The sequence below is a fragment of the Pseudomonas sp. SYWMCR5 genome, assembly GCF_057197165.1.
In genome coordinates this window covers 110352-337626 of the sequence record NZ_JBXUNH010000002.1, presented here as the reverse complement: position 1 = coordinate 337626, position 227275 = coordinate 110352, and the positions used below count along the sequence as shown (strand labels likewise).

Here is a 227275-nt window from a genome sequence, read left to right as displayed (position 1 = left end):
GTACGGCCAGGCCCACGGCGCTCAGATAGAAGGTGCCGATCAGGAAGCTGCGGCGCGAAATGCGGTCGATGATCAGCAGGCCGAACAATGCGCCAAACATCAACAGCACGTTGTAGACCAGGCCGCCGACGAACTTGTCCTGCACGTTCAGTGCTTCGAGCACACGCGGCGCGAAGGTGCCCAAGGCGAAGAACGGAATCACCTGGCAGGTGTAGAACACGCAGCCGACCAGGGTGTTCTTGCGCCAGCGGCGGCTGAACAGCTCGCTGAAGCTGCCGCGTTGCTGCGCCGCTGCCGGTGGTGCGGCAGGCAAGGTCACGTGCGCACCGAACCTGGCCTGGACGATGGTCAGCGCCTCGGCACTGCGACCGCGCGCCATCAGCCAGATCGGCGACTCCGGCACACCCAGGCGCAACGGCAGGATCAACAAGGCCGGCACGCCGCTCAAGGCCAGCATCAGGCGCCAGGCGTCCGGGCCGATATCACGAATGGCGAAGCCCACCAGGTATGCGGCGACATAACCTGCGGCCCAGGCGGCGGCCAGGACACTCAACAAACGCCCGCGATAACGGCGTGGGGCGAACTCGGTGACCAGCGACTTGCTCACCACATAGTCGAACCCCAGCACCAGTCCGAGCAGCAGGCGCAGTGCCAGAAGTTGCTCGGGGGAAGTAACGAAGAACTGCGAAGCTGAAATAACCGCGAACAGCAACATGTCCCAGGCAAAAATACGGCGCCTGCCGAACTTATCGGCCAAGGGCCCTGCAAACAAACTGCCGAGAAACAGACCGGCCAGTGACGCCGCGCCTAGCAAACCCATCCATAGCGCATTCAATTGCAACGGCCCCGCCGCCATGCTGACCGCGATGCCGATAATCCCTAGCACGAATCCGTCACTGAATTGACCGCCCGTACCACTGAACACCGTCTTGAGATGAAAACGGCTGAGTGGGAGGTCTTCGAACGAAACTTGGCTACTCATTCGTGTCTCCACTTGCTTCTTGTAGTTGTGAGCCGGCTCGGGTGGCCGGTTGCGAATGAGTCTACGGTCACAACTTCAGCAAAACAGCAGGTGCACTGACAGTATCAAGAATGCTGATAGTGTAAGCCGCAATTGTTGATGAAGCCGGGCATCCGATATGCGGTCGCTCGTCTGGCAATTACTGGCAGGGGGAACTCTGGCCAATGGCCTCATCTCTTAATTGCATGCACGAGATCCCTTGGGCTGTAATGCTTCTGGAGGACTGATCATGCGTTATTCACTGCTTGTTCCCGCACTGCTGCTGTGCATCCCCGCAGGGTCCGCTCTGGCCCGCGTCGACGCGGGCGACGTGGCCACCTCGGCAGGTGTTTCTGCTTCGCTCTACTCCACGTTCAAGGATGACAAACGGATCATCCCGGCACGCGACGAACTGTCTGCGTTCGTGGCCAGTGGCGGCGCGATTCGCGGAGCCTATGTGGAGTCGGCGCTGGAGCAGGTGCGCAAGAGCCATCCTGGGTTGCAGGTCAGTGATGAAGAGCTGGCCAAGGCGCTGCTGTCGCAGGATGAGGTTGTCGCGGACCATTGATGCCGGTGGTGCTCTTTTCGCGGGCATTGGATTGCCTTTGCAGGGGCAACCTTGCCCGCGAAAAGAACAGCCGTGATCTCAACCTTATCCCCGCCACTGTGAAGGGCTCACCCCAGTCTTGCGCCTGAACACTCTGGCCAGCGCCGAAGGGCTCTGATACCCCACCTCATCCGCCACCAGAGCCAGCGGCCTGCCCTCGCGGATACGCTTCTGCGCAAGGCCGATACGCCAATCCGCCAGGTAGTCCCCCGGCGTGCTGCCCACCACCGTCCGAAAGTGCGCGGCAAAGCTCGCCCGCGACATCCCCGCCAAGGATGCCAGCGCCTCCACAGTCCAGCTGTGCGCAGGGGCGTCATGCATCGCCACCAGCGCCCGCGACAAGCGCTTGTCGGCCAGCCCCGCCAACATGCCCGAAGCCATCTGGCCCTCCCCGAGCAACTGCCGCAACAGCTGGATCACCATCAGCTCGAACAACCGGTTGAGCACCAGTTCGCGACCGCAGTCGTCGCCGGAGGCTTCAGTGAACAGCCAGTCGCTGCTGGCCTGCAGCCCGGTCAGGGCGCTCAGCGGGCTTACCAGCGCGTCCGGCAGTGCACGGGTCAGCGGATTGTCCGGGCCGCCGGTGAAATCCAAGGTGGCGCAGACCAGCTCGGCATTGTCCGCCTCGCTGGCCAGCAGTTGGTGGGACTGAGGGCGTACCAGCAAAATCAGGCTGGGCTCTTCCAGCACCTGCTCCTGGCCGGCCGGCCCCCTGAAACGCAAGCGACCTGCGCGCAGCAGATGCACATGACCACTGCGCTGCTCGCCTTCGAAGCGCGAGATGCCGCAGAAGCCGCCCTGGTGGAAGGTCGAGGCGTGGAAGTCGAAATGGTTGAGCAACGTGGCGAGGCGGTCCATGGCAGGTCCAGCTTTAGACGATCAGTCGCATAAGCTGGACGATCTGAACCCGAATAGCAATTCCTGCTGGGTAATCTGTACCCAAGCTTGAACAACAAGCTCCCCACTCAGACAGGAGATTCACCATGACTCGCATCGCCGCCCTGACCCTCGAACAAGCCCCTGAAGCCGCCCGCCCTGCCCTGCAAGGCGTGGAAAAAGGCCTGGGCTTCCTGCCCAACGCCTTCGCCACCATGGCCCACTCCCCAGCCGCACTCAACGGCTACATGGCCTTGGCCCAGGCCATGGGCAAGAACAGCCTGACCCCGGCCGAACGCGAGGTCGTGGCACTGGCTGCTTCCCAGGTCAATGGTTGTGAGTACTGCGTGGCCGCACACAGCTTCTTCGGCGGCAAGTCCGGGCTGAGCGAGGCCGATATGCAGGCCGCACGCGCCGGCACCCTGAATCCGGTGGCCGTGCTTGCCCGCGCGGTAACGCTGAACCGCGGCCAGGTGCCCGACGGTGTGCTGGCCGAAGTGCGCGCCGGTGGCCTGGACAATGCGCGGATCGTCGACGTGATCGCCCAGGTGACGCTGCTGACCCTGACCAACTACCTGAACAACGTGGCCCGGACCGAAGTGGACTTCCCACCACGCGGGGCCTGATCGGCCAGCAGAACAGCCCTCTCGCGGGACAGCCCGCGACAGGGCTCGCCCTGCCACAGCACACTTTCAAAAGAACCCTGAAAGTCTAACTTCCATAACGATGTTTTTCAGCCAAACCACGTTAGCTAAGGTATGCCCATCGCTCATCGATACCCAAGGAACCCCCCCATGAAAGCCATCGTCTTCACCGAACACGGTCTGCCCATCGACAGCGACCAGGCCCTGTTCGACAGCGAACTGCCCCGCCCCACCCCAGGCCCACGCGACCTGCTGGTGGAGGTCCAGGCCATTTCAGTCAACCCGGTCGACACCAAGATCCGCGCCGGCGCCGGCAAGACGGCCCCGCGGGTACTGGGTTGGGATGCGGTCGGGACCGTCCGTGAAATCGGCACCGAAGTCACCCTGTTCCAGCCCGGTGACCAGGTCTATTACGCCGGCGCCATCGATCGCCCCGGCAGCAACAGCCAATTGCACCTGGTCGACGAACGCATCGTCGGCCACAAGCCCCGCAGCCTGGACAACGCCAGCGCCGCAGCATTGCCGCTGACGTCGATCACCGCCTGGGAATTGCTGTTCGACCGACTGGGCGTCCCTGAAAACGGTGGCCACGGCCAGAGCCTGCTGATCATCGGCGCGGCCGGTGGCGTGGGTTCGATCCTGCTTCAACTGGCACGCCAACTCACCGGCCTCACCGTGATCGGCACCGCCTCGCGCCCCGAAACCCGTCAGTGGGTGAGCGAGCTGGGCGCGCACCATGTGATCGACCACAGCCAGCCGCTGGTCGAGCAACTGAACGCCATTGGCTACCCCGAGGTCGACCTGGTGATCAGCCTGACCCACACCGATAGTCACTTTGCGCAACTGATCGCGGCGCTGCGCCCGCAGGGCAAGCTGGCGCTGATCGACGATCCGGCCAGCCTCGACGTGGTGCCGCTCAAGCGCAAATCGCTGTCGCTGCACTGGGAGCTGATGTTCACCCGTTCGCTCTATCAGACCAGCGACATGATCAAGCAGCACGAATTGCTGGAGCGGGTGGCGAAACTGATCGACGATGGTGTGCTCAAGACCACGCTGGGTGAGCATTTCGGCACCATCAATGCCGCCAACCTGCGTCGCGCCCATGCGCTGATCGAAAGTGGACGGGCCAAGGGCAAGATCGTGCTGGAAGGGTTCGAGGACTGATTTCGCCATGTGGTGAGGGGGGGCGCGGGCACGTCGAACACTGCGCCCCTCACTGCCACATGTGTCGCCATCGATAAACAGGCTCGACATATCATTCCGCGTGATAATGACCTTCGCGCCATTCGATTCGTTCCTGTAACGCAACACACTCATGATCCGCCCACTATCAATACAGTGGCGGAGTTCTCCATGGAATATTCATTCAAGGCCCTGCGCTATCCCCTCGCTGCCCTGGCAGTGGCGGTGATCAGCGCTTGCGGTAAAACCCCCGACGCCATGCAGGCTCCCGCCGCCCCCAAGGTGAGCGTGGCCAAGGTGATCGAGCAGCCGATCAACGAATGGGATGAGTTCACCGGACGCCTGGAAGCCCCGGAAACCGTGGAAGTCCGCCCGCGCGTCTCCGGCCAGATCGACTTGGTGGCCTTCACCGAAGGCGCCCAGGTCAAGAAAGGCGACCTGCTGTTCCAGATCGACCCACGCCCGTTCCAGGCTGAAGTCCGTCGTCTCGAAGCCCAATTGCAACAGGCCAAGGCCACCGCCATCCGCAGCGCCAACGAAGCCCGCCGTGGCGAGCGCCTGCGCGACAGCAACGCCATCTCCGCCGAGCTTGCCGAATCGCGCAGCAGCGCCGCCGCCGAAGCCCGCGCCGGGGTGGATGCGATCCAGGCCCAGCTCGACCTGGCCCGTCTGAACCTGAGCTTCACCCGGGTCACCTCGCCGATCAGTGGCCGTGTCAGCCGCGCCGACTTCACCGCTGGCAACATCGTCACCGCCGACGTCACCCCGCTGACCAGCGTGGTCTCCACCGACAAGGTCTACGCCTACTTCGACGCCGACGAGCGCGTGTACCTCAAGTACACCCAGCTTGCCCGCCAGGGCCAGCGCGGCCAGGCCACCCCGGTGTACCTGGGCCTGACCAACGAGACCGGCAACCCGCACCTGGGCCAGATGAACTTCGTCGACAACCAGGTCAACCCGCGCACCGGCACCATCCGTGGTCGCGCCGTGTTCGACAACAGCGACGGCCAGTTCACCCCGGGCCTCTACGCCCGCCTGAAGCTGGTCGGCAGCGCCAAGTACGACGCCGTGCTGATCAATGACGAAGCGGTCGGCACCGACCTTGGCAAGAAGTTCGTGCTGGTCATGGACAAGGACAACAAGGCCGCCTACCGCGCGGTGGAACTGGGTCCGAAGCTCGAAGGCCTGCGTATCGTGCGCAGCGGCCTGAGCAAGGACGACCGCATCGTGGTCAAGGGCCTGCAGCGTGTGCGCCCAGGCTCGCCGGTCACCCCGGAGGAAACCCCGATGGCCAGTGAAGAAACCCTCGCCACCCTCGCCCGTCAGCGCCAGGCGCTGGAAGCCAGCAATCCGGCACCGGCGGTGGCAGGTTCGAACGTGAAAGTCGCCAGTGCCCAGGCACCGCGCGGTTAAGGGACAACATCGATGAACTTCTCGAAATTCTTCATCACCCGCCCGATCTTCGCCGCCGTGCTGTCGCTCGTGTTGCTGATCGCCGGTGGCATCTCGCTGTTCCAGTTGCCGATCAGCGAATACCCGGAAGTAGTGCCACCGACCGTGGTCGTGCGCGCCAACTTCCCAGGCGCCAACCCCAAGGTGATCGGCGAAACCGTCGCCGCACCGCTTGAACAAGCCATTACCGGTGTCGAGAACATGCTGTACATGTCCTCGCAGTCCACCGCCGATGGCAAGCTGACCCTGACCATCACCTTCGCCCTGGGTACCGACCTGGACAACGCGCAGGTGCAGGTACAGAACCGCGTGACCCGGACCCAGCCCAAGCTGCCCGAGGAAGTGACGCGCATCGGTATTACCGTCGACAAGGCATCGCCCGACCTGACCATGGTCGTGCACCTGACCTCGCCGGACCAGCGCTACGACATGCTCTACCTGTCCAACTACGCCATCCTCAACATCAAGGATGAGCTGGCGCGCCTGGGCGGTGTCGGTGACGTGCAGCTGTTCGGCATGGGCGACTACTCCCTGCGTGTATGGCTGGACCCGAACAAGACCGCCTCGCGCAACCTGACGGCCAGTGACGTGGTCGCGGCGATCCGCGAACAGAACCGCCAGGTCGCCGCCGGCCAATTGGGCGCTCCGCCCGCCCCCGGCTCGACCAGCTTCCAGTTGTCGATCAACACCCAGGGCCGTCTGGTCAGCGAGGAAGAGTTCGAGAACATCATCATCCGCGCCGGTGCCGATGGCGAAATCACGCGCCTGAAAGACATCGCCCGGGTCGAACTGGGCTCCAGCCAGTACGCCCTGCGCTCGCTGCTGAACAACCAGCCGGCGGTGGCGATCCCGATCTTCCAGCGCCCAGGCTCCAACGCCATCGAGATCTCCGACGAAGTGCGGGCGAAGATGGCCGAACTGAAGAAGGACTTCCCGGAAGGGATGGACTACAGCATCGTCTATGACCCGACCGTGTTCGTGCGCGGCTCGATCGAAGCGGTGGTGCACACCCTGTTCGAAGCCCTGGTGCTGGTCGTGCTGGTGGTGATCCTGTTCCTGCAGACCTGGCGCGCCTCGATCATCCCGCTGATGGCCGTACCGGTCTCGCTGATCGGCACCTTCGCGGTGATGCACCTGTTCGGCTTCTCGCTCAACGCGCTGTCGCTGTTCGGGCTGGTACTGGCGATCGGTATCGTGGTGGACGATGCCATCGTCGTGGTGGAGAACGTCGAGCGCAACATCGGCCTGGGCCTGCAGCCGATGGAGGCCACGCAAAAAGCCATGAGCGAGGTGACCGGCCCGATCATCGCCACCGCCTTGGTACTGTGCGCGGTGTTCGTACCAGCGGCGTTCATTTCCGGCCTTACCGGGCAGTTCTACAAGCAGTTCGCCCTGACCATCGCCATCTCGACCGTGATCTCGGCGTTCAACTCGCTGACCCTGTCGCCGGCCCTGGCTGCGGTACTGCTCAAGGACCACCATGCGCCCAAGGACCGCTTCTCGCGGTTCCTGGAAAAACTGCTGGGTAGCTGGCTGTTCAAGCCGTTCAACCGCTTCTTCGACCGTGCCAGCCACAGCTACGTCGGCGGCGTGCGCCGGGTCATCCGCTCCAGCGGCATCGCCCTGTTCGTCTACGCCGGCCTGATGGGCCTGACCTACCTGGGCTTCTCGTCCACACCGACCGGCTTCGTTCCGGCGCAGGACAAGCAGTACCTGGTGGCCTTCGCCCAGTTGCCTGACGCCGCCAGCCTCGACCGCACGGAGGCAGTGATCAAGCGCATGAGCGAAATCGCCCTCAAGCAACCGGGCGTTGCCGACTCGGTGGCCTTCCCGGGCCTGTCGATCAACGGCTTCACCAACAGCCCCAACAGCGGCATCGTGTTCACCCCGCTCAAGCCGTTCGACGAGCGCAAGGACCCGAGCCAGTCGGCACAGGCCATCGCGGCAGCGCTGAACGCGCAGTTCGCCGATATCCAGGACGCCTACATCGCGATCTTCCCGCCGCCACCGGTACAGGGGCTGGGCACCATCGGCGGTTTCCGCCTGCAGATCGAGGACCGCGGCAACCTGGGCTACGAGGCGCTGTACAAGGAAACCCAGAACGTCATCGCCAAGAGCCGCAGCGTGCCTGAGCTCGCCGGGTTGTTCACCAGCTACCAGGTCAACGTGCCGCAGGTCGATGCTGCCATCGACCGGGAAAAGGCCAAGACTCATGGCGTGGCGATCACCGATATCTTCGACACCCTGCAGGTCTACCTGGGCTCGCTGTACACCAACGACTTCAACCGCTTTGGCCGGACCTACCAGGTCAACGTCCAGGCTGAACAGCAGTTCCGTCTCGACGCCGAGCAGATTGGCCAGTTGAAGGTGCGCAACAACCTGGGCGAGATGATCCCGCTGGCGACCTTCCTCAAGGTCAGCGACACCTCCGGTCCCGACCGCGTGATGCACTACAACGGTTTCATCACCGCCGAAATCAACGGTGCCGCTGCCCCAGGCTACAGCTCTGGCCAGGCCGAGGCGGCGATCGAGAAGCTGTTGAAGGAGGAACTGCCCAACGGCATGACCTACGAGTGGACCGACCTGACCTACCAGCAGATCCTCTCGGGCAACACCGCGCTGTTCGTGTTCCCGCTCTGCGTACTGCTGGCGTTCCTGGTGCTGGCTGCCCAGTACGAAAGCTGGAGCCTGCCGCTGGCGGTGATCCTGATCGTACCGATGACCCTGCTGTCGGCCATCACCGGGGTGATCATCTCCGGGGGTGACAACAACATCTTCACCCAGATCGGCCTGATCGTACTGGTGGGCCTGGCGTGCAAGAACGCGATCCTCATCGTCGAGTTCGCCAAGGACAAGCAGGCCGAGGGCCTGGATCCACTGGCCGCCGTGCTGGAAGCCTGCCGCCTGCGTCTGCGTCCGATCCTGATGACCTCGATCGCCTTCATCATGGGTGTGGTGCCGCTGGTGTTCTCCTCCGGTGCCGGTGCCGAGATGCGTCATGCCATGGGCGTGGCGGTGTTCTCGGGGATGATCGGGGTGACCGTGTTCGGCCTGTTCCTGACGCCGGTGTTCTTCAACCTGATCCGCCGTCACGTCGAACGTCGCCAGGCCCGCAAGGCCGAGCGTGTGCAAGCGCTGGAGAATCATGCATGAACCTGCTCAAACCCCTGACTCCTAGCCTTCTGGCGCTGGCCCTGGCGGCCTGCGCGGTGGGCCCGGACTACAAGACCCCAGATACCCAGCCTGCGCGTTTCGATACTGAAACACCGGCCAAGGCCCTGGACCGCAGCCGCTTCGAAAGCAGCTGGTGGAAGCAGTTCGACGACCCGACCCTGAACCAGCTGGTGCAGGCATCGCTGCAGGGCAACCGTGACCTGCGCGTGGCCTTCGCCCGCCTCAAGGCCGCACGCTCGATCCGCGAGGACGTCTCCAACGATGACCTGCCGGTGGTCACCAGCCGCGCCAGCAGCGACATCGGCAAGGGCCAGATACCAGGCCAGACCGAGCGCCGCGTCAACAGCGAGCGCTACGACCTGGGCCTGGACATGGCCTGGGAGGTCGACCTGTTCGGCCGTATCCAGCGTCAGATCGAGGCCAGCAAGGCTCAGGAAGACGCCGCCGAAGCCGACCTGCAACAGTTGCAGGTCAGCCTGATCGCCGAGCTGGTGGACGCCTACGGCCAGCTGCGTGGCGCCCAGTTGCGCGAAAAGATCGCCCTGGCCAACCTCAAGACCCAGGAAGACTCGCGCAGCATCACCGTGACCCTGCGCGACACCGGGGTCGGCAACGAGCTGGATGTGGTGCGTGCCGATGCCCGCCTGGCGGCGGTCGAGGCCACCGTGCCGCAACTGCAGGCCGAGCAGGTGCGGGCGCGCAACCGTATCGCCACCCTGCTGGGTGAGCGCCCGGACGCGCTGAGCGTGGACCTGTCGCCCAAGCAACTGCCGGCCATCGCCAAGGCCCTGCCCGTCGGCGATCCAGGCGAGCTGCTGCGCCGCCGCCCGGACATCCGTAGCGCCGAGCGCCAGCTCGCCGCCGCGACCGCCAATGTGGGCGTGGCCACGGCCGACCTGTTCCCACGGGTCAGCCTGAGCGGCTTCCTTGGCTTTACCGCCGGACGCGGCTCGCAGATCGGTTCCTCCGCGGCCAATGCCTGGGCACTGGGCCCGAGCATCAGCTGGGCAGCCTTCGACCTGGGCAGCGTGCGTGCCCGTCTGCGCGGCGCCAAGGCCGACGCCGAAGGCGCGCTGGCAACCTACGAGCAACAGGTATTGCTGGCACTGGAAGAATCGTCCAACGCCTTCAGCGACTACGGCAAGCGCCAGCAACGGCTGCTGTCGCTGATCCGCCAGAGCGATGCCAGCCGCAAGGCCGCTGACCTCGCGTCGGTGCGCTACCGCGAAGGCACGGTGGATTATCTGGTGTTGCTCGATGCCGAGCGTGAAAAGCTTGCGGCCGAGGATGCCCAGGCCCAGGGCGAAGTCGACCTGTATCGCGGCATCGTCTCGATCTACAAAGCGTTGGGCGGTGGCTGGCAGCCTGAGACCGTGGCCAGCGTGAAGTAAACCCGCCCGACCTGTTTCAACCTCTCCTTTGGTTGGTCCTCCCCCAACCCTTTGCCCCGCCGACCTTGGTCCGCGGGGCTTTTTTTGCAGCCTTGGCCGCGCGCACCCGTGTCAGGCTCATGACAAGGCGCGGATCAACGCCAGGATGTCGTCCCGGCTCACCACGGTGCGGCTCAGCGCATTGTGAATGGTGAAGCCTTCGATCAGCGCATCCAGTGCCCGCGCGGTCTTCTCGTCGAAATGCACCTGCAACGCCGCCCGCGAGCGAGCCATCCAGTCATCCATGATGTAGGTGTAGTCGGGGTGGCGCGAGACGAAGGCATAGAGTTCGAAGATCAGCAGCATCTGCCCGGAAGCTTTCCACAGCTCGCCACAGATCAGGTCGGCCAGCAGTTCGCGGGCATGCTCGGCATCACGCGCGTCGCCCAGGCGAGTGAAGTACTGATCGGCGATGCGGTTGGTCATCTTGACGAAGGCCGCCGCGACGATCTCCTGAATCGTGCTGAAGTGGTAGGTCATGGTCCCTGGCGAAACCCCGGCCTCGCTGGCGATGCGCCGGTAGGTGGCGCACACCGAACCGTCGCGCTGGATCACTCGCAACGCGGCGTCGATGATCTGTGCCTTGACGTCGCTGTCGCTGCTGTCCTGTTTTCGCGGCCTTGCCATGGTGGTCTCTTGAGGTGGATTCGCTGCAGAGCATACCAGCCAGGACGCTCGCCCGACATGCCGCACGATTCGTGCATCACAGCATTACGGTGACCACGTTGTTCCACGATCTGAACGGAATAAGCTAGACCCGGGCGCTTACCGTGACGCCTACGCCTATGACCATTCGATCGCGAGTGACAGCCATGCATCGCCCCAGAACCCTCTACGACAAGCACCTCGATGCCCACACCGTCTGCACCCTGGACGACCAGGGCCATGTGCTGCTGTACATCGACCGCCAGGTCGCCAACGAATACACCAGCCCCCAGGCATTCAGCGGCCTGCGCGAAGCCGGGCGGCAAGTCTGGCGCCCGGCCTGTACGCTGGCTGTAGTCGACCACGTCAACCCCACCGCCCCTGTGCGCATCGCGACCATGCCTGACGCCGGTGACGCACTGCAGGTTTCCTACTTCGAGCAGAACTGCCGCGACTTCGGCATCGAACTGTTCGATGTGCTGGACAAGCGCCAAGGGATCGAGCACGTGGTAGCGCCCGAGCAAGGTTTCATCCTGCCCGGCATGGTGGTCGCCGCTGGCGACAGCCACACCACCACCTACGGCGCGCTGGGCGCCTTCGGTTTCGGCATCGGCACCTCGGAGATCGAGCACCTGCTGGCCACCCAGACCCTGGTCTACAAACGCCTGAAGACCCTGCGTGTCACGGTGACCGGCGAGCTGGGCGCAGGCCTGGTCTCCAAAGACATCATCATGCAACTGATCCGCCGCATCGGTGCCTCCGGTGCCACCGGCTATGCCATCGAGTTCACCGGCCCGACCATCAGTGCCCTGAGCGTCGAGGCGCGCATGACCATCTGCAACATGGCCGTGGAAGCCGGTGCCCGGGGTGCCTTCATGGCGCCTGACCAGAAAGTCTACGACTACCTTGCCGACAAGCCCCGCGCGCCCAAGGGCGAGCTTTGGGAGCAGGCGGTGCAGACCTGGCGCGACACACTGTTCAGTGACCCGGGCGCGCAGTTCGATCTGGAAGTTTCCCTCGATGTTGGCGAGCTGGCGCCGATGGTCACCTGGGGCACCAGCCCCGACCAGGCCGCCCCGATCGACCAGCAGATACCCGACCCGCTGCAAGAACCCGACCTGATCCGCCGCCAGGACCTGCAACGCGCCTTGCGCTACATGGACCTGACACCCGGCATGCAGCTCGACCAGATCCCCATCAGCCATGCCTTCATCGGTTCGTGCACCAACGCCCGCATCGAAGACCTGCGCGATGCCGCCCGTGTGGTGCGCGGACGCCAGGTGGCGGCAGGCGTACGCGCAATGATCGTGCCCGGCTCCACCCAGGTGCGCGAACAGGCCGAACGTGAAGGCCTGGCGCAGTTGTTTCTCGATGCTGGTTTCGAATGGCGCCAGTCGGGCTGCTCCATGTGCCTGGCGATGAATGACGACGTGCTCAGCCCCGGCGACCGCTGCGCCTCGAGCACCAACCGCAACTTCGAGGGCCGTCAGGGCGCCGGCGCCCGCACGCACCTGATGAGCCCGGCGATGGTCGCCGCAGCAGCCGTCAGCGGCCACCTCGTCGATGTCCGCACTTTCTCCCTGGAGGCCTGAGCCATGCAACCCTTCCTCACCGAGACCGGCATCGCCGCCCCGTTCCTGGCCGCCAACGTCGACACCGACGTGATCATGCCCAAGCAGTTTCTCAAGGGCATCGATCGCAATGGCCTGGACCGCGGGGTGTTCTTCGACCTGCGTTTTGCCGCAAGCGGCGCGCCGAACCCGGAGTTCGTGCTCAACCAGGCACCGTGGCAGCAGGCGCGCTTTCTGGTGGTCGGCCCCAACTTCGGCTGCGGCTCGAGCCGCGAACATGCGGTATGGGGCCTCAAGCAACTGGGCATCCGCGCACTGATCGGCAGCAGCTTTGCCGGGATCTTCTTCGACAACTGCCAGCGCAACGGCGTGCTGCTGATCCAGCTCGCCGAAGCTGAAGTCAAGGAGATTGGCCAGTGGGTCAGCACACCCGACAGCGCCGAACTGAGCATCAATCTGGAGCAGCAGCAGATTGTGCTGCACGACGGTCGCTGCATTGCCTTCGAGATCGACCAATTGCGCAAGCAGGCGCTGCTGCTGGGGCTCGATGCCATTGGCAGCACGCTGCAGCGCACCGAGCAGATCCGCGCCTTCGAAGCCCGGTATCTGCAGGCCCATCCGTGGGTGGCTTGAACGTTCATGAACGGCCTTGTATCGCGATCACGCGCGCCGCAGCGGTATTCAGGCAAGCGGGCGACGCATGAGATACCTGATATTTTTGTCAGGTTCGCAATGAAATCCGATGGGTTATGTTTCGAGTGTGCCAACGCCAACAACTTTCGGTTGCTGGAACCGCTCAATTGACCCCTGGGAGTCAACTTCATGAAAACGACATCGAACGCCGCGCTGCCCATCGAACTCCAGCCGCCTACCTTCGAGCCTTTATACAATGGGATTGTCACCTGTGAATCAGCCAGGATCGGCGTGAGGTTGATCAGGCCTGTCGTCGCTGGGATGCGAGCAGGTGCTGTAGTGCACGTGTCGATCATCGGGAAGGATGAGCAAGGAGTGGAAGTAGGGTCGTACGAGTTTTCGGTGTTGGTCACCAACCCAACACAATCAGACATCATTTTTGTTCCGTTGAACCTGCTAAGCGAAATCTTCGTTGGTGAGATGATCGCCACGTATTCAGTATTTCAAGATGGCACTGCAACCCTTTCCCCCTCACAGAAAGTGCAGGTGTACCTGAGACTCGCCGGCGGACCCAGTTGCCTTGTACATGAAGGGGTGAAGAACACGTTCAAGGTGTAAGCAAATGCGCGTGCGAGCCGAGCCGACTCTTCGGCAATGCTCGCCGCTCTCTTAATCATCAGCGACCTATGCACGGAACGTTGCCAGGCTGATAAGAACCTTTTCTCAGCCCAGCAACACCCTGAAGTGCCGCTCGAGAAACTCCACGCACACGCGCAGTTTCGCCGAGTCCGCCAGGCGCGTCGGGTACACCGCCCAGACGTTGGCGCTCTGGGTGTAGTCGTGCAGCACCTGCACCAGCCGACCGCTCTCCAGCAACGGCCGCACGTCCCAGTACGAACGCAGCAGGATGCCCCGCCCGCCCAGGGCCCACTGCAGCACGATCTCGCCATTGTTCGACGACAGCGGCCCGCTGACCCGCACCCTCTCTTCACGCCCTGCATGCTGCAACTGCCACACACCGAACGGATTGTTGCGTTCCTTGAGCACCAGGCAGTCGTGATTGTCGAGATCCTTGAGGGTCAGCGGCGTACCCCGCTGGGCAAGGTATTCGGGAGTGGCGCACAGCACACGCTGGTTGCTCGCCAGCTTGCGCCCGATGTGCTGCGCCGGCAGGTCGTCGCCGATACGGATTTCAAGGTCGAAGCCTTCGGCGACGATATCCACCACCCGGTCGAACACATCCAGGCGAATCTCCAGGGCCGGATACGCCGCCGACAACTGCGCCACGGCAGGTGCGACATGGTTGCGGCCGAAGCCGAAGCTGCTGCACAGGTGCAGCACGCCGCGTGGTTCCTGGCGCACCTGCTTCATTTCGCCAACGAAGTCGTCCATGTCACCGAGAATGCGGATGGCCCAGCGCTGGGCACGCTCCCCGGCGTCGGTGAGGGCAATGCTGCGGGCGTTGCGGTGCAGCAGGCGCGTGCCCAGTGCGGACTCCAGCAAGCGGATGCGCTTGCTGACATAGGCTGGCGACAAGCCCAGCTCGTCCGCGGCCGCTGCGAAGCCTGACTTGCGGATCACGGTAAGGAACACCCGCAGGTCTTCCGGCAGCGGCGATTCGGCACGAGGTGTGTTCATTGCAGGGATTCTCGGGGTAGTGGATTCACGCTTTGAGCATGATGCCACCGCACCCGACCCGCCACAATCGAGCTGCTATCGCCTACAGCACCATCGCCGCTACCCAACCGAACGCCAGCAGCGGCAGGTTGTAGTGGATGAAGGTCGGCACCACCGTGTCCCAGATATGGTGATGCTGACCATCGACGTTCAGGCCCGAGGTCGGCCCCAGGGTCGAGTCCGAGGCAGGCGAGCCAGCGTCGCCCAACGCACCGGCTGTGCCGACGATGCACACCGTGGCCAGAGGATCGAAGCCCAACTGCACGCACAGCGGCACGAAGATCGCGGCAAGAATCGGCACGGTGGAGAAGGACGAGCCGATGCCCATGGTCACCAGCAGCCCCACCAGCAGCATCAGCAGCGCACCGATACCCTTGCTGTGGTCGATCCATTGTGCCGATGTCTCGACCAGGCTCTTCACCTCGCCGGTAGCCTTCATCACTTCGGCAAAGCCTGAGGCGGCGATCATGATGAAGCCGATCATGGCCATCATCTTCATGCCCTCGGTGAACAGATCGTCGGTCTCGCGCCAGCGCACGATGCCCGACAGCGAGAAGATCAGGAAACCGACCATGGCACCGATGATCATTGAATCCAGCCACAACTGGATGATGAATGCCGCAGCGATGGCTGCACCGGCCACCAGCAAAGTCAGCGGGTTGTACTGCACGCTGACCTGCTCGACCTCTTCGATGCGAGCCAGGTCATAGTCACGCTTGCGCCGATAGCTGATGAACACCGCCACCAGCAGGCCAACGAGCATGCCCGCCGCTGGGATGGCCATGGCGTGGGTGACGTTGACGCCGCTGATGTCCACGCCCGCGCGGCTGACGTTGGCCAGCAGGATCTGGTTGAGGAAGATGTTGCCAAAACCCACGGGCAGGAAGATGTACGGGGTAATCAGGCCGAAGGTGATCACACAGGCGATCAGGCGCCGGTCGATGCGCAGGCGCGTCAGCACGTAGAGCAGCGGTGGCACCAACAGCGGGATGAAGGCGATGTGAATCGGCAGAACGTTCTGCGACGACACCGCAACCACCAGCATCAGGCCAATCAACAGCCACTTGAGCGTGCCGCTCTGTACCTGCCCCTGGCGGTCGATCATCGCCAGCGCGCGGTCAGCCAGGGCGTGGGCCAGGCCGGACTTGGCGATGGCCACGGCGAAGGCACCGAGCAACGCGTACGACAACGCCACCGTCGCGCCGCCGCCCAGGCCGCCATTGAAGGCTGCGAGCGTACCTTCGATCCCCAGACCACCGACCAGGCCACCAGTCACGGCGCCAACGATCAGGGCGATGACCACATGCACGCGGGACAGGCTCAGTACCAGCATGATACCGACCGCGGCGATCACTGCATTCATGGTGTGCAATACCTCATTACGACAGACAAAAAGCGGGCGCTCCGGCGACAAGCTGCGCTGGGCAGCGGCCGGACCAGGGGTGTTGTTATGGAGGGCGCACACTCTGAAGCACTGGGGGGAGGATGTCAAAACTGCCGAGGAATGGCGGTTGTGGAAGCGCATTTATCTTTATTGAACGTTCATATAAAGAAAAGCCATGCGCCGCCGAAACAGTCGTCAGCCCCAGCTCTACTATTACAAGGGATGTACACCATGCCGTTGCGTCAACTTTCCATCCAATGGAAGATCACCCTGCTCGCCGGATTGTGCCTGGCCAGCATCGTCACATTGCTCGTCGGCCTTTCGTTGTATCGCATGGACCACAGCTCGGACCTGGTCAAGGCCAGCAGCTCGCAGATGCTCACCGAATCCGCCCAGGCCCGCATCGAATCTCAAGGCGAGGTCCAGGCGCTGAGCATTCGTCGTCGGTTCATGGACGCCTACCAGTACGGTGCCGGCTTCGCCCGTCAGGTCCTGTTCCTGCGCGAACAGGCCGAAAAGCGCTTCATCGACGCCCACGACCTGCGCCAGGACATGACCGCCCAGGTGCGCGCCGCACTGCAGGCCAACCCCGACCTGCTCGGCCTTTCGCTGGTGTTCGAAGCCAACGCCCTGGATGGCAAGGACAAGCTGTTCAGCGGCCTCGCCGAGCTTGGCAGCAACGAAACCGGGCGCTTCGCCCTGTACTGGTCGCAGCCGCGCGCAGGCCAGTTGACCGCCATGGCGTTGCCCGAGCGTGATATGGCCAACACCCAGATCGGCCCCAGCGGCGAGGCGGCCAATACTTGGTGGGCCTGCCCGCGCAGCACCGGCAAGGTCTGCGTGATCGAGCCCTACTTCTATGAAATCGCTGGCCAGCAAGTGCTGATGACCAGCATCGTCTTCCCGCTGATGGTGGATGGCAAGGTGATCGGCACCCTGTCCATCGACACCAACCTGAACAGCTTGCAGGCCCTGAGCGAAGATGCCAGCCGCAGCCTGTACGAAGGTCGCACCAAGGTCGGCATCCTCAGCCCCGCGGGCCTGCTGGCCGGCTACAGCCCGGACGCCGGCAAGCTGGCCGAGCGCTTCGACCAGGTCGATACCCGCCAGGGCGCCGAGCTGGTGCGCAAGCTGACCGCTGGCAAGCTGCAGGTGCTTCACGACCAGCAACGCCTGAAGGTACTGGCCGCGTTCGCACCGATTCCCGGCGGCAAGCCCTGGGGCGTGCTGCTCGACGTACCGGAAAGCGCCCTGACCGGCCCTGCCGACGCGCTCAAGCGCGAACTCGACGTGCTCAACACCAGCGGCACCCTGCTCGAGCTGGGCCTGGGCCTGGCTGCGGCGATCGCCGGCCTGCTGGCGGTGTGGCTGATGGCGCGCGGGGTAACCCGGCCGATTCTCGGTGTGGCCGCGATGCTCAAGGATATCGCCAGCGGCGAAGGTGACCTGACCCGTCGCCTGAACTACGACAAGCGCGACGAACTGGGTGAGCTGGCCGGCTGGTTCAACCGCTTCCTCGACAAACTGCAACCCACCATCGCCGAGGTGAAACGCTCGGTGCAGGCAGCACGCGGCACGGCCGACCAGTCTGCCGCCATCGCCAGCGAAACCAGTGCGGGCATGGAGCAGCAGTACCGCCAGGTCGACCAGGTCGCGACCGCCTCTCACGAAATGAGCGCCACCGCCCAGGACGTCGCCCGCAGTGCGGCCCAGGCAGCGCAAGCCGCGCGCGATGCCGACCAGGCCACCCGCGAAGGCCTGGCCGTGATCGATCGGACCACTGATAGCATCGATGCGCTGGCCGCCGACATGAGCAGCGCCATGGCCCAGGTCGAGGGGCTGGCGCAAAACAGCGAGAAGATTGGTTCGGTGCTGGAGGTGATTCGCTCTATCGCCGAGCAGACCAACCTGTTGGCCCTCAACGCGGCCATCGAGGCCGCGCGCGCCGGGGAAGCCGGGCGCGGCTTCGCGGTGGTCGCCGACGAAGTGCGCAACCTCGCGCGGCGCACCCAGGAGTCGGTGGAAGAGACCCGCCAGGTGATCGAGTCGCTACAGGCCGGCACCCGCGAAGTGGTCGGCGCCATGGACAGCAGTCATCGCCAGGCCCAGGGCGGCGTGCAGCAGGTTGGCCAAGCGGTTACCGCGCTGCAGCGCATCGGCCAGGCGGTCACCGTGATCAGCGACATGAACCTGCAGATCGCCTCGGCCGCCGAAGAACAGAGCGCGGTGGCCGAAGAGATCAATAGCAATGTGGCCACCATTCGCGACGTGACCGAATCGCTGTCAGGTCAGGCCAACGAATCGGCGCGGGTCAGCCAGTCGCTCAATAGCCTTGCCAACCAGCAGCAGGGGCTTATGGACCAGTTCCGGGTCTGAACAGAAAGCCTGCGGCGCAATTGCCGCCGCAGGCGCGCTCAGCCTTCGTTTTTTTGGGGCGAGTAGAACCGGCCGCCATCAAGAATCCTGTCAAGCCGCCTCAACGCGGCGTACACGTTTGGCCGAACGCCCATCGGCGGCTGGGATTCATGGGGGAACATCGCGTCGGTGTAGCCTGTCTGCATCAGCAACATATGCATCTCGTAGGCGTTCAGGTAGAGATGGTGCTGTTCCATGGCGTAGGACTGGATCAGCGTCAGCGCGCCACCTATCATCGCTGTCGCAGACGAGGTGCCGCCATAGATGTTGGTGTAGTCCCTGTCATTGCCGTCCTTGTCCTGCAAGAACCCAGTGGGTGACAAACCAAGTGTCACCACCGAGTCTCCCCAGGCGTTGAGCATGCGATAGGGGTAGTTGTAGTTGGATTTTCTGTGGGGATGGCCAGACCATGACTCACACGCCCCTACCACGATGGCACCAATGTCTTTCGTGGCATCGAAGTAACGCCATCGCGACAAGTTCACCCCAGTCCCTGCCACTGCCCCGATATCGCTGTTGTCCTGGTTGAACCCATTACCCGCTGCACATACGACCACAGCCCCACGGTCAACCAATCGTTCGATTACGCTCGACCACATCGCGGAGTGCAACGTCGGCAGGTACGCCTCCGGCCTTTTAGCATCGTGGACCTGACGGACTATGGTGACCACATCGCCGGGCATGACTCGGATCAGCAGTTGATCGAGCGTGCGCCTTCCTGCCTCGGAGTTGTAGAAGAACACTTCCGACTGATGGCTGATGCCTGTAACCCCGGTACCGTTGGCAGAGGCGATTATCACCCCTGCCGATGAGCTGCCGTGATCAGGGCTACCGTTTGGCTCCAGGACAATGACCTTGATAGCGCTGTTGCCGCGCAGCTCTTCATGATTTGGGTAAAGGCCACCATCGACCAGATGCACGCGTGCCCCTCGCCCCTTGACCTCCTTTTCCCAGGCCTTGCGGATGTTAAGACCCTTGATCAACGCATCCGGCTCGTCAAGGTAGCGCTGAAGCGCTTCGAAATCGGGGGTGGGCTGCGACTCGTCATATGCCTTGTTACCGTAGTGAACGGCGACCCCGGTCAGCACCGTCGCCAAGGCACCAGCGAGAAGCAATGGCCCTGCGGCCGACTGTTCGCCCACGGGGGCCAGGTGCACATGCTCAACGTAGTCCAGTTGCGCCACATGTTTGCCGAGCACGATGAACGTGTCGTTGTTCATGCTGGCGGGCTGTTCGATCTGCCAGTAATCGCGCAATGCCTGCAAGCTTTCGATATCGCGTTGCTCGGGCTCAAGGTACTGGCGCCATTGCAAAAGATGCTCCAGCCCCGGCCAGCGCCGCATCAGCAGGGAGTTCGAATCCGCTTGCATGTCTGCGGCGAAGCGCTCGGCACCACCCTCGGCAAACTTCACCAGCAAAGGGCCGACCGCAGGTTTGAAGTTGATAGGGTCGTGTTGCTGCAACATGTCGTCGACCAGCTCGAACGACTGCGGCATCTTGCGCGCCGCCGGATCAGACGTGGCGTCGCGCCTGCTGCGGCCCGAGCCAAGAAAGGTACGCGTCGATTCCCCGGGCTGAATGTCGAACTCCAGTGGCGCAAATGTACGCGTAGCGCCACCCGCCTTTTGAATCCAGGTCACGGTAGGCGTGATGGCGAAACGACCGTAAGGCGCATCGACCTTGAACGTAATGGGGCAGCCATAGTCGGTCAACTCACCACTGGAGGCATGTGAAGGTGCCGTCTCGGTCTGCAGCAAGCTGACGCTATTCCCGTCTTTCCTGTGCAACTGGTAGGTGATGCGCTTGATGTTCTCAAGATCACTTCCGGTACAGCGAACGAGCAGTAGCCCATCGAAGCGGTAGCTGCGGTAATGGACAAATTTCAGGTCAGTCATCACAAGCCCTCGGGGCAAGAAAGTAGAAGTGGGGGCCGGCAAGCAACCATCCGCCGGTGGGACGATGATTGGGCAGGTCAGGGTTTGCTTGCAGAGGGAAGCAGCATCGCGAGCCCGGCCCTACCATGCCCTGGTCTACACTGCCCAGTTGGCAAGCCCACAAACGAAGAGGTCATGATGAAAAAGATTCCCACGCTGCTGGCCGGGCTGCTGCTCGCGCTGGGCCTGGCCAGTACCGACAGCGCGGCACGCGCCGAGTCAGCCAAGCCTATCCAGTTCGGCGCCATCGGCTGGGAAAGCGGCGCCCTGACCACCGAAATCCTGCGCCTGATCGTCGAGAAGGGTTACGGATACCCCACTGACACCCTCCCCGGCAGTACCGTCAGCATGGAAGTGGCACTGGCGAAAAACGACCTGCAAGTGATCGCCGAAGAATGGGCCGGCCGCAGCCCCGCTTGGGTCGACGCCGAGAAAAAAGGCCTGGTGTTCGCCTTGGGCGATACCGTGAAGAACGCCGTGGAAGGCTGGTATGTGCCGGCATACGTGATCAAGGGCGACCCGGCGCGCAACCTGAAGCCGCTGGCGCCAGAACTCAAGAGCGTCGCCGACCTCAAGCGCTACCCGCAGGTATTCAAAGATCCCGAGGCGCCGACCAAAGGCCGCTTCCTCAACAGCCCCAGCGGCTGGACGTCGGAAATCGTCAACACCCAGAAGCTCAAGGCTTACGCACTAGAGGGGCTATACACCAATTTTCGCACCGGCTCCGGCGCCGCCCTCGATGCCGAGGTCAGCTCGGCGATTCGGCGCGGCCAGCCCGTGCTGTTCTATTACTGGAGCCCCACGCCCCTGATGGGCCGCTTCGACCTCGTACGCCTGGAAGAGCCGCCTTACGATGCCCAGGCCTGGGCCACCTTGACCGACCCGGCCAACCCCGCCCCACGCGGCAGCAGTTCGCTGCCCGCCAAACTGTCGATTGGCGTATCGCGGGCTTTCAAGACGCAGTACCCGGACCTGGTGGCCCTGTTCGAAAAAGTCGACTTGCCAATCGACACCCTCAATCAGGCCCTGGCCATCATGAGCGAGAAACGCCAGGACCCGCGGGAGGCGGCCAAGGTATTTCTGCGCGAGCATCCGCAGGTCTGGGAAGCCTGGATGCCGTCCGAAGTGGCGCGCAAAGTCGTCGACGCGCTCGGGAAACCCTAATCAGGCAAAGAAATGTAACACCCCTCCCCTTGGCCCCGGCACTCCATGGACTAGGCTTACACCCATGTGATGCCGGGCCCCTCTGACGGTTTGCGCCGCCATGTCGGAATCACTGTTGCCATGCAACGTCGACAATCAAGGAGGGGCTCATGACAGCTCTGCAGACATTCCTCACAACACCCCTGCTCGGCACCAGCACTTGGTTATGGCTGGTCTTCGTCACCATCGTCATCGCCCTGCTGGTCCTCGACCTGGGCGTGCTGCACCGCCAGGAACGTGAAATCGAAATGCGTGAAAGCCTGCTGCTGTACTCAGGCTATTTCAGCGTGGGCGTGCTGTTCGGGGTATGGGTGTGGTACGAGCTCGGCGCCCAGTCGGCACTGGAGTTCTACACGGGCTTCCTGGTCGAGCAGTCGCTGTCGATGGACAACGTGTTCGTCATGGCGATGATCTTCAGCTTCTTCGCCATCCCTCGCCGTTACCAGCACCGCGTGCTGTTCTGGGGCATCCTCGGCGTGGTAGTCCTGCGTGCGATCATGATTGGCGTGGGCGCTGCGCTGGTACAGAACTTCGCCTGGGTGCTCTACCTGTTCGGCGCGTTCCTGCTGTTCACCGGGGTGAAGATGGCGCTTTCCAGGGAAGACAGCCGTCCGGATCTGGCCAACAACCCGGTGCTGCGCTTCGTGCGCAGGCACATGCGGGTCACTGACCAGATCCATGGCAAGCACTTCTTCGTCCGTCTCACGCCACCCGGCCAGAGCAAGGCGTTGCGTTACGCCACTCCACTGTTTCTCGCCCTGGTGCTGATCGAACTGGCCGACCTGGTGTTTGCCGTCGACAGCGTGCCGGCGATCTTCGCCATCACCCAGGATCCGTTCATCGTCTACACCTCGAACATCTTCGCCATCCTTGGCCTGCGCTCGCTGTACTTCGCCCTGTCAGCGTTGATGCACCGCTTCGTCTACCTCAAGTACGCCCTGGCGATGGTGCTGATCTTCATCGGTTGCAAGATCTTCTACCACGGGTTGGTGGGCAAGGTGCCGGCGCTGCTGTCGCTGGGCGTGACATTCGGGTTGCTGCTAGGCGGCGTGGTGCTGTCGCTGTTCAAGACCCGAGCCAGCGAAGGGCAAGAACCTGCCTTGGCCCAAGAGAGCCCGAGCAAGGCCGAAGCGCCCCCTGGCGACGCCGCGCCAGGATCATCCACGGCCCCTGCCACGAACCACACCGGCCCTTGACGGCAAGTACATGCCCAGCGGGCTTACTGCCCGCTGCGCAGCATCTCCTTGGGCACATACTTGCCGATCTCGTACTTGCCGATCGCCGCCCGGTGCACTTCATCGGGCCCGTCGGCCAGGCGCAAGGTACGCTGCATGGCATACATGTAGGCCAGCGGGAAGTCGCCGCTAACACCCGCACCACCATGAATCTGGATCGCCCGGTCGATCACCTTGAGCGCGACATTCGGCGCCACCACCTTGATCTGGGCAATCTCGCTACGCGCCACCTTGTTGCCGGCGGTGTCCATCATGTACGCCGCCTTGAGGGTCAGCAGGCGCGCCATATCGATTTCCATCCGCGAGTCGGCGATCTTGTCGACATTGCCGCCCAGCCGGGCCAGCGGGCGACCGAACGCGGTGCGGCTTACCGCACGCTTGCACATCAGCTCCAGGGCACGTTCAGCCATGCCGATCGACCGCATGCAATGGTGGATACGGCCTGGCCCCAGGCGCCCCTGGGCAATCTCGAAACCACGCCCTTCGCCGAGGATGACGTTGTCGTAAGGCACGCGTACGTTGTCGAACAGCACCTCGGCATGACCATGGGGCGCGTCGTCGTAACCGAACACCGGCAGCGGGCGAACGATCTTCACCCCGGGAGCATCGGTGGGCACCAGCACCATCGAGTGCTGCTGGTGGCGCGGGCCATCGGGGTTCGACAGCCCCATGAAGATCATCACCTTGCAGCGCGGGTCGCAGGCGCCGGAGGTCCACCACTTGCGCCCGTTGATCACCCACTCGTCACCATCACGCACGGCGGTGGCAGCCATGTTGGTGGCATCGGACGAGGCCACGTCAGGTTCGGTCATGGCAAACGCCGAGCGGATTTCGCCGCGCAGCAGTGGTTCCAGCCACTGCTGTTTCTGCGCCTCGCTGCCATAACGCACCAGGACCTCCATGTTGCCGGTATCCGGCGCCGAGCAGTTGAACGGCTCCGGCCCCAGCAGCGAACGGCCCATGATCTCGGCCAACGGTGCGTATTCCAGGTTGGTCAGCCCCGCGCCGTACTCGGACTCGGGCAAGAACAGGTTCCACAGCCCTTCGGCCCGGGCCTTGGCCTTGAGCTCTTCCATGATCGCAGTGGGCTGCCAGCGATCACCTTCGGCAACCTGACGCTCGAACACGGCTTCGGCGGGATAGACATGGGTGTCCATGAACGCGGTGACGCGCTCGCGCAGAGCCTGGACCTTGGGCGTATAGGCGAAATCCATCTGGGCTACCTTTGCGGAATGAAGAACATGCACAGAGCCTAGAGCAGCCCAGGTCAATCCACCTAGTCTATTTTCCGCGTGTATTAACATTCATAACCGATATATGATCGACGAATAACATCAACAACGCGTGGCGCCCCTATGAACCTCAGCAAGGTCGATCTCAACCTGTTCATCGTCTTCGACGCCATCTACACCGAAGCCAACCTGACCCGTGCCGGGCAGATCGTCGGCATCACTCAACCTGCCGTTTCCAACGCCCTGTCGCGCCTGCGCGAAACCTTCAACGACCCACTGTTCGTGCGCACCGCCCAAGGCATGGTGCCGACACCGATGGCGCAGAACATCATCGGGCCGGTGCGTAACGCCCTGGCCCTGCTGCGCACTTCGGTGCAGGAAAGCCGAATCTTCAATCCGCAGCAGGCCAGCAAGACCTTCCGCATCAGCATGACCGACCTCACCGAGGCGGTGGTCCTGCCTCTGCTGTTCCAGCGCTTGCGCCGCCTGGCGCCGGGTGTGGTGATCGAGAGCTTCCTGTGCAAGCGCCGCGAGACCACCAAGGAGCTGGCCGCAGGCCGCCTGGACTTCGCCGTCGATGCTCCGCTGAACACCGACCCCCAGGTGCGCCACGTCAAGCTGATGCAGGATCGCTATGTCTGCGCCCTGCGCCAGGGCCACCCGCTGGGCGAGGCCAAGCTGACGCTCGATAGCTACCTGGGCATGACCCATATCCATATTTCCAGTCGTCGCAACGGCCTGGGCTACGTCGATCTGGCGCTGGGCAAGATGGGCGTGCAGCGCAAGATCGCGCTGCGCTCGCAACACTACCTGATGGCCTCGCAGGTGCTGCAGCAGACCGACATGGTGATGACCGTACCCGAGCGCTTCGCACGCCGCCATCAGTTGCGCTACCTGACGCTGCCGGTAGAAGTCCCGCCACTGGAAACGCACTTGTACTGGCATGAAAGCACTGATCAGGACCCGGCCAACCGCTGGATGCGCGAACAGATCATCGAGCTGTGCCAGCAGGTGGTGGCACAGGATGAGCGGGAGATTGCCGCGCAGGCCGCTGTCGACTGAAGCCCAGGCGGCGCAGTCGATGATGGCACACTGGACGAACTGTGCCATCACCTCTAGCATCTGCACCGCCCTCACCCAACGCTCAAGGACGATAATGCTCGCCACCGCAGCACGCTCCATCACTCTGGTTGCCGCCTGCACACTGCTCGGCGCCTGCAGCTTCAACGGCACCTACCAGGACAGCAGCCGCACTGACGCGTCGAAACTGCGCTACGTCGCCAACACCTCCAACTCGACGCTGGATGTCTACCGAGGTCCCCGGTGCGAGGGCAGCACCACCGGCCTGCTCAACAATTTCCTGGCCAGAGACACTCGACGCCGCGCCGACATGCGCGTGCCGCCCACCGCCGACACCCGTGGCTACCTGGAGATCCGCCTGGAGCCCGACCAGCCACTCTATCTATTTGCCAACACCTTGAGCACCGGTGGCGCGCCTTGCTCGATCGGGGTCACCTTCACCCCCGCCGCCGGTTCCGAATACGAAGTGAGCGTCGATCGCAGCGACGGTTACTGCATGCTTCAACTCACCCGCCTGCAACGCATCGACGGCAAGGATGTTCGCATCCCCTACCCACTGAGCGATGAGCCCCTGGCAAGCTGTAGCGGCACCTCCCCGCTGTTCCCGCTACCGCCCACTCCACTGCCCGCCTCCGTGCAACGCAGCGCAATGATCGAAGGCCTTATCAATGACAGCCTGACCTCGTCCGGCGCAGTGATCGACATACTGCAAGCCAGCAACCTGCAGCAACCTCCGGCCGATCGGCAGATCGCCGAACGTCGCCAGGCCTTGGGCAATGCCACGCTGCCCGATGCCTACTGGGACCAGTACCGCGCCAATCTGCAGCATTTCGAGCAAGCCCTTGGCCAGGTCAAGGCCCTCACCCAGGCCAGATTCCGCGACAATAACCGCCAATACCTCAACAGCGTGCAGGATCAGCAGTTGCAGATCTGGGCGGGCCTGGAACCGGGAAATCGCTACAACGGCCGCGAGGTACGCATGCGCGACATGGGCCGTTACTACGTGCGGGTCTACCGCCAGGTCACCGCTGAAGCGAAGCTCGAACACCTGCGGGCCATGGCGCAGCTTGACCGGCAATATGGCGTTTGCGAACGCTTCGAAGGATGCTGGAGGCTTTGATGCAAGGCCGGCCAGAATAGTTTTCTCCTGGCTGGCCTTGCGACGAAAAATATTTCCATCAACCGCTGAAAAAGGCGAAAACAAGGAAAACTCATTCCCCCGCGGTTCCCCTAGCATGCTGACATTCCTCAGCCTCTGCCCGCACGGACCCGCCTGATGCACAACTTGCCGCTGTACCTCGACTACGCCGCCACCACCCCGGTCGATGACCGAGTCATCGAAAGCATGCTTGCCTGCATGGGCCGCCAGGCTCATTTCGGCAATCCTGCGTCCAGCGGTCACGCCTATGGCCAGGCCGCCCGCGAGCTGGTGGAACAGGCCCGCCGCCAGGTCGCCGAGCAGGTCGGCGCGGCGACCGAATCGCTGGTATGGACCTCCGGTGCCACCGAGTCGAACAACCTCGCCCTCAAGGGCATCGCCCAGGGCGCCGGCCAGCCAGGCCACTTGATCACCAGCCAGTTGGAACACAAGGCCGTGCTCGACACTGTCGCCGAACTGGAGCGTCAGGGCTGGGCGGTCACAAGGCTGTTGCCGGATGCACAGGGGCTGATACAGCCAGAGGTCGTCCAGGCCGCCCTGCGTGGCGACACTCGTCTGGTGTCGTTGATGGCGGTCAACAACGAGCTGGGCACCATCACCGACTTCACCCGGATCGGCGAATGCGTCCGCGAACACGGCGCACTGCTGCATGTGGATGCCGCCCAGGCCGTGGGCAAGGTCAACATCGATCTGGCGCGACAAGCCGTCGACCTGATGTCATTTTCCGCACACAAGGTCTACGGCCCCAAGGGCATTGGCGCGCTGTACGTCGGCAGCCGTGCTCGCCCCTGCCTGCATGCGCAGATGCATGGGGGCGGCCACGAAGGCGGGCTGCGCTCCGGCACGCTGCCGGGGCATCAGATCGTCGGCATGGGGAGTGCCTTCGCCCTGGCCGGTTCCCTGGCCGCAAGCGAGCACCAACGGATCCAGGCACTGTCGCAACGCCTGCGTGGCGGCCTGCTGGCCTTGCCGGGTGTGAGCCTCAACGGGTGCGCCGAGCAACGTATCCCGCACACCTTGAACCTGTGCATCGAGGCCAAGGGCTTCAGCAGTGCGGCACTGGCGAGCGAACTGGCCATCTCCACGACCTCGGCGTGCAACTCGGCCAGCAACGCCGCGTCCCACGTGCTGCTGGCCCTGGGGCTGAGCGAGCAGCAGGCACGCAGCAGCGTACGCATCAGCCTGGGGCGCTACAGCACCGAAGCTGATGTGGACAAGGCGCTCGAAGTATTTGGACGGGTCATTGCAGCGGGCGCCGTGGCGCTCTGGTAGCGACGCCTTCTGTCAGGTACGGACAGTGCAGAAATACCCATTGCCATGGCATCCGGCGCCGATTGCTGGCATCTTGAGGCTTTCCCCTGCGAAGGACCGCGCTCCATGGCACTGCACCTCTGGCTGACGTTTTCACTGGCCTACCTGATCACCTCGCTCACCCCTGGCCCCAACGTCCTGCTGACCGTACGCAACGCCCTGCGTTACGGCCCGTCCGGCATGGGCATGACGCTGCTGGGCAACCTCAGTGCGCAGTTGTTGCTGATCAGCGGTGTGGCGATGGGTGTCGGTGCGCTGTTGATCTCGCTGCCAGCGGCATTTCTGGCGTTGAAGCTGGTGGGCGCCGGGTATCTGATCTACCTTGGCCTGCGGCAACTGCTGTCACGGGACAAGCCCAAGCTGCCTGCAGGCGAAATCACACCGGTCGCCCCTCGAGCGAAATGGCGGATCGGCGTCGAGGCCTTTCTGGTGTCGGCGAGCAATCCCAAGACCCTGGTGTTCTTCTGCGCCTTCCTGCCGCAATTCCTCGAACCTGGCCGGCCGATCTTCGGCCAGTTCGCGGCAATGTTCATCAGTATCGCGGCCATCGTCGGGCTGGTGCATTCGTTCTACTGCTTCACCGCCTACCGCTTCGGTCAACGCCTGAAGGCGTCGCGCCGGGCAGCCTGGTTCAAACGCGCCACGGGCGCGCTGTTCATCGGGCTGGGTGTGCGGTTGCTCAACACCAAGGCGGTATAAGCCCCATTATCTGAGCAATGCCTGGATCTGTTGATGCAGGGTGTCGAGGTCGAACGGTTTGGCCAGGATCGGCGCTTTGCGCGCGATCGGGCTGCCCGACTCGAGGATCTCTGCGGGATAGCCGCTGATGAAGATCACCTTGAGATCCGGTCGCAGCTTGACCGCGGGTTCGGCGATCTCCACCCCGGAAATCCCGCCTGGCAGGCGAAAGTCCGTGACCATCAGGTCCAGGTGCGGCTTGCTCGCCAGAATCGCGAACGCCTGCTCACCGTCTTCGGCGACCAACACGTGGTAGCCCTCGCCTGCCAGGTAGTCGCGCAGGATCATCCGAATGACCGGTTCGTCCTCGACCACCAGCACCACATCTTGTGCATCTTCGCTCATCACAACGCCTTGAATTTCAAATAGTTGGCCATCTGACCACCAGGTCACACAGAGGTTGCCTGTGCCTGGTCACTTTGTTGATCGGCCGTCGCCAGCGGCAGCAGGATGCTGAAGGTCGCACCTTGCCCCTCTTCGCTCTCGACCTGGATTCGTCCACCGTGGGCCTGCACGATCTGCTCGGAGATATACAATCCCAGCCCCAGCCCACCACTGGCCTGATGCGCCGCAACCCGCTCGAACTGCTGGAAGATCCGCTGCTGGTTGGCGGTACTGATGCCAATGCCGTGATCCTGAACCTGCACACAGGCCATGCCGCTTTGCTCGAACACCCGCACCTGGACCGGGCGTCGCTCACCATAGCGCAAGGCATTGGACAGCAGGTTGGCCAGCACCTGCTCGATACGGAACTCGTCCCACTCCCCCTGCAGCACCTCGCAGCGTTGCAGTTCGATGTGGGTATCCAGCGCCGTTGCCTGGGCCGCGAAGTTCTCCACCAGGCCGCGCGCCAACTGCGACAGATCGAACGGCCGCGGGCGGATCGACAGCTTGCCGGTGCGGATGCGCGACACATCGAGCATGTCCTCGATCAGCCGGATCAAGCTGTTGATCTGCCGTTCGTCGCGCTCGACCATCGCCTTCAGGTGGGTTTCGCTGAACGCCGCGAGGTTGCCACGCGACAAGTGCATCTTGCGCAGTTGGGTCTCCAGGATCAGGCCATTGAGCGGTGTGCGCACCTCGTGGGAGACGATCGACATGAAGTCATCGCGCATGCGCACCGCACGCTCCAGTTCGCTGCGCGCCACCTGCAGCTGGGCCAGCAGTTGCTCCTGCTCCTGCCGGCTGCGCTCGAGCGCTTCCAACTGACGACCGAGCACCTGGCGCTGACGATAAAGGTCGACGAACACCGACACCTTGCTCTTGACCGCCTGGGTGTCCAACGGCTTGTGCAGGAAGTCCACCGCGCCGCTCTCGTAGCCCTTGAAGGCGTAGTTCATCTCGCGGCCAGCAGCGCTGACGAAGACGATCGGAATGTTCTTGGTCTTCTCCATGCCGCGCATCAGCTCGGCCAGCTCGAAGCCATTCATGCCCGGCATCTGCACATCGAGGATGGCCAGGGCGAACTCGTGCTCGAGCAGCAGCGACAAGGCCTGCTCGGCCGACTGGGCGCGGTGCACCTCACGGTCCTCACCCTGGATCAGGGCATCGAGGGCCAGCAGGTTTTCCGGCAGATCGTCGACGATCAGCAGTTTGGCGATGATGTGGCTTAGCATGCGCTGGGTTCCAGGGTGGCGAGCAACTGTCCGATACCGCTCAGAGAAAGAATATGGTCGGGGCAATGCAGGGCCAGTGCGGCCTCGGGCATCAGCGCAACCTGTGCGTCGCGGGGGTCCTGGACCACGGTCCGGCCTCCGCACTTCTTGATGTAGGCTAGGCCCTCGGCGCCATCTTCGTTGGCACCGGTGAGCAGGACGCCGAGCAGCCCTTCGCAATAGGCATCGGCAGCCGAGGCGAAGAGGAAGTCGATCGCCGGGCGTGAAAAGTGTACCGGCGCCTCCTGGCTCAGCGACAAACTCAGGTCGCGCTCCACCGACAAGTGATAACCGGGCGCTGCAACATAGATCTGCCCGGCCTCTATCCGTTCCTTGTCACGAGCCTCGCGCACCGGGCGATTCACCCGGCGCTGCAGCACTTCGGCCAGTTGGCTGTGGCGATCATCCGGCAGGTGCAGCACACACAGCACCGGCTGGGCAAAACCTTGAGGCAAGGCGCCAAGCACTTCGAACAAGGCCGCGACGCCGCCGGCCGAGGCGCCGATGACCACTGCGCGCACGCCGTTCATGTCTTGCGGTAGATCCGCTCGGGCCTTACCAAAGGCTCGAAGCGGTCACTATAGGCCGAGAAATCCACCGACTCCTTGCTGCCCAGGAACAGGAAGCCGCGATGGCACAGCGACTCGTGGAACAGCCCCAGGGCGCGGTCCTGCAAGTCCTTGTTGAAATAGATCAGCACATTGCGGCATGACACCAACTGGGTTTCGGAAAACACGCTGTCGGTGGCCAGGCTATGGTCGGCGAAGGTCACGTTGTCGCGCAGGCTGCTGTCCATGATCGCGTTGCCGTAGGCGGCGGTGTAGTACTCGGAAAAGTCGCGCCGCCCTCCGGCCTTGCGGTAGTTCTCCTCGTACTCACGCAGGCTCTGCATCGAATAGATGCCCTGCTTGGCCTTCTCCAGGGAACTTGGGTTGATGTCGGTAGCGTAGATGATGGTGCGCTCCAGCAACCCTTCCTCACGTAGCAGGATGGCCATGGAGTACACCTCCTCCCCCGTGCTGCAACCGGCGATCCAGATCTTCAGTGATGGCCAGGTGCGCAGCAGCGGCACCACCTCCTCGCGCAGGGCGAGGAAGTGGCCTGGGTCGCGGAACATCTCGCTGACCGGGATCGTCAGGTATTGCAGCAACTGCATGAACATGCCTGGGTCGTGCAGTACTCGCTCCTGCAGCGCAGTCACGGTACGGCAGTCGAACTGACGCAGGGCATGGAGGATCCGGCGCTTGATCGAAGCGCCTGAGTAATCACGGAAGTCGTAGCTGTACTTGAGGTAGATCGCCTCGATCAGCAGCCGGATCTCGATATCGGTGTTGCGTTCGCTAGTCAAATTCGCTCCAGTTGCGGCAGCCAGACGCGGATCAGGGAGAACAGGCGGTCCAGGTCGATCGGCTTGGCCAGGTAATCGTTGGCGCCCGCCTGCAGGCAACGCTGCTGGTCATCCTTCATGGCCTTGGCCGTCACGGCGATGATCGGCAGCTTGCGCCAGCGTGCCTGCTGGCGGATCAGGCGGGTCGCTTCATAGCCGTCCATTTCCGGCATCATCACGTCCATCAGCACCAGGTCGATATCCTCGTGCTGTTCAAGGCGCTCCAGCGCTTCGCGGCCGTTGCGCCCGATCTCGACGATGGCGCCCTTGTGCTCCAGGGCACTGGTCAGGGCGAAGATGTTACGCACATCGTCGTCCACCAGCAGGATCTTGCGCCCCTCGAACACCTTGTCGCGGCTGCGTGCCGTCTTCAGCATGCGTTGGCGCTCGTGGGACAGTTGCGATTCGACCTTGTGCAGGAACAGCGTCACCTCGTCCAGCAGGCGCTCCGGCGAACGCGCGCCCTTGATGATGATCGAGCGCGAGTACTTGAGCAGGTCGGCCTCTTCCTCGCGGGTCAGGTTACGCCCGGTATAGACGATCACTGGCGGGAAGCTGCGGATGTCTTCGGCGGTCATGCGCTTGAGCAACTCGTTGCCGAGCATGTCGGGCAGCTTGAGGTCGATGATCATGCAGTCGTAGATGTTCTCGCGCAGCAGTTCCAGGGCCTCCTGAGCCAGGGCCACCGCGGTGATCTCGATGTCGTCGTCGCCAATCAGCCGGGCGATGCTCTCGCGCTGCAGGTCGTCGTCCTCCACCAGCAGGATGTGCTTGAGCTTCTGGGTCAGCTTGGCTTCCAGGCGACCGAACACCTCCTTGAGCTCCTCGCGGCTGGCCGGCTTGACCGCGTAGCCTACCGCGCCCATGTGCATGGCGGCCTCGACGCGGTCTTCCACCGAGATGATGTGCACGGGGATGTGCCGGGTGTTGGCCTGTTCCTTGAGGCGCTGCAGCACGGTAAGCCCGGAATGGTCAGGCAGACGCATGTCCAGCAGCACGGCATCAGGCACGTACTGTGCCGCCAGCGCGAAACCTTCATCGGCGCCATGGGCGACCAGGCAGTTATAGTCCAGTTCGTGGGCCAGGTCGTAGAGGATCCGGGCGAAGTTCGGCTCGTCCTCGATCACCAGGATGCAGCGATTGGCGAACGGCGCCTGCTCGCGGTCGTCGGCAAATGCCGGAATCGGTAGCGGTTGCTGCGGTGTAGCCAGCGCGCGTGGTGCCGGCGGCAACTGATCGAGGGTCGGGCGCAGGCTATGGACCTCTTCCTGGCTATCGACCGATTCGTAGCGTTCGGGAATGATCAGGCTGAACACGCTGCCCTGACCGGGACTGCTGTCGACACTGATCTGGCCACCGAGCAAGTGCGCCAGGTCGCGTGAGATCGACAGGCCCAAACCGGTGCCGCCATAGCGGCGGTTGCTGGTGCCGTCGACCTGATGGAAGGCACCGAAGATTGCCTGTTGCTGGTCGGCGGCGATACCGATACCGCTGTCACGCACGGCAAAGACGATGCCGATGCCGACCTGATGACTGATGTTCAGGCTCACCTGGCCACGCTCGGTGAACTTGATGGCGTTGGACAGCAGGTTCTTGAGTATCTGCTCCAGACGCTGTCGGTCGGTAAACAGGGTCGCCGGCACCTGCGACTCCAGCTTCACCTCGAAACTCAGGCCCTTGTCATCGGCCAGCGGCTGGAACATGCCGCGCAGTCCTTCGACCAGGCGCACCACCTGGGTGGTCTCCGGACGTACTTCGAGCTTGCCAGCCTCGACCTTGGCGATATCGAGGATATCGTTGATCAGGTTGAGCAGGTCGTTACCGGCCGAATAGATCGATTCAGCGAACTTGACCTGTTCCTGGCTGAGGTTGCCCTCACCGTTCTCGGCCAGCAACTTGGCCAGGATCAGCGAACTGTTGAGCGGCGTGCGCAGCTCATGGGACATATTGGCGAGGAATTCGGACTTGTACTTGCTGGAACGCTGCAAGTCCTCGGCACGTGCCTGCAGTTCCATTTGCGCAGCATTGAGCTCGCTGTTCTTGCGGTCCAGGGCCACGGTGCGCTCGGCCAGTTGCTCGTTGGTCTGCTCGAGCTCGGCCTGCTGGGTCTCCAGATGAGCCTGGGACTCCTTGAGCACCCGCGACTGCTCTTCGAGCTCCTCGTTGGCAGTCTTGAGCTCCTCTTGCTGGACCTGCAGTTCTTCATTCAACTGCTGGGTCTCGGCAAGCACTTCCTGCAGGCGCTGGCGATACCGCGCGCTCTCCAGGGAGATGCCGAGGTTGTCGGCGATCCGTTCCAGCAACTCGACATCCCGCTCCTGCAACGGTCGCAGGAAGCCCAGCTCGAGTACGCCATTGACCTGGTTGTTGTCGCTGGCCGGCGCCAGCATAGCGCTGCGCGGCAGCCCGCTGCCCAGGCCGGAGCTCAACCGGTAGTAATCCTGCGGCAGGTCATCCAGGCGCAGCACGCGACGCTCGCGCACCACCTGGGCCAGCAGGCCATCGTGCTCGGCCATCACCTGTTCGCGCCCTTGCTGTTCGGCGTCGAGCCCGTAGCTGGCCACGCGCACCAGGCGGCCATGGGAATCGCGGATGTAGAGTGCACCGACCACACTGCCCAGGTAGCCGGCAAAAAAGCGCAGGATATTGTCGCCCAGCATGGTCAGCGTCAGTTGCCCTAGGACCTCCTGCGACAACTGGGTCTGTCCGTTGCGTAACCAGGCCTGGTGTTCAAGACGCTCGGCCGAACGCTGCTGGGCCTGCAGGTTGCTGACGTAGCTTTCCGACAGCGCCAACAGGTCACGCCGCCCCAGGTAGGCCAGCAGCGCACTGAGGCCGACGATGAACAGCACGAATGCGCTGATCGCGGTGACGGTGACCGTGCTGACCGTCTCGTTGCGCGCCATGCGCAGCTGCTGCTCGGTGGCAACGAAGTCGTCGAATTCCTTGCGGATTTCGTCAGTGATGCGCTTGCCACGACCACTGCCGATCACACCGCGAAAATCGCCCTGGTCGCGGCGCGCCTTGATCAGTTCGCTACCGAAATCGTTCCAGGCACGCTGAAGCGCCACCAGGCGGTCGATACGATCGACCTGCGGTGGGTTGTCCAGGACCATGCCACGCAGGCTGTCCAAACTGCTGAAGATTCTCGGCTTGGCCACCTCGTAGGGGTCGAGGAAGCGCTCGTCGCCGGTGATCAGGAAGCCGCGCATGCCGGTTTCCATATCGATCGACAGCTTGACCGTTTCGTTGGCATTGCCGATCACCCGATCGGTGTGCTCGACCCATTGCATGGCCGAGAGCAAATAGTTGATCACCGCGACAAAGGCGACGGCGCCCAGCAGGCCGACACCCAACGGGAGGCCGACGTTACGGCTCAGCAGCTTGCGAAAGCTGCGTTGATCCATGGAGGCTGCTTGAATCATCTGATAACGCCCGAGCGAAATAAGTCCATTGAACAGTGTGTGGCCACTACATTCAGTCATTGTTGTATGCCGCTGCCACCCCCGTACCTGGTACGAGTCTAACCAGCTTTGCCTGATCTGGCAGGGCATTTAGCCAGTATTTGAAGGTATCCGCGGCCAATCGTTCCATCCAATTGCAGGGGCCGCTATCCTGAAGGAACTTCTGCCCGTGCGGCAGGCACAGAGTAAAGACATTTCCCTTACGCGACAGGATTCAAACCATGCACCTTCTGGTAGTCGAAGACGACGACATCGTTCGTATGCTGATGGTCGAAGTGCTCGACGAGTTGGGCTACACCACCATCGAGGCGCAGGACGCCACCGAAGCCTTGAAGATTCTTGAAGATACCGCGCAGCCCCTGGCGCTGCTGATGACCGATGTCGGCCTCCCCGACATGCGCGGCGACGAGCTGGCGGCCAAAGCTCGGGAAATCCGGCCCCTGCTGCCGGTGCTGTTCGCCAGCGGCTACGCCGAGAACGTCAGTGTGTCCGAGGGCATGCATCTGATCGGCAAGCCATTCAGCATCGACCAACTGCGTGACAAGGTCGTGGGGATCCTCGGGGTGCCCTGACCTCGGCCTCACCCTTCCCGGCGCAACAGGTAGGTATCCATGATCCAGCCCTTGCGCCGCCGCGCGTCCTCGCGCACTTGCACGATATGTGTCTTGACCTCCGCCAGCTTGCCCGCCACCAGAATCTCGTCTGCCGTTCCCAGATAAGCCCCCCAGTAGATCGTCAGGCCCGGGTCATCCAGCGCGGTGAACGCGCACTGTCCGTCGAGCATCACCACCACGTTGTCGATCACCGCCTGCTCGGCCAGGCGCCGCCCCGGCAGTACGGTCAGCGGCTCACCAATGCGGTTCAGCGCGATCCGGTGCCGCGCGGCCAAGGCCTGGACACTGCTGATCCCGGGGATGACTTCAAGCTGCAGCGCCACCCCGCGTTCGCGCACCCGGTCAAGAATGCGCAAGGTGCTGTCATACAGGCCCGGCTCGCCCCACAGCAGAAAGGCACCGACATCGTCTTCACCCAGTTCATCCTCGAACATCCGGGCATACAGGGCTGCGCGCGCACGGTGCCAGTCCTGCACCGCGCCGACATAGTCCTGGGCCTGCCCATCCCGGCGCGGATCCTCCACCTGCACCAGGCGATACTTTCCCTCGGGAACATAGCGCTCAAGAATGAGTTTGCGCAGCCGCAACAGCTCATCCTTGTCGCCGCCCTTGTCGAGCACGAAGAACACCGTTGCACGGCGCAACGCATCGACGGCCTCGAAAGTGACCTGACGGGGGTCGCCCGGGCCTATACCGATCAACAGAAGTTGCTTCATGGCACTGCCTCGCTGCCCTTGCCGCCGATCATTGTTCATCGCCCGGCGGCATTTGGCAAAGTGCCTCAGAACACCGAGAAGTTGTAACTGACGATGACCCGGGTCTCGTCCATGTCGCGCGCCCATCGTTCATAGTTGCTGCGATACGTGGAGTTACGCAGACGCACGCTGAGGTCTTTGAAGGTGCCGCCCTGGACTTGGTACTTGAGTTCGCTGTCACGCTCCCATTCCTTGCCTTGGGCGCTGCTGCCGGGCACCTGGATATGGTCACCGTTGATATAGCGAGTGAAGAAGCTCAAACCGGGAATACCCAGTGCCTTGAAATCATAGTCATAGCGTAATTGCCAGGAGCGCTCACCGGCCGCAGCGAAATCGTTGACCTGGGCATAGTTGACCAGATACGGGTTGCTGCCATCCAGGTAAGGCATGGCACTGTCGCCATACATGCGTTGCCAGCCGGCACTGACCTTGTGCCCGCCCAGGCTGTAGCCGAGCATGCCGCTGAACGCGCGGTGTTCGATCTCGCCGGCACGGGCGTTGCCGGTATCGTCGCTCTTGATCAAGCGCACATCCGCCGAAACCGCGCCCACCGCCAAGGGCTGCGTGGCGACCAACCCGAGGAAATGCTGGCGATAGATGTTCTCCAGCTTCGACACTTGGTACTGGGCGCTGAGGCGATCATTGACGCGGTAGTCGACGCCCGCCAGATCGAAGTGGTCGGCCTCAATATCGCAGGCGTAACGCTTGTTCTTGCAGTGCACGCGAATATCCTGGCGGTCGCTGGAGTCTCGTGCGGTGTACTTGTCCAGGCGGGCCACGGTGAACTTCAGGTCGCGCACTTCTTCGGAAGTCAGCATCGCACCATGGAACAGGGTGGGCAGCAGGCGACCATCGTTGTACTTGAGCAGCGGCATGTCCGGCATCATCGCACCATAGCGCAGCACCGTCCTGGACACCTTCACCTTTGCCGCCACACCCAGCTTGGCGTACTGATCGGCAGAATGGCGCGGGTCGTGCCCGCTGGAGGGTAGCAGCCCACTGTTGCTGTCGGCGGGGCTGGAATCGATTTTGAAACCGAGCATGCCCAGCGCATCGACACCGAACCCGACCGTGCCGTCGGTATAGCCCGAACGGGCATCGAGGATAAAGCCCTGCGCCCATTCCTCGCGCTTGGAAGCCCCCTGGCTGGAACTGCTGTGGCCGTCACGAAAGTCCCGATTGAAATAGACATTGCGCGCCTCGAGCTTGGCGTGACTGTCTTCGAAAAAACCACCGGCCTGTGCACCGGCTGCCGCGCACAACAAGGACAGGCCGGCAACACTGCGGCCAGGGGCGAGAGGAAAGGGAGAGAACATGCAGGGGAACATCCAGAAAAGACGAGAAACATGCTGATGCACTATCGGGCACCTGTGCCACGACGTACTCGACATTAAATGAAGACTACGGGCCATTTTTCCTCGGGTGCTCTACCTCGGGCCATTGGACCATGGTATGAGCGTTGTCGCAGACACCCGGAAAACACACTGAGTTTGCGGTGCGCGGTGCACTGAAAGTTCCTTACTTGCCGCTAAAAGTTTGAGGTTTACCGAACACCGGGCCACGTCTACACTCTTGTTCAGCGAACAGTTTCACCCATCCGCGTGGCCGGCGTTTATTACTGTTGCATGTTCGTCACGCCATGCCACGGCTGACTGACAGGAGTGATGAAAGTGTCCAGACTTGCAGAGTTTCGTGCGGCCGAAAAAGCACTTCAGGAGCAAATCGCGCAACTGGAGACAATGAAAAAGGACGCCAGCCTTAAACGCGAGATCGAGTTCGAGCAGAAATTGCTCGGGCTGATGAAAAGCTACGACAAGGGCTTGCGCGACATTGTCGCGATCCTCGACCCCAAGAGCCAGAAAGCCAGCGCGAGAACCTCGGCCAGCCCTGCCAAGCAACAACGCCGCCCGCGCGTGGTGAAGGTCTACGAGAACCCGCACACCGGCGAGCTGATCGAGACCAAGGGTGGCAACCACCGTGGCTTGAAAGCGTGGAAGCAACAGTACGGCGCGGCCACGGTGGAATCCTGGGTACGCTGATGAAACATCCACGCCTGCTTCACAGTTTTTTCACATCGCCTGGGTGAGTATCGAACCAGCTAAAGGACTAGCGACCCCATCACGCGCCCGCACATGCGGGCCTCTAATTCCAGCGCCCTGCCTCGTGCAGGGCGCTTTCATTTGCGCAATCGCTTCACTGCCGTATCATGGCCGTCCTGTTTTCACCGTCGGCGCTGTCTGCGCCGGCCTTGTCTCTGGAGCCCCCATGAGCCTGAACGATCTGCAAACCCTGCCTGGCGTCACTGCCCAACCAGACACCGCCACCGCCCAATTCGTCTTCAACCACACCATGCTGCGGGTCAAGGATATCGAGAAGTCGCTGGACTTCTACACCCGCGTCCTGGGCTTTCGCCTGGTAGACAAGCGCGATTTCCCCGAGGCGGCCTTCAGCCTGTACTTCCTGGCCCTGGTCGACCCGGCACAGATTCCTGCCGATGACGCCGCACGTCACCAGTGGATGAAATCGATTCCGGGTGTGCTGGAGCTGACCCACAACCACGGCACCGAGCACGATGCCGAGTTCGCCTACCACAACGGCAACACCGATCCGCGCGGCTTTGGCCACATCTGCATCTCGGTGCCGGACGTACGCGTGGCCTGTGCACGCTTCGAAGCGCTGGGCGTGCCTTTCCAGAAGCGCCTGCAGGATGGCCGCATGAACCACCTGGCGTTCGTCAAGGACCCGGATGGCTACTGGGTCGAAGTCATCCAGCCGACCGAACTGAAGGGCTGACCGACGCAGGTTACGCTCGTCGGGGCCGGGAACTTCCGGCCCCTCGCTGCGGTACATAGAGGTGAGCGCTTCCAAACCAGCACAGCGAGGTAAGGACGATGCAAACCCTTCACTGTGAGTACCGCAAGCACATCATCACCGCCAGTGTGATGCCCCATCCCGACTCTCCCCTGCCCTATGCCGCCGGCTGCCTGATCACCGATCCCGAAGGCCATACCAGCAGGCGCCTGTCGATGCCGATGAAGTTCTTCTCGGACCTGGAAAACGCCCAGCATGTTTCTCTCGCGCACGGCCGTGCCTTGGTGGACGAGCGACTGGACAACGGGCAAAAGGTTTTCTGAGGTACTCAAGCCATCACGGGGATCCCCGTGATGGCACCCGTTCAGGCGTCGCGCGCGTAAGCGACCGCTTTCTCCACCTGCGCCAACGTCGGCCTGATGCCGGTGTACAGCACGAACTGCTCCAGCGCCTGCAGCGCGATCACATCGAGTCCGGTGATCACCGGCTTGCCCAGCTCCTTGGCGAGAAGAATCAGCGGGGTCATGGCCGGCATGGCCACCACGTCGAACACCCGTTGCGCAGCCTCGACCGCCTCACGAGAGAAGGCAAGCTCCTGCGCCTGCGGGCCGCCAGCCATGCCGATGGGGGTAACGTTGACCAGCATCGGTGGGCACAGGTCGCCCAGCTCGCGCTGCCAGCGATACCCACAGGTGTCCGCCAACTGCCGCCCGGCCTGCTCGTTGCGGGCAATGATGAGACCCTCGCTGAAACCTGCGTCGCGCAGTGCACTGGCCACCGCCTTGGCCATGCCGCCGCTACCGCGCAGGGCAAAGGCCGTGGCCGGATCGACCTCGTGCGACTCCAGCAGTTGGCGCACCGCCAGGTAATCTGTGTTGTAGGCTTTCAGGTGACCGTCGGTGTTGACCAGCGTATTCACTGACTCGATAGCCGCCGCGGAGGGATCGATCTCGTCCACGAGGGCCATGCACGCCTCTTTGTAGGGCATGGATACACCACAGCCGCGGATACCCAAGGCGCGGATGCCATTCACTGCCGCAGGCAGGTCCTGGGTGGTCATGGCCTTGTAGTAGTAGTCCAAACCCAGGTGCTGGTATAGGTGGTTGTGGAAACGCACACCGAAAGTGCCCGGGCGTCCGGCCAGGGAAATGCACAGTGTCGTGTCCCTGCTAGGTGCAATCGCCATATCTGCTCCTGTCGCTGATGACTGAATCGTTTCTGCGAGCGTACCAGACCTGACCGTCAGTCGCCCCTTACACAACCTTTACCTTGCGCCTGTGCTCTCTTTACCGATTTCGCGGTCTTATTGATAAGCCCCAAGTGTGGGGTCATCGCGAGGATTCATTCATGAACCGTCTCATCCCCGGAATCGCCCTGCTGGTCGGCGCACTGGCCGTCAGCGGGCAGGCAGCCGCCCATGGCGGCGGTTGGGGCCCAGGCCCTGTACTCGGTGCAGCCGTGGTCGGTGCCGTGGTCGGGGCAGCAGTATCCGGCGGCCATGACCGTACCGTCTATGTCGAACGCCAGCCGGCCTATTATCCGCCGCCTCCGGTCTATGTGCAGGCGCCACCGCCGCCGGTGTATTACCAGCCCTATGTCGTCGAGCGCTATGTACCCGCGCCACCGCCGGTGTATCGCCGCTACTACGGCCCGCCGCCGGTGTACTACGGCCCGCCGCGCTGGTGACCTGCCCTTGTCGTTGAAAAAAGTAATGACCACTATCGAGCAAGTTGATTTCAAACAGCGTCGGCTGCTGCGTAAGGTAGGGCCATGTTTCACAGGAGGTCCAACATGGCCACTATCCACATCATGTCTGTCGTCGGCAGTGCTGTCCCTGCTCCCTTGCGCGCTCAAGGCCTGCTGGCCTGCTGGTACCTGATGCGCAACGGCGAGCCCGTCAGCGGCCCTCTGGATTCCCGCGCCAAGGCCCAGGCCATGGCCGAACAGCTGCAGGCCGGCACCCTTACCGCCTGACCAGCGTTTTTGTTGACTGTTTCATGTGTTGTGCGTTGCTCCTTACGCTTCTTTCTGCCCGCCTTTGGCGGGCTTTTTTTCGCCTATGCGAAAGCGCGGGGAGCATTTGTCGCAACAGGCGGGAAAAACCGATACAGCATGAAGGTTTTTTCATTTCGACGCTGGGCCTGGACGAGCAATCGACAGCCGCTGAGCCATACTCCACAATGCAGCGGTTTTCGGGGGAAACCCTTGCACAGCCAACGACATACCAACTATTAGTGAGCCTCAACGTGAAAACTTCCCTGTCCATCCTCAGCCTGCTGCTGGCGCTCACAGGAACCGCGATCCTTCCGTCGACCGCTGCTGCACAATCCCCGGCCCAGGCACAACGCGACCCGTCCAAACTGCACCTGGCTTCCGGCAGCGCCTTGCTGATCGACCTGAATACCAACAAAGAGCTGTACTCCAGCCACGCCGACCGCGTGGTGCCCATCGCTTCGGTCACCAAGCTGATGACCGCCATGGTGGTGCTCGACGCCAAGCTGCCGATGGACGAGATGCTCACCATGACCACCGCCAACAACCCTGACCTCAAGGGTGTCTTTTCGCGCGTACGCCCCGGCAGCGAACTGAACCGTCGCGAAACCCTGCTGATTACCCTGATGTCATCGGAAAACCGCGCAGCCAATACCCTGGCCAACCATTATCCCGGCGGCTATGGCGCGTTCATCAAGGCGATGAACGCCAAGGCTCGTAGCCTGGGCATGAGCCATACTCGCTACGTCGAGCCAACCGGCCTGTCGACGCAAAACGTGTCCACCGCCCATGACCTGGCCAAGCTGCTGATCGCCTCGCGCAACTACCCGCTGCTCAGCGAGCTCTCGACCACCCGCGAGAAGACCGTAGCCTTCCGCAAACCCAACTACACCCTGGGCTTTCGCAACACCGATCATCTGGTGAACAAGAGCAACTGGGACATCAAGCTGACCAAGACCGGCTTCACCAACGAGGCGGGGCACTGCTTGGTACTGCTGACCAAGATGGACAACCGCCCGGTGGCGATGGTGATTCTCGACGCCTACGGCAAGTACACCCACTTCGCCGATGCCGGGCGCCTGCGCCAATGGCTGGAAACCGGCTCGGCCAAGGCGGCGCCGGCGGTGGCGATGCAGTACAAGTCAGACCGCCAGAACCGCTCGCGCGTGGCGTCCGAGTAAGTCACCAGGTTCAGGGCGGCCCGTTGCGGGTCCGCCTGCCCTCACCCTCAGGCAATGGTGCTGATCAAGTTGCCGGAGCTACTGCTGTTCAGCTTGCTCAAGGCCTGCAGCAACTGCGCGGTCGCCTGCTGGATCTGACCGCTGATGGTCGCGATCTGCGCCTGGACACCAGCCACCGCAGCCAGCTTGGCCTTCTCGTCCATCGGTTGCGCCTGAACCTCGGACAGCCGCTTCTGGGCGTCGGCCAGCTGCTTCTGCATTTGCTTGATCAGCTCACGCAACTGGCGGATGTGTGACGGCTCGCTGCTGCTGCCGCTGCTCCTGGCCTTGTCGGCCTTGTCAGACGGTGCCGGCATGGCGACCTGGGCGCCGCCAGCCGAGCTGCTGCTCTTTTCAGTGTCGCTGGCCTGGGCGGACGTCTGCAGCGCAGACGACTGCACATTCGCGCCGGTGAGGTTGACACTTGTGATCCCTACCATTTTCCTTCTCCGCAAGGATTTTGACCTGACCGCTATATCGGCCGCCAAACGCCATGCTTGAGCCTTCATGCTTCCGGCAACAGGCTACGGTCGAACAGAAACGGACCCACGCCTTGCGGTAGGTACTCGTAAAGCTGTTGGGGCCGGCCCAGTCGTGGCTGATTGCGTTCGCCGGTATCACGCACCCAGCCTGCCTCCCTCAGACGCTCCAGACGTTTGCGCAACGACGTGTTGTTCACCGGCCGCCCCAGGCACGCTTGCGCCGCACCCAGCGCATCGAGCACCGTGAAACGCGTCGGCAGCAGATACAGAGGCAGGCTGCTGTACAGGCTCTTGGCCGCCAGCCGCTCGCGGGTGCGCTGCACCAGCAGCCCATGATCGAACGGCAACAGCACTTTGCGGGTCGATAGGCTGTCGAGGTCGAAGAAAGCCAACTGCTCCCCGACGATGGCCTGCACCGGATCGAGCAATGCCAGGTAGTAGGTACTCAACGACCAACCACGCGGATCACGAAACGCGTTGCCTTCGGTGCCGACCTGCTCCATGTACCGAGGCCGAACCTGTGCCTTCTCTTGCAGCGCCCGCTCGGCCGCCGCATCCAGGCTATTGTCCGGCGTGCTGCCGTTGACGATGACACCCGGCAAGGCCCACTGCCCCCGATGCGGCTCTCGATCGCGGCGGTGCAACAACACCTGCAACCCCTGCAAATCCGGGGCAAGGCGCAGCGCAACGATATCCACGCTGGCCATGACTTCAACTGCGCTCATCTCGACTCCTCGTTCCACACCCCATATTCCACCAGGTATTTTTTGTGATGCAAGCCCTACTCCATAAACGAGGACGCTTGACACACTTATAACACCAGATGAAATATATAGGCATTCCAGTTGAGGTAGTCCTGATGAAGATCGCCAGTTTCGACGTCGATGCCCAGAACGGCTTTACCGCCAACGCCCCGCAGGAGCTGCCGGTACCCGGCGGTCACCTGATCGCACCGGCGCTCAATGCCATGGCAAGTCGTGCCGACCTGCGCCTGGGCAGCAAGGATGCCCACCCAGCCAATGCCGCCTGGGTGGTGGGCGATGCCGCGCAGATGCTTCAGCCATTGGCATTGACCAACGCCGACCTCACCTGGGTCAGCCACTGCGTGCCCGGCACACCAGGTTTCGAACTGCTGCACGGCCTGCCTGCCCCGATCGATTACGACTATTTCGTCTGGAAAGGCGTGGAGCCCGACCTGCACCCCTACGGCGCCTGCTACCACGACCTGGCCGAGCGCCGCTCCACCGGGGTGATCGAGTACCTCAAGGTTTACGCCGTCGAGGTCGTGCTGGTCGGCGGCCTGGCCCTGGATTACTGCGTGCGCGCCACCGCGCTGCAACTGAACCGCGCCGGATTCCATGTGCTGCTCTACCTGCCCGCCTGCCGAGCACTAAGCGACGCCGGCGCCAAAGCTGCCTGCAGCGAGCTGGCTGCCGCCGGGGTAGTACTGTGCGCCGATGAAGGCGAGCTGGACCGCCAGCTCGCACTGTTCAAGGAGCCCCGCCCATGAGCAACGACGTTTTTGCCCCACGGATTATCCAGAACCTGCTGGACACCGACTTTTACAAGATCACCATGATGCAGGCGGTGCTGCACAACTACCCCAACGCCGAGGTGGAGTGGGAGTTGCGCTGCCGCAACGACGAAGACCTCTCGCCCTACCTTGCCGAGATCCGCTACCAGATCGAACAGTTGGCCGAGGTCTCGGTGACCCACGACCAGCTGGCCTACCTGGAAAAAATCCCCTTCATCAAGCCGGACTTCATTCGTTTCCTCAGCCTGTTTCGCTTCAACCTGCGCTATGTCCAGGTCGGACTGGACGATGCGGGGCAACTGGCGATCCGTATTCGCGGCCCCTGGCTGCACGTGATCCTCTATGAAATCCCGTTACTGGCAATCATTTGCGAGGTTCGTAATCGCTACCGCTATCGCGAAGTGACGATGGCGCAGGTGGGCGAGCGCCTGTACCAGAAACTCGACTGGCTCAAGACGCACGCCAGCAGCGATGAGCTGGCAGGGTTCCAGCTCGCTGACTTCGGTACCCGCCGACGCTTCTCCTATCCTGTACAGGATCAGGTAGTGCATATCCTCAAGCGCGACTTCCCCGGACGTTTCGTTGGCACCAGCAATGTCCACCTGGCCCGGGAATACGAACTCAAACCCATCGGCACCATGGCCCACGAATGGTTCATGGCCCACCAGCAACTCGGTCCGCGCCTGGTCGATAGCCAGGTCGCGGCGTTGGAATGCTGGGTGCGTGAATACCGGGGCTTGCTCGGCATCGCCCTGACCGACTGCATCGGCATGGATGCCTTCGTGAAGGACTTCGACCTGTATTTCGGCAAGCTCTTCGATGGCCTGCGCCACGACTCCGGCGATCCCCTGGCCTGGGCGGAAAAAGCCATCGCGCACTATGAGCGCCTGGGCATCGACCCGCTGAGCAAGACCCTGATCTTCTCCGACGGCCTGGATTTCGCCAAGGCATTGCAGCTCTACCGCGCGCTGCACGGGCGGATCAACGTCAGCTTCGGCATCGGCACCAACCTGACGTGTGACATTCCCGGCGTGACGCCAATGAACGTGGTGATCAAGATGACCGCCTGCAACGGCGCCCCTGTCGCAAAAATCTCCGACAGCCCCGGCAAGACGCAGTGCCGGGACGCGAATTTCGTCGCCTACCTGCGCCATGTGTTCAAGGTGCCCGTCTGAGCCGTCGTGCGCTGGCAATGAGCCAAGCGCCGAATCTTTGCCTTCCCCCCTCGTTGCCGCGTGCAATTGTCGGTATGGTGTTGTCAAAGAAGGATGTTTTACCCGCACAGGAAAGACTTAGATGCCCCAACGCAATGTCATCAACGCCTCCGTCAGCCCCAAAGGCAGCCTGGAGACGCTGTCGCAACGTGAAGTCCAACAACTGAGCGAAGTCGGTACCGGCAGTCTCTACACCCTGTTCCGCCAGTGCGCCCTGGCTATCCTCAACACCGGCGCCCATGTCGACAATGCCAAGACCATCCTTGAGGCCTACAAGGACTTCGAGGTCCGCATCCACCAGCAAGATCGCGGCGTGCGCCTGGAATTGCTCAACGCCCCGGCCGATGCCTTCGTCGATGGCGAGATGATCGCCAGCACCCGCGAAATGCTGTTCAGCGCCCTGCGCGACATCGTCTACACCGAAAGCGAACTGGCCAGCCAGCGCATCGACCTGGAAAGCTCCCAGGGCATCACCGACTACGTATTCCACCTGCTGCGCAACGCCCGCACCCTGCGTCCGGGCGTGGAGCCGAAGATGGTGGTGTGCTGGGGCGGTCACTCGATCAGCAGCGAGGAATACCAGTACACCAAGAAAGTCGGCCATGAACTGGGCCTGCGCAAGCTGGACGTCTGCACCGGTTGCGGCCCGGGCGTCATGAAGGGCCCGATGAAAGGCGCGACCATCGCCCACGCCAAGCAGCGCATGCAAGGCAGCCGCTACCTGGGCCTGACCGAGCCGGGCATCATCGCTGCCGAAGCGCCGAATCCCATCGTCAACGAGCTGGTGATCCTGCCGGATATCGAGAAACGTCTGGAGGCCTTTGTCCGCGTCGGCCACGGCATCATCATCTTCCCCGGAGGCGCTGGGACGGCCGAGGAATTCCTGTACCTGCTCGGCATCCTCATGCACCCGGACAACCAGGAACTGCCCTTCCCGGTCATTCTCACCGGCCCGCGCAGCGCCGAGCCGTTCCTGCAGCAACTGCATGCCTTCGTCGGCGCCACCCTCGGCGAAGCGGCGCAGCGCCATTACCAGATCATCATCGACAATCCGGCCGAAGTCGCCCGGCACATGGTCGAAGGGCTCAAGACGGTCAAGCAGTTCCGCCGCGAGCGCAACGACGCCTTCCACTTCAACTGGCTGCTGAAGATCGACGGTGGCTTCCAGCACCCGTTCGACCCGACCCACCAGAACATGGCCGATCTCGCCCTGCGCCGCGACCTGCCGCCCCATGAGCTGGCCGCCAACCTGCGTCGGGCGTTTTCCGGCATCGTCGCCGGCAACGTCAAGGACAAGGGCATTCGCCTGATCGAGGAACACGGCCCATACCAGATCCGCGGCGATCAGGCGATCCTCGACCCGTTGGGCAGATTGCTGCAGGCCTTCGTCGACCAGCACCGGATGAAACTGCCCGGCGGTGCGGCTTATGTGCCGTGCTACCAGGTCGTGACCTGAGCCGGGCAGCAGCTCCAGTGCCAACCTGTTGGTGGATCGATCGCAGCGGTAAACCGCCGCTGCGATTGATCCACCCACGCGCCATTCGCTGATCAAGCCCCTTACCCGCAACATCTTGCAGACGATTCCCACCTAAAGCAGTGAACCTGCCTACAAAAAAACGGTCTTTCGCTGACGGTCAATCCACCGACCGCTTCACGGCCCAGTCACCGGGCCTCCAACCGTACTGTTTCAGCGAAGACCACCATGCCCGAATTCCGCCGCGCCACCCTCGCCCTCGCCGCCCTGCTCGCCACTGCGCCGTCCGTCTACGCCGAAGAGCCCTCCAGCGACGCACGCTGGGTCAGCGACAGCCTGAGCACCTACGTGCGCAGCGGCCCGACCGATGGTCACCGGATCGTCGGCACGCTCAAGTCCGGACAGAAAGTGTCGCTGATCGGCACCCAGGGCAACTACAGCCAGGTTCGCGGCCAGAGCGGCGATCTGGTGTGGATCCTCACCAGCGACCTGCAGACTGTGCCCGGCCAGAGCGAACGCCTGCCGCAACTCGATGCTCAGGTCGCGGAACTGTCCGGCCAGCTCAAGACCATCGACGACAGCTGGAAGACTCGCGTCCAGGGCATGCAGGAAACCCTGGACTCGCGCAAAGCACTGATCGATGAACTGGAATCGCGCACCAAGGCCCTCAACGAACAGCTCGAGCAGTCGCAATCGAGCCTGCGCGACACCCAGGCGCGCCTGGGCGACGAAAACAAGCAGGTGATGATGCGTTACATGGTCTACGGCGGCAGCATCGCCGGTGCTGGCTTGCTGGCCGGCCTGATCCTGCCGGCGCTGACCCGCGGGCGTAAACGCAACGACCGCTGGTTCTGACGCAATCAGGTGGCAGGTAATTGCCCACCCGCCACCAGGAAGTCGATGAACAGCCGCACCCGCAGCGGCATGTGCCGCGCCTGCGGGTAGATCAACGTGAATGGCCGCGCCGTACCACCGAAGGCCGGTAGCACTTCGACCAGCTCACCGCTGTCCAGGGCCTCCTGCACGGTGAAGCGGTACGCCTGCATCAGGCCGGCACCATGTCGCGCGAGGGTGGCGGTGGCGAGAAAGTCGCCCAGGCAGGTGATCGAGCCGCCGACCTCGATCTCCACCAGGCCACCGTCACGGCGAAAGGTCCAGGGCGCACTGCGTCCGCTGCTGGGTATCTCGAACAGGATGCACTCATGCCGCGCCAGGTCTTCCGGCACCTGCGGATGACCTGCTCGCGCCAGGTAGCCCGGGGTCCCCACCACCACCAGCTCGGCGTTTTCCAGGCGCCGTGCCACCAGCCGCGAATCGGCAGGCTCACGTCCGCGGATGGCCAGGTCGAACTGCTCCTCGGCGAAATCGACATTGCGATTGCTGACATGCACGTCCACCTGCACTTGCGGATAGCGCTCGCGAAAACGCGGCAGCCATGGCAACAGACGGTGATGGGCGTAAGGCGTCGGCGCACTGACCCGCAGGCGCCCACGCGGCTCGATCTGGCCACCCGAAACTTCGCGCTCGGCCTCAACCAGTTGCCCCAGTGCCAGACGGCACTGTTGGTAGTACGCCTGGCCGGCATCGGACAGGCGCATCTGCCGCGTAGTACGCACGAATAACCGTACACCCAGGCGTTCTTCCAGGCGTGCCACCGAGCGACTGACCGCTGCCGGCGTGACCCCGGCCTCGGTGGCAGCGGCAGTGAAGCTCCCGGTATCGGCAGCCAGGCAGAACAGCTCGAGGCTGCCCAGTTGAAGATCATCGAAATGGCGGGTCATGACAGCTCGATTAATTACATGAAGTATCGATTGAAATGCCATCCGCCTTATTTTTCAACTCCAGATGAGGTCTTAGAGTGGCTCCACCAACGAGCCAACCGGCTCGCTTAACTGGAGCCCCACCATGAGCACTGCAAGAACCATCGTTATCACCGGCGCATCCAGCGGCTTGGGCTTCGCCCTCGCCAAGGCCTTTATCGAACGTGGCGACAATGTGGTCGGCAACGCCCGCACCCAGGCCCGCCTCGACCAGGCCGCCACCGAGCTGGGCAACCCGGCCGCCTTCGTCGGCGTGGCTGGCGACATCGCTGACGCCAGCACCGCACAGCGGCTGTTCGATACAGCGCTGGAAGTGTTCGGCCGCGTCGATATCCTGGTCAACAATGCCGGGATCTTCATTCCCAAACCGTTCACCGACTACACCGAGCAGGACATCGACGCGCTGTTTTCCACCAACCTAAAGGGCTTCGTCTACCCCTCCCAGGCCGCGGCAAAGATCATGAGCGCCCAAGGCCATGGCCATATCGTCGCGATCACCGCCTCGGTCGCCATGCAGCCTAACGTGCGAGTGCCCGCAGCACTGCCGATCCTCGTCAAGGGTGGCTTGAACCAGGCGGTCAAGGGCCTGGCGCTGGAACTGGCCGGTAGCGGCGTGCAGGTCAATGCCGTGGCTCCGGGGATCATCGAGACGCCCCTGCACAACAACGACGTCGCAGGCCTGGGTGTCTTGTCGCCGAGTGGGCGCACCGGCAAGCCGCAGGACATCGTCGATGCCGTGCTATACCTGACCGACGCACGTTTCGTCAGCGGCGTCGTACTTCCGGTAGACGGCGGTGGCACCGCCGGTACCTGGCACTGAAAACCCGAGGAGCCTGCCATGCCATACGTTCATATCCGTGTGACCGACGAAGGGGTCACTGCCGAGCACAAACGCCTGTTGATCGAAGGCACCACCGAACTGCTGGAACGGGTGCTGAACAAGCCACCGGCCAGTACCTTCGTGGTGATCGAGGAAGTGCCCACCGACAACTGGGGAGTGGGTGGCGAGACAGTGACGGTGGTGCGCAAGCGCGAGCGGGGCTAACCCGCATCACCGCAGTGATCTTTTGGCGGGCAAGCCCGCCCAAAGATCACTGTGGTACATGCCTGTGACCACACCCGACACAGACCGTCATTGCCGCAAGCGCTCCAGCGCCTCCAGCACATGCCCCGTGGCCCGCTCCACTTGCCCTTCGCGGCAGGCGATCCCCAGCGCCCGCCATAACCCCGGTCGCAACGGGCGTCGAGCGATGCGCCGGTCCAGTTCAGGCGCCTCCCCCTCCTGCGGCAGCAATGTCGCGCCATAACCCGCAGCCACCAGGCTCTTGATTGCATCGTTGTAGTTCAACTCGATGCGCGCCTCAGGGTACAGCCCGGCTGCCGCGAACCAATCGCTGGTCACCCGCGAAAGCTGCGTGGTGCTGTCGTTGAGAATCAGTGCACGCTGCCCGAGCCAGGCGGGTGTCACCCGCGCCGGCGGCTGCCAGTCGGCAGGCAGGTAGGCCATGATCGGGTCGCGTCGCCACGGGGTAAGCTTGACCCCCTTCACTGCCACCTGCGGCAGCGCCACCAGGCCGATGTCCAGGCTACCGTCACGCACGCGCGCCAGCGATGCCTGCGACGTGAGCACCTGAACCTGCACATCGATACCCGGATGCTCACTGCGAAGGGCCGCCAACGCACTGGGCAATAGGTGGGCAATGGCGCCAGTGGAGGCGCCCAGGCGCACCCGCCCGGTCAATCCGGCCACCTGACGCTGCACTTCATCCAGCGCCTGGTCGGCATCGGCCAGCAGCCGACGGGCACGCGTCAGCAGGGTTTCGCCGACCACCGTGGGCCGTACCTGCCCGCGGGTTCGGGTAAGCAGCGCTGCCCCCACCCTCGTTTCAAGCTCGGCGACGTGCAGGCTGATGGTCGGTGGTGCCAGGTTCAACTGGCGAGCGGCCTCGGCGAAGGAGCCAAGGTCGGCGATCACCACCAGTGTGCGCAGGCGATCGAGGCTGATTTCTCGCAGGATGCTGCTCCTTGTCCGGTTGAATGTCCTGATTCAGTTAAACTGAACATCGTCATCATGATATTCAAATTTTCTTCAGATCAAACAACCGCGAGGATACACCTACTTCCTTCCTGAGCGGATCTCCACCATGCACCAGCCCCTGATATTCATCGACGGCGACCAAGGCACCACCGGCCTGCAGATCCATGCCCGCCTGCACGGTCGCGGCGACCTTCGCCTGCTGACCCTGCCCGAGGCCGAGCGCAAGGACCCGCAGCGCCGCCGCGAGGCCATCAACAGCGCCGATATTGCCCTGCTCTGCCTGCCCGACGACGCCGCACGCGAGGCCGTGGCGACAATTCACAATCCGGCGGTGCGAGTGATCGACGCCAGCTCTGCGCACCGTACCAGCCCTGGATGGGTCTATGGCTTGCCGGAGCTGGACGAGCAGCAGGCCGAGCGCATCGCCCAGGCCACACGGGTCAGCAACCCCGGTTGCTACCCGACCGGTGCCATCGCCCTGCTGCGGCCACTGGTGCGCGCCGGCCTGCTACCTGCGGACTACCCGTTGAGCGTACATGCCATTTCCGGCTACTCCGGTGGCGGTCGCGCTGCGGTCGAGCGCCATGAGCAGTCAGGCGGTGATCCTGCTCCGGCCCTGCAGCTCTATGGTCTGGAGTTGGCGCACAAGCATGTCCCGGAGATCCAGGCCCACGCTGGCCTGAGCGCACGCCCAATGTTCCTGCCAGGCTACGGCGACTATCGCCAGGGGATTGTGTTGAGCATCCCGCTGCAGCTGCGTTTGTTGTCGCCAGGCGTCACCGCCGAGCACTTGCAGGCCTGTCTCGAACAGCACTATCAGGGCGCACGCCATGTCCAGGTAATGCCCCTGCACCAGCAAGGGCCTGCGACCCCCTTGGACCCGCAGGCCCTGAACGACAGCAACGACCTGCGCCTGGCACTGTATGCCAATCCCGAGCACGGGCAGGTCCTGCTGACGGCCGTGTTCGACAACTTGGGCAAGGGTGCTTCGGGCGCTGCAGTGCAGAACCTCGACTTGATGCTGGCCGCGTTGCGCCAGTGAGGCCAAGCCGGTAAAAGCGGTTAGACTGTACACCCCGCGTCATTCAGGCGCGGGGTCAGTTCAACCGCCGGAGCCTGTCCCCCCCGATGTTCATCCTGAGCCGCCTCGACGGCGTGCCGCCCGAATCCTTCCAGAACCAGATCCGCCAGCTGGTGATCGAACATGTCGGCGCGCTGAGCAGCGTCGCCATCACCGCGGACAACCCGCTGTATCCGCTGTACCAGTACGGTGTCGGCCTCGAAGTCCACCAATACCTGCAGGCCCTGGACGGCACCCGTGGCCTGGCCGTGGAGCTGGTCCTGGCGCTGGACGCCGAGGCCCCGGACCAACTGCTGGGCTTCGCCCTCGCCCTGCCGGCCCAGGATGATCAGCACGCGTGTGTTCTGGCGTTTCTCGCCGTATCCCCTGACCACCGTCGTGAAGGCATCGCCCGTGGGTTGCTGACAGACCTGCGGGCGCGCTACAGCTGCGTGGAGATGAGCGCTTTTGCTCATGCCGTACCCTGGTTCGAGGCCATGGGCCTGCAGGTCGTGAGCGCCACCGGGCCACAAGTGCTGATGAGCAGCACCGGCAAGGCCAGCGGCGCGCTGGTCGGACGCCTGGACATTGCGCCCATCTACCAGACCCTGGAAGTGCGTCAGATCCACGCCTATCTGCTCAAGCAGCATGGCGAGGCGGCAATGATCGACGCCGAGCGCCAGCGCGATGAGCACCTTGACGAACTGACGCTGCAGGCCCAGGCCTGCGTGGCGACGCGCAAGCGCGTGCATTGAGCCGAAACGGGTTGCCGCTTCCGGAAATGGCCAGTGAGGCCATCGCCGAAGCGGCCAGGTTCAACCAGCGAAGCGCGGTATGGCTAGCCCCAGGCTCTCCCTCAGGGTCGTCCCTTCGTATGCCGTTCGGTAGACACCTCGCTCCTGCAGTAACGGCACCACCTCCTGGGTAAAGCGTCGGAACTGCCCCGGATGCCCGATGTAGATATTGAACCCGTCCAGCGCCCGGGCTTCGAACCAGTCGGCCATCTTCGCCGCCACCGTCTGCGCCGAGCCCACGAAGGCGCCTGGGCGTAGCTGGCGGCCGAACTCCACTGCCTGGCGCAGGCTGAAACCCTTGTCCCGCGCCTGGTCGGCGATGCGCTTGGCATTGGTGAAGAAACTGCTGCGGGCAAACTCGAGGCTCTGCTGCGGAAACGGCGCATCGAGGTCGTACTGGCTGAAATCGTGCCAACCGAAGTTACGCCCGAACTCCTTCAGCGCCAGCTCGAAGCTGTGATCGGCCTGATGATAGTGACGCTCGATCTCGCGGGCATGCTCGTCGGTATCACCTACATAGATTTCGGCCCCCGGCAGCACCAGCACCTGCTCAGGATCACGCCCCAGGCGTGCGGCGCGATCCTTCACGTCCCGGTAGAACGCCTGGCCCTGCTCGACGCTTGCAGCGTGGGTGAAGATCACGTCCGCCGTCGCCGCCCCCAGGTCACGCCCCTGCTCGGAATCCCCGGCCTGGAAGATCACCGGCTGGCCCTGGGGCGAGCGCTGGATATTCAGCGGGCCGACCACCGAGAAATGCTCACCCTTGTGATTGAGGCTGTGCAGCTTGGCGGGGTCGAGGAAGCGCCCGCTCTGGCGATCCCGTGGGAAGGCATCGTCTTCATAGGAATGCCAGAGCTTCTGCACTACCTCGACATGCTCGTGGGCACGACTGTAGCGGGTGTCGTAGTCGTAATGCTCATCCAGCCCATAGTTGCCGGCGGTGCCGGCATCGCCACTGGTGACCACGTTCCAACCGGCACGCCCCTTGCTGATCAGGTCCAGCGAGGCCAGGCGCCGAGCGACGTTGAACGGCGCGTTGTAGGAGGTAGTCAGGGTGCCGACCAGGCCGATATGACGGGTGCTGACAGCCAAAGCCGAGAGCAGGGTCAGAGGTTCGAGGCGATTGAGGTAATGGGACGGCGAACCTGGCGTGATGAACTGACTGTCGACGATGAAGATCAGGTCGAACAGCGCAGCTTCTGCCTGGCGGGCAATATCGATGTACCAGTCGATACTGACGCTGGCGTCGGCAGGCAGCGCCGGGTCCAGCCACAGGTTGTGTCGGCCGGGGCCACCACAGCCCATGGTCAGGGCGCCCAGTTTGATCTGTCGCTTGCTCATGCCGGGGCCTCAGTGCTGGGTGACGGAGCTGTCCTGCAGCGCCGCCGAGAACGAAGTGTCGAACAGACTCGCGGCCGGATAGCCCTTGATCAGGCCAATGCCGGCAAAGAAGTCCACGGTCTTCTGCGCATCGGTGATCACCTGCGCGTTGAGCGGTGCCAGGTCGGTGCGCGCGCGGGCGAACCAGGCGCGGGCGATGTCGCCGTCGGCACGGGTACGCTTGGCCCAGGCGTCGGCGTACGCTTCGGTGTGTGCCGGGTCGCTCAGGGTCCATTGACGCGCCTTCTTCAGGCGCTGGAGGAAGTCGGCGATCTGCGCCCGCTTGTCCTGCACCGCCTTGGCATTGGCGACCACGAAACTCTGCGCCGGGATGATCCCTTCGGCCGTGGCCAGCACCCGTGCGCCCTGGCGCTCCTGCTGGGTGACATAAGGCTCCCAGGTCGCGATCACATCGACTGAGCCGCCATCCAGCGCATGGGAGGCGTCCAGGGCGCTGAGGTAGCGCAGCTCCAATGCGTCGCGGGGTACGCCAGCCTTGTCGAGGGCGCTGAACAGCAGTTGCTGGCTCCAGGAACCTTTCCAGATCGCTGCGCGCTTGCCCTTGAGGTCGGCCAGGCTATGAATGTCAGAATCCTTGCGCGCGAGGATCGCCACGCCTTCGAGGTTCTGCCGCGACACCGCCACCACCTTGATCGGCGCCCCGAGTGCACCAAGAAACAACGGCGGTGCATCCCCCAACAGGCCGAGGTCGAGGCTGCCGACATTGAGCGCCTCGGCCACAGGGGAGCCGGCGGTGAACTGCTTCCACTCCAGGGTATAGGGCAAATCGTCAAGCACGCCGGCCGCTTCCATCACGGCACGGGCGTTGTAGCTCTGGTCGCCGACCACCAGGGTCTGCGCGACAGCCGCAAGGCTGATCGAGGTGGCCAGCACACCGGCGGCCAGTTGTTTGAGATAACGCACGTTCGTCTCCAGATGCCGCATCGGGCAAGTCAGGGCGATCCGCGCGTGCGGTCTCGTCGCGTGTAACAGTGAATGTCAGGCGTTGCGCGCTGCCACCTTGGCGCGGGTCAACGGAATCAGTATGCGGCCATAGTCCTCGGCGTCGGCCAGCGGGTCGAAGCCGCGAATGAGAAAGCTGGTCACGCCCAGGTCGTAATAGGCCTGCAAGGCATCGCGACTTGCTCATGGGCCTGGGCAAAACGGGCGATGTAGTCGTTGTCGAAGACGGGCCCGTTGGGAGCCAGGATATCCGATGACAGGCGATGGCCGATCATGCCGATGAATTGAACGCTCATTGCAGGTGTCCCAAGGTCAGTTAGGTTTTTATAGCGTTTGAATCTAATTGCCGACTTACTTATACGCTAACCACTTGATCACACCCTGTGAAATTCGTTTTAGGCATAACCTAATGCATTCAAAATGCAGATTTCGCAGATCATGCCACGCCACTTTTAAATACTTGTTTTGCATATTAGCTTATGAGTAATTTGAATTTTGAGAATATTCAGGCAGTTGCTAGGGTTTACCCATGATCGTCAGCCCGAGCCTGAACCATGAGCCAGACACCGCGCCTGGAGCGCCTGCGCCACTTCATTGGCGAACTCTCCGACCTGTTGGACCGCCACCCCGACGAAGCCACTCTGCTCGACCAGGGCCACACCCTGCTGCACAGCCTGGTCGCCCATGACGACTGGTTGCCCGAAGCCCTTGCCCAGCCGGACCCGACCCGCTACCAGCAATACCTGCTGCATTGCGATTCGCGCCAGCGCTTCTCGGTGGTCAGCTTCGTCTGGGGCCCAGGCCAGAGCACGCCGATCCATGACCACCGTGTCTGGGGTTTGATCGGTATGTTGCGCGGTGCCGAATACGCCCAAGGCTTCACCCGCGACGCCCATGGCGCCCTGGTGGCGCAGGGCGAGCGGCTGCGGATCGACCCTGGCCACGTGGAAGCGGTGTCACCGCGCATCGGCGATATCCATCAGGTCAGCAACGCCTTCGACGACCGGGTCTCGATCAGCATCCATGTCTACGGCGCCAACATCGGTGCGGTCAGCCGCGCCGTATACCTGCCCGACGGTAGCGAGAAGCCGTTCATCTCCGGTTATTCCAACACCAGCCTGCCCAACATCTGGGACCTGTCCAAAGAGAACCCTGCCCCATGACCCGCCTCAGCACTCGCAGTTTCCATGACCTTCGCACCGCCCTGCTGGCCCAGGAAGAAGTCGCCCTGATCGACCTGCGCGAGGAAGACCCCTTCGCCCAGGCGCATCCGCTGTTCGCGGCCAACATCCCGCTTTCGAAGCTGGAACTGGAAATCTTCGCCCGCGTGCCACGCCGAGATACCGCCATCACCGTCTATGACGATGGCGAGGGACTGTCGGCCATCGCTGTCGAGCGTCTGCAGGCACTGGGCTATAGCGATGTGGCAGTGCTCGAGGGTGGACTTGGCGGCTGGCGCGATGCCGGTGGCGAGCTGTTTCGCGACGTCAACGTACCCAGCAAAGCGTTCGGCGAGCTGGTGGAGAGTGTGCGCCACACCCCCTCGCTGGCCGCCGAAGAGGTCCAGGCCCTGCTCGACAGCCAGGCCGACGTGGTGGTGCTCGACGCCCGGCGCTTCGATGAATACCAGACCATGAGCATTCCCGGAGGCATCAGCGTGCCTGGCGCCGAACTGGTGCTGCGCGTCGCCGAACTGGCACCCGATCCAGCGACGCGGGTGATCGTCAACTGCGCGGGGCGCACCCGTAGCATCATCGGCACACAATCGCTGGTCAACGCCGGCATCCCCAACCCGGTGGCGGCGCTGCGCAACGGCACTATCGGCTGGACACTGGCCGGTCAACAACTGGCCCACGGCCAGGCGCAGCGCTTCGCCGAGGTCGGCGACAGCACCCGCAGCAGCGCTGCCGACCGCGCCCGCGCCGTCGCCGACCGGGCCGGAGTGCGACGCCTGGACCGCCAGGGCCTGGCCACCTGGCAGGCAGAGACTGCGCGCACCACCTATCTGTTCGACGTGCGCACACCCGAGGAATACGTTGCCGGTCACCTGCCCGACAGCCGCTCCACGCCCGGTGGCCAGTTGGTGCAGGAAACCGATCACAACGCCAGCGTACGCGGCGCCCGCATCGTGCTGGTCGATGACGACGGCGTGCGTGCCAACATGAGCGCTTCGTGGCTCGCGCAGATGGGCTGGGAAGTGGCGGTGCTCGACGGCCTGAGCAAGGCCGACTTCAGCGAAACCGGCGAATGGCAGGCACCCCGCCCGGCGCTGGCGCGCAATACCGAGATCGACGTCGAGCAATTGCAGGCCTGGCTGGCCGAGGAAGGCACCGTCTTGCTGGACTTCACCGCCAGCGCCAACTACGTCAAGCGCCACATCCCAGGTGCTTATTGGGCGATCCGCGCGCAGTTGCCCGAGGCCCTGGAGCGCCTGCCCAAGGCCGAGCGCTACGTGCTGACCTGCGGCAGCAGCCTGCTGGCAAGCTTTGCCGCCACCGACCTGCAAGCCCTGACGCGCACACCGGTCTACCTGCTGACAGGCGGCACGGCGAGCTGGATCGCCGCCGGCAAGCCACTGGAAACAGGTGAGACGCGCCTGGCGGTGGAGCGTACCGACCGCTACCGCCGGCCATACGAAGGGACCGACAACCCGCGTGAAGCCATGCAAGGCTACCTCGACTGGGAGTTCGGTCTGATCGCGCAACTGGAGCGTGATGGCACCCACGGCTTCAAGGTGCTGTGACCCGAAGCGCTGTGGCTGCAGGCCTATCCGCTCCTGCGAGGTACGCCTGCAGCTTCAGCGCCAGAAACCCATGCAAGCGCCGCACCGCCGGGCTCAGCGACTGCCGGTGCGCGCACACCAGTTGCAGCGGTGCCGCCTGCCCTGCATGGTCCGTCAGCAACTCCACCAGCCTTCCGGCGCGAATGTCCTCGAGCACATCCAGGCGCGACTTGTAAACCACACCGAGCCCTGCCACCGCCCAGCGTCGCACGATATCGGCATCGTCGCTGCAGCGGTCGCCACTGACCAGTACCGTGGTCATTGCGCCTGCATTCTCGAAACTCCAGCGTTCGTGGATCTGCTCACCCATTACATAACGCAGGCAGTTGTGCCCGGCCAGCGCCTGCGGAGTCTGCGGCGCGCCATGGCGGGCGATATAGGACGGTGCTGCACAGAGCGTACGCCGGTTAGCGGCGGCCAGCGGCAAGGCCACCAGGCTGGAGTCCCCCAGCAGCCCGTAGCGGATGCTGGCATCCAGTTGCTCGCCAAATAGATCGGCCACCTGGTCGCTGACCCGCAGGCGCATGTCGAGTCGTGGATATTCGGCCTGAAACTCCGTCAGCCAGGGCAACAGCAGGTTGCGCCCCAGGTCCGACGGCATCGACAACCGCAGTGGCCCCGCCAGTTCGGCGCGTGCTTGCTCCAACGCCATCTCGCCGTCGACCAGCGCGTCCAGGGCCTGACGCGCGTGAGGCAGATAACGCTCGCCATCGTCCGACAGGCGCAGACGGCGTGTCGAGCGCACCAACAGGCGAATCCCCAGGCTGTGCTCCAGACGCTGCAGCGCGGCGCTGGCCAGAGCCGGCGAGATGTCCAACTGCCGCGCTGCCGCCGAAAGCCCACCGGCCTCGACAGTGGTGACGAACACCTGAAGGTCGTCCATGCGCACCCGCTTCTTCATGCGACGACTCCTTCACGTTCCACGCGCCGCGCATCACGACGTATCGCCTGGGGCGGAATACCGAACCCGCGTACAAAAGCCTCGCGCAAATGCCGACGGTCGCGAAATCCTGTCTCGCGCGCCACCACATCCAGGCTGTGGCGACTCTGCTCGATCATCAGCCGCGCCGCCTCCAGGCGCAGGCCCTCGATGGCTCGCGCCGGCGATTGCCCGGTTTCGGCAGTGAACACCCGGCTGAACTGGCGCGGGCTCAGGTGCGCAACCTCGGCCAGTTCCTCGACGCTCAGCGGCCGCCGCAGGTGCTGGCGAGCGTACTCGAGCACGCTCTGCATGCGGTCGGTGCGCGGTGCCAGGTCGAGCAGCTGCGAATGTTGCGACTGGCCTCCCGAGCGACGCTGGTGCATCACCAGCCGATGCGCAACGGCTCGTGCGAGCTCATGGCCGTGATCCTGCTCGAGCATGCCCAGGGCCATGTCGATACAGGCGGTCATGCCGGCGGACGTCCAGATGTTGCCATCGGCAATGAAGATGCGGTCGTCCTCTACCTGGATCGCCGGGTGCATCTGCCGCAGCTCCCGGGCGTAGACCCAATGCGTGGTCGCCCGACGCCCGTCGAGCAGGCCGGCTGCCGCCAAGGTGAAGGCCCCCGTACAGATCCCGGCGGTACGCCGCGCCTGCTCGCCCAGCCGACGCACCAGGTCCACGCTGGCCGCATCGGCAGGTGAGGCGATCGGCGACAATGTGCCCGCCACCAGCCAGGTGTCGGCATGCCCCGGGGTATCGACCGCCTGGGTCTGCAACTGCATACCCAGCGACGACACCAGCACACCGCCGGCCACGCTGTAGTTGCCCAAGGCGTAGAGGCGCTTGCCCGTCAGCACATTGGCGAACTCGAACACCGACTGCGACGCCAGCGCCATGACTTGGAACCTTTCACACAACAGATAGCCGACCCGATGCATGACGCACCTCGCTTGATGTCCTGAAAACGTACTATATGTGTCATTTGCGCCACAAGCAAAGCCGCGCATCATCGCTGCAACCCCACCCACGGAGCAGCAACCATGACTCGTACAGCCCTCATCACTGGCGCCTCTACCGGCATTGGCGCACTCTACGCCGAACACCTGGCCCGCCGTGGCCACGACCTGATCCTGGTCGCCCGCAACCGCGAACGCCTCAATCAACTGGCCTCGCGCCTGAGCAGCCAGACCGGGCGCAGCGTCGAAGTCCTGCCGGCAGACCTGGCCGACAGCCAGGATCTGGCGCGCATCGAAACCCGCCTGCGCGAAGATGCCAGCATCGGCCTGCTGGTCAACAACGCGGGTATCGGCACCCACACCGCGCTGCTGGAAAGCGACGTCGAGCAGATGATCCGCATGATCACCCTGAACATCACCGCCCTCACCCGCCTGACCTATGCTGCGGTGCCTGGCTTCGTCGAGCGCGGCGAGGGTGCGCTGATCAACATCTCCTCAGTGGTCAGCCTGCTGCCGGAACTGCTCAATGGCGTGTATGGCGGCAGCAAGGCCTACGTCACCGCCTTCACCCAGAGCCTGCACAAGGAGCTGGCCGACAAAGGCGTGCAGGTCCAGGCCGTGCTGCCCGGCGCCACCGCCACCGATTTCTGGAGCATCGGCGGCCTGCCGGTGGAGCACCTGGATCCGGCGATCGTCATGACTGCCGAGGATTTGGTGGAAGCGGCACTGGCCGATTTCGACGCCAAGCGCCTGATCTCGATTCCGTCGCTGCACGAATTCGAACGCTTTGAGGCGTTCGAGGCCAGCCGTCAGGCGTTGAACGGGCACCTGTCGAATCAACAACTGGCGCCGCGTTATCGTCAGGGTTGATCGGGCTGTGCGATTGCGTGAGGGCTGACAGGTGTTCGCCGAAAGCTCTTTAGCGCCTGTAAGATCGAGCGCCGCCCGCGAGGCGCTCGATCTTACAGGCGCTAAAGAGCCTTCGCCGAGCAACAAAACTTGCGAGCCGCCACCCGAAATCGGAAGCTAGGCCGTCACCCATCCGGATAGCCCCATGGAACTGCACATTCGCCTGGAGGGCCGCAAGGGCCTGGCCGAGCAGCTCTACCAGCAGCTGCGCAGCGCCATTGACAGCGGCCACCTGGCAGCCGGCACCCAGCTGCCTCCCACGCGCCTGCTGGCCGAGCAGTTGCGGATATCGCGCAAGACCGTGGCCGAAGCCTACTCGCGGCTGACCTACGACAACCTGCTCAGCGGCGTGGTCGGACGTGGCACCTTCGTCAGCCCACGCCGGGCCCTGCAAGCCAGCGACGTCGAGCCGATTGCCCTGGCCGCCGCCAGCAGCCTGGAACGCTGGCAGCAACGCGCCACCGTGCTCGGCCGCTCCGCCCTCGAGGCGCCCTCGCGTTACGACTTCGTCGGCGGCGTATCGGCCAAGAGCCAGTTTCCCTTCGATCAATGGCGCGCCTGCCTGCAGTACGCCCTGCGCTGCAGCCAGCGCCACAGCGAGCGCCAGTTCCCGGCCCAGGGCCTGCCCGAGCTGCGCGAGGCCATCGCCCATCACATTGCCTTCGCCCGCGGCGTACATTGCAGCGCCGCCGATGTGTTGGTGTGCAACGGCGCCCAGCAGGCGCTGGACCTTATCGCCCGGGTATTGATCGAACCCGGTACACGCGTGGCCATGGAGGATCCCGGCTACCCGCCGGCACGCCAGCTGTTTCTGGCGATGGGCGCCGATTTGCAGTCGGTGCCGGTGGACGATGAAGGGCTGTGCGTCGAGCAGATCGCTGACGGCACCCGGCTGATCTACGTGACGCCGTCACACCAGTTCCCGCTGGGCATGCCGATGAGCGAGCGGCGCCGACACGCCCTGCTCGCCCGCGCAGCCGAGTTGGGAGCACTGATCATCGAGGACGACTACGACTGCGAGTTTCGCTATCAGGGCCCGGCCAGCGATGCGTTGCAACGCCTGGATCGACATGGGCTGGTGGCCTATGTCGGCACCTTTTCCAAGACCTTGCTGCCGGAGCTGCGCCTGGGCTATGCCGTACTGCCACCCAACGTCCTGCGCGCCGCCTGCGTGGCCAAGCACCTCAGCGACTGGCACAGCCCGAGCCTGCAGCAGTGGGCGCTGGCGCGCTTCATCGGCGAAGGGCACCTGAACCGCCATATTCGCCGCTGCCACGACATCTATGCCGCGCGGCGCGAACGAATCCTCGCACGCCTGGACAGCGACCTGGCGCCCTGGCTGAGCGCCGTACCGGCCAGCGCCGGCTTTCACCTCAGCGCCCTGGCCGCACCTGGAGTCGATGTGGAGTTGCTGGTCCGGCTGACACGCCGGGTCGAAGTCGGCGTCTATTCACTGGCGCCGTTCTTCAACGACGTGCCGGTGCGTCCGGGGCTGCTGATGGGCTTCGGCGCCATCGAGCGGCTGGACATCGACCCGGCGCTGGACCGCGTGCGCGACGCCCTGCAGCAGCTCAGTTGAGCGTCGTCGCCTGCAGAGAGTGCCCCCGCCGGGCCATGGCAGCGGCGTAGCCTTGGGGGGCAAAGCGTACGGTCACCAGCAGCATCGCCACCACGGTCAGCGTCAGTAAGGTCCAGGCCGCCTGGAAGTCGCCGGTGAACGCGCGCAGCCAGCCGGTCACATAAGGCACGGTGCCGGTGACGATGAAGCCGACACCCTGCACGAAAGCAGCCAGACTCCCCGCCTCGCCCGGTGTTTTCAGATGCTCGAGGGTCAGAGTAAGGCTCAGGCTGAAGCACGCACCCAGCCCCAGGCCGATCATCGCCACCCAAAGCCCCATGGCCTGGGTAGGCGCCCACAGCAAGCCGAGAAACCCGCCCAACTGGATCGCCAGCGCCAGCCACAGGCCAGGCCGCCGATCATGCAGGCGCCTAAGCAGCAAGGGTAGCCCCAGCGCGCCACTGACCTGGAAGATGGTCATCAACCCCACCAACTCACCACCCCCCTGAGCTGTACCGCCGTGCTCCAGGTGATAGGCCGGCAACCAGGCGACCATGCTGGTGTAGCCACCGTTGATCAGGCCGAAATACAGCGCCAACAACCAGGCACGGCGATTACCGAACCAGTGACCGCCGCTGGCACCGGCCAGGTGAGGCGTGTCGTGGCGCGGACGTAGCCAGGCCCAGCCGCACAGCGCAAGCAGCGCTGGTACTGCCCAGATACCCAGCCCCGCCTGCCAGCGCCCCGCTGCCTCGCTGACGGCCGGGCCGAGCACCGCAGCCAGGCCGCCGCCGCTCATCAAGGCCGCCGAATACAACCCCATCGACGCCGCCAGACGGGTCGGAAACCAGCGATTGACCAGCCCGGGCATCATGCCCTGTACCACCGCCACTCCAACCCCGGCAACTGCCGCACTGGCGATCAACGCCCAAGCGCTGTCCAACTGCAGGCGCCACAGGCAGGCCACGGCAATCGCCAAAAGCCCTCCCAGCATCCCGCCGTGCTCGCTGATCCAACGCCGCAGCCAAGGCTGCAGCAAAGGCACCAGCCCCATGCACAGCACCGGTAGCGCCGTGAGCAACGCCGCTTGCTGGTAGCCAAGCCCGGTGCTGTTGCGCATGGGTTCGAGCAAGGGACCAATGCTGGTCAGGATCGGCCGCAGGTTAAGGGCCAGCAGGATCACCAGCAGCAGGTTCAACGCGCCTCTCATGCCGGGTTCGCCTGCCGCCACTGCTGGTACAGGCCGCCCTCGCCCTCGGGCTTGAGCGCCCGCAGTGGCAGGCTCTGCTGCTGCGGCGCACGTGCCATCTGCGCGTAGACCGCCGCCGTGGACAGCCCGTAAGGCTCGCCCTCGTCGTTGTCATAGGCAAACCATGCCCGCTCGATGCCGCACAGGTGCATGGCAGCCAGGCACATCGGGCACGGGTGGCCGCTGGCATAGACTTCAGCGCCGTCCAGACGCGACCGGCCCAAGGCCTGGGCGGCTTTGCGGATCGCCTGCAATTCGGCATGGGCGGTCGGGTCCTGGGTGCTGTGAATCTCGTTGACCGCACGGGCCACGACCTGGCCCTGATACACCAGTACTGCACCGAACGGGCGGCCACCCGCCTCGATATTGGCGCGGGCCAGCGCCAATGCTTCACGCATGAAGGTTTCGTTGGACATGAATCGATACTCCTCGAACAACAGGCAGCCATTATCCCGGCTGCTGGCGCGCGGCAGAAATGAAGAGATTGGATGCAGGTCAGTGGCCGCACGAATGCCGGCATTGGTCTCCCGGCAAATAGCGGGATTGGCTATCGGGCCCTGCAGGCAACGGCGCTACGCTGGCACCACGAATCACCCCTGACTTGAACTGACTGGAGAATCACCATGCACGATCGAATCGAATGGGCCAGGCACGCCCCTGAAGCCTACAAGGCCATGGTCGGCCTGGAGCAGGTCCTGGCCAAGTGCGGCCTGGAGCATTCACTGCTCGAACTTGTGCGCCTGCGCGCCTCGCAGATCAACGGCTGCGCCTATTGCATGAACCTGCACGCCAACGATGCGCGCAAGGCGGGCGAAACCGAGGCACGCTTGCAGACCTTGAGCGTCTGGCAGGAAACCCGTTTCTTCACGCCCCGTGAGCGCGCCGCGCTGGCCTGGCTGGAAAGCCTCACCCGCTTGCCCGAACGCGGTGCACCGCAGGCCGAATACGAAGCGCTGCTGGAGCATTTCGAAGCGGGCGAAGTCGCCAACCTGACCCTGGCGATCGCTACCATCAATGCCTGGAACCGCTTTGGTGTCGGCTTTGCCATGGTGCCGGCTTGAGGTGGAGCCTTTGGGGCCGCCATGCGGCCCAGGCCATCTATGGGTTCACGCCCAGCCGGGTCCGATAACTCCCCGGACTCTGCCCCGTCCACTTCTTGAATGCACGATGAAAGGCGCTGGGCTCCTGGAACCCGGTCTGCTCGGCGATCTCGGCAATGCTCAACTGCCCCTCGCGCAATCGCTCGAACGCCATGGCCCGGCGCACTTCGTCCTTGATCTGCTGGTACGAGCGCCCCTCGCGCTCCAGTTGCCGGCGAAAGGTACTGGCGCTCAGGCCCTGGCGCTCGGCCATGGCAGTCAGGGTCGGCCACTGTCCGTAGCCACGGCTGCGCAGGTGGCGATACACCTCCGCCACCAGGTCGCCTTGGTTGCGAAAACGGATCACCAGGCCCTGTGGCGCGCTGCGCAGGAAGGTCTTGAGCGCGGCCAGGTCCTGCACCACCGGCAGGCGCAACCAGGCACTGTCGAACTCCACTTCGGTCCGCCCGCTGCCCAAGCGCAGGTCCGGTCCCCACAGCAGCGTGTCGTCGTCCTGTGCGGGGCGCGCCACGGCCAGCTCGGTGCGGTCGATGCTGATGCGTCTTCCAGCCAGCCAGCACAGCAGGCCGACGACCAGCACCAGAAAGGTTTCCTCGGCATAGACCCGGGTCAGAGGATCGCCGATGTTCGATTGCACGCTGATCACCGCACGCCCGCCGCGCACCGCAAAACTGCCGCGCAAATCGCGCAGGAACAGTGCGAAATTGCCCAGGCACTGGCGCAGGGCCTTTTCCAGGGTCAGCTCCTGGATCAAGCCACGGCAGATCAGGGCAAAGCTACCCATCGGCATGCCATGGCTGTCGAGACGGAAAAACTCGTCGTCCAGGTCTTCGATCAGCGCCAGCCACAGCCGGGCAAACGCCTTGGCCGGCACCCGCGCCTGGGGCTGGGCCAGCAGCGCCGGGTCGATGCCGACCGCACGCAGTTGCGCATCGCGCGCCTCGGGGCGATCGCGCAGGGCGTGGAGCATGGCATTGAGAAAGTACACCGCGACCGAATCGCTTTCGCGCATGACGGATATCCGCTGTCTATGCTGAGTGGCAAAAAATGCCAGGTTGACTGAGCAGTTTCGGCATAGGCCCTTTCTCGGCCTTTGCCTAGACTCGGAACCCATCCGCAACGGTCGCCATTCTCGCAGAGCCCGGCACCGTCCCGCCACGCCTTCGCAATCGGAGCTATATATGAGCAGCGCAGAAATCTACGTCGTCAGTGCAGTGCGTTCGGCCATCGGTGGTTTTGGTGGTTCACTCAAGGACCTGCCGCTGGCCGACCTCGCCACCGCCGTAACGCGCGCTGCCATCGAGCGCTCGGGCGTGGCCGCCGAGCAGATCGGCCATGTGGTGATGGGCAACGTGATTCCGACCGAGCCCCGCGACGCCTACCTGGGCCGAGTGGCGGCGATGAACGCCGGCATTCCCAAGGAAACCCCGGCATTCAACGTCAACCGCCTGTGCGGGTCGGGCCTGCAGGCTATCGTATCCGCCGCCCAGGGCCTGCTGCTGGGCGATACCGACATTGCCCTGGCGGCTGGCGCCGAGTCCATGAGCCGCGGCCCTTACCTGCTCCCGCAAGCCCGTTGGGGTGCGCGCATGGGTGACCTGCAGGGCATCGACTACATGGTCGGCATCCTGCAGGATCCATTCGAAGGCTTCCACATGGGTATCACCGCCGAGAACGTCGCCGCCAAGCACGGCATCACCCGTGAAATGCAGGACGAACTGGCGTTGACCAGTCAGCGTCGCGCCGCCCGCGCCATCGCCGAAGGCCGCTTCGACAGCCAGATCGTGCCGATCGAACTGAAAACCCGCAAAGGCAGCGTGCAGTTCGCCATCGATGAGCACGTGCGCGGGGATGTCAGTGCCGAACAGTTGGCGGGGATGCGCACCGCGTTCAAGAAAGACGGCAGCGTCACCGCTGGCAATGCCAGCGGGATCAACGACGGCGCCGCTGGCCTGGTCCTGGCTACTGGCGATGCGGTGCGCCGCCTGGATCTCAAGCCGCTGGCACGGCTGGTGGCCTACGCCCATGCCGGGGTCGAACCTGAGCTGATGGGCCTGGGCCCGATCCCGGCCACGCGCAAGGTGCTGGAAAAAGCCGGCCTGTCGGTCAACGACCTGGACGTGATCGAATCCAACGAAGCCTTCGCCGCCCAGGCCTGCGCCGTGGCCCAGGCATTGGGCTTCGACCCGGAAAAGGTCAACCCCAACGGTTCGGGCATCTCGCTGGGCCACCCGGTCGGCGCCACCGGCGCGATCATCGCCACCAAGGCCATTCACGAGTTGCAGCGCATCCAGGGCCGCTATGCGCTGGCCACCATGTGCATCGGCGGCGGCCAAGGCATCGCCGTGGTCTTCGAGCGCGTGTGACGGGAGCATCGACATGACCATTCAGCAGATTGCCGTGATCGGCGCCGGTACCATGGGCAACGGCATCGCCCAGGTGTGCGCGATAGCCGGTTTCCAAGTGTTGCTCATCGATGTCAGTGACGCTGCGCTGGAGCGCGGTGTCGCCACACTGAGCAAGAACCTGGAGCGCCAGGTCAGCAAGGGCACCCTTGAGGCGGACAAAGCCGAAGCAGCCAGGACACGCATCCGCACCAGTACCGATTACGCACAGCTGTCGAGCGCGCAACTGGTGATCGAGGCCGCCACCGAAAACCTGGCGCTCAAGCAGCGCATCCTCCAGCAGGTGGCCGCCAGTGTCGCTGCACAGTGCCTGATCGCCACCAATACCTCCTCGCTGTCGGTCACTCAGCTGGCCGCCAGCATCGAGCACCCTGAGCGGTTCATCGGCGTGCATTTCTTCAACCCGGTGCCGATGATGGCCCTGGTCGAGGTCATCCGTGGCCTGCAGACCAGCGACACGACCTACGCCCAGGCGCTGCTGGTCACCGAGAAACTGGGCAAGACACCGATCACTGCGGGCAATCGCCCGGGCTTCGTGGTCAACCGCATCCTGGTGCCGATGATCAATGAAGCGATCTTCGTGCGTCAGGAGGGACTGGCCAGCGCCGAGGATATCGACACGGGCATGCGCCTGGGCTGCAACCAACCGATTGGCCCGCTGGCCCTGGCCGACCTGATCGGCCTGGACACCCTGCTGGCGATCATGGAGGCCTTCCACGAGGGCTTCAACGACAGCAAGTACCGCCCTGCACCGCTGCTCAAGGAGATGGTTGCCGCCGGATACCTCGGGCGCAAGAGCGGCCGTGGTTTCTTCACCTACTGAGGAGCGCGCGCCATGCCAGTCACTGCTGCCCTGCGCTGCGCCAATTTCGAGGAACGCCGCGACAGGGCCATGGCGCTGTTCGCCGAAAAAGGCTTCGGCCAGGTCAGCATGCGCGAGCTGGCCGCGCATGTCGGGCTGACGGCGGGCTCGCTGTACCACCATTTCCCGAGCAAGCAGGACTTGTTGTTCGACCTGATCGAGGAACTGTACGAAGAACTGCTGGCTACGCTCGACCAGGGCCGCCGGGCACTGGCCCGGGGCAAGCCGGCACTGCCTGGCCTGATTGCCGCACACTGGCAACTGCATGCAGAACGGCCCTTGCAGTTTCGTCTGGCAGAGCGGGATTTCTGCTGCCTGAGCGAGGCTCAGCAGAGACGCCTGGGCGAGCTGCGCCAGGACTACGAAACCGGGCTGTTGCAACTGGTCGCGCCCAAGGCGCGGCATGGCGGCGAGGTGCTGGCAGCGGCCGGCCATGTGCTGGGCAGCTTGCTGAACCAGCTGCCGGGCGTTCTGCAAGCGCGTGGCGTGCCCGAGCTGCAAGGCGTCGGGCTGATGGAGAGCCTGGTGGCGGGCGGGATAGAGCGAGCGTTGGTGTGAACGGTACGCGCTTCGCGTCCCGCTCACACCACCCTCTGCGTCAGGACGCCGCCGAAGCTTCCTCGCCCACCACTTCACGCGCTGCGTAGCGCTGCGCCAGCACCGCACACACCATCAGCTGGATCTGGTGGAACAGCATCAGCGGCAGGATCATCGCGCCGATCCCGCTCCCCACGAACAATACCTGAGCCATCGGCACCCCGGTGGCCAGGCTCTTCTTCGAGCCGGCAAACAGGATGGTGATGCGGTCTTCGACGCTGAAGCCCAGCACGCGCCCCAGCAAGCGGGTACCGAGCAGCACCACCGCCAGCAACACGCCGCAGGCGACGAACAGACCCAGCAAGTGCTGCGGCGAGACGGTACTCCACAAGCCCGTCACCACCGCTTCACTGAACGCGGTATAGACCACCAGCAGGATCGAACCCTGGTCGACGATCTTCAGCCAGCGTGCATTCTTCTTGACCCAGGCGCCGATCCAGCGACGGGCGATCTGCCCGGCCACGAAGGGCACCAGCAGCTGCAAGGTGATCTTCAGTACTGCATCGAGCCCCGAACCGGTATCGCCGTCAGCCCCCAGCAACAGCATCACCAGCAACGGCGTAAGGAAGATACCCAGCAGGCTGGAGGCCGCCGCGCTGCAGATCGCTGCCGGGACATTCCCACGTGCCAGCGAAGTGAAGGCGATGGCCGATTGCACGGTCGCCGGCAAGGCACACAGGTACAGCAAGCCCAGGTACAGCTCGTTGCCCACCAGCGGCACGAACAGGGGCTTGAACGCCAGGCCCAGCAACGGGAACAGGACGAAGGTGCACGAGAACACCAGAATGTGCAGGCGCCAGTGGCCGGCCCCGGCGATGATCGCCTCGCGGGACAGCTTGGCGCCGTGCAGGAAGAACAGCAGGGCAATCGCCAGGTTGGTCAGCCAGCCAAAGGCGACCGCGCCGTCACCCGAGCAGGGCAGCAAGGTGGCAAGCAGGACCACCGAGAGCAGGGTCAGGGTGAATTTATCGAAAAGCATGCGCAGGTACTTCATGAGGTGTCCGTCTTGTCATGGTGCAAGGCCTGACGATAAGGTCTGCGCTCTCTCGGCGCTAACGCCGGAACCCCCGCCAGTGTCGCTGAACGGACATTGGCCCTCTTCCAGGCAAGGAAACCTATCGATGTACAGCCTACGCCCCGTCCTGCTCACCCTGGCCCTGGCGGTGTCCGCCCCCCCTGCGCTGGCCGACGACCTGCAACGCCAGGTCGACGCCATCGTCCAGCCACTGATGCAGGCACAACACATTCCCGGCATGGCCGTGGCGGTCTACGCCAACGGCCAGGCGCACTACTTCAGCTACGGCGTGGCCGACAAGGACGACAACCGGCCTGTGACCCACGACACGCTTTTCGAGGTCGGCTCGGTGAGCAAGACCTACACCGCCACCCTCGTCGCCCTGGCCAGCGCCCAAGGCAAGCTCGACCTCGATGCCCCGGCCAGCCGCTACCAGCCAGCGCTGGCGAAGTCGGACCTGGGTACGGCGAGCGTGCTGGAGCTGGGCGCCTACAGTGCCGACTGCCTGCCCTTGCAGTTCCCCGACGCGGTGGCCAACGACGCGCAGGCGTTGGTGTTCCTCCAGCAATGGCAGCAGAAAACCGAGCGCGGCACCCGCCGTTGCTATTCCAATCCGAGCCTGGGACTGTTCGGCAACCTCGCGGCGCAGGCACAGAAGCGCCCGTTCGCCGAACTGATGCAGCAAGGCCTGCTCCCGAGCCTGGGCCTGAAGCACACCTACCTGCAGGTCCCGGCAGCAGAACGCGGCCACTACGCCCAGGGCTACGACGCCAATGAGCGCCCGATTCGCGTAAGCCCTGGCGCCTTCGCCGACGAAGCCTACGGCATCAAGACCAGCGCTACCGACATGCTCACCTACCTGCGCGCGCAACTCGATCCACGGGGATTGTCGGCGGATATGGCCAAGGCGATCGCCATCACCCACGGCGGCTACTTCCAGTTGGGCGACATGACCCAGGGCCTGGGCTGGGAACGCTACCCCTACCCGGTCGCACTCGACACCCTGATCAAGGGCAATGGTGTGCAGATGATCCGTGAGCCGCAAATCGCTACACGGCTGCAACCCGCACAACCGGCCGGCCCGGCGTACTGGTACAACAAGACCGGGGCCACTACCGGGTTCGGTGCCTACGTCGCCTTTGTGCCTGCCAAGGGGGTCGCCATCGCGCTGCTCGCCAATCGCAATTACCCCAACGATGAACGGGTCCGTGCAGCCCACGCGATCCTGTCTGCTGTAGCGCCTTGAGTGCCATGCATTTCAAGGTGTTTGCGTAGAGGCTGAGAGGGGTTCGCCGAAAGATTTTCAGCGTCTATGAGATCGAGCGCCGCGCGGGCGGCGCTCGATCTCATAGGCACTAAAAAACTTTCGGCAAGCCCCTGTCAGCCCTCACACAATCGCACGCGAACACCTTGAAAGGGATGACCTTGAGTGCGCGCTATTCCCCTGAAAAAGCAGGATTGTCCGACAAGATGTAGTGACTAAAAATTTTCACTACAAACCCATTGACGCCCTTCCCCAGCCTTGTGCATGATGAGGCCGTCTCCCTGATCGGGAGCGGTGGCAAGGGTGTTCCAGACGGCCTGCGCGGTAACGCAGGCCGTCCGTGGAGAGGGAAACTGTCCAAAAGGCAGCGTGAGAAAGCCCCTGTTGCGATGCTGCTGTAGCAGCCTTGGTAGAGCGCTACACCGCTGTGGCGCCAACTGTGAAAATCACCAACGAATGGGTAATGGGGGCTTTATGATGAACTTGAACAACAATCCTACGATCGACCAATTGGCTCAGCTGTTCGCCGCACGCAAGGACAGCCTCGACGACCACCTGCTGTGGGTCAGCCAGACTGGCGAGGTCCGCCTCGACCGCCTGCCGGCCAACACCGTCGAAGACGAATCCGACCTGCATATGCCCGACAGCATGTGCGCCCGTTTCAAGGTCTACCGCCGTGGCCAGGGCTACGTCGGCAAGAAGGCCGCCGCCGACACTCAGTTCGTCGAACGCGTACTCATGACCCTGCAACAAGAATGGCCTGCCGCCCGTGAGCAGCAGACCGTCAAGGTGATCGACCCACTCAACTGAGTTGTACACCGCTACTTGAGCCCGGCCCGCAAGGCCGGGCTTTTTCATGCCCGGAGCAGGCCCCTGCGATGGGCATCAATGAGTCGTCAGGATGACTTTTTGGCGGGCACCCGTGGCGTGAAGCGCCCTTTCTTGCTGCGCTGCAAGTGGGCCGGCTGAAGCTGCTCGGATTCGTCCAGGGTCATGTTGGCAAAACCCAGGTGAAAGGCCGTCTGGCCGCAACGTACCTGGCTGTTGATCGGGAATGCGTCGTTCAGGTCTTCGATATAGGACTCGCTCATACCCTGTCTCCCCTCCAAAGGCGACCGCGTCGGCAAGCAGCCTGCTTGCCCAGAGAAACACGGCTCGTTGAACTGAGACTAGCCGGTCATTTGCAGACCACCCGGACGAAAGACCTTTGCCCGACCAGTGGCACCTCGCCGCTATTTAAGACGCACAGCCGTCCCGGTGGCGAACACCACGACCATCCCACCCTGCACGGACGGCATGCTGATTTCGAAGTCCACGCCCACCACTGCATCGGCCTGCAAGCGACGTGCCCGCTCCAGCAGTTCCTCGGTGGCCTGCTCGCGCGCCTGGCGCAATGCGCTTTCCAGGGTTTGCGAGCGACCGCCGAAGAAGTCGCGCCAGCGTGCGAAGAAATCGCGCACGAAGTTGACGCCCTGCACCGATTCGGCGCTGACCACGCCGAGGTACTCGCTGATCGGGCGACCTTCGAGCTGGCTGGTAGTGGAAATGATCATGGGCGCGGCTCCGTGGTTCTGGAAAACCCCTGATGCTAACAGAGCCTCGCGTTCGACAGGTTACTGCGCGCTGGCAGCTCGCAGGCGTTGGCCCAGGCGGGGCCCGAAGACATTGATCAGCAGCCCCAGCATCACCAGCAGCGCCCCCCAACCCTGTGCGGCGCTCAGGCGCTCGTCGAGCAGCCAGGCCGAGGAGCTCAGGCCGATCACCGGCACCAGCAGCGAAAATGGCGCGACCTTGCCGGCCGGGTGACGCGAGAGCAATGTGCTCCACAGGCTGTAGCCGAGCATGGTGGCGACCAGCGCCAGGTAGAGCAACGCCAGCACCGAACTCATGCCGATGTTGGCCAGCGCATGACCGATGCGCTCCGGCCCCTCCAACCACCACGACAGCGCCAGGAACGGCAGCGGCGGGATCAACCCGCCCCAGATCACCAGGGCCACCAGGTCCACCGAGCCAAAGCGCCGGGTAATGATATTGCCCATGCCCCACATGGCGCCGGCGCACAGGGTCAACAGCAGCGCCACCAATGGCACATGACTGCTGTCTTCGCTGCCGATCACCGCAAGGCCGCCGGCCGCCACCAGCAACCCGAGCACACTGGCCGGGCGCAACCGCTCCCCCAGAAACAGCGCAGCGAAACCCAAGGTGAAGAACGCCTGCGATTGCAGTACCAACGAAGCCAGCCCCGGAGGCATGCCGCTGTACATGGCCTGGAACAGGAAGGCGAACTGCCCGAGGGAGATGGTCGCGCCATAGGCGATCAGCCAGCGCCAGGGCAGGTTCGGGCGCTTGATGAAGAGGATCGCCGGAAAGGCCACCAGCATGAAACGCAAGGCGCCGAGCAGCATGGGCGGAAGGCCGTCGAGCCCGACCTTGATGACCACGAAGTTGACGCCCCAGGCAATGATCACCAACAGGGCGATCAGCAGGTCCTTGACTGGCATTGCGGTGTTCCTTCTATCAGGCATTTCACGACATATTTCGTTACAGCATAAGGGTATTCCTTCGCCAGCGACCAGCACAGTTGCGGCCTAGGGTTGCGCAACAGTCAGCTGTTTATGCAAGTGGTGGATGGTTTGGCAGTGACCTCTTCGCTATCCCAAAAGTCGATGCCTGCGCATTGACCATCTTGTATATACATGATGATATAAGAGCAGAGTCATCCCTCAGGATGCCCTCCCCGCCCTACAACAACAAACCAGCGGAGCACCACATGTCCAGCAAGCCCGTGATCGAGCGGCGCTCGATCGACTACATTCCCGAAGCTGAACGCCACGGACGCGTGTACAGCCAGTTCACCCTGTGGCTGGGAGCCAATCTGCAGATCACCGCCATCGTGACCGGCGCCCTCGCCGTCGTGCTTGGCGGTGATGTGTTCTGGTCGCTGATCGGCCTGCTGCTGGGCCAAGTGATTGGCGGAGCGGTCATGGCCTTGCACGCCGCCCAGGGGCCGCGACTGGGGCTGCCGCAGATGATCTCCAGCCGCGTGCAGTTCGGCGTCTATGGCGCGGCCATCCCGATGGTGCTGGTGTGCTTGATGTACCTGGGGTTCACTGCCACCGGCACAGTGCTGTCGGGCCAGGCTATCGGCCAGTTGCTCAGTGTCAGCGACAGTGCCGGTATCCTGATCTTCGCTGGCGTGATCGTGCTGGCCACCCTCGCCGGCTACCGCGTGATCCACTGGATCGGCCGTGTCGCCAGCGTGCTGGGGATCATTGCGTTCGTCTATCTGTTCAGCCGTATCCTGATGCTCGCCGATATCGGCCAACTGCTCGACAACCGCCACTTCAGCTGGGCCTCGTTCCTGTTGGCGGTGTCGCTGGCCGCCTCGTGGCAGATCGCCTTCGGCCCCTACGTCGCCGATTATTCACGCTACCTGCCCAGCAACACGTCGCCGCTCAAGACCTTCCTCGCCGCCGGCCTGGGCTCGGTGATCGGCGCCCAGGCATCGATGATCCTCGGCGTGTTCGCCGCAGCGATTGCCGGCGGTCAGTTTTCGGGGCGTGAAGTGGCCTACATCGTCGGCCTGGGTGGCGCCGGCACCACCGCGGCGCTGCTGTACTTCGCCATCGCCTTCGGCAAGGTGACCATCTCAACCCTGAACAGCTACGGCAGCTTCATGTGCATCGCCACGATCATCAGCGGTTTTCGCGGCAGCCTGCAGATCAGTCGCTTGCAGCGCTTGTTGTTCGTGCTCGGCATCGTGGGTGCTGCGACGCTGGTGGCCCTGCTCGGTCAGCATTCGTTCCTGAGTGCGTTCAAGTCGTTCATCCTGTTCCTGCTGACCTTCTTCGTGCCCTGGAGCGCGGTCAACCTGGTGGACTACTACTTCATTACCCGCGAGCGTTACGACATCCCTGCCCTGGCCGATCCCGACGGGCGCTATGGCCGCTGGAACTGGCCCGGCATCATCGTCTACAGCATCGGCGTGCTGATCCAGATGCCCTTCATTGACACCAAGCTGTACACCGGACCCATGGTTGCGCACCTGGGCGGTGTCGATGTGTCGTGGCTGATCGGGTTGGTGGTACCCAGCGTGCTGTATTACTGGGTTGCCCGGGGCAAGGCCAGGCAAGCGCCGGCGCAGTTGATCGAACCCCAGGCACATTGACCGACGACACCGGTCTTTTGCAGAAGCGGCCTTTCGCTACAAAAAGCCGCTTCTGCCGTCAGTCCCGATAATCCGGCGCCACTTTCTCCAGCAAGCGCAACAGCGCCCCCCAGGCCAGCCCCATGGCATCCGGGTCCGCCAGCTCGCCGGGCTTGAGCGGCCTCGCCGGAGCATTGAACTGCTGCTCAGTATGCGCGCAGACCTCGGGCGATGGCAGCACCACCTTCCCGGCACTCTGCGCCGCCAACTGGATCTCGCAGGCCTTCTCCAGGTAGAACATGCGCAGAAACGCCTCGCCGGCCGTGCGCCCCACCGTCAGCAGCCCATGATTGCGCAGGATCATCACCGGCTTGTCCCCGAGGTCGGCGGCCAGTCGCTGCTGCTCGTCCATGTCCAGGGCGACACCCTCATAGTCGTGGTAAGCGACCTTGCCGTAGAACTCCATGGAGATCTGGTTGACCGGCAGCAGCCCGCACTCGAGCGCCGCCACCGCGCACCCGGCACGGGTGTGGGTGTGCAACACGCACTGGGCATCCTCGCGTGCGCCGTGGATGGCGCTGTGGATGACGAAGCCAGCCGGATTGACCGGGTACGGCGACGCCTCCACGGCACGCCCTTGCAGGTCGATTTTCACCAGGTTGGACGCGGTGATTTCCTCGAACAGCAGGCCATAGGGGTTGATCAGAAAATGATGCTCGGGGCCGGGCACGCGCACCGAGATGTGGGTGAAGATCAGGTCCGTCATGCGGAAATGCGCAATCAGCCGATAACAGGCGGCCAGTTCCTCACGCAGGGTACGTTCGCTGGGGTGCATGGTGTCATCCAGGGTTGTTCTTGTGGGGACGAGCTTATCCCAGTCCGAGGGGATGAGCCGAACGCTAGTCCTGCCAAAGTAAAAAAACAAGTTGATTTTTTACTGAAGGTACACTTCCATGAAAAAAAACAAGAACGCACACTGGAGCTCGTACGCATGTCGACTGCCTTCGCTCACCTGTTCGAACCCTTGCAGATCCGTGGCAAACGCCTGAAGAACCGCATCATGTCCAGTGGTCACGACACCTGCCTGCCCACCGACAATCTGGTCAACGACAAGCTCGTCGCCTATCAGCGCGCCCGCGCCGAGGGCGGCGCCGGCCTGATCGTGCTGCAGGTCGCCGGGGTTCACGACAGCGCGCGCTACACCTCGCATGTGCTGATGGCCACCGACGATGCCTGCATCGACGGTTACCGACGTATCGCCCAGGCCTGCCACGCACACGGCACCGTGGTGCTGTCGCAGCTGTTCCATCCCGGCCGGGAGATCATGGAATCGGCCGATGGCCTGCTGGCAGTGGCCTACTCGGCCTCGGCGGTGCCCAACGAGCGCTTTCGCGTGATGCCGCGCGCCCTGGAGCAGCCCATGATCGACGAAATCGTCCAGGGCTACGCCAGTGCAGCCCGGCGCCTGCACCAGGCCGGGCTGGACGGCGTCGAAGTGGTGGCCAGCCACGGTTACCTGCCCGCGCAGTTTCTCAATCCACGTGTCAACCGTCGTACCGATGGCTACAACGGCGACCTCGAAGCACGCCTGCGTTTTCTGCGCGAAGTGCTGGCAGCGGTGCGTGCAGCCACTGACGAACAGTTCATCGTCGGCCTGCGCATCAGTGCGGACGAGCGTGACAGCGAAGGCTTGAGCGAAGACGAATCACTGGCGGCCGCCATCGCGGTGCAGAATCAGGTCGATTACCTGCACATCGTCGCCGGCACCTCGGCGACCCTGGGTGGCGCGGTGCATATCGTCCCACCGATGGCCATCGAACCGGCCTACCTGGCCCGCGAAGCCGGTAGTTTCAAGGCGCGCCTGGACATCCCGCTGTTCGTCACTGGCCGTATCAACCAGCCGCAGGAAGCCGAACTGATTCTCGCCCGTGGCCAGGCCGATGTGTGCGGCATGACCCGTGCGCTGATCTGCGACCCGCAGATGCCGATCAAGACCGAACAAGGCCGTGTCGAAGACGTGCGCGCCTGCATCGCTTGCAACCAGGCCTGCATCGGCCACTTCCATCGGGGCCTGCCGATCTCCTGTATCCAGCACCCGGAAACCGGTCGTGAACTGCAGTACGGCACCGTCACACCTGCCCCCCGGCGCAAGCGTATCCTGGTGGCTGGCGGTGGTCCGGCAGGCATGAAGGCGGCCATCGTCGCCGCCGCCCGAGGCCATGAAGTGACGCTGTACGAAGCGGGCCCGCAGCTCGGCGGCCAGGTGCTGCTGGCGCAACTGCTGCCACGGCGCAGCGAGTTCGGCGGCGCCAGCACCAACTTGCAGCGCGAACTGGCACTGGCAGGGGTGCAGGTGGTACGCAATACCCGTGTAGACCGCGCGCTGGTCGAGCGCGAACGGCCAGACCTGGTGATCGCGGCCACCGGTGCCACCCCCTACTGGCCTGCATTTGAGCGCAGCGGCGAGCTGCAGGTGGTGGATGACTGGCAGGTGCTGCGCAACGAGCACGCCCTGGGGCGCTCGGTGCTGGTGCTGGACTGGCGCTGCGACTGGATCGCCCCAGGCATCGCCGAACGCCTGGTGCGCGAAGGTCATCAGGTGCAACTGGCTGTCAATGGCACTCACTGCGGCGAGAGCCTGCCGCTCTACGTGCGTGACCAGATGGCCGGCGAACTGCACCGCCTGGGTATCCCCATCACCCCCTACGCCCGCCTCTATGGCACCGACGACAACACCGTGTACTTGCAGCACACCGCCAGTGGCGAACCCATGATCTTCGAACAGATCGACACCCTGGTGCTGTGCCTCGGTCACCAGCCTGTCGACACCCTGGCCCAGGAACTGGCCGGGCTGGTCGAAGTACGGCGCATCGGCGATTGCCTGGCTCCACGAACCGCTGAAGAGGCAATCCATGACGGCCTGGCGGTTGCCTGGTCGCTCTGAGGCTGGTCATACTCCCGGTTTTTACCGATGGACCGACCCTCGATGAGCCAGCGCCCCCTCGTTCCGCAACTCGCCGAAGGCGGTGCCGCCGCGCCGCAGTTCCTCGGCACCCGAATCCGCGGCCTGCGCAAGCGCCGCGGCATGACCCTGGCGGAACTGGCCCGCCTCAGCGAGTTGACCGCTGGCTACATCAGCCAGCTGGAACGCAACCTGTCGTACCCCTCGATCCCGGCGCTGTTCAACATCGCCCGCAGCCTGGGGGTGACCATCCAGTGGTTCTTCGCCAGCGAAGCCAGCACCGCGCCCGAGGACCAGGGCTTCGTGGTGCGCAGGCAAAGCCGTCTGAGCGTGCATTACGAAGATGGCGTGGTCGACCAGTTGCTCACCCCGCAGCCCAACCGCCAGCTGGAGATGCTGCATTCGCGCTTCCCGCCGGGCGCCTACAGCCAGGAGAGCTACAGCCACGAAGGCGAGGAAGCCGGGTATGTGTTGTCAGGGCGTTTCGAGCTGTGGGTGGGAGAGCGCCACTTCCTGCTCGATGAAGGCGACAGCTTCAGTTTTCCCAGCCAGGAGCCGCACCGCTATGGCAACCCTGGCGAGGTGGACACGGTGGTCATCTGGGTGATCACGCCGCCCACCTTCTGACCGCTGGCCTGCGCCTGACCGTCATTTTTCATTCACACCGCTGTCGTAATCTGCCGGACATATCTGTGCCTCAAGGATCCCGGCATGCCCCGCCCGCTCGCTCTTCTGCTCTGCCTGCTGCCCCTGCTGGCTCAGGCGGAGCCAGCCACACTGCGTATCCAGGGCTCCAACACCATCGGCGCGGCGCTGGGCCCTGCGCTGGTGCGTGGGCTGCTGCAAAGCCAAGGTGCGCAAGACATCCGCAGCGAGCGCGGGAAACAGCCCAACGAGACTGATATCCGTGCCCGCGACGCCCAGGGTCAGCCATTGCTGATCACGATCGCCGCCCATGGTTCCAGCACCGGCTTCAGTGCCCTGAACAGTGGCGAAGCCGACCTTGCCGCCGCCTCGCGCCCGATTTCCGACCAGGAAGTGCTGCGACTGCAGCGCCTGGGCGACCTGCGCAGCGCGGCCAGCGAGCAGGTGATCGGCCTGGACGGCGTTGCGGTCATGGTGCACCCCGACAACCGCCTGCAGCAGTTGAGTACCGCGCAACTGGCCCAGGTCTTCTCCGGCCAGATCCAACGCTGGGAACAACTCGGTGTAGCAGGCGGCCCCATTCACCTGTACGCCCGTGACGATCGCTCCGGCACCTTCGAAACCTTTCGCGCGCTGGTACTGCAACCACGGGCACTGAAGCTCTCGCCACGGGCCGAACGCTTCGAATCCGGCGATGCCTTGGCCGAACGGGTCAAGGCCGATCCCGCGGCCATCGGTTTCAGCAGCCTGACCACAGTGCATGGCGCCAAGCTGCTGGCCATCGCCGAAGGCGATGCACCGGCCCTGTTGCCAACCGCCGCAGGCGTGGCCAGCGAAGACTATCCGCTGTCGCGGCGGTTGTTCTTCTACCTGCCGGCCCAAGCGACCGACCAGGCCAGGGCGCTGGCCGAATTCACCCAGGGCCCTGCCGGCCAGGCCATTGTCGCCGCTCAGGGTTTCGTCTCGCAGCAGGTCAAGGCATTGCCGGTCGCGGTGCAGGCCGAGATGCCCGCGCAATACCGTGCCCTGGCTGCGGAGGCCCGGCGGCTGAGCGTCAACTTCCGCTTCCAGGAGGGCAGCGCCAGCCTCGACAACAAGGCCCTGCGCGATGTGCAGCGGGTCAGCGACTACCTGCGCCAGGTCGGCAAGCTGCGTGACAAAGCGGTACTCGTGGGCTTTGGCGACCCCAAGGAAACGCCCGGCCGCGCCGCCCTGCTCTCGCGCCTGCGGGCCATGGCCGTGCGCCGTGAACTGGCGCGCAGCGGCGTGGAGATCCGGGATGTCACCGGCATGGGTGATGAACTGCCGGTAGCCGACAACGACCTGGAACAGGGGCGCCTGCGCAATCGCCGGGTGGAGGTGTGGGTCTACTGACCTGCCTGGCGCTTGCCCGAGGAGGCGCGATGCGCGTACCGTGCCGGGCATTCCCGTGCAGGAGAACCGTCGCGTGTCCCTCAAAGCCCTGCGTACCCTGGTCACCATCGCCCGCCACGGCACCTTCGCCCGCGCCGCCGACCTGCTGAGCCTGACCCCTTCGGCGGTAAGCCTGCACATCAAGACACTCGAAGACGAACTGCAAGTGCCGCTGTTCGACCGCAGCCGTCGCCAGGTGATACTCACCGAAGCCGGGCAACTGGCCGTAGCGCGCGCCGAAAGCATTCTCGCCGCCTACGACGAGCTGGCCGATACCCTGGCCAGCGGCCCGAGCCTGCGTGGACGCCTGCGTATCGGTGCGATCCATACCGTGCTCGCCCGGCGCCTGCCGAAGGCGCTGGTGTGGATCAAGGCGCACCATCCGCAACTGCACATCAGCGTGGTCTCGGGCATGTCCGCGGAACTTGCGCGGCGGATCGAGGACGGTGAGCTGGACGCCGCCATTACCACCGAACCGGTCAGCCCCTACCCGCAGAGCCTGCAGTTCAGCCCGCTGTTCTCCGACCGTTTCTGGGCCGTCGCCAGCCCCGACCTGGCCGGGCAAAGCCTGGCGCAACTGCTCGCCAACCAGCCGTTCCTGCGCTTCGACAAACGCGCCTGGGCCGGTCGGCAGATCGAACAGGAACTGCGCCGTCAGCATTTGCAGGTCAGCGAACAGATGGAGCTGGACAGCCAGGAAGCCCTGGCACGCATGGCTGCAATGGGCCTCGGGGTGGCGATCATCCCGATGAGCGACGACGACCTGCAACGGCTGCCGCCCGCCACGGTGCTGCCTTTTGGTGAGCCGCAACTGAGCCGCCACGTGGTGTTGCTGGAACATGAAAAGAGCCAGCGCCGTCACCTGAGCGCGGTACTCAGGACCGCCCTGGGCAGTTGATCAGGCAACTGCTTACGACCATGCAGTTTTTCTCAACGGTGAATGCAGAAAACAACGTTTTTTTCTGCTGACTCACCTCGCTAACCTGTGCCGGTACCCGACCACGGAACCGCGACCATGCTGCCTCTGCTCCTCACCACCCTGGTGCCCATCATCCTGCTGATCGCCCTGGGCACTCTGTTGCGGGTGCGCGGTTTTCTCGCGGAGGGTTTCTGGCCCGGCGCCGAGCGCCTGAGCTACTACGTGCTGCTGCCCTCACTGTTCCTGCATGGCCTGGCCACCGCCAACCTGGATGGAGTACCGGTGTTGGGCATGGTTGGGGTGCTGATGCTCTCGACCCTCGCAGGCGCGCTGCTGCTGGTGCTCTACCAGGGCGCGGCAGCCCACGATGGTGCTGATTTCACCTCGGTGTTCCAGGGTGGCATACGCTTCAACAACTACATTGGCGCGACCCTGGCGGCGGGCATCTACGGCAGCGCCGGCATCGCCCTGGCGGCCGTGGCCAACGCGGCGATCGTGCCGCTGGTCAATCTGCTTTGCGTACTGGTATTCGCCCGTTTCAGTGCTCGCCACAGCTCGCCACTGACCGTGCTGCGGGCGATCTTCGCCAATCCGTTGATCGTAGGTTGCGCGGGTGGCCTGCTGCTGCGGGTCACCGGGCTTGGCCTGCCGGCGGGGCTGGAGCCGACGGTCAAGGCCCTTGGCCAGGCCGCCCTGCCCCTCGGCTTGCTGTGCGTCGGAGCGGCATTGGGCGGCGCGCGGATGGGCCAGCAGGTCAAGCCCCTGGTGGCCGCCTCGGCGTTCAAGTTCCTGGTCATGCCACTGACCACCTTCGGCCTGTGTCGCCTGCTCGGTCTCAGCGGCCAGGCCGCCGTGGTGGCCGTGCTGTTCCAGGCGCTGCCCACCGCATCATCGTCCTACGTCATGGCCCGGCAGATGGGGGGCAATGCGCCGCTGATGGCGACCATCATCGCCTTGCAGACCGTCGCCGCAGCCGTCACCCTGCCATTGATGCTGAGCCTCACGCTAAGTTGAAACCACTGGCTAGAATGTAATCAGCTCACTGACGCGGAAGCCCGATCATGCGCCACCCGTGGATGGTCATCAGCCTGTTCCTGGCCCTGCCCGCAGGCCCGTTGCATGCCGCCGACAGCGCCAAGGCCGCAGTCGCTGAAGACAAGGCCCAGGCGCTGGAACAGAAAGTGGTAAACGACTCCCCGCCACCCAAGGCGCCGGAGAAGATCACCCCCACCGAGGTGCAGGCCGTGGATCCGGCCGGGCAAGCGCCGCTGGACGACAGCATCACCTGCCTTGCCCGCACCCTCTACTGGGAGGCCAAGGGCGCTGACGAGCAAGACATGAGCGCAGTGGCCAGTGTAGTGCTCAACCGCCTGGGCAAGGACGGCTTCCCCGACACCATCTGCGGCGTGGTCAAGCAAGGCGTCGAGAGCAAGAGCTGCCAGTTCTCCTGGTGGTGTGACGGGCGCCCTGACCAGGTCGAGGAAAAGGAGCGCTACGAGGTCGCCAAGGAAATCGCGCGCAAGGCATTGAACCAGCAGCTGCAGGACAGCACCGCGGGGGCGCTGTACTTCCATGATCGCACTGTGCGGCCAGATTGGGCCAAGGCCTATCGGCGCACAGCGCAGACCACGCATTTCATCTTCTACAAGCCCAACCAGGCACTGGCGCGATAGCGAGGCGACGGGCCATCAGAAATCGATGGTCCCGGAGAACTTGACCAGCCGTGGGTCGCCCTGGGTCAGGTAACCGCCGTTGGCCGAGGCCCAATAGTTCTTGTCGGTCAGGTTTTCGACGTTCATGCGCAAGGTGATGTCTTTTTCCTGCACCTTGAGGCGATAGCGCGCGCCCACGTCGAAGCGGTTCCAGGTCGGCAGGCTGAGGGTGTTGGCCGGGTTGGCGTACTGCCCGCCGGTGCGCAGCATGCGGGCATTGAGCGCCACGCCGTCGAGCCCAGGCACATCCCAGTCGACGCTGGCATTGAGCTGGAAGGTCGGGACCCCCACCGCTTTGTTGCCATCGTTGGTGCCGTTCTGGGTGTTCTTCAGCTCCGTGTCCATGCGCGTGCCACCGGCCATCAGGCGCAGGCCCGGCACCGGCTCGCCAAATACGCTGAGCTCGATCCCCTTGTTGACCTGCTCGCCGTCCTGCACATAGAGGTTGCCCTGCACATAGCCATCGGTGGGCCGCTCGATACGGAACAGCGCCAGGTTGGCACCGTAGGTCTGGCGGTCGAACTTGATGCCCGCCTCGATCTGCTTGGTCTTGGCCGGTGGGAACACCTCGCCGACGTTGACCACCTGGCCCGACGCCGTGGCGCCCTGGGCCAGGCCCTGGATGCTGTTGGCGTACAACGAGACCGACGGGTTGAGCTTGTAGACGATGCCATACACCGGTGTGGTGACCGCTTCGTCGTAGAACGCAGTGCGCCCGGCGTCCACACCCGTGCCGCGGTAGGCATAGCCTTCGACACGCAGTTGCTGGCGGCGTACGCCAGCGGTGAGCAGCAGCGTGTCGTCGAACAGCCCCACGGTATCGGACAGCGCCAGGCTGCGGTTGCGGGTCTTGCCGGTCACACCTGGGTCGTCGAGCATGCCGCCGACCAGCGTAGGCGTTGTCGGTTTGGGCAGTGGGCTGGTGTTGTAGATATTCGTGTTCTGCGAACTGTAGAAGACGTAGGCGTTTTCCTGCTGGGTCCAGATGCTCGCGGCGCCGAGATTCAGCTGGTGGCTCACCGGGCCCGTCTCGAAGCGGCCATTGATCCCGGCCATCAGGCTGGTGTTGTCTTCGTTGTGCGGGATCTGCGAACCACCGATGGTCGCGGCGCCCGTGGCAGCGTTGGTGAGGGCCGGCGTGCCATAGAAACCGTTCTCGCGGGTGTGCTTGACGCCCCCGCTGATGTAGCCACTCCAGTTCTCGTTGAAGTCGTAGTCGCCGCGCAGCATGCCGAAGGTATCCTCGGTCTCGGTCCACGACCAATCCTGGCCGTAGTTGTGATCGGCGCTCGGAGCACGCGGGATGCTGGTCACCGCCGAGCCCAGGCGCACCGAGTTGCGCAGGTGATTGACGCGCTGCTTCTGGTAACCGATGTCGGCCGACAGGCGCAGTTGGTCACCACGATAGTCCAGGCCTGCAACGAACAGCTTGCTGCGTTGGTCCTGGTCGTCCACGGCGGTTTCGCCTTCACGCTGGGACAGGTTCAGACGCGCGCCGAAACGGTTGTCTTCACCGAAACGCTGGCCGATGTCCAGGTGCTCGCCGATGCGCCCATCGCTGCTGATGTCCTGGGTATAACGACGAGTCGGCGTGTCGCCGGCGCGCTTGGGCTGCAGGTTGACGTTGCCACCAAGGCCGGTGCCAGTGGGGCTGGCGCCGTTGAGGAACGCATTGGGGCCCTTGAACAGCTCGACCCGCTCTACCGCGTCGGTGGAGATCATCTGCCGTGGCAGCACGCCGTACAGGCCATTGAACGACACGTCGTCGCCGCTCAACGGCAGGCCGCGGATCACGAAGACCTGGGACTGGTTGCCAAAGCCGAACGACTGGCGCACCGAGGGGTCATTGAGCAGCACATCACCAATGTCCTCGGCCTGTTGATCCTCGATCAACTGCGAGGTGTAGCTGGTCATGGTGAACGGCACGTCCATCATGTCCTGGTTGCCCAGCACGCCCATCTGCCCGCCACGGGCCAGCTGCCCACCTGCGAAGGCCTCCGGCAACTGAGTGCGAGGCGCCTTGACGGCATCGGCGTTGATCGCGGTGGCGTCGAGCTCCAGCGGCGCATCAGCGGCATGGGCGGCTACGCCAAGGGAACAGCAGAGGGCGAGCAGGGTCGGACGAAAAGGACAGGAACGTGCCATGAAAGGCTCCCGATAAAGTGAATGGAGCGCCTTCCTGGCATGCATGATTGCGATTGAGTCGTGTTTATAATAGATATTGCGAATGATTTCCAATCAATTGCACTTTTTCGCCCTTCGCCGGTCTACTGCCTCTTTTGCCGCAACAATCGGTTGTCGGTGGTTTACTGCAACGCACAAGACGAGGCCAAAAGCCTGCGGCTTGTGTAGGATGGGCAGCGCCAACACGAGGTCGCTGCCAGTCATAGGGAGATTCTTGATGCGCGTCCTGTCATCTGTTGCCTGCCTTGGCGCCCTGTCACTCGGCCTGGTCATTTCCACCAGTGCCCTGGCGATCAGCGGCGACGAAGCGCAACTGATCGAGTCGATCAATGCCTACCGCAGCCAGGCCCAGCGCTGCGGCGACGCAGGTTCGCTGGAGTTGCCGCCGCTCAATAGCGACACCCGCCTGGCGCTGTCGCCGGAAGGCACCCGCGACCTGCAGCAGGCCATGACCCGTGCCGCCTACCCCATGGTCAATGTCCAGGCCATCAGCTTGTCCGGGCCACGGGATGCCAAGGCGGCGATGAGCGCCATCGAAGAAAGCTTCTGCCAGGTGGTGCTCGACCCGCAGTTCGTGGATATCGGTGTCAGCCAGGAAGGCCGCGACTGGCGCATCGTGCTGGCACGCCCGCTGCTCAGCGGGCGCCTCGGCGACTGGCAAGCCGAAGGCCAGAAACTGCTGCAGGAGGTCAACGCCGCGCGCAAGATACCGCGCCAATGCGGTGGGCAGCCTTTCGCAGCAGCAGCGGCCCTGAGCTGGAATACCACGCTGGCCGGTGTCGCCGCCAACCACACGCGGGCGATGGCCAACCAGAACTTCTTCGACCACATCGACCGCGACGGCCGCACGCCGGGTGATCGGGCCGAGCTTGCCGGCTATCTGTATCAGCAGATCGGCGAAAACATCGCTGCCGGCCGCGATACGCCACGCAAGGTGGTCGATGGGTGGCTGGCCAGCCCTGGCCACTGCGCAACGCTGATGAACCCGGATTACCGCGAATTGGGCGCAGCCTATGCCGTAGATCCCAAGAGCGATGCGGGGATCTACTGGACGGCATTGTTCGGGTCGCCGCAGTAAGGCGGATGCATGGGGCCGCTGCGCGCCCCATCGCGGGTCAAGTCGGAGCGCCGCCCCCCCCGCTCCTGCAGATAGGATCAAGGGTGCCTCGCCCCGCCATCAGACTGGTCAAATGGCGCGCAGCGTCTTTACTTAACGCTACGACCCTCAGGAACGGTGCAGCCTATGAAGATCGTAGTCACCAGCATCCTCGTCGACGACCAGGCCAAGGCTCTGGCTTTCTATCATCACGTTCTGGGCTTCCAGCCCAAACACGACATCCCGATGGGCCAGTACCGCTGGCTCACCCTCACCTCCCCCAACGACCCCAATGGTGTCGAGCTGCTGCTCGAGCGCGACGCTCATCCGGCTGCCAAAACCTACAAGGCCGCGCTCAAGGCCGACGGCATCCCGGCCACCTCCTTCGCCGTGCGTGACATCCAGGCCGAGTACACGCGCCTGTGCGCCGGCGGCGTGCAGTTCACCCAGCCGCCTACGCCCATGGGGCCTGTCACCGTGGCGGTGTTCGACGATACCTGTGGCAACCTGATCCAGATCGCCCAACGCCATTGATCACAGCGGACTGCCGGCAGAGGCGACAGCCCTCACGGCATCCGCTACATTCTGTTTACCCGCCAGCGCACATAGAACAAGGAAAATCCGATGCGCTACGAATTCAGCGAAGTCCTGAACGACCTGGTCGACTATTTCCTCGTCGGCGACATACAGCGCCTGGCGCGTTTCAAGGATGACAACGCGCTACCCGACGACCTTGCCCACGAATTCACCCACCCCCGCACCGACACCGACAGCGGCGACCGCGCCGTGCTCGAAGGCGTGGTACTGCCCCTGGCAGGCATCGATAACCTGCCCTACCGCATCATCTTCAGCCTCGACGAACGAACCCCGGCCCTGCTCGAAGCCGGCAGTCGCGTGGCACACCGCCGCGCAGGCTACGTGCTGCACGTGGAGAACCGCGCGCTGATGCTGTTCACCTGGCGCATGCTGCAGCACTTCACCAACAAAACCCTTGGCGACTTCATGGCCCGCTACCAGGTGCCGGGCCGACCGACGATCGAACTCGACAACGGCTGGTACCAGGTCGAGGTCCTTGCCGGCGCAGTAGTACGTGACGGGCTGTACGAGCCGGCGTTCGAGTTCCTGCTCAGTCGCACCCACTGCCACCGGCCAGCCCCCGATATCGACATTGGCTATCGCTTTTCGCTGGGCGGCGAAGTGCCCTCCGTCATCCCGCACTGATCCACCGCTCACCACGCCCCACCCTCGGCGAGCCCCTGCAGGCGCCGGTAGTCGCGCAGCACGTTGGGCACATAGCGCCGGGTTTCGGCAAAGGGCGGCACCACGCGACCACGGCTGATCACCGCGTCGGGCCCGGCGTTGTAGGCTGCCACGGCCAGGGTGATGTCGTTGTCGAACAGCCTGAGCATGCGCTTCAGGTAGCGCGCCCCGCCCTGCACATTGTCTTTGGGGTCGAGGACGTCCTTGACCCCCATCTCCCGGGCAGTATCGGGCATCAACTGCATCAATCCGGCAGCCCCCTTGGCCGAGCGGGCCTTGGGGTTGTAGCCGGACTCGGCCTTGATCACGGCATGCAGCAACGCCTGGGGCACTTCATGCAGGCGGGCCGCATCCGCTACCAGGTCAGCGTAGGGGCGCCCAGTCAACAGTTGCGCCTCCAGAGGGCCGGCCTGGGGGCGGGTCTCGCTGATGACCCGCTCATACTGGCGCCCCGGTCGATGCACGTTGGACAGCACGTAGGTGCCACCCGCGCCGATGGAGATGTACACGTCAGCCTGGGCCGCACCTGCCAGCAGCCCGATCAAGCCAAGGATGAGTCCACGCATGTCGCTCGTCTCCCCGCCGTGCCCCCCGATGTGGGGGAAATGCCCCGAAAAACCTGGGCCCTGCAGCTCTCACGCAAGCAGCGTGCCGCTTGCCTGAGCCGCATGCCACAAGGCCGCAAGGCAGACGTGCACGGCTGTTGCATGGGGGCCTGTACACGCATCGGAGGGCATCGCCATGCAGCGCCGCATTCGCACACAACGTGGTTTCACCCTGCTCGAACTTCTGGTGGTGCTGGTGGTGCTCGGCCTGCTGGCCGGCATCGTCGCGCCCAAGTACTTCAGCCAGCTCGGCCGCTCCGAAGCCAAGGTTGCCCGAGCGCAGATCGAAGGGCTGGGCAAGGCACTGGACCTGTACCGCCTCGAGGTGGGCCACTACCCCAGCAGCGAGCAGGGTTTGCAGGCGCTGGTCACCGCCCCCGGTGGCGAGGCGCGCTGGTCCGGCCCTTATCTGCAGAAGGCCGTGCCCCAGGACCCTTGGGGCCGCCCTTACATCTATCGTCAGCCGGGTGAGAACGGTGGCGAGTACGATCTGCTGTCGATGGGCAAGGACGGCCAGCCCGGTGGTGACGGCGAAAACGCCGAAGTCACCAGTTGGCAGTGAGGGCATTCGCCATGCGCTACAGCCTCAAGGCCCTCGGCAGGCAGGGTATCGTGCAAATGCAGGTCGAAGCTGAGGATGCCGAGCATGCCCGGCGCCAGGTTCAGGACCAGGGGCTGCGGGTAGTGAGCCTGCAACGCCAGGGGTTGTCCTGGTCGCATGGCAACTGGCGGCGCGCTCAGCCCTTCGACCTGGTGCTGTTCAGCCAGGAGCTGGGGACTCTGCTCGACGCCGGCCTGCCCCTGATCGATGCCCTGGAAAGCCTGGCGCAAAAGGCGCCGAACGCCCCGGCGCGCAAGGTGCTTGGCCAACTGGTGAGCCAGCTGTACGAAGGCCGTTCGCTGTCCCAGGCGCTGGCCCAGCAGCCCCGGATCTTCCCCGGGCTCTATGTGGCGCTGGTGCAATCCAGCGAGCGCACCGGAGCCCTGGGTGATGCCCTCGGCCGCTATATCAGTTATCGCCAGCGCCTGGACCTGGTGCGCCAGAAGCTTGTGGGCGCGTCGGTCTATCCCTTGTTGCTGTTGTTGGTCGGAGGTGGGGTCGTATTGTTTCTGCTCGGTTATGTGGTGCCGCGCTTCAGCCTGGTGTTCGAAGGCATGGGCAGCGAACTTCCGTGGCTGTCGCGGGTGCTGATGAAGGTCGGCCTGTTTCTGCATGCCCAGCAACTGCCCTTGGGGCTCGGCACACTGACAGGCATCCTCACCCTGGTGCTGCTGCGCCGCCACCCGCGTGTGCGCCGCGTTGCCAACCGCCAACTGCAGCGCCTGCCGGCCTTGCACCAGCGCTTGCTGATGTACGAGCTGGCGAGGTTCTATCGTTCGCTGGGGATCCTGCTGCAGGGTGGCATTCCGATCCTGACCGCAATGGGGATGGCGCGCGGACTGCTCGGCAGCGTTGCAGGCGAAGGACTGGAGCGTGCGGCGCGGCAGGTGGGAGAAGGGCTAGCCTTGTCGGCGGCGCTGGAGGCTGGCGGGCTGGTCACGCCGGTGTCGCTGCGTCTGCTGCGGGCGGGGGAGCAATCAGGGAACCTGGGGCAGATGCTCGAACGGTGCGCCGATTTCCATGACCAGGAGATCGGTCGTTGGGTCGAGTGGTTCGTGCGCTTGTTCGAACCACTGCTGATGACCTTCATCGGGCTGCTGATCGGGCTGATCGTGATCCTGATGTACATGCCGATCTTCGAGTTGGCCTCGAGCATTCATTGAGCGGGGCACAACGCCGATCTCAATAGTCGAAGCGCTCCACCGCCCGCCGCCGCTCGTTGTCGTCACGTCGGTCGTACCCTGCGGTGGTCTGGATGTTCACATGGTGGGCAAGCTTCTGGGCAATCGACAGGTCATGCTCCTCGATCACCCGGGTAATGAACGCCCTGCGAAAATCGTGCGGCATGATCTTCGCCCCCACCTGCGCGCCACGCTGGCGGGCGATGTAGTAGATCGCATGCTTGGTGATGCGCGCACGGGTGATATGGCTGCCCCGGCGAATCCGGTTGAAGAGGAAGGGATCGTCCGCCGCGCCCTCCGGCAATTGCGCGCGGCGCAGGTCGAGCCAGGCCTGCAGCTTGTCGAAGGCCCAGGCCGGGGCGTACTTGACCAGTTGCCGATTGCCCTTGCCCAGCACCTGCAGGCTGTGTTCGTGGAAGTCGACATCGCACAAGTCGATGTCCACCGACTCGGACTTGCGCATCCCGGTGCCGTACAGCAAGGCGATGATCGCCGCATCGCGCACACCTTGCGGCCGCGGATCGGCAGCGCAGACTTCCATCAGCTCACGGATCAGGCTGCGTCGCAGGTTGCGCCCGGGTGGCAGGCGCGTGCCGCTCGCAGGCTTGACCTCGCGAATCCTGAGTAGATGCTCGTGGTCGATCAGCCCCTGGCGCCAGGCCTCATTCATCACCCCGCGCACCGCGTTGACGTACAGCGAAGAGGTATTGGGTGCAAAACCATCGGCACGCAAGGCTGCCACCAGGGCAATGACGTGGCCAGGTTCGATCAGGTGCCAGGGCACCGCGGCGATGTCGCAATCGGCGAACCCCAGCCGGTCGGCGGCATCCTGGAGGATATAGCGCATGGTCAACTGGCTGGAGGGCGCCAGGCGTGCCAGGTACTGCAGCAAGGGATTGTGCAGGGAATCGGTCAAAACGTGGATCCTGTAGCGTGAAACGAGTCATCACCTTGATACACAAGGCTTTTATCGATGGCGAACGCGGATGGTACCTGATGATCGACCACGGATCGAACGCGCGGCGACACAACACCACCTGGTGCAGGCTAAAGTGGAAGACAACCCAGACTACCGCCGAGCGCCCATGGCTTTCCACCGCCTGACCCGAACCCACCCACGCCTGACCCTTGCCACGCTTGTTGGCCTGCTCGGCGGCTGGCTGATCCCCGCAGACGACTGGACCCAGCGTTTTCTCGCAGGCTGGAACCTCGGTGTCTGGCTGTACCTAACGCTGGTGCTGTGGCTGACCTGGCGCGCTACATCCCAAACCGTGCGCAAGGTCGCCAATGTCGAGGACGAAAACGCAGGCCTGGTCCTGTTCACCGTCTGCATTGCAGCCATTGCCAGCCTGGTCGCCGTGACCCTGCAACTGGCGTCCAGTCGCGGCCTGCACGGCAGCGCGCAGGCCCTGCACTACCTGTATACCGGCCTGACCGTGGCCGGATCCTGGCTGTTGATCGGCTGTATCTTCAGCCTGCACTACGCGCGGCTGTTCTACACCGACAGCCACAAGGAGCCCCCTCTGCGCTTCGCCGATGGCGAACGCAACCCCGATTACTGGGACTTCCACTATTTCTCCTTCACCCTCAGTGTCGCGGTCCAGACCTCGGACATAGGCGTGGCCAGCCGAGCCATGCGCCGGGTGGTGCTGGCCCACTCCCTGGTCAGTTTCGTGTTCAACACCGCGATCCTGGGTTTCACCATCAATATCGCCGCCGGCCTGCTCAGTTGACCGCTGGTCCGAAAGCGCAGGTCGGTCAGGTTCGCACCCGTTGCTCGCCAAGCCACGCGGAAAACGTTTGCCCCCATGGACGCCCGTGATTTGCCGGAGCCACGTGGATGTGACCTGTGTCATGCATTCGCCGATTTGTCATCTTCGCTGCGCGACACTGGCGCCGTAGCTGCTATGTTTAAGTTTCGCTGTCCCCCCTGCCCTTCACGACAAGGCCAGGCACAGGGTTCAGCGACCAGGCGCCCGAACACCCGGAAATGGAGGCTGGCATGAACAAGATGACGTTCCCCAACGCCTGCCAGGTGATGCGCTGGCATTTCCACCCGCTGGGCTTCGAGGCCAGCATGGATGCACCACGCAGCATGGTCGCGCGCTTGTTCGACCGGGCCACTGGCGAAACCCTGCTGGCCATCGCCGGCATTCCCTGCGCCGCGATCATGGCCGCGGCAGATGTGGAGCGCATCATCGAGGCAGTCGAAGCCGAGATGGACGCCTTCAACCCCTTCCCTACCCTGCGCGACGCGGGTTAGCCGTTCTCGCCCTGCGTCAGCCGTTGCATGAACTGCTCGGCCGGTACCGGCTGACCCAGCAAGTAGCCCTGCAGCGAATCGCAGCCCAGGCGGGTCAGGAAGTCCTGCTGACGATCGGTTTCAACGCCCTCGGCAACGATCCGCAAACCCAATGCCTGCCCCAACGCAACGATCGCCGAAACGATCGCGGCATCGTCGCTGTCATGCTCGAGGTCGCGGACAAAACCGCGGTCGATCTTCAGCTCGTTCGCCGGCAGGCGCTTGAGGTACATCAGGCTGGAATAGCCCGTCCCGAAGTCGTCGATGGACAGATCGACGCCCATGTCCGACAAGCGCTGCAACACCGTCAGGCTGGCATCGGCATCGCGCATGGCGGTGGTTTCGGTGATTTCCAGGGTCAGGCGGTTGGCCGGCAGGCCGTTGTCGGCCAAGGCTCGCGAGACACTGTCAACCAACCCTGAATGGCAGAACTGGATGGCCGACAGGTTCACCGCGATGCGCCAATGTCCATGACCCTGATCCAGCCACAGGCGCATCTGCCGGCAGGCTTCGCCCAGCACCCATTCGCCGATGGGGATGATCAGGCCGGTCTTCTCCGCCAGGCCGATGAAACGGTCCGGCAGCAACAGCCCTTGCTGCGGGTGCTCCCAACGCAACAAGGCCTCGGCACCGATCGGCGTACATTGGTGCGCTTCGAACTTGGGTTGGTAATACAGCCGGAACTGGTCATGCTCGAGCGCCGCGCGCAGGTCCTGCAGCAATTGCAGCTGCTGGCGGGCGTTACTGTTCATCGAGGTGTCGAAAAAACTGTAGCCGTTCTTGCCCGCGCTCTTGGCGTGATACATGGCCGCATCGGCATTGCGCAGCAGTTCGTGCTGGTCCTGGCCATTACCCGGGTAGAGCACGATACCCAGGCTTGCCGACAATTGCAGGTCGTGCTCTGCAACACGAAATGGCCTGGCTACCAGATTGACCTGTTTGTCCGCCACGCCCACAGCATCGTCCGGTTCCTGCAACTCGACCAGCAGGACGAACTCGTCACCACCAATCCGCGCCAAGGTGTCCTGGCTATGCAGATGTCCACGCAGCCGCGCAGCCACCGCCTTGAGCAACTGGTCGCCAACATGATGGCCGAAGGCATCGTTGACCGGCTTGAACCCGTCCAGGTCGATGAACATCAGCGCAAAGCAACCACCTTGCTCTGCCACCTTGGCCATGGCCTGCTCGATACGGTCGGCCAGCAAGGTGCGGTTCGGCAGCCCGGTCAGGGTGTCGTGCAGGGCCAGTTGCGTCAGCTCCAGGTTGGCCTGGGTCAATGAGCGCGCAAGTTCCGCGGTGCGGGATTCGAGGCGCGCGTCCAGCACCGACGTCAGCAAGGCCACCGCCAGCACCGCCAGGGTGGTGATCAGTACTGCATAGTCCAGCCAGTCGCCAGACAACCCGCCGACCAGCGCACCGCAGTAACTACCCTCGGGGAAGTTGGCCGCCGCCATGCCGGTGTAGTGCATGCCGACGATGGCAACCCCCATCAGCACCGCTGCGGCACCGCGGATCTGCCGAACGTACGGCGTCTGCCTGCGCAGGCGGAAGGCAATCCATAAGGCTGCCGCCGAGGCGCCCACGGCGATGGCCAGCGAAGCACCGAACAGCGCCGGGTCGTAGTCGATCCCGGGCAGCATCTGCAAGGCAGCCATGCCGGTGTAGTGCATGCAGGCAATCCCGGTGCCCATGAACAGCGCACCCAAGCCCACCTGCGGGCAACTCAACCGCGGCTGGCTGACCAACCACAAGGCAAAGCCTGCAGATAACACGGCGATCAGCAGTGACAACGCGGTCAAGCCCAGGTCGTAGCCCAGCTCGATGGGCAACTCGAAGGCCAACATGCCGATGAAATGCATCGACCAGATGCCGATTCCCATCGCCAGCGCCCCGCCGCCCATCCACAGATACACCGCGCGTCCCTTGGCGGTGGCGATGCGGCCTGCGAGGTCGAGTGCGGTGTAGGACGCCAGGATGGCCACGCACAGCGAGATCAACACCAGCGAAGAGGAGTAGCTACCTGTCAGCATTTCAAGTTCCGGCAGAGGGCGAGGAAGGGCCCGGAAAAGGCGGAGGATTTTACGCGAACAGGGAGGAAAGGCACGGGATTTTGCGGGGACTACAGGGTGGAAGATCCAGCGGTCGGTTACGCACGGTGCCGGCGTTATCGCGGGCTTGCCCCGCGATAACGCCGGCACTGCAACCTTACTGTTTGTCAGCCTCTGCGAACGCCGGCCCCGCTTCCCAGCCGCCGCCCAATGCCGCGATCAACTGCACGCTGGCCACCAGGCGCCCCTGCAGCAGATTCAGCACACTGCGTTCGTTGCTCAGCGCCGTGGTCTGCACGTTCACCACATCCAGATAGCCGATCAATCCGGCACGGTACTGGTTCTCGGTCAGGCGCAACGATTCACGGGCAGCATCCAGCGCTTCTTGGCGTACCACCGCTTCGTCGGCATACACCTTCAACTGCACCAGGTAGTTCTCGACCTCCTTGAAGCCATCGAGCACCGTCTGGCGATACTGCGCTACGGTCTGGTCGTAGACCGCCACGGTGCGGTCCACCTCGGCGCTGCGCTTGCCAGCGTCGAACAGGGTCAATGCCAGTTGTGGCCCCACCGACCAGTAGCGATTCGGCAGCTCGATCCAGTTGTTGAAGCTGCTGCTCGAATAGCCGCCATTCATGCTCAACGACAGATCGGGGAAATAGGCCGCGCGCGAGACGCCGATGTTCGAGTTGGCGGCCATGACCTTGCGTTCGGCCGAGGCGATATCCGGACGACGCTCCAGCAACTGCGACGGCAAGCTCACCGGGATCGGCGGCAGCGCAGGGATATCGTTGCTGGCGGCCAGCGAGAACTCGGCCGGCGCCTTGCCCATGAGCACGGCGATGGCATTTTCATACTGGGCGCGCTGCCAGGCCAGGTCGATCAGGTCGGCCTGGGTGCTCTTGAGCTGGGTACGTGCCTGGGCGACGGCGTCCGGGCCGGCGACGCCGGCGCGGTACTGGTTCTCGTTCATCCGCAGCGAGCGCTCGTAAGCGGCCACGGTGGCTTCGAGCAAGCGTTTCTGTTCGTCGATGACCCGCAGCTGCAGGTAGTTCTGTACCAGTTCCGACTGCTGGCTCAGGCGAATCGCCGCCATGTCGGCGAGGCTGGCCTGGGCGCTGGACTCGTTGGCATTCATGGTCTCGCGCAGTTTGCCCCACAGGTCGATTTCCCAGCTCACGCCCAACTGCGCGTTGTAGGTGTCGCGAATGCCGCTGCTGTTGTTCGACAGGCTCGAGCTGGAACTGCCAGTGCCCTGGGCTGAACGGTTCTTGCTGGTGGTGAGGTTCAGCGACGGGAACAGCGACGCCCGGCTGCTGCGTACCAGGGCCTGGGCCTGACGGTACTGCGCTTCATACTGGGCGACCGTCTGGTTGCTGCGGTTGAGTTCCTCGACCAGGGCGTTCAGGCCCTTGTCGCCATACAGCTCCCACCAGGCACCGCGGGCGATGGCATCCGAGGGGTTGGCCTGGGTCCAGCCCTCGGCCTGCTTGAACTGCGTCGGGGTGCTGACCTCGGGGCGGTGATAATCGGGGCTCAGGGTACAGGCACTGAGCATCGCCACACACAGGCCGGCGCCAAGCAGGCGCGATCCACGGCCACGGGTCAGCAATTGCAGGGCGCGGTGCAGCGGGGTCTGGGCAAAGTTCATAGCGGGGTTTCCAGGGCGGCGTCGGTGCGCACGCCGCGCCAACGGTTGAAACGGTGGCGCGCGCGGTCCAGGTACAGGTAGACCACGGGCGTGGTGTAAAGGGTGAGGATCTGGCTGAAGACCAGGCCACCGATGATCGTCAGGCCCAGCGGCTGGCGCATTTCCGCGCCTTCGGCCTGGCTGAGCAGCAACGGCAATGCGCCGAGGATGGCGGCGATGGTGGTCATCAGGATCGGTCGCAGGCGCAGCAGGCAGGCGCGACGGATCGACTCTTCCGGCGACAGGCCTTCATTGCGCTCCAGTTGCAGGGCCAGGTCGATCATCAGGATGGCGTTCTTCTTCACCACCCCGATCAGCAGGAACAGCCCCAGCAACGAGATCAGGCTGAACTCCCCGCCGGTCACGTAAAGCGTGAGCAATGCACCAACCCCCGCCGACGGCAGGGTCGAGAGGATGGTCAGCGGGTGGATGTAGCTCTCGTAGAGGATGCCCAGCACCAGGTACACCAGAACCAGTGCACCGAGGATCATCAACGGCTGACCCTGGGCGGTCTTGGTGAAGGCGTCGGCACTGCCACCGAGCTTGGCGATCACCGACTCCGGCAGGCCCAGCTTGGCCACCTCGCGCTCCAGCGCCGCCAGGGCCTGGTCGACGCTGTAGCCCTCGGCAACGTCGAAGGAGATGTCTTCGGAGGCGAACTGCCCCTCATGGCTGACCCGATCATTGGCCAGGCTGTTCTCGTAACGGGCGATGGTCGACAGCGGCACCCGCGCACCCTCGGCCGTGATCACCTGCACCTGCTCCAGGGTGCTCGGGTCCCAGGCGTATTTGGGGTTGATCTCCATTACCACCTGGTATTGGTTGAGGCTGTCGTAGATGGTCGAAATCTGCCGCTGGCTGTAGGCGTTGTTCAGCACGGCAGTGACCATGTCCATGTCAATGCCCAGGCGCTTGGCCTGGTCGCGATCGACCACCAGGGTCACTTGCTGGGTGCCGGCACCATCGCGGGCGTCGATGGCCGTCAGCTCGGGCAATTTGCGCAAGGCCGCGGCCACCTTGGGGAACCACTCGCGCAGGGCTGCCAGATCCCCGCTTTGCAGGGTGTAGAGGTATTGCGAGGTGCTTTGATCACGCCCGCCACCGCCCAGTTGCAGGTCCTGGTCGGCCATCAGGTACAGGCGCCCGCCCGGCACCTTCGGCAACTCCTTGCGCAGACGCTCGATGACCTTCTGCGCATTCTCCTTGCGCTCGGCGATCGGTTTCAGCCGTACCAGGACGAAGGCGTTGTTGGTGCCGCTGTTACCGCCAATGAAACCAGCGACGCTCTGCACGGCCGGGTCCTTGAGCAGCGCCCGGCGGTAGATTTCCATCTTAGGCTGCATCACGGTGAACGACAGCCCGTCATCGCCCCGCACGAAGCCCTGCAACTGACCGGTATCCTGCTGCGGCATCAGGGTCTTGGGCACGATCACGTACAGGGCGACGTTGAGCACGATGGTCGCCAACAGGCTGATCAGCGTCAGCCGGCGATGACGCACGGCCCAGCCCAGGCTCTTGTCGTACCCCTCGACCATGCGTTGGTGCACCCGGTCGCTCCAGCGCTGCAAACCCGTCTGGTGTTGTGGGGCATGGGGTTTGAGCCAGCGCGAGCAGAGCATCGGCGTGAGGGTCAGCGACACCAGCAGCGACACCAGGATTGCTGCGGCCAGGGTGATCGAAAATTCCTGGAACAGCCCGCGCACGATACCGCCCATGAACAGGATCGAGACGAACACCGCCACCAGCGAAACGTTCATCGACAGCAGGGTGAACCCCACTTCCTTGGCACCCAGAAACGCAGCGCGCATGGGCTTGGCGCCATTCTCGATGTGCCGGGAAATGTTCTCCAGCACCACGATGGCATCGTCCACCACCAGCCCTGTGGCCAGGATCAATGCCATCAGCGACAGGTTGTTCAGCGAAAAGCCACACAGGTACATGACCGCAAAAGTGCCCACCAGCGACACCGGCACGGCAAGGCTCGGAATCAACGAGGCACGCAGATTACCCAGGAACAGGTAGACCACCAGGATCACCAGCACCACGGCAATCAGAAGCGTGTGCTCGGCTTCCTTGAGCGTGGCCTTGATCACCGGCGAGCGGTCCATGGCGACGTTGAGCTTGACGCTGGCCGGCAGCAGCGACTGCAGGGCCGGAAGCTGGTCCTTGATCTGTTGCACGGTCTGGATGATGTTGGCGTTGGTCTGGCGGTTGACCACCAGCAGCACCGCCGCATCGTCGTTGAAGAAACCGCTGTTGTAGCGGTTCTCGACACCGTCGCTGACCTTGGCCACATCGGCCAGGCGCAGGATGGCACCGTTCTGCTGGCGGATCACCAGCGGCTTGTAGTCATCGGCCTTTTCCAGCTGGTCGTTGGCGCGTACCTGCCAGTTGCGCTCGGCATCCTCGACGAAACCCATGGGGCGGCGCTGGTTGGCGTTGGCCACGGCGGTGCGTACATCGTCCAGCGCCAGGCCATACTGGTTGAGCAACTGGGGCTCAAGCTCGATGCGCACCGCCGGCAGCGAACTGCCGCCGATCTGCACTTCCCCTACCCCACTGACCTGCGACAGGCTCTGCGAGAGGATGGTGTCGGCCAGGTCGTACAACTGCCCTTTGGACAGCACGTCCGAGGTCAGCGACAGCACCATGATCGGCGCCTGCGACGGGTTGACCTTCTTGTAGGTGGGCATGCTGCGCATGCCGCTGGGCAGCAGGTTGCGGGTGGCGTTGATTGCAGCCTGCACCTCGCGCGCCGCGCCGTCGATGTCGCGCCCCAGGTCGAAGCCGATGATCACCCGTGTCGAGCCTTGGCTTGAGCTGCTGGTCAGGGTGCTGACCCCGGCGATGCTGCCCAGCTTGCGCTCCAGCGGCGTTGCCACGGTCGAGGCCATCACCTCCGGGCTTGCGCCTGGCAGGCTGGCCTGCACCACGATGACCGGGAAGTCCATCTGCGGCAGCGGCGAGACCGGCAGCAGGCCGAAACTGACGCCACCGAGCAGCATGATCGCCAGGCTCAGCAGCATGGTCGCCACGGGCCGGCGAATGAACGGTCCGGACAGGTTCATGCCTCGGCCTGCGCGGTATCAGCGGCCGGGCGCCAGCGGCGCGCCAGGCGGTCGAAGTAGAGGTAGATGACAGGCGTGGTGAACAGCGTCAGCACCTGGCTGACCAGCAGCCCGCCGACCATCACCAGGCCCAGCGGTTGGCGCAGTTCGGCGCCGGAGCCGGTGGCGAGCATCAACGGCAAGGCGCCGAACAGCGCCGCCAGGGTGGTCATCAGGATCGGCCGGAAGCGCAGCAGCGCGGCCTGGTAGATCGCCTCGCGCGGGCTCATGCCCTGGTGACGCTCGGCCTCCAGGGCGAAGTCGATCATCATGATCGCGTTCTTCTTGACGATACCGATCAGCAGGATGATACCGATGATGGCGATCATCCCAAGGTCGTTGCCACTGAGCAGCAGCGCCAGCAAGGCACCCACGGCCGCCGACGGCAGGGTCGAGAGGATGGTCACCGGGTGGATATAGCTCTCGTAGAGCACGCCGAGCACGATGTACATGGTCACCACGGCGGCGAGGATCAACAGCAAGGTGCTCGACAGCGAGGCCTGGAAGGCTTCGGCGGCGCCCTGGAAGCGGGTCTGCACGCCCAGCGGCATGCCGATGTCCTGCTGCACCTGCTCGATCACCTGCACCGCTTCGCCCAACGACACGCCCTGCCCGAGGTTGAAGGACATCATCACGGCGGGGAACTGGCCGATGTGCGAAATGGCCAACTGCGCCTGGCGCTGTTCGATGCGCGCCAGCGCCGAGAGGCGAACCTGCCCGCCATCGGTGGCCTTGACGTGAATCGACTCCAGCGCCTGCGGGCCAATGCTGGCCGCCGCCTGCGACTGCAGCACCACGCGGTACTGGCTGGCCTGGGTGTAGATGGTCGAGATCTGCCGCTGCCCGAAGGCGTCGTACAAGGCGTTGGTGATCTGCGCGACGGTGATGCCCGGGCGGCTGGCCATGTCGCGGTCGATCACCAGATACACCTGCAGGCCTTTGTCCTGCAGGTCGCTGGCAACGTCGGTGAGCTCAGGGCGCTGTTGCAGGGCATGGACCAGCTTGCCGCTCCACTCGGCGAGCATGTCCGGGTCAGGCGAGGACAGGCTGAACTGGTACTGGGTGCGGCTGACCCGGTCCTCGATGCTCAGGTCCTGTACCGGCTGCATGAACAGGCGAATACCCACCAGCCGGTCGAGCTGCGGCTGCAGGCGGCTGATCACCTGGCTGGCCGTGACATCGCGCTCCGCATGGGGCTTGAGGTTGATCAGCAGGCGCCCGCTGTTGAGCGTGGCGTTGTCCCCGTCCACACCAATGTACGAAGACAGGCTCTGTACCGCCGGATCCTGCAGGATCACCTTGCTCAGTGCCTGCTGGCGCTCGCTCATGGCGCTGAACGAGATGGACTGGGGGGCTTCGGAAATGCCCTGGATCACCCCGGTGTCCTGCACCGGGAAGAAGCCCTTGGGCACGATGATGTAGAGGAACACCGTCAGCGCCAGCGAGCCCACCGCCACCAGCAAGGTCAGCGGCTGGTGCTTGAGCACCCACGTCAGGGCGTGGCTGTAGCGTTCGATCAGCCAGTCGATCCAGGCACCACTGGCGCGGTAGAAGCGGCTCTGCTCTTCTTCCTTGGGTTCACGCTTGAGCAAACGCGCGCACATCATCGGCGTGAGCGTGAGCGATACCACCAGCGAGATCAGGATCGCCACCGCCAGGGTGATGGCGAACTCGCGGAACAGCCGGCCGACGACATCGGCCATGAACAGCAGCGGGATCAGCACCGCGATCAGCGAGAAGGTCAGCGAAATCAGGGTGAAGCCGATCTGCCGGGCGCCTTTGAGCGCTGCCTGCATCGGCGTTTCGCCTTCTTCGATGTGCCGGGAGATGTTCTCCAGCATGACGATGGCATCGTCCACCACGAAACCCGTGGCGATGGTCAGGGCCATCAAGGTCAGGTTGTTGATCGAAAAGCCGGCCAGGTACATCACACCGAAGGTGCCGATCAGCGACAGCGGTACGGCGATCGACGGAATGATCGTGGCGCTGACCCGCCGCAGGAAGACGAAGGTGACCATCACCACCAAGGCGATGGCGAACAGCAGCTCGTGCTGCACATCGCGCACCGCGGCGCGGATGGTCTGGGTTCGGTCGGTGAGCACGCTGACGTCGAGGCCGGCCGGCAGGTTGTCGGTGATCGACGGCAGCATCTCCTTGATGCGGTCGACCACTTCGATGACATTGGCCCCGGGCTGGCGCTGGATGTTCAGCAGCACCGCGTGGTTTTCATTGGCCCAGGCCGCCAGGCGCTCGTTCTCGGCACCGTCGACGATCTCGGCGACGTCCTTCAGGCGCAGCGGTGCGCCGTTGTTGTACTTGAGGATGAGGTTGGCGTATTCGTCGGGCGAACGCAGCTGGTCGTTGGCATCGAGCATCGACACCCGGGTCGGGCCATCGAAGTTGCCCTTGGGCTGGTTGACGTTGGAGGCGCCGATCAAGGTGCGCACATCGTCCAGGTTCAGGCCGTTGGCGGCCAGGGCATCGACGTTGACCTTGATCCGCACCGCCTGGCGCTGGCCGCCGGCGATGCTGACCATGCCGACGCCGCTGATCTGGGCGATTTTCTGCGCTACACGGGTGTCGACCAGGTCGTTGAGCTTGGGCAGCGGCATGGTGCCGGAACTGATGGCCAGGGTCAGCACCGGGGTATCGGCCGGGTTGACCTTGTTGTACACCGGCGGGGCCGGCAGGTCGCTGGGCAGCAGGTTGCTGGCGGCGTTGATCGCAGCCTGGACCTGCTGCTCGGCAACGTCCATGTTCATGTCCAGGTTGAAGCGCAGGGTCAGCACCGAGGCGCCGCCCGAACTGGTCGAGGCCATCTGGCTAAGGCCCGGCATCTGGCCGAACTGGCGTTCCAGCGGCGCAGTGACCGCGCTGGTCATCACCTGGGGGCTGGCGCCCGGGTAGAGGGTCATGACACGGATGGTCGGGTAATCGACCTGGGGCAAGGCTGCCACCGGCAGCATCTTGTAGGCGATCAGGCCGGCCAGGACGATGGCCAGCATGCTCAGCGTGGTGGCGACCGGGCGCAGGATGAACAGCCGCGAGATGTTCATGCGCCCGCCTTGCTCGACTCACCGGTCTGGGCCGAGCCCTTGGCTTCCTGGCCTTGCAGGTGCTGGCCAGGGGTGGTCGGCACTTGCGAGCTGTCGTCGACCACCTCGACCTGGGTGCCCTCGCGCAGGCGGTCGGTGCCTTCGAGCACCAGGCGCTCGCCGGCCTTCAGGCCCTCCAGGATCACGCTGTTCTCGCCGTCGCTGGCACCAACCTTGAGCTTGCGGACATTGACCTTGTTCTCGGCGTTGACCACATAGGCGAAGGTGCCGTCGTTGCCGAACTGGATCGCCGCCGCCGGGGCCAGCACCACCTGCTTGAGGGTATCGGCCAGCAGGCGCACGTTGACGAACTGGTTGGGGAACAGGGCGAGGTCCTTGTTCTCGAAGAAACCCTTGAACTTCAGGGTGCCAGTGGTGGTGTCGATCTGGTTGTCGAAACTGCCCAGCACACCGGTGGACTGCAGCTTGCGGTCACCGCGGTCCCAGGCCTCGACCGGCAGGCGCGCGCCACTGCGGTAGCGCTCGAGCACGGTGGCCAGTTCGGTTTCCGGGAGGGTGAAGGCGACGTTGATCGGTTCGGTCTGGGTGATCACCACCAGCGCGGTGGTGTCGTTGGCCGCCACCAGGTTGCCCAGATCGAGCTGGCGCAGGCCCAGGCGACCGCTGATGGGGGCACGAATCTGGGTGAACTCCAGGTTCAGGCGTGCGTCGTTCACCGCAGCCTGGTTGGTCTTGACCAGCCCCTGGAACTGCCCGACCTGGGCTTCGGCGGTGTCCAGTGTCTGCTTGGCGATGCTGTCTTCGGCGTACAGGCCTTTATAGCGGGCCAGATCGACCTGGGCGTTCTTCAGCTGCGCCTGGTTCTGCGCCAGGGTGCCCTCTGCCTGCTGCAGGGCAATCCGGTACGAGCGCGGGTCGATCTCGGCCAGCAGGTCGCCAGCCTTGACCTGCTGCCCTTCCTTGAAGTGGATCTTGACCAGCTCACCCGCCACCCGGCTGCGAACATTGACCGTGTTAGCCGCCGTGACCGTACCCAGTGCCTTGTAGTAGAGCGGGAAGTCGCCGACCCGCACAGGTTCGACGCGCACCGGCACCGGGTCGCTGGAGGCCCCGAAGCCTGGGCGCCCGCCTTTGCCCATGCGCACGCCCTGCTCCTTGTGCGTCGGGGCAGCGGCAGGCCACAGCCACCAGGCCAGCAAGGCCACCAGCAGCAGGATCAGCAGGCCGAACAGCCAGCGACGGGGAGAACGGGAGGCAGAAGCTTGCATGGGTTGAACGAACCTTGTTCAGAGAGTGGCGACCGGGGGAGATTGAACGATAAGCACTGGCATCGCTTTAGCAAAGGGCCTTTACCAGGCATTTACCATTGGCTGACGTTGCTAAAACGATGAACTTTAAATGAAAACGGCCCGGAATGGCTTCCGGGCCGGCGTAACAGTGTGTAAACCGCTGGGGCCGCACTGCGGCCCTCTGCCCGCGTTTACTTCAGAACAGCCAGAGCGGCGTCGTAGTTCGGCTCGTCGGCGATTTCCCCGACCAGTTCGGCGTGCAGCACCTTGTCGTTCTCGTCCAGTACCACAACGGCGCGGGCGGTCAGGCCGGCCAGCGGGCCGTCGGCGATGGCAACGCCGTAGTTCTCGATGAACTCACGACCACGCAGGGTCGACAGGTTCTTTACATTCTCCAGGCCTTCGGCGCCGCAGAAGCGCGCCTGGGCGAACGGCAGGTCGGCGGAGATGCACAGCACCACAGTGTTGGCCAGGTCATTGGCCTGGGCATTGAACTTGCGCACCGAGGTAGCGCAGGTCGGAGTGTCGACGCTCGGGAAGATGTTCAGCACCTTGCGTTTGCCGGCATAGTCCTTCAGCGACTTGTCGGCCAGGCCTTCGCCGACCAGGGAAAAGGCAGGCGCCTGGGCACCGACCTTGGGCAGCTCGCCCTTGACCTGAACCGGGTTGCCTTTGAGAGTCACTTGAGCCATGGCAGAAATCCTTATAAGGTTTGAAAAGGATTCCGAGTTAATCGCTTTTAGCGTCGGGCTGCAAGCTTCGAGCAACAGGCAGGCGCGGATTGCCGCGCGCCCGCCTGCTCTGTGCGACGGCCTCAGTTCAGCAGGCCGTAGACCACCGAACTCAGGGCCACCAGGCCGATCGCCACGACGAAGAGGTTGGACATCGCGCCGCTGTACTTGCGCATCGACGGCACACGACGGATGGCGTACATCGGCATCAGGAACAGCAGCACCGCGAGGATCGGGCCGCCCAGCGACTCGATCATGCCCAGAATGCTCGGATTGAGCGTGGCGACGATCCAGCACACCACCAGCATCAGCGCCGCGACCACACGATCCAGGGCCTTGGCCCCCGGGCGCAGGCCGGTCTTGACGATGATCCCCTTGAGGCCTTCGCTGGCACCGATGTAGTGGCCCAGGAACGACTTGGCGATGGCGACGAAGGCGATCAGCGGCGCGGCGAAGGCGATGGCCGGATTGCTGAAGTGGTTGGCCAGGTACGACAGGATCGACAGGTTCTGCGCCTTGGCCTCGGCCAGTTGCGCGCTGCTCAGGGTCAGCACGCAGCTGAACACGAAGAACAGCACCATCACCACCATCAGCAGATGGGCACGGGCCAGGATCTGCCCACTGCGCGCGTCGGCATGCTCGCCATAACGGCGCTTCTGATCGACCGCGAAGGCCGAAATGATCGGCGAGTGGTTGAACGAGAACACCATTACCGGGATCGCCAGCCACAGGGTGTGGAGGAAGGCCGAACCAGACGGCAACTGGCCAGCAGTATCGAGAATGCCACCATTCCAGTGCGGCACCAGGTACAGGGCCAGCAGCGCCAGGGCGACGATAAAGGGATACACCAGCAGGCTCATGACCTTGACCGTGGCCTGCTCACCGCAGCGCACAATGGCCAGCAGGCCGAGGATCAGCACGAACGAGAGGATCGCGCGGGGTGGTGGCGTCATGTGCAACTGGTGCTCCATGAAGCTTGCGACCGTGTTGGTCAGCGCCACGCTGTAGATCAGCAGGATCGGGAAGATGGCGAAGAAGTACAGCACGGTGATCAGCGCACCGGCGGTGATGCCGAAATGCTCCTCGACCACCTCGGTGATATCGCCGCCCTTGCTGCCGGACAGCACGAAACGGGTCAGCGCACGGTGTGCGTAGTAGGTCATGGGGAAGGCCAGCACGGCCAGGATCAGCAGCGGCCAGAAGCCGCCGAGGCCGGCGTTGATCGGCAGGAACAGCGTGCCTGCGCCGATGGCCGTGCCGAACAGGCCCAGCATCCAGGTGGTGTCTTGACGCGACCAGCTACCGAGGGTGGCTTGTTGGGTCGATTCGAAGCGTTGTTCGACGCTTTGGGCCTGCTCATTCATTCCGGGTGCAACTCCACTCGCAAGACTGCAACAGGCTGAGAGTGGCGAAATAGAAGCCTCACGCCACCTCAACCGAAAAAGAGGGGCGCGATTGTGCACTGAATAGGTGCTGTTGCGAAGCCCCGTCCGAGGGACGGCACCTGTTTTGAGAAGAGGAAGCGAATCGTTGTGGGAGCGGCGGTTCGCCGCTGCGACTTGCCCGCGAAGGCGTCGGTAATCTCACCTCTTTGTTTCGCGGGCAAGCCCGCTCCCACAGGCCAGGCATGCCTGGCCCGGCGGATCAGCCCTGCTGCACCGCCGCAAACGCCTCGGCGACACGCTGCAGGTTGTCCGGACGCAAGCCAGCCATGCACACCCGGCCGCTGTCGATGATGTAGACACCGAATTCGTCACGCAGGCGGCGCGCCTGCTCGGCACTGAAGCCGGTGTAGCTGAACATGCCACGCTGGCGCAGGAAGAACTGGAAGTCCTGGCCTGGCAACTGCTTGGCCAGTGCATCGACCAGCCCCTGGCGCATGTCGAGGATACGCTTGCGCATGGTCTCGACTTCCGCCTGCCACTGGGCGTTCAGGCCGGCATCGCCGAGCACGCCGGCGACCAGCAGCGCACCATGGCTGGGTGGGCTGGAGTAGTTGCGGCGCACCGTGGCCTTGAGCTGACCCAGCACGCTCTGGGCGCTCTGGGCATCATCGCTGACCACCGACAGGCCCCCTACCCGCTCGCCATACAGCGAGAAGATCTTCGAGAACGAGTTGCTGACCAGGCACGGCACACCGGCACGGGCCATTTCACGGATAGCGTAGGCGTCTTCGGCCAGACCTTCGCCGAAGCCCTGATAGGCGATGTCGAGGAACGGAATCAGCTCGCGAGCCTTGACCACCTCAACCACTTGCTGCCACTGGCTCTGGCTCAGGTCGACGCCGGTAGGGTTGTGGCAGCACGGGTGCAGCAGGACGATGCTGTGCTTGGCCAGGGTCTGCAGGCTCGCCAGCATGCCGTCGAAATCCAGGCCGCGGGTGGCCTGGTCGAAGTACGGGTAGGTGTGCACCTTGAAGCCCGCGCCTTCGAAGATCGCGCGATGGTTGTCCCAGGTCGGATTGCTGACCCACACCTCGGACTGCGGGAAGTAGCGCTTGAGGAAGTCGGCACCGACTTTCAGTGCACCCGAGCCGCCCACGGTCTGCACGGTGGCGACACGTCCGCCGGTCACTGCCGGATGGTCGGCACCGAACAGCAGCGCCTGGATCGCCTGGCGGTAGCTGGCCAGGCCTTCCATGGGCAGGTAAAGCGAAGCCTCATGCGGCTGGCCGGCCAGACGCTCCTCGACCTTGCCCACCGACGGCAGCTGCGGCACCACGCCAGCTTCGTCGTAGTACAGACCGATACTCAGGTTGACCTTGTCGGCGCGGGGATCGACCTTGAAGGCTTCCATCAACGAGAGAATCGGGTCGCCGGCATAGGCATCGACATGTTTGAACACAGCGTGCAGCTCCTTGGATCAGGACAGTTCGGAAAGGCTTCCCCGAGCATACCTGCAGTGACGCGCAAGGAACATCACTGAATGTGCAAGGTGTGAATGCAGGTTTGCATAGCAGTGCCGATAGTGCACATCTGTTGATTTTTGCAGCAGCCACTGTCTTGCTGAAAATCCGAAAACTGGCGCGGCTCCCGTGGGAGCGAGCCGTTTGCAAGATCGCGGGAGATATCCCACAGAAAAGCCAGATCAAGCCGGCAGACTCCTGCATCTCCATCACGGCATCGTTCGCAGCTCGTCGGGCCAGCCCATCAGCTGAAGAGCGCGCATGCGAGCTGAAAAGACTTATCACCATGTCGGACGCTACGGGATCGCATTCGACATCAGCGAATCCATCATCCAACCTGGTCAATGCTGTGACCTCCCCAAGCTGAGCCTGCCATCCGTTCATGGAGCGCACTACAAGGTGACTATCAATGCACGGGAACTGTACGACCGGATGCTCCCGGGGAAACTGCCCTGTCATATCAAGATCCTCGTATCTAGACCACTTACGAGGGAGCTGGCCGACCAGCTCAACGAAAACCGGATAACAGTGGCGGCGTTGGTTAGCGCGGCGATCTCCGCTGCTACAGGAGCGGGAGTTGCGGGAGCCTTCGGGAAACTTGCAGGCAAGATTGCTGGAGGAACAACCGGGGCTGCGGCGACAATCGCGATCAGGAACCAGCTCCCCACCTTCCATTCCTCGGATGTACTGGTTTCACTTGAGGCTCAGGTCAAAGGCGGAATTGGCCCTCAAGTCTCAGCTTTGACGCTTATTCTCTGAGACGCTTGCGATGCCGGAAATTTATCTCACCATCGCCCTGCTAACGATCACTGTCCTACTTGAGTGGCTGTGCAAATCCGCAACCATCCGCCGCGTTTTGGGGCTATCACTCATCACATTGGGTATCACGACTTGCTCCCAACTGGGAACAGAGCAAGTACTGGCATTGGACGGTGGGTGGTGGGGATGGTTCTTTTCCAGCCTCGGGTATTTTCTCCTGTGGAAACGCTCCTCGTTCTTTGATCGTCAAAAGAACTGATCGGGGCCGCCCTGGCAAGAGTCGATGCCATTTCAAGGCACTGGACATACAGGTGACTAACATCATGATAATTCTATAAGCGCACGATGCCGGAAATAATCCAGATAGCGTGCATTATCGTCACCAGCCTGTTGCTCGACTGGCTATGCAAGCCTGTGGCGCTACGCAGACTCCTGTATTTATTTTTCCTGACAACAGGCATTGCGACCTGCACTCATATAGGCAGTCGCGAAGTCCTCTATTGGAACGGCGGAGAATGGAGCGTCTTTCTTATATTGGCAGGCTTTCCTCTGCTCTTCGAGCGCAGTCGCTGGTTCGACCGTGAGCCCTGACAGCCCCCGGGCGTCAGGGGAACGCTCAAAGGCAGATTATCTACAACTCACGCTGGAGACGTGATTGTTTCCATCAGCGCCCAGGTCAATGGCGGTATTGGCCCGCAAACTTCATCAATTACCCTCTTGATAGCACGGGAGTAGTACGTATGCCCCTGCTCTACGCCACGATTGGCTGTTTGGTCCTTTTCATAACTCTCAATTATTTGTGCAAACGCACGTCCGTCCGACTGGGCCTGTGCCTTGTATTCATGATCCTCGGGATGACCTCATGCACCACCATTGGACGTCATGAACTCCTGCAAGTGGATGGAGTGACATGGGGCTCCTTGCTATGGGTTACCGGGATCAGCCTGCTTTACCAACTCGTTCATCTATCGCGTCATGACGAAAGCTGAGATTGAAAGCAACCTGCAAATCAGGCGCTGTTCAGTCCAACATCGCCTGAAGTTCTCGCCAGTCATGCCCATCAACCGCCACCCCTTCCCGCTCCGAAACCGCCCGCTCCCTGAACCGCCGCTCCCCAGGCAGGCGCGACAACCCTGCCGCCTGCATCTGCTCCACCAACGCCCGGCTGCGCTCGGCAAAGCGTCCACCTTCAGCCTTGCTCGGGTCGATGACGATGATCAGCTGTCCGGTCCAGGGTGTCTTGGCGCCTGGATGCTGCGACCAGTCGAACTCCCAGGAAAAATGCCCGCCCGTCAGCGCCGCCGCGAGCAGCTCGGCCATCATCGACAGCGCAGAGCCCTTGTGCCCACCGAACGGCAGCAAGGCGCCGCCTTCGAGGATGGCCTTGGGATCGGTGGTCGGTTTACCCTCGGCATCGACGCCAACACCGGGCGGCAACTGCTCACCCTCGCGCGCGGCGATCTGTACATCACCATGGGCCATGGCACTGGTGGCCATGTCGAAGACGATCGGGGCGAGTCCCTGACAAGGTGCGGCGAACGCGATGGGGTTGGTGCCGAACAACGGTTTGCAGGCGCCATGGGGCACCACGCAGGTCATGCTGTTGACCACGCTCAATGCAACCAGGCCCTCTTCGGCAAAGGGTTCCACATCCGGCCAAAGCGCCGCGAAATGGTGGGAGTTATGAATAGCCAGCACGGCAATACCCGCCTGCCGCACCTTCTCCACCAACAACGTGCGTGCCGCAGCCAGGGCTGGCTGGGCGAAACCGCCCTTGGCATCGACCCGCACGAAGGCCGGGGCGACATCCGTGACCTCGGGCACCGCAGCGCCATCGACCCAACCGCTGGTTAGCGTCGAGACATAACCCGGCATGCGGAACACACCATGGCTGTGAGCACCATCGCGCTGGGCGCTGGCGCAGTTGGCGGCCAGCACTGCGGCCACTGACTCGCTGCATCCATGACGCTGGAAGATCTGCTGCAACCGCTCCTGCAACTGCGCAAGAGGCACACGTACGACGGGATCGGTGGATGGTGCAGACATCTGAAACTCCCTTTATTGGATTTGGAATGGCGATAGCCCAGGGCAATGTCTGCCACTCTTCCCTCGGCAAGGGTGTGCTGTCAAATCCGGCAAGCGCGCAAACGCCAGATTTATTGCAGCGCTGCAATGACCCAACTGCGTCGTTAAATATTATTGACCGACTGCCCTGCCAAAGCCTTGTCGGCTCGGGCTTCCAGCAGGCGAAGCCCCCAAAAACAGGCAGATCGCCCCCTGAAACCGACCCGCCAGTCGTTTGACATATTAAACGGCTCTGGCAAGCTATGAAGCATGTCCCGACCGGTCCGCAGCCTTCAGGCCGCGCCGGCAGTGCTCGGGACCACAGGTCACGCATCAAGGGCCAAAGGCCGCGGACCTGCACAACAACGACAGGTAAAACCTGTCCCAAGGTGACATATGTCCAACAGCAACATTGGCAACAAGCAACCCGCCCTGCGCAAACCCGTCGTCCTGATGACCATGGGTACCCAAGAGCGCAAAGGTCACGACTATCAGGTCATGACCCATAAATACATCACTCCCCTGGTCGATTTCGCCGACTGCGTACCGGTTCTGGTCCCTACCTGCTGCGGCACCGACGCCCTCGAGGCGTACCTGGACATGGCCGACGGCGTCTACCTGACCGGCGCCGGCAGCAATATCGATCCGGCCCTCTATGGCCAGGAGAACGAAACCCCCGGCAAGGCCCAGGACAAGGATCGCGACCTGTTCGACATCCCCCTGGTACAACTGGCCATCGCCCGCGGCCTGCCGATCTTCGGCATCTGCCGTGGCATGCAGGAAATCAACGTGGCCCTGGGTGGTGACATCTACCAGAAGGTCTACGCCGAACCTGGCTTCAACGACCACCGCGAAAACCCTGAAGACCCGGTCGATGTGCAATACGCCGCCTCCCACGGCGTGAAGATCAAGCCCGGTAGCTGGCTGCGCGACACCCTGGGCACCGACGAGATCCGCGTGAACTCGCTGCACGGTCAGGGCCTGCGCAACCTGGGTGAAGGCATCGAGCCGATCGCCCACGCCGAAGACGGCCTGGTCGAGGCAATTCATGCACCGAGCATTTCGCCCTTCCTGTTCGCGGTGCAGTGGCACCCCGAGTGGCAAGCGGCGAAGAACCCTGATTCGATCAAGATGTTCCAAGCCTTCGGCGACGCCTGCCGCGCCCAGGTCCGCAAGTCCCAGGCCAGCAAGCGCCACCAGGCGGCCTGACCCCTCTTCGTTAGCTTTGATCGCGGGGCGGCGCAAGGTCGCCCCTGCTTCCCCGGTCACCCTCTGCTGGTCCCAGAACACTTCCCGTGGAAGCGGGCGGCGGGCTTGTGCCTGTCTCCGCGATCTTTTTTTTCCTCAAGACATACGATGACTGATCGGCCGTAGTGCACGATCAGCCGTTTCGGCTGGTGGTTGCGGCTCTATCGCGGACGAGGCCGCTCCTACAAAATCACAGCTATGGCTGATCCACCGGGAGCTGACGCACACCGCGACAGGGCCCTACGGATAGGCGTCGCTTCAAAAATTTTCTCAGGCAGGGCTAGTCATAGTGTAAGTTGTACGATAACTTACCTCTCACCTTGGTACACCTTCTTACCCAAGCGCCCCCAGGATGCCTACAACAATGAATCCACAAGAACTGAAATCCATCCTCTCCCACGGCCTGTTGTCGTTCCCCGTCACCGACTTCAACGCCCAGGGCGACTTCAATCCCGCCGGCTACATCAAGCGTCTGGAATGGCTGGCCCCCTACGGCGCCAGCGCGCTGTTCGCCGCCGGAGGCACCGGTGAGTTCTTCTCCCTCGCTGCCAGCGAATACAGCCAGGTGATCAAGACTGCCGTTGACACCTGCGCCACCTCCGTACCGATCCTGGCTGGTGTAGGCGGTGCCACCCGCCAGGCCATCGAGTACGCCCAGGAAGCCGAGCGTCTGGGTGCCAAGGGCTTGCTGCTGCTGCCGCACTACCTCACCGAAGCCAGCCAGGACGGCGTAGCCGCCCACGTGGAAGCCGTGTGCAAGTCGGTGAAGATCGGTGTGGTGGTGTACAACCGCAACGTCTGCCGCCTGAACGCTGCACAGCTCGAAAAACTGGCTGAGCGCTGCCCGAACCTGATCGGCTACAAGGATGGCCTGGGTGATATCGAGCTGATGGTGTCGATTCGTCGCCGCCTGGGCGATCGCTTCAGCTACCTGGGTGGCCTGCCGACCGCCGAGGTGTATGCTGCGGCTTACAAGGCACTGGGCGTGCCGGTCTACTCCTCGGCCGTGTTCAACTTCGTACCCAAGACCGCAATGGACTTCTACAACGCCATCGCCCGCGACGACCACGCCACGGTCGGCAAGTTGATCGATGACTTCTTCCTGCCGTACCTGGACATTCGCAACCGCAAGGCCGGTTACGCGGTGAGCATCGTCAAGGCCGGCGCCAAACTCGCGGGCTACGACGCAGGCCCGGTACGCACCCCGCTGACCGACCTGACCGGGGAAGAGTACGAAATGCTCGCCGCCCTGATGGACAAAATGGGCCCGCAATAAGCGACCCCCGCGGCCTGCCAATGCCGCTGCCGGAGCGCCAGCCGCGCTCCGGCCCACAATCCGAATGCCCCGCACAACAATAAATAGTGGGAGAACACCAGCATGCAAGCGACGAAAAAGACGCATGTACGCTACCTGATCCTGTTCATGCTGTTCCTGGTGACCACGATCAACTACGCCGACCGCGCCACCATCGCCATCGCCGGTTCAAGCCTGCAGAAGGATCTGGGCATCGACGCGGTCACCCTCGGTTATATCTTCTCCGCCTTCGGCTGGGCCTACGTGGCCGGGCAGATTCCCGGCGGCTGGTTGCTGGACCGCTTCGGTTCGAAGAACGTCTACGCATTCAGCATCTTCACCTGGTCGCTGTTCACCCTGCTGCAAGGTTTCGTCGGCGGCCTGCCGGTGGCCTGGGCAGTCGTCACCCTGTTCACCCTGCGCTTTCTGGTCGGGTTCGCCGAAGCCCCGTCGTTCCCGGGCAACGCCCGGATCGTTGCGGCCTGGTTCCCCACCGCCGAACGCGGCACGGCCTCGGCGATCTTCAACTCGGCGCAGTACTTCGCCACCGCGCTGTTCGCACCGCTGATGGGCTGGATCGTGTTCAGCTTCGGCTGGGAACACGTGTTCGTGGTCATGGGTGGCCTGGGCATCCTGTTCTCGATGGTATGGATGAAGACCATCTACAACCCTCGCCAGCATCCGCGCATCAGCCCGGCCGAACTCGAGCACATCGAGCAGAACGGCGGCCTGGTGGACATGGACCAGAAACGCGGCAACGACGGCCCGAAGTGGGGCTACATCAAGCAACTGCTGACCAGCCGCATGCTGCTGGGCGTGTACCTGGGCCAGTACTGCATCAACGCCATCACCTACTTCTTCCTGACCTGGTTCCCGGTGTACCTGGTGCAGGAGCGCGGCATGACCATCCTCAAGGCCGGCTTCATAGCCTCCTTGCCGGCCATCTGCGGCTTCATCGGTGGGGTGCTGGGCGGTGTGCTGTCGGACTGGCTGCTGCGCCGCGGCAACTCGCTGACCTTCTCGCGCAAGCTGCCCATCGTCTGTGGCCTGTTGCTGTCCACCACCATGGTGTTCTGCAACTACGTGGACGCCGAATGGATGGTGGTCGGCTTCATGACCCTGGCCTTCTTTGGCAAAGGCATCGGCGCCCTGGGCTGGGCAGTGGTCGCCGACACCTCGCCCAAACAGATCGCAGGGCTCTCGGGCGGCCTGTTCAATACCTTCGGCAACATCGCTTCGATCACCACGCCGATCGTCATCGGCTACATCATCAGTGCCACCGGCTCGTTCAAATGGGCACTGGTGTACGTGGGTGCCAATGCGCTGGTAGCGGTATTCAGCTACCTGGTGATCGTCGGCCCGATCAAGCGCATCGAGCTCAAGGACGAAGCCACACCGCAAGCGGCGCCCAACGCCGAACTGGCCGGCTCGCGCCAGTAACCTGAAGTACGCCGGCGCCCCGGGATGGGCGTCGGTGGCCGTATAAAAGCCTGAAAGAAATCACAAGAAGGGCCTGACCATGCAGTTGATCGAACATTCCGAGTCGCCCCGCTACGTCCGCCTGCACGATGACGACAATGTCGTGGTGGTGGTCAATGACGGTGGCCTGGGCGAAGGTGCGCGCTTCGCCGATGGCCTGACCCTGGTCGAGGGCGTGCCGCAAAGCCACAAGGTCGCCACCGTCGATATCCACCAGGGCGAGCCTGTACGCCGCTATGGACAGATCATCGGTTATGCCCTGCAAGACCTGCGTCAGGGCAGTTGGGTTCAGGAAACCCAGCTATCGATGCCCGCTGCCCCCGAACTCGACAGCCTGCCGCGCTGCGACGCGGTTCCCGCGGCCCTGCCAGCTCTTGAAGGCTTTACTTTCGAAGGCTATCGCAACGCCGACGGCACCGTCGGTACCCGCAACATCCTCGGCATCACCACCACCGTGCAATGCGTGACCGGCGTGCTCGACCACGCGGTCAAACGCATCCGCGACGAGCTGCTGCCCAAGTATCCCAACGTCGACGACGTGGTCGCCCTCACCCACAGCTACGGCTGTGGCGTGGCGATCAACGCGCGTGACGCCTATATCCCCATTCGCACCGTGCGCAACCTGGCGCGCAACCCCAACCTGGGCGGCGAAGCCCTGGTCATCAGCCTGGGGTGCGAAAAGCTGCAGGCCGGCCAGGTGATGCACGAAGACGACCCGTCCGTGGACCTCAGCGAGCCCTGGCTGTATCGCCTGCAGGACGCTTCGCTGGGTTTCGTCGAGATGATCGAACAGATCATGCAACTGGCTGAAACCCGCCTGAAGAAGCTCGACCAACGCCGTCGCGAAACGGTGCCGGCCAGTGAGCTGATCCTGGGCATGCAGTGCGGCGGCAGCGATGCTTTCTCCGGCATCACCGCCAACCCGGCGCTGGGCTATGCCGCCGACCTGCTGGTGCGCGCCGGTGCCACGGTGATGTTCTCGGAGGTCACCGAGGTCCGCGATGCCATCTACATGCTCACCTCCCGTGCCGAAACCCCGGAAGTGGCCGAAGCGCTGGTGCGCGAAATGGACTGGTACGACCGCTACCTGCAACAGGGTGCAGCCGACCGCAGCGCCAACACCACGCCGGGCAATAAGAAAGGCGGGCTGTCGAACATCGTCGAAAAGTCCCTGGGCTCGATCGTCAAGTCCGGCAGCGCTGCGATCCAGGGCGTGGTCGGCCCGGGCGAGCGCGTCGCACGCAAAGGCCTGATCTTCTGCGCGACGCCGGCCAGCGACTTCGTCTGCGGCACCCTGCAACTGGCTGCGGGCATGAACCTGCATGTGTTCACCACAGGTCGCGGCACACCTTACGGGCTGGCCATGGCCCCCGTGGTCAAGGTCTGCACCCGCAGCGAACTGGCCCAGCGCTGGCCCGACCTGATCGACATCGATGCCGGGCGTATCGCCAGCGGCCGCGCAAGCATCGAGGAGCTGGGCTGGGAGCTCTTCCACTACTACCTGGACGTTGCCAGCGGCCGCAAGCAGACCTGGGCCGAGCGGCACAAGTTGCATAACGACATCACTCTGTTCAACCCGGCACCGATTACCTGACAGCCTTCCCTCCATGGGGGATGGATGGACCTTGCACTTTACCTACAGGAGCACCTCATGCCTGAGATCCTCGGCCATAACTTCATCGCCGGCCAGCGCAGTGCCGCCGGCCAGCAGCGCCTGCAGAGCCTGGACGCCACCACTGGCGAGGCCTTGCCCTACAGCTTCATGCAAGCCACCGAAGACGAAGTCGATCAAGCTGCCAAAGCCGCTGCCACCGCCTTCGCCGAATTCCGCCAGTTGCCGCCAACCCGTCGCGCCGAGTTCCTCGACGCCATTGCCGCCGAACTGGATGAGCTGGACGACAGCTTCGTCGCTATCGTTTGCCGCGAAACCGCCCTGCCCGCCGCCCGCATTCAGGGCGAGCGCGGCCGTACCAGCGGGCAAATGCGCCTGTTCGCCCAAGTGCTGCGCCGGGGCGATTTCCTCGGTGCCCGTATCGACCTGGCGCTGCCGGACCGTCAACCCCTGCCGCGAGTGGACTTGCGCCAGATGCGCATCGGCGTAGGCCCGGTGGCGGTGTTCGGCGCCAGCAACTTCCCACTGGCGTTTTCCACCGCAGGCGGCGATACCGCGGCTGCGCTGGCTGCCGGCTGCCCGGTAGTGTTCAAGGCGCACAGCGGCCACATGGCCACCGCCGACCTGGTGGGCTGCGCCATCGTCCGTGCCGCTGAACGCACCGGCATGCCCAAGGGCGTGTTCAACATGGTCTTCGGCGGTGGCGTGGGGGAGTGGCTGGTCAAGCACCCGGCCATCCAGGCGGTCGGCTTCACCGGCTCGCTCAAGGGCGGCGATGCCTTGTGCCGCATGGCCGCCGAACGTCCGCAGCCGATCCCGGTATTCGCCGAGATGTCGAGCATCAACCCGGTAATCGTGCTGCCTGGCGCATTGGCCAAACGCGGCGACGCCATCGCCCGTGAACTGGCAGGCTCCGTGTGCCTGGGGGCCGGTCAGTTCTGTACCAACCCAGGGCTGGTGATCGGCTTGCAGTCGGCACAGTTCAGCCAGTTGCTCACAGACCTCGGCCAACACCTGGCGCAGCAGGCGGGGCAGACCCTGCTTAATGCCGGCGGCTTGCGCAGCTATGTGGGCGGGTTGGAACACCTGCACGCGCACGCCGGCATCGAGCACCTGGCCGGCCAGGCGCAGGAAGGCAGCCAGGCCCGCGCCCAACTGTTCAAGGCCGACGCACGCCTGCTGGTGGATGCCGATCCGCTGCTGCAGGAAGAAGTGTTCGGCCCCACCACCGTGGCGGTCGAAGTCTGTGGCGATGAGCAGTTGCGCGCCGCGCTGCTGGGCCTGCGCGGCCAGCTCACGGCCACCCTGATCGGCGAGCCCGAAGACTTCGACGCCTATGCCTGGCTGGTGCCGCTGCTGGAAGAAAAGGTCGGACGGATTCTGGTCAACGGCTATCCGACCGGTGTTGAGGTATGCGATGCCATGGTGCACGGCGGCCCCTACCCGGCCACCTCCGACGCCCGCGGCACCTCGGTCGGCACCCTGGCCATCGATCGCTTCCTACGTCCGGTGTGCTACCAGAACTACCCGCAAGCCTTGTTGCCAAAGGCCCTGCAGGACGGCAACCCACTGGGGTTGCGGCGCCTGGTCAATGGTCAGTGGAGCGACGGCGCGCTCTGACGCGCGCTTGTAGGAGCGGCGGTTAGCCGCTGCGACTTGCCCGCGAAAAAGATACCGCGCTGCCTGGCACGGGCTACGCCCGTGTTCGCGGGCAAGCCCGCTCCCACAGGGTGGACTGCCCCCAAGGGTTGGATTTGTGTCCAACTTGTTGGGGGCAGTCCAATCGAAGAGACAGTTTGCTATCACAACGCCAGATGCAAGGGCCCGGATCCGTCGGCCGGCATCGCGCAGCAGATCAACGCCTCGTCCTGCGCCACGGCGAACTCCGGTGCCTCGGCATAGGTAACCGCCCCTTTGAGCACGCGGGTCCGACAGCTTCCGCACGACCCGCCACGGCAGCCAAAAGGCGGCTCAAGGCCACGCTGTTCGGCCAGCTCCAGCAGCGAGCCATCTCCCGGGTTCCAGCGCGCCTCTTTCGCCGAGTCCATGAACATCACCGCAACCGACTCAGCGGCCACCGCCGGCAAGGCCGGCGCGGCCTGCTGCTCGTTGCCCGTGCGGCGCAGGCTCGATGGGCCGAAGGCTTCGGCGTGGATCCGTGCATCGTTGATATCCAGTGCGCGCAGGCCGTCGTACATCTGTTGCATGAAACCCTGCGGCCCGCACAGGTAGAAGTCGTAGTCATCGAAAGGCAGCACCTCGCGCAGCAGATCGACGCCCAGGCGCCCCTCGCGCTCATAGTCCTCACCTGCGACCGCACCGCGGGCATCGCTGAGCAGGCGCATATGCCTGAGTTTGCCTTCGGAGGCTGCCACCAACGTGGCAAACTCGCTGGCAAAGGCCAGTTGCGCCCGGTTCGACGCCGATTGGAACACCCAGGCAGGCCGGGCGTAGCGTGTACGCCGTCCCTCATTGACCAGGTGCCTGGCCATGGCCAATGCCGGGGTCACCCCCACGCCCGCAGCCAGCAGCACCACGGGCCGGCGTACCGCAGCATCGAGGGTGAAGGCTCCAGCCGGCGCACGCGCCTCGATCAGGTCACCGACCCTGACCTGCTCATGCAGGTGCCGAGAGACCACACCCTCACGCTTGACGCTGATGCGCAGCGCATCGTCCGCCGGCGCGCCAGACAAGGTGTAGGTGCGCACCAATGGCGCCTCCTCTCCAGGCAACCGTACTCGGATCGGCAGGTGCTGCCCCGCCTGGCGCACCGGCAAGCCCAAACCATCGTCGGGCGCCAGGTGGAACGAACGGATGTGCTCGCTCTCGTCGACGATCTGCGTTACCCGGTACGGACGCCAGCTTTGCTGCAATGCCGCGGCTTTCAGGCGCGCCTGCATGTCCTCCCAACTACCGGTCATCAACACATTGGGCGAGATGCCGTCATCCATGTCGACCCAGCGCAGCGCCAACCCTCCCGGTCGGCGCACGACCCGCTCGGGGTAAAACCGCCACATGCGCTCGGCGCCGATGAAGGCCAGTGTCTGTGGATCGTCGACGATCACCTCGGTACGCCCGGTCATCTGCAGCAGGTCGCCGCTGCGCATGTCGACGAACACCAGCCCGGCACGGGGGTTGAGCAGCATGTTGCCCAGAGTGTTGAAGAACAGGTTGCCATTGAAATCAGGGACGCTCAGCGTGCCGTCGGCGTCGATGTGGACAAAGCCTGGCTTGCCGCCGCGGTGCGAGACATCCACCTGGCGCACGCCATCGCGCACCACATACGAGGCAACATAGAAGGAATCGGCAGCGGCCACCACGGCACGGTCTGCTGCGCTCAGCTCGGTAGACTCGCAGGGCTCACCGGGTGTGCTGTCATCGAAGACATAGCGGCGCAGATTGATATAGCGCGGGCAGTTGCCATAGGACTGGGTCGGCTCGATGGTAAAACCGCTGTCGTCTGCCCGGCGCACGAAGCCGTTCAGGCGATTGCGTCGGCGGGTGTGCAACTCGATGCCAAGCATGCCCACGCCGTCACCGTCCTCCAGCCCGGCATCGGCGGGATCGGCGGGCTCACGGGGCAGGTCCAGCAGCAGCCGACGCGGATCGGGGGATTGCATGAAGCCGGGCTGGCCGGTGCGCAGCGTTGCCCACGGATTGCCATGCGGATCGACGCTGCCGAGCACCACGAAAGGCAGTTGGGCATAGAACTCGCGGTGCTGGTCGGGCATGAAGTCGCGCGACATCTGCACCTTGCCGGTCCCCACCATGCGTTCGATCGCGCCGACGCTGCGTTGCAGCGCAAGCTCGCCGTCGTGCCATGGCGAGGGCTTGAGGTCCGACGTAGGCTTGTTCATGGTGGCACCTGGGCGGTTGAGTGAGGGTGTATCAATCCTTACTCATTCGCCCGACCCTTAGAATCAGTGCAGGTGGCAATTGATTATTTCTCTTCAAGAAATAGTCATGGGCCCGCATTCAAGCCAATGGTTCGATCAGCCCCCCTGTGCCTCAGCCGCCTCATGCGCCTGGCGCAGCCGCTCGCGGCTGTTGCTCAGGTGCAGGCGCATGGCCATTTTCGCTCCTTCGCTGTCGCGTCGGGCAATGGCTTCATAGATGGCCTCGTGCTCATGGCTCAGGCGGCTCAGGTAATGGGCCTGGTCATCGTGGGCCAGGCGCGCCGAATTGAGCCGGGTGCGGGGAATGATGCTGGTACCCAGGTGATTGATGATGTCAGCGAAATAATGATTGCCACTGGCCTGGGCGATGCGCAGGTGGAACTGGAAATCCGCCGAGACCGCATCGGAGGCATGCGCGGCACCTTCGTTGAGCTCGTCGAGCGCAGCACGCATGCCGGTCAGTTGTTCATCGCTGCGACGCTGGGCGGCAAGCCCGGCCGACTCGATCTCCAGGGCGATGCGCAACTCCATTACCGCCAGCACCTCGCGCAGGGTCACGATGGTCGCCGGGTCGATACGGAAACCGCCGGTGCTCGGCGCGTCGAGCACAAAGGTGCCAATGCCGTGGCGGGTCTCCACCTGGCCGGCCGCCTGCAGCCGCGAGATCGCCTCACGCACCACCGTGCGGCTGACGCCCTCCTCGACCATGATCTGCGATTCGGTCGGCAGTTTGTCGCCACGCTTGAGTTGGCCGCTGCGAATACGTTCGGTCAGCACCGTGACCAGTTCCTGCGCCAGACTGCGCGGTTTGCGTCGGGTACGTGCCTGTAGTTGCTGCTCTGTCATGCCCTGTACGTTTCATCGTGAAAAGACAGCCGCCATCATAGCTCATGCAGTTGTACGATCACATACATCCGCCAGGGTTTTCATCTCGCCGCCAATGCCTTTTGCCGAACCGCCGACGGCGCCTCGCCCATGACCCTGCGGTACATGCTGGAAAACGCACTGGGGCTGTCATACCCGAGGTCGAGGGCAACCCGGGTGACCGCCTCACCCGCTGCCAGTCGCGTGACGGCTGCCATCAGGCAGGCTTGCTGGCGCCATTGACCGAACGACAGCCCGGTCTGCTCGCGAAAGCGTCGGCTGAACGTCCGAGGGCTCCAGTTCAGGTGTATCGCCCAGGCCTCGGCCGTAGTGCTGATCGACGGCGCCGCGAGAAACGCCAGGCACAATTGCGCCAGACGCGGCTCCCCTGGCATCGGCGCGAACAGCGGCAGGCGCTCGGCGCTGCGCAACTCATGCAGGATCAAGCCGACCAGTTGGCCATCGCGCCCTTGAGGGTCGTACAGCGCAGGCAGTTCGGCACTGGCCAGCAGCAACTGATGCAGCAGCGGCGTGACCAGCAGCGCTTCGCAGGCCTGCCCCAGCCTCGGCGCCGCAACGGCCTCGATGTACAGGCTGCGCGTGCTCACGCCGCGCATCAGTACCTGATGGGGCTTGCCGGGCGGAATCCACACACCGCTGTAGGGCGGGATGACCCAGGCGCCATCGTCGGTCAGGACTTCCATCAACCCGCTCATGCCATAGAGGAACTGAGCACGCCGGTGCACATGCCGTGGCAATAGCGTGTCGGGCGGGTAATCGGTGGCGATCGCCAACACCGGGCGCGGCGTGGCATCGACCTGGAACAGCGGCACATTGCGCATCGGAGCCTCCATGGCTGAAACGCACGGATTATTGGCCAATGTTCGAATGCTGGCCAGCCCTCGTCCTCCTACCCTGCACCTCCACTCTCTCAATAAAGGCTGACGATCATGCTGTACCCCCTGCTCGGTGTCTTCGGCGTGTGCGCTGGCGTCACCACGCTGTTGTTCGGCTTCGGCGGCGGTTTCTTCGCTGTGCCCTTGCTCTACGCATTGCTGCTCACCAGCCACGCGGCGGGCTCCCCGATGGCACTGCACGCCATGCAGATCGCCGTGGCCACCTCTGCCCTGGTGATGATCTTCAGCAGCGCCCTGGCCACCTGGCGGCACCAGCGCGCCGGCACGCTGCGCTGGGACCTGGTACGCCCTCTGGCGCCGGCCATCGCGCTGGGGGCACTGGCTGGCGCCTGGGCCGCCCTGTACCTGGACAGCACCTGGCTGCGTTGGCTATTCATCGGCTACCTGTTGCTGAGCCTGCTCGATGCATGGCTGCGTCCAGGCTTCATGCGCGTTGACAACCACCGCCCGGCGCCGCTGGGCAAGGCAGCGGCCACCCTCGCCGGCCTGCCGATCGGCGCACTGGCAGCGCTGCTGGGAGTCGGCGGCAGTGTGATGACCGTGCCGCTGATGCGCAGGCGGGGCGCCAGCATGAGCACCGCCACCGCCATGGCCAACCCGCTGTCACTGCCCATGGCGCTGGCCGCGACCCTGGTGTATGCCCTGGTGCCGACTCCGGGAACGGACCTGGGCACGGGCCTGCTGGGCTACATCGACCTGCGTGCGGCACTGGCAATGGCCGCAGGCGCCTGGCTCGGCATGCACCTGGCGGCGCCGCTGCTGGGGCGCCTGAGCGATACCCTGCATGCGCGGGCCTACCTGGCACTGCTGGCCTGCGTGCTGGTGGTGATGCTGGGGACCGGCCGCTGAGCGAAACGGCTGGCGAACCGCCCGCCGAGGCCTGTAGTGTGCGGGTTCACGTGCCGCCAGATGTAGCGGCATGGCCCAAGGAAGGCATCTTATGACGAAACTCGACCGAGCCCTGCTCACCACCGGCCTGTTCATCCCACTCTGGTTGCTGCTGGGGGTTTGGCTCACCGCTCAGGCCTACCCCGGTTACCAGCACCTGCAGCAGGCCATGAGCCAGCTCGGGGCGACAGGCGCACCGACCGCGGCATTCTCGCCCTGGGTCAACAACTTCCCATTGGCACTGCTGTTTGCCTTGTTCGCCTGGGGGCTAGCCCGTCGCTGGCGTCACTCGAACGTCGCCCTGGCGAGCGCGCTGTTGGTGCTGTTGCACGGTGTTGCAAGCCTGGGGACTGGGGTATTCGCCTGCGACCCAGGTTGCACCCCCACAGAGCCTTCGTTCTCCCAGCACATGCATAACCTCAGCGGTCTGCTGATGTTCCTGTCGTTGACCCTGGCCAGCCTGCTGTGGGTCTGGCTGGCACTGCGCATGGGTGATTCACGGCTGCTCGCCATTGGCTCCCTGCTTTGTGTGGTGTTCTCCATCGGCACGGTGGCGTTGATGGCACGGGCAGCCGAAACAGGCCAGCTCTTCGGTCTCTATCAACGAATCAACTACGGCGTGGCGGTGCTCTGGGTTGCTGGGCTGGCTTGGTTCTCCCTGCGCCTGCCCACCTCCTGCCCGACAAAGCTGCTTGTCGTCTGACGGCAAATTGCTGGCCCCCAGGCGTTCAAAGCGAAGGCAAACTCCCTTTTTCTTCAGACGCTTAGGACAGCAACATGCGGGTATTTCTAGCAACCCTGGCCAGCTGCGTACTGGTGGTCACCGCATTCGGCGCCCAGGCCAGGCCGCTGAGCCAGAACGATCGCAGCGTGTGTGGCTGGGGCGCGCAGATCGCCGCCGACGCGCAGCATGCCAAGCTCTCCGGGGTGACGCTCTATGCGCAGCGCAAGAAACTGCAAGTGCGGCGCTTCGCCAAACCCTGGATGCGCATGACGGCGTTCGGCATCACCGAGCAAACCTACAGCAGCAGCTCACGCCTGCCGCCGAACGCCATCAAGCAGACCTACTACGAACAGTGCGTCCATCACGCCGTCGCGCGCCGATAACGAACGCGGGCCCCTGGTTCAACTGGCCTGATGCCGACATCCGTGATCGATGTCGGCGCTTTTACCGACGGCTCGCCGCGCGATGCAGCCGCCCAGTCCTGTCACTAGCGCAATCCACCTGATTTCTTGCCTGATTCTCTGAACCTGCTGCCCGACGGATAGGAAACCTGTCCACCAGGGTCTAGAGTTTTCAGATCGGGAACCCGCCTCATGCGCGCGCGGCATTCCTACCAGGGCCCTGCCTCGATGCACTGCCCTGCCTATAACGACGAAACACCAACCGATGATCAGCGGGTGAACGCCATGGAACTACGCATCAACCAGAAGACCTATCAGGTCGACGCCGACGCCGATACCCCCCTGCTGTGGGTGATCCGCGATGACCTGGGCATGACCGGCACCAAATACGGCTGCGGCCTGGCCCAGTGTGGCGCCTGCTCGGTGCTGGTGGACGGCAACGTGGTGCGTGCCTGTGTCACGCCGGTGGCCGGTGTGGTTGGCCGTGAAGTGACCACCATCGAAGCGATCGAGGCCGACCCGGTGGGCAAGCGCGTGGTTGCGGCCTGGGTCGAACATCAGGTCGCCCAGTGCGGATACTGCCAGTCTGGCCAGGTGATGGCCGCGACCGCCCTGCTCAAGCACACGCCAGCACCGAGCGACGAGCAGATTAGCGCCGCGATGGTCAACCTGTGCCGCTGCGGCACCTACAACGCGATCCACGCCGCGGTGCACGAGCTCGCCGCCCAGCCCGCCGCCAAGGAGAGCGTCTGATGAACTCGCCCATCGACATCCCGTCCGAACTGCGCGACCTGAAACTGGATCAGCCGGTCAACCTGTCGCGTCGGCGCTTTCTTGCGGGGAGCGCCATCGGCGCCCTGGTGATCGGCTTTGGCTTGCCGATCGGCTCGGCCCGGGTCCAGGCCGCCACCGCGGTGACCGCAGAGCGCGGCACGCAGGTGCCGGCATTCCTGGAAATCCGCCCTGACGGCACCGTGCGCCTGCTCTGCCCCTTCATGGAAGGTGGCCAGGGCACATTCACCGCCATGGCGCAGATCGTCGGCGAAGAATTGGATGTGGAACCGGCCCACTTCCTGATCGATGCCGCACCACCTGGCGAAGCCTATGTGGTGATGGAGAATGGCCTACGCATCACCGGCGGCAGCATGTCGGTACGCATGAGCTACCCAACCATGCGCCGCCTTGGCGCGCTGGCCAGGGCCATGCTGCTGCAGGCCGGTGCCGACACCCTGAAAGTCCCGGTCGGCGAGCTGAGCACCGAACCGGGCAAGGTGGTGCATGCAGCCTCCGGCCGCTCGGTCGCTTATGGCGACCTGGCCGAGCGCGCCATGGACCTGCCTGTGCCGGACCCGGCCAGCGTCAAGCTGCGCGATCCCAGCCAGTTCCGCTGGATCGGCAAGCCGGTACGCCGTCTCGATGCCTACGACAAGTCCACCGGCAAGGCTCAGTACAGTATCGACCTCAAGGTCGACGACATGCTCCACGCAGCGGTGCAGCACGCGCCACGACTGGGCATGACGGTGGGCGGCCTGCGCAACGAAGCGCAGGTCAAGGCGATGAAGGGCGTGCATTCGGTGCATGTCCTGCCGGGTGCAGTGGCGGTGGTCGCCGAACGCTGGTGGCATGCCAAGCGTGCAGTGGAGGCGGTACAGGTCGACTGGCAGGAGCCGGGGGCCGATTCGAAGGTACGCACGATGCCGGCTGACTTTTCTAGCGATGCCTATCGCGATCACCTGGCCGCACAAACCGGCCCGGCGCGCGATGACGAGAACGAAGGCGATGTAGCGGCTGCGCTCAAGGGGGCCAAGACCCAGGTGGAAGCCACCTACCACAACCAGTACCTCAACCACGGCCAGCTCGAACCGCCGTCGGCGCTCGCGCGCTTCAATTCCGATGGGTCGCTCGAAGTCTGGCTGCCCAACCAGGCGCCGGACATGTTCCGCGACGACATCGCCAAGCGCACCGGCCTTGCCAAGGAACAGATCATCCTGCATTCGCCGCTTCTGGGCGGTTTCTTCGGGCGCCACTTCCTGTACGACTCGGCCAACCCCTACCCACAGGCCATTGCCCTGGCCAAGGCGGTCGGGCGCCCGGTCAAGCTGATCTGGACCCGCGAGGAAGAGTTCGTACGTGACGTGCTGCGGCCCGTGGCAGTGGTCAAGTTCCGCGCCGGGCTCGACGAGAAGGGCCTGCCGGTTGCCATCGAAGCGGTCAGCGCGACCGAGGGCCCGACCGAGGCAATCGCCGGCAAACAGGGCGAGAAGATCGACCCCACTGCCCTGGAAGGCCTGGCGGGCAAGTCCTATGCCATTGCCAACAAACGCATCGCGCAAATTTATGTGAAGGGCCCTGCCATGCTGGGCTACTGGCGTTCGGTCGGTAATTCGCTGAACGACTTCTTCTATGAGTCGTTCCTCGATGAACTGGCCGACAAAGGCGGGCACGACCCGTTCGAGCTGCGCCTGCATCTGTTGCGCGACAACCCACGCCTGACCACCCTGCTGCAGGCTGTCGGCGAATTGTCCGGTGGCTGGAAGCGTGGCCCCTTCACCGCCGAAGATGGAACCAAGCGGGCCCGCGGCGTGGCCATGGCCTCGCCGTTCGGTTCGGAGGCGGCGGTGATTGCCGAAGTATCGATCGAGAACGGCCAGGTCAAGGTGCACGACATCTGGCAGGCGATCGACCCGGGCAGCATCGTCAACCCGGCGATCGTCGAGCATCAGGTCAACGGCGCCGTGGCGCTCGGCCTGTCGCAGACACTGGTGGAGGAAGCGGTGTGGGTCAACGGCATGCCGCGTGCGCGTAACTACGACCTGTACCCGATCCTGCCGCCATCGCGCATGGCCCGGGTGCATGTGCGCATCGTCGAGAGCGGGGCGAAGATGGGTGGCATCGGCGAGCCGCCGCTGCCGGCAGTGGCACCAGCGGTGGCCAACGCCGTGGCGCGGCTGACCGGCCAACGCGCACGCAGCCTGCCCCTCAGCCGCCATACCTTTGCCTGACACGGAAGCCCTCATGAAAAACAGCCGACTGGTCACCACCACTCGCTGGCTTGCGCTGCCCTGCCTTGTCGCGGCAGGCCTGCTGGCCTGGTATGTCACCCGCGAGGTCACCTCGCCCTTCGAGCAGGAAACACCAAGCCCCGACCAGGCGCTGATCGCCCGCGGCGAATATGTCGCGCGCCTGAGCGATTGCGTGGCGTGCCACAGCCTGCCCGGCAAGGCGCCGTTCGCCGGCGGCCTGGAAATGGCAACGCCCCTGGGCGCGATCCATGCCACCAATATCACCCCGGACCGCAAAAACGGTATCGGCAGCTACAGCCTCGCTGACTTCGACCGCGCCGTGCGCCATGGCGTCGCGCCGGGCGGGCGCCGGCTGTACCCGGCCATGCCCTACCCTTCCTACGCCAAGCTCAGCGATGACGACATGAGGGCGCTGTATGCCTTCTTCATGAAGGGCGTGCAACCGTCCGACCAGGCCAATATCCCCAGCGATATTCCCTGGCCGCTGAACCTGCGCTGGCCGATCGCCTTGTGGAACGGCCTGTTCGCCGCCGACAAGCCCTACGCTGAAAAGCCCACCGAAGACCCCCTGTGGAACCGCGGCGCCTATATCGTCCAGGGCCCGGGCCACTGCGGCAGTTGCCATACGCCACGTGGCCTTGCCTTCAACGAAAAAGCGCTGGACGACTCCGGCGAGGCGTTTCTCGCCGGAGCCCTGCTCGACGGCTGGTATGCGCCGAGCTTGCGCCAGGACCACAACACCGGGCTCGGGCGCTGGAGCGAACCCGAGATCGTGCAGTTCCTCAAGACCGGTCGCAACAAGCACGCGGTGGTTTACGGTTCGATGACCGAGGCGTTCAACAACTCCACGCAGTTCATGAGCGACGACGACCTGGGCGCGATTGCCCGCTACCTGAAGTCCCTGCCGGGTGATCCCCAGCGCGACGGCGCCCCCTGGCAGTATCAGGCCATGTCGGCGGCTACCCGTCTGGATGCACCGGGCGCGCACAGCTACGTAACCCGCTGCGCGTCGTGCCATGGCTTGGACGGCCAGGGCCAGGCCGAGTGGATACCGCCACTGGCCGGCGCGACCTCGATGCTGGCCAAGGAAAACGCTTCGGCAATCAATATCACCCTCAACGGCTCGCAGCGTGTCGTCGCCGCCGGGATGCCGGATGCCTACCGGATGCCCGCGCTGCGTGAACAGATGTCGGACCAGGAGATCGCCGAGGTGCTGAGCTTCGTCCGTACGACCTGGGGCAATACCGGCGGCGCGGTCGATGCAAAGGCAGTGGCCAAGCTTCGCGAGCATACCGACCCTGCCAGCAGCAGCCCGATCGTGCTGCATATGCGTTGAAGGAGCGCCCATGGAAAGTATCGACCTGCTGGTCCTGCGCACCGCTCGGGACTGGCTGCAAGCCGGCCACCGCGTGCTACTGGCCACCGTCGCCCGTACCTGGGGCTCATCGCCACGCCCGGTCGGCTCGATGATGGCCTTGCGCAGCGACGGGCGGGTGGTCGGCAGCGTCTCCGGCGGCTGTATCGAAGACGACCTGATCCACCGCTACACCACCGCCTACGGTGGCCCCGGCCTGCCTGAAAGCACCCCGCAGCGGGTGCGCTACGGCGTTACCGCCGACGAGGCCCATCGCTTCGGGCTGCCCTGTGGCGGCACGCTGGAGCTGATTCTGGAGTTTTCGCCATCGTGGCAGTCGCTGGCCCAACTGCTTGAGCAGCTCGACAGCGGCCAACTGGTGCGCCGTCAGCTCGACCTGCACAGCGGCGCGGCCACCCTTCTCGCCAGCGCTGCCCCGGAGCAGTTCAGCGTTGATGGCGAGCACATGGCCAGCACCCTGGGCCCGGGCTATCGACTGCTGCTGATCGGGGCCGGCGCCCTGGCCGAATACCTGGCGACCATGGCCCTGTTCAACGGTTTTCGTGTCTCGGTCTGCGACCCGCGGCCCGAGTACATCGACGGCTGGAACGTGGCCGGCGTCGAGTGCCTGGTCGGCATGCCCGACGATGTCGTGCGCGACTACGCCCCGGACTTGCGCACCTGCATCGTTGCGGTCAGCCACGACCCCAAGCTCGACGACCTGGCCCTGCTCGAAGCGCTGCGTGGCCCGGCTTTCTATATCGGTGCCATCGGCTCGCGGCGCAACAGCCAGCAGCGTCGCGCGCGGCTGATCGAGCACTTCGGTGAAACCGACGCCAGCCTTGCGCGCCTGCACGGCCCCATCGGCATCTACATCGGCAGCAAGACTCCGGCCGAGATTGCCGTGAGTGTGATGGCCGAGATCCTTGCCGCCAAGAACGGCGTCGAACTGCCCGGCGCGGTGAACGTCACCAAGGCCAAGCAGGCACGCGAACAACAGGCGCTGCCTGCCGCCTGACCCTGCGGTATGCTTGCCTGCACCCCATGCCGCCACACTCGGACAACCCACCATGACCGAACCCCAAGCCAGAGCTCGCTGCGCCGCCCTGGTGCTCGCCGCCGGACGCGGCACGCGCTTTGGCAGCGACAAGCGCAAGGCCGTGCTCGCGGACGGACAGGGCCTACTGGCCAGCACCTTGAAACAGGTACAAGCCTGTTTCGACCCGGTCTATGTGGTGCTGCGCTGCGACGATGATCCGCAAACCCTGGGCATCGATGCGCAAGTCCACATCGTACGCGCCTCACAGGCAGCTGATGGCATGGGAGCGAGCCTCGCGGCCGGCATCACGGCCCTGGCCAGCATCGATGCCCCGGCCGTGGCCGTGCTGCTTGGCGATATGCCGTGGATCACACCACGCACCTTCGAGCACCTGCTCGGTCACCTCGCTGCCGAACGTATCGTCCTGCCGTGCTACCAAGGCCGACGTGGCCATCCGGTCATCTTCGGGCGCCATTTCTGGGCAGCCCTCACCCGCCTGCAAGGTGACCAGGGTGGGCGACCGGTCATCGAGGCCAACCCCCACGCCTGCCTTGTGCTGGATCTCAACGACCCTGGCATCCTGCGTGACATCGACACACCCGCCGATATCCCGCCCACATCGACCTGAGTAATGGCCACCAGGCTTTGATCCGCACGTCCTGGCAGGTACGCTAGCGGTCTTGCCCCCGACCTGGAGCCGCACCGGTGACCGCCACGCTGACCACCTTCTACCTGGAAATGACCTCCCCGGATGCCCTGCGCAGCAAGCCTGCCCCCGATGGCTTGACGATCGTCGAATGCGAAGTCGTCCAGCCGGAGCTCAACCGCTTCCTGTACCAACTGGTGGGCAAGGCCTGGGGCTGGACCGACCTGAACAGCTGGAGCGACGAACAGTGGCTGGCGGTTGTCGGCCAGGACTGCCACCGCACCTGGGTGGCCTACCACCGTGGCGCCATCGCCGGCTACTACGAACTGCACCGCCCCGACGGCGAGAACACCGAGATCCGCTACTTCGGCCTCGCCCCGCAGTTCCTTGACAAGGGCTTCGGCGGCCCGCTGCTCAGCCAGGCCATCCGCAGCGCGTGGGAGTGGCCTGGCACGCGGCGGGTCTGGGTGCACACCTGCAGCCTCGACCATCCCGCCGCCCTGGCCAACTATCAGGCCCGTGGCCTGCAACTGTACAAGCAAGAGCACGAAGCACTGGGGTGACGGTTGCGCGAGGCTGGCAGCGCTTGCTGCCTATGCCCAGTAGCTGGACCGTCTGCTGTCCCAGCCACTGGATTGATCGGGCGCTGGGCGCTCTACGATTCGCACAAGCGCCTAGGCCAAGGACGCCTGGCGCGCCATCCGTGCACCCAGCATCCCGGAAAAAGATACCAGCATCAGTACTGCGAAGACCCCGGCGATCGGCAGGTTCGACTCCAACCCGAAGCCACTGACCGTCGCCGAGGCAATCGAACCGAACACCAGCATCAAGCAGCCCTGCAGACTCGCAGCCACCCCAGCGCGATCAGGAAACAGTGCCATCGAACGGGCCATGGCATTGGAGAAGATAAAGCCCTGGCCGAAGGCGATCAGCATGATGCCAGCAAGAATGTTCACCAGGCTCAAGGTGTCGGCAGCCGCCGCGATGCACAGTACCCCCACCAGAAACAGCGCCAGCCCGCTCCACATCAAGGTATCGGGTGAAACGACACGGACCAGCGCACGGTTGGTCAGTGTGCCGACCAGATAGCAGCAGCCCACACCCAGCGCCGTGGTACCGAAGTAATGAGCGTCATGGCCGAGCACATCCTGGACGATATGCGGCCCAAACACGTTCCACAGCAGGAATGCGGAAAAGCTCGCGCCGAGCACCACCACCGAGGCACGGAAGCGCTTGTCGGCCAGGATGAACCGATAGCCGACCACCGTCTGCAAGGCACTGCGACGGGCACCGGTCGGCAGTGACTCCTTGAGCCCGGCAACGACGAAAGCCAGGACCATCAGGGCATAGGCGGCATACAGCACGAAGTTGTAGCGCCAGCCGAAATGCACCTCGATCAGCCCGCCGATATAGGGCGCGATGACTGGCCCCAGGCCGAACGCCAGGCTGAGGTAGATGATCGCGACATAGAAGCGCGGGCCTTTGACGATGTCGACCAACACAGCACGGGCAACGACCTGGCAGGCGCCAATGGCAAAGCCCTGCAGCGCACGCGCCAGCAGCAGCATCTCGATGGACGTCGCAGCAGTGGCCAGCAGGCTGCCGACCACGAACACGCCCAGGCCCAGCAGTACGGCAGGCCGGCGCCCGCGCGCGTCGGCCATCACGCCGAAGAACAGCTGCCCCAGGGCATAGAACAGCAGCGTGATGGTGATGGTGTTCTGCATCAGCGCAGGCCCCGCGCCCAGTTCGCGTCCGATGGACGGAAGGCTCGGTGCATACAGATCGATGGCGATGCCCCCCAGACTGTTGACCAGCGGGGCGAGGAAGACGATGAAGTTTTCATAACGCGTATTGGCGTGCATAGGATCTCCGGCGTGCCGGGCAGCGAAGCGCCCGGCACGCACATGGGTCAGACAGACGCCTGGTGGGCGAACTGCGGTGGCGGGATGGAAGGTGTCGGCGCCTTGAGCCAGGCACTGGGCGAGGACAGGCGTGAAACCAGTACTCGCGGTGCCTGGTCGTAGTAGGTCCCCCAGTTGACACCGGGGTCCTTGACCCGACGCGGATCGGCCAGGCCCAGGTCGTCGAGGTTGTCGACGATCGCTGCCAGCAGCTGCTGGACCTGTGGCGTGGCGGTCAGCACCACCAGGCCGAAGTTGCGCAGCGCCAGGGTGCGGATCACGTTGTCGAGCAGGTACTTGCCGGCGCCGCTGCCGCTCTGGAACGAGGCGAAAGCACCGATCTCCGCGATACGCGCACGGTCGATGGCATAGCGTTCATCCAGCGCATGGTCCAGGTAGTACTCGCTGAACAGCTTGCCGGAGTCGCCGTAGCTGATGCCGGCACAGGCGTAGCCTGGCGCCCCGCCGGTCGAGCCGGTCAGGCAGGCGAACAGGTCGGGCTGCGGCACGGGCGTTGCGTCGTAGTGCTTGAGGTAATGGCCACGCACCGCCTCCTGCAGGCAGCGGTAGCCGGGGCGACCCTTGTAGAAATTGCGCACGATGTACATGGGCGACGTCCCGTCCTAGGCGTACAGTTGATCGATGAATCGCGCTTCGATCTCGGCGCGCCGCGGTCGTCCGGTGACCGTGTAGAACTGGTCACGAAACGCGGCAATGTCCTCGACCACCTCGACCCGTCGCACCCGCGCGAAGTCGGCAAGGCGGTGCTCCAGGCGCGCCATCTCGTCCCGCACGCTGGCGGGGCTCGCGGTGCTGAGGACGATGGCACACGGCTCGTCGCGCCCCTCGCCCATGACGATCATGTCGTCGACCAGCGGGCTCTCCTTGTAGACGTTCTCCACCCACTCAGGCGAAATGTTGCGCGCCGTCGAGAGGATGATCACGTGCTTCCTGCGCCCGGTGATGTACAGGAAACCGTCACGGAACTCGGCGATATCGCCGGTGTGCAGGTAGCCGTCGGACAGGTCGCAGGCCGTGTCGTCGGCGTTGTAGTAACCCGCGCAGAGGGTCGGCGTCTTCACCAGCAACTCGCCGTCGACCAGCTTGGGCTCGATGCCGTCGAGCAGCTTGCCAGCCGAGCCGATACGCCGTTCTGCAGGCGAGTTCAGCGAGATGATCGAGGAGTTCTCGCTCAGCCCGTAGGCCTCGAACACTTGCACGCCTCGGGCATCCAGGGCCTGGAGCACGGTGGCCGGGATCTTCGCACCGCCGGTGATGATGTGCGGACTGGCTGGGCCCAACAGTTGCTCGACAGTGGCACCCTGTTCGAGCAGCAGGTTGGCCTCCTCCAGCAGCTTGGGCGGCAGGTAGAGGAAGTTGGGCCGGTTAGGTGCGATCAGCTCCAGATAATGACGGGCATTGCCGCTGGCCGCGCCGTACTCGGTGACACCTTCGGGCATCAGCGTCAGGGTGCCGCCGGACAGGATCGGAATGAACACGCCCAGCACCTGTTCGATCAGCAGGCTCATCGGCACGATCGAGAAGTAATGCAGCGGCTGCTGCGGCAGGCGCTTCATCACGTTGTCGACCAGCAGCCCCACGGCCGCGTCGCGAATCATCACGCCCTTGGGCTTGGAGGTGGTGCCCGAGGTGTGGATCACCGAGACGATACCCGCGGGGATCAGTTCGTCGTCCTGGGCCCAGGGCGTGTCCGTGGACCGGGTCATCAATTGCCGGGGGATGAAGCTGGGCTTGTCTGGCAGGATCCGCTGCAGGCGCCGGGCGGTCGGCTCATCACTGACGAACACGGCGGCGGCCTTGCCGAGCAGGCTACCGATCTGATCGTCGGAAAATTCGATGGGCACCGGCAGCAACACACCACCAACCTTCTGGATCGCCAGCAGGGTGTACACCCACTCGTAGCATGAGCGCATCGCGATACCGAACACCTTGCGCTCGCAGTTGCCGACCCGAGCCTGCAGTGCCTGGGCCAGGCGTTCGACGTCATCGCGCAGGCCATGCAGGGTGTAGTCGCGCCCGTGCATCTCGCGGATCACCACGCGGTCCGTGCTGGTGGTCAGGTAGTGCTGCATTTTCTGGCTGATCATTGGCCGTTACCCCCGATGCGGTAGCTCTGGGCGCCGAAGATGCGTCGGCTGATATCGTCGAGGCGACGGCGGCCATGCATCACGCGGGTGTTGTCGATGACCACGATGTCGCCCTTCTTCCAGAAGTGGCTGTAGGTGTTACGGGCGGTGACTTCCTTGATCTCGTCCCAGATTTCAAGGGCGATCTCCTCGCCGTCGGCCCAGGTGATGCGTGGCGGCTCGTAATTGACGCTGGGGCCGAGCATCGAATTGCAGAAGGCTTTGCGACCACTGAAGCAGCTGGTTTCCACCGCGCTGATCACCAGTTCGGAGGCGATCAGGTTCTGGTCGATGCGACGGTAGGTCTGGCCGGCCACCTGGTCGTTGACCTGCTGCAGGTGCTCGTCGGTGATGCTGTCGATCGGCAACTGCAGCTCGATGCTCAGAAAGCGCCGCACGTTGTGCCAGGGAATGCGCCGCGCATAGCGAATGGCACGGGACTCGAAGCTTTTACGGGTTTTCGACGACAGGTCGAATAGCACCCGCTCGCCATCGCACAGCGTGGTCTCGGAGCCAACCGACGCCGCTTGCAGGCAGTAGAACCACTGCAGGTCGGGGTTGAACGGCAAATTACCGTTTTCTCGGTGCAGTCCCATCTCGTGGACGCCTGCCTCGATCTCGGCGGTGTTGGCCGTGGCGGCCTTGCGCGCCGGATCGAAGGTGACCCGGGAGGAATGCGCGCTGACGAAGTCGTTGAAGTCTTCGAGCGAGTCGCTGAAGTCGCGGTAGATCACCGCACCGCTGTGGGCCAAATCTTCATAGAGTGCCGCAGTGCTCATCGAATCGAAGACGCGCAGTCCCGGTTCGACGGCATAGACACATTCAAAGCCATAGCACGGCGTGGGATGACGGTAGAAGGGTAGAACTTTCGCGTGAGTGTGGGCCAACATCTGACATCTTCCTTGGGAAATGGATTACAGACAGGCAGGCCGTCCGCCGCCTGACGCAAACACGTTAGGGGAAATGTCGTGGATGCTGGTTTTAAGAAACCTAAAGCCATGATGAAAAATTAAAAGTGCGTGCGTGCGAGGGAACGCACAGGGGGAAGGCGTTGTCCGGGCGCGGGCCCTCGCCCCCGAGGAAGAGGTGCCAATAGGCATGGCTTGACGCGAAGAGGCCCTAAAGAGCCCTGTAACCGCTGAATGTTCACTCATCCTGAGCGCCTGCAATCCGTGTCAAAAAAGCTGTTTCACCCAGCGCGGAGCAACTCTGCGGCCACGTCCTGGATCAACGTGCGCAAACTGGCGACATCCGTACCCAGCCCCCGGTCCCGCGACCAGATCATGTCCACCGTGAACACCGGAAACCCCATCGGTGGCTGACACACCCTCACCCCCTCGGGGATGCGCAGGTGGGGCAGCAGGCGCGCTGGCAAGGCGACGGTCGAAGGGACTGCGGTGAGGATGTTGACGCAGGCCTGGTAGCCGTTCGCCCGCACCAGCACGTTGCGCGTGCGACCAATCTTCTCCAGCCAGCTGTCGACCATGTTCTTCTCCGAGATCCACGGTGTGGGGAAGACATGCGCCGAGGCACAGAACTCATCCAGGCTCATGGCCCCGTCCAGCGCAAGTCCACGCTGGCTGGTCAGGCAGACGAAACCGTCGCTGAGCACCGGCTGCCATTGCAGCTCGGGGTGCAGTTGGTGGTAACTCGGCCCGAAACCGATGGCCAGGTCGATATCACCGGAAATCAACCGGTCCACCGGCAGGTCGCGGCTCAGCCGATCGAGGTGCAGGGAGGTGTTGGCATGGCTGCGCGACAAGGTCGCCAGTGCCTGGGGCAGAAAGGCCAGCTCGAAGTATTCCGGCGCGCACAGACGCCAGATCCTGGGGGCTGTGACGCCATCGCCCGCAGGATCATCCTCGGCGCAGCGGTTGACCGACTCGATCACCACGCGCAGGTAGGGTGCGATCTTTTCCGCCTTGGCGGTTGGCTGCAGCAGACCCTGCGAGGAGGCGAACAGGGTGTCGTCGAAACAACCGCGCAGGCGTTTGAGGCAGTAGCTCACCGTGGGCTGGCTGACGTTCATCAGTTCGGCGGTGCGCTTGGCACTGCGATATTCCAGCAAGTTGAGAAACACCACGATGTCTTGCAGGTCCAGCTGCTTCAGGTAATTGCTGTGAAGCATGCAGGGGCCTCCTGGGTCATCATGTTCATGGGATGGGATCGACGTCTTCGGGGAGCTTGGCCAGCATCAGTTTGAGCATTTGCGCCAGGGCTTCGCGCTGCTCGGGCAGCAGCGGTGCCAGGAACTGGTTTTGCAAGTCGGTGTGGCTGAAAACCGCTTTTTCGATGGCCGCAAGCCCGGCTGCAGTCAGCGCCACCTTGTAGCTGCGCTTGTCGGCAGGGTCGTGGATCTGCTCGACCATGCCCGCCTCCTTGAGGCGGCTCAGTCGATTGGTCATCGCCCCGGATGTGATCAACAACGAGTTGTACAGCTCGGTCGGGGTCAGCTGGTACGGTGCGCCGGAGCGGCGCAAGGTCGCCATGACATCGAACTCCCCTTCCTTGAAACCGTATTGATCGAGCACCGCGCAACGTCGGCGCTCGAGGTGTTTCTGCAGGCGCGCCATGCGCCCGAAGACCTCCATGGACGAAGCGTCCACCGAGGGCATCGCCTGCGCCCATTGCGCGACGACGAAATCGACATGATCTTTCATTGGCATAACCGTCCGTTCACCCTGAACTCCCCAAGGGCCACATCCCTGCCGTACCCCGGCACCTTCCAAGTATCTTAACGTTAAGTTATCTTGATATGCACGAGGTATGAATCGGGAGGGAACATGGCGTTCTTCGAACACAACCGAAATCGCTATTACTACTTTGACGCCGGGGCCGGCACCCCCACCCTGCTCCTGCACGGGCTGGGCAACAGTGGCCGCGCCTGGACGGACCAGGTCGGGGCCCTGCTGCGCCTGGGCCATCGCGTCATCGTACCGGACCTGCTCGGCCATGGCGCGTCCAGCAATGCGCCGGAACACATCACGCCTCACCTGCAAGCCCAGGAGCTGATCGCATTGCTGGATCACCTTGGGCTGGCCAGCACTCAACTGATCGGGCTTTCGCTGGGCGGCATGATTGCCCTGGAACTGGCCTGCACCTACCCAGATGCCGTGGACAAACTGGTAGTGGCCGCGACCTTCGCCAGCATGAACAGCTCCGCGCGCCATCACCAGCTCGATGAGTGGGTCGAAAACCTTTGCCAACCGGACGGCTGCCTGAAGCGCTTCAAGACGACATGGCCGCAACTGGTCGGCAGTTCCTTCGCCGCCTCCAGCCAAGGACAGAGCCTCTACCAGGCCTGGCATGCCCAGGCCGCCATGCAACGGGCGCGCTGCCAGATCCACTGGTGCGAGGGTATGAAAACCTACGACCCGAGCGATCGACTGTCACACATCCAGGCACCCACCCTGGTGCTTGCCGCCGACGGCGACCGCATCAGCCCACCTGGCGAGGCCGAGGCCATTGCCAGACGTATTGCTCACGCCCAGCTCATCACTTTTCCAGGCGACGGCCATGTCTTCAACGTTTCCCATGCCCCGGCCTTCAACCGGGCACTCAGTGGTTTCCTGCAGGAGCAACAGCGACATGGGTGACACACCCTCCAAGGCCAGCGTAGTGCTGCTGGCGATTCTGGTCGGCATCAACCTGCGACCGATCATGGCCTCGGTCGGCCCGCTGCTCGATCTGCTGCAACGCGACCTGGGCCTGAGCAACTTCCAGGGCGGCTTGCTGACCACACTGCCGGTGATGATGATGGGCCTGTTCGCCCTCGCCGGCCCTTGGCTGCTGCGCCTGCTCGGCGAGGTCAAGGGCGTGGCCATCGGCATGACGCTGATTGCCGCAGCCTGTGCGGTACGCACCTACGTCGAATCGTCCTCTGCACTGATCGCCAGCGCTGCCGTGGGTGGCGTCGGCATTGCCGTGATCCAGTCGCTGATGCCCGCGTTCATCAAGCGCAACCATCCGCAAAGCGCAGGGATGCTCATGGGGCTGTTCACCACGGGGATCATGGGCGGTGCGGCCATCGCCGCCGCCATTGCCGCTCCCAGCGCGGGCAAGCTGGGCTGGAACCTCACTCTCGGCTATGCCGCCATTCCGGCAATGATTGCGCTGATCGCCTGGCTGCTCGCCGCAGGCAACGTGCATGCCTATCCCACGGCGGCCGGCCTGCCCTGGCGCAGTGGCCGGGCCTGGCTGCTGCTGGTGTTCTTCGGGATCGGCACCGGGGCGTACACCTTGGTGCTCGCCTGGCTGCCGCCCTTCTACATCGAACTGGGCTGGACAGCGAAAAGTGCCGGCTACCTGCTCGGCGCACTGACCATCACCGAGGTCATCGCCGGTTTGCTGGTGTCGGCGCTGATTCACCGTTTCCCGGATCGCCGCCAACCCTTGGCGCTGGTGATCCTGCTACTGATCGGCGGGCTGGCCTGCCTGATGGCGGCGCCGCTGCAACTGGCCGCCTTGGCCATCCTGTGCCTGGGGCTGGGCATCGGTGCGTTGTTCCCGCTGTCGCTGATCGTCACCCTCGATCATGCACGCTCACCGACCGAAGCCGGGTCGCTGCTGGCCTTCGTGCAAGGGGGTGGCTACCTGATTGCTGCCTCGATGCCGGTGGTGGCCGGGCTGGTGCGTGACGAGTTCAGCTCGCTGCACTGGGCTTGGGCCGTCATGGCGGGTGGCGCTGTACTGCTGCTTGCCTTGAGCGCCCTGCTCCGGCCGGTAACCCCGCGAACGGTCGCGGCCCAGGCTTGACCCTCCTCGACTCCGGGGCGCTCTCCAGCGCCCCGGACGCCCTCCCCGATTTTTCCTGACCCGCCCCACCAGCGCACCACAGGCACTCTTTTGGTGCAAAAGCGCCGCAACCTCCCCCTGCCTACCCCGTCCCGTGCGCGCTGCAGCCCAGTGGCACAGCCTTTGCGACGGCCTACCGTGCCCCATTCGCGAACTTAGTTTTTTTAACGTTCATGAGCACATATTTACTAATTTATCCATCTGCGCCCACGCTCCATGATCGCTTCCAACAAGAAAGCGTCGCCTTTTGCCGACGCGCATCCGGGCACCTTTGAAGTGCCCATCCTTGCCTTGGAGTCCGTCATGACCAGCGCAGCCACATCGGCACCTCTCATAGAAAAACACACGATCGGATACGTGCCCCCCGAAGACCGCCATGGAAAGGTAAAGGACTTGTTCACCCTGTGGTTCGGCGGCAACATCGCGCCGCTGCCCATCGTCACCGGCGCCCTGGGCGTGCAGTTGTTCCACCTGAACCTGATCTGGGGCATCGTCGCCATCCTGGTCGGTCATCTGGTCGGTGGTGTGCTGATGGCCCTGCACTCGGCCCAGGGCCCGCAGATGGGCATCCCGCAGATGATCCAGAGCCGCGCCCAGTTCGGCACCCTCGGCGCGCTGCTGGTGGTGGTGATCGCAGGGGTGATGTACATCGGCTTCTTCGCCTCCAACATCGTGCTGGCGGGCAAATCGCTGCACGGTGTGGTCGACAGCGTGCCCGTGCCAGTGGGCATCGTCATCGGCGCCCTGGGTTCGGGGATCATTGGCATCATCGGCTACCGCTTCATCCATGTGCTCAACCGCATCGGCACCTGGGTGCTGGGCATCGGCATCGTGGTGGGCTTTGGCTATATCTTCACCCACGTGCAGAGCGATGACTTCCTGACCCGTGGCAACTTCAACATCTCCGGCTGGCTGGCCACTGTGTCGTTGGCAGCGCTGTGGCAGATCGCCTTCGCCCCTTACGTGTCGGACTACTCGCGCTACCTGCCGGCCGATGTGAAAGTGTCGTCGACCTTCTGGACCACCTACCTGGGCTCAGCCCTGGGTTCGAGCCTGTCGTTCATCTTCGGCGCAGTCGCCGTGCTGGCGATCCCCGCCGGGATGGACACCATGGACGCCGTAAAGCTGGCCACCGGCGCCATCGGCCCGCTGATGCTGGTGCTGTTCCTGCTCAGTGTGATCAGCCACAACGCGCTCAACCTGTATGGTGCGGTACTGTCGATCATCACCCTGGTGCAAACCTTCGCCTATCGCTGGATCCCGACCGCGAAGACCCGCGCCGTACTTTCGCTGATCGTGCTGGCCGCGTGCAGCGTGGTGGCAGTCTTCGCCTCGTCCGACTTTATCGGTCACTTCGTCGACATGGTCTTGGTGCTGCTGGTCGTGTTGGTGCCGTGGACCGCGATCAACCTGATCGACTTCTATGCCATCCACAAGGGCGAGTACGACATCCAGTCGATCTTCAAGGTCGACGGCGGGATCTATGGGCGTTACAACCCGCAGGCGCTGATCGCCTACGCCGTCGGGATCGTGGTGCAGATTCCGTTCATGAACACGCCGCTGTACGTAGGCCCGGTATCGGAACACATCAATGGTGCCGACCTGTCGTGGCTGGTCGGGCTGGCGGTGACCACACCGCTGTACTGGTGGCTGGCCAGCCGTGACAGCGTCTACCGTCGCCGTCAGATGGGCGCCAAGCTCGCTGCCGGACATTGATGCAACGCGCTTGCCCTGCACCTGTGCAGGGCAAGCTGGTTTTTTCGCGGATGAATCGGAACACCTCTACGGCTCGAACCCTTCGACGATGATCACCTCGGCCTTGGCCACCCCCTGCCGATAGCGGCACGCCTCCTGATACAGATCCGACCGATAGCAGGCCAGCGCCTGCTCATACGAGTCGAACTCGATCACCACGTTGCGCTGCGGCGTCGCCCGCCCTTCCATCGCCTCGCTCCTGCCTCCCCGGGCCAGAAAGCGCCCGCCGAATGCCACGAACGCCGCTGGCGCTCGCTGGGTGTACTGCTGGTACTGCTCCGGGTCGGTGACGTCCACATGGGCGATCCAGTAAGCCTTCATCCGTCGATCTCCTGTATAGGGTTATTTGTGTATTATGGTATACCATAAAAATCACCTGACCACAGTGAGCGTGCAGCATGGCTTTCAACAGCATCGAAGACCTTCTCGAAGACTACCGCCAGGGCAAGATGGTGCTGCTGGTGGACGACGAAGACCGGGAGAACGAAGGCGACCTGCTGATCGCCGCCGAGCGCTGTGACGCGCATGCCATCAACTTCATGGCCCGCGAAGCACGCGGCCTGATCTGTCTGACCCTGACCGACGAACACTGCCAACGGCTGGGCCTCGAACAGATGGTGCCGACCAACGGCAGCGTGTTCAGCACGGCCTTCACCGTATCGATCGAGGCCGCCAACGGTGTCACTACCGGCATCTCTGCCGCCGACCGCGCGCGGACCGTGGCTGCAGCCATGGCCGCGGACGCCCGCCCCGAGCACCTGGTCCAGCCTGGCCATATCTTCCCCCTGCGCGCCCGCGAAGGCGGCGTACTGACCCGCGCCGGACACACTGAAGCCGGTTGCGACCTGGCACGCCTGGCAGGCTTCGCACCGGCCTCGGTGATCGTCGAAGTGCTCAACGACGACGGCACCATGGCCCGCCGCCCGGACCTGGAACTGTTCGCCGAGCGCCACGGTATCAAGATCGGCACCATTGCCGACCTCATCCACTATCGCCTGAGCACCGAACAGACGGTAAGGCGCATCGGCGAGCGTGAGCTGCCAACGGTACACGGCACCTTCCGCCTGGTGACCTTCGAGGACCGCATCGAAGGTGGCGTGCACATGGCGATGGTGATGGGCGACATCCGCCGCGAGCAGCCGACGCTGGTGCGCGTGCATGTCATCGATCCGCTGCGCGACCTGGTCGGCGCCGAATACGCAGGCCCTGCCAACTGGACGCTGTGGGCGGCGCTGGAGCGGGTCGCGGCGGAGGGCGCCGGGGTGGTGGTGGTCCTTGCCAACCACGAATCGTCCCAGGCCCTGCTCGAACGCGTGCCACAACTCACCCAGCCGCAGCGCCCCTACCAGCGCGGACAGTCGAAGGTGTATTCGGAGGTGGGCACCGGCGCCCAGATCCTGCAGGACTTGGGCGTGGGCAAGCTGCGCCATCTTGGCCCACCGCTCAAGTACGCGGGGTTGGCGGGGTATGAGCTGGAGGTGGTGCAGAGTATTCCCTTCGAAGCGATCTGATTCGCTATCAATACGTGAAAACTGAAACGCCCGCTGCCGCGGGCGTGCGTTATTTGAAGCGAAAAACAGATAACCCCATCAACCAAAGCAGCCCGAGGAAAATGCATAACGTTGCAATCTGTATACGGCGCTTCAAGCAATACGGAAAACTCTTTACATCAAGAGGATCCAGCGTTCCACGCCGAATACCAATCGAAGGACACGTTAGCGCTGAGCTCATGGCAGCCACTATGAGCATTCGCGACCAAAGCGAGGTCACTCCCCAAACTTTGATTTCCGCATCTATCCCCGAGCTTCTTCCAAAAGCACGACACATCACGACGAAGTGACGAGATGCAGAAATATGAAGCACCATCAAAATCCCCAGCAACATAATTGCAAAGGGCGCACCTATGAATACCAATTTGCAATTAGCCGACCAACTGCTGGCATCAATCATCTGAGACCTCGTAGAGCAACTCCCCCCAATACTCTCCGTAACGCCCACCCCATTCTGCGGCACCAACGGAACCCGCCCCTACCAACGCGATACCGCAAACTGCTTTTCCCCACACCCCAAAATGGCAGACCAAGTTAGCCACCTTGCCCGCAGCGATACCGCCACCAAAACCTGCTACTAGACTCCCGCTAAAAGCGCCCGTTTCGGTAAAGCGCACCTTGCGACACTCATCGGTCTCTCCAGACCGACAAGCCTCTTGCACCTTCAGATACGAAGCTGTCGCACCCAGTCCAATCGCCACATACCCCCCATACTTCAAATATCGCGCTGTTTTCGCCACTTCATCCAAGTGCGTTGCATATCCCGGTATCTGCCCCGGCCCTCCGGCCTTTTTCCAGTGATGCACCAAGCTCTTCGGCGAAATACCCAGGTCCCGGCGCAACGTCTCGTAGCCCCCAGGTTCAATCGTTTGTGCAGGAACGAGCTGCTCAATTGCGCACTGAGCTGCTTATACAAGGCTTGGCGTGAAGTGAAGAACTCGGGGCTGTGCAAATGGCCATGCAGTATGAACTGCCGCTGGTGCAATGCTTCGATGCCCTTGAGCGTGTCCTTGACACGTCCCAAGCCCTGATCAAGCATGTCCTTGCCCACCCCCATGGAACTGCTTGCTCCACTCAAAACTCCGGCAATCTCCCCGATGTGTTCCATCATGAAGTTGGCTTCTGCCTCGCTGAGAGTCGCCAAGGCCCCACGCGCGCGTTCGGCAGCCTGCATCAGTAGCGCCTCTTCGTGAGTACACGCCTGGAGATTGTCAGGGTTACCGACAACAAAGATCTCACCCGCCTTGAAGCCGTGTTCGAAGGTAGGGTTCAGCCGCTGTAGCCGAGCGATGGGGAGCGTTGAGTCTTGCGACAGCAGTCGGGCCAGCACCTGAGGGCCGGACATGCTGCGCGGCACGATGTAGAAGCCAGGCTCCAGTGCAGAGAACTGAGCCCCCTGGCCTGCGTAGAGGTTCGATTTCATTGAAGCCGCAGCCGGTGCAGGCGATGGTGAGTTGCTTGCCTTAAAAGCACCCGAGGTCAGCCTCGCACGACCTGCCGCCACTCCATGGTCTAGAGGAGCCACCACGCGATTGCTGCCACTCGGGCATCCACAAGCGACCAACGCCCCGTCCACGGCCACAGGGCGACCGTAGGACACAAACCACGGTACGCCTTCGACAACGGTGCCGACCTCACCACACACAGGGCATGGCGTAGTGCTGTCACCCTGCCGCAGCACGGCGCGATCGTTCGCCTGATAGTTGATACCACTTGCGATACACACAGCGCCGGTGGAGGTCATGTCGCCGTCCAGCGCTTGACCTTTGCCATTCAGATTGACGCGAAGCATGCGCAGACTCCGTTGCTTGAGGAATGCGCAAACCTAACAGGCGCAAAGAGATCTACTTCCTTAGCAGGCACGAAATAGACATCTCCTACAGCGAGAAATGACGATTCAGCGCGCCCTGCAATGTCGCAGGTGATCGCCGGTAACACCGAACGCTTGCCAAAATCTTGGAATACCATAATATGATATCCCGTAGACCTTAAATCTGCCGGCCACACCTACAATCACACAACGGCCACGAACCACCTGAAATAGCTGCTCCCGAACACAGTTGGCGGGCGCGACAAAAGCCCCGCCTCGAATAACAAAAGCAACGAGGGCGTAACCATGCTGTTGAGCAAACGAGTCACCGCTGTGCTGTCCGCAAGCCTGCTAGCCCTGGCCTGCCAGGCCACCCAGGCCGCCGACAGCCTCAACTTCGTCAGTTGGGGCGGCACCACCCAGGACGCCCAGAAACAGGCATGGGCCGACCCCTTCAGCAAGAGCAGCAACATCAAGGTCGTACAGGATGGCCCGACCGACTACGGCAAGCTCAAGGCCATGGTCGAAAGCGGCAACGTGCAATGGGATGTGGTCGATGTCGAAGCCGACTTCGCCCTGCGTGCCGCCAGCGAAGGCCTGCTCGAACCCCTCGACTTCTCCACCATCCAGCGTGATCGCATCGACCCGCGCTTCGTCTCCGACCATGGCGTCGGCTCGTTCTTCTTCTCCTTCGTACTCGGCTACAACGAGGGCAAGCTCGGCGCCAACAAGCCGGTCGACTGGAGCGCGCTGTTCGACACCAAGACCTACCCCGGCAAGCGCGCGCTGTACAAGTGGCCGAGCCCCGGCGTGCTTGAGCTGGCCCTGCTCGCCGACGGCGTGCCTGCCGACAAGCTCTACCCGCTGGACCTGGACCGCGCCTTCAAGAAACTCGACACCATCAAGAAAGACATCGTCTGGTGGGGCGGCGGTGCCCAGTCGCAACAGTTGCTGGCCTCTGGTGAAGCAGCACTCGGGCAGTTCTGGAACGGCCGCGTCTATGCCCTGCAGCAGGACGGCGCCCCGGTGGGCGTGAGCTGGAAGCAGAATCTGGTCATGGCCGACTTTCTGGTCATCCCCAAAGGTGCCAAGAACAAGGACGCGGCCATGAAGTTCCTGGCCAACGCCAGCAGCGCCAAGGGCCAGGCCGACTTCGCCAACCTTACCGCCTACGCCCCGGTCAACCTCGACAGCGTGGCCGAACTCGACAAGAAACTCGCACCCAACCTGCCAACCGCCTATGCCCAGGACCAGGTGACCCTCGACTTCGCCTACTGGGCCAAGAACGGCCAGGCAATCGCCGCGCGCTGGAATGAGTGGTTGGTCAAATGAAAGTCGCCATCAACGCCCTGCACAACGCTCAAGGTGCCGACCCCGGCACCGGCGCCCCACGCGCGGCGGTGCGCCGACCGCCGCTGAGCCAGCGCTGGCGTGGCAGCCGCAACCTGCTGCCGGCCTTGCTGTTCCTCGGCCTGTTCTTCTTCGCGCCATTGATCGGCCTGCTGCTGCGCGGGGTGCTGGAGCCGGTGCCAGGGCTGGGCAACTACGAGCAACTGTTCGCCAACTCAGCCTACGCCCGAGTGCTGTTCAACACCTTCTCGGTGGCGGGCCTGGTGACCGTGATCAGCGTGTTGCTGGGCTTTCCGCTGGCCTGGGCGATCACCCTGGTGCCTCGCGGCTGGGGTCGCTGGCTGCTGAACATCGTGCTGCTGTCGATGTGGACCAGCCTGCTGGCCCGCACCTACTCCTGGCTGGTGCTGCTGCAGGGCTCGGGGGTGATCAACAAGCTGCTGATGGCGCTGGGCATCATCGATGCGCCGCTGGAGATGGTGCACAACCTCACGGGCGTGGTGATCGGCATGAGCTACATCATGATCCCGTTCATCGTGCTGCCACTGCAGGCGACCATGCAGGCCATCGACCCGATGGTGCTGCAGGCCGGCTCGATCTGCGGCGCCAGCCCCTGGACCAACTTCTGGAAGGTGTTCATCCCGTTGTGCCGCTCAGGCTTGTTCTCCGGTGCACTGATGGTGTTCGTGATGTCGCTCGGTTACTACGTCACCCCGGCATTGCTGGGCGGTGCGCAGAACATGATGCTGCCCGAGTTCATCATCCAGCAGGTGCAGTCGTTCCTGAACTGGGGCCTGGCCAGCGCCGCCGCGGCATTGCTGGTGGTCATAACCCTGGTGCTCTTCTACCTGTACCTGAAGCTGCAGCCGGAATCCCCGGTCGGCAATGCGAGGTAATTCTTCATGCTCCTGTCCCCCAACGCCATGGGTCGCCCGCTGCGCACGGGCCTGTACCTGACCACCGGGATCATCGCCGCCTTCCTGCTGCTGCCGGTGGTGTTCATCGTCCTGCTGTCGTTCGGCTCCTCTCAGTGGCTGGTGTTCCCGCCTCCCGGCTGGACCTTCAAATGGTACGACCAGTTCTTCTCCAACCCCGAGTGGATGGACGCCGCGCTGGCCAGCCTCAAGGTTGCCGTACTGACCACCTTCGCCGCCGTGGCCCTGGGCCTGCCGACCGCCTTCGCCCTGGTACGCGGGCGCTTTCCCGGACGCGAGCTGCTCTACGGCCTGTTCACCATGCCGATGATCGTGCCCCTGGTGATCATCGCGGTCGCGGTCTACGCGCTGTTCCTGAAGCTGGGCTACACCGGCACGCTGTTCGCCTTCGTGGTCAGCCACGTGATCGTCGCCCTGCCCTTTACCATCATCTCGATCATCAACTCGCTGAAGCTGTTCGACCAATCGATCGAGGATGCTGCGGTGATCTGCGGCGCTTCGCGGCTGCAGGCGATCGTCAAGGTGACTTTCCCGGCCATCCGCCCGGGCATGATCGCCGGCGGCCTGTTCGCCTTCCTGGTCTCGTGGGATGAGGTGGTGCTCAGCGTGATGATGGCCAGCCCCGACTTGCAGACCCTGCCGGTGAAGATGTGGACCACCCTGCGCCAGGACCTGAGCCCGGTGATCGCCGTGGCCTCGACGCTGCTGATCGGCCTGTCGATCCTGGTCATGTTCATCGCCAGCGCCCTGCGCCGTCGCAACGAAACCAACGCCTGAGTGCCGGAGACAACAATAATGAGTGCAGTCATCAAAGAAGCCGCGCACGGCAAGACCCTGGTCACCCTGCGCAACCTGAACAAGCACTACGGCGACTTCGCCGCGGTCGACAACATCAGCCTGGACATCCAGGACGGCGAATTCCTCACCTTCCTCGGCTCCAGCGGCTCGGGCAAGTCCACCACCCTGTCGATGCTGGCCGGCTTCGAGACCCCCAGCAGCGGCGAGATTCTGGTCGAAGGCCGCTCGCTGGTGAACGTGCCGCCGCACAAGCGTGACATCGGCATGGTGTTCCAGCGCTACTCGCTGTTCCCGCACCTGAGCGTGCGCGATAACATCGCCTTCCCACTGGCCATCCGCAAGCTGGGCAGCGCCGAGATCGCCAAGCGCGTCGACGCCATGCTCAAACTGGTGCAGCTGGAAACCTTCGCACACCGACGCCCGGCCCAGCTCTCCGGCGGCCAGCAGCAACGGGTGGCGATCGCCCGGGCGCTGGTTTACGAGCCGCGCATCCTGCTGATGGACGAGCCCCTCGGTGCTCTGGACAAAAAGCTGCGCGAAGACCTGCAGGACGAGTTGCGCCAGTTGCACCGGCGCCTGGGCATCACCATCGTCTACGTCACTCATGACCAGGAAGAAGCGATGCGCCTGTCCCAGCGCATCGCTATCTTCAGCCACGGCAAGATCGTCGGCCTGGGCAGCGGTTACGACCTCTACCAGAACCCACCCAACGCCTTCGTCGCCTCGTTCCTGGGTAACTCCAACTTCCTCCGGGTCACCGCCAGCAGCCATGGCGCGGCGGCGTTCGAGGGCCAGTCGCTGGCCATTCGCCTGACCTCAGGGCTGGCCGCGGGCCAGGATGCACTGATCATGGTCCGCCCGGAAAAGGCCCTGGCGCTGAGCACCGAGCAGGCGACCCGCGAGCCGCTGCCCGCTGGCTGGAACGAGGTGAACGCCAAGGTCGGCGAAGTCTTGTTCCTTGGCGAAAGCCAGACCTGCCACGTGGTGACGGCAGGCGGTACAGAAATGACGGTCAAGGCGCTGTCGGCGGCGGGCATGCCGATGCAGCCGGGCGATACGGTCAAGGTACGCTGGGCGGTGGCCGATGCCTGCGTGTACACCGAGTGGGCCGAGAGTGACCTGAGCAAGGCTGCCGGCGCACACTGACAGGCCTCTTCGCAGCAAGCCCGCTCTCTGTAGGAGCGAGCTTGCTCGCGAAGAGCGCGACACCACCCTGCGCCCCTCAACCCGGCAACCGATACCGCTCGGCAAAGAACTGCCGGCCTCCAGCGGTGGCAGCCACGTCATCGTGCAGATGCAAGGTGCCGACGGGCGCCAGTTCAGCAATGCCTACTCACTGATGAGCGATCCGCAGCGCACGGCTGGTGCTGAACTTGCAAGGCACGCCACCCGGCAGCTTGGCACCGCGGCCTCGCTCGCGGTGCAGTACCATGTAGACGTCCTTCCTGCGTCGACATGCCCATGACCCATCCCGCCAGCGCGGGAGCTGGTGGTATTTCTCAAGCGGCCCGGCGGCCAGACCCAATTCAGCGAACTGCTGAAGGCCCAGGGCGAAGACAGCGGCGCCTTCGAAGCCTTGCACCTATGGCTCAACGACAACCTGGGCGACCCGCGCCTGAGCGTCGAACGCCTGGCGGAGCAGGCGAACATGAGCCTGCGCAACTTCACCCGGGTGTACAAGCAGAAGACCGGGCGAACTCCCGCCAAGACCCTCGAGCTGTTTCGCGTGGAAGCCGCGCGCCGCCTGCTGGAGAACTCGGCGCAGCGGATCGAGCAGATCGCCCGCCTGTGCGGCTTCGGTAACGAAGAAAGGCTGCGCCTGGCGTTTCAGCGCCACCTGCAGGTCAGCCCGCGCGACTATCGCGCCCGTTTCGCACGTAGCGTGCCCCTGGCCGAAATCCAGGGATCTTTGACCTAGGGCTTGCCCGGCAGCGCACGTAGCATCGCCGTGACAGATCGAGCCTTGCGGCTACGCCTGTCGGGCCACGGCCGTGCGCCGACGGGAAGCCTTATCATCGACTTCGGCCAGTCAGGCGAACCGCACTGCGCCGCCAGCCGTTCGAGCGCCCCTTCCTGCGTCATCGCATGCCGTGCCCGTTTCCGACAACACCCATAATTTGCGGTATCCGGAATTTTCCAGGAGCACAACGATGAAACAGATCCTGATCCTCGGCGCAGGCTTTGCCGGCCTCTGGAGCGCCCTGGGCGCTGCGCGCCAGCTCGACCTGCACGGACGCGACGACGTCCAGATCACGGTGCTCGCACCACAGGCCGAGCTGCACATCCGCCCACGCTTCTACGAGCCTGACGTTCACCAGATGGCTGCCCCGTTGCAGGCGCTGTTCGACGCAGTAAACGTGCGCTTCGTACAAGGCACGGCCCACCACATCGACGAGGCAGGCCAGCGCGTCGGCTATCGCAGCGCAGATGGCAGCGAGGCGACCCTGGCCTAAGCATCTGGATCTACCCACCTGCGGCCGAACGCGCGGCCGCCCTCGCCGCAGCCGCCCCCTTGATCCCTGTGGCCTGATGCAGCCCGCTGCGCGTCTGCAAGCCGCTGGCAGACGCGCAGCGGTTATAACACCTGCGCAATACTTCACTTCCCTTGACCACTTCTCCTGCCCTAGTCTTGGCCAATCGCACCCTGATCGCATCAGGCGATCGCAATGGGATCGAAGACCATCAGGAGATTTAATCGGATGAGCAGCAGCCCCTACGTCCCACCGAAGGTCTGGAAAAACGACGCCGCAGCCGGCGGCCAGTTCGCCAGCATCAACCGCCCGATCGCCGGCCCCACCCACGACAAGAACCTGCCCGTCGGCAAGCATCCCCTGCAACTCTACTCGCTGGCCACGCCCAACGGCGTCAAGGTCACGGTCCTGCTCGAAGAGCTGCTGGCTCTGGGGCACAGCGGCGCTGAATACGACGCCTGGCTGATCCGCATTGGTGATGGCGACCAGTTCTCCAGCGGCTTCGTCGAGGTCAATCCGAATTCCAAGATCCCGGCCCTGCTCGACCGCAGTGTCGAACCGCCGGTGCGGGTGTTCGAGTCCGGTTCGATCCTGCTACACCTGGCGGAAAAGTTCGGTGCCTTCCTGCCGAAAGACCCAGCCGCCCGCGTCGAAAGCCTGAACTGGCTGTTCTGGCAGATGGGCTCGGCGCCTTACCTGGGCGGTGGTTTCGGCCACTTCTATGTGTATGCGCCGGAGAAGATCGAGTACGCCATCAACCGCTTCACCATGGAAGCCAAGCGTCAGCTCGACGTGCTCGAGCGACGCCTGGCGGTGAGCCGTTACCTGGGTGGCGACGAGTACAGCATCGCCGACATCGCCGTATGGCCGTGGTACGGGCAGCTGGTGCGCGGCAACCTGTACGGCGCGGCCGAATTCCTGGCGGTGGACGAATATCCGCACGTGCAGCGCTGGGCCGAAGAGATCGCCCAGCGCCCGGCCGTGCAGCGCGGCACCCGGGTCAACCGCACCTGGGGCGATGAGGCCAGCCAGTTGCCGGAGCGGCATTCAGCGGCCGACCTGGATTGAGCTCGACGTCGTGGCGCCCGCTTCGCGGGCGCCCGGCTCAACGCACCAGGTGCAGGAAGTGCAGGTGCCGTTCGAAGTGGTCGAGAATGTCGCCGATCACTTCGTCCTTCGACCAGCCCATCACATCGTGGTCCTGGCCACCTTCACGCAAATGTACTTCGGCACGGAAGTACTTGCGCTCCTCCCCGGCGGCATCGCTCAGGACGAAGCTGGGCATGGCATAGGCGCGTGGACGAATCTCGTAGACGAACACCTCATCGCTCGGCCCTACCTTGAGCGTCACTCGGCCACCCTCGCCTTCCTCGACACTGCATTCATACCCCTGGCGACGCCACTCCTCGGCCACCGATTGACAGGCCGGCAGCGCTACGTCAGCGATGAAGCGCTGCACATGTGAACGGCGCGGGAACATCGCCAGGGTGCGCAGACGTCGCTGCCAGTTGCCCGCAGCACGCGAAGCGGTCGGCGAGATAGCCAGCGCCTGGTAGCGCAGGTCACGCTTGGTGGCGTCGAGTTTGAGCGCCTTGAGCAGCCCGCGCATGCTCAGCAGCAACGCTAGGGTAAACGGCAGCGCACTGGCGATGGTCGCGGTCTGCAGCGCCTTGAGGCCGTCGGCCAGCAGCAGTGCGATGGCGACGATGCCCATGCTCGAGGCCCAGAAGATCCTCTGGCGGATCGGTGTGCCCTCCTTGCCGCCGGAGGCCAGCATGTCCACCACCATCGCGCCGGTATCGGCCGAGGTGACGAAGAACACCACCACCATCACCACCGCCAGGGTGCTGATGATGCTGGCGAAGGGGAAATGCTCGAGGAAGGCGAACAGTGCAAGCGACGTATCCTGCTCCACCGCCGCGGCCAGGTCGGTCAACCCCTCGTCAAGGATCATGTGGATCGCTGTATTGCCGAACACCGTCATCCACAGCAGGGTGAACGCAGTCGGCACCAGCAGCACGCCGGTAACGAATTCACGGATGGTGCGCCCGCGCGAGATGCGCGCGATGAACAGCCCGACGAAGGGCGACCAGGCCAGCCACCAGCCCCAATAGAACAGGGTCCAGCCACCAATCCAGTCGGTGGGCTGGTAGGCATAGAGGTTGAGGGTACGGCTGACGATCTCGCTCAGGTAGCCGCCGGTGTTCTGCACGAAGGTCTGCAGGATCAGTACGGTGGGGCCCAGCAGCATGACCATCAGCAACAGCAGCACGGCCAGGCCCAGGTTGAGTTCGGAGAGGCGACGAATGCCCTTGTCCAGCCCGGACATCACCGAAAGGGTGGCCAGGAAGGTGGTGCCGATGATCAGCGCGATCTGGATAGGAGTGGATACCGGCACGCCGAACAGCGCATTGAGCCCGGTGTTGATCTGCGACACGCCAAAGCCCAGTGAGGTGGCCACGCCGAACACCGTGCCGATGATCGCGAAGATGTCCACGGCATGCCCCAGGGGGCCGTGGATACGCTCGCCGATCAACGGGTAGAGTGCCGAGCGCAGAGTGAGTGGCAGGCCATGACGGTAGCTGAAGTAGGCCAGGATCAGCGCGACGATGGCGTAGATCGCCCAGGCATGCAGGCCCCAGTGGAAGAAGGTAATGCGCATCGCCTCACCGGCAGCCAGCACCGTCCCGCCCTCGCCAATGGGCGGTTTGAGAAAGTGCATGACCGGCTCGGCGACACCGAAGAACATCAGGCCGATGCCCATGCCTGCGGAGAACAGCATGGCGAACCAGGTGGCGTTGTTGTAGTCGGGGGTGCTGTGGTCGGGGCCGAGCTTGATATCGCCATAGCGGCTGACACCCAGAAACACCACGGTGCCGAGAATCAGCGCCACCCCGAGAATGTAGAACCAGCTGACATTGCCGATGATCCAGCCCTGAATCTGCGCGAACAGCGCCTGGGCATGGGCCTGGAACACACTGGCGTACAGCACCAGGATCAGCAGCAGGATCGCGGAAATCCAGAAAACCGGTGGGTTGATGGTGGGCTTGCGAGGTTGTTCGGGCGAACTTGCCATGTACGGGTAATCTCCATCAGGGCGCTTAATGCGCACGGTTAGCTACGACAAACGGTAGACGCTGATGGTTTTACCCGTCGTGACATATCGGATGTTTCTGAATCTTTCAGAACATGCCCCCACGCCGCACGCCCGCCTGCCGGCACATGCCGTGCTGCAAACAGGTTTTTCCCTGGTGCAAACCTGCGCCCGCGCAGGGCTTCTTGTACACTCGCCTGCATAAAATCCACCTGTACATTTTGGTGACAGCATGATCGAGGTAACCGAGGTTTCCATTGCCGAGCTGCGCAACGCGCTCGAGTCCGGCCGCACGACGGCGGTCGAACTGGTCAAGGCCTATCTGGCCCGCATCGACGCCTACGATGGAGCCGACACCGCCACCGCGCTGAACGCCGTCGTGGTGCGCAACCCCGAAGCGCTCAAGGAGGCCGAGGCCTCCGACGCCCGCCGCGCTGCCGGCACCACCCTGGGCCCGCTGGACGGCATCCCCTACACCGCCAAGGACAGCTACCTGGTCAAGGGCCTGACCGCCGCCTCCGGCAGCCCGGCATTCGAGCACCTGGTCGCCCAGCGCGATGCCTTCACCGTCGAGCGCCTGCGCGCTGGCGGCGCGATCTGCCTGGGCAAGACCAACATGCCGCCCATGGCCAACGGCGGCATGCAGCGGGGCGTCTACGGCCGCGCCGAAAGCCCGTACAACGCCGCCTACCTCACCGCGCCCTTCGCCTCCGGTTCCTCCAACGGCGCCGGTACCGCCACTGCGGCGAGCTACAGCGCCTTCGGCCTGGCCGAGGAAACCTGGTCCAGCGGTCGTGGACCTGCTTCGAACAACGGCCTGTGCGCCTACACCCCGTCGCGTGGGGTGATCTCGGTGCGCGGCAACTGGCCGCTCACGCCAACCATGGATGTGGTCGTGCCGTACGCACGGACCATGGCCGACCTGCTGGAAATTCTCGACGTGGTGGTGGCCGACGACGCCGACACCCGTGGCGACCTATGGCGCATGCAACCCTGGGTGCCGATCCCGACAGCCTCGAGCGTGCGCCCGGCCAGTTACCTCGACCTCGCCGTCGGCGCCGGCGCGCTCAAGGGCAAGCGCTTTGCCGTACCGCGCATGTACATCAATGCCGACGCCGAGGCCGGCACGTCGGAAAAACCAGGCATCGGTGGCCCGACCGGACAGCGCATCAACACCCGCGCCAGCGTCATCGACCTCTGGGAGCAAGCCCGCAAGGCGCTGGAGGCGGCAGGCGCCGAAGTGGTGGAAACCGACTTCCCGCTGGTCTCCAACTGCGAGGGGGATCGCCCGGGCGCACCGACCGTGTACAACCGCGGCATCGTCAGCAAGGAATTCCTGCATGACGAGCTGTGGGAGTTGTCCGGCTGGGCCTTCGACGATTTCCTGCGCGCCAACGACGACCCCAAGCTCAACCGCCTGGCTGACGTCGACGGGCCGAAGATCTTCCCGCACGATCCGGGCACCCTGCCCAACCGCGAGGACGACCTGGCAGCCGGCATGGACGAATACGTCAACATGGCCAAGCGTGGCCTCAAGTCCTGGGACCAGATCGCGACTGTCCCGGATGGCCTGCGCGGCCTGGAGCAGACGCGCAAGATGGACCTGGAAGACTGGATGGACGAGCACAAGCTGGACGCAGTGCTGTTCCCCACCGTCGCCGATGTCGGCCCGGCCGATGCCGATATCAACCCGGCCTCGGCAGACATCGCCTGGAGCAACGGGATCTGGGTCGCCAATGGCAACCTGGCGATCCGTCACCTGGGTGTGCCGACAGTGACCGTGCCGATGGGCGTGATGGCCGACATCGGCATGCCGGTGGGCCTGACCTTCGCTGGGCGAGCCTATGACGACAATGCCCTGCTGCGCTTTGCCGCAGGTTTCGAAGCCACTGGCTCGCGCCGGGTGATTCCACCGCGCACTCCGGCGCTAGGTTAAAGGCTCGAAGGCAATCCACACTCGCCAGATTCAACTATTTGTGTAAAATTCAACACACTTAAGAATCTGGCGATTCCCCATGCCCTCGCTTCCCCTCCAGCAAGAACGCCATCTCACCCTCACCGTCCTCAAGGCGGCACTTCAGGCCTTGGGCAGCGTTGCGCCGCGCAACCTGGAAATCCTCCTGCACGACCTGGACAATCCCGAGCACTCGGTGATCGCCATCGTCAACGGCCATCTTTCGGGCCGTCGGGTGGGCAGCCCGATCCTCGCCGCACCAGAACAGGACCAAGGCTTCAAGGCACTGATGCACGCCGGCCGTACTCAGGACGGCTGCGAGCCGGTGGTGTTGCCGGACTACCCCACCACCCTCAAGGGACGCACGCTGCGCAGTGCCACGGCAATCTTTCGTGACAGCAGCGGCCACCCGTTCGCAAGCCTGTGCGTGAACACCGACATCACCGGCCTCGATGCGGCCATGGCCTTCCTCCAGCACTTTCAGCCGTTCGGCGCCCTCCCAGACACATCCCCGCCCCGCGAGGCGGCCGACATGACGCTGCTGATGAGCGAGATCATTCAGGACTCGCTGCAGCGCTCGGGCCGGGGGCGGATGAACAAGCAAGCCAAGGTCGAGGCTGTGCGGGTGATGCAGGAACGCGGCTTGTTCATCGTCAAAGGTGGCGTCGAGAAGGCGGCCGACGCTCTGGGCGTGACCCGCTACACCATCTACAACTACCTGGAGCAGCTGCGCGGCGATGCCACGCCGGCTGCCCGCGAACGCTGAATGCGGAGCCCACCATGACCTTGCATGTCCAGACCCCTCTGATCGAATCCCGCCCGCTGTCACTGGCCGCCGGCCCTACCCTGTGGCTCAAGCTCGAGGCCCTGCAGCCCTCGGGCTCGTTCAAGCTGCGCGGCGTGGGCCACGCCTGCGAAGTGCACCATGCGCGTGGCGCCCGGCACTTCGTGTCGTCGTCCGGTGGCAACGCCGGCCTCGCCGTGGCCTATGCCGGGCGCAAGCTCGGCGTGCCGGTGACCGTGGTGGTGCCGGAAACCACCAGCGCGCGCGCCATCGAACTGCTGAAGCTCGAAGACGCCCAGGTCGTGGTCAAAGGTAGTTCGTGGCAAGAAGCCAACCAGCATGCGCAAGGCTTGCTGGGCGCGGGTGATGCGTTCATCCATCCGTTCGACGACCCGCTGCTGTGGACCGGACATGCCAGCATGATCGACGAAGTCGCCCAGGCCGGGCTCAAACCCGATGCCGTGGTGCTGTCGGTCGGCGGCGGCGGTTTGCTCAGTGGCGTGGTCGAAGGGCTCAAGCGCAATGGCTGGCACGACGTGCCCGTTCTGGCGGTGGAAACCGAAGGCGCCGCATCACTGCATGCCGCCATCACCGCGGGCCATCCGGTGGAACTGCCGGCCATCAACTCCGTGGCCACCTCGCTGGGCGCCAAGCGTGTGGCGGACCAGGCACTGGCCTGCGCGCAGCACCATCCGTTGCACAGCGAACAGGTATCCGATCGTGCGGCGCTCCAGGCCTGCGAGCGCTTTCTGCACGATCACCGGATCCTGGTAGAACCTGCCTGCGGGGCAGCGTTGGCCCTGGCCTACGCACCTGGGCGGCTGGCGCACTACAACAAGGTGCTGATGATCGTCTGCGGTGGCGCCACCGCCACGCTGGAGCAGATTCACGACTGGCTGGCAGCCTGAAGAAGGCCTGTGACTGCAAAACAAGGCCACTCCTGCAAGATCTGCAGGAGTGGCCGGTTCTTCAGGCGTGATTGATATCCCGGTCCTTGGTCTCAGGCAGGAAGAAGATACCCAGCACCGCAGTCATCACCGCGATGACGATCGGGTACCACAGCCCATAGTAGATATCCCCGGTGGCCGCCACCATGGCAAAGGCCACTGTCGGCAGGAAACCGCCGAACCAGCCATTGCCGATGTGGTAAGGCAGCGACATCGAGGTGTAGCGGATACGCGCCGGGAACAGCTCCACCAGCCAGGCAGCGATGGGGCCGTAGACCATGGTCACGTAGATCACCAGGATGGTCAGCAGCAACAGCACCATCGGGTAGTGGATCTTCGCCGGGTCAGCCTTTTCGGGGTAGCCGGCCTCCTTCAGTGCGCCGGTCAGGGTCGCGGTGAACGCATCGCCCTGGGCCTTGAGCTCGGCCGCCGCCAAGCCTGTGCCCTCGAAGCTTGGAATGACCCGTTCGCCGATACGCACCTGCGCCACACTGCCGGGCTCTGCACGTTCGTTTTCATAGGGGGTGGCGCGCTTGGCCAGCAGGCTCTTGGCGATATCGCAGGAACTGGTGAATTTCGCCTTGCCCACGGGATCGAACTGGAACGAGCACTGCGCCGGGTCGGCAATCACCACCACCGGGTTCTGCTCCTGGGCGACGAACACATCCGGGTTGCCGTACTCGGTCAGGCCCTTGAAGATCGGGAAGTAGGTGAGCGCGGCAATGATGCAGCCCGCCATGATGATCTTCTTGCGCCCGATACGATCAGACAGGCTGCCGAACAGGATGAAGAACGGCGTACCGATCAATAGCGAGCCTGCGATCAGCAGGTTGGCGGTCTGAGGGTCGATCTTCAGGGTCTGCAGCAAGAAGAACAGCGCATAGAATTGCCCGGTGTACCACACCACGGCCTGGCCGGCGGTGCCGCCCAGCAGCGACATGAGCACCACCTTGAGGTTATCCCAGCGCGCGAAGGATTCGGTCAGCGGCGCCTTGGACGCCTTGCCCTCGGCCTTCATCTTCAGGAACACCGGCGACTCGTTGAGCTGCATGCGGATGTACACCGAAATCACCAGCAGCAGGATCGAGATCAGGAACGGGATCCGCCAGCCCCAGGCTTCGAACGCTTCGGTGCCCATCACCGTGCGGCAGGTCAGGATCACCAGCAGCGACAGGAACAGGCCCAGTGTCGCGGTGGTCTGGATCCACGAGGTGAAAAAGCCACGCTTGCCGGGCGGTGCATGCTCAGCCACGTAGGTCGCCGCGCCACCGTACTCGCCGCCCAGCGCCAGGCCTTGCAGCAGCCGCAGGGTGATGAGAATGATCGGCGCCGCCACGCCGATGCTGGCGTAGCTGGGCAATATCCCGACCACGGCAGTGGACAGGCCCATGATGATGATGGTGATGAGGAAGGTGTGCTTGCGCCCGATCATGTCGCCGAGACGGCCGAACACGATGGCCCCGAACGGCCGCACGGCAAAGCCTGCGGCAAACGCCAGCAAGGCGAAGATAAACGAGGTGGTTTCATTGACGCCGGCGAAGAAGTGCTTGGCGATGATCGCCGCCAGCGAGCCGTAAAGGTAAAAGTCGTACCACTCGAACACGGTGCCCAGGGACGAGGCGAAGATGACCTTGCGCTCCTCCCGACTGATGCCGCGTTGGGGCGCGCTGCCCGTCGATGTGCTGTCGATTGCCGCCATGGGTTGCCTCCGTCGTGTTCTTGTCAGGCCGGAGCACCTCAAAAGAAACAGCATCGCACCCTGGCCCCGGGTCTAAGCAGGACTACGGTTGCGCGAAGCACGACAGGGCAGGCTGCCCAGAATCGCAGCAAGGTACGTTGAAGCATAATCGGGATTGCGCGGATATCCACTGAGGATTGGAGGCTGCCCGGCGATCGAAAGAATCATCCCTGCTGCTGTTGGCCGACAGGTCCTTTCAACTCGACCTGGTTGCCATCGGGGTCATAACAGTATAGCGACAGCCCCTCGCCCTCGGCGCCGTATCGCGACTCCGCAGCCTCGACCACGACCCCGGCAGCACGCAGGTAACGGGTCAACGCCTGCTCGTCGAACGGATCGATACGCAGGCAGAAGTGATGCAGGTTGCGCCCGCTCTCGCCTGCCGCAGCGCCGCCCGGGCGACCGAGCTCACCGTCCAGGCTCACCAGATCGATCATCGCGGTGCCGGTGGCCAGATGGATCATGCCCAGGTCCGGGCGCTCCTTGCTCACCCGGCAGCCGAGTACATCACGGTAAAACGCGACGCTGCGCTGAAGATCGCGCACGCGCAGCACGAGATGATCGATATGGCGAATGGCAAAGGGACGCATGTGGCAGCTCCTGGTCGCAGCTCCGAAAGTGCATCGCAGCACCATAACCGATCCCTCGCAGGCAGGACAATTCGCTATCAGGCGTTAACCATCTACAGACGCGCGCCTCCCTCCAGCTCGTCCAATGGGCGCTTCCACGAAAGGAGCACTCCATGAGCAACCTCACCAACCAACATGAAGCACAGGTCCTGCGTACCTTGCCGAACTGGAGCAAGGACCTTCATCCGAAGCACTTCAGCGCACTGCTGGACACCCAACGCAGCCCTCACCTCTACCCCAGCGGTCACGCGTATGACTGGTACTCCTCGGCACTCCCCGAAGATCAGCAGGCGCTGCGCAATGCACTCGACCAGCGCGCCAAGAGCCTGCGAGCCCTGCAAACCAGCCTCTCGGGGCTGCAGGGCATCAGCGATTTCTGTCGGCCATTGCTGCAAAAGCGCTTCGACAAGGAGCTGCCGGTCAAAGTCGTGAACAAGGAGCAGTCAGTCGACGTCCTGCAGTACTACACTCAAGATTCCAAAGTCGCACAACCAACACGCGGCCAGACGGAAACGGTATACCTCCCCTCAGGCCCTCCCGTGTACCGCTCCTTGCTCGCCGCTGCGCTGCACAACTTCAAGAGCGAGCTGGACACGCCTCGTTTCTCCGGTATACGTCTCGCCAAGGACGATGACCGATTCTTTCCAAGCCTTGACCTGAAGAAGTTCATCACTCTAACCCGCGATCTGGACCTGGGTCAGAAGTACCAGGAGCACCTGGCCGCCATCTATGATGGCAGTAATTCCGAGCAGATCAGCCGAGATTCGATCAGCGCACGCCAGGACGAGTTGAGGGTGCAAGCGCGCATCGCCTACCTCAAAGGCGACGTCACTTCCGACACGCTCGCTGCCCTGCATACGCTCTGCGCCGACCTGCCCGCCAGCAAGCAAGCGCCCTATAGCATCAAGTGCCAGTCGCTCAGTGTCTTCGGTTTTGAGCTGTACGAACTCATGCTGATTTCGATTGCGACGCCCAAGGCTACGTGCGTGGTGCTCTACCTCCCTGGGGACAGCACCGAGACGCTGAAAGAATTCAAATCAATGGCCGCCTGCCATATCCACCTGCGCACACGCCTGCTCGATCCAAAGGTCCGCCAGTCCTTCGTCGAATACACTTCGCGCGCCGTGCAGCCTGAACTCAACGGCCGATTGCGCAATGCGCTGTACAGCAACCCGACTGCAGACGACGCAGCGCTGACCGCACGGACGACGGTCAACCTGGACACGAACCTGACGACCCTGCCGTCTAGTCCGTGGAAGGAACTGGAGATACGCCATGTCAGACGTTTGAAGGCCGATGCCCGCGCGATTGTGGTACCGACCGCCGATGTCAATGCCCAAGCCCGCCTGGAGCGCCTCGAATTCTGGGGTGTCATCGGCATGGACATCCTCAACATTGCGGCCGTCTGCATACCGGGGCTCAACCCGGTCATGAGCCTGGTGATCGGTGCGCAGATGATGGGTTCGGTATTCGATGCGCTGCACGCCTGGGAAGAAAATGACAACGCCCAGGCCATCGCACACTTGAAGTCACTGGTAATCAATGCTGGCTTGCTGATTGGCACAGTGGCCGGTGGCGCGGTACTGCAATCGCACTTTGTCGATTCGATGCAAAGCATTAGCGTCAATGGCCAGGAGCGGCTGTGGAGCCCGAACATGGCAGGGTATGCCAGTGACCTGGAACTCCCCTCCGAGCTCGAACCCAATACACAGGGTCAGTATGTCTACCAGGGCAAGACCTATGTCCGCCTGGGCGAAGACCTCTACGAGCAGTTCCAGGACATGGACGGCCAGTGGCACGCTCGCCATCCAAGCGACCCGAACGCCTATAGCCCTGTGCTTGAGCACAATGACGCCGGGGCCTGGCGCGTGGCGCACGAGAATCCCCTGACATGGGACCGCGAGACTCTGCTCCAGCGCCAGGGCTCGGCGGCGCGCAGTCTCAGTGCAGAGCAACGCGACACGGCGCTGCGCAGCACCGGCTTGAGCGCGGACGTTCTACGTCATCAATTGGCAGAGGATGGTCGAACACCTTCACAGTTGTTGGACGCCTTCCAGCGCTTGCGCACCAGCGAAGAGATCTCTGGCCTGACACGCAGTGTTCGCGAAGGAACACGCTTCCCGGCATACAAGAATTTCGCCCTCAATGCCCTGACCCAGTTGCCGGAATGGCCGAGCGATCACGTTCTGGAAGTCTTCAAGGGGAGCGAGCGTGCAGGCGAATCCGTCACCTACCCCAGGGCCAGCAGGCCCGGCGATCATGTAGTGCAGCTCAGCAGACAGGAGCTGGAGAATGGCGAACTGGTCAGCAGTGTGCTGGCTCAGATGGATCCCGAACAAGCTGCGCGTCTTGCGCCGGTCGAAGCTGGACAGGCATCCCGGATCCAGGTCTTGCAGGAGCGCCTCGCCAACCAACTCGAAGCCAACCGCCAGTCGATCTTCGACAGCCTCCGCGCGCCTGCGGCCGAGCACAGCTCGTTGGCGGCCGAACGCTTGTCGCGGCAGTTTCCCAGCTGCCGGGCGTGGCGGTGGATGAGATCGTCGAAAATGCCAGCCCGCAAGAGCGCGCGCGGATGAGCAGCTCTGATGGACGCGTCCCACTGCGCGTCGCCGAGGAAGCGCGCCTGATGCAAGCCCGCATTCGCCTGGATCGTGCCATCCTTGGTCTGAAACAGGCCGATCTGGCGACTGCCGATACCGCACTGCTGCGCGAGGGGCTGCAGACACAACCGCCAAAGAGCGATGCCGCGCTGTTCGAGCTCGCCACCGCCAACCGAGACAAGGCCCGCCAACTGATCGGCCAGCAACCGGTCAGACCCGGCTTCCGCTCCCCTCTGCGCCTGAGCGACGGTCGGCTGGGCTATCCGCTCAGTGGCCGGGGCGTCTCCAGGGCGCGAGCAAGGCTCGCCAGGCTTTACCGAACACACAACGAAAGTCGGATCGATGACCTGATAGCACCACTAGGCACAGGTCGCGTATTGGAGAACAACATTTCTCGCCTTGAGTACGAGTGGCACACACTCACCCAGGATATCGACCGATGGGTGGACGCTTCACGAAATGCTGGTACGGAGTCCGGCGGAGTAGACGTGGCGCTGATGGACGCTTGGCGAAATCCGCAGGAGCACGAGCTGGAAATCCACAACATTGGCAGCGAGACCCCAACGCTGCCCAAGATTTCGGCGCGCTTCTCGAATGTCCGCACATTGCGCCTCAATCGGTTGGGGTTGAGGGCACTGAACCCCGATCTGCTTACTTGCTTCCCGGCTCTGGAAGAACTTGAAATACTCAACAGTTCGCAGCTCAGCGAATCCTCCCTGGCAACGGCGCTGCGAGCGGCACCAAATCTTCGCAGACTGGTACTCAGAGACACCGGATTGACCAGGCTCAGCCCCCAGATGCAGGAAACCCTGGCCAGCCTGCCCTCTCTGCGAGAGCTCGACCTGGGGCACAATGCACTCACCCTGAGTGCTGCGAACATCGACTTCCTCGCCGCACGCCGCCTGGATACCCTCAGGCTGAACAACAACCGCATCACACTCGATGCTGCCAGTGCCGAGCGTTTCCAGGGGATGATCCACATCCAGCAATTGAACCTGCGAGCCAACCCTCTGGGCGTAGCGCCTGATGTTGGCTACATGGCTCGGCTGTCGCACCTGAACCTGTCGCGCTGCGACCTGGAGCAATGGCCACAGGGGCTGACGACCCTGATGAGCCAAAGGCACTACCAGCTGCGCCAGCTCGACCTGTCGATGAACCGTATCCACACCCTACCCGACCTTGAAGATATCCTTGCCACGCCTTTCGCCGAGGGTATCAATAGGCGCCAGGCGGGCATGCGCTGGACCTTCAACTACAACGGACTGGAGCCAGAGGTCCGTGCCGGGCTTGCCCGCATTCAACTCGTTGTCCACGAAAACGAAGGCGTGATCGGCCTGACAGAGGCATTCATACAGACCAATGCCACGCCAGAACAACGTCTGCTCTGGGCCAATCTATTCGGAACTGGCGAAAACCAGCCACTGCTGGACAAGCTGGGCTTGTTGCTCGATTCGGCAGACACTCGCCAACAACCTGCTGCCATGCGCAATCGCGTCTGGGCAGTGCTCAAAGCAGCAGGTGAGAGTACCGAGCTGCGTGAAAGGCTCAACGATGTCGCGGAACACTATCCCACCACTTGCGGTGATGCCGGCGCCGACGCATTCAGCGCACTGGAAACGGAGGTCAGCTTGCAGAAGATCAGCAACGGCGACTTCACCCTCAGTGAAAAATGGGCCTTGTTGCGCCAGCGTTACCGGCGAGAGCTGGTCAACAACCTGGCTGATCGCATCGCCCTTGCGCGCACGCTGCGTAAAGTCGGCCTGCAGCGGAGGCTGGAAAACAGTGCCGAGGACATCCCTGCGCTTGATCAGCTGGACGACCCAGACGCCATTCCGGACGATGTGTTGATCGATGGACTGGTCGACGATATAGAGATTCGCCTGGCGTTGCGCCAGGCACTCGCTGAGGACTTGGACTATCCAGAGCCGAGCGAGAACATGCTCTACAGGCCGACTGCCCACCTGTCGTACAAGGTGGAGGCCAACGTAAGCAAGGAAGTGACGCGTCTGGATACAGATCCGGCAGGGCCCCGCCAATGGATCGTCGAACAGCCCACCTGGCAGCTCAGCCTCAGGCGTGCCCATGCCTCACAGTTCGAGGCGGTCACCGAGTTCTGGCGACCCGGGCTTGATTACCTGCAGTACTGCCGCGACTTCGCTTCGCAAGTAAACGGCGAGACCGTCGAGCTCGAGCCCGTCACTTCGTTGTCGACCTCGGTCAGGAAGGCCCTGGAGAAAGCGATCGCTCAAGAGCTGCCCAGCAGTAACGGGAAACTGCAGCCGTTGCTGCTCACCGATGAACAGGACGTGGCGGCATTCAATGCGCTGCGCGATGAGCAGACGAGCGTCGAGCGCGGACTGTTCGAAAGCCTGACCCGGGAAGTCGAAACCGACTGACGCTGTGAATCCTCACTGGCCGCGCAGGTCCTCGAAGTAGACGTGCCGGCCTTGTACCTGGCTGGATGCGCGAGGCAGTGCCACTGTCTCGCCGCTGACAGCTTCCACATGCCAATAGCAGTGCCTGATCGCCCGCGTCACCCCGACGTAGGCCAGGCGTTGCGCCTCGTCTTTCTGCGCACTGTCGAACGGCTGCGCATCCCCGGTACGCCCCAACCCGGCCATGCGGTAAACCTGATTCTTGTAGGGCGAACTGGTCAGGTATTGGCAATCGCCGAGCATGAACACGGCATCGGCCTGCAGGCCCTTGGCGCTGTGATAGGTGAGCTGACGCAGACGACGCTGCTCAGGCGGCAGGCTCGAATCAGCCCTGACCACAGACTCTATATGATTTGAAATCAGCAGCTTATCGCTACTTTTTCGAAACAACATCATCACTGTCTCGCCACGCTGGTAATGCTCGATCAGGGTTTGCCCGAGTGCGGCCTCATCGCGCTCGAACACCTTGACCGGCGACAACGGCAACGCAGCAGCGCCACCACAGGCCCTGGCCTTCTTGCCGGTGATTGCCGCTGTGCCGCGCACCAGGTGTTCCGCCGCATCGACGATGTGCTGCTGACTCCGGTAGTTCTCGACCAGCATCACCCGGGTATTGGCCGGCGATGGGAAGGTCTTGCCGAACTCCATGAAGTACTTTGGTGAACTACCGCGCCAGCCGTAGATCGATTGCCAGTCATCACCCACGCACATCAACGACGAATGCGCAGCGTTGCGCCCGGCATGCATGCCTGGGCCACGCCTGCGAATCTCACGCAGCGTCGCGCGCAGCCAACTGACGATCTGTGGCGAGACATCCTGGAACTCGTCGATCATCAGATGCGCCAGCGGGCGTAGCAGCGGGTCTGGCAACAGTTGCAGGTTCTCGGGGTTGTTCTCGCCGAACAGCGCGAACATGCGGTTATAGGTCATCACCGGCGGGGACTGTCCGAGCAGGTGGGCCTCCAACGCCTTCCAGTACAGGGCCAGGGCTTCGAAGAACGGCGCATCGCTGTCGCCCGGCGCAAAGCTCATGCGAGCAACAGCACTCCCGACCTCCAGCCCCAGGTTCTCGATGAAGCTCGCCGCACCGACGAAGGCATCGAGTAATGGCGTTGGGGCCAGTTCACCCTTGACCTTGAACTCGAACCCAGGCCCCGCCACCGCATCACCCGCCAGCGACGCGGCGAGACGCTTTGCCGAGGTGTAGTTATCCAGCCAAATCAGTGGCTTATCGCAGAAAGCTTGAAACAACGTGCGCTTTACAGCCCACTCGGCACGCACCGACAGCTTGGCGTTGGCACGTTGGTACTGGGCGCTTTCCGACGGGTCGAAGCCCAGTACCACCCAGGCATCGAGCCCTTCAAGACGCCCGTGCACATGGAAGCGCTGGCCACGGATCTGCACCGTTTCCCGGCAGGGCTCGATGCCCTTGATCGGCCAGGCGCCCGCAGCGAACCACAGGTCTTCGATTACGTCGCACAACTCTTCGTCGCGCTGGGCCGCCAGTTGCGTTACCTGTACGCGCTTCTGCACATCAGGATGATCCGGATCGAGCGGCTTGAGCTGCAGGGACTCCTGGCGCATCGTCGCGACCAGTTCCGCAAAACGTGGACTGTCACGCAGCAGGTCGCGATAACACAGATTGAGCTGCTGGCGCTGGGCATCGTTCAGGCGCAGATCGAAAGGGTTACCTTCGCTCTCGGCTTCGCTGCCGGCAGGTACATCGTTGCCCAGGGTCTCGAATGCGCGCAGTTGAGAGAACCCCGGCAAGCTGCGCACCAGGGGCAGGATGCGCGAATGGAAGGTGCGCACCAGGTCACGGGCACGGGCCGGCGGCAGGTCGATCTGCCAGAGGGCGAAGACCTGCACCAGCCGTTTTATGAAGTCCTTGCGCGACTCACGAGTGAAGGTGACCACGGTCATGGCGTCCAGCTCGAAGCCCAGATAGTGGTGCAGCAGCAGGATACGCAGCACCAGCGAAGTGGACTTGCCGGCGCCGGCCCCCGCCACCACGCAGGTAGACGGCGTATCGCTGAAGATCAGCTTCCATTGCGCGGCACTGGGTTGGGCGTCGGCAGGCAGGCGCTGGCCGACATCGGCCTTGAAGCGTTTCTTCAGCTCTGCTGTCAGCGGCAGGCGCCAGTCGTCGAACAGCTTGTCGTCCTCGCCGGGCACCGCAGCGCCGTCCGGGCGGCTGTCGCGGATCACCAGGACCTGGCGCCCCGCCTCGTACCCTTCGGCGCGGCCACGTTCATAGCCGTCACGCAAACCATCGGCGTGCCCGCTGCGCTGGCCAGTGGCATGGCCGAGGAACCATGAGTCACGGTGCTGGGCCTGCAGACGGCTCAATCCACGCCCGAGCAGGCGAGCGGCGAAGCGGCGCAACCAAGGCAATTGCGCGGGTGGGGTCAGGTCCAGTGGCGCCGGGGGCTGCTCGAAAGACACGGTCACTCCATTGCTAGTCGAATCAGCGGAACATGTTCCACCGAACCGCTGAAAAGTGCCAGCTAATGCTTGCAGATCATAGGATTAGGCGATGAAACGCAGAAAGCACCACAACCAAAAACATCTATTTATCAGATAAAAACAAGTCGATATTTACGCTTATTTTCGATACTTGAAAGGCGCATCATGGCCCCATTCCCACTTACCGAGGACCCTGATCATGCTGCAACTGCGCCCCTTTGAAAGCCTCGGCCATGCCAACCACGGCTGGCTGGATGCCCATCATCACTTTTCCTTTGCCGAGTACTACGACACCGAGCGTATGCACTGGGGCAACCTTCGCGTATGGAACGACGACCTGATCGCCGCAGGCAGTGGCTTCCCGCCGCATCCGCACCGGGACATGGAAATCATCACTTACGTACGCGAAGGTGCAATCAGCCACCAGGACAACCTGGGTAACAAAGGCCGCACCGAAGTCGGTGACGTACAGGTCATGAGTGCGGGTACTGGCATCGTGCACAGCGAGTACAACCTGGAGAAGGTCGACACGCGCATCTTCCAGATCTGGATTGTGCCGGACAAGGTCGGAGACGCACCGTCCTGGGGGACTCGGCCGTTCCCCAAAGGTGAGCGAGGCGAAGGCTTCGTGACGCTGGCCAGCGGTCGTGTCGAGGATCAGGATGCTCTGCGCATCCGTGCCGATGCACGGCTGGTGGCCGCGACCCTGCGTGCCGGCGAGAGCGCCGAGTACCGTTTCGATGCCGGACGACGCGGGTATCTGGTTCCGGCCAAAGGCGTGGTCGAGGCCAATGGCGTGCGCGCCAAAGCCCGGGACGGGATTGCCGTGGAAGGCGAAGAGGTGCTGCGCGTCACGGCGCTCGAGGACAGCGAGATCGTGCTGGTGGATGTGGCCTGAGCCAGATGGCCAAGTCGTACTTTTCGCGGGCTAGCTCGCGAATCGTACGACTTGGGTCTGTATGAAAAGCCTTGAGACGAAGGTCAGGCAAGGCGAAAACAGCCGAGGAACGGCCGGGGTCGCGCTCGACTTTACGGGTTGTAAATGAGCATTCCGAGGCTGTTTTCAACGCAGCATCACCGAGTATCAAGGTTTTTCATACAGAGCCTAGGTTTACGACACCGGCGTTGCCGGTGATCGCAAGACAATCAGCTGATCGCCGCATCCACCAGTGCCTGGGCTTCCTGCACCAGGCGCTGCAGGTGCGCCTCGTCAACGAAGCTCTCGGCGTAGATCTTGTAGATGTCCTCGGTACCCGATGGACGCGCGGCAAACCAGCCATTGGCGGTCATCACCTTCAGGCCGCCGATGGCCTGACCGTTGCCTGGCGCATGGCTGAGGATCTGCTGGATCGGCTCGCCGGCAAGCTCGGTGGACTTCACCTGCTCAGGCGCCAGCTTGCTCAGCAGCGCTTTCTGCCGCGCATCGGCCTTGGCCTCGACCCTGGTGGCGTACGGCTTGCCCAGCGCTGCGGTGAGGTCGGCATAGGCCTGGCTCGGATTGCGCCCCGTGCGTGCAGTCATCTCGGCCGCCAGCAATGCGGGAATCAGGCCGTCCTTGTCGGTCGCCCAGACGCTGCCGTCCAGACGCAGGAACGAAGCGCCCGCACTCTCCTCTCCACCAAAACCAAGCGAACCTTCGAACAGGCCCTGGGCGAAAAACTTGAAGCCCACCGGCACTTCATGGAGCTTGCGCCCCAACCGCTCGGTGACCCGGTCGATCATGCCACTGCTGACCACGGTCTTGCCGACCGCGGCGTCGCTGCGCCAATGCGGGCGGTGGCGGAACAGGTAGTCGATGGCCACGGCAAGGTAGTTGTTCGGCTGCAGCAGGCCGTCACTGGTGACGATACCGTGGCGATCATGGTCCGGGTCGCAGGCAAAGGCCACGTCGAAACGCTCGCGCAGGCCGATCAGCCCTTGCATGGCGTATGGCGACGAAGGGTCCATGCGAATCTGCCCGTCCCAGTCGACGCTCATGAAGCGGAAGGTCGAGTCGACCTCGGTGTTGACCACTTCAAGGTTCAACTGGTATCGCTCGGCAATCGCCGACCAATAGCGCACTCCCGCGCCACCCAGCGGATCGACACCCAGGCGCAGGTTAGCTTTACGGATGACCTCGAAATCGATGACGTTTTCCAGGTCTGCCACGTAGCTGCTCACGTAGTCGTGACGCTGGGTAGTGGCAGCCTGCAGAGCCTGGGCGTAGTCAATGCGCTTGACACCCGCAAGACCTGCAGCCAGCAGTTCGTTGGCCTTGGCTTCGACCCACTTGGTCACATCGCTGTCAGCCGGGCCGCCATTGGGCGGGTTGTATTTGAAACCACCGCTCTGGGGCGGGTTGTGCGAGGGGGTGATGACGATGCCGTCGGCCAGACCCTGTTGACGACCGCGGTTGTAGCACAGGATCGCATGGGACACCGCCGGGGTCGGGGTGTACTCGTCGTCCTTGGACAAGCGCACCTGCACGCCATTGGCCGCCAGGACCTCCAGCGCGCTGGCGGTGGCCGGCGCCGACAAGGCATGGGTGTCAGCACCGATGAACAGCGGACCATCGATGCCCTTCTCCTGGCGGTACAGGCAGATCGCCTGGGTGATCGCCAGCACATGATACTCGTTGAAGCTCAACTCGAACGAGGTGCCTCGGTGTCCGGAAGTGCCGAAGGCCACGCGCTGCGAAGCGACCGCAGCGTCCGGGCGACCGGTGTAGTAGGCGGTCAACAGGCGGGGAATATCGACCAGCACGCTGGCCGGAGCCGGCTTGCCTGCCAAAGGGCTGAGCGTCATGCAGAACCTCGAGTTCAACGGATGTAGGTGTTGGAACGCGCAGTGTACTGGGAGTTGCAACGGCGCGCGATGGGGCCGGATCAGTTGGCGGCGGTATGCCACCAGCCAGGAAACATCTGTTGCACCCGCGGCTCACTGAAGCGCTCATCGATCAGAAAAAGCACGCCACGATCCTGGTCGCACCGAATGACTCGACCAGCCGCCTGGATCACCTTGCGCACGCCAGGGTACAGGTACGCGTAGTCAAAACCGCTGCCAAACTGCCGGGCCAAACGTTGCTTGAACTGTTCGTTGACCGGATTGACCTGGGGCAAGCCGAGGGTGGCGACAAAGGCACCTATCAGCCGGGTGCCCGGCAGGTCCACTCCTTCAGCGAAGGCCCCGCCCAGTACAGCGAAACCTATCCCTCGCCCATCCGCCACGAAACGCGCCAGAAATCCCTCGCGTGCGGCCTCGTCCATGCCCGGCGCCTGCCGCCAGTGCGGCACCTCGGGGTGCCGTTCGGCGAACAGGGCCATCACCTGCTCCAGGTATTCAAAGCTGCTGAAGAACGCCAGGTAGTTGCCCGGCTGACGCTGGTACTGCTCGCCGATCAGCCCGACGATCGGCGCCAGGGACGCACTGCGCTGCTGAAAGCGGGTCGAAACCTCACTGACGATCCGCACCTGCAACTGCTCGGCGCGAAATGGCGCGGCCACGTCCAGCCAGGCGGTGTCTGCCGGCATACCCAGCAAGTCGGAATAGAAGCGCCGAGGCCCTAGCGTCGCCGAAAACAGGGTGACGCTGCGCGCCGCAGCCATTCGCGGGCCAAGCAGGCGCGCGGGCACCACATTACGCAGCGTCAGGGTTGCCAGACGACGGTTTCGCGGGCCGTTACGCAGGCTGACATCGAACAGGAAATGCTCATCGAACAGCTCGGCCACACGGCTGAACTGCAGGGCATGGAAATAGAACTGCAGGACCTGCGGTTCGACGTGCGCAGGCGCCTGCTCCATGGCCTCCTGAATCAGGCCAATGCACTGTTGCAACGCCCGCAGGAATGCCTCGGGCAATTGGTCGCTCGCCTGGTACGGTGCCCGCTGGGACTTGTACAACGCATTCCACTGGCGATTGAGACGCTCCAGAGCGCTGCTCAAGCCCGCCGGCTTGGCCTTGCGCAAGGCCAGCAGTTGCCCTTGGTCGAGGCTTGCGCTGTACATGGCGCGGCCGCGCTCCACCAGGTTATGCGCCTCGTCCACCAGCACAGCCACCCGCCACTGGTTGAGTTGGGTCAGGCCGAACAGCAGCGCATGGGCGTCGAAATAATAGTTGTAGTCGGCAACCACCAGATCGACCCAGCGCGCCATCTCCTGCCCCAGGTAATACGGGCAGACCTGGTGTGCCAGCGCGACCTCGCGCAACCCCGCACGGTCGAGCAACACCACCTGCGACGCTGCTTCGCGAGCCGCTGGCAGCCGATCGTAGAAACCCTTGGCCAGCGGACAGGACTCACCATGACAGGCACTGCCCGGGTACTCGCAGGCTTTGTCCCGGGCAATCAACTCCAGCGCACGCAGGCTGGGCTGCGGGGTGGTGTCGGTGATCTGGCGCAGTGCGTCGAGCGCCAGTGCCCGGCCTGGTGTCTTGGCGGTGAGGAAGAGCAGCTTGTCCAGTTGCTGCGGGGCCATGGCCTTGAGCAGCGGAAACAGCGTGCCGAGCGTTTTGCCAATACCGGTACTGGCCTGGGCCATCAGGCAGCGCCCGGTGGCCACGGCCTTGTACAGGGTTTCTGCCAGTTGGCGCTGGCCCTGGCGGAACTGTGGGTACGGAAACGCCAGCCCCTGCAGATCGCTGTCCCGCAGGCGCTGGCGTGCGGCCTGGGCGTGCGCCCAGCCAAGAAAGCGCTGGCACAAGGTCTCGAAGAAGTGCTGCAGTTGCGCGGCATGCTGCGGCTCGCTGAACAAGGTCTGTCGGTCGCTGTCGACGTCCAGGTACACCAGCGTGACCTCGATCCGCTCCAGCCCACGCGACTGGCACAACAGCCAGGCATAGACGCGGGCCTGCGCCCAGTGCAATTGCCGATGATTGTCCGGCTGGCGGTCGAGATTGCCGCGGTGAGTCTTGATCTCCTCCACCCGGTTGCGCACCGGGTCGTAGCCGTCGGCTCGCCCCCGCACCCGCAATCCCTGGTACTCGCCCTCCAGCGATACCTCCGCCTCGTAGCCAGAACCGCGCCGCGCAACAACCCGTCGATGGCCGTCGATGCCCTGTTGGGCGGTGGGCGACGGCGTGAAGCGCAAGTCCAGGTCGCCGACCTTGGCGGCAAACTCACACAGCGCACGTACCGCCACACTCAGACTCACGACGCGGCCTCGCACCAGCGCACATGGCATACCGCGACCGGCATGCCGTGCTCACGGCAGAAGTCCAGCCAGCGCAACTGGTTATCCTGCAGGCGGTCACCCGGCCCCTTGACCTCGATCATGCGGTAACGCCCCTGCCCCGGCCAGAACTGGATGAGGTCGGGCATACCTGCGCGGTTGTTGCGAATATCCTGCAGCAGGCGCCGGAAACACTGCTTCAGATGCTCGGCAGGAATGCAGGCCAGGGCCTGCTCGAGCAGCGCCTCGTTCAGTACCTGCCAGAACACGAACGGTGACTGCAGCCCATGCTTGTTGGCAAAACAGGTGCGTATCGCCTGTCGGTAGCTGCCATCGTCGAGCCGCCCCAGGCAGGCCTCGAACAAGGCGGCGCGGCGCACCGAGAAATCACTGTCGTGCAGATCCTGGGGCGCCGCCTGGTAAGGGTGAAAGAACGCGCCGGGCAGCGGCGCGAAAATCGCCTCCCAGCACAAGAGGCCGAACAGGCTGTTGAACAAGGTGTTCTCGACGTAATGGACCTCGCCGTCGGCGTGCGCCAGGTGCAGGCGCACCGCTTCCTCCACGCCCACTGCGGACATTTCCACGGGCAACGCCAGTTCGATGAGTGTCTGCACGGCAGCAGACGCGCGGCGTCGAGGCGGCCCTCCGAGTTTGCGTGCAAGGCGCGGCAGCATACGCGCCAACGCCTGGGCCTCGAGGGGATTGGCCGTGGTCTGGGCCATGTGTGACGCCAGTGCCTGCGCCCTTTGCCACTGCTCGCTGCGCTCGAGCACACGCACCTGGCGAATGCGCGCCTCGGGGTGGTCGAGCCCATCGTAGACACTCAGGGCCAGATCCCATTGCCCAAGCCGCTCGCAGCGCTGGCCAATTGCAAACAGCAGACGTGCGCGACGCCTGGCCAACCAGGGATTGCTGCTGTTGGCCCGCTCCAACGCCTGCAGCAACGTACTTGGCGCCTCTCCCTGCTCCAGCCGCTCGGCGCAAGCATGCAAGGCCATCGCCAGATCGACCTCCTCGCGCTGGCGCAAGGCGCGCGAATCCGCACTGAAGCTCACCTGCTCATAGCGCAGCACGCCCAGATCGGCCAGCACGAACTCCGACCAATCCTGATAAAGATTGCCAAAGAACAACAGGCGCAGGCGGTCGCACAGGGGTTGCAAGCGCCACTGCAGGATCTGCACCGGCGCCTGCTCGAACCAGGCAGACAGTGGTCTGTCTGGCAGGTCCAATGGCCGCAGCGCAGCCAGCAACTGGGTCTTGGTCACGCGAGGATGGGCCAGTTGATCGGCAAAGCAGGTAAGCAGTTCGTCCCGGCGCAACAAGGCGAACAACTGCTCCAGGCCCAGTATCGGCCTCGCGCAGACCCAGCCCAGCGTGAGCAAAGGCTGCAAAGCTGCGCCCGTGTCGCCGATCTCGGCATATTCAAGCCGGTCGCCGCGAAACAGCTCGCCCTTGCGCATGACCATGCGCACCAACAGTGCCTGCGTCGGCTGGGCCAGCCCGCTGAAGACTCGGAGAAAGTCTTGTTCGTGCGGGTCAAGGATATCGGCGTATCGGTGTTCGACCCACCTCAGCACCTGGCGGAAGTTGTGCAGGTAATAGAGCGGATCTTCGACGGAATGGGCAATCACGGCATGGCGTCGCAGGCAAACATGAATACTGGTTATACATACAGACGAGGCAACCTGGCAAGCGCGCCGGATCGACGGTCAGTTCGACCTGTCTTGTGCGTTGCTACGCAAGCACTGCAGCCTTTTTCCGAGCGCTTCGAGTGCCTGCTCCAGCTCGCCGGCATCGTCCCCCTGCCAGGCCAGCAGCAGGTGGTGGTCATAGCCGTCTCGCAGGCTGAACAGATTTCCAGGTGCCGCCAGCAGCGCCGAAGTGTTCAGGGCTTCCACCAACTGACGCACATCCACTGCCAAGCCCAGGCGACACCACAGGACACGCCCGCCTTCAGGTTCGCTGAACGCCAACAGACTGCCCAGATGCTGCTCGACGGCATGGCATAGAATCGCCATGCGCATTTGCAGACGGTCGCGCATCTGCTGCAGATGACTGTCCACATCGCCTCGGCTCAGCAGACAGGCCACCGCCTGTTGACGCCGCGGGGGTAGCACGAAACTGCGTCGCACAAAAGCCTCACACACTGCCGGGTGCCGACTCAGTACATAGGCGTAGGGCGCTTCGGCGCCGATCATGCCTTCCAGCGAACCCAACACCAGCAGCCAGTGCGGATCGACCCAGTCGCGCAGGCGCGTCGCAGGTGGCGCAACGAAACACTGGTCGCTGTCCAGGTCGTTTTCCAGCAGCCACGTCGGATATCCCGCCAGCAGACGCGCCACTTCACGCTGCTCATCCAGCGACACCAGGCGTCCCGGAGGGGTCGCCAGGCATGACGGCATCAACAGCAGGCGTACGGTCTCGCGCTTGAACAGCTGTGCCAAGGTATCCAGGTCCAAACCACCCTGGGTATCGAGCGGCCACTCGACAACGCGCATCCCCAGCTGTTGCAAGACCTGCAACTGTTGCCAGCAACAGGGCGTCGCCACCAGTACCGTGCCTCCTTGCAAGTCCAGCGCAAGCAGCAATGTCTGCAGTAACGCCTGGACATCCGTCGCCAGATGCACGTCCTCAGCTCGCCAGAACTGCCTGGAAGAACGGGTATGGCGGGCGGCCAGCGCATTGCGCAGCAGCGCGCTGCCGGTCTGCGTCAGCGCAGACTGTCGCGCCAGACGCCGCTCATGCGCCAGCAACAGCGGCTCGAGCGCCCCACATGAGAATGGCGGGAGAATGAACGGTGCGCACTGGCCGGTGCTCGCCCTCGGCGCACTGGCGGGCTCATTGACCGGAACCTGCGCAAAATATCCGGACTTGGGCACCGAATGTACCCGCCCCTCGCGCTCCAACAGGCTGTAGGCATACTGCACCGTGGCCAGGGAAACCCGCATGCGCCGGGCCAGGTCGCGCAGCGACGGCAAGCGCGGATCCCCTCCCTCGCGGGCATGGCTGATCAGCGTTTCGAGGTAGCGATAGACCGTCTGATAGGCGAACTCGCGCCGCACGGAACGCCCCATCAACTGGCGACCTTCGCCATCGCTTCGGCACAAGGCAAGGGGTGCGCCAGCAGCCGCAGCCGAACGTCACGCCGTGCCAGCTTCGCGACCAGCCGGGATGCCGTATGCGGCAGCCCCCCCGAATAGATGACGCGCAACTGCGCCAGGCTCAATCCACTGGTACTGATCAGCCAATGGACGACCGCTTCCGGACACGGCTGCCCCTGCAGGGCACGGTGCAGATAGGGCAGTGCAACGCGCATCGCCGGATGGCAGCGCTGCAGGAACGCCAACAAGCCACGGCCCTGCTCGGCGAACGGGGCGTACAACAGGCACATCAGCTGGCTGTCGTCGATAGCATAGGCCTCCTGAAACAGATGCCTGCCCGTGCCCTTCCCCGACCGGACGGCGTCGCGCCTGCCCAGCAGACATTGATCGCGCAGTCGCTGCAGGTGAGTCAGGTACGCAGGGTCGAAAAACGCAGCCAGCGGCTCTTCGCGCGCTGACGCAGGCATCTCGATACCCAGCATGTGAAACAGCGCGTCCTCCCCTCGGGAGTCATTGATCAGGTCATCGACCGCGATCACCCGCAGGGGCGTCTGGCCCTGGCATGACGGGGCTCTCGCCTCGACGTGCTCCGTAGGCCTGGCAACCAGTGCTCGCAGGCGCCCCAGCGTTTCGCACAACACTGCGGCGCACTGGTGTATGGCATGGCTTCCGCGCTCGCCGGTCAGACGCATGACGGTACGACTCCAGGCCAGGTAACGTCGCCGCTGCCGCACAGGGATCGCCGTGACCAACGCGCTGGGCATCGCCCCCTGGGACAGGATGCGGCGCAACGTTTCGGCCAGTTCAAGGTGCAGACGACTGCCTAGCAAGGATTCTGCTCGCCCAGCAGAAAGGTGACCGAACATCAGCAGCGCTTCGCGCTCGTACGATGTGCTGGCAGCCGACGCGGCGCGGCGGCTGAAAGGCTGCAGTTGTTGGCCGCCAGCCAGCAGTAACTCCACACGGGGGTCATCCTGCAGGAACAGCGCACTGAAGGTGCTCTCCAGACCGCCAAGCACCTCTGCTCCCGGTGCGGGCTGGCAAGCGACCACCACTTGCAGGCGAAACGTGTGGGGCGCGCGTAGCGCGATGCTCAGTTGCGCAGCACGCAGAAACGCCAGCAGGCGAGTGTTGCATCGGTCATGCCCGTGTATCACCAACACACGAAAGTCCCCGATGTACTCCACGCCACCTGCCGCCACCAGCAGGCGCTGAATCAGCAATTGAACGCAGGCCCGTTGCGCCTGGGACATATGTTCCAGCAGACGATCCAGTACTTGCTGATATATGTAGTGCATGGCCTGCTCATGGATATTGCTCATATGGTCCACTCCATTCCTTGAGCGCAAAGAAAGCCGGCATTCACCGACGTGAGAAACAGGTCGCGATTCACTTCCAAGATATTTCCCACAAGTTATTAGGAAATTTCCAGGCAACAGTAGGCCGGCACTCACTCAATGCAGAGGCATTTGCAATGCACCTGCAGGCGCCCTGGGCCGCATCAGCAGCGCCAACACGCTTCATTCAGCCGAGCCACGTCAAGTATCACAGAGCCATTATCGAGGGTTGTCGACTGAATAAAAGATACAGATCCAGGTAAAAAAACCATTCAGGAGAGCGGTATTGATCTACATACAACAAAAGAAAACCCAAGTATGGAATCCTGATCAGAAATGACAAGCAAACAGCATTAACGCGACAGCCTTAATTGCGTCGGACCTTAATTAAATTTTTGTAGGAAATATCAGAAAAAAACCGGGCCTAGGCCCGGTTTTTCATGCAACTCGATGTGCTGCAATCACGCAGTTCCCATGTCCAGCACGATCCGCCCGCCACAGGGGCATTCATCCATCAGGCGATGAGCCTCGACAACCTGCTCGAACGGGTAGACCTTGATGATCTGCGGCGTCAGCAGCTTGTCGGCGGTGAACTGGTTGATGTCTCGCAACGCCCGCTGCAGGGCGACCTGGTCCTGGGCAATACCCAACTCCGGCTTGCCGGTGAAGTTGCCAATACAGTGAACGTAGAACTGGATGTTCTTCTGGAACGCCGCACACGCCGGGAATGGCGTCTGGTTGCCCCCCTGCAGGCCATACAGCACCAGGCTGCCGCGAGGCGCAAGGACATCGCCGAGGAGCGACATCTGCGGCCCACCCATGCCATCCAGGACCATGTCCACGCCGCGGCCATCGGTATATTTGCCGATCTGCATCAGCAGGTCCTGCTCCTCGGTGACGATCACCTTGTCAGCCCCCAGGCTCAGCAGGTACTCACGCTGCTCCGGCTCCTTGGTGGCGGCGAACACCTTCAAGCCCAAGGCCTTGCCCAACTGCACGAAGGCAGGGCCCGCGCAATGGCTGGCATCGGTGACCAGTGCCGTCTGTCCCGCCTTGGCCCGCGCCAGGTCGACGTAGGCGAAGTAGGCGATCAGCAGCGGTGTGTAATGCACACTGGCCTCGACCGGAGTGAGGTGGTCGGGATAACGGGTAATGGCCGTGCGAGGGAGCACGATCACATCACCATAGACCGGATGCTCATTGGGGCTGGTCGCCGGGAAACTGGCGACACGGTCGCCCACGACGATATCGTCGACACCCTCCCCGACCTGCGTGACCACCCCGGCCATTTCATGGCCGATCCCTGCCGGCAGGCGTGCCTGCGATGGTGCCAGGTTCTGGCGCCAGAGCACGTCATACCAGCTCAGGCCGATGGCCTCGACGCGCACCTGCACTTCGCCCGCTGCGGGAGACGGTTCGGCCTGCTCCTCGCAACGGAGCACGTCGGCCGGGCCGAACTTGTGGAAACGGATCATGCGGGACATCGCATACCTCGCCTTTGTGAACCTCGTATTACCACGGACTTTATCCGGGCTTTGCACGTTAGACCATCAGTGGCCGTTAATAGTCGACATGCCTGTCATTGATTGGGCTACGGGCAAATCGCTGCATTGGCCCCCGTAAACCCGTGCAGGGTAACAGCCTTTGGCCTTAATATTCACCCCGACCCACCTGAGCAAGGCGAAACGCACCGATGAATCGTAACGACCTGCGCCGCGTAGACCTCAACCTGCTGATCGTGTTCGAGACGCTCATGCATGAGCGCAGCGTAACCCGTGCAGCCGAAAAGCTGTTTCTCGGCCAGCCGGCGATCAGTGCGGCGCTGTCACGCCTGCGCAACCTGTTCGACGACCCACTGTTCGTTCGTACCGGGCGAAGCATGGAGCCCTCGGCTCGCGCCCACGAGATCTTCGCCCTGCTCTCCCCGGCCCTGGATTCGATCTCTACCGCAGTCAGCCGCGCCGCTGACTTCGACCCAGCCACCAGCACCTCGGTATTTCGCATCGGTCTGTCGGACGACGCCGAGTTCGCCTTGCTGCCGCAGTTGCTCAAGCGCATCCGCGCCGAAGCACCGGGCATCGTCCTGGTGGTACGGCGGGTCAACTATTTGCTGATGCCGACCCTGCTCGCCTCCGGGGAGATTTCGGTGGGTGTGAGCTATACCGCTGACCTTCCGGCCAACGCCAAGCGCAAGGTACTGCGGCGCAGCAAGCCGAAACTGCTGCGCGCCGACAGCGTACCGGGCAATATCACCCTTGACGATTTCTGCGCCCGTCCGCATGCGCTGGTCTCGTTCGCCGGCGACCTGTCCGGCTTCATCGACGAAACCCTCGAGGAAATCGGTCGCAAGCGTCATGTGGTGCTGGCCGTACCGCAGTTCAACGGCCTCGGCACCCTGCTCGCCGGCACCGACATCATCGCCACGGTACCGGACTATGCAGCAGAAACCCTCACCGCCGCCGGCGGCCTGCGCGCCGAAGACCTGCCATTGGATGTGCGTACCTTTGAACTGCACATGGCCTGGCGCGGGGCGCAGGACAACGACCCGGCAGAGCGGTGGTTGCGGTCGCGGATACAGATGTTTTTTGGGGATCCCGATAGCTTGTGACTCACTTCCATCAAGCTCCATAAATACCAATAGAATCAGTGCATTAGGCTGATACTTCGTCCAAATTCGTCCGTCCTGTTCCGCTCATTTCCAATGCGCTTGCGGGTATATTTTTGGGTACTTTTTCCATTTCGAAAAAAGTACCCGCACATGACGACTTCCCTCCCCACGCCTGCATTGCGGCGTAAACTCAGCGATGCCTTCTTGCGTGCCATTGCTGAACCCGGCAAGTACGTCGACGGCGAGGTACCCGGTCTTTACCTGCATGTTCAGGCCTCACAGAAGTCGAACAAGCCTGCCGCAAAATACTGGCGGATGAGGTATCGCCTGAACGGCAAGGAGAACGTGTATGCGATCGGCCGTTATCCCGACATTGGCTTGAAAGACGCCCGCGACTTGGCCCGAGCCGCGCGCTAGAACGTAGCTCATCACGTCGCCCCGCTGAAGGCCAAACGCAAGAAAATCGCCGATCAGCTACTCAATGAGGAACGCACATTCAGTTACGTCGCCGAACAGTGGCTGGCCTTCAAGTCGCACGACCTCGTGAGCAAATCCCTCGCGGGCTTTCGCGGCGCTTTGAACAATCACATCCTGCCCACGATCGGCAACATTCCCGTCAGCGAGATCAAACTGGACCACATCATCGAGATCATCGCTACCCTGCGCCGAGCACGCACACTGGCCATGGCCAAGCGCGTGCGTACCATCAGTTCCTGGAAATGAACCCTACGACGCCGTTGCCAGGCCCCGACTTGGACGTCTTGCGTGAGCAGATCCAGGGCTTGGAAGCCCTTGTCGACAGTGACGCCAAGCAGATCCTACTATCGCGTGCGGAGCGCAAGATTTCTCAGTATCTCTCCGAAGCGTTCGCAGATTTGCCCACTGTCCAACCGTGTATCGGTGCCGAGCTGGAGTTTTCCGCAAAACCACCTGATATCGCGATCATCGAACAGAATTCCGGTGCGGTTTTGAGACTCCCGGATGCGGGCTCGGATGAGAACTACTTGGCCATCCACATTGCCTTGTCGTTCGCGCTTCAGAAGTACCTGGCCAAGGTGAACGCGCCGGTACCAGGGTTCCTCGCTTTCGACCAGATCAGCCGACCCTACTATCCGCAACGTGGCGATGACGAGTCGGACATCGGAGAAAACGAGGAAGTTTCGGCCATGCGTAAACACCTGGACTTCCTGTTCAATACAACATCTGCGCAAGAGGGACTGCAGGTGTTGCTGATTGAGCATGCGTATTTCGGTGATGATCCACGGTATGTCGCTGCCACTCGTAAGCGTTGGAACAAGATTTCGGGCGATGCGCTTATCCCGCTGGACTGGCCGAGAAGACAGGACACCCAGTAAGCAGTCGCAACGGTAACCGCCCTAGAACCAGCTCGCCTTTTATGGCGGGCTTATCCAAACACTATTTTTTAGCTCTGCTGCTCGCGCGCCTCTCACGTTTGTCCGCTTTTCCCTGCTCATAACCGGACTCTTTCCGTACTTTCGCAGCGGCGCCTGCGTCAGTAAGGTCCAGGACTACAACAGATGTTATGGCCCTTAGGCGCCATGAAAACAGCACGTCCATCACAATCCGCTGTAAACCAGCAAAAGCCAAACTAATTATGGGGGACCAGATGGGGGACCAAAAACACATAGGCACAAAAAAGCCCTGAAGAATCAGGGCTTTGATGAAAATTAGTGGCGGAAGCGTAGTCATTCGAACTCATAACTCGTAGAACGATACCTCCCCTCGCCCCATGCCAACTTGTAGCATCGCTATAACGCACCCTTGGCATTCTCCGAGACACACTGAGGTAAAACGCACGGCTGATACTCAACGGGAGCGGAGCGGGCTTCCGATTCTCAGACCCGACAATTTAATCCAGATTCTCACTCTGTGTCGCCGAAAGCTGTCGGAGCGCCGTGGCTGATGAGTGTCAAGCCGCCTTGCAAGAACGGCGGGCTGCATTGGAGGCTTCGGAAGTGGGGGCTCAGCCAGAGGGGCAGCATCTGCCCCTCTGGCCGGCTTCAGCGGTCGACGCCACCGAGGCACACGTATTTAATCTCAAGATAGTCTTCGATGCCGTAACGCGAACCTTCGCGACCAAGGCCCGATTGCTTGACGCCACCGAATGGTGCCATCTCGTTGGCGATTGCCGCGGTATTGACGCCGACCATACCGTATTCAAGGTCTTCGCTGACGCGCAGCACGCGGCCGATATCGCGGCTGTAGAAGTAGCTAGCCAGCCCGAACTCCGTCGCGTTGGCCAGTTCGACCACCTCCTCCTCACTGGAAAAGCGGAACAGCGGCGCCAAAGGACCGAAGGTTTCCTCATGGGCCACCTTCATGTGCGCGGTGACTTCAGTCAGCACGGTCGGCTCGAAGAAACTACCACCCAGGGCATGCCGTTGGCCGCCAGCGATCAGTCGTGCGCCCTTTTCAAGGGCATCGCTGATATGCTCTTCGACCTTGCGCACGGCGTTCTCGTCGATCATCGGGCCCTGGGTGACGCCGGCCTCAGCGCCATTCCCCAGGCGTAGGGCCGAGGCAGCGGCGGCGAGTCTCTCGGCAAAGCGGTCGTAGATACCGTCCTGAACGTAGATGCGGTTGGCGCAGACACAGGTCTGCCCGGCATTGCGGAACTTCGACAGCATCGCGCCTTCCACGGCCAGGTCGAGGTCAGCGTCATCGAAGACGATGAACGGCGCGTTGCCGCCCAGTTCCATCGATACCTTCTTCACGGTCTCGGCGCATTGTCCGATCAGCAGCTTGCCCACTGGCGTGGAGCCAGTGAAGCTGAACTTGCGCACCAGCGGATGGCCTGTCAGCACGCTACCGATCTGGGTAGCGCTACCGGTGACCACGCTGAACACCCCGGCGGGGATCCCAGCACGTTCGGCCAGGGCTGCCAGTGCCAGCGCCGAGAGCGGCGTCTGGCTGGCCGGGCGCAACACCATCGGGCAGCCGGCGGCCAGGGCCGGGGCAACCTTGCGGGTGATCATCGCGTGGGGAAAGTTCCATGGTGTGATAGCCGCAGCTACGCCAATCGGCTCCTTGGTGACGATGATGCGCTTGTCTGCCGAAGGCTGCGGGATGGTATCGCCATAAACACGCTTGGCTTCCTCGGCAAACCATTGCACGAAGGACATGCCATTGCTCAATTCGCCACGGGCTTCAGCCAGTGGTTTGCCTTGTTCGGCGGTCAGCAGGCGGGCGAGGTCTTCCTGGTTTTCGACCATCAGCGCGTACCAGCGCTGCAGCAGCTCCGCGCGCTCCTTGGCAGTCTTGCGCTTCCACGGTTTGAAGGCGCGGTGAGCAGCCAGTACCGCACGCTCGGCTTCGACAGCGCCCATCTGCGGAATGCGTGCCAGTTCCTCACCGGTAGCGGGGTTAGTGACGGTAACGGTTTCACCAGAGTCGGCACCCACCCATTGGCCGTCGATGAATGCCTGTTGTTTGAGCAGAGAAGGGTCTTTGAGGTCGAGCATCGGTTAGTTTCCTGAGCAAGGTTCAGTGGATGGGTGGCTCGGGCACGACTTCGCCGGCCTGCAGGAAATCGAAATCACACCCTTCGTTGGCCTGGGTCACATGCTGCTGGTAGAGCGCAGCAAAAGAGCGGCCGTAGGTTCTGTGCTGCGGTCTATGCTCGGCGCGGCGTTGGGCAAGTTCCTCATCGCTGACACGCATGTTCAACGTGCCGGCGGCGACGTCCAGATCGATGATGTCGCCCGTGCGGACTAATGCCAGCGGCCCTCCAACAGCGGCCTCAGGCGCCACGTGTAGGACGCAGCTGCCGTAATGGGTACCACTCATACGGGAGTCGGAGATGCGCAACAGGTCACGTACACCGGCTTCCAGCAAGCGTTTGGGTATCGGCAGGTTGCCCCATTCGGGCATGCCCGGCGCGCCCACGGGGCCGGCATTGCGCAAGATCAGCACGGTGTCCGCAGTGACATCCAGGGCGGGGTCGTCGATCATCCGGCTGAGGGTTTCGTGGTCATCGAAGACCAGTGCCGGGCCGCTGTGACGGCGCAGGCGCGGGTCGGCTGCGGAGGATTTCATCACCGCGCCATCGGGGCAGAGGTTGCCACGCAACAGCGCCAAAGTGGCGCCTTGTTCGAGGCTGACCACCGGGTTATCGAGGGGGCGAATGATATCGTCGTCGTAGCACGGGGCATCGGCCAACAGGCTGTCCCAGCTCTGCCCGGTGGCCCCCTCGCACTCCAGATGCAAATACGATGCGATCTTGCGCATCAGCGCACGCAGGCCGCCGGCAAAATGATAGTCCTCCATGAGTGCCGTGCCGGAAGGGAACAGGTTGAGCAACACCGGTATCTTCGCGGCTGCGACGGCCAACTGATCGAGGGTCAGGTCTATTCCGGCGCGTCTGGCGATGGCAATCAGGTGGATCGCGGCGTTGGTCGAGCCGCCCATTGCCATGTACACCGCCACGCCATTGGCTACGTGCTTTTCAGTCAGCCAAGTCGAGGGGCGGCGGTCGCGCCAAACCAGATCGACGATTGTCGAACCGCACTGCGAGGCCATCCGCGGGTGGGCCCCATCCGCGGCAGGAATGCTCGATGCACCGGGTAAGGTAAAGCCCATTGCGTCGGCGATGCTGGTCATGGTCGACGCCGTGCCTACGGTATTGCAGGTGCCGATCGAACGGGTCATGGCGCCTTCGAGTTCTTCCCACGCAACAGTGTCGATCAGCCCCAGACGGCGCTCGTCCCAGTACTTCTTGGTATGCGTGCCGGCGCCGGTCTTGACGCCACGCCACTGACCGTTGGACATCGGGCCCGCCGGGCAGTAGATCACCGGCAGGTCCATGCTGAGCGCGCCCATCAGTAGGCCAGGCGTAGACTTGTCGCAGCCGCCTAGCAGCACGGCGCCGTCGATCGGCAACGAGCGCAGCAGTTCCTCGGCCTCCATTGCCAGCAGGTTGCGGTAGAGCATCGTAGTCGGCTTGACCATTACCTCGCCCACCGACTGTACCGGCAACTCCACTGGGAAGCCGCCGGCCGCCCAGACCCCGCGTTTGACAGCCTCGGCACGCTCACGCAGGTGCGAATGACAGGGCGACATCTCGCTCCAGGTATTGAGGATCGCAATCACCGGCTTGCCCATGAACTCCTCGCGGCGCAGTCCGATCTGTTGCAGGCGCTGGCGATGGGCGAAGGCACGGATGGTGTCTGGAGCGAACCACCGCTGACTGCGGAGTTCTTCGATTTTCTTGTATTTTTCGGACATAACCTAAGCCTTTGAGCAAGGGCGCCACGCATAATCGTAGCGCTGCGAAATTACTTTCCGAGAGCATACCCGGATCAATTTCGTAGCGCTACGATTTTTGCCCGAATCACCCCTGTCAGGAGTTGTGGGGTTATTGAATCGACAGTCCCGCATCGACGACAAAGTTCTGACCCGTGCAGCCGCGGCTATCATCGCTGGCCAGGAACAGCGCCAGGCGCGCGCAGTCGCTGGCATCCAGACGAAACTTGAGCATCTGCTGGTCGATGAACGACTGGCTGGCTGCCTCCAGACCGGCAGGGTCGGCGGCCCACATGGCATCCTGGCGTTCGGTACGAATAGCGCCTGGCACCAGGCTATTGACCCGGATGCCTTGCCCGCCCAGTTCGCGTGCCAAGGTGCGGGTCATTCCGTTCAACGCCGCCTTGGCGGTGGTGTAGCAGATCATCCCAGGGCGTCCGCGCATCCACGAGATCGAGCCCATGTTGATGATCGCCCCGCTGCCCCGCTTTGCCATGCCAGGCGTGACGGCCTGTGCAGCGAAGAAGGCGTGACGCAGGTTGGTCTGCATGCGTTCGTCCCAATACTCGACGCTGACATCGGCCAAGGCATGGCGGTCATCGCGGGCTGCGTTGTTGATCAGTACATCGATGCCACCCCAGGTGTGTTCCACTTCGGCCACACACCCCTGCAAGCGCTCGATATCGCGCACATCGCAGCGCAAGAACAGCACGTTGGCGCCCAGCGTCCGGGCCAGCGCCTGCCCGGCGTCGGCATCCAGGTCAAGGAAGGCGACGCGGCTGCCCTGTGCGACGAACGCTTCGACGAAGGCGCGACCGATGCCCGAGGCGCCACCGCTGATAAAGATCACTTTGCCGGCCAGGCTGGGGTACTGCGTATCGGTATGACGGTTCATGGTGATAGGTACTCGTGAGCAAGTGGAATGGATTCAACCGGCGAACAGCGGCTCGGGGCAGCCGGGCACGTCGACACGGGTGGCGAACACGCAGCCGGACAGCGGCCAGGCCGCCAGGTCTTCGGCGCTGCGGTTCTCGCGCGAACTGGTGATGTAAAGGGTACGCAGGTCGTCGCCACCGAAGGCGACCATGGTCGGCCAACGCGTCGGCACCTGGATTTCTGCCAGCACCTGGCCATCAGGGCTCAGGCGCAGCACCCGGCCGCCGTCGAACTGCGCGCTCCAATAGCAGCCCGCACTGTCGAACGCCGCGCCATCCGGGCGCCCGCCACTGCCACGCGGGAACTCGCGCAGCAACTGCCGGGGGCCGGGCTGTCCATCGGCATCCAGCGGATAGCGGTACAGCACATGGTTGGGGGTGTCGCTGTGGTAGACCCACGCGCGGTCCGGGCTGAAGGCGAGGCCGTTGGACACCATCACATCGCCGGCCACAACCTGGGCACGGTGCTGCGCATCGACTCGCACCAATTGCCCACCATTGCGGTCACGCGGTTGCCACAGGGTGCCAGCCCAGAAGCGCCCCCAAGGGTCGACGCGGCCATCGTTGAAGCGGCTGTGCTCTGCGCCGCTGGGGTTGTCGGCCAGGCGCTCGCCCAGCTGCCCCTGGGCATCGAGCAGGTAGATGCCGGTGCGCAGCGCGACAATGAAGCCGCCCTGCTCGCGCAGGCCGAAACAGCCCAGCTCCTCAGGCAACTGCAAGGTGCTCACGCAGCCATCGCGGGGGTCAAGGCGATGCAGTTGCCCGGCCAGGATATCGGCCCAGTACAGGGCTTGCTCACGGACCGACCAGACCGGGCACTCGCCCAGTTCCGACGGCTGGCGGACCACACAGGTCAGGGTTTCACTCATGCAGGGTTCTCCAGGTTGGCGCCGCTCGGCAGCAAGCGCAACTCACGTTCGATCGACGCCCCCGGTGCCAGCCAGACCAGGCCGTGCGCCGTAGGCGTGGGGAAATTGATGGCGTTGTTGAGGTGGCTGACCGGCTCGACCGCGATAAAGTCCGCTGGTGCTGGCGGCGTGAACACCACCAGGTGCTCCAACCCTGGGCCGGCTTCCAGGCGCAGGCCGACCTGTGCCTCTGGCCAATACAGACTGGCACGGGCATCCCAGCCCTCGAAGCAGTTGTCCAGGCCCACAGCGCCTATTGCCTGGGGCAGGCCGAAGTCCCAAGGTTCCGGCAGTGCCGTACGCTCGACCGGCAGGCCATCCGCGCCGGCATGCCAGACGTGCGCGGCACTGAAGCCCAGCTGCAATTCACCCTGGCGCTCGAAGTACGGGTGCCAGCCAAGACCCACCGGCATCGACTGCTCACTCAGGTTGGTGAGCCCCAGTCGCAGGCGCAGGCCGTCACCACTCAGGGTGATGCACTGCCACGCGACGAAGTCCCACGGCCAGTCTTCGGCATCGGCGCCCCGGGCCTGGTGGCGCAAGCTCAACTGGCAGCTGTGCGGCGAGTGGGCATCGACCTGCCACGCTCGCTGCCAGCCAAGACCATGTAGCGGATGCGGGTGATCGCCGAAATTGCGGCGCAGCTGCTGCGGCTCGCCATTGGCGCAAAAGCGCCCGTGGGCGATACGGTTGGAGTACGGGACCAGCGGGTAGCACGCCGTACGCCGAACGCTGTCGGTGCCGTCCCAGGGCCGCAGCAGCTCGAAGCTGCCAAGACGCAGGTAACCCAGCGCGCCGCCCAGGCTGGGCAGCACCCCGGCGCTCAGGGCGCCACAGGTGAGTGTGAGCTCCGGGTGCAATATGTGATTCGTCGCTATCAAGACTCAGAAGCTCCAACGAATACCCAAGGTACCCGCCCAAGGGTCGTAACCGGCCGCCACACTGGGGTAATCCTCACTGAGCAGCGAGAAACCCTGGGTGGAATGGCTGTTGTTGTTGATATGGGAAACATAGGTATACAGCTGGGTATTGGGGTTGAACGAATAGATGTAGCCGGCATGGGCCGCCCAGGCCCGGGCGCCCTCGGCCTCGATTCGCTGGGAAACGCCGAAGGTCAGATCATTGTGATCGTCGAGGACGATCCGCGCATTGACCATCTTCGCCGAGGCGAACCAGCGGGCCTCGGTATCGCGCTTGGAGTACACATAGTTGGCCCCCCAGATCACGCCACCCCACTGGTAATTGCCCGACACCACGTGGGTCGTCTGGGTGTATAGCTCGCTGCTGGTTTCGGTAGGGGCCGAGTCATGGCGGTTGTAGCCATAACCCAACTTGGTGAACCCGTTGCGATAGCGCACATTGAAGCCACTGGTGCGGTTCTGGTTGGGGCCGTTCTCGATGCTGGAGTTGCCGTAGGAATAGCCCAGCTCGGTGGAAAAGCCGTTCACTTCAGGCGAGCGGTAGCGCACCGTGGTGTCGTAGAACCCGCCCGTGCCGCTTTTACCCAATACCGCAGTGTGCTCCAGACTCATGATCGCCGCCATGTTCGACAACCCATATAGGGCGACGTCCGAATCCAGGAACACCCAGTAGATCGGCATGTACAGGCTGCCCATGGCCACCGAGCCGAACGGGCCACTGACGCCGACGCCATAGCCGCGGTTGGTCGAGACTTGCCCGCCCTTCCAGATGCGCCGCAATACCAGCCCGCGCTCGCCGAACGCCTGTAGGGCATAACCGCTGTCGCCCAGGGCATAGTCGAGCTTTACCCCGAAGCGCGAGGCCTGCAGGTTGCCGTCCGAGACCATGGTATGGTCCGGGGCGGTCTTACTGAACGAGCCCGTCTGCACGTTCAGGTCGAGAATGCCATATGGGTTGATGCTGAGATTGCCGGCCTTCCAGACAATGGGTTCGGCATGGCTGGGCAGCGCATAGACGCTGGCCAGCAGAATGAAGCCAAGGACACGTTGATTTTTGTTGTTCATGTCAGCAGCGCTCTTTTATGGCCGCAGTGGGCCGGCGCGCCTGCCTTGGCAGGCGCTCACAGGTCAATTACAGGTAGCGGAGCGGGATCAGAGCACAGTCAGGCTCTGGAAGAGGGATTGCCAGCGGCTGCCCACTCGGCTGAACACCGGTGGTTGCCCCAGCGGTGCCGGGACCTCGACACGCTGCCCGCCCTCGAAACAATCGCCGCTCCACCAGTGCTGCCAGGTCTCGCCAGCCGGCAGGTAGACGCTCCAGTGCGTCTTGCCTTCGGCATGCACGGGCGCCACCAGCAGGTCACGGCCATACAGGTATTGGTCCTGAACGGCGTAGCAGCCAGCGTCCTGTTCGTGATGCAGAAACAACGGCCGTTGCAACGGCAGGCCGCTGGCCTGAGCCTCATCCATCAAGCTTTCGACGTAGGGTTTCATGCCTGCGAATACCCGGGTCATGCGGGCGAAATGCACCAGAGTGGCAGGGTCTTGCCAAAACTGCAGGTTCTGGTCCGGGCGGTTGCCTTCGTGAGTGCGCATCACCGGGGTGAACGCAGCCATTTCCGCCCAGCGCTGGAACAGTTCGGCGGTACGGCAGTTGCCATAGAGGCTGGTGTAGCCGCCGATATCACTGTGGTGATAGGCATTACCCAGCAGGCCGGACGACAACGCGCCGCAAATCACCGTTTGCAGGCCATCGTGGCGGCTGAAGTCAACCGACTGGTCACCCGCCCACAGCAACGGGCAGTGCGCCTGCACGCCGCTGTAGCCAGCGCGCATGAAGAACAGTGCATCGCCAGTGCGCCCGGCGTTGCCGATAGCGCGGGCATTGACCTCGGCCCAGCGTACTGGCCAGGCGTTGTGCTCGAGCATGGGGTCGGCATCGCCGGCCAGCTTGACGTCGATCGGCAGATACTCGCCAAAGTCCGCCATCCAGCCCGAGAGGCCCTTTTCGAGCATCTCCTGGCCGATGATCCGGGTTTCGAACCATTGCGCCGCCGCCGGCAAGGTGAAGTCGACCACGCCACAAAGGAACTCGCCGAAGTCGACCAGATAGGTGCCGTCCTCGGCGTTGGTCGCCAGGTAGCCCGCCGCTTCGGCTTCAGCGAACAGCGGGCCGTCATTGCACAGATAAGGGTTCACATAACCGAGGAAGCGCAGGCCGCGCTCGTGCAGACTACAGACCCACGCCTGATGGTCGGGGTAGCGCTCGGCATTCCATTGCCAGTCCCAGAACAAACGCTTGCCGAAAGAGGTGATACGCAGCCCTTCCCAATCCTCGCACCACAATGCACTGACCTTGGCGCCATGCTCGAGTGCGGTCTGCAGGTGCTGTTCGGCGTGCTCGCGGCCGTTCTTCAAACCGAGGATCGCACCGTCAAGCACCCATTGCGGCAGGCGCGGCTGGCGACCGAAATAACGGCTGAGGGCACCGACGAGGTCGATGTAGCTGTTGCCGACGAAAAACTCCAGCGCTTCGGGCACCGCCCACACTTGCAGTTCGTGGAAGTCGTCATGGCGGAAGTCAAAATCGGCGTACGCGCTGGTCACCAGATGCGCGCTGTAGCGCCGCGAGGAGATGAACGTCGGTTGCGGGTAGTTGGTGTGATAGTAATCACCCCCGGCGTTGGCTTCGTTGTCCGCCTGCAAGGTCAGCCAAGTCGACTTGTCTCGGCCTACGCCCGGCTCAGAAGTCCACAGCGGGAAGTTGCGTCCGCGCAAGTTCAAGTAAGACATCTGCTCGCCGCAACCCCAGACCTGCTCATTCACTTCGGCAGGCAGACGCAGCCACAGTCGATTGCAACCTGCCTGCGGCGCCTGCATGAGCAGGCGCACACGCTCGCCCTGGCAGTCCAGGCGCAGGGAAAGCAGCAGCGGGCCCTCGGACCAGGCGCGCAACTCGATGACACCGGCTGAAGTATCAAGGCGGGCGTGGCGCAAGGCGACCCTTTCCTGAACATAATCGCGAATACGGAAGTTACCGCGCTGCATTTCAATGCCAGCTTCACCGTAACCGGCGAACACAGCAGGCTGCAGCGGGCTGTGGCACCACAACAGGCGCCCGTCCACTTCCAGACGGATCTGCTCGCCTGCCTGGTGCAGGCTCACGTTCTGGGGGATAGATACGCTATTCATTGTGGGTTGGTCTCGTAGTCAGGCAGGGCATGGGTATTGGTCAGGTGTCGAAAACGACGGCGGCACAGCGCGGCGCCAGCAAAGGCCAGCAACCAGGTCAATGCCAGCAGCGGCAGATAGAGCCCGGAAGGTCCGCCGACACGGGCGACACCCAGTGGTGAGAAGGTCAGATAGATGGATACCAGCGCGGCGAACAGCATCACGCTGAAGCTGCCCGCGTGTCGCCACGGGGTCAGGTCGACGGTGCGCGCCGGAGTGGGCGATACGTAGGGAGTGGCGCGGTCGAAGTGCTTGCGTAGCAACACCAGCAAGACCATTTCCACAGCAAACATGATGCCCATGACGTGGATGAAGCTGATTCCCAGGCGGGTGTCGATCTTCAGTCCCAGCACCAGCACTGCATAGCACACCGCGTGCAGGCCAAGCACCAGCTTGGCGGGCGTCGCGCCGCCTCGAGCACTGAAGAAGCCGAACAGCATGATGGCGATGATCGGCATGTTGAAGAAGCCGGTGAAGCGACGCAGGACCGCATAGATACCTTCCGGGGTGTACATCAGCATCGGTGCGACCACCAGCGACACCAGTGCGGCGATCACGCTGACTCGCTTGCCGAAGCGCACCAGCGCCTCGTCCGAAGCCATTGGCCGGATCGACTTGTAGAAGTCATAGGTCAGCAGCGTGGCAGTACCATTGATGATCGCATTGAAGTGGCTCATCACCGTGCCGAAGATCACCGCCACGAAGAAGCCCTTCATCCACCATGGCATCAGCGCGGCAACCAACGCCGGATAGGCCAAGTCGGAATTGGCCAGCGGCTGGTCGCGGAACAGGTGCCAGGCGATCACACCAGGCATCAGCATGGCAAGCGGCACCAGCAGTTTCAGGCAACCCGACAGCAACACGCCCTTCTGGCCCTCGGCCAGGTTCTTGGCAGCCATGCTTTTCTGCACGATGGCCTGGTTGGTGCACCAGTAGAACAGGTTGGCGAAGATCATGCCGGTGAACACCGCACCAAACGGCACCTTGTCTTCGCTGCCGCCAATGGCATTGAGTTTCTGCGGGTTGTCGTGCAGCAGGGTTTGGGCACCGGACAGTACATCACCCTGCCCCAGCGTCCACAGACCGATGATCGGGATGAGGACCACCACCACCAGCAAGCCTATGCCGTTGATGGTGTCCGATACCGCCACGGCCCGAAGCCCGCCCAGTACCGCATAGGCAGCGCCAATCACTCCGGTCGCCACGATCAGCAGACTGATCGTGGCCGGGTAGGACCAGCCGAGAATGCCCTGCAGGTCGAAAATCTGATTGAAGGTGATAGCCCCCAGATACAGCGAAGCCGGGTTGAGCACCAGGGTGTAGGTGGCAACCATCAGCGCACTCACTATTCGGCGCGTAGCACGGTCATAGCGTTTCTCGATGAACTCCGGCAGGGTCGAGAAGCCGCCGCGCAAGTAACGAGGCAGGAAAAACAAGGCCAGAGCGATAGTCGAAACGGCCGCAGTGGCCTCCCAGGCCATGGAGCTGAGGTTGTGGGCGTATGAATCACCGTTGAGGCCGACCAACTGATCGATGGACAGGTTGGTCAGCATCATCGATCCGGCAATGAACCAGCCATTGAGGCCGCCGCTCGCCATGAAGTAACCATGGGCGCCAACGTCCTTGGCCTGGCGCGTGAATCGGTAGGAAATCACTGCGACCAGTGCAGTGAAGAACAGCATGCTCAGGAAGGTGAAAAGGGATGTGCTCATTTTTATATTTGTTCTCCAACGCGGGTTGGGATGCGATGCGACAACAAAATCGCAGCGCTGCAAAATTACCAGGCGAGCTTATCTCAGGCTAAATCGCAGCGCTACGATTTTATTCGAAAAGACACGTTTGATTTTCGAAAGCGAACATCCATGCCGCCAGCCAAGCGCTTTTGCGATTGACTTGCCATCGTCAGGCTCGCATCCTTTTGCCTTCGAAGAACGAGGTGGCGATGAGCGATAGATCAGACAGCGAAGTCAGCAACGGTGCAGTACGCCGCCCCCGGATCAACCGGGTAACCATGGGTATGGTTGCTGAACAGGCCAAGGTCTCCCCAAGCACGGTATCGCTATTTCTACGCGACCCGGATGCGGTCTCAAGCAAGCGCGCTGAACGCATCCGCAAAGCCATCGCCGACACTGGCTATACCATCAATCGCCTCGCCGGCGCCTTGGCAGGCAACCACAGTCGTGCAGTCGCAGTGATCGTGCCGTCGATGATCAACGCCTTCTTCTCGGAAACCCTGCAAGCTATGCAGGAAGTCTTTGAAAGCCGTGGCTACCAGTTGTTGATCAGTAACAGCGACTACGACCCGAAACGAGAGCTGGAGTTGCTGCGCGCCCACCTGTCATGGTCACCGGCAGCCCTGGTCGTCACTGGCAGCGACCACGCCGCCGCCCGTCCACTGCTCGAAGCCACGGGCATTCCCGTGGCTCAGATGTGGGAGTTGGGCAACGACCCGTTCCACCTTCAGGTCGGTTTCGACCACCAAGCCGTCGGCGCAGCCCTGGCCGAGCACCTGTACGCGCAGGACCTGGAACGCTTCGTCTATGTCGGCACCCGCATGCACCTCGACCACCGCGCCCGCCAGCGCGCCGAAGGGTTCAGTTCCTGGTTGAATGGCAAGGGGCTGACCGCGCAGGTGATCGCGCTGGAGCAAAACACCTCACAGGTCGAACTGAGCGAGGTATTCGATGAAATTGCCCGTCACGGTGATGGGCCACAAGGCCTCTGCTGTTCGAACGATATACTGGCCATCGCAGCCTTGTTCGAAGCGCAGCGCCGCGGCATTGCCGTACCGCAGCAGTTGGCGATTGCAGGCTTTGGCGACCTGCCACTGAGCAAGCTCAGTGCACCGCGTCTGACCACCGTACGTCCTTATCCTGCCGAGATCGGACGAACCGTGGCCAGTCAGCTGTTGGCTTGGATCGAGGCAGGTACCCTCCCCGATAAACCTCAGGTCGTCGACCTGGGTTTCGAGTTGGTCGTACGCCAGAGCAGCGTGCGCCAGTGATAGGCTCACGCAGCACCGCCGGCCAGGCTAGGCAGCCAAGAGCACCTTGCCGATAAGGCTCGCCCCCGCCAGCAACAGCAGACCGAACACTGCCAGACGCAGCACCTGCGGTGAAATCGCCAGCGGGTGACGCCGCATCCACCAGGTCAGCAGGAACACGATCGGCAATGCCTCCAACGAGAGGTAGCCCGCCTGCAGCTCGAATCGGTGCGTAGCTACTACTACGCTCAAGCGCATCAAAGCATTGACTGCGAACACTACGATCAGCGTGTCGCGGATGACCTGCACGGCCAGTGGCTGGCGATAGAGCTGGTAGACCAACGGCGGCCCGGCACTTGAAAACAACCCGCCCATCACGCCGGAAATACTGGCGAAAAAGGCGAAACCGAACCGCCCCGACATCTGCTGTCGCCCTCGGGACTGCAGGATCAGCATGAAGCTGCAGACGATGATGGTGATGCCGAGGATGATCTCCAGCAGGTCCCGCTCATGGGCGCCTAGCACTGCCAGCAAGCACACGCCAGCGACGACACCAGCCAGGCTGCAGGCCAACACGAGCAGGACGAGCCGGCGCGGCAGCCCCGGCCACTTGCGCACCATGACTACCGCGTTGGCCAGCGTCAGGATCGAGCTCACGTTCGCCACGGTTTCCATGGGCGCCAAGTCCAGCATGCCGGTCAGCCCCAATAGCAACAGGCCGAAAGCAAAGCCGGTGGCGTTTTGGGCGAAAGTGGCGACGACGACACACGACATGAACCCAATGTGCTGCCACCACTCCATCACTGCGCGCCCTCGGGCACCGGGTGTAACACCACGCCGGTGGCAAACAGCGCAGCCAGGTTGGCTAGCACCCGGTCGGCCATGGCCTGACGCGTTTCTTTGGTGCCACTGGCCACATTTGGCGACAACACGACCGTATCCAGTTCACGCAAGGCGGCTGGCACGTGCGGTTCATCCGCGAACACGTCCAATGCCGCCCCGGCAATCCGGCCTTTGCTCAGCGCATCGATCAGCGCGTACTGATCCACCACCGAGCCACGCGCCACGTTGACCAGCATCCCTGTGGGGCCCAGTGCCTCAAGCACCTGCCGACTGACCAGCCCGTCGGTGGCGCTACCACCAGGCACAGCCAACACCAGAAAATCACTGCACTCGGCCAACGTCAGCAACGAGTCATGGTAGGTGTACGCCAGCTGAGGCTTTGGCGTACGGCTCGAGTAGTTCACCTGCATGCCGAAGGCACTGGCGCGCCTGGCAATCGCCTGGCCGATCGGCCCCATGCCAACGATGCCGCAGGTCTTGCCGCCCAGCGCGGTGGTCAGACCAAAGCGTTCTGCCTCCCAACGCCCGGACCTGACGAAGCGGTCAGCCACCACCACTTGCCGGGCGACGGCCAGCAACAGGGCCATGGCGGCGTCGGCCACGCAATCGTTGAGCACATCAGGCGTGTTGCTGACCTGGATGCCCCGGGCGCGGGCTGCTTTCAGGTCGACGGCGTCGGTTCCCACACCAAAACAGACAATGGCACGCAAGGCCGGTAACTGCTCGATCAGATGGGCACTGGCCCCATGCACACCCGTGGTCACCAACGCCTGAACGTCCGCGCCCTGTTCGGCCCGGAGCGTCGCGGGCGATTCACAGCGCCATAGCTCCAGCAGCTGATAGTGTTGTTCAAGCTGTGACCGCAAGGCAGGCAGCAAAGGCCCGACGCTCAGCACCAGCGGTTTGGTATCAGACATCACGAATCTCTCTCTTGCCAGGTATTGCCGGATTCAGCTCAAGGCGGAGCAGCGGGCCGACTACAACCAGGTAACTGAACATCGCTAGCAGCGCATTGGCGGCGACGAACACCAGGGCCATATTGAAGGAACCGGTGGCCTGCACGATGAAGCCAATGATGATGGGAGTGGTGATGCCACCGATGTTGCCGAAAGTGTTGAACAACCCAGCCGTCACCCCACCCGCCTTTCGTGGCGCAGCGTCGGCCATGACCGCCCAGCCCAGTGATGCGAAGCCCTTGCCGAAGAAGGCGAACGCCATGATCGCGATAACCATCCACGGCAAGGACACGTAGTTGCAGATGATCATGCTGGTGGAGGCCAGCAACCCGACAATGATCGGCACTTTGCGCGCCAGGCTCAGCGAGCCGGTCTTGCGCATGATGCCGTCGGAGCAGAGCCCGCCCAGCAGGTTGCCGACAAAACCACAGATTGCCGGGATCGAGGCCAGGAAGCCGGCCTGTAGAATCGACATGCCGCGCTCTTGCACCAGGTAGATCGGGAACCAGGTGGTGAAAAAATAGGTAATCGTGGAAAAGCAGTAGTGGCCGATATAGATCCCCACCATCATCCGACTGCTCAGCAAACCCTTGAGAATCACCGGCAGTGTCAATGGGTTGTCGGTTTTTCGCAGCTTGCCGAGATGGGCATCCATGTCGACTACCGCACCGCCTTCACGCAAGTAGTCCAGCTCGGCCTGATTGATGCGCTGGTGCTCCAGCGGTGAATGCACCTTGCGTACCCAGACCCAAGCCATGATGAAACCCAACACGCCCATCATCACGTAAACCGAGCGCCAACCGTAGGCATGGATCAGCCAGCCACTGACGGGCGCGAACAGCACGATCGCGAAGTACTGCCCGGAGTTGAAGATCGAGGACGCCGTGCCCCGCTCACTTGCCGGGAACCATGAGGCAACCATCCGGCTGTTGCCCGGGGCTGCCGGCGCCTCAGCCAGACCGACCAGAAAGCGCAAGGCGAAAAATGCCGTGACCACAAGGCTGACGTTGGAGCCGCCGTTGAACGCCTGGACCAGGGTCAGCAGCGACCAGCAGAAAATGCTGACCGCATAGGTACGCTTGGAGCCGTAGCGGTCCAGCAACCAGCCACCTGGCAACTGGCCCAGCACGTAGGCCCAGGCGAATGCCGAGAACATCCAGCCCATTTGAACCGGGCTGAGTGCGAACTCGCCCTGGATAGCGGAGCCCGTAATAGACAGGATACCTCGGTCGCCATAGTTCAGCGTCGAGACGAGGAACAGGATAAGGATGATCCAGTAGCGCGTCCGTGAAGGCGTCACCGTTGCCGCGGCGCTGGCCGCGACCTGGCCGGAAATGGGTGCCTGATTCATCGAGAGTCCTTCCGGTGCGCGATGGCGCCGGTTTGTTGTTCTTGTAGGGATGCTCAATCGGCTACTGCAACACGGAGGTAGCCTGCGCGGGGCGCAACGGTAGCAGTCAGTAGGCCGTGGCTACCGCTTCGGGCGCCTGGCGGCCTTTCAGGGCCACCAGCAGTTCATTGGCCTTGCTCATCATCATCGCCATGTCCGAGGCCACAGCGGCGAAGGCGTAGCCCTGCTCCAGGTAGCTGCCGACCAGCTCCGGCGTGCCGCCAACGATGCCGATGGGCATGCCGATGGCTTTGCAGCGCACGATCGCGTCGCTGATCATGGCCTGGATATGAGGGTGCGCCGGGTTGCCGATATGGCCACAGACACTCGACAGGTCGCCCGGGCCGAGGAACAGCGCATCGACACCCGGCACGGCCGCGATTTCCTCGAGGTTGGCCAACGCGGTGGCGGTCTCGATCTGCAGGATGCAGCACACCGAGTCATTGGCCTGCTGACCGTAGCCCTTCCAGGTGCCGTAGCGGCTGGCGCGGTGCACGGCAGCGAAGCCGCGGGTGCCCATGGGTGGATACTTGATCGCGCTGACCGCTGCCCTGGCCTGCTCGGCATTCTCCACGAACGGCACCATCACATTGGTCGAGCCCAGGTCCAGTGCGCGCTTGAGCAGCACGGGGTCATTGGCGGCCACCCGCACGATCGGCTGCGCACCGGTGCACTGAATGGCCTGCAAAATGTGCCAGAGATCGCGGAACTCGATCGGTACGTGCTCCATGTCCACCAGCAGCCAGTCGAAGCCCGCGTATCCCAGTGCTTCTGCCGTACTGGCCGATGCGGACATGAGCCAGGTACCGAGCAGTGCAGATTGGCGTTTCAGCAGAAGAGTGAAGGCGGGGGGCGTGACAGCAGTGGACATGGTGACCTCCTGAGGGTTGATCAACCAGCGCTACGAAGCAGAATCGTAGCGCTACGATTTTTCAGAAAGCCTACTGGATTATTAATCGCAGCGCTACGATTTTATCCGGACGCTCCCCCAGAGCTCGTGACAGAAGCCCAAAATTTGCAGGCTAGAGGCGAGCACGGGCCAGCTGGAACCTGTCACCCGCCTTGACAGTCAATGTTCACCCGCATGGGCTGGTACCCAACGGGGCAAGCGGACATCTAACTCTTCGATCCACCAGGCCAAGGCACGTGGTTAGCGCTAGCACCACAGTTAGGGCAGTCAAAAAATGCCTAGGCTCTGTACGAAAAGAGATGTCGCAAACACCGCATGGAGCAAGCCAGTGAGACCATCGCGGCATAACTTTTCGCGAGCTTGTCGAAGCGGGTCACTATCCGGCGGTTCTCTTTCAGCCAGCCAAACATGCGCTCAATGATGTTGCGCTGTCGCTATTTGGGCCGGTCAAACAGTCTTGGTAAGCCAGGCTTGGGCTTGCGCTTCATCGAGCGCAACGGGATGACGGGCTGCATTCGATATTGATCGCAGTAGCGGCGTAGTGCTTCGCGTCGTAACCCTTGTCGGCGAGCAGCCATTTGCAGCGCTTGCGCGGGCGGCCACGTTGGGTCGATGGAATGCTGACCTCGTCCAACAGTGGTTGTGCGTAGCTGATGTCACTGGCTTGACCGCTAGAAAGGAGAAAGCGCAGCGGTGTTCCGTTGGCGTCGCAAAGCATGTGGATTTTGGTAGTCAGGCCGCCGCGACTGCGACCTAGAGCATGATCGGCAGGCTCGTCAGGCCCCCTTTTTTCCCGGCACCAGATGAGGCTCGGGTTGCGCGTACTGCGGTTGAGTCGATCATCCAGGTTTGCAGATCGATCAAGCATTGCTCATTCAATCTCAGGTGAAGACGTTTGAGCATCTGCTCGAAAGTCCCTTGGTTTCGCCAGCCCCGAAACCGTTGATACACCGTTGACCATGGGCCGAAGCGCTCAGGCATATCTCGCCATGCAGCACCCGAGCAGAGCACCCACAGCACGCCATCGAGCATCAGGCGGTCGCTTAGTCGAGGCCGGCCTCGGCCACGGGTTTCGATGAAGAGATCGGAGACCACATCCCAGGCCTCGTCCGTGAGTTCGTAGCGCCTTGCCATCACAGAATTCCTTTCCGTTAATGGCGCGTGACTCTGCAAAATCTCAGCGCTGGAGGAGCGACGATTAGGTTTCTCGGGATTTCGTACAGAGCCTAGCATCTCCCTGGCAAGGCAACGCCACCAACATTACATCCCACTCGACCATCAATAACAATGGTGGACAAGTGCAAATGGCTCTGGTGAAGACCGGCACCATACGGGCCGGTACTGTCACGGGCGGGGTAATGCTCGAGGCAGCACTGATCAGCGCGCCCGCGAAGTTTGGCCCTTATGACATTGCGCAAAATGGCCGCAAGTCATTTCTGGTCAGCAGCACCACCATCAACGTTGCTGCCTGCCGGACCGCAGATGTCGACGTCGACCTCGGCTCCCACAAACAATCGGAATTCACCGGAGTCGGCTCGACCACGCCCGCCGTTGCCTTCAACGTCGACATCAGTGCCTGCCCGGCCGGCTTGAACGCCATCCAGTACCAGTTCACCCCTCCCACGGGCGTACTCGACGGCAGCAACGGCGTGATAGCGCTATCCGCCGACTCGTCCGCAGCAGGTATCGGCGTACAACTGAAAGACGGCAACGGCAGCCCACTGAAGTACAATACGCCACTCACCTTGACCAACTACAACAAAACCACAGGCGGCACTTACAGCATCCCGCTGAGGGCCTCGTACTACCAGATATCCAGCCCGGTGCAGCCTGGCACCGCGAACTCACTGCTGACCTTCACCATGAGCTACCAGTGACCCGCCGGCCATGATACCAGATGGCCCCAGTCAACAGCGACGAGGCCCTTCGCAAAGTGGCGCTGGACCTGCAGGAAGGCGCCGATATGGTGATGTTCAAGCCCGACACGCCTTACTTGGACATCATTCAGCGGATCAAGGCCACCCTCGCCGTGCTGACGTTCGCCTATCAAGTCAGCGGTGAATACTCGATGCTCAAGGCCGTGATCGACCATGGCTGGCTGGACCCAGAAATGGTCATTCTGAAGGCTTTGATGGCATTCAAGCACGCCGACTGCAACGGCATCCTGACTTACTTTGGAGGCCGCCGCATGCTTGACGCATGGCTGATCTGTCGGCAGGACTGACGCCCTCATACCTGCCAGGTGAATGAGTCCATACGGGTCACAGCTTCATGTTGAGTGAAACGAACGCAGACCGACCGGGTGCCGGTGAGAACATAGGTTGCTCTTCGCCAGCTGGCCACCAGAAGTTATCGTACCAGACGTATTCGTATTCGCGATCCGTCAGGTTCTTGACCTGCAGATCCACGCTCGTAGAAGCACTGATTCGATAGCTGACGTTCGCATCGAGCACGGCAAAACCACCAAACTTGCCCGCTTCGTTGTTCGAGTCAATGTAATAGTCGCCCTGTGCACGCGCCTGCATGCCGAAGCGCCAATCGTCGTTCATACGATATTCCACACCCAGGTTACTGATGTAACGCGGCGTCGAAAATACTTCTTTGCCCTTGAGGGAGTTGCTGTTCGCATCGTTGCCCTTCATCACTTTTGCTTCCTGGATTGCGTGGAAACCCCACACTGTCCATTGATCGTTCAAACGTGACGTGAACTGCATATCGATACCGCGACGCCGAGTTTCACCCAAGCCAACGGTCGAATCGATGGCTGGCATGTTCGCTACCTCGTCGGTAGCGTCCTGCTGCCAAACGGCAACGCGTGCCTCGGTGCCCTCGGCAGGCCGAAATTTCAACCCCACTTCCTTGCCCGTGTTGATCGACGGATTATAGGAACCGGCGCCATTGACGAGGTATGCAGGGTTTGCATTGCCAGTCAGCACCTGGAACGTACGCCCCCAGTTGGCGTAGACGTCGATATCATCATTAACGCTGTACACCACACTGAGTTTGGGTTGCTCGATCCAGCCGTAGTCCTGCAAAGGCCCCTTGGCACTCACGGTCACACCATTGTTGGTGCTTGAGATGTTGGTGTTGCCACTGAACTTGTCAACGCGCATCGCCGGGATGATCTTCAACGAGTCACTTGGCTGGATAACCGCCTGTACGTAACCACCCAGGTTACGAAGCGTGTAGTGGTCATCGTTTTGAACGCGCGCTGGCGGCGCATCGAAGTTGGTGGGTACGCTGAAGTTGAAGCGCCTGCGCTCGTACGCGTTATGCTGTTCTTCATAGTTGATGCCGCCATCCAGGGTCAACAGGTCATTCACACGCCAGGTCAGGTTACTGAGCATCCCGCGCTGCTGCTCATCCCAGAAGCGACGCTGACGCGGCCCGTTGCCGGGCTCGTAACTGGTGAAGGTGATGGAGCGGTCATCATTGTAGCTGTTGTAATACAACTTGCTGCTGAGGTTCAGATCATCGCGCAGTTGCCAATCCATGTGCAGACTCAACTGCTTCATGTCCCTATCACTGCGATCATTGTCATTCTTGGCGGGTGAATCGGTACGGCTGGCATGCAACTCTTCGCGGGTGAGGAACCCGCCTTCGTCCGCTTGTTGATGGTACAGACGTGCAATGGCACCTATGCGGAAATTTTGCTCATCATTGCTGAGGAACCACTTGCCACCCAGGGAATACTTGTTGGAGTTGCTGTGATCGCGTGAACCGTTGGTGTCCTGTTTGGCCAACATGTAGTTCTGCGCAAAGTTACCTTCCTCGTGGCCGAGGGCAATTTGCACTTCACGGGTATCGAAGCTGCCGTAAGTCAGACGGCTGTCTGCATAGTTACCGCCCTGACGTGTCGCAAAGTTGATGTTGCCGCCGATGTTGTGCAGGCCGTAACGCGGATCGTTGGTGCCGCGCACTACCTCTATGTAATCGATTTCCAGCGGGAAAATCATGTCGATGAAACGCTGGTTGCCGCTGTTTACATTGCTCGGCACCCCATCAATCAGTGTCTTGATGCCGTTAATGTAGCCCTCGCCATTGAAGGCTCGGAAAGTGGCCTTGCCCGACTCAGCCCCCTGCCCCGTCTCGGTCAGTTGAATACCTGGCATCTGGCCTAGTAGTTGCCAGCTATTCATCACGTTCTTGTCCTCAACCTGGTCACCGCCCATGACGTCGACTGAGGTGAGTACATTTTCCGTGCTTAGTGCCACGCCGGCTTTCTGCGTGATGTTCACTTCGCCGAGGATGATCGTTGAGTTGCCAGCCTGATCGGCAAGGAGGTCTGGGGTTACCAATGCCGTGACTACGGCAATGGAGGCCGAGGTGAATCTCATGGAGGCTCCTGAACTGCAGGCGTGAAGGTGCGGCTGATCGCAGGGTCAAGCGGTACTGCAGGTCTGAGCCTGACCATATTGCAATGTTATATCATAATTAAGCCGCGCAATTACATCTTATAACACTCAGTAACAAACTGGCTCCGCTAGGGATTCTCCGATCAAGTCAGCACAGGCCGCCTGACCTGTGCTGAAAAAGCCCTCCGTCCAACTGCCCTCTACAAGCCCGCCATCCCATGAGTTAGATGAGCTTTTCCGATTTCGAGTACGCCGGTAAGCGCAAGCAAACCCGCCGCGAGCGCTTCCTGGCCGAGATGAAGCAGGTGTTGCCGTGGAGCGGTTTGGTGACATTGATCGAGCCGCATTACCCAAAGGCCGGCGGTGGGCGCAAGCCGTACCCACTGGAAACCATGCTGCGTATTCACCTGCTGCAGAACTGGTTTTCGCTGAGCGATCCGGCCATGGAAGAAGCATTGAACGAAATCACGTCGATACGCCAGTTTGCTCGCCTGACGCTCAGCGCTCCTATCCCCGAAGACACCACCATCATGAATTTCCGGCACCCGCTGGAGAAGCATCAGCTCGCGGCAGGGATTCTGGAAACCATCAACAAGTACCTGTAAGACAAAGGCCTGTCGTTGCGTCAGGGCACCATTGTCAACGCCACCATCATCCACGCGCCCAGTTCGACAAAGAACAAGGAAGGCAAACGCGATCCGGAAATGCACCTGGCGAAGAAGGGAACCCAATACTTCTTCGGCATGAAAGCGCATATCGGAGCCGACACTGAATCGGGCCTGGTACATAACGTCCATGGCACCGCCGCCAACGTGGCTGACGTGACGGAGGTCGCTCATCTGTTGCACGGTGACGAAAACGTTGTCTGTGCCGATGCGGGTTACACTGGCGTAGAGAAACGGCCTGAGCACGACAGTCGGCAAGTGATCTGGCAGATCGCTGCGCGACGCAGCACCTACAAGCACTTGAGCAAACACAGCGTGCTCTACAAAGCCAAACGCCAGATCGAGAAGGTCAAAGCGCAGACGCGGGCGAAAGTCGAGCCCCCCTTTCGCGTGATCAAGCGCCAGTTCGGTTATGTGAAAACCCGCTTCCGTGGGTTGGCCAGGAACACGGCGCAACTGACCACGCTGTTTGCTCTGTCGAATCTGTGGAGGGTGCGCCGGCAATTATTGTCTGCTGCGGGAGAGGTGCGCCCGTGAGGGCAGATAACCAAGGCTTTGCCTTGGTTATCCATTGATCAGCGGCTGAAAATCAGGCTTTTCGGTATTCTTTTCGTACAGAGCCTAGTGAATGTGCGCTGCGACGTCGAAAATCTCATATCTCCTATCGGTACTTGCCAAATGCCCACACCCCGCCGAGCAATCAATCAAGCGCTATGCCAACATATGCCCCCCTGACCCGTATCACAGGCTCACCCATGCTCTACGTTGTCATGCTCGGAGGAAGACATCCTCGGGCCAGCATCGAAGTCCACGACGTAGTCTTCGCCCACGCAGACTCGCTCGACCAGACCTACCCGCAGCTGCGCAGCGCCTGGTTCGGCAGCCCTAAAGGCTTGCACATCGATTCCTGGCTGGAAGTCCACGGTGTGGATGGCTATCGCGTCGAGCTCGGCCACGCCGCACCACCGCCCGGCGCCATGCGCTTGTTCTTGTTGAACCTGGGAGGCTACGCACCTGGCGTGTTTGGCGAGGATCACCGCTACTTGCTGGTAACGGCTCCCGACAAGGCTGCCGCCAAGCAGATTGGCAAGCAACGCATGGCAGCTGGTTGGCTGAAGCCGCACACCGATACAGTGGTGGATGTCGATGACTGCCTGCCGGTGGACCTGGTCGACGGCCGCTACGTGCACCTGGTCGAGGGCGAACATCGAGGCACGCTGCAGCGCAGCGACTACATCGTCATCTGAGCGACGGTGTCGACCGAAACGCTGACCGCTAACGTTGCTGGCGGCGCCTGCCCAGTTCGATCCAGACCGGCGCATGATCGCTGGCCTTGGCCTCGTTGCGTACCCAGGCATCCACACCCGCCCGCTTCAGAAAGGGGGCGAGGTCGGGATTGAGCAGCAAGTGGTCGATCCGCAGTCCGGCATTGCGCGCCCAGTGATTGCGAAAATAATCCCAGAACGTGTAGATGCGCTGCTTCGGGTACAGGTGGCGAACAGCATCGACCCAGCCCTGCGCCAGCAACTGTTCGAAACACGCCCGTGACTCAGGTTGCAGCAGCGCGTCCTTGAGCCACGAGCGTGGGTTGTAGATATCCAGATCAGTCGGCACGACATTGAAATCGCCCGCCAGCACCGTGGGATGGCTGCTGCCATGCAGTGCCTGGGCATGCTTGATCAGGCACTCGAACCAGCGCAATTTGTACTCGAACTTCGGGCCGGGTTGCGGGTTGCCATTGGGCAGATACAGACAGCCCACCAGCACGCCATGCACCGCAGCTTCGAGATAGCGGCTCTGCTCGTCGTCCTCCATGCCGGGCAGCCCACGACGGACCTCCAGCGGTTCGCTATCGCGCGCCAGGATTGCAACGCCGTTCCAAGAGGGTTGCCCTTGGTAAAGGCAGCCATAACCCGCCGCTTCAAGCGCCTCGCGAGGAAACTGTTGATCGGCCGCCTTCAATTCCTGCAGGCAGACGATGTCCGGTTGCTCCCGCGCCAGCCAGGCCAACAACGCGGGCAGGCGGCTGCGGATGCCATTGATATTGAAGGTGGCAATCTTCAGCGCTTTCATGTGTCAGGGTCGTTCACGTGAGCCTGGACGGCGTCTTCCAGTGCCCGGACATGGGCCTGATCGGCCAATGCCTTCAGCGCCAGCCAGTCATCCCAGTCGATGGCACCATCGTCACGCAGCGCCTCGGCGGTGCGAACCAGTTCATGGTGGTAGGCATCCGGCGACTCGCGCCGGTAACTGACGTCGTCGTACTGTGCGTACCAGGCTTCAAGTTCGGGAATGCTGCGTTCGATGCTCATGATGGCGGCCTCGTTATACCTCTGCTTGTGAGAGCCTGAGCTGCGCGCAATGTTCAACCGCAGTTGTCTAGCCGCACAGCCCGTCTATTTATTGTCCATTGGTCTGCCTCGGCTCTGTATGAAAAACCTTGATACTCGGTGATGCTGCGTTGAAAACAGCCTCGGAATGCTCATTTACAACCCGTAAAGTCGAGCGCGACCCCGGCCGTTCCTCGGCTGTTTTCGCCTTGCCTGACCTTCGTCTCAAGGCTTTTCATACAGACCCTAGCAGGCCGCTGACGCATGGCATTGGAACTTCTCACCAGTGAAATGCAGGTGGCCGTTGGGTCGATGAAGAGGTCGTGGTGGACGGCAACCTGATCACCAGCCGTAAGCCTGACCATATACCCGCATTCAACGAACTATTGATCAAGGCCCTTGCTGGCTAGCGTCTCCTGACCGCTGGCGCTGGCCGAATGCAGACTATCCAAAGACTGAAGGTGCTGAGCTTGATGCTGCGGCGCATCTCGCCCGTTCAGCCAGCGGCAGGCTCTGGATACTCGAACCTCCAGGATCGATGCGTTCAGGCCAGTTGGATGTAGACCGAGTAGCTTCCCAGCAGCATCCAGAAAACCAGAAAGATCCACGGCTTGCGAAGCGAAAACAGCAGCGATTTTCGATGCCCTGCACGCGAGGTCTCTGCCTCGCAGAACAGCGGCGACTCGTCGTACGCCAGCCCCATCAACGGCTCGCTGCGCAGCAGGTGGCTTTGCTTGAGCTGCCAGTGATCGATGATGTTGTACGCAGCCCGTATGCCAGGCCAGGCGTTGAGCGAGCTCAATACCCCGAGCAAGGCGAGGAACGCCGGCACGATCAGGGTGAACATTTCGCCCCACCCTTGATTGAGGTTGCCCATGGAAGAGACGAACGCGATGACCAGGAACGATTGCGCCGCCAGGTAGGCATCCGTGCGATTGGCCAAGATGCTGGTTTCGTACTGGATCTCGCGACGGTAGAAGTCAAGACGCTCCTTGGGAGAGCCGAACATCCTGGCGTTGTGCTCGCTGATCTCGTGTTCAGGGGTCGCTGGGGTAATGATTCGAGGCATTCGCTGCTCCGGAAAGTGGGGTCCGAGCTACGAGATGAGCCAGGAGCTGAGTCCGGTAGAACAGGCGATGGGACCGAGAATTCCATGCAATTGACGACTCACCTGCGATTTCCCTGCTCCGCCCCAGAGGCTCGCAAACGTGGCGAGCCTCAACCCTTTCGGGTGGCAGTTTCAGCGTTTGTGCTGACCATGATCACGGGCCGTTTTTTGCGCCGTCGAGTCATGTGATGTACCGGTAGATCCGTCCGGACGATGGGCGTCGTTGTCTCGCTCCTCCTCCCCCTGAGTCCCGGTCTGCGCCCCCGGCTTTTTAGTCTGGGTCTCTTTCTTCATGCTGCTCTCCTCAGCTTGGCCTTTGAACAAGGGAAGCCAATCCGTGGGGCAAAGTTCCATGTTTGGAGCCTAGGCCGGCTTAACGCGCCAACATCCAGATCAGGATCAGGCGTTTGGGTCAAAGGTCAAGCGCGCCACGGTGCAACGCGCTCAGCCTGCGCGCAGCATCAACGCCTCCCTCGTCCAGCAGGCACAACGGGATTCCACTCAACGCGTGCAGCGAATCAGCCAACCGCTCGCCAACCAAGGCCAGCGGACAGGAAATGTCCATCTGCAAGGTCCGCAAGCGCCTGGCCAAGGCGGGGCTTACCGGCGCCTGGACTTTTATCACCAGCGCCGCGGGCTGCATGGCCGTACACAATAACGGCAAGTCTTCCAACGACTGCCCGCAGCCCAGTACGTCGATGCGCTGTTGCTCGCTGCTCAACATCAGCCCAGCGCACAGCACCTCGAATTCGGCGTGCCCCTCGGTGCTTGCCAGCAGCACCCGCGGTGCGGGGATCTGATTCAAGTGCAGGCGCGTCAGCAAGCGGGCACGCAGGAACGTATCGAGAAACAGCCATTGGCTACGCTGGCCTGGAGCCGCTCCTGACGCCAACTCATACCAAACCGGCATCAGCACTTCACGCAGCACGGAGGTCTTGGGGAACAGAGTGAACAACTGGCCATGAATCCCCTCCAACGCCTGTGCATCGAACGCCTCGGATGCACGCACCACAGCGTCTCGCCATTCGTCGAAGGCCGAGGGCTGCTGCACTGGTGCCTCAGGCCGGCCGGCGAGCCTGTCGCCGACCTTGCTGATAGGCAGGCCGTTGGCAGTCCAGCGCAGGATGTCGCGTATGCGTTGCACATCCCGGGCGGTGTACAAGCGATGGCCGCCCTCGGTGCGCTGCGGGCGTATCAACCCATGGCGCCGCTCCCAGGCGCGCAACGTGACCGGATTGATGCCGGTCAAGCTGACCACATCGCGCATGGGTAGCAAATCGGGTGGGGTGGTGTCAGTCATAATCAGAGAATATCGGTAGATCGAGCATTCTAAACTCATATGGACTTTCTGCGGCGAGCCTCCATGGTCCATCATGCAACCAACGGCGCCGAGGTCTTCCACATAGAAGCAATCTGCGCATCTCGCATATAAAACGCCTGTAGGTGGGCCCTATGATCCCCGCGAAACTCCTTCAACTGATGGTCGAGCATTCGAACGATGGCATCGTCGTTGCCGAGCAGGAGGGCGACGACAGCATCCTCATCTACGTCAACCCCGCCTTCGAGCGACTGACCGGCTATGCCGCCGACGACATCCTCTATCAGGATTGCCGTTTCCTGCAGGGCGAGAATCATGACCAGGAAGGCCTCGCTAGCATCCGCGCTGCGATCCGCGATGGCAGCCCCTGCCGTCAGGTACTGCGCAACTATCGCAAGGACGGAAGCCTGTTCTGGAACGAGCTGTCCATCACCCCCGTGTACAACGAGGCAGACCAGCTGACGTACTACATCGGCATCCAGCGCGATGTGACAGCACAGGTTTGCGCCGAGGAAAAGGTGCGCGAGCTGGAGGCTGAAGTGGCCCTGCTGCGCCGTCAGCTCGGGCAGGACGAGCGCTAAAAAATCTATACACAACCCTCAATCTGTATAGATTAATCCTTGGGCTTCAGCTATACCTGTACAACAAATATATTTTGTACAGGATTACCTGGAGCCCAGCATGTCTGCATACCTACAGCAATTCGCCGAGCGCTTCGCCAGTCTCGATGGGGCTAACCTCGACAGGCTGGAAAACCTGTACAGCGAGGACATTACTTTTCGCGACCCTCTGCACCACATACAGGGCCTGCAGGCGCTGCGAGCCTACTTCGAGCAGTTGTACGCCAACGCCAGCGATATCCGCTATGCCTTCATCAGCGCCGACGAGGTAAGCCCCGGTCAGGGCTACTTGCGCTGGACCCTGCAGTTCCGCCACCCACGCCTGGCCGGGGGTCGGCAAATCACGCTGCAAGGGTGCAGTTGCCTGCACTGGCGCGACCGTGTGCATTTTCACCAGGACTATTTCGACGCCGGCGCCCTCATCTACGAACACCTTCCGATCATGGGCAGCGCAATCCGCTGGCTCAAAGGCAGGCTGGCATGAGCCGCTGCTGGTTGACCGGCGCTAGCAGCGGTATCGGTGCCGAGCTCGCTCGCATCCTGCTGGAGCAAGGCCATCAAGTGGCCCTGGGCGCACGCCAGGCCAATCGCCTTGCACCCCTGGCCGAACAGTTTCCTGGGCAGGTACTGCTGGCCATCGGCGATCTTGACGACCCAGAAGATATCGCCGCGATCACCGCGCAGATCGAACAGGCCTGGGGAGGCCTGGACATGGTCATTCTCAATGCCGGCACCTGCGAATACCTGGAGCCGGGGCAGTTCGATCCGGCGCTGGTCGAGCGCGTGATGCGCACCAACCTGCTCAGTGTCGCCTACTGCATGGCATCGGCACTGCCCCTGCTTCGCAAGGGCCAGCGCCCTCACCTGGTGGTGATGGGCAGCTCGGTGACCTGGCTGGCCTTGCCCCGCGCCGGTGCCTATGGCGCCTCCAAGGCTGCGGTGCGCTATTTGATGGAATCACAGCGGATCGACCTGGCCCGCGAGGGTATCGCAGTCACCTTGGTCAGCCCTGGCTTTGTCGACACACCTTTGACACGCCGCAACGACTTCCCCATGCCGCAGCTGTGGAGTGCGCAGCGCGCCGCCCGACACATCGCCAGGCGCTTGCCCCACCGCCCCGTGGAAATCAACTTCCCCGGTCTTTTCACCTGTGTATTGCGCCTGCTCGGTGCGCTACCGGCGCGTCTGCGTCTGGCCCTGGGGCAACGCCTCGCCCGTCATGAACAGGAAGGTTGATTCATGCGTATAGCAATCATCGGCAGCGGCATCGCCGGGCTGACCTGCGCCCATCTGCTGTCGCGCAACCACCAGGTCACGGTTTTCGAAGCCGAGCGCTGGATCGGTGGCCACACACACACCCTCGATGTGGTCTGGAAGGGCCAGCGCCATGCAATAGACACCGGCTTCATCGTGTTCAACGACTGGACCTACCCCAACTTCATTCGGCTGCTCGACCAGCTCAAGGTCACCTCACAGCCCACCGAAATGAGTTTTTCCGTGCATGACCCGGCCACAGGCCTTGAGTACAACGGCCACGACCTGAACACACTGTTCGCACAACGCCGCAACCTGATCTCCCCAGGCTTCTGGGGAATGCTGCGGGATATTCTGCGCTTCAACCGCCAGGCACTGACCGACCTGGACAGCCAGCGTATCGATGCCAACACCACGCTGGGTAGCTACCTTCAGGCGCAGGGCTATGGGCAGCGCTTCATCGACCACTATATCGTGCCGATGGGATCGGCCATCTGGTCGATGTCCCGCGCCGACATGCTCCACTTCCCCCTCGAGTTCTTCGTCCGTTTCTGTCGCAACCACGGCTTGCTGTCGGTCAACCACCGTCCACAGTGGCGGGTCATCAAAGGTGGTTCGAGCAGCTACATCGCACCACTGTGCCGCCCCTTCGCTGACAGCATCCGCCTGGACTGCAAGGTTCACCGGGTCAGCCGCGACGAAGGTGGCGTGACCGTCGTGAGCGCAGCCGGCACCGAACGCTTCGACACCGTGGTGTTCGCCTGCCATAGCGACCAGGCCCTGGCCATGCTGGAAAGCCCCAGCACACAGGAACGTGCCGTGCTCGGGGCCATCGGCTACGCCAGCAACGATGTCGTACTGCACACCGACACCCGCCTGCTGCCGCGCCGCAAGCGCGCCTGGGCGAGCTGGAACTACCGCCTGGGAGGCCCACAGCAGGCTCCCGCCGCGCTGACCTACAACATGAATATCCTGCAAGGTATCCAGGCACCGACCACCTTCTGCGTGAGCCTCAACCAGACCGCATTGATAGACCCTGCGCAGGTGATTGCCCGCTTTCAGTACGCCCATCCGCAGTACAGCCTCGCCGCGTCCGCGGCGCAGGCTCGGCAGTCAGAGCTGCAAGGCCAGCAGCACAGCTTCTTCTGTGGTGCCTACTGGGGAAATGGTTTTCACGAGGACGGTGTGGTCAGTGCGCTGAAGGTGGCCGCGCATTTCGGGGTGCAACTGTGAACAGCAGCGTTTGCCTGGGCTGGATCAGCCACCGTCGCTTGACGCCGCGCGCCCACGCGTTCCGCTATCGAACAGGCATGTTCTACCTGGATCTGGACGAGCAAACCTGGCTGATGAGCCTGTCACGCTGGCTAGGGCGCTGGCGCCTGGCACCGCTCAGCTTTCGCCAGACCGACTACCTGCCAGCGCTGACCCAGCAGGGACAGACGCTGGCACAGGCCGCGCGCTTGATCGTCCGCCAGGCCACGGGGCATATGCCCGAAGGCCCGGTCCACCTGCTCACGCAACTGCGCTGCTGGGGGCTGTCGTTCAACCCGGTGAGTTTCTATTTCTGCCATGACCGCGACGCGAACCTGGTGGCGATCCTGCTGGAAGTACGAAACACCCCCTGGCGTGAACGCTTCCACTACGTGCTGCCGGTGCACGACAACCTCGGCACACCCTTCACGGTGGCGAAGGCCTTCCACGTGTCGCCGTTCATGCCACTGGACATGGACTATCGCTTTCGCTTCTCCCTGGATGCGCAACATATACGTATCCATATGGAGAACCGGCAACACGAGCGCACGGTGTTCAAGGCAGACCTCGCCTTGCAGCGCCAGCCTTTGGACCGCGCCGGCCTGCATCGATACATCCTGGCCTTCCCGTGGATGAGCCTGCGCACCCTCTCGGCTATCTACTGGCAAGCACTGCGCCTGCTGTTCAAACGCACCCCCATCCATGACCACACTGCCCGCCAGAATCACTTGGCGCTCGGCCACTCCTGCGAGGACACGAATGATGTCGAATCACACCCTGAGCGTTAGCAAGTTCGCCGGCCTTGCGCCGTTGCTCGGCGGTCTGGCACGAAGCGCCGTGCTCGCCCAAATGGGCAAGCTGCGCCACGGTCACTTGCGCCTGCTGTGCCACGGCCAGCAGTGGAGTTTTGGCGATACCGAGAGCCCGTTGCAGGCCGAGGTGGAGGTGCTCGATGACGCCACCTGGAGCCTGATCGCCGGCAATGGCTCGATCGGCGCTGGCGAAGCCTACATCCACGGCTATTGGCGCAGCCCGGACCTTGCGCGGGTGACGCGCCTGTTCGTCGCCAACCTTGAAGTGCTCGACGCGCTCGAGGGCGGCCTGGCGCGCCTCGGCCGCCCTGCCCTGCGGCTGCTGCACCGGCTCAACCGCAATAGCAGGCGCGGTGCCCGACGCAACATTCTGGCGCACTACGACCTCGGCAACGCCCTGTTCGAGCGGCTGCTGGACCCCACCATGATGTATTCGGCAGCCCAGTTCGAGCATCCCGGGCAGACACTGGAACACGCTCAGGTGAACAAGCTGGAGCGCATCTGCCAGAAACTTGAGCTATGCCCTGACGATCACCTGCTGGAAATTGGCTGCGGTTGGGGCTCCCTGGCGATTCACGCCGCCACCCGATACGGCTGCAGGGTTACCACCACCACCCTCTCCGAAGCGCAGTACAGCCATACCCTGGACCGCGTTCGGGCGCTGGGCCTGGAGCAGCGCATAACGGTACTTCGCGAGGACTACCGCGACCTGGAAGGCCGTTTCGACAAACTGGTATCGATCGAGATGATCGAAGCGGTCGGCCATCGTTATCTGCCGGTGTACTTCCGCCAGTGCGCCGCGCTGCTCAAGCCCGATGGCCTGATGCTGCTGCAGGCCATCACCATTCGCGACCAACGCTACGACCAGGCACGGCGCTCGGTGGACTTCATCCAGCGCTACATTTTCCCCGGAGGCGCCCTGCCTTCGCTGAGCGTGATGCTCGACACTGCCAGCCGGCACACTGCGCTGAACCTTGTACATATGGAGGATTTCGGCCAGGACTACGCCCTCACCCTGCAGCATTGGCGGGAAAACCTGCGTCAGGCACGCACGGCGCTGGCCGACCTGGGCTACGACGACATGTTCCAGCGCCTGTGGGAATTCTACTTGTGCTACTGCCAAGGCGGCTTCGAGGAGCGCACCATCGGCGTTGCCCACCTGCTGTTGGCCGCGCCCCAGGCACGTCGTGCGCCCTTGCCAGGCCATGCCTGATGCACGGCGGCAGGCTGGTCGCCAATGCCCTTTGGTTGCAGGTCGGCTGGTGGGCCTGCGTACTGGGTGCAGAACGGCCCTGGCTCTTGCTGCTGGTGATCCTCGGCCTGGGCGTGCACCTGCGCCTGAGCCGAGACGTCAGCGGCGAGTTCAAGGCGCTGTGGCGCGTTACCTTGGCCGGCTGCCTGCTCGATACGGTGCTGGGAGCGCTGGGGGTATTCGCGTTCGATGCCTGGCCGCTGCCACTGTGGCTCGCGCTGCTTTGGCTGGTGCTGGCCAGCGGCATGCGCCACAGCCTGGCATGGATCGCCAGGGACTGGCGGCTCGGTGCACTGCTGGGCGCAATCAGCGGCCCACTGGCTTACTTGGCGGGCGCCAGGCTGGCCGGGGTGGGATTGCCCTTGGGCACGCTGGAAACCGGCCTGCTACTGGCGCCCATCTGGGCCTTCACCTTGCCCCTGCTCTTGCGCCTGGCGGCGTGGCGCTGACCTGCGGCATCGCTCAGAGCAATAGCGCACCTGTTCCCAGCAGCGCGCCCAGCGCTTGCGCCAGTTGAACGGCAGGCCACAGACCACACAGATCTTGCTGGACAACAGGCTCTTTTTCATATCGGCTGCCCGGCATCCAGTCGCGCCAACAATGACTGGCCGCGTTGCCATACGGCATCGCGACGGCTGGCCGACATGCCATCGAGCCCACGATAGGCCAGCGCCAGCCGCGGGTTAGCCGAAAGCACGGTGCGATGGCGAATGAGAAAATGCCAGTACAGGGCATTGAACGGGCAAGCATCCTCCTCGGTTACCTGGCCAACCCGGTAACTGCAAGACGCGCAATGGTCGGACATGCGCTGGATGTAACGACCACTCGCACAGTAGGGCTTGGACCCAAGGTAGCCACCGTCGGCATGCATCACCATGCCAAGCGTGTTGGGCAGCTCGACCCAGTCGAAAGCGTCCATGTAGACCGCCAGATACCACTCACAAATCGCCGTCGGCACGATACCGGCCAGCAAGGCGAAGTTTCCGGTCACCATCAGCCGCTGAATGTGGTGCGCGTAACCCAGCCGCAAGGTCTGCCCGATGGCTTGCGCCATGCAGCGCATACGGGTTTGCCCGGTCCAGTAGAATTCCGGCAACGCCCGCTCGTTGCCCAGGTGATTGAGCCCGGCGTACTCCGGCATGCGCAGCCAATAGATCCCGCGCACATACTCGCGCCAGCCTATCAGTTGGCGGATGAAGCCTTCGGCTGCATTGAGCGGCACTCGCCGCTCGCGCCACGCCCTGTCGACGTCTTCACACAGGCTACGCACATCCAGAAGCCCGATGTTGAGCGCTGCACTGATACGTGCATGAAACAGATACGGCTCGCCCTCGGCCATCGCATCCTGGTAGTCCCCGAAAGCCGCCAGGCCAAACTCTAGAAAGTGTTGCCAGAGCTGCTGGGCCTGGGCATGGGTTACTGGATAGTCGAAGCCGTCGGTGGCCCCGTAGTGGTCGCTGAAGCGCTGACCTACCAGCGCCTGCACCGCTGCTGTGATCTCGTCCTGCGCAAAATGCGCAGCGAATGGGCCACGTAGCTGACGCGGCAACGGCTTGCGATTGTCGGCATCGAAATTCCAGGCTCCACCTGCCGGGCTGCCATCGAGCTCCATCAGCAGGCCGGTGCGCTTGCGCATGCCACGGTAGAAGTGCTCCATGCGCAGTTGGCGCCGCTCAGCGGCCCAGCGCCCAAAGGCTTCGCGCGAGCACAGAAAACGCCGGTCACGGTGCCACACCAGCGGCAACCCGGCATCACGCAATGCCTGCTCCAGACGCCACTCGCCGCACTCGGTCAGGTGGATCTGCGTGGCGCCCAAGGCCTGTTGCCAGCGATACAACTCGCCAACGATGCTGCCGCTGTTGCCTGCAGCATCGAGCTCGACATAGTGCACTTGCCAACCCCGCTCGCGCAGGCACCGAGCGAAGTGCCGCATGGCGCTGAAAATCAGAACGATCTTCAGTGGATGGTGCGGCACGTACCGGGCCTCACCCTCCACCTCCGCCATCAAGATAGCGTCACGGGCAGGATCGAGAGCGCTCAGGCTCGCCAGGTCGAACGACAGCTGGTCACCCAGCACCAGGCCCAGGCGCATCGTTTCGCCTACCACTGGCTGGCGAGCGTTATCGGGACGCGCACTGGTTCGATGGGGCCGTCACGTTGCCCGCACATCTCATCATGTACCACGTGCTGCACCAGCGTGCAGGGCACGGCTGGCAGGCCCGTCAGCAACTGGCGTAGCTCGGTGGTGGAGCGCACGCGCAGGGGCTGCCCATGGGCATCGTTGAGAGTCACGGGGCCAGCGTCGGTCAAGGCACGCATGAGGTAGAAGCCGCCTTCCAGCGACAGCAGTTCCAGCGCCTTCGCTTCGCCGGTCGAGACCCATTGAAACAGCGTGACCAGGTTCACGGCGTACTCTCCGGGAGGCGGCGGAAGAACAGGGTGATCTGGCCGATTTCCACGCCCAGCTTGCTCATACTCGAGCGATTGATCAGGGTGTCGTCATCCATCAGGTACATCCAGTCGTCCAGGTCCACTTGCCAGTTACGCCCATCGACAGGCAGGTCAAGCTGATAACGCCAGCGCAACGCGTTACCCGCCACTTCCCCCCTCGCCTCGCCAATGACGTCCCCCGCCGTTCCGCGCCAGCGGCCAGGGCCGTCGGGCACCAACCGCCAGGTGCGTTCCTGACGGGTGCCATCGCTGTACAGAAAATGTTCTTCGAGGATCAGATGCTCACCTTCACGACGGCTATCGATGCGCACATGAAAGCGCTTGATTACCTCACCGGAGCGCTTCTGGAACATCCCCCAGGCCTGTACCGGCCGCGAGAAGAACGCCACCAGGTCGAGCTTCGGCTGCTCCTGGGCATAGCGTTCGACCCCGACATTGCCACAGCTGCCCAGAAGCAGACACAACGCCAGCAACAGTGCTTTGTACATATTCAGCGTCCTCGTTCACTGCCAGCCAGCCCGAGCAGGCGCTGACGCAGTTGTGGATCCCTGGCACGTGGATCGAGCCAGATGGCAAAGAACGCCCGGGCAAAGGCCGGGTCAGTGATTTCGCGGCTCAATTCACCGTCGACGTAAAAGCGGCACCCCTGCCCCGGCAGGTACAAGCCTGTAATTCGCATCCCGGGGCGCACGTCCACGAATGCCGCTTCAAGCGCCTGGGTCCAAGCCGGGCGTTGCTGCGGCGCAATGCCGCCAGCGTTGAGACGATGCATTTCCTCGAGGCTGGCCTGTACCAGCGTGTCCTTGGACAACGAGCGGTGATAGAGAAGCTCGAGGGCGAACGGCTGGTTCCAGTCCAGCGCCGGCGCCAGCGTCCATAGCTGGGCGGTGTAAAGACGCAGGCCGAACCAAGTGAACTCTCCCGCACCCAACCGCTGCGCACCGGGCAACTGCGAGCGCCAGTCCGCCGTCGCCGAAAACGCAACGATCAGCAGGCAAAGGCACGTCCAACGAGCACGGTGAACCATATTGACCTCAAGCGCGGCCCAATACTGTACAAAGATAGCATGATGTACAGATATTTTATTGGCATGTACAGTTTTTTGCCATTCGCCTCCAAGCCACGGGCACAGTCGTTGGTCGCAGCCGAAATCGAAAAGAGCTGCCCGTCGAGCTATCCGGTCAAAACGTTCGCACTTATTTGCCTGCGCGGTAGTCATAGGTCTGAATACCACCTCGGCTACCGGAGCTCCCATGCCCATGACCCGCGCCTGCCAACAGCTCGCTCTGGAGCAGAATCGCCGGCTGTTCGCCAGCGCCTATGAACTCGACCGCGCAGCCTTTGCCCTACTCGAAGGCGTCGGGCTCGACGCCTTCGACTTCGGCCATTACCAGGAGCTGCGGCGCAAGGCAGCCGAGCGTTATCAGGAGGCCATCGAGCATCTGGCCCTCCTTGAGGGCAACCGCTCATCGCCAAAGTGAGCGCCAGCCTATAATCTGCGCCCAGTGCCCGGCGATTCGCCCCAGGCCATTTCCAGGTCCGAACAAGGCTGATGCCATGAAGTCGTCCAGCAAACCGTCCCTCGCCTCGCCGCACAATCCGGCGCTCAGCCCCAGCCATCTGGGTTTCCCCGTGGTCGGCATCGGCGCCTCGGCCGGCGGCCTGGAAGCGATCCGCCGGTTCTTCCGGCACGCCCCGGACGACTCCGGCATGGCGTTCGTTGTCGTCCTGCACCTCTCCCCCCATCACCAGAGCCAGGCTGACCGGATCATCCAGGCGGTCACCCGCATGCCGGTACGCCAGGTCAGCGAGCCGGTGCCGATCGAACGCAACCATGTCTACGTGATCTCGCCAGCCAATCGCCTGTCGACCAACGACGGCTACCTGCGGGTCAGCCCAGCCAAGCGCGGCCGCGGCGATCATGTGGCCATCGACCTGTTCTTTCGCGACCTGGCCGACGTGCACAAGGACCATGCATTCTGCGTGGTGCTCTCGGGAACCGGCAGCGACGGCGCCGTAGGCCTGTCGCGCATCAAGGAACAAGGTGGCGTGACCCTGGTGCAGGCACCCGATGATGCCGAGTACCCCGACATGCCCCGTGCGGCGCTGGCCACCGGCATGGTTGACCTGCTGCTGCCAGTAGCTGAAATGCCTGCGCGCCTGGTCGAGTTGTGGCGCACGGCGCGCCAGGTGAAACTGCCGGAAATCGAAGACGACAGCCTGCCGCCGCCATTGGGAGAGCGCGAGGGTGATCCGGCGGCGAGCGACCCGCTGCTGGATGAGATCCTGCTGACGCTGCAAGGCGAGACCGGACACGACTTCAGCCACTACAAGCGCGCCACCGTACTGCGCCGCCTGGAACGCCGCCTGCATGTCACCGGCCAGACAGAGCTGGCCGGCTATCTCGACTTCCTGCAGCACCACCCGGAGGAGTCGCGGGCACTGCTGGCCGACATGCTGATCGGAGTGACCAACTTCTTCCGCGATCGCGAGGCGTTCGAGGCGTTGCAGCGCCATGTGATGCCGGGCCTGGTCAACAAGGATGCCAGTGAAGAGTCCGCGCACGAGGTACGCCTCTGGTCAGCAGGCTGCTCCACCGGCGAGGAGGCCTATAGCCTGGCGATGCTGGTGACCGAGCAGTTGGCGGTGGAACAGCGCAGCGCCCAAGTACAGGTATTCGCCACCGACCTCGACGAACGCGCCATCAACATCGGTCGCGCCGGCCGGTATCCGGACGCCATCGCCACCGACGTGTCGGCGGCACGCCTGCGCCAGTTCTTCATCAAGGAGGACCAGCACTTGCGGGTGCGCAAGGAAATCAGGGAAAAGGTCCTGTTCGCCCGTCACAACCTGCTGTCCGATCCGCCATTCTCCCAGCTCGACCTGATCGTCTGCCGCAACCTGCTGATCTACCTGGACCGCGAGGTGCAGCGCGATATCCTGCGCCTGTTCCATTTCGCCCTGCGTCCAGGCGGCCATCTGTTCCTTGGCAGCTCCGAGTCGACGGACCTTGCGGCCGACCTGTTCGTCGCCGTGGACAAACGCAACCGCATCTTCCGCGCCCGGGAAGTGCAGACCACCAGCCATCCGCCGCGCCTGCAGGCCCCGGAGCCTGCGCTCGCACCACCGGCTCGCGCACGCAGCAGTCGCCGCTTGTCCTACGCCGAGATCCATCACCGCGCCCTCGCCCGCTGCACGCCGCCCAGCCTGGTGATCGATACCGAGGGCAATATCCTGCACATGAGTGAAGGTGTCGGGCGCTTCTTGCACCACGCCGGTGGCGAGCTCAGCCACAACCTGCTCAGCCTGATCATCGCGCCGTTGCGACCGGCCTTGCGCAGTACCTTGCTGCAGGCGCAAGGCAGCGGCCAGGCGGTGACCTCGCGCAGTGTCTCGGTCAGCCTCGACGAACATCCCACGGCCGTGCAAATCCTGGTGCAGCCGCACCAGGACGACCCCAGTGGCACCGACTGCCTGCTGGTGGTGTTCCAGGCGATCGAAGTCGACAGCAGCGCCAGTACCAGCGCCGCCGTCGAGCAGACCGAAGGCATGGTGTTGAGCAACCTGGAGCGCGAACTGCATCGCACGCGGCTGCAACTGCAGGAGACCATTGAGCAATCGGAGTTTTCCAGCCAGGAGTTGACTGCCTCCAACGAGGAAATGCAAGCGATCAACGAGGAGCTGCGTTCGGCCAGCGAGGAACTGGAAACCAGCAAGGAAGAGCTGCAGTCGATCAACGAAGAATTGCTGACGGTCAACTACGAGCTCAAGACCAAGGTCGAGGAGACCGACAAGGTCAACGACTACCTCAGCAACCTGATCGCCTCGACCGACATCGCCACGGTCTTCGTCGACCGCAACCTGTGCATCCGCTGGTTCACGCCCCGCGCCGCGGACATCTTCAGCATGCTGCCGGTGGACACCGGGCGCTCGCTACTCGATATCACCCATCGTCTCGACTACCCTGGCCTGGCCGACGACGCCCGTGCGGTGGTCGAGCGCGAGACCACTATCGAACGCGAGGTGGTCGGCCACAACCAGCACTGGTACCTGGCCCGCTTGCTGCCCTACCGGGCCAGCGAGCGCAATGTCGATGGCACCGTACTGACCTTCATCGACATCAGCCAGAGCCGCGCCGCGGAGGAACGCTTGCGCCAGGGCGAGGAACGCATGCGCCTGGTAGCGGAAAGCACCCATGACTTCGCCATCATCCTCCTTGATGAACACGGCCTGATCACTGACTGGAATACCGGTGCCGCGCTGATTTTCGGCTATGGCAAGGACGAAGTCCTCGGCCACCACTACCAACTGATCTTCACCGAGCAGGACCAGGCCAGCGGTGTGCCAGAGCGCGAGCTGCGCAGCGCCCGCCTCCATGGCCGCGGCCAGGACGAGCGCTGGCACGTGCGCAAGGATGGCAGCCGCTTCTACTGCAGCGGCGAAGTGTCCCGCCTCAAGGGCAGCAGCCTGCGCGGCTACGTAAAGATCGCCCGCGACCTCACCGGCCACAAGCGCCTGCACGACGAACAGAGCAAGCAACTGGCCGAGTCGCAGAGCAGCAGCCACATGAAGGACGAGTTCTTCGCCGTCATGTCCCACGAACTCAAGCACCCGCTGAACCTGATCCAGCTCAACGCTGAGATCCTGCGGCGCTCGCCCTCGGTGAAGTCCGCCAGTGCCGCCAGCAAGGCGGTCGGGATCATCTGTGATGCGGTATCCAGTCAGGCACGAATCATCGACGACCTGCTCGATGTCGCCCGCATCCGCACCGGCAAGCTCAAGCTCAAGACCGAGGTGATCGACCTGTGCGCAGTGCTGCAGGGGATCCATGCGGTGGTGCTCAACGAGCAGCATACTTGCACCGTGCGCCTGGTGTTGCCGGCCGATGGCGCGCCCGTTCACGTCGAGGCCGATGGCACGCGGCTCGAGCAGATCATCTGGAACCTCCTGAACAACGCCTTGAAGTTCAGCCCCGCAGGCACCGAGATTCGCGTGGTGCTCGCCAGGCGAGACAGCCAGGCCCAGCTAGAGGTGATCGACCAGGGCGTGGGGCTGACCGAGGATAGCCTCGAGAGCGTTTTCGAGCTGTTCACCCAGGCCGCACCGCAGTTGTCCGGCAACAGCCGCGAAGGGCTGGGTATCGGCCTGTCGCTGGTGCGCCAGTTGGTCGAGGCCCATGGCGGGACGGTCGCGGCGTATTCTGCGGGGCTTGGTTGCGGCACCACCTTCACCGTCTCCCTACCGTTGTGCGCGCCCGAGCGCCAGGCCACGCCAGATGCTCCCGAGCAGGCCAGCGACGGACGCCTGGATGGTATCAAGGTGCTGCTGGTAGACGACTCGAAGGAAATCCTCGAGGTCATGCAGCAGTTGCTGGAGATGGAAGGTGCGAACGTCGAGGCCTACAGCGACCCGCAAGCAGCGCTCGAGGCCGCCGCCGACGGACGCTACGAGATCATCCTGTCCGATATCGGCATGCCGGTAATGGACGGTCATGCCCTGATCAAGGCGCTACGGGGCCTGGAACACCTGCGCTACACACCGGCCATTGCCCTGACCGGCTACGGCGCCAGCGCCGACCAGTACCGCTCACGCCAGTCGGGCTTCGACCGCCACCTGAACAAACCGGTGGGCTATGACGACCTGGTCGAGGCCATAGAGACACTGTGCGGGTCGGTGCCCTATTGAACGGGCTCAGCACCGCTGAAGGCCACTCCCTGCACTGCTGTTGTTCACCCGCTAAATGTTTGTCCGGCGGTCCTTCAGGCAACTGGTCTGGAAATCCGAGAATCTTTGCAGTGCGATGACTCGCGCCCTGGTCACAACTGAACACAGGCGTTCCTGTGTTCGACCAGAGGTACACCCTCATGGTTGATAAAAGCGACTGACCTACCTGCCCAGGAGACCGACCATGAGCGACCCCAATCATCCAGATCCTTATGTCGATGAAGTCCCACACGATCCCGGCGAGAAGATACCTGCGCCCGATCCCCAACAAGAGGCACCCGAATGGCCGGAAGGCCAGGTCGCCCCAGAAGAGCAATCCGACGGCTGAAGGCCCGGCGCTTTCCAGGTAGCGCCACTCGTCAATCCTGCTGAACCCTCTCGATCCGCCACGGGTCGCTACTGATGAGTACATCAATACAGGGGGCTGTGGTGAGCGAGATCCGCATTGGCATTTCCGGTTGGCGCTATGGCCCATGGCGCAAGGACTTCTACCCCAAGGGGCTGCGCCAGGACGACGAGCTGGCGTTTGCCTCGCGGGCGGTCAACAGCATCGAGATCAATGGCTCGTTCTACGCGCTGCAGACTCCGGAACGCTACGACCGCTGGCGTGACGAGACGCCAGAGGATTTCGTGTTCTCGGTCAAGGCCCCACGCTATATCACCCATGTGCGCAGGCTTCGCGAGATCGACGAAGCGCTGGCCAACTTCTTCGCGTCGGGCCCGCTGCTGCTGGGTGACAAACTTGGGCCTTTCCTCTGGCAGTTTCCCCCTAACCTGAAATTCGACGTGCAGCGCTTCAGCGACTTTCTGGCCAAGCTCCCGCATGACCGCTCTGCCGCCCGCCGCCTTGCCCGCCAGGCCGCCGAGCGCCTGCAAGGCAACGGTGCGGCGGCCGTCAAGGGCAACTCACGCCTGCGCCACGCCGTGGAAATCCGCCACCCCAGTTTCCTCTGCGATACCTTCATCGACCTGCTGCGCAAACACAAGGTCGCCCTGGTGGTCGCCGACAGCGCGGGCAAATGGCCCTATGTCGAGGAAGTCACGGCCGATTTCATGTACCTGCGCCTGCATGGCGATGTCGAGCTCTACAGCAGCGGCTATACCGCCAGCGCGCTGCGCCGCTGGCGTATGCGTATCCAGGCCTGGGCTGCGGGCGGCCAGCCGGAGGATGCCCAGCGCGTCGTGCGCCGCGCCCCGGCAAAGCGCGCTTCCCGTGACGTGTACTGCTACTTCGACAATGACCAGAAAGTGCATGCCCCGTACGATGCCCGTCGCCTGCTTGGCAAGCTCGGCCTTGACGGCGAATTGGTGACAGAGCCCGGCGTCGATCCGCAGGAGCCGCTATGAACGGAACTTTGCCCGCCCCCCGCTGCATCATCGACAAGGTGACCGCCGTGCACCGCCTGACGGTGCTGACCCTCAACGTGCACAAGGGTTTCACCCTGTTCAACCGCCGTTTCATCCTGCCGGAGCTGCGTGAGGCGGTACGCGCTACCGGGGCCGACCTGGTGTTCCTGCAGGAGGTACACGGCAGCCATCAGCAGCATGCCGAGCGCCACCCGACCTGGCCGACGGCACCTCAGTACGAATTCCTCGCCGACAGCATGTGGCCGCAGTTCGCCTACGGACGCAACGCGATCTATCCCCATGGCGACCATGGCAACGCCCTGCTGTCCAAGTTTCCGATCCGCGCCCACGACAACCTTGACGTCACGATCCACGGCAACGAAGAACGCGGCCTGCTGCATTGCCAGCTCGAAGTGCCCGGCCATGAGCAGGTGCACGCGATCTGCGTGCACCTGTGTCTGCGCGAAGAGCACCGCCAGCGGCAAGTCGGCCTGCTGCTGGCGTTGCTCGACAGCCTGCCGTCGGGCGAGCCGGTCATCGTCGCTGGCGACTTCAACGACTGGCGTCTGAAAGCAGATGTGCGCCTCTCGAGGCATCTGGTCGAAGCCTTCGGCAAGCCGGCGCGCAGCTTTCCCGCCCGCCTGCCGCTGCTGCGCCTGGATCGCATCTACCTGCGCAACGCACAGGCCTGCGAAGCCCGGGTGCTGTCCAGATACCCGTGGACGCACCTTTCCGACCACGCCCCGCTGGTAGCGCAGGTGACGCTATGAAGCTGTCCTGGAGCGACGGCAACCACGTCCAGTTGCTGATCAACGGCGAGCAGTACTATCCACGCGTGTTCGAGGCCATGGCCCAGGCTCGCGAGGAGATTCTCCTGGAAACCTTCATCATCTACGACGACAAGGTCGGGCAGCCCTTGCGCCAGGCCCTGATCGACGCCGCACGGCGTGGGGTAAGGGTCGAGGTGGCCGTGGACGGTTACGGCACCGCCGACCTGCCCGACGAGTTCATCGCCTCGATGACTGCGGCCGGGGTCCGTTTCCATTCGTTCGATCCGCAACCACGGCTGGCCGGCATGCGCACCAACCTGTTCCGTCGCCTGCACCGCAAGATCCTGGTGATCGACGGACAGCGCGCGTTCATCGGCGGTCTCAATTACAGCGCCGATCACCTTGGCGATTTCGGCCCGCAGGCCAAACAGGACTATGCCGTGGAGGTCGTCGGCCCCGTGGTGGGCCAGCTTCACGCGTCCTCTTGCCGATTGCTCGCCCCCGTGCTGGACGCCGCCAGTCGAATCCAACCGAACGGTATCGCTGCAGGCCCGGCCAGTGCCGTGCTGGTGGAACGCGACAACCGGCGCCATCGCAACGATATCGAAGTCTGCTACCTGCAGGCCTTCCGTGAAGCCAGGCAGCGTATCGTCGTGGCCAACGCCTACTTCTTCCCCGGCTACCGCCTGCTGCGCGAGCTGCGCAACGCCGCTCGGCGCGGGGTCGAGGTAACCCTGATCCTCCAGGGGCAGCCAGACATGCGCTGGGTCCGCACACTCTCCCGGCTGCTCTACAACTACCTGTTGCGCGACGATGTGCGCATCCACGAATACTGCCAGCGCCCGCTGCACGGCAAGGTGGCGTTGGTGGACGACGACTGGTCCACGGTGGGGTCGAGCAACCTCGACCCGCTGAGCCTGTCGTTCAACCTCGAAGCCAACCTGCTGATCCGCGACCGTGCGTTCAACGATCTGCTCTACCAGCACTTGAGCGCACTGACCCGCGAGCAGTGCAAGGCCGTGACGCTGGAGCGCATGGTGCGTGGCTACTGGTGGCGCGCCCCGTTGGTCTTCCTGGGCTTCCACATCACCCGCTATTTTCCGCGCATCGCTGGCTGGTTCCCGGCACACCGGCAACGCCTGCAGTCGCTGCAAAGCGAAAGCGAGGCTCCGGCCGACTACCAAGAGGGCAAGACCTGATGGCCACGGCACGCTGGAAGACCTGGGGCAAACGCCTGCTGACCGTGCTGTTCCTGGTGTTGATCCCGGTACTGCTGTTCACCCTGGCGCGCAACCTGGACTGGAACGAAGTCAGCCAGTCGCTACGGGCCTACCGGCCCTCGACCCTGGTGCTGGGGTTGCTGCTGGCTCTGTGCAGCTACCTGGTGTTCGCCAGCTACGACCTGCTCGCCCGCGCCTATACCGGACACCGCCTGCCGGCCCGGCAGGTGCTGCCGGTAGCATTCGTCTGCTATGCATTCAACCTCAATTTCACCACCTGGGTCGGTGGCGTGGCCCTGCGTTACCGCCTGTACGGCAGGCTGGGCCTGGACACCCCGACCATCACCCGCATCCTCACCCTGGGGCTGCTGACCAACTGGATGGGCTACCTGCTGTTGGCCGGCATCGTATTCGCCTTGGGCTTGGTCAAGCTGCCGCAGAGCTGGACGGTAGGCGCTGGCGGCCTGCGCCTGATCGGCGTCCTGATGATCGTGGTTGCGTTGGCTTATCTGTTCGCCTGCGCCTTCGCCAAGCGGCGCACGTGGGACCTGCGCGGGCATGAAGTCACCCTGCCGAGCCTGCGCCTGGCCTTGTGCCAAGTGGCCCTGGGCGCAAGCAACTGGGCGCTGATGGCGGCGTTGATCCATCTGCTGCTGCCACCGGAGCTGTTCTATCCCTCGGTGCTGGGTGTGTTGCTGATCAGTTGCGTGGCGGGCGTGGTCGCCCATATACCCGCCGGGCTCGGCGTGCTGGAGGCCGTGTTCCTCGCCCTGCTTCACGGCCAGCTCGGCCAGGGCACGCTGGTGGCCGCACTGCTGGGCTATCGAACGTTGTACTACCTGATCCCGCTGCTGTTGGCGGTGGTCACCTACCTGATCCTCGAAAAACGCGCCAAGGCCTTGCGCCGACAGGCCGGGCCAGCCCTCGACAAGCGCTGATGGGCCAGGCGCGGAGCGATTGCGAACACAGCCACGGTGCCTGGCCGCCCCATTGACGCACAGGAGAACTGTCCAACTTTTCGGGGGCAGTCCATCCCTGTGGGAGCAGGCCTGCCCGCGAAGAAAGACGCCGCAATCTCAAGGATTGCTCACCACTGCCAGCCAATCGGCAAAGCGCTCCACCTTCGACAACCCGCGCTTGTCACCCGGCACCTCCATCCAGTAGCCATAAGGCCCGATCACCTCCACCGGGGTGATCGGCAGCAGGCTGCCGCTGGCCAGCTCACGCTCGATCATCTGCCGGTCGATCACCGCCAGGCCGCCGCCGGCCAGGGCGGTGTGGATCACCTGGTCGAGGGTGCCGAACTCGATGCCGCAGTCGGCATCGACATCGCTGCGCCCTGTGGCCGCCAGCCAGTTCTCCCACACCCGCAGGCGGCGGCCTTCGTGGAGGATGTGCAGCAGCGGGTGATCGCGCAGACAAGGCTCACGGCCATCCTGGAACAGCTCGGGGCTGGCCACGGCGATGTGCCGTTCCATCACCAGCAAACGGCGATTACCCGTGCCCTCGCCTTCACGGCTGAACAGGATGCGGCAGTCGAGTTCGCCGGGGTGCTCGTCATCACGCTGGCTGGTGACGCTGAGGCTGATGTCCGGGTAGCGCTGCATGAAGCCGCGCAGGCGTGGCGATAGCCAGCGGGTGGCCCAGGTCGGTGGCGCAAGGATACGCAGGCGCTGGCGCAGATTGGGCACGCGCACCGCCTCCAGCGCCCGCTCGATGCGATCGAACGCCTCGCCCAGGTGCGGGGCCAGGGCGTTGCCTGCCTCGGTCAGGGTCAGGCCACGCGGGCCGCGGACGAACAGCACGACACCCAGGTAATCCTCCAACTGCTTGATCTGTCGGCTGATGGCGCCCTGGGTGACGTTCAGCGCATCGGCGGCGCGATTGAAACTGCGGTGGCGAGCAACTTCCTCGAAGACCTTGAGCATGTTCAAAGGCGGCAGGGTGCGCATGGTGGGGCTCTGCTGATCGTTGTTTTTGTAGGGCGATTCTACAGGGGCGCGACTGCCTGCAAACATGCGTTTTTCTCGGGTTACCGCTGCGTAATGCTCGTTTGTGCCGGGGCACGGGCGTTGGATAGGGTCGCCCCAATCGCGGGCTTGTCCCGCGATTGGGCCGCACAGCGGCCCCGATAACGACAAGAAACCACCAAAGGTGCCCCCACCCATGCCCGCACTTCCGTTGCGTCACACCCTGCTTCCCGTCCTGCTGACCCTCAGCGCCGCAGCCCAGGCTGTGCCGATCACCGAGAACCTCGACGTCGGCGGCGCGATCCGCGCACGCTTCGACCACGACCCGGACCGCAAGATCGACAAGGCCGGCCTGGACACCATCATGCTGCGCGCCAACTACGACTCGGACAGCTGGATCGGCGCGGTGCGCTATCGCTTCTATGGCAAGGCCTACCCCTACCAGTACACCGACAAGGTCGGCGATATCCAGTTCGCCGAGTACGCCTGGGTCGGCTACAAGTTCGACGAGAACCGCCAGGTCCAGGTCGGCCTGAACAAGATCCCCTTCGGCCTGCAGCCGTATTTCGGCAGCACCTTCTACGAGACCCTGGGCAACGTGATCGGGCTTGAGGACGTCGAGGCGGTAGGCGCCAAGTACATCCACCAGCAAGGCGACTGGAACCTGCAACTGGGTCTCTACGGACGCCCCGCCTGGCCTGGCCGCGGCACCAGCAACGGCACCACCTACTCCAGCGTGGTGACCTCGGCCGACGACTATGTCGCCGACGGCAGCCGCAACCAGGAGCGGCAGATCGCCGTCGCTCGCCTGGCTCGCTCGTTCAAGCTGGGTGACTGGCAGTCCGAGGCCGGCATCTCGGGCCTGACCTCGCGCCTGGAAAACCGCGACACCCACGACGACGGCCGACGCAACGTGATCGGCGTGCACTACCTGGGCAAGAACGGCCCCTGGGGCGTGCAGATGCTTGCCGCGCGCCAGCAGATGTCGCCACGCAACCCGGACAACAGCGAGCGAGTGACCTTCGGTGGCTACGACGGCACCTACAACGTCGCCAGTCGCGGTAACCTTTACGTCGGCGACCTCAGCTACAGCGTGCCCGGCACCTTTCTCGGCGACTGGATCAGCGGAGTCACCCTGTATGGCAACTACAGCCGCTTCGACAAGTCTGCATCCGGCTTCGACAGTTCCGAACGCTTCATCCTCGGCACCTCGTTCTCGGTGCGCAGCTTCTACATCGCGGTGGAGTGGCTGAACGGGCGCAACGATCCGTACATCGGCGGCAGCAGCTACACCGAAAGCCTCGCCCAGGGCGGCACCGACCATTGGGAGAACCAGCTGTACATGAACATTGGCTATTACTTCTGAAAACCCCGGGCCGCTGTGCGGCCCCACTCCCACCAGGAGACACGGCGAGTGAAACGCAAGATCCCGGCACTCAACGCCCTCAAAGCCTTCGAGGTGGCCGGCAGCACCGGCAGCTTCACCCGCGCCGCCGAACTGCTCAACGTCACCCAAAGCGCCGTCAGCCGCCAGGTGCGCCAGCTCGAGGAACAGCTTGGCGAATCGCTGTTGCAGCGCCGCCACCATCACCTGCAGCTCACCGACGCCGGGCGTACGCTACTCAATGCCCTGCAGCAATCGTTCGATCGTATCGAGCTGACCGTACGCGGCATCCAGCAACGCCAGCACCCCACGCGCATCCGTCTCAACGCCCCGCCAACCTTCGCCAGCCGCTGGCTGCTGCCGCGTCTTGGGCGCCTGCGCGAGGCGTGTCCGGGGCTCGAAGTGACACTCACCACCCAACTGCAGGACAACCTCGCGGAAATCGCCACGCTCGACTGCGCGATCCGTTTCGGCAATGGCGAATGGGACGGCCTGGACAGTTCGCTGCTGATGCACGAACGGCATATCGCGGTGTGTTCGCCGTCGCTGCTGGCACAGCAGGAGGAGCGCCGGGTCGACCTGCATCACATGCCCCTGCTGCACGTGCTGGCCCGCGAGGACCAGCGCTTCCTGACCTGGCGCCACTGGCTGGACGCTGCCAGGATCCAGGGTGTGGACCTGCGTGGCGGCTATGAATTCGACCTGCTGGACATGGCCATCCGCGCCGCCATCGACGGGCTCGGCATCACCATCGCCGACCGGCAGATGGTCGCCAGGGAGCTGGCTGCCGGGCAACTGGTGCAGGTGCTGGACGTGCAGGTCGACGGCCACCAGTCGTACTGGTTCGTGACCCGACCGGACCAGCAATTGCCCGCGCATGTGGAGCAGTTTCGCGAGTGGCTGATGCAGGAGGTGTGGCTGGCCGAGCGCAACCTGGGTGGGCCATCGGAAGTGGCGGTCTGCGAATAGGCGCAGCCGCCATCGCGGGGCAAGTCAGGGCGCCGAACCGCCTACAACAGCCCCGCAACTCCTGAATACCGCTCCAGTTACCTGTTGAGCAACTGTCTTGCTCAAATCCAAGGCGTGCCCAATCCCTGTGGGAGCGGGTTTACCCGCGAAAAGAACACCGCGATGCATGGCACCGGCTAAGCCGGTGATCGCGGGACAAGCCCGCTCCCACCGGCATTGGGCAGGCCTCAGATTTTTGAGCAAGGCGGTTGTCCCCACAGGACTGAGCTGGTCTTTAGATTTTGAACGATGCAGTTGCTCCCATGTAACACCGCAGTATTCAGAAGTTGCAAAGCTGTTGCAGGCAGTTCGGCGCCCCGCTTGCCCGCGAAGCAGTCCCCACCACCCCTCAAGTAACATGCGTTTTAAGCACATTACCCCCACGCATTAATCGTTTGTTCCCCGTCCCTGCCTGCGACAAATTGTTCGCCATAACCCACAAGAAAACCGCTGCGCCAGCGCCGCCCCGTGCCCGCTCGCCAGCCCTTGTGGGCCCGTTCAACCCGCAAGCGGACACCTTCATGCGTACAGAACACAACTTCATCGACGGTCGCTTCGTCGTCGCCCCCGAGCAACCCGCCCTGAGCGTGTTCGACCCGGCCACCGACGTACAGGTCGGCAGCGTCAGCGCCGCCAGCCCTGCCCAGGCCATCCAGGCCGTCGAAGCCGCCAGCCGCGCCCAGCGCAGCTGGGCTGCCCTGCCCTCGATCGAGCGTGCCCAGCACCTGCGCCGCCTGGCCGACGCCCTCGAAGCCTGCGCCGACGACATCGGTGCAGCGCTGGCCTGCGAATCCGGCAAGGCCCCCGGCGAAGCCCGCAACGAGG

The 227275-nt window shown here is 63.3% G+C and carries 197 protein-coding genes and 10 pseudogenes (2 of these 207 only partly in view); 114 read left to right on the top strand and 93 right to left on the bottom strand.

Features of this window, described 5'->3' with window-relative positions; all coding sequences use genetic code 11:
- Positions 1–982, bottom strand: partial view of an MFS transporter gene (locus AC2CGW_RS07450; protein ID WP_484573780.1) — the 5' portion only. It extends 371 nt beyond the left edge of the window; the window shows 982 of its 1353 coding nt (coding positions 1–982); its start codon is at positions 980–982; its stop codon lies off the left edge, out of view.
- 268 nt (positions 983–1250) lie between these two features.
- Here AC2CGW_RS07450 and AC2CGW_RS07445 point away from each other — a divergent pair, with 268 nt between their 5' ends.
- A complete protein-coding gene (locus AC2CGW_RS07445; protein ID WP_186664460.1) occupies positions 1251–1568 on the top strand; it encodes a DUF2388 domain-containing protein in 318 nt (105 codons plus the stop codon).
- A gap of 84 nt (positions 1569–1652) precedes the next feature.
- Here the strand turns inward: AC2CGW_RS07445 and AC2CGW_RS07440 are convergent, their stop codons facing one another.
- The gene (locus tag AC2CGW_RS07440; RefSeq protein ID WP_484573779.1) at positions 1653–2465 is read right to left on the bottom strand and encodes an AraC family transcriptional regulator; all 813 of its coding nucleotides are present in this window, start codon (positions 2463–2465) and stop codon (positions 1653–1655) included.
- Between the two features lie 125 nt (positions 2466–2590).
- Between AC2CGW_RS07440 and AC2CGW_RS07435 the strand changes: the two genes are divergently transcribed.
- The 5 genes from AC2CGW_RS07435 (at position 2591) to AC2CGW_RS07415 (ending at position 10326) form a co-directional block, all read left to right on the top strand.
- The gene (locus tag AC2CGW_RS07435) at positions 2591–3109 is read left to right on the top strand and encodes a carboxymuconolactone decarboxylase family protein (RefSeq protein ID WP_186664457.1); all 519 of its coding nucleotides are present in this window, start codon (positions 2591–2593) and stop codon (positions 3107–3109) included.
- A 168-nt stretch (positions 3110–3277) separates the two neighbouring features.
- Positions 3278–4291 carry a zinc-binding alcohol dehydrogenase family protein gene (locus tag AC2CGW_RS07430; protein WP_186708308.1) on the top strand — a complete coding sequence of 338 codons (1014 nt, stop codon included), beginning with the start codon at positions 3278–3280 and terminating at the stop codon, positions 4289–4291.
- A gap of 189 nt (positions 4292–4480) precedes the next feature.
- Positions 4481–5722, top strand: a complete 1242-nt coding sequence (gene mexE, locus AC2CGW_RS07425) for a multidrug efflux RND transporter periplasmic adaptor subunit MexE (RefSeq protein ID WP_186664453.1) — start codon at positions 4481–4483, stop codon at positions 5720–5722.
- A 12-nt stretch (positions 5723–5734) separates the two neighbouring features.
- The gene (locus tag AC2CGW_RS07420) at positions 5735–8914 is read left to right on the top strand and encodes an efflux RND transporter permease subunit (protein ID WP_186664451.1); all 3180 of its coding nucleotides are present in this window, start codon (positions 5735–5737) and stop codon (positions 8912–8914) included.
- Positions 8911–10326, top strand: a complete 1416-nt coding sequence (locus tag AC2CGW_RS07415) for an efflux transporter outer membrane subunit (RefSeq protein WP_484573778.1) — start codon at positions 8911–8913, stop codon at positions 10324–10326. Before AC2CGW_RS07420 ends, AC2CGW_RS07415 begins: the two co-directional genes overlap by 4 nt.
- Positions 10327–10443: 117 nt before the next feature.
- On the opposite strand, the gene AC2CGW_RS07410 is transcribed toward AC2CGW_RS07415, so the two are convergent.
- Positions 10444–10992, bottom strand: coding sequence for a TetR/AcrR family transcriptional regulator (locus AC2CGW_RS07410; RefSeq protein WP_186664448.1), 549 nt, complete (start codon positions 10990–10992; stop codon positions 10444–10446).
- 185 nt (positions 10993–11177) lie between these two features.
- Between AC2CGW_RS07410 and leuC the strand changes: the two genes are divergently transcribed.
- From leuC to AC2CGW_RS07395, 3 genes are all read left to right on the top strand, one after another.
- A complete protein-coding gene (gene leuC, locus AC2CGW_RS07405; RefSeq protein WP_484573777.1) occupies positions 11178–12602 on the top strand; it encodes a 3-isopropylmalate dehydratase large subunit in 1425 nt (474 codons plus the stop codon).
- A gap of 3 nt (positions 12603–12605) precedes the next feature.
- A complete protein-coding gene (gene leuD, locus AC2CGW_RS07400) occupies positions 12606–13214 on the top strand; it encodes a 3-isopropylmalate dehydratase small subunit (protein ID WP_484573776.1) in 609 nt (202 codons plus the stop codon).
- 189 nt (positions 13215–13403) lie between these two features.
- Entirely contained in the window at positions 13404–13832 is a 429-nt protein-coding gene (locus tag AC2CGW_RS07395; RefSeq protein WP_186664442.1) for a hypothetical protein, read from the top strand.
- A gap of 105 nt (positions 13833–13937) precedes the next feature.
- Here the strand turns inward: AC2CGW_RS07395 and AC2CGW_RS07390 are convergent, their stop codons facing one another.
- On the bottom strand, positions 13938–14852 hold the full coding sequence (locus tag AC2CGW_RS07390) for a LysR substrate-binding domain-containing protein (RefSeq protein ID WP_186664440.1): 915 nt from the start codon (positions 14850–14852) through the stop codon (positions 13938–13940).
- A gap of 82 nt (positions 14853–14934) precedes the next feature.
- On the bottom strand, positions 14935–16254 hold the full coding sequence (locus AC2CGW_RS07385; protein WP_186708320.1) for a Na+/H+ antiporter family protein: 1320 nt from the start codon (positions 16252–16254) through the stop codon (positions 14935–14937).
- Here AC2CGW_RS07385 and AC2CGW_RS07380 point away from each other — a divergent pair.
- Both AC2CGW_RS07380 and AC2CGW_RS07375 read left to right on the top strand, forming a co-directional pair.
- Positions 16195–17793, top strand: a pseudogene (locus AC2CGW_RS07380) (methyl-accepting chemotaxis protein); the annotation flags it as partial. The gene AC2CGW_RS07385 and the pseudogene AC2CGW_RS07380 sit on opposite strands and share 60 nt — an antisense overlap.
- Positions 17794–17895: 102 nt before the next feature.
- Positions 17896–18651, top strand: a complete 756-nt coding sequence (locus AC2CGW_RS07375) for a methyl-accepting chemotaxis protein (protein ID WP_484574006.1) — start codon at positions 17896–17898, stop codon at positions 18649–18651.
- 38 nt (positions 18652–18689) lie between these two features.
- Here AC2CGW_RS07375 and AC2CGW_RS07370 read toward each other — a convergent pair whose 3' ends face one another.
- Positions 18690–20585 (bottom strand): S8 family serine peptidase, encoded by a 1896-nt coding sequence (locus tag AC2CGW_RS07370; protein WP_484573775.1) that lies wholly within the window; start codon positions 20583–20585, stop codon positions 18690–18692.
- Positions 20586–20762: 177 nt separating this feature from the next.
- Between AC2CGW_RS07370 and AC2CGW_RS07365 the strand changes: the two genes are divergently transcribed.
- Positions 20763–21788, top strand: a complete 1026-nt coding sequence (locus AC2CGW_RS07365; RefSeq protein WP_186665417.1) for an ABC transporter substrate-binding protein — start codon at positions 20763–20765, stop codon at positions 21786–21788.
- Between the two features lie 149 nt (positions 21789–21937).
- Positions 21938–23023, top strand: a complete 1086-nt coding sequence (locus AC2CGW_RS07360; RefSeq protein WP_411382570.1) for a TerC family protein — start codon at positions 21938–21940, stop codon at positions 23021–23023.
- Positions 23024–23046: 23 nt separating this feature from the next.
- On the opposite strand, the gene AC2CGW_RS07355 is transcribed toward AC2CGW_RS07360, so the two are convergent.
- Complete coding sequence (locus AC2CGW_RS07355; protein WP_186664430.1) at positions 23047–24276, bottom strand: acyl-CoA dehydrogenase; 1230 nt, start codon at positions 24274–24276, stop codon at positions 23047–23049.
- A 141-nt stretch (positions 24277–24417) separates the two neighbouring features.
- Between AC2CGW_RS07355 and AC2CGW_RS07350 the strand changes: the two genes are divergently transcribed.
- From AC2CGW_RS07350 to AC2CGW_RS07335, 4 genes are all read left to right on the top strand, one after another.
- Complete coding sequence (locus AC2CGW_RS07350; RefSeq protein ID WP_186708326.1) at positions 24418–25356, top strand: LysR family transcriptional regulator; 939 nt, start codon at positions 24418–24420, stop codon at positions 25354–25356.
- A gap of 94 nt (positions 25357–25450) precedes the next feature.
- Positions 25451–26494 carry a hypothetical protein gene (locus AC2CGW_RS07345; protein WP_186664426.1) on the top strand — a complete coding sequence of 348 codons (1044 nt, stop codon included), beginning with the start codon at positions 25451–25453 and terminating at the stop codon, positions 26492–26494.
- 156 nt (positions 26495–26650) lie between these two features.
- Positions 26651–27805 (top strand): cysteine desulfurase family protein, encoded by a 1155-nt coding sequence (locus AC2CGW_RS07340; protein ID WP_484573774.1) that lies wholly within the window; start codon positions 26651–26653, stop codon positions 27803–27805.
- Between the two features lie 105 nt (positions 27806–27910).
- Positions 27911–28543, top strand: a complete 633-nt coding sequence (locus AC2CGW_RS07335) for a LysE family translocator (protein WP_484573773.1) — start codon at positions 27911–27913, stop codon at positions 28541–28543.
- A gap of 6 nt (positions 28544–28549) precedes the next feature.
- Here AC2CGW_RS07335 and AC2CGW_RS07330 read toward each other — a convergent pair whose 3' ends face one another.
- From AC2CGW_RS07330 to AC2CGW_RS07305, 6 genes and pseudogenes are all read right to left on the bottom strand, one after another.
- On the bottom strand, positions 28550–28927 hold the full coding sequence (locus AC2CGW_RS07330) for a response regulator (protein ID WP_186708328.1): 378 nt from the start codon (positions 28925–28927) through the stop codon (positions 28550–28552).
- Positions 28928–28971: 44 nt separating this feature from the next.
- On the bottom strand, positions 28972–30198 hold the full coding sequence (locus AC2CGW_RS07325) for a hybrid sensor histidine kinase/response regulator (RefSeq protein ID WP_186664418.1): 1227 nt from the start codon (positions 30196–30198) through the stop codon (positions 28972–28974).
- Positions 30192–30767 (bottom strand): chemotaxis protein CheB, encoded by a 576-nt coding sequence (locus AC2CGW_RS07320; protein WP_186664416.1) that lies wholly within the window; start codon positions 30765–30767, stop codon positions 30192–30194. Before AC2CGW_RS07320 ends, AC2CGW_RS07325 begins: the two co-directional genes overlap by 7 nt.
- A complete protein-coding gene (locus AC2CGW_RS07315; RefSeq protein ID WP_065862793.1) occupies positions 30764–31585 on the bottom strand; it encodes a CheR family methyltransferase in 822 nt (273 codons plus the stop codon). Before AC2CGW_RS07315 ends, AC2CGW_RS07320 begins: the two co-directional genes overlap by 4 nt.
- A pseudogene (locus AC2CGW_RS07310) lies at positions 31582–32808 on the bottom strand (response regulator); the annotation flags it as partial. The pseudogene AC2CGW_RS07310 and the gene AC2CGW_RS07315, both read right to left, overlap by 4 nt.
- Before the next feature lie 102 nt (positions 32809–32910).
- Positions 32911–35049 (bottom strand): annotated as a pseudogene (locus AC2CGW_RS07305) (CHASE3 domain-containing protein); the annotation flags it as partial.
- 260 nt (positions 35050–35309) lie between these two features.
- Between AC2CGW_RS07305 and AC2CGW_RS07300 the strand changes: the two are divergent.
- The gene (locus AC2CGW_RS07300) at positions 35310–35660 is read left to right on the top strand and encodes a response regulator (protein WP_186664412.1); all 351 of its coding nucleotides are present in this window, start codon (positions 35310–35312) and stop codon (positions 35658–35660) included.
- Positions 35661–35668: 8 nt separating this feature from the next.
- Here AC2CGW_RS07300 and cobF read toward each other — a convergent pair whose 3' ends face one another.
- Together cobF and AC2CGW_RS07290 are read right to left on the bottom strand one after the other, a co-directional pair.
- A complete protein-coding gene (gene cobF / locus AC2CGW_RS07295) occupies positions 35669–36418 on the bottom strand; it encodes a precorrin-6A synthase (deacetylating) (RefSeq protein WP_186664410.1) in 750 nt (249 codons plus the stop codon).
- Positions 36419–36483: 65 nt separating this feature from the next.
- Complete coding sequence (locus AC2CGW_RS07290; protein WP_484573772.1) at positions 36484–37773, bottom strand: OprD family porin; 1290 nt, start codon at positions 37771–37773, stop codon at positions 36484–36486.
- A 354-nt stretch (positions 37774–38127) separates the two neighbouring features.
- On the opposite strand from AC2CGW_RS07290, the gene AC2CGW_RS07285 reads away from it, so the two are divergent.
- From AC2CGW_RS07285 to AC2CGW_RS07275, 3 genes are all read left to right on the top strand, one after another.
- Positions 38128–38496, top strand: coding sequence for a histone-like nucleoid-structuring protein, MvaT/MvaU family (locus AC2CGW_RS07285; protein ID WP_186664406.1), 369 nt, complete (start codon positions 38128–38130; stop codon positions 38494–38496).
- A 226-nt stretch (positions 38497–38722) separates the two neighbouring features.
- Positions 38723–39250 (top strand): lactoylglutathione lyase, encoded by a 528-nt coding sequence (gene gloA / locus AC2CGW_RS07280; protein WP_186719521.1) that lies wholly within the window; start codon positions 38723–38725, stop codon positions 39248–39250.
- Between the two features lie 98 nt (positions 39251–39348).
- Positions 39349–39591, top strand: coding sequence for a hypothetical protein (locus AC2CGW_RS07275; protein WP_186664402.1), 243 nt, complete (start codon positions 39349–39351; stop codon positions 39589–39591).
- A gap of 41 nt (positions 39592–39632) precedes the next feature.
- Here AC2CGW_RS07275 and AC2CGW_RS07270 read toward each other — a convergent pair whose 3' ends face one another.
- Complete coding sequence (locus tag AC2CGW_RS07270) at positions 39633–40454, bottom strand: shikimate 5-dehydrogenase (protein ID WP_484573771.1); 822 nt, start codon at positions 40452–40454, stop codon at positions 39633–39635.
- A 161-nt stretch (positions 40455–40615) separates the two neighbouring features.
- Here AC2CGW_RS07270 and AC2CGW_RS07265 point away from each other — a divergent pair, with 161 nt between their 5' ends.
- The 3 genes from AC2CGW_RS07265 to pbpG all read left to right on the top strand — a co-directional run bounded on the left by AC2CGW_RS07265 (position 40616) and on the right by pbpG (position 42441).
- Positions 40616–40954, top strand: coding sequence for a hypothetical protein (locus AC2CGW_RS07265; protein WP_054891267.1), 339 nt, complete (start codon positions 40616–40618; stop codon positions 40952–40954).
- Between the two features lie 105 nt (positions 40955–41059).
- The gene (locus tag AC2CGW_RS07260; RefSeq protein ID WP_054891266.1) at positions 41060–41242 is read left to right on the top strand and encodes a hypothetical protein; all 183 of its coding nucleotides are present in this window, start codon (positions 41060–41062) and stop codon (positions 41240–41242) included.
- A gap of 272 nt (positions 41243–41514) precedes the next feature.
- Positions 41515–42441 carry a D-alanyl-D-alanine endopeptidase gene (gene pbpG, locus AC2CGW_RS07255; protein ID WP_288377296.1) on the top strand — a complete coding sequence of 309 codons (927 nt, stop codon included), beginning with the start codon at positions 41515–41517 and terminating at the stop codon, positions 42439–42441.
- 47 nt (positions 42442–42488) lie between these two features.
- Here the strand turns inward: pbpG and AC2CGW_RS07250 are convergent, their stop codons facing one another.
- Positions 42489–42920: a hypothetical protein gene (locus AC2CGW_RS07250; protein WP_288377295.1), complete on the bottom strand. Its 432-nt coding sequence runs from the start codon at positions 42918–42920 to the stop codon at positions 42489–42491.
- Between the two features lie 65 nt (positions 42921–42985).
- The gene (locus tag AC2CGW_RS07245; protein ID WP_186664397.1) at positions 42986–43687 is read right to left on the bottom strand and encodes an NUDIX hydrolase; all 702 of its coding nucleotides are present in this window, start codon (positions 43685–43687) and stop codon (positions 42986–42988) included.
- 134 nt (positions 43688–43821) lie between these two features.
- On the opposite strand from AC2CGW_RS07245, the gene AC2CGW_RS07240 reads away from it, so the two are divergent.
- The 4 genes from AC2CGW_RS07240 (at position 43822) to AC2CGW_RS07225 (ending at position 48039) form a co-directional block, all read left to right on the top strand.
- On the top strand, positions 43822–44472 hold the full coding sequence (locus tag AC2CGW_RS07240; RefSeq protein ID WP_186708339.1) for a nicotinamidase: 651 nt from the start codon (positions 43822–43824) through the stop codon (positions 44470–44472).
- On the top strand, positions 44469–45671 hold the full coding sequence (gene pncB, locus AC2CGW_RS07235) for a nicotinate phosphoribosyltransferase (protein WP_186664395.1): 1203 nt from the start codon (positions 44469–44471) through the stop codon (positions 45669–45671). The genes AC2CGW_RS07240 and pncB overlap by 4 nt, the downstream gene beginning before the upstream one ends.
- A gap of 121 nt (positions 45672–45792) precedes the next feature.
- The gene (gene ppnN / locus AC2CGW_RS07230; RefSeq protein ID WP_484573770.1) at positions 45793–47166 is read left to right on the top strand and encodes a nucleotide 5'-monophosphate nucleosidase PpnN; all 1374 of its coding nucleotides are present in this window, start codon (positions 45793–45795) and stop codon (positions 47164–47166) included.
- Positions 47167–47412: 246 nt separating this feature from the next.
- Positions 47413–48039 carry a TIGR04211 family SH3 domain-containing protein gene (locus AC2CGW_RS07225; protein ID WP_186664393.1) on the top strand — a complete coding sequence of 209 codons (627 nt, stop codon included), beginning with the start codon at positions 47413–47415 and terminating at the stop codon, positions 48037–48039.
- Between the two features lie 5 nt (positions 48040–48044).
- Here the strand turns inward: AC2CGW_RS07225 and AC2CGW_RS07220 are convergent, their stop codons facing one another.
- Positions 48045–48965 carry a LysR family transcriptional regulator gene (locus AC2CGW_RS07220; protein WP_186719534.1) on the bottom strand — a complete coding sequence of 307 codons (921 nt, stop codon included), beginning with the start codon at positions 48963–48965 and terminating at the stop codon, positions 48045–48047.
- Positions 48966–49089: 124 nt separating this feature from the next.
- On the opposite strand from AC2CGW_RS07220, the gene AC2CGW_RS07215 reads away from it, so the two are divergent.
- Positions 49090–49824 carry an SDR family NAD(P)-dependent oxidoreductase gene (locus tag AC2CGW_RS07215; protein ID WP_186664389.1) on the top strand — a complete coding sequence of 245 codons (735 nt, stop codon included), beginning with the start codon at positions 49090–49092 and terminating at the stop codon, positions 49822–49824.
- An 18-nt stretch (positions 49825–49842) separates the two neighbouring features.
- Positions 49843–50049, top strand: coding sequence for a tautomerase family protein (locus tag AC2CGW_RS07210; RefSeq protein WP_186664387.1), 207 nt, complete (start codon positions 49843–49845; stop codon positions 50047–50049).
- 87 nt (positions 50050–50136) lie between these two features.
- Here the strand turns inward: AC2CGW_RS07210 and AC2CGW_RS07205 are convergent, their stop codons facing one another.
- On the bottom strand, positions 50137–51018 hold the full coding sequence (locus AC2CGW_RS07205) for a LysR family transcriptional regulator (protein ID WP_186708354.1): 882 nt from the start codon (positions 51016–51018) through the stop codon (positions 50137–50139).
- Between the two features lie 130 nt (positions 51019–51148).
- Here AC2CGW_RS07205 and argC point away from each other — a divergent pair, with 130 nt between their 5' ends.
- Both argC and AC2CGW_RS07195 read left to right on the top strand, forming a co-directional pair.
- Positions 51149–52084: an N-acetyl-gamma-glutamyl-phosphate reductase gene (gene argC, locus AC2CGW_RS07200; RefSeq protein ID WP_288377290.1), complete on the top strand. Its 936-nt coding sequence runs from the start codon at positions 51149–51151 to the stop codon at positions 52082–52084.
- An 86-nt stretch (positions 52085–52170) separates the two neighbouring features.
- Positions 52171–52857 (top strand): GNAT family N-acetyltransferase, encoded by a 687-nt coding sequence (locus AC2CGW_RS07195; protein WP_186664383.1) that lies wholly within the window; start codon positions 52171–52173, stop codon positions 52855–52857.
- A gap of 60 nt (positions 52858–52917) precedes the next feature.
- Here AC2CGW_RS07195 and AC2CGW_RS07190 read toward each other — a convergent pair whose 3' ends face one another.
- The 4 genes and pseudogenes from AC2CGW_RS07190 to AC2CGW_RS07175 all read right to left on the bottom strand — a co-directional run bounded on the left by AC2CGW_RS07190 (position 52918) and on the right by AC2CGW_RS07175 (position 55535).
- A complete protein-coding gene (locus tag AC2CGW_RS07190; protein WP_484573769.1) occupies positions 52918–54237 on the bottom strand; it encodes an LLM class flavin-dependent oxidoreductase in 1320 nt (439 codons plus the stop codon).
- Between the two features lie 9 nt (positions 54238–54246).
- Positions 54247–55200 carry an ABC transporter substrate-binding protein gene (locus AC2CGW_RS07185; RefSeq protein ID WP_411382580.1) on the bottom strand — a complete coding sequence of 318 codons (954 nt, stop codon included), beginning with the start codon at positions 55198–55200 and terminating at the stop codon, positions 54247–54249.
- A 75-nt stretch (positions 55201–55275) separates the two neighbouring features.
- Positions 55276–55413 (bottom strand): annotated as a pseudogene (locus AC2CGW_RS07180) (LLM class flavin-dependent oxidoreductase); the annotation flags it as partial.
- Positions 55380–55535: a hypothetical protein gene (locus tag AC2CGW_RS07175; RefSeq protein ID WP_411382581.1), complete on the bottom strand. Its 156-nt coding sequence runs from the start codon at positions 55533–55535 to the stop codon at positions 55380–55382. The pseudogene AC2CGW_RS07180 and the gene AC2CGW_RS07175, both read right to left, overlap by 34 nt.
- Before the next feature lie 258 nt (positions 55536–55793).
- On the opposite strand from AC2CGW_RS07175, the gene AC2CGW_RS07170 reads away from it, so the two are divergent.
- Together AC2CGW_RS07170 and AC2CGW_RS07165 are read left to right on the top strand one after the other, a co-directional pair.
- Positions 55794–56402: a cysteine dioxygenase family protein gene (locus AC2CGW_RS07170; protein WP_186719540.1), complete on the top strand. Its 609-nt coding sequence runs from the start codon at positions 55794–55796 to the stop codon at positions 56400–56402.
- Positions 56399–57982, top strand: coding sequence for a rhodanese-related sulfurtransferase (locus tag AC2CGW_RS07165; RefSeq protein WP_411382583.1), 1584 nt, complete (start codon positions 56399–56401; stop codon positions 57980–57982). The genes AC2CGW_RS07170 and AC2CGW_RS07165 overlap by 4 nt, the downstream gene beginning before the upstream one ends.
- Here the strand turns inward: AC2CGW_RS07165 and AC2CGW_RS07160 are convergent.
- Both AC2CGW_RS07160 and AC2CGW_RS07155 read right to left on the bottom strand, forming a co-directional pair.
- A complete protein-coding gene (locus AC2CGW_RS07160) occupies positions 57969–58922 on the bottom strand; it encodes a LysR family transcriptional regulator (RefSeq protein WP_411382584.1) in 954 nt (317 codons plus the stop codon). The two genes, AC2CGW_RS07165 and AC2CGW_RS07160, sit on opposite strands and share 14 nt — an antisense overlap.
- Complete coding sequence (locus tag AC2CGW_RS07155; RefSeq protein WP_411382585.1) at positions 58919–59884, bottom strand: GlxA family transcriptional regulator; 966 nt, start codon at positions 59882–59884, stop codon at positions 58919–58921. Before AC2CGW_RS07155 ends, AC2CGW_RS07160 begins: the two co-directional genes overlap by 4 nt.
- 102 nt (positions 59885–59986) lie before the next feature.
- Between AC2CGW_RS07155 and AC2CGW_RS07150 the strand changes: the two genes are divergently transcribed.
- Both AC2CGW_RS07150 and pdxR read left to right on the top strand, forming a co-directional pair.
- The gene (locus AC2CGW_RS07150) at positions 59987–60772 is read left to right on the top strand and encodes an SDR family NAD(P)-dependent oxidoreductase (RefSeq protein WP_484573768.1); all 786 of its coding nucleotides are present in this window, start codon (positions 59987–59989) and stop codon (positions 60770–60772) included.
- 184 nt (positions 60773–60956) lie between these two features.
- A complete protein-coding gene (gene pdxR, locus AC2CGW_RS07145; protein ID WP_186664374.1) occupies positions 60957–62390 on the top strand; it encodes a MocR-like pyridoxine biosynthesis transcription factor PdxR in 1434 nt (477 codons plus the stop codon).
- Here the strand turns inward: pdxR and AC2CGW_RS07140 are convergent.
- Together AC2CGW_RS07140 and AC2CGW_RS07135 are read right to left on the bottom strand one after the other, a co-directional pair.
- Positions 62383–63579, bottom strand: a complete 1197-nt coding sequence (locus tag AC2CGW_RS07140; protein ID WP_484573767.1) for a cyanate transporter — start codon at positions 63577–63579, stop codon at positions 62383–62385. The two genes, pdxR and AC2CGW_RS07140, sit on opposite strands and share 8 nt — an antisense overlap.
- Positions 63576–64034 carry a nucleoside deaminase gene (locus tag AC2CGW_RS07135; protein ID WP_186664370.1) on the bottom strand — a complete coding sequence of 153 codons (459 nt, stop codon included), beginning with the start codon at positions 64032–64034 and terminating at the stop codon, positions 63576–63578. The genes AC2CGW_RS07140 and AC2CGW_RS07135 overlap by 4 nt, the downstream gene beginning before the upstream one ends.
- 207 nt (positions 64035–64241) lie before the next feature.
- On the opposite strand from AC2CGW_RS07135, the gene AC2CGW_RS07130 reads away from it, so the two are divergent.
- On the top strand, positions 64242–64679 hold the full coding sequence (locus tag AC2CGW_RS07130) for a carboxymuconolactone decarboxylase family protein (protein ID WP_484573766.1): 438 nt from the start codon (positions 64242–64244) through the stop codon (positions 64677–64679).
- A gap of 37 nt (positions 64680–64716) precedes the next feature.
- Here the strand turns inward: AC2CGW_RS07130 and AC2CGW_RS07125 are convergent, their stop codons facing one another.
- Complete coding sequence (locus AC2CGW_RS07125) at positions 64717–65730, bottom strand: AraC family transcriptional regulator (RefSeq protein WP_186664366.1); 1014 nt, start codon at positions 65728–65730, stop codon at positions 64717–64719.
- A gap of 169 nt (positions 65731–65899) precedes the next feature.
- On the opposite strand from AC2CGW_RS07125, the gene AC2CGW_RS07120 reads away from it, so the two are divergent.
- The 3 genes from AC2CGW_RS07120 to AC2CGW_RS07110 are packed head-to-tail and all read left to right on the top strand — an operon-like array spanning position 65900 to position 68543.
- A complete protein-coding gene (locus AC2CGW_RS07120; protein ID WP_484573765.1) occupies positions 65900–67084 on the top strand; it encodes an acetyl-CoA C-acyltransferase family protein in 1185 nt (394 codons plus the stop codon).
- 13 nt (positions 67085–67097) lie between these two features.
- Positions 67098–67946: a 3-hydroxybutyryl-CoA dehydrogenase gene (locus tag AC2CGW_RS07115; protein WP_065862766.1), complete on the top strand. Its 849-nt coding sequence runs from the start codon at positions 67098–67100 to the stop codon at positions 67944–67946.
- 12 nt (positions 67947–67958) lie between these two features.
- Positions 67959–68543 carry a TetR/AcrR family transcriptional regulator gene (locus AC2CGW_RS07110; protein ID WP_186664362.1) on the top strand — a complete coding sequence of 195 codons (585 nt, stop codon included), beginning with the start codon at positions 67959–67961 and terminating at the stop codon, positions 68541–68543.
- Between the two features lie 40 nt (positions 68544–68583).
- Here the strand turns inward: AC2CGW_RS07110 and AC2CGW_RS07105 are convergent, their stop codons facing one another.
- On the bottom strand, positions 68584–69576 hold the full coding sequence (locus AC2CGW_RS07105; RefSeq protein ID WP_186664360.1) for a bile acid:sodium symporter family protein: 993 nt from the start codon (positions 69574–69576) through the stop codon (positions 68584–68586).
- Positions 69577–69703: 127 nt separating this feature from the next.
- Here AC2CGW_RS07105 and ampC point away from each other — a divergent pair, with 127 nt between their 5' ends.
- Positions 69704–70843 (top strand): class C beta-lactamase, encoded by a 1140-nt coding sequence (gene ampC / locus AC2CGW_RS07100; protein ID WP_484573764.1) that lies wholly within the window; start codon positions 69704–69706, stop codon positions 70841–70843.
- 492 nt (positions 70844–71335) lie between these two features.
- Complete coding sequence (locus tag AC2CGW_RS07095) at positions 71336–71671, top strand: hypothetical protein (RefSeq protein ID WP_186664356.1); 336 nt, start codon at positions 71336–71338, stop codon at positions 71669–71671.
- Between the two features lie 86 nt (positions 71672–71757).
- Here AC2CGW_RS07095 and AC2CGW_RS07090 read toward each other — a convergent pair whose 3' ends face one another.
- From AC2CGW_RS07090 to AC2CGW_RS07080, 3 genes are all read right to left on the bottom strand, one after another.
- Positions 71758–71952, bottom strand: coding sequence for a hypothetical protein (locus AC2CGW_RS07090; protein ID WP_186664354.1), 195 nt, complete (start codon positions 71950–71952; stop codon positions 71758–71760).
- 141 nt (positions 71953–72093) lie between these two features.
- Positions 72094–72414, bottom strand: a complete 321-nt coding sequence (locus AC2CGW_RS07085) for a YbjQ family protein (RefSeq protein ID WP_186708985.1) — start codon at positions 72412–72414, stop codon at positions 72094–72096.
- A 60-nt stretch (positions 72415–72474) separates the two neighbouring features.
- A complete protein-coding gene (locus AC2CGW_RS07080) occupies positions 72475–73362 on the bottom strand; it encodes an EamA family transporter (protein ID WP_484573763.1) in 888 nt (295 codons plus the stop codon).
- Between the two features lie 269 nt (positions 73363–73631).
- Between AC2CGW_RS07080 and AC2CGW_RS07075 the strand changes: the two genes are divergently transcribed.
- The gene (locus tag AC2CGW_RS07075) at positions 73632–75029 is read left to right on the top strand and encodes a purine-cytosine permease family protein (protein ID WP_186664349.1); all 1398 of its coding nucleotides are present in this window, start codon (positions 73632–73634) and stop codon (positions 75027–75029) included.
- A gap of 58 nt (positions 75030–75087) precedes the next feature.
- Here the strand turns inward: AC2CGW_RS07075 and AC2CGW_RS07070 are convergent, their stop codons facing one another.
- Positions 75088–75855, bottom strand: a complete 768-nt coding sequence (locus AC2CGW_RS07070) for a class II aldolase/adducin family protein (RefSeq protein ID WP_484574005.1) — start codon at positions 75853–75855, stop codon at positions 75088–75090.
- A gap of 144 nt (positions 75856–75999) precedes the next feature.
- Here AC2CGW_RS07070 and AC2CGW_RS07065 point away from each other — a divergent pair, with 144 nt between their 5' ends.
- From AC2CGW_RS07065 to AC2CGW_RS07040, 6 genes are all read left to right on the top strand, one after another.
- Positions 76000–77952: an oxidoreductase gene (locus AC2CGW_RS07065; protein WP_484573762.1), complete on the top strand. Its 1953-nt coding sequence runs from the start codon at positions 76000–76002 to the stop codon at positions 77950–77952.
- A 42-nt stretch (positions 77953–77994) separates the two neighbouring features.
- Positions 77995–78597 carry a cupin domain-containing protein gene (locus AC2CGW_RS07060; protein ID WP_186664345.1) on the top strand — a complete coding sequence of 201 codons (603 nt, stop codon included), beginning with the start codon at positions 77995–77997 and terminating at the stop codon, positions 78595–78597.
- 84 nt (positions 78598–78681) lie between these two features.
- Entirely contained in the window at positions 78682–79989 is a 1308-nt protein-coding gene (locus AC2CGW_RS07055; RefSeq protein ID WP_484573761.1) for a substrate-binding domain-containing protein, read from the top strand.
- A 73-nt stretch (positions 79990–80062) separates the two neighbouring features.
- The gene (locus AC2CGW_RS07050; protein WP_186664341.1) at positions 80063–80926 is read left to right on the top strand and encodes a LysR family transcriptional regulator; all 864 of its coding nucleotides are present in this window, start codon (positions 80063–80065) and stop codon (positions 80924–80926) included.
- 117 nt (positions 80927–81043) lie between these two features.
- Positions 81044–81961, top strand: a complete 918-nt coding sequence (locus tag AC2CGW_RS07045; protein ID WP_186664339.1) for an AEC family transporter — start codon at positions 81044–81046, stop codon at positions 81959–81961.
- A 47-nt stretch (positions 81962–82008) separates the two neighbouring features.
- Positions 82009–82620 carry a cell wall hydrolase gene (locus tag AC2CGW_RS07040; protein WP_186708955.1) on the top strand — a complete coding sequence of 204 codons (612 nt, stop codon included), beginning with the start codon at positions 82009–82011 and terminating at the stop codon, positions 82618–82620.
- 15 nt (positions 82621–82635) lie between these two features.
- Here the strand turns inward: AC2CGW_RS07040 and AC2CGW_RS07035 are convergent, their stop codons facing one another.
- Positions 82636–84804, bottom strand: a complete 2169-nt coding sequence (locus AC2CGW_RS07035; protein ID WP_484573760.1) for a TonB-dependent receptor — start codon at positions 84802–84804, stop codon at positions 82636–82638.
- A gap of 256 nt (positions 84805–85060) precedes the next feature.
- On the opposite strand from AC2CGW_RS07035, the gene AC2CGW_RS07030 reads away from it, so the two are divergent.
- From AC2CGW_RS07030 to AC2CGW_RS07020, 3 genes are all read left to right on the top strand, one after another.
- Complete coding sequence (locus AC2CGW_RS07030) at positions 85061–85921, top strand: CAP domain-containing protein (RefSeq protein ID WP_186664333.1); 861 nt, start codon at positions 85061–85063, stop codon at positions 85919–85921.
- A gap of 165 nt (positions 85922–86086) precedes the next feature.
- Positions 86087–86473: a VOC family protein gene (locus AC2CGW_RS07025; protein WP_186664331.1), complete on the top strand. Its 387-nt coding sequence runs from the start codon at positions 86087–86089 to the stop codon at positions 86471–86473.
- A gap of 90 nt (positions 86474–86563) precedes the next feature.
- Entirely contained in the window at positions 86564–87160 is a 597-nt protein-coding gene (locus AC2CGW_RS07020) for a hypothetical protein (protein WP_484573759.1), read from the top strand.
- Between the two features lie 8 nt (positions 87161–87168).
- Here AC2CGW_RS07020 and AC2CGW_RS07015 read toward each other — a convergent pair whose 3' ends face one another.
- Positions 87169–87765 (bottom strand): lytic transglycosylase domain-containing protein, encoded by a 597-nt coding sequence (locus AC2CGW_RS07015; protein ID WP_186664327.1) that lies wholly within the window; start codon positions 87763–87765, stop codon positions 87169–87171.
- 175 nt (positions 87766–87940) lie between these two features.
- Here AC2CGW_RS07015 and gspG point away from each other — a divergent pair, with 175 nt between their 5' ends.
- Positions 87941–88366 (top strand): type II secretion system major pseudopilin GspG, encoded by a 426-nt coding sequence (gene gspG / locus AC2CGW_RS07010; protein WP_186664325.1) that lies wholly within the window; start codon positions 87941–87943, stop codon positions 88364–88366.
- Positions 88367–88377: 11 nt separating this feature from the next.
- Positions 88378–89568, top strand: a complete 1191-nt coding sequence (locus AC2CGW_RS07005) for a type II secretion system F family protein (RefSeq protein ID WP_186708943.1) — start codon at positions 88378–88380, stop codon at positions 89566–89568.
- 19 nt (positions 89569–89587) lie between these two features.
- Here AC2CGW_RS07005 and AC2CGW_RS07000 read toward each other — a convergent pair whose 3' ends face one another.
- On the bottom strand, positions 89588–90502 hold the full coding sequence (locus AC2CGW_RS07000) for a site-specific integrase (RefSeq protein WP_186708941.1): 915 nt from the start codon (positions 90500–90502) through the stop codon (positions 89588–89590).
- A 169-nt stretch (positions 90503–90671) separates the two neighbouring features.
- On the opposite strand from AC2CGW_RS07000, the gene AC2CGW_RS06995 reads away from it, so the two are divergent.
- Positions 90672–91319, top strand: coding sequence for a DUF1345 domain-containing protein (locus AC2CGW_RS06995; RefSeq protein WP_186708991.1), 648 nt, complete (start codon positions 90672–90674; stop codon positions 91317–91319).
- 269 nt (positions 91320–91588) lie between these two features.
- Entirely contained in the window at positions 91589–91849 is a 261-nt protein-coding gene (locus AC2CGW_RS06990) for a DUF1652 domain-containing protein (protein WP_186664320.1), read from the top strand.
- Here the strand turns inward: AC2CGW_RS06990 and AC2CGW_RS06985 are convergent.
- The 8 genes from AC2CGW_RS06985 to AC2CGW_RS06950 all read right to left on the bottom strand — a co-directional run bounded on the left by AC2CGW_RS06985 (position 91846) and on the right by AC2CGW_RS06950 (position 106653).
- Positions 91846–93918: a putative bifunctional diguanylate cyclase/phosphodiesterase gene (locus tag AC2CGW_RS06985; protein ID WP_484573758.1), complete on the bottom strand. Its 2073-nt coding sequence runs from the start codon at positions 93916–93918 to the stop codon at positions 91846–91848. The genes AC2CGW_RS06990 and AC2CGW_RS06985 overlap by 4 nt on opposite strands.
- Positions 93919–94093: 175 nt before the next feature.
- A complete protein-coding gene (locus tag AC2CGW_RS06980; protein WP_186664316.1) occupies positions 94094–95587 on the bottom strand; it encodes an efflux transporter outer membrane subunit in 1494 nt (497 codons plus the stop codon).
- Positions 95584–98694, bottom strand: a complete 3111-nt coding sequence (locus tag AC2CGW_RS06975; protein WP_484573757.1) for an efflux RND transporter permease subunit — start codon at positions 98692–98694, stop codon at positions 95584–95586. Before AC2CGW_RS06975 ends, AC2CGW_RS06980 begins: the two co-directional genes overlap by 4 nt.
- Positions 98691–101789, bottom strand: a complete 3099-nt coding sequence (locus tag AC2CGW_RS06970; protein WP_484573756.1) for an MdtB/MuxB family multidrug efflux RND transporter permease subunit — start codon at positions 101787–101789, stop codon at positions 98691–98693. Before AC2CGW_RS06970 ends, AC2CGW_RS06975 begins: the two co-directional genes overlap by 4 nt.
- Positions 101786–103057, bottom strand: a complete 1272-nt coding sequence (locus AC2CGW_RS06965; protein WP_411382602.1) for an MdtA/MuxA family multidrug efflux RND transporter periplasmic adaptor subunit — start codon at positions 103055–103057, stop codon at positions 101786–101788. The genes AC2CGW_RS06970 and AC2CGW_RS06965 overlap by 4 nt, the downstream gene beginning before the upstream one ends.
- Before the next feature lie 212 nt (positions 103058–103269).
- The gene (tpx, locus tag AC2CGW_RS06960; protein WP_186664309.1) at positions 103270–103770 is read right to left on the bottom strand and encodes a thiol peroxidase; all 501 of its coding nucleotides are present in this window, start codon (positions 103768–103770) and stop codon (positions 103270–103272) included.
- Between the two features lie 122 nt (positions 103771–103892).
- Positions 103893–105173 carry a serine/threonine transporter gene (locus AC2CGW_RS06955; RefSeq protein ID WP_186664307.1) on the bottom strand — a complete coding sequence of 427 codons (1281 nt, stop codon included), beginning with the start codon at positions 105171–105173 and terminating at the stop codon, positions 103893–103895.
- A 280-nt stretch (positions 105174–105453) separates the two neighbouring features.
- The gene (locus AC2CGW_RS06950; protein ID WP_186664305.1) at positions 105454–106653 is read right to left on the bottom strand and encodes an amino acid aminotransferase; all 1200 of its coding nucleotides are present in this window, start codon (positions 106651–106653) and stop codon (positions 105454–105456) included.
- 322 nt (positions 106654–106975) lie between these two features.
- Here AC2CGW_RS06950 and AC2CGW_RS06945 point away from each other — a divergent pair, with 322 nt between their 5' ends.
- Entirely contained in the window at positions 106976–107473 is a 498-nt protein-coding gene (locus AC2CGW_RS06945) for a hypothetical protein (protein ID WP_484573755.1), read from the top strand.
- A 1020-nt stretch (positions 107474–108493) separates the two neighbouring features.
- Here AC2CGW_RS06945 and AC2CGW_RS06940 read toward each other — a convergent pair.
- Positions 108494–109519, bottom strand: a complete 1026-nt coding sequence (locus tag AC2CGW_RS06940; RefSeq protein ID WP_484573754.1) for an Ldh family oxidoreductase — start codon at positions 109517–109519, stop codon at positions 108494–108496.
- 414 nt (positions 109520–109933) lie between these two features.
- Between AC2CGW_RS06940 and AC2CGW_RS06935 the strand changes: the two genes are divergently transcribed.
- The 5 genes from AC2CGW_RS06935 (at position 109934) to AC2CGW_RS06915 (ending at position 116790) form a co-directional block, all read left to right on the top strand.
- Positions 109934–110746, top strand: coding sequence for a gamma-glutamyl-gamma-aminobutyrate hydrolase family protein (locus tag AC2CGW_RS06935; RefSeq protein WP_186664299.1), 813 nt, complete (start codon positions 109934–109936; stop codon positions 110744–110746).
- Between the two features lie 403 nt (positions 110747–111149).
- On the top strand, positions 111150–112061 hold the full coding sequence (gene kdgD, locus AC2CGW_RS06930) for a 5-dehydro-4-deoxyglucarate dehydratase (RefSeq protein ID WP_186664298.1): 912 nt from the start codon (positions 111150–111152) through the stop codon (positions 112059–112061).
- A gap of 102 nt (positions 112062–112163) precedes the next feature.
- Positions 112164–113519, top strand: a complete 1356-nt coding sequence (locus AC2CGW_RS06925; protein ID WP_288377240.1) for an MFS transporter — start codon at positions 112164–112166, stop codon at positions 113517–113519.
- 79 nt (positions 113520–113598) lie between these two features.
- Entirely contained in the window at positions 113599–115152 is a 1554-nt protein-coding gene (gene garD / locus AC2CGW_RS06920; RefSeq protein ID WP_484573753.1) for a galactarate dehydratase, read from the top strand.
- A 57-nt stretch (positions 115153–115209) separates the two neighbouring features.
- On the top strand, positions 115210–116790 hold the full coding sequence (locus tag AC2CGW_RS06915; RefSeq protein ID WP_484573752.1) for an aldehyde dehydrogenase (NADP(+)): 1581 nt from the start codon (positions 115210–115212) through the stop codon (positions 116788–116790).
- Positions 116791–116972: 182 nt separating this feature from the next.
- Here the strand turns inward: AC2CGW_RS06915 and AC2CGW_RS06910 are convergent, their stop codons facing one another.
- The 3 genes from AC2CGW_RS06910 to AC2CGW_RS06900 all read right to left on the bottom strand — a co-directional run bounded on the left by AC2CGW_RS06910 (position 116973) and on the right by AC2CGW_RS06900 (position 120772).
- Entirely contained in the window at positions 116973–119027 is a 2055-nt protein-coding gene (locus AC2CGW_RS06910; protein ID WP_484573751.1) for a 2Fe-2S iron-sulfur cluster-binding protein, read from the bottom strand.
- A gap of 135 nt (positions 119028–119162) precedes the next feature.
- Positions 119163–119912: a FadR/GntR family transcriptional regulator gene (locus AC2CGW_RS06905; protein ID WP_484573750.1), complete on the bottom strand. Its 750-nt coding sequence runs from the start codon at positions 119910–119912 to the stop codon at positions 119163–119165.
- An 80-nt stretch (positions 119913–119992) separates the two neighbouring features.
- Positions 119993–120772 carry an AraC family transcriptional regulator gene (locus AC2CGW_RS06900; protein WP_186664286.1) on the bottom strand — a complete coding sequence of 260 codons (780 nt, stop codon included), beginning with the start codon at positions 120770–120772 and terminating at the stop codon, positions 119993–119995.
- 108 nt (positions 120773–120880) lie between these two features.
- Here AC2CGW_RS06900 and AC2CGW_RS06895 point away from each other — a divergent pair, with 108 nt between their 5' ends.
- From AC2CGW_RS06895 to AC2CGW_RS06855, 9 genes are all read left to right on the top strand, one after another.
- Positions 120881–121696 (top strand): sulfite exporter TauE/SafE family protein, encoded by an 816-nt coding sequence (locus AC2CGW_RS06895; protein ID WP_202883543.1) that lies wholly within the window; start codon positions 120881–120883, stop codon positions 121694–121696.
- Between the two features lie 91 nt (positions 121697–121787).
- On the top strand, positions 121788–122438 hold the full coding sequence (locus tag AC2CGW_RS06890; RefSeq protein ID WP_186708906.1) for a DUF998 domain-containing protein: 651 nt from the start codon (positions 121788–121790) through the stop codon (positions 122436–122438).
- 74 nt (positions 122439–122512) lie between these two features.
- Positions 122513–122842 (top strand): hypothetical protein, encoded by a 330-nt coding sequence (locus AC2CGW_RS06885; RefSeq protein WP_186664282.1) that lies wholly within the window; start codon positions 122513–122515, stop codon positions 122840–122842.
- Between the two features lie 303 nt (positions 122843–123145).
- Complete coding sequence (locus AC2CGW_RS06880) at positions 123146–123613, top strand: (2Fe-2S)-binding protein (protein WP_054890890.1); 468 nt, start codon at positions 123146–123148, stop codon at positions 123611–123613.
- Entirely contained in the window at positions 123613–125862 is a 2250-nt protein-coding gene (locus AC2CGW_RS06875; RefSeq protein WP_411382609.1) for a xanthine dehydrogenase family protein molybdopterin-binding subunit, read from the top strand. Before AC2CGW_RS06880 ends, AC2CGW_RS06875 begins: the two co-directional genes overlap by 1 nt.
- Positions 125863–125875: 13 nt before the next feature.
- Positions 125876–127219: a c-type cytochrome gene (locus AC2CGW_RS06870; RefSeq protein ID WP_484573749.1), complete on the top strand. Its 1344-nt coding sequence runs from the start codon at positions 125876–125878 to the stop codon at positions 127217–127219.
- A 10-nt stretch (positions 127220–127229) separates the two neighbouring features.
- A complete protein-coding gene (locus tag AC2CGW_RS06865; protein ID WP_186664276.1) occupies positions 127230–128255 on the top strand; it encodes an XdhC family protein in 1026 nt (341 codons plus the stop codon).
- A gap of 52 nt (positions 128256–128307) precedes the next feature.
- Positions 128308–128904, top strand: coding sequence for a nucleotidyltransferase family protein (locus AC2CGW_RS06860; protein WP_484573748.1), 597 nt, complete (start codon positions 128308–128310; stop codon positions 128902–128904).
- A 77-nt stretch (positions 128905–128981) separates the two neighbouring features.
- Positions 128982–129485, top strand: a complete 504-nt coding sequence (locus tag AC2CGW_RS06855) for a GNAT family N-acetyltransferase (RefSeq protein WP_186664272.1) — start codon at positions 128982–128984, stop codon at positions 129483–129485.
- Between the two features lie 111 nt (positions 129486–129596).
- On the opposite strand, the gene AC2CGW_RS06850 is transcribed toward AC2CGW_RS06855, so the two are convergent.
- The 6 genes from AC2CGW_RS06850 to AC2CGW_RS06825 all read right to left on the bottom strand — a co-directional run bounded on the left by AC2CGW_RS06850 (position 129597) and on the right by AC2CGW_RS06825 (position 135633).
- Positions 129597–130787: a multidrug effflux MFS transporter gene (locus AC2CGW_RS06850; protein WP_484573747.1), complete on the bottom strand. Its 1191-nt coding sequence runs from the start codon at positions 130785–130787 to the stop codon at positions 129597–129599.
- Between the two features lie 47 nt (positions 130788–130834).
- Positions 130835–131434, bottom strand: a complete 600-nt coding sequence (locus AC2CGW_RS06845; RefSeq protein WP_186711726.1) for a thermostable hemolysin — start codon at positions 131432–131434, stop codon at positions 130835–130837.
- Positions 131435–131449: 15 nt separating this feature from the next.
- A complete protein-coding gene (locus AC2CGW_RS06840; protein ID WP_484573746.1) occupies positions 131450–132934 on the bottom strand; it encodes an AMP-binding protein in 1485 nt (494 codons plus the stop codon).
- Complete coding sequence (locus AC2CGW_RS06835) at positions 132931–133863, bottom strand: TauD/TfdA family dioxygenase (protein WP_484573745.1); 933 nt, start codon at positions 133861–133863, stop codon at positions 132931–132933. Before AC2CGW_RS06835 ends, AC2CGW_RS06840 begins: the two co-directional genes overlap by 4 nt.
- Positions 133864–134162: 299 nt before the next feature.
- Positions 134163–135101: a LysR family transcriptional regulator gene (locus tag AC2CGW_RS06830; protein WP_186711728.1), complete on the bottom strand. Its 939-nt coding sequence runs from the start codon at positions 135099–135101 to the stop codon at positions 134163–134165.
- Positions 135102–135126: 25 nt separating this feature from the next.
- Positions 135127–135633: a MarR family winged helix-turn-helix transcriptional regulator gene (locus AC2CGW_RS06825; RefSeq protein WP_186664260.1), complete on the bottom strand. Its 507-nt coding sequence runs from the start codon at positions 135631–135633 to the stop codon at positions 135127–135129.
- Positions 135634–135756: 123 nt separating this feature from the next.
- Between AC2CGW_RS06825 and AC2CGW_RS06820 the strand changes: the two genes are divergently transcribed.
- The 3 genes from AC2CGW_RS06820 (at position 135757) to AC2CGW_RS06810 (ending at position 139483) form a co-directional block, all read left to right on the top strand.
- Positions 135757–136569 (top strand): alpha/beta fold hydrolase, encoded by an 813-nt coding sequence (locus tag AC2CGW_RS06820; RefSeq protein WP_288377217.1) that lies wholly within the window; start codon positions 135757–135759, stop codon positions 136567–136569.
- Positions 136562–137728, top strand: coding sequence for an MFS transporter (locus AC2CGW_RS06815; protein ID WP_186711730.1), 1167 nt, complete (start codon positions 136562–136564; stop codon positions 137726–137728). Before AC2CGW_RS06820 ends, AC2CGW_RS06815 begins: the two co-directional genes overlap by 8 nt.
- Before the next feature lie 342 nt (positions 137729–138070).
- Positions 138071–139483 (top strand): purine-cytosine permease family protein, encoded by a 1413-nt coding sequence (locus AC2CGW_RS06810; protein WP_186664254.1) that lies wholly within the window; start codon positions 138071–138073, stop codon positions 139481–139483.
- 66 nt (positions 139484–139549) lie between these two features.
- Here AC2CGW_RS06810 and AC2CGW_RS06805 read toward each other — a convergent pair whose 3' ends face one another.
- Positions 139550–139843 (bottom strand): DUF1330 domain-containing protein, encoded by a 294-nt coding sequence (locus AC2CGW_RS06805; RefSeq protein WP_186664252.1) that lies wholly within the window; start codon positions 139841–139843, stop codon positions 139550–139552.
- 77 nt (positions 139844–139920) lie between these two features.
- Between AC2CGW_RS06805 and ribBA the strand changes: the two genes are divergently transcribed.
- Positions 139921–141033 (top strand): bifunctional 3,4-dihydroxy-2-butanone-4-phosphate synthase/GTP cyclohydrolase II, encoded by a 1113-nt coding sequence (gene ribBA / locus AC2CGW_RS06800; RefSeq protein WP_484573744.1) that lies wholly within the window; start codon positions 139921–139923, stop codon positions 141031–141033.
- A 49-nt stretch (positions 141034–141082) separates the two neighbouring features.
- Here ribBA and AC2CGW_RS06795 read toward each other — a convergent pair whose 3' ends face one another.
- Together AC2CGW_RS06795 and AC2CGW_RS06790 are read right to left on the bottom strand one after the other, a co-directional pair.
- Positions 141083–141472: a hypothetical protein gene (locus AC2CGW_RS06795; protein WP_186664248.1), complete on the bottom strand. Its 390-nt coding sequence runs from the start codon at positions 141470–141472 to the stop codon at positions 141083–141085.
- A gap of 315 nt (positions 141473–141787) precedes the next feature.
- A complete protein-coding gene (locus AC2CGW_RS06790; RefSeq protein WP_484573743.1) occupies positions 141788–142864 on the bottom strand; it encodes a PAAR domain-containing protein in 1077 nt (358 codons plus the stop codon).
- 324 nt (positions 142865–143188) lie between these two features.
- Here AC2CGW_RS06790 and AC2CGW_RS06785 point away from each other — a divergent pair, with 324 nt between their 5' ends.
- The 7 genes and pseudogenes from AC2CGW_RS06785 to yghU all read left to right on the top strand — a co-directional run bounded on the left by AC2CGW_RS06785 (position 143189) and on the right by yghU (position 149504).
- The gene (locus AC2CGW_RS06785) at positions 143189–144214 is read left to right on the top strand and encodes an ABC transporter substrate-binding protein (protein WP_186664244.1); all 1026 of its coding nucleotides are present in this window, start codon (positions 143189–143191) and stop codon (positions 144212–144214) included.
- The gene (locus AC2CGW_RS06780) at positions 144211–145128 is read left to right on the top strand and encodes an ABC transporter permease (protein WP_054890793.1); all 918 of its coding nucleotides are present in this window, start codon (positions 144211–144213) and stop codon (positions 145126–145128) included. Before AC2CGW_RS06785 ends, AC2CGW_RS06780 begins: the two co-directional genes overlap by 4 nt.
- 6 nt (positions 145129–145134) lie before the next feature.
- Entirely contained in the window at positions 145135–145944 is an 810-nt protein-coding gene (locus AC2CGW_RS06775) for an ABC transporter permease (protein WP_186664240.1), read from the top strand.
- A gap of 18 nt (positions 145945–145962) precedes the next feature.
- Positions 145963–147111 (top strand): ABC transporter ATP-binding protein, encoded by a 1149-nt coding sequence (locus AC2CGW_RS06770; protein WP_186720413.1) that lies wholly within the window; start codon positions 145963–145965, stop codon positions 147109–147111.
- Between the two features lie 331 nt (positions 147112–147442).
- Positions 147443–147883: pseudogene (locus AC2CGW_RS06765) on the top strand (helix-turn-helix domain-containing protein); the annotation flags it as partial.
- 232 nt (positions 147884–148115) lie between these two features.
- Positions 148116–148412: pseudogene (locus AC2CGW_RS06760) on the top strand (NAD(P)/FAD-dependent oxidoreductase); the annotation flags it as partial.
- 252 nt (positions 148413–148664) lie between these two features.
- On the top strand, positions 148665–149504 hold the full coding sequence (gene yghU, locus AC2CGW_RS06755; protein ID WP_484573742.1) for a glutathione-dependent disulfide-bond oxidoreductase: 840 nt from the start codon (positions 148665–148667) through the stop codon (positions 149502–149504).
- 37 nt (positions 149505–149541) lie between these two features.
- Here the strand turns inward: yghU and AC2CGW_RS06750 are convergent, their stop codons facing one another.
- Positions 149542–151512, bottom strand: coding sequence for a BCCT family transporter (locus AC2CGW_RS06750; RefSeq protein ID WP_186664236.1), 1971 nt, complete (start codon positions 151510–151512; stop codon positions 149542–149544).
- A 250-nt stretch (positions 151513–151762) separates the two neighbouring features.
- On the opposite strand from AC2CGW_RS06750, the gene AC2CGW_RS06745 reads away from it, so the two are divergent.
- The 3 genes from AC2CGW_RS06745 (at position 151763) to AC2CGW_RS06735 (ending at position 155176) form a co-directional block, all read left to right on the top strand.
- Positions 151763–153466, top strand: coding sequence for an amidase (locus AC2CGW_RS06745; protein WP_484573741.1), 1704 nt, complete (start codon positions 151763–151765; stop codon positions 153464–153466).
- A gap of 79 nt (positions 153467–153545) precedes the next feature.
- Positions 153546–154250, top strand: coding sequence for a helix-turn-helix transcriptional regulator (locus tag AC2CGW_RS06740; protein WP_186664232.1), 705 nt, complete (start codon positions 153546–153548; stop codon positions 154248–154250).
- 14 nt (positions 154251–154264) lie between these two features.
- Positions 154265–155176: a pyridoxal-phosphate dependent enzyme gene (locus tag AC2CGW_RS06735; RefSeq protein ID WP_186664230.1), complete on the top strand. Its 912-nt coding sequence runs from the start codon at positions 154265–154267 to the stop codon at positions 155174–155176.
- A 61-nt stretch (positions 155177–155237) separates the two neighbouring features.
- On the opposite strand, the gene AC2CGW_RS06730 is transcribed toward AC2CGW_RS06735, so the two are convergent.
- Together AC2CGW_RS06730 and AC2CGW_RS06725 are read right to left on the bottom strand one after the other, a co-directional pair.
- On the bottom strand, positions 155238–156914 hold the full coding sequence (locus AC2CGW_RS06730; protein WP_186664228.1) for an MFS transporter: 1677 nt from the start codon (positions 156912–156914) through the stop codon (positions 155238–155240).
- Positions 156915–157117: 203 nt separating this feature from the next.
- Entirely contained in the window at positions 157118–157543 is a 426-nt protein-coding gene (locus AC2CGW_RS06725; protein ID WP_186710558.1) for a VOC family protein, read from the bottom strand.
- Between the two features lie 152 nt (positions 157544–157695).
- Here AC2CGW_RS06725 and AC2CGW_RS06720 point away from each other — a divergent pair, with 152 nt between their 5' ends.
- Positions 157696–160158 (top strand): dermonecrotic toxin domain-containing protein, encoded by a 2463-nt coding sequence (locus AC2CGW_RS06720; RefSeq protein ID WP_484573740.1) that lies wholly within the window; start codon positions 157696–157698, stop codon positions 160156–160158.
- Positions 160155–162578 (top strand): NEL-type E3 ubiquitin ligase domain-containing protein, encoded by a 2424-nt coding sequence (locus AC2CGW_RS06715; RefSeq protein WP_484573739.1) that lies wholly within the window; start codon positions 160155–160157, stop codon positions 162576–162578. The genes AC2CGW_RS06720 and AC2CGW_RS06715 overlap by 4 nt, the downstream gene beginning before the upstream one ends.
- Before the next feature lie 12 nt (positions 162579–162590).
- On the opposite strand, the gene AC2CGW_RS06710 is transcribed toward AC2CGW_RS06715, so the two are convergent.
- A complete protein-coding gene (locus tag AC2CGW_RS06710; protein WP_484573738.1) occupies positions 162591–165062 on the bottom strand; it encodes a UvrD-helicase domain-containing protein in 2472 nt (823 codons plus the stop codon).
- A gap of 220 nt (positions 165063–165282) precedes the next feature.
- On the opposite strand from AC2CGW_RS06710, the gene AC2CGW_RS06705 reads away from it, so the two are divergent.
- Complete coding sequence (locus AC2CGW_RS06705; protein ID WP_186664220.1) at positions 165283–165981, top strand: pirin family protein; 699 nt, start codon at positions 165283–165285, stop codon at positions 165979–165981.
- A 248-nt stretch (positions 165982–166229) separates the two neighbouring features.
- Here the strand turns inward: AC2CGW_RS06705 and pgm are convergent, their stop codons facing one another.
- The 6 genes from pgm to AC2CGW_RS06675 all read right to left on the bottom strand — a co-directional run bounded on the left by pgm (position 166230) and on the right by AC2CGW_RS06675 (position 176149).
- Positions 166230–167867: a phosphoglucomutase (alpha-D-glucose-1,6-bisphosphate-dependent) gene (pgm, locus tag AC2CGW_RS06700; protein WP_484573737.1), complete on the bottom strand. Its 1638-nt coding sequence runs from the start codon at positions 167865–167867 to the stop codon at positions 166230–166232.
- A gap of 80 nt (positions 167868–167947) precedes the next feature.
- Positions 167948–170209 (bottom strand): ATP-dependent DNA helicase, encoded by a 2262-nt coding sequence (locus AC2CGW_RS06695; RefSeq protein WP_484573736.1) that lies wholly within the window; start codon positions 170207–170209, stop codon positions 167948–167950.
- Positions 170206–171858 (bottom strand): VRR-NUC domain-containing protein, encoded by a 1653-nt coding sequence (locus tag AC2CGW_RS06690; RefSeq protein ID WP_186664214.1) that lies wholly within the window; start codon positions 171856–171858, stop codon positions 170206–170208. The genes AC2CGW_RS06695 and AC2CGW_RS06690 overlap by 4 nt, the downstream gene beginning before the upstream one ends.
- 78 nt (positions 171859–171936) lie before the next feature.
- Complete coding sequence (locus AC2CGW_RS06685; protein WP_411382629.1) at positions 171937–173301, bottom strand: aminotransferase class I/II-fold pyridoxal phosphate-dependent enzyme; 1365 nt, start codon at positions 173299–173301, stop codon at positions 171937–171939.
- On the bottom strand, positions 173301–174650 hold the full coding sequence (locus AC2CGW_RS06680; RefSeq protein WP_484573735.1) for a hypothetical protein: 1350 nt from the start codon (positions 174648–174650) through the stop codon (positions 173301–173303). Before AC2CGW_RS06680 ends, AC2CGW_RS06685 begins: the two co-directional genes overlap by 1 nt.
- 476 nt (positions 174651–175126) lie before the next feature.
- Positions 175127–176149 carry a zinc-dependent alcohol dehydrogenase family protein gene (locus AC2CGW_RS06675; protein WP_186664207.1) on the bottom strand — a complete coding sequence of 341 codons (1023 nt, stop codon included), beginning with the start codon at positions 176147–176149 and terminating at the stop codon, positions 175127–175129.
- 209 nt (positions 176150–176358) lie between these two features.
- Between AC2CGW_RS06675 and AC2CGW_RS06670 the strand changes: the two genes are divergently transcribed.
- From AC2CGW_RS06670 to AC2CGW_RS06660, 3 genes and pseudogenes are all read left to right on the top strand, one after another.
- Positions 176359–177273, top strand: coding sequence for a LysR family transcriptional regulator (locus AC2CGW_RS06670; RefSeq protein ID WP_054893748.1), 915 nt, complete (start codon positions 176359–176361; stop codon positions 177271–177273).
- A 150-nt stretch (positions 177274–177423) separates the two neighbouring features.
- Positions 177424–177981: pseudogene (locus AC2CGW_RS06665) on the top strand (tyrosine-type recombinase/integrase); the annotation flags it as partial.
- A gap of 53 nt (positions 177982–178034) precedes the next feature.
- Entirely contained in the window at positions 178035–178628 is a 594-nt protein-coding gene (locus AC2CGW_RS06660; protein WP_238343336.1) for a DUF3732 domain-containing protein, read from the top strand.
- 666 nt (positions 178629–179294) lie between these two features.
- Here AC2CGW_RS06660 and AC2CGW_RS06655 read toward each other — a convergent pair.
- The 8 genes from AC2CGW_RS06655 to AC2CGW_RS06620 all read right to left on the bottom strand — a co-directional run bounded on the left by AC2CGW_RS06655 (position 179295) and on the right by AC2CGW_RS06620 (position 190241).
- On the bottom strand, positions 179295–180755 hold the full coding sequence (locus AC2CGW_RS06655; protein ID WP_186664205.1) for a 3-sulfolactaldehyde dehydrogenase: 1461 nt from the start codon (positions 180753–180755) through the stop codon (positions 179295–179297).
- 22 nt (positions 180756–180777) lie between these two features.
- Entirely contained in the window at positions 180778–182517 is a 1740-nt protein-coding gene (locus AC2CGW_RS06650; RefSeq protein WP_484573734.1) for a 6-deoxy-6-sulfo-D-gluconate dehydratase, read from the bottom strand.
- A gap of 130 nt (positions 182518–182647) precedes the next feature.
- On the bottom strand, positions 182648–183430 hold the full coding sequence (locus tag AC2CGW_RS06645; RefSeq protein ID WP_426352519.1) for a sulfoquinovose 1-dehydrogenase: 783 nt from the start codon (positions 183428–183430) through the stop codon (positions 182648–182650).
- 33 nt (positions 183431–183463) lie between these two features.
- Complete coding sequence (locus AC2CGW_RS06640) at positions 183464–184339, bottom strand: 6-deoxy-6-sulfogluconolactonase (protein ID WP_186664199.1); 876 nt, start codon at positions 184337–184339, stop codon at positions 183464–183466.
- Positions 184336–185238 carry an aldose 1-epimerase gene (locus AC2CGW_RS06635; protein ID WP_189662399.1) on the bottom strand — a complete coding sequence of 301 codons (903 nt, stop codon included), beginning with the start codon at positions 185236–185238 and terminating at the stop codon, positions 184336–184338. Before AC2CGW_RS06635 ends, AC2CGW_RS06640 begins: the two co-directional genes overlap by 4 nt.
- 24 nt (positions 185239–185262) lie before the next feature.
- Positions 185263–186363 (bottom strand): porin, encoded by a 1101-nt coding sequence (locus AC2CGW_RS06630; protein ID WP_186664197.1) that lies wholly within the window; start codon positions 186361–186363, stop codon positions 185263–185265.
- Between the two features lie 87 nt (positions 186364–186450).
- The gene (locus AC2CGW_RS06625) at positions 186451–188490 is read right to left on the bottom strand and encodes an alpha-glucosidase (protein ID WP_186711281.1); all 2040 of its coding nucleotides are present in this window, start codon (positions 188488–188490) and stop codon (positions 186451–186453) included.
- Entirely contained in the window at positions 188487–190241 is a 1755-nt protein-coding gene (locus AC2CGW_RS06620) for a solute:sodium symporter family transporter (protein WP_186664195.1), read from the bottom strand. Before AC2CGW_RS06620 ends, AC2CGW_RS06625 begins: the two co-directional genes overlap by 4 nt.
- A gap of 230 nt (positions 190242–190471) precedes the next feature.
- On the opposite strand from AC2CGW_RS06620, the gene AC2CGW_RS06615 reads away from it, so the two are divergent.
- Complete coding sequence (locus tag AC2CGW_RS06615) at positions 190472–191533, top strand: LacI family DNA-binding transcriptional regulator (protein WP_186664194.1); 1062 nt, start codon at positions 190472–190474, stop codon at positions 191531–191533.
- A gap of 27 nt (positions 191534–191560) precedes the next feature.
- Here the strand turns inward: AC2CGW_RS06615 and AC2CGW_RS06610 are convergent, their stop codons facing one another.
- From AC2CGW_RS06610 to AC2CGW_RS06590, 5 genes and pseudogenes are all read right to left on the bottom strand, one after another.
- Entirely contained in the window at positions 191561–192286 is a 726-nt protein-coding gene (locus tag AC2CGW_RS06610) for a TSUP family transporter (RefSeq protein ID WP_186720439.1), read from the bottom strand.
- A gap of 26 nt (positions 192287–192312) precedes the next feature.
- Complete coding sequence (locus AC2CGW_RS06605; RefSeq protein WP_484573733.1) at positions 192313–193272, bottom strand: 2-hydroxyacid dehydrogenase; 960 nt, start codon at positions 193270–193272, stop codon at positions 192313–192315.
- Positions 193265–194662, bottom strand: a complete 1398-nt coding sequence (locus tag AC2CGW_RS06600; RefSeq protein WP_484574004.1) for an MFS transporter — start codon at positions 194660–194662, stop codon at positions 193265–193267. The genes AC2CGW_RS06605 and AC2CGW_RS06600 overlap by 8 nt, the downstream gene beginning before the upstream one ends.
- 106 nt (positions 194663–194768) lie before the next feature.
- Positions 194769–195536: a 2-dehydro-3,6-dideoxy-6-sulfogluconate aldolase gene (locus AC2CGW_RS06595; RefSeq protein ID WP_346655308.1), complete on the bottom strand. Its 768-nt coding sequence runs from the start codon at positions 195534–195536 to the stop codon at positions 194769–194771.
- 353 nt (positions 195537–195889) lie between these two features.
- Positions 195890–196745, bottom strand: a pseudogene (locus tag AC2CGW_RS06590) (IS5 family transposase).
- Between the two features lie 170 nt (positions 196746–196915).
- On the opposite strand from AC2CGW_RS06590, the gene AC2CGW_RS06585 reads away from it, so the two are divergent.
- Both AC2CGW_RS06585 and AC2CGW_RS06580 read left to right on the top strand, forming a co-directional pair.
- On the top strand, positions 196916–197488 hold the full coding sequence (locus AC2CGW_RS06585; RefSeq protein WP_288374962.1) for a fimbrial protein: 573 nt from the start codon (positions 196916–196918) through the stop codon (positions 197486–197488).
- A gap of 20 nt (positions 197489–197508) precedes the next feature.
- Complete coding sequence (locus AC2CGW_RS06580; RefSeq protein ID WP_484573732.1) at positions 197509–197835, top strand: hypothetical protein; 327 nt, start codon at positions 197509–197511, stop codon at positions 197833–197835.
- Positions 197836–197872: 37 nt separating this feature from the next.
- On the opposite strand, the gene AC2CGW_RS06575 is transcribed toward AC2CGW_RS06580, so the two are convergent.
- Complete coding sequence (locus AC2CGW_RS06575; protein WP_484573731.1) at positions 197873–199948, bottom strand: TonB-dependent receptor; 2076 nt, start codon at positions 199946–199948, stop codon at positions 197873–197875.
- Between the two features lie 245 nt (positions 199949–200193).
- On the opposite strand from AC2CGW_RS06575, the pseudogene AC2CGW_RS06570 reads away from it, so the two are divergent.
- Both AC2CGW_RS06570 and AC2CGW_RS06565 read left to right on the top strand, forming a co-directional pair.
- Positions 200194–201168 (top strand): annotated as a pseudogene (locus AC2CGW_RS06570) (IS5 family transposase).
- A gap of 218 nt (positions 201169–201386) precedes the next feature.
- Positions 201387–201878: a DUF1543 domain-containing protein gene (locus tag AC2CGW_RS06565; protein ID WP_288374964.1), complete on the top strand. Its 492-nt coding sequence runs from the start codon at positions 201387–201389 to the stop codon at positions 201876–201878.
- A 28-nt stretch (positions 201879–201906) separates the two neighbouring features.
- Here AC2CGW_RS06565 and xth read toward each other — a convergent pair whose 3' ends face one another.
- Together xth and AC2CGW_RS06555 are read right to left on the bottom strand one after the other, a co-directional pair.
- Complete coding sequence (xth, locus tag AC2CGW_RS06560) at positions 201907–202704, bottom strand: exodeoxyribonuclease III (protein WP_484573730.1); 798 nt, start codon at positions 202702–202704, stop codon at positions 201907–201909.
- Positions 202701–202943: a hypothetical protein gene (locus AC2CGW_RS06555; protein WP_484573729.1), complete on the bottom strand. Its 243-nt coding sequence runs from the start codon at positions 202941–202943 to the stop codon at positions 202701–202703. The genes xth and AC2CGW_RS06555 overlap by 4 nt, the downstream gene beginning before the upstream one ends.
- A 308-nt stretch (positions 202944–203251) precedes the next feature.
- Between AC2CGW_RS06555 and AC2CGW_RS06550 the strand changes: the two are divergent.
- Positions 203252–203371 (top strand): annotated as a pseudogene (locus AC2CGW_RS06550) (DJ-1/PfpI family protein); the annotation flags it as partial.
- 134 nt (positions 203372–203505) lie between these two features.
- Here the strand turns inward: AC2CGW_RS06550 and AC2CGW_RS06545 are convergent.
- The 3 genes from AC2CGW_RS06545 to AC2CGW_RS06535 all read right to left on the bottom strand — a co-directional run bounded on the left by AC2CGW_RS06545 (position 203506) and on the right by AC2CGW_RS06535 (position 205369).
- Positions 203506–204030: a hypothetical protein gene (locus AC2CGW_RS06545; RefSeq protein WP_484573728.1), complete on the bottom strand. Its 525-nt coding sequence runs from the start codon at positions 204028–204030 to the stop codon at positions 203506–203508.
- A gap of 171 nt (positions 204031–204201) precedes the next feature.
- Positions 204202–204363: a hypothetical protein gene (locus AC2CGW_RS06540; protein WP_186707698.1), complete on the bottom strand. Its 162-nt coding sequence runs from the start codon at positions 204361–204363 to the stop codon at positions 204202–204204.
- Between the two features lie 118 nt (positions 204364–204481).
- Complete coding sequence (locus tag AC2CGW_RS06535; protein ID WP_484573727.1) at positions 204482–205369, bottom strand: MerR family transcriptional regulator; 888 nt, start codon at positions 205367–205369, stop codon at positions 204482–204484.
- Between the two features lie 152 nt (positions 205370–205521).
- Between AC2CGW_RS06535 and AC2CGW_RS06530 the strand changes: the two genes are divergently transcribed.
- The 7 genes from AC2CGW_RS06530 (at position 205522) to AC2CGW_RS06500 (ending at position 211025) form a co-directional block, all read left to right on the top strand.
- The gene (locus AC2CGW_RS06530) at positions 205522–205968 is read left to right on the top strand and encodes a PAS domain-containing protein (RefSeq protein ID WP_186707702.1); all 447 of its coding nucleotides are present in this window, start codon (positions 205522–205524) and stop codon (positions 205966–205968) included.
- A gap of 100 nt (positions 205969–206068) precedes the next feature.
- Entirely contained in the window at positions 206069–206491 is a 423-nt protein-coding gene (locus AC2CGW_RS06525; RefSeq protein ID WP_484573726.1) for a nuclear transport factor 2 family protein, read from the top strand.
- Positions 206488–207243: an SDR family NAD(P)-dependent oxidoreductase gene (locus AC2CGW_RS06520; RefSeq protein ID WP_186664173.1), complete on the top strand. Its 756-nt coding sequence runs from the start codon at positions 206488–206490 to the stop codon at positions 207241–207243. Before AC2CGW_RS06525 ends, AC2CGW_RS06520 begins: the two co-directional genes overlap by 4 nt.
- A 3-nt stretch (positions 207244–207246) precedes the next feature.
- Positions 207247–208494, top strand: a complete 1248-nt coding sequence (locus AC2CGW_RS06515) for an NAD(P)/FAD-dependent oxidoreductase (RefSeq protein ID WP_484573725.1) — start codon at positions 207247–207249, stop codon at positions 208492–208494.
- Complete coding sequence (locus tag AC2CGW_RS06510; protein WP_484573724.1) at positions 208491–209300, top strand: DUF1365 domain-containing protein; 810 nt, start codon at positions 208491–208493, stop codon at positions 209298–209300. Before AC2CGW_RS06515 ends, AC2CGW_RS06510 begins: the two co-directional genes overlap by 4 nt.
- Positions 209275–210537 carry a class I SAM-dependent methyltransferase gene (locus tag AC2CGW_RS06505; protein ID WP_484573723.1) on the top strand — a complete coding sequence of 421 codons (1263 nt, stop codon included), beginning with the start codon at positions 209275–209277 and terminating at the stop codon, positions 210535–210537. The genes AC2CGW_RS06510 and AC2CGW_RS06505 overlap by 26 nt, the downstream gene beginning before the upstream one ends.
- Positions 210537–211025 carry a DUF2878 domain-containing protein gene (locus AC2CGW_RS06500; protein WP_186707712.1) on the top strand — a complete coding sequence of 163 codons (489 nt, stop codon included), beginning with the start codon at positions 210537–210539 and terminating at the stop codon, positions 211023–211025. The genes AC2CGW_RS06505 and AC2CGW_RS06500 overlap by 1 nt, the downstream gene beginning before the upstream one ends.
- On the opposite strand, the gene AC2CGW_RS06495 is transcribed toward AC2CGW_RS06500, so the two are convergent.
- The 5 genes from AC2CGW_RS06495 to AC2CGW_RS06475 are packed head-to-tail and all read right to left on the bottom strand — an operon-like array spanning position 210963 to position 214054.
- Entirely contained in the window at positions 210963–211145 is a 183-nt protein-coding gene (locus tag AC2CGW_RS06495; protein WP_484573722.1) for a DUF2256 domain-containing protein, read from the bottom strand. The two genes, AC2CGW_RS06500 and AC2CGW_RS06495, sit on opposite strands and share 63 nt — an antisense overlap.
- Positions 211142–212668: a cryptochrome/photolyase family protein gene (locus tag AC2CGW_RS06490; protein WP_484573721.1), complete on the bottom strand. Its 1527-nt coding sequence runs from the start codon at positions 212666–212668 to the stop codon at positions 211142–211144. The genes AC2CGW_RS06495 and AC2CGW_RS06490 overlap by 4 nt, the downstream gene beginning before the upstream one ends.
- Before the next feature lie 8 nt (positions 212669–212676).
- A complete protein-coding gene (locus tag AC2CGW_RS06485; protein WP_484573720.1) occupies positions 212677–212982 on the bottom strand; it encodes a DUF6482 family protein in 306 nt (101 codons plus the stop codon).
- Complete coding sequence (locus AC2CGW_RS06480) at positions 212979–213515, bottom strand: DUF3833 domain-containing protein (protein WP_186664157.1); 537 nt, start codon at positions 213513–213515, stop codon at positions 212979–212981. The genes AC2CGW_RS06485 and AC2CGW_RS06480 overlap by 4 nt, the downstream gene beginning before the upstream one ends.
- Positions 213516–213517: 2 nt before the next feature.
- Positions 213518–214054, bottom strand: coding sequence for a chalcone isomerase family protein (locus tag AC2CGW_RS06475; protein WP_186664155.1), 537 nt, complete (start codon positions 214052–214054; stop codon positions 213518–213520).
- 226 nt (positions 214055–214280) lie between these two features.
- Between AC2CGW_RS06475 and AC2CGW_RS06470 the strand changes: the two genes are divergently transcribed.
- From AC2CGW_RS06470 to AC2CGW_RS06440, 7 genes are all read left to right on the top strand, one after another.
- The gene (locus tag AC2CGW_RS06470; protein ID WP_186664153.1) at positions 214281–214508 is read left to right on the top strand and encodes a hypothetical protein; all 228 of its coding nucleotides are present in this window, start codon (positions 214281–214283) and stop codon (positions 214506–214508) included.
- A 76-nt stretch (positions 214509–214584) separates the two neighbouring features.
- Positions 214585–218712 carry a CheR family methyltransferase gene (locus AC2CGW_RS06465; RefSeq protein WP_484573719.1) on the top strand — a complete coding sequence of 1376 codons (4128 nt, stop codon included), beginning with the start codon at positions 214585–214587 and terminating at the stop codon, positions 218710–218712.
- A gap of 223 nt (positions 218713–218935) precedes the next feature.
- Complete coding sequence (locus AC2CGW_RS06460; protein WP_288374971.1) at positions 218936–219079, top strand: hypothetical protein; 144 nt, start codon at positions 218936–218938, stop codon at positions 219077–219079.
- A gap of 74 nt (positions 219080–219153) precedes the next feature.
- Complete coding sequence (locus AC2CGW_RS06455) at positions 219154–220098, top strand: DUF72 domain-containing protein (protein ID WP_484573718.1); 945 nt, start codon at positions 219154–219156, stop codon at positions 220096–220098.
- Complete coding sequence (locus AC2CGW_RS06450) at positions 220095–220868, top strand: endonuclease/exonuclease/phosphatase family protein (protein ID WP_484573717.1); 774 nt, start codon at positions 220095–220097, stop codon at positions 220866–220868. Before AC2CGW_RS06455 ends, AC2CGW_RS06450 begins: the two co-directional genes overlap by 4 nt.
- A complete protein-coding gene (gene clsB, locus AC2CGW_RS06445; protein ID WP_288374974.1) occupies positions 220865–222067 on the top strand; it encodes a cardiolipin synthase ClsB in 1203 nt (400 codons plus the stop codon). The genes AC2CGW_RS06450 and clsB overlap by 4 nt, the downstream gene beginning before the upstream one ends.
- Entirely contained in the window at positions 222067–223026 is a 960-nt protein-coding gene (locus AC2CGW_RS06440; protein ID WP_186707725.1) for a lysylphosphatidylglycerol synthase domain-containing protein, read from the top strand. Before clsB ends, AC2CGW_RS06440 begins: the two co-directional genes overlap by 1 nt.
- 138 nt (positions 223027–223164) lie before the next feature.
- On the opposite strand, the gene AC2CGW_RS06435 is transcribed toward AC2CGW_RS06440, so the two are convergent.
- Positions 223165–224040 carry a LysR substrate-binding domain-containing protein gene (locus AC2CGW_RS06435; RefSeq protein WP_186664141.1) on the bottom strand — a complete coding sequence of 292 codons (876 nt, stop codon included), beginning with the start codon at positions 224038–224040 and terminating at the stop codon, positions 223165–223167.
- Between the two features lie 214 nt (positions 224041–224254).
- Here AC2CGW_RS06435 and AC2CGW_RS06430 point away from each other — a divergent pair, with 214 nt between their 5' ends.
- The 3 genes from AC2CGW_RS06430 to aldA all read left to right on the top strand — a co-directional run.
- Complete coding sequence (locus AC2CGW_RS06430; RefSeq protein WP_426352552.1) at positions 224255–225424, top strand: porin; 1170 nt, start codon at positions 224255–224257, stop codon at positions 225422–225424.
- Positions 225425–225472: 48 nt separating this feature from the next.
- Positions 225473–226411, top strand: coding sequence for a LysR substrate-binding domain-containing protein (locus AC2CGW_RS06425; RefSeq protein ID WP_186720511.1), 939 nt, complete (start codon positions 225473–225475; stop codon positions 226409–226411).
- Positions 226412–226971: 560 nt separating this feature from the next.
- Positions 226972–227275: the 5' end (the start) of an aldehyde dehydrogenase gene (aldA, locus tag AC2CGW_RS06420; protein ID WP_484573716.1), read on the top strand. 1121 nt of this gene lie beyond the right edge of the window; 304 of the gene's 1425 nt are visible here — the first part of the coding sequence; its start codon is at positions 226972–226974; its stop codon lies beyond the right edge, outside the window.

Excerpts from the sequence above, each read along its gene's own strand:
- AC2CGW_RS07445 (WP_186664460.1), top strand. The coding sequence starts at position 1,251 with ATGCGTTATTCACTGCTTGTTCCCGCACTGCTGCTGTGCATCCCCGCA.
- AC2CGW_RS07440 (WP_484573779.1), bottom strand. The coding sequence starts at position 2,465 with ATGGACCGCCTCGCCACGTTGCTCAACCATTTCGACTTCCACGCCTCG.
- AC2CGW_RS07435 (WP_186664457.1), top strand. The coding sequence starts at position 2,591 with ATGACTCGCATCGCCGCCCTGACCCTCGAACAAGCCCCTGAAGCCGCC.
- AC2CGW_RS07430 (WP_186708308.1), top strand. The coding sequence starts at position 3,278 with ATGAAAGCCATCGTCTTCACCGAACACGGTCTGCCCATCGACAGCGAC.
- mexE (WP_186664453.1), top strand. The coding sequence starts at position 4,481 with ATGGAATATTCATTCAAGGCCCTGCGCTATCCCCTCGCTGCCCTGGCA.
- AC2CGW_RS07420 (WP_186664451.1), top strand. The coding sequence starts at position 5,735 with ATGAACTTCTCGAAATTCTTCATCACCCGCCCGATCTTCGCCGCCGTG.
- AC2CGW_RS07415 (WP_484573778.1), top strand. The coding sequence starts at position 8,911 with ATGAACCTGCTCAAACCCCTGACTCCTAGCCTTCTGGCGCTGGCCCTG.
- AC2CGW_RS07410 (WP_186664448.1), bottom strand. The coding sequence starts at position 10,992 with ATGGCAAGGCCGCGAAAACAGGACAGCAGCGACAGCGACGTCAAGGCA.
- leuC (WP_484573777.1), top strand. The coding sequence starts at position 11,178 with ATGCATCGCCCCAGAACCCTCTACGACAAGCACCTCGATGCCCACACC.
- leuD (WP_484573776.1), top strand. The coding sequence starts at position 12,606 with ATGCAACCCTTCCTCACCGAGACCGGCATCGCCGCCCCGTTCCTGGCC.
- AC2CGW_RS07395 (WP_186664442.1), top strand. The coding sequence starts at position 13,404 with ATGAAAACGACATCGAACGCCGCGCTGCCCATCGAACTCCAGCCGCCT.
- AC2CGW_RS07390 (WP_186664440.1), bottom strand. The coding sequence starts at position 14,852 with ATGAACACACCTCGTGCCGAATCGCCGCTGCCGGAAGACCTGCGGGTG.
- AC2CGW_RS07385 (WP_186708320.1), bottom strand. The coding sequence starts at position 16,254 with ATGAATGCAGTGATCGCCGCGGTCGGTATCATGCTGGTACTGAGCCTG.
- AC2CGW_RS07375 (WP_484574006.1), top strand. The coding sequence starts at position 17,896 with ATGGAGCAGCAGTACCGCCAGGTCGACCAGGTCGCGACCGCCTCTCAC.
- AC2CGW_RS07370 (WP_484573775.1), bottom strand. The coding sequence starts at position 20,585 with ATGACTGACCTGAAATTTGTCCATTACCGCAGCTACCGCTTCGATGGG.
- AC2CGW_RS07365 (WP_186665417.1), top strand. The coding sequence starts at position 20,763 with ATGAAAAAGATTCCCACGCTGCTGGCCGGGCTGCTGCTCGCGCTGGGC.
- AC2CGW_RS07360 (WP_411382570.1), top strand. The coding sequence starts at position 21,938 with ATGACAGCTCTGCAGACATTCCTCACAACACCCCTGCTCGGCACCAGC.
- AC2CGW_RS07355 (WP_186664430.1), bottom strand. The coding sequence starts at position 24,276 with ATGGATTTCGCCTATACGCCCAAGGTCCAGGCTCTGCGCGAGCGCGTC.
- AC2CGW_RS07350 (WP_186708326.1), top strand. The coding sequence starts at position 24,418 with ATGAACCTCAGCAAGGTCGATCTCAACCTGTTCATCGTCTTCGACGCC.
- AC2CGW_RS07345 (WP_186664426.1), top strand. The coding sequence starts at position 25,451 with ATGCTCGCCACCGCAGCACGCTCCATCACTCTGGTTGCCGCCTGCACA.
- AC2CGW_RS07340 (WP_484573774.1), top strand. The coding sequence starts at position 26,651 with ATGCACAACTTGCCGCTGTACCTCGACTACGCCGCCACCACCCCGGTC.
- AC2CGW_RS07335 (WP_484573773.1), top strand. The coding sequence starts at position 27,911 with ATGGCACTGCACCTCTGGCTGACGTTTTCACTGGCCTACCTGATCACC.
- AC2CGW_RS07330 (WP_186708328.1), bottom strand. The coding sequence starts at position 28,927 with ATGAGCGAAGATGCACAAGATGTGGTGCTGGTGGTCGAGGACGAACCG.
- AC2CGW_RS07325 (WP_186664418.1), bottom strand. The coding sequence starts at position 30,198 with ATGCTAAGCCACATCATCGCCAAACTGCTGATCGTCGACGATCTGCCG.
- AC2CGW_RS07320 (WP_186664416.1), bottom strand. The coding sequence starts at position 30,767 with ATGAACGGCGTGCGCGCAGTGGTCATCGGCGCCTCGGCCGGCGGCGTC.
- AC2CGW_RS07300 (WP_186664412.1), top strand. The coding sequence starts at position 35,310 with ATGCACCTTCTGGTAGTCGAAGACGACGACATCGTTCGTATGCTGATG.
- cobF (WP_186664410.1), bottom strand. The coding sequence starts at position 36,418 with ATGAAGCAACTTCTGTTGATCGGTATAGGCCCGGGCGACCCCCGTCAG.
- AC2CGW_RS07290 (WP_484573772.1), bottom strand. The coding sequence starts at position 37,773 with ATGTTCTCTCCCTTTCCTCTCGCCCCTGGCCGCAGTGTTGCCGGCCTG.
- gloA (WP_186719521.1), top strand. The coding sequence starts at position 38,723 with ATGAGCCTGAACGATCTGCAAACCCTGCCTGGCGTCACTGCCCAACCA.
- AC2CGW_RS07275 (WP_186664402.1), top strand. The coding sequence starts at position 39,349 with ATGCAAACCCTTCACTGTGAGTACCGCAAGCACATCATCACCGCCAGT.
- AC2CGW_RS07270 (WP_484573771.1), bottom strand. The coding sequence starts at position 40,454 with ATGGCGATTGCACCTAGCAGGGACACGACACTGTGCATTTCCCTGGCC.
- AC2CGW_RS07265 (WP_054891267.1), top strand. The coding sequence starts at position 40,616 with ATGAACCGTCTCATCCCCGGAATCGCCCTGCTGGTCGGCGCACTGGCC.
- AC2CGW_RS07260 (WP_054891266.1), top strand. The coding sequence starts at position 41,060 with ATGGCCACTATCCACATCATGTCTGTCGTCGGCAGTGCTGTCCCTGCT.
- AC2CGW_RS07250 (WP_288377295.1), bottom strand. The coding sequence starts at position 42,920 with ATGGTAGGGATCACAAGTGTCAACCTCACCGGCGCGAATGTGCAGTCG.
- AC2CGW_RS07245 (WP_186664397.1), bottom strand. The coding sequence starts at position 43,687 with ATGAGCGCAGTTGAAGTCATGGCCAGCGTGGATATCGTTGCGCTGCGC.
- AC2CGW_RS07240 (WP_186708339.1), top strand. The coding sequence starts at position 43,822 with ATGAAGATCGCCAGTTTCGACGTCGATGCCCAGAACGGCTTTACCGCC.
- pncB (WP_186664395.1), top strand. The coding sequence starts at position 44,469 with ATGAGCAACGACGTTTTTGCCCCACGGATTATCCAGAACCTGCTGGAC.
- ppnN (WP_484573770.1), top strand. The coding sequence starts at position 45,793 with ATGCCCCAACGCAATGTCATCAACGCCTCCGTCAGCCCCAAAGGCAGC.
- AC2CGW_RS07225 (WP_186664393.1), top strand. The coding sequence starts at position 47,413 with ATGCCCGAATTCCGCCGCGCCACCCTCGCCCTCGCCGCCCTGCTCGCC.
- AC2CGW_RS07220 (WP_186719534.1), bottom strand. The coding sequence starts at position 48,965 with ATGACCCGCCATTTCGATGATCTTCAACTGGGCAGCCTCGAGCTGTTC.
- AC2CGW_RS07215 (WP_186664389.1), top strand. The coding sequence starts at position 49,090 with ATGAGCACTGCAAGAACCATCGTTATCACCGGCGCATCCAGCGGCTTG.
- AC2CGW_RS07210 (WP_186664387.1), top strand. The coding sequence starts at position 49,843 with ATGCCATACGTTCATATCCGTGTGACCGACGAAGGGGTCACTGCCGAG.
- argC (WP_288377290.1), top strand. The coding sequence starts at position 51,149 with ATGCACCAGCCCCTGATATTCATCGACGGCGACCAAGGCACCACCGGC.
- AC2CGW_RS07195 (WP_186664383.1), top strand. The coding sequence starts at position 52,171 with ATGTTCATCCTGAGCCGCCTCGACGGCGTGCCGCCCGAATCCTTCCAG.
- AC2CGW_RS07190 (WP_484573769.1), bottom strand. The coding sequence starts at position 54,237 with ATGAGCAAGCGACAGATCAAACTGGGCGCCCTGACCATGGGCTGTGGT.
- AC2CGW_RS07175 (WP_411382581.1), bottom strand. The coding sequence starts at position 55,535 with ATGAGCGTTCAATTCATCGGCATGATCGGCCATCGCCTGTCATCGGAT.
- AC2CGW_RS07170 (WP_186719540.1), top strand. The coding sequence starts at position 55,794 with ATGAGCCAGACACCGCGCCTGGAGCGCCTGCGCCACTTCATTGGCGAA.
- AC2CGW_RS07165 (WP_411382583.1), top strand. The coding sequence starts at position 56,399 with ATGACCCGCCTCAGCACTCGCAGTTTCCATGACCTTCGCACCGCCCTG.
- AC2CGW_RS07160 (WP_411382584.1), bottom strand. The coding sequence starts at position 58,922 with ATGAAGAAGCGGGTGCGCATGGACGACCTTCAGGTGTTCGTCACCACT.
- AC2CGW_RS07155 (WP_411382585.1), bottom strand. The coding sequence starts at position 59,884 with ATGCATCGGGTCGGCTATCTGTTGTGTGAAAGGTTCCAAGTCATGGCG.
- AC2CGW_RS07150 (WP_484573768.1), top strand. The coding sequence starts at position 59,987 with ATGACTCGTACAGCCCTCATCACTGGCGCCTCTACCGGCATTGGCGCA.
- pdxR (WP_186664374.1), top strand. The coding sequence starts at position 60,957 with ATGGAACTGCACATTCGCCTGGAGGGCCGCAAGGGCCTGGCCGAGCAG.
- AC2CGW_RS07140 (WP_484573767.1), bottom strand. The coding sequence starts at position 63,579 with ATGAGAGGCGCGTTGAACCTGCTGCTGGTGATCCTGCTGGCCCTTAAC.
- AC2CGW_RS07135 (WP_186664370.1), bottom strand. The coding sequence starts at position 64,034 with ATGTCCAACGAAACCTTCATGCGTGAAGCATTGGCGCTGGCCCGCGCC.
- AC2CGW_RS07130 (WP_484573766.1), top strand. The coding sequence starts at position 64,242 with ATGCACGATCGAATCGAATGGGCCAGGCACGCCCCTGAAGCCTACAAG.
- AC2CGW_RS07125 (WP_186664366.1), bottom strand. The coding sequence starts at position 65,730 with ATGCGCGAAAGCGATTCGGTCGCGGTGTACTTTCTCAATGCCATGCTC.
- AC2CGW_RS07120 (WP_484573765.1), top strand. The coding sequence starts at position 65,900 with ATGAGCAGCGCAGAAATCTACGTCGTCAGTGCAGTGCGTTCGGCCATC.
- AC2CGW_RS07115 (WP_065862766.1), top strand. The coding sequence starts at position 67,098 with ATGACCATTCAGCAGATTGCCGTGATCGGCGCCGGTACCATGGGCAAC.
- AC2CGW_RS07110 (WP_186664362.1), top strand. The coding sequence starts at position 67,959 with ATGCCAGTCACTGCTGCCCTGCGCTGCGCCAATTTCGAGGAACGCCGC.
- AC2CGW_RS07105 (WP_186664360.1), bottom strand. The coding sequence starts at position 69,576 with ATGAAGTACCTGCGCATGCTTTTCGATAAATTCACCCTGACCCTGCTC.
- ampC (WP_484573764.1), top strand. The coding sequence starts at position 69,704 with ATGTACAGCCTACGCCCCGTCCTGCTCACCCTGGCCCTGGCGGTGTCC.
- AC2CGW_RS07095 (WP_186664356.1), top strand. The coding sequence starts at position 71,336 with ATGATGAACTTGAACAACAATCCTACGATCGACCAATTGGCTCAGCTG.
- AC2CGW_RS07090 (WP_186664354.1), bottom strand. The coding sequence starts at position 71,952 with ATGAGCGAGTCCTATATCGAAGACCTGAACGACGCATTCCCGATCAAC.
- AC2CGW_RS07085 (WP_186708985.1), bottom strand. The coding sequence starts at position 72,414 with ATGATCATTTCCACTACCAGCCAGCTCGAAGGTCGCCCGATCAGCGAG.
- AC2CGW_RS07080 (WP_484573763.1), bottom strand. The coding sequence starts at position 73,362 with ATGCCAGTCAAGGACCTGCTGATCGCCCTGTTGGTGATCATTGCCTGG.
- AC2CGW_RS07075 (WP_186664349.1), top strand. The coding sequence starts at position 73,632 with ATGTCCAGCAAGCCCGTGATCGAGCGGCGCTCGATCGACTACATTCCC.
- AC2CGW_RS07065 (WP_484573762.1), top strand. The coding sequence starts at position 76,000 with ATGTCGACTGCCTTCGCTCACCTGTTCGAACCCTTGCAGATCCGTGGC.
- AC2CGW_RS07060 (WP_186664345.1), top strand. The coding sequence starts at position 77,995 with ATGAGCCAGCGCCCCCTCGTTCCGCAACTCGCCGAAGGCGGTGCCGCC.
- AC2CGW_RS07055 (WP_484573761.1), top strand. The coding sequence starts at position 78,682 with ATGCCCCGCCCGCTCGCTCTTCTGCTCTGCCTGCTGCCCCTGCTGGCT.
- AC2CGW_RS07045 (WP_186664339.1), top strand. The coding sequence starts at position 81,044 with ATGCTGCCTCTGCTCCTCACCACCCTGGTGCCCATCATCCTGCTGATC.
- AC2CGW_RS07040 (WP_186708955.1), top strand. The coding sequence starts at position 82,009 with ATGCGCCACCCGTGGATGGTCATCAGCCTGTTCCTGGCCCTGCCCGCA.
- AC2CGW_RS07035 (WP_484573760.1), bottom strand. The coding sequence starts at position 84,804 with ATGGCACGTTCCTGTCCTTTTCGTCCGACCCTGCTCGCCCTCTGCTGT.
- AC2CGW_RS07030 (WP_186664333.1), top strand. The coding sequence starts at position 85,061 with ATGCGCGTCCTGTCATCTGTTGCCTGCCTTGGCGCCCTGTCACTCGGC.
- AC2CGW_RS07025 (WP_186664331.1), top strand. The coding sequence starts at position 86,087 with ATGAAGATCGTAGTCACCAGCATCCTCGTCGACGACCAGGCCAAGGCT.
- AC2CGW_RS07020 (WP_484573759.1), top strand. The coding sequence starts at position 86,564 with ATGCGCTACGAATTCAGCGAAGTCCTGAACGACCTGGTCGACTATTTC.
- AC2CGW_RS07015 (WP_186664327.1), bottom strand. The coding sequence starts at position 87,765 with ATGCGTGGACTCATCCTTGGCTTGATCGGGCTGCTGGCAGGTGCGGCC.
- gspG (WP_186664325.1), top strand. The coding sequence starts at position 87,941 with ATGCAGCGCCGCATTCGCACACAACGTGGTTTCACCCTGCTCGAACTT.
- AC2CGW_RS07005 (WP_186708943.1), top strand. The coding sequence starts at position 88,378 with ATGCGCTACAGCCTCAAGGCCCTCGGCAGGCAGGGTATCGTGCAAATG.
- AC2CGW_RS06995 (WP_186708991.1), top strand. The coding sequence starts at position 90,672 with ATGGCTTTCCACCGCCTGACCCGAACCCACCCACGCCTGACCCTTGCC.
- AC2CGW_RS06990 (WP_186664320.1), top strand. The coding sequence starts at position 91,589 with ATGAACAAGATGACGTTCCCCAACGCCTGCCAGGTGATGCGCTGGCAT.
- AC2CGW_RS06985 (WP_484573758.1), bottom strand. The coding sequence starts at position 93,918 with ATGCTGACAGGTAGCTACTCCTCTTCGCTGGTGTTGATCTCGCTGTGC.
- AC2CGW_RS06980 (WP_186664316.1), bottom strand. The coding sequence starts at position 95,587 with ATGAACTTTGCCCAGACCCCGCTGCACCGCGCCCTGCAATTGCTGACC.
- AC2CGW_RS06975 (WP_484573757.1), bottom strand. The coding sequence starts at position 98,694 with ATGAACCTGTCCGGACCGTTCATTCGCCGGCCCGTGGCGACCATGCTG.
- AC2CGW_RS06970 (WP_484573756.1), bottom strand. The coding sequence starts at position 101,789 with ATGAACATCTCGCGGCTGTTCATCCTGCGCCCGGTCGCCACCACGCTG.
- AC2CGW_RS06965 (WP_411382602.1), bottom strand. The coding sequence starts at position 103,057 with ATGCAAGCTTCTGCCTCCCGTTCTCCCCGTCGCTGGCTGTTCGGCCTG.
- tpx (WP_186664309.1), bottom strand. The coding sequence starts at position 103,770 with ATGGCTCAAGTGACTCTCAAAGGCAACCCGGTTCAGGTCAAGGGCGAG.
- AC2CGW_RS06955 (WP_186664307.1), bottom strand. The coding sequence starts at position 105,173 with ATGAATGAGCAGGCCCAAAGCGTCGAACAACGCTTCGAATCGACCCAA.
- AC2CGW_RS06945 (WP_484573755.1), top strand. The coding sequence starts at position 106,976 with ATGCGAGCTGAAAAGACTTATCACCATGTCGGACGCTACGGGATCGCA.
- AC2CGW_RS06940 (WP_484573754.1), bottom strand. The coding sequence starts at position 109,519 with ATGTCTGCACCATCCACCGATCCCGTCGTACGTGTGCCTCTTGCGCAG.
- AC2CGW_RS06935 (WP_186664299.1), top strand. The coding sequence starts at position 109,934 with ATGTCCAACAGCAACATTGGCAACAAGCAACCCGCCCTGCGCAAACCC.
- kdgD (WP_186664298.1), top strand. The coding sequence starts at position 111,150 with ATGAATCCACAAGAACTGAAATCCATCCTCTCCCACGGCCTGTTGTCG.
- AC2CGW_RS06925 (WP_288377240.1), top strand. The coding sequence starts at position 112,164 with ATGCAAGCGACGAAAAAGACGCATGTACGCTACCTGATCCTGTTCATG.
- garD (WP_484573753.1), top strand. The coding sequence starts at position 113,599 with ATGCAGTTGATCGAACATTCCGAGTCGCCCCGCTACGTCCGCCTGCAC.
- AC2CGW_RS06915 (WP_484573752.1), top strand. The coding sequence starts at position 115,210 with ATGCCTGAGATCCTCGGCCATAACTTCATCGCCGGCCAGCGCAGTGCC.
- AC2CGW_RS06910 (WP_484573751.1), bottom strand. The coding sequence starts at position 119,027 with ATGAACAAGCCTACGTCGGACCTCAAGCCCTCGCCATGGCACGACGGC.
- AC2CGW_RS06905 (WP_484573750.1), bottom strand. The coding sequence starts at position 119,912 with ATGACAGAGCAGCAACTACAGGCACGTACCCGACGCAAACCGCGCAGT.
- AC2CGW_RS06900 (WP_186664286.1), bottom strand. The coding sequence starts at position 120,772 with ATGCGCAATGTGCCGCTGTTCCAGGTCGATGCCACGCCGCGCCCGGTG.
- AC2CGW_RS06895 (WP_202883543.1), top strand. The coding sequence starts at position 120,881 with ATGCTGTACCCCCTGCTCGGTGTCTTCGGCGTGTGCGCTGGCGTCACC.
- AC2CGW_RS06890 (WP_186708906.1), top strand. The coding sequence starts at position 121,788 with ATGACGAAACTCGACCGAGCCCTGCTCACCACCGGCCTGTTCATCCCA.
- AC2CGW_RS06885 (WP_186664282.1), top strand. The coding sequence starts at position 122,513 with ATGCGGGTATTTCTAGCAACCCTGGCCAGCTGCGTACTGGTGGTCACC.
- AC2CGW_RS06880 (WP_054890890.1), top strand. The coding sequence starts at position 123,146 with ATGGAACTACGCATCAACCAGAAGACCTATCAGGTCGACGCCGACGCC.
- AC2CGW_RS06875 (WP_411382609.1), top strand. The coding sequence starts at position 123,613 with ATGAACTCGCCCATCGACATCCCGTCCGAACTGCGCGACCTGAAACTG.
- AC2CGW_RS06870 (WP_484573749.1), top strand. The coding sequence starts at position 125,876 with ATGAAAAACAGCCGACTGGTCACCACCACTCGCTGGCTTGCGCTGCCC.
- AC2CGW_RS06865 (WP_186664276.1), top strand. The coding sequence starts at position 127,230 with ATGGAAAGTATCGACCTGCTGGTCCTGCGCACCGCTCGGGACTGGCTG.
- AC2CGW_RS06860 (WP_484573748.1), top strand. The coding sequence starts at position 128,308 with ATGACCGAACCCCAAGCCAGAGCTCGCTGCGCCGCCCTGGTGCTCGCC.
- AC2CGW_RS06850 (WP_484573747.1), bottom strand. The coding sequence starts at position 130,787 with ATGCACGCCAATACGCGTTATGAAAACTTCATCGTCTTCCTCGCCCCG.
- AC2CGW_RS06845 (WP_186711726.1), bottom strand. The coding sequence starts at position 131,434 with ATGTACATCGTGCGCAATTTCTACAAGGGTCGCCCCGGCTACCGCTGC.
- AC2CGW_RS06840 (WP_484573746.1), bottom strand. The coding sequence starts at position 132,934 with ATGATCAGCCAGAAAATGCAGCACTACCTGACCACCAGCACGGACCGC.
- AC2CGW_RS06835 (WP_484573745.1), bottom strand. The coding sequence starts at position 133,863 with ATGTTGGCCCACACTCACGCGAAAGTTCTACCCTTCTACCGTCATCCC.
- AC2CGW_RS06830 (WP_186711728.1), bottom strand. The coding sequence starts at position 135,101 with ATGCTTCACAGCAATTACCTGAAGCAGCTGGACCTGCAAGACATCGTG.
- AC2CGW_RS06825 (WP_186664260.1), bottom strand. The coding sequence starts at position 135,633 with ATGAAAGATCATGTCGATTTCGTCGTCGCGCAATGGGCGCAGGCGATG.
- AC2CGW_RS06820 (WP_288377217.1), top strand. The coding sequence starts at position 135,757 with ATGGCGTTCTTCGAACACAACCGAAATCGCTATTACTACTTTGACGCC.
- AC2CGW_RS06815 (WP_186711730.1), top strand. The coding sequence starts at position 136,562 with ATGGGTGACACACCCTCCAAGGCCAGCGTAGTGCTGCTGGCGATTCTG.
- AC2CGW_RS06810 (WP_186664254.1), top strand. The coding sequence starts at position 138,071 with ATGACCAGCGCAGCCACATCGGCACCTCTCATAGAAAAACACACGATC.
- AC2CGW_RS06805 (WP_186664252.1), bottom strand. The coding sequence starts at position 139,843 with ATGAAGGCTTACTGGATCGCCCATGTGGACGTCACCGACCCGGAGCAG.
- ribBA (WP_484573744.1), top strand. The coding sequence starts at position 139,921 with ATGGCTTTCAACAGCATCGAAGACCTTCTCGAAGACTACCGCCAGGGC.
- AC2CGW_RS06795 (WP_186664248.1), bottom strand. The coding sequence starts at position 141,472 with ATGATTGATGCCAGCAGTTGGTCGGCTAATTGCAAATTGGTATTCATA.
- AC2CGW_RS06790 (WP_484573743.1), bottom strand. The coding sequence starts at position 142,864 with ATGCTTCGCGTCAATCTGAATGGCAAAGGTCAAGCGCTGGACGGCGAC.
- AC2CGW_RS06785 (WP_186664244.1), top strand. The coding sequence starts at position 143,189 with ATGCTGTTGAGCAAACGAGTCACCGCTGTGCTGTCCGCAAGCCTGCTA.
- AC2CGW_RS06780 (WP_054890793.1), top strand. The coding sequence starts at position 144,211 with ATGAAAGTCGCCATCAACGCCCTGCACAACGCTCAAGGTGCCGACCCC.
- AC2CGW_RS06775 (WP_186664240.1), top strand. The coding sequence starts at position 145,135 with ATGCTCCTGTCCCCCAACGCCATGGGTCGCCCGCTGCGCACGGGCCTG.
- AC2CGW_RS06770 (WP_186720413.1), top strand. The coding sequence starts at position 145,963 with ATGAGTGCAGTCATCAAAGAAGCCGCGCACGGCAAGACCCTGGTCACC.
- yghU (WP_484573742.1), top strand. The coding sequence starts at position 148,665 with ATGAGCAGCAGCCCCTACGTCCCACCGAAGGTCTGGAAAAACGACGCC.
- AC2CGW_RS06750 (WP_186664236.1), bottom strand. The coding sequence starts at position 151,512 with ATGGCAAGTTCGCCCGAACAACCTCGCAAGCCCACCATCAACCCACCG.
- AC2CGW_RS06745 (WP_484573741.1), top strand. The coding sequence starts at position 151,763 with ATGATCGAGGTAACCGAGGTTTCCATTGCCGAGCTGCGCAACGCGCTC.
- AC2CGW_RS06740 (WP_186664232.1), top strand. The coding sequence starts at position 153,546 with ATGCCCTCGCTTCCCCTCCAGCAAGAACGCCATCTCACCCTCACCGTC.
- AC2CGW_RS06735 (WP_186664230.1), top strand. The coding sequence starts at position 154,265 with ATGACCTTGCATGTCCAGACCCCTCTGATCGAATCCCGCCCGCTGTCA.
- AC2CGW_RS06730 (WP_186664228.1), bottom strand. The coding sequence starts at position 156,914 with ATGGCGGCAATCGACAGCACATCGACGGGCAGCGCGCCCCAACGCGGC.
- AC2CGW_RS06725 (WP_186710558.1), bottom strand. The coding sequence starts at position 157,543 with ATGCGTCCCTTTGCCATTCGCCATATCGATCATCTCGTGCTGCGCGTG.
- AC2CGW_RS06720 (WP_484573740.1), top strand. The coding sequence starts at position 157,696 with ATGAGCAACCTCACCAACCAACATGAAGCACAGGTCCTGCGTACCTTG.
- AC2CGW_RS06715 (WP_484573739.1), top strand. The coding sequence starts at position 160,155 with ATGAGCAGCTCTGATGGACGCGTCCCACTGCGCGTCGCCGAGGAAGCG.
- AC2CGW_RS06705 (WP_186664220.1), top strand. The coding sequence starts at position 165,283 with ATGCTGCAACTGCGCCCCTTTGAAAGCCTCGGCCATGCCAACCACGGC.
- pgm (WP_484573737.1), bottom strand. The coding sequence starts at position 167,867 with ATGACGCTCAGCCCTTTGGCAGGCAAGCCGGCTCCGGCCAGCGTGCTG.
- AC2CGW_RS06685 (WP_411382629.1), bottom strand. The coding sequence starts at position 173,301 with ATGGGGCGTTCCGTGCGGCGCGAGTTCGCCTATCAGACGGTCTATCGC.
- AC2CGW_RS06680 (WP_484573735.1), bottom strand. The coding sequence starts at position 174,650 with ATGAGCAATATCCATGAGCAGGCCATGCACTACATATATCAGCAAGTA.
- AC2CGW_RS06675 (WP_186664207.1), bottom strand. The coding sequence starts at position 176,149 with ATGTCCCGCATGATCCGTTTCCACAAGTTCGGCCCGGCCGACGTGCTC.
- AC2CGW_RS06670 (WP_054893748.1), top strand. The coding sequence starts at position 176,359 with ATGAATCGTAACGACCTGCGCCGCGTAGACCTCAACCTGCTGATCGTG.
- AC2CGW_RS06655 (WP_186664205.1), bottom strand. The coding sequence starts at position 180,755 with ATGCTCGACCTCAAAGACCCTTCTCTGCTCAAACAACAGGCATTCATC.
- AC2CGW_RS06650 (WP_484573734.1), bottom strand. The coding sequence starts at position 182,517 with ATGTCCGAAAAATACAAGAAAATCGAAGAACTCCGCAGTCAGCGGTGG.
- AC2CGW_RS06645 (WP_426352519.1), bottom strand. The coding sequence starts at position 183,430 with ATGAACCGTCATACCGATACGCAGTACCCCAGCCTGGCCGGCAAAGTG.
- AC2CGW_RS06640 (WP_186664199.1), bottom strand. The coding sequence starts at position 184,339 with ATGAGTGAAACCCTGACCTGTGTGGTCCGCCAGCCGTCGGAACTGGGC.
- AC2CGW_RS06630 (WP_186664197.1), bottom strand. The coding sequence starts at position 186,363 with ATGAACAACAAAAATCAACGTGTCCTTGGCTTCATTCTGCTGGCCAGC.
- AC2CGW_RS06625 (WP_186711281.1), bottom strand. The coding sequence starts at position 188,490 with ATGAATAGCGTATCTATCCCCCAGAACGTGAGCCTGCACCAGGCAGGC.
- AC2CGW_RS06620 (WP_186664195.1), bottom strand. The coding sequence starts at position 190,241 with ATGAGCACATCCCTTTTCACCTTCCTGAGCATGCTGTTCTTCACTGCA.
- AC2CGW_RS06615 (WP_186664194.1), top strand. The coding sequence starts at position 190,472 with ATGAGCGATAGATCAGACAGCGAAGTCAGCAACGGTGCAGTACGCCGC.
- AC2CGW_RS06610 (WP_186720439.1), bottom strand. The coding sequence starts at position 192,286 with ATGTCGTGTGTCGTCGTCGCCACTTTCGCCCAAAACGCCACCGGCTTT.
- AC2CGW_RS06605 (WP_484573733.1), bottom strand. The coding sequence starts at position 193,272 with ATGTCTGATACCAAACCGCTGGTGCTGAGCGTCGGGCCTTTGCTGCCT.
- AC2CGW_RS06600 (WP_484574004.1), bottom strand. The coding sequence starts at position 194,662 with ATGAATCAGGCACCCATTTCCGGCCAGGTCGCGGCCAGCGCCGCGGCA.
- AC2CGW_RS06585 (WP_288374962.1), top strand. The coding sequence starts at position 196,916 with ATGGCTCTGGTGAAGACCGGCACCATACGGGCCGGTACTGTCACGGGC.
- AC2CGW_RS06580 (WP_484573732.1), top strand. The coding sequence starts at position 197,509 with ATGGCCCCAGTCAACAGCGACGAGGCCCTTCGCAAAGTGGCGCTGGAC.
- AC2CGW_RS06575 (WP_484573731.1), bottom strand. The coding sequence starts at position 199,948 with ATGAGATTCACCTCGGCCTCCATTGCCGTAGTCACGGCATTGGTAACC.
- AC2CGW_RS06565 (WP_288374964.1), top strand. The coding sequence starts at position 201,387 with ATGCTCTACGTTGTCATGCTCGGAGGAAGACATCCTCGGGCCAGCATC.
- xth (WP_484573730.1), bottom strand. The coding sequence starts at position 202,704 with ATGAAAGCGCTGAAGATTGCCACCTTCAATATCAATGGCATCCGCAGC.
- AC2CGW_RS06555 (WP_484573729.1), bottom strand. The coding sequence starts at position 202,943 with ATGAGCATCGAACGCAGCATTCCCGAACTTGAAGCCTGGTACGCACAG.
- AC2CGW_RS06545 (WP_484573728.1), bottom strand. The coding sequence starts at position 204,030 with ATGCCTCGAATCATTACCCCAGCGACCCCTGAACACGAGATCAGCGAG.
- AC2CGW_RS06540 (WP_186707698.1), bottom strand. The coding sequence starts at position 204,363 with ATGAAGAAAGAGACCCAGACTAAAAAGCCGGGGGCGCAGACCGGGACT.
- AC2CGW_RS06535 (WP_484573727.1), bottom strand. The coding sequence starts at position 205,369 with ATGACTGACACCACCCCACCCGATTTGCTACCCATGCGCGATGTGGTC.
- AC2CGW_RS06530 (WP_186707702.1), top strand. The coding sequence starts at position 205,522 with ATGATCCCCGCGAAACTCCTTCAACTGATGGTCGAGCATTCGAACGAT.
- AC2CGW_RS06525 (WP_484573726.1), top strand. The coding sequence starts at position 206,069 with ATGTCTGCATACCTACAGCAATTCGCCGAGCGCTTCGCCAGTCTCGAT.
- AC2CGW_RS06520 (WP_186664173.1), top strand. The coding sequence starts at position 206,488 with ATGAGCCGCTGCTGGTTGACCGGCGCTAGCAGCGGTATCGGTGCCGAG.
- AC2CGW_RS06515 (WP_484573725.1), top strand. The coding sequence starts at position 207,247 with ATGCGTATAGCAATCATCGGCAGCGGCATCGCCGGGCTGACCTGCGCC.
- AC2CGW_RS06505 (WP_484573723.1), top strand. The coding sequence starts at position 209,275 with ATGTCGAATCACACCCTGAGCGTTAGCAAGTTCGCCGGCCTTGCGCCG.
- AC2CGW_RS06500 (WP_186707712.1), top strand. The coding sequence starts at position 210,537 with ATGCACGGCGGCAGGCTGGTCGCCAATGCCCTTTGGTTGCAGGTCGGC.
- AC2CGW_RS06495 (WP_484573722.1), bottom strand. The coding sequence starts at position 211,145 with ATGAAAAAGAGCCTGTTGTCCAGCAAGATCTGTGTGGTCTGTGGCCTG.
- AC2CGW_RS06490 (WP_484573721.1), bottom strand. The coding sequence starts at position 212,668 with ATGCGCCTGGGCCTGGTGCTGGGTGACCAGCTGTCGTTCGACCTGGCG.
- AC2CGW_RS06480 (WP_186664157.1), bottom strand. The coding sequence starts at position 213,515 with ATGTACAAAGCACTGTTGCTGGCGTTGTGTCTGCTTCTGGGCAGCTGT.
- AC2CGW_RS06475 (WP_186664155.1), bottom strand. The coding sequence starts at position 214,054 with ATGGTTCACCGTGCTCGTTGGACGTGCCTTTGCCTGCTGATCGTTGCG.
- AC2CGW_RS06470 (WP_186664153.1), top strand. The coding sequence starts at position 214,281 with ATGCCCATGACCCGCGCCTGCCAACAGCTCGCTCTGGAGCAGAATCGC.
- AC2CGW_RS06465 (WP_484573719.1), top strand. The coding sequence starts at position 214,585 with ATGAAGTCGTCCAGCAAACCGTCCCTCGCCTCGCCGCACAATCCGGCG.
- AC2CGW_RS06460 (WP_288374971.1), top strand. The coding sequence starts at position 218,936 with ATGAGCGACCCCAATCATCCAGATCCTTATGTCGATGAAGTCCCACAC.
- AC2CGW_RS06455 (WP_484573718.1), top strand. The coding sequence starts at position 219,154 with ATGAGTACATCAATACAGGGGGCTGTGGTGAGCGAGATCCGCATTGGC.
- AC2CGW_RS06450 (WP_484573717.1), top strand. The coding sequence starts at position 220,095 with ATGAACGGAACTTTGCCCGCCCCCCGCTGCATCATCGACAAGGTGACC.
- clsB (WP_288374974.1), top strand. The coding sequence starts at position 220,865 with ATGAAGCTGTCCTGGAGCGACGGCAACCACGTCCAGTTGCTGATCAAC.
- AC2CGW_RS06440 (WP_186707725.1), top strand. The coding sequence starts at position 222,067 with ATGGCCACGGCACGCTGGAAGACCTGGGGCAAACGCCTGCTGACCGTG.
- AC2CGW_RS06435 (WP_186664141.1), bottom strand. The coding sequence starts at position 224,040 with ATGCGCACCCTGCCGCCTTTGAACATGCTCAAGGTCTTCGAGGAAGTT.
- AC2CGW_RS06430 (WP_426352552.1), top strand. The coding sequence starts at position 224,255 with ATGCCCGCACTTCCGTTGCGTCACACCCTGCTTCCCGTCCTGCTGACC.